The 170,233-nt window shown below is 66.2% G+C and carries 158 protein-coding genes, 6 tRNA genes, 1 other RNA gene and 1 pseudogene; 67 read left to right on the plus strand and 99 right to left on the minus strand.

Annotated features, from left to right (window positions below):
* Positions 1-264: 264 nt before the first annotated feature.
* From AC5P78_RS16835 to AC5P78_RS16845, 3 genes are all read right to left on the minus strand, one after another.
* Complete coding sequence (locus tag AC5P78_RS16835) at positions 265-1,830, minus strand: protein adenylyltransferase SelO (RefSeq protein WP_495217303.1); 1,566 nt, start codon at positions 1,828-1,830, stop codon at positions 265-267.
* A 32-nt stretch (positions 1,831-1,862) separates the two neighbouring features.
* Positions 1,863-2,552, minus strand: a complete 690-nt coding sequence (locus tag AC5P78_RS16840) for a glutathione S-transferase family protein (RefSeq protein WP_005409266.1) — start codon at positions 2,550-2,552, stop codon at positions 1,863-1,865.
* 183 nt (positions 2,553-2,735) lie between these two features.
* On the minus strand, positions 2,736-2,945 hold the full coding sequence (locus AC5P78_RS16845) for a cold-shock protein (protein WP_004153307.1): 210 nt from the start codon (positions 2,943-2,945) through the stop codon (positions 2,736-2,738).
* A gap of 301 nt (positions 2,946-3,246) precedes the next feature.
* Here AC5P78_RS16845 and AC5P78_RS16850 point away from each other — a divergent pair, with 301 nt between their 5' ends.
* Positions 3,247-3,735 (plus strand): YaiI/YqxD family protein, encoded by a 489-nt coding sequence (locus AC5P78_RS16850; protein ID WP_414489961.1) that lies wholly within the window; start codon positions 3,247-3,249, stop codon positions 3,733-3,735.
* A 6-nt stretch (positions 3,736-3,741) separates the two neighbouring features.
* Here AC5P78_RS16850 and AC5P78_RS16855 read toward each other — a convergent pair whose 3' ends face one another.
* On the minus strand, positions 3,742-4,620 hold the full coding sequence (locus AC5P78_RS16855) for a pseudouridine synthase (RefSeq protein WP_044569987.1): 879 nt from the start codon (positions 4,618-4,620) through the stop codon (positions 3,742-3,744).
* Positions 4,621-4,745: 125 nt separating this feature from the next.
* Here AC5P78_RS16855 and AC5P78_RS16860 point away from each other — a divergent pair, with 125 nt between their 5' ends.
* From AC5P78_RS16860 to AC5P78_RS16870, 3 genes are all read left to right on the plus strand, one after another.
* Positions 4,746-5,294, plus strand: a complete 549-nt coding sequence (locus AC5P78_RS16860) for a YaeQ family protein (protein ID WP_005409263.1) — start codon at positions 4,746-4,748, stop codon at positions 5,292-5,294.
* Positions 5,291-6,475 (plus strand): BaiN/RdsA family NAD(P)/FAD-dependent oxidoreductase, encoded by a 1,185-nt coding sequence (locus tag AC5P78_RS16865; RefSeq protein WP_005409262.1) that lies wholly within the window; start codon positions 5,291-5,293, stop codon positions 6,473-6,475. The genes AC5P78_RS16860 and AC5P78_RS16865 overlap by 4 nt, the downstream gene beginning before the upstream one ends.
* Positions 6,476-6,566: 91 nt before the next feature.
* Complete coding sequence (locus AC5P78_RS16870) at positions 6,567-8,636, plus strand: EAL domain-containing response regulator (protein ID WP_005413024.1); 2,070 nt, start codon at positions 6,567-6,569, stop codon at positions 8,634-8,636.
* 106 nt (positions 8,637-8,742) lie between these two features.
* Here AC5P78_RS16870 and fabV read toward each other — a convergent pair whose 3' ends face one another.
* The 6 genes from fabV to queA all read right to left on the minus strand — a co-directional run bounded on the left by fabV (position 8,743) and on the right by queA (position 16,324).
* On the minus strand, positions 8,743-10,002 hold the full coding sequence (gene fabV / locus AC5P78_RS16875) for an enoyl-ACP reductase FabV (protein ID WP_100443287.1): 1,260 nt from the start codon (positions 10,000-10,002) through the stop codon (positions 8,743-8,745).
* A gap of 553 nt (positions 10,003-10,555) precedes the next feature.
* Positions 10,556-11,536, minus strand: a complete 981-nt coding sequence (gene secF, locus AC5P78_RS16880) for a protein translocase subunit SecF (protein WP_012479930.1) — start codon at positions 11,534-11,536, stop codon at positions 10,556-10,558.
* Between the two features lie 16 nt (positions 11,537-11,552).
* Positions 11,553-13,409 (minus strand): protein translocase subunit SecD, encoded by a 1,857-nt coding sequence (secD, locus tag AC5P78_RS16885; RefSeq protein WP_043035689.1) that lies wholly within the window; start codon positions 13,407-13,409, stop codon positions 11,553-11,555.
* A gap of 61 nt (positions 13,410-13,470) precedes the next feature.
* Positions 13,471-13,815, minus strand: coding sequence for a preprotein translocase subunit YajC (gene yajC / locus AC5P78_RS16890; RefSeq protein ID WP_005409257.1), 345 nt, complete (start codon positions 13,813-13,815; stop codon positions 13,471-13,473).
* Positions 13,816-13,948: 133 nt separating this feature from the next.
* Positions 13,949-15,079, minus strand: a complete 1,131-nt coding sequence (tgt, locus tag AC5P78_RS16895) for a tRNA guanosine(34) transglycosylase Tgt (protein ID WP_012479928.1) — start codon at positions 15,077-15,079, stop codon at positions 13,949-13,951.
* A gap of 177 nt (positions 15,080-15,256) precedes the next feature.
* Positions 15,257-16,324: a tRNA preQ1(34) S-adenosylmethionine ribosyltransferase-isomerase QueA gene (queA, locus tag AC5P78_RS16900; protein ID WP_012479927.1), complete on the minus strand. Its 1,068-nt coding sequence runs from the start codon at positions 16,322-16,324 to the stop codon at positions 15,257-15,259.
* A 211-nt stretch (positions 16,325-16,535) separates the two neighbouring features.
* On the opposite strand from queA, the gene AC5P78_RS16905 reads away from it, so the two are divergent.
* Together AC5P78_RS16905 and AC5P78_RS16910 are read left to right on the plus strand one after the other, a co-directional pair.
* Positions 16,536-18,032, plus strand: a complete 1,497-nt coding sequence (locus tag AC5P78_RS16905) for an aminotransferase class III-fold pyridoxal phosphate-dependent enzyme (RefSeq protein ID WP_012479926.1) — start codon at positions 16,536-16,538, stop codon at positions 18,030-18,032.
* Between the two features lie 183 nt (positions 18,033-18,215).
* Complete coding sequence (locus tag AC5P78_RS16910; RefSeq protein ID WP_005409253.1) at positions 18,216-18,809, plus strand: LOG family protein; 594 nt, start codon at positions 18,216-18,218, stop codon at positions 18,807-18,809.
* Positions 18,810-18,828: 19 nt separating this feature from the next.
* Here the strand turns inward: AC5P78_RS16910 and AC5P78_RS16915 are convergent, their stop codons facing one another.
* Positions 18,829-21,627 carry a bifunctional diguanylate cyclase/phosphodiesterase gene (locus AC5P78_RS16915; protein WP_223846490.1) on the minus strand — a complete coding sequence of 933 codons (2,799 nt, stop codon included), beginning with the start codon at positions 21,625-21,627 and terminating at the stop codon, positions 18,829-18,831.
* A gap of 292 nt (positions 21,628-21,919) precedes the next feature.
* Here AC5P78_RS16915 and AC5P78_RS16920 point away from each other — a divergent pair, with 292 nt between their 5' ends.
* The 5 genes from AC5P78_RS16920 (at position 21,920) to AC5P78_RS16940 (ending at position 26,118) form a co-directional block, all read left to right on the plus strand.
* Complete coding sequence (locus tag AC5P78_RS16920; protein WP_229295586.1) at positions 21,920-22,438, plus strand: RNA polymerase sigma factor; 519 nt, start codon at positions 21,920-21,922, stop codon at positions 22,436-22,438.
* The gene (locus AC5P78_RS16925) at positions 22,435-23,451 is read left to right on the plus strand and encodes a hypothetical protein (protein WP_012479923.1); all 1,017 of its coding nucleotides are present in this window, start codon (positions 22,435-22,437) and stop codon (positions 23,449-23,451) included. Before AC5P78_RS16920 ends, AC5P78_RS16925 begins: the two co-directional genes overlap by 4 nt.
* Before the next feature lie 40 nt (positions 23,452-23,491).
* Entirely contained in the window at positions 23,492-24,088 is a 597-nt protein-coding gene (locus AC5P78_RS16930; protein ID WP_005409249.1) for an IMPACT family protein, read from the plus strand.
* On the plus strand, positions 24,081-25,853 hold the full coding sequence (locus tag AC5P78_RS16935; RefSeq protein ID WP_012479922.1) for an ABC transporter transmembrane domain-containing protein: 1,773 nt from the start codon (positions 24,081-24,083) through the stop codon (positions 25,851-25,853). Before AC5P78_RS16930 ends, AC5P78_RS16935 begins: the two co-directional genes overlap by 8 nt.
* A 70-nt stretch (positions 25,854-25,923) precedes the next feature.
* Positions 25,924-26,118, plus strand: coding sequence for a hypothetical protein (locus tag AC5P78_RS16940; protein ID WP_005409247.1), 195 nt, complete (start codon positions 25,924-25,926; stop codon positions 26,116-26,118).
* Between the two features lie 230 nt (positions 26,119-26,348).
* On the opposite strand, the gene AC5P78_RS16945 is transcribed toward AC5P78_RS16940, so the two are convergent.
* The 3 genes from AC5P78_RS16945 to AC5P78_RS16955 all read right to left on the minus strand — a co-directional run bounded on the left by AC5P78_RS16945 (position 26,349) and on the right by AC5P78_RS16955 (position 30,147).
* The gene (locus tag AC5P78_RS16945; protein ID WP_099526949.1) at positions 26,349-27,473 is read right to left on the minus strand and encodes a prephenate dehydrogenase; all 1,125 of its coding nucleotides are present in this window, start codon (positions 27,471-27,473) and stop codon (positions 26,349-26,351) included.
* On the minus strand, positions 27,470-28,378 hold the full coding sequence (gene pdxY / locus AC5P78_RS16950; protein ID WP_012479920.1) for a pyridoxal kinase: 909 nt from the start codon (positions 28,376-28,378) through the stop codon (positions 27,470-27,472). Before pdxY ends, AC5P78_RS16945 begins: the two co-directional genes overlap by 4 nt.
* Positions 28,379-28,947: 569 nt before the next feature.
* Positions 28,948-30,147, minus strand: a complete 1,200-nt coding sequence (locus AC5P78_RS16955; RefSeq protein ID WP_414489574.1) for an MFS transporter — start codon at positions 30,145-30,147, stop codon at positions 28,948-28,950.
* A gap of 72 nt (positions 30,148-30,219) precedes the next feature.
* Between AC5P78_RS16955 and AC5P78_RS16960 the strand changes: the two genes are divergently transcribed.
* Positions 30,220-31,017: an AraC family transcriptional regulator gene (locus AC5P78_RS16960; protein ID WP_201862369.1), complete on the plus strand. Its 798-nt coding sequence runs from the start codon at positions 30,220-30,222 to the stop codon at positions 31,015-31,017.
* Between the two features lie 59 nt (positions 31,018-31,076).
* Here the strand turns inward: AC5P78_RS16960 and dnaJ are convergent, their stop codons facing one another.
* The 4 genes from dnaJ to hrcA form a co-directional block, all read right to left on the minus strand.
* Positions 31,077-32,201, minus strand: a complete 1,125-nt coding sequence (gene dnaJ, locus AC5P78_RS16965; protein WP_005409242.1) for a molecular chaperone DnaJ — start codon at positions 32,199-32,201, stop codon at positions 31,077-31,079.
* Between the two features lie 154 nt (positions 32,202-32,355).
* Positions 32,356-34,278: a molecular chaperone DnaK gene (gene dnaK, locus AC5P78_RS16970; RefSeq protein WP_005409241.1), complete on the minus strand. Its 1,923-nt coding sequence runs from the start codon at positions 34,276-34,278 to the stop codon at positions 32,356-32,358.
* 182 nt (positions 34,279-34,460) lie between these two features.
* Positions 34,461-34,976, minus strand: a complete 516-nt coding sequence (gene grpE / locus AC5P78_RS16975; RefSeq protein ID WP_201862371.1) for a nucleotide exchange factor GrpE — start codon at positions 34,974-34,976, stop codon at positions 34,461-34,463.
* A 63-nt stretch (positions 34,977-35,039) separates the two neighbouring features.
* The gene (gene hrcA / locus AC5P78_RS16980; protein ID WP_005409239.1) at positions 35,040-36,104 is read right to left on the minus strand and encodes a heat-inducible transcriptional repressor HrcA; all 1,065 of its coding nucleotides are present in this window, start codon (positions 36,102-36,104) and stop codon (positions 35,040-35,042) included.
* Positions 36,105-36,219: 115 nt separating this feature from the next.
* On the opposite strand from hrcA, the gene recN reads away from it, so the two are divergent.
* On the plus strand, positions 36,220-37,881 hold the full coding sequence (gene recN / locus AC5P78_RS16985) for a DNA repair protein RecN (protein ID WP_201862372.1): 1,662 nt from the start codon (positions 36,220-36,222) through the stop codon (positions 37,879-37,881).
* A 110-nt stretch (positions 37,882-37,991) separates the two neighbouring features.
* Here the strand turns inward: recN and AC5P78_RS16990 are convergent, their stop codons facing one another.
* Complete coding sequence (locus AC5P78_RS16990) at positions 37,992-38,909, minus strand: LysR family transcriptional regulator (protein WP_005409237.1); 918 nt, start codon at positions 38,907-38,909, stop codon at positions 37,992-37,994.
* Positions 38,910-39,006: 97 nt separating this feature from the next.
* Between AC5P78_RS16990 and AC5P78_RS16995 the strand changes: the two genes are divergently transcribed.
* Positions 39,007-40,272: an SGNH/GDSL hydrolase family protein gene (locus tag AC5P78_RS16995; RefSeq protein ID WP_201862374.1), complete on the plus strand. Its 1,266-nt coding sequence runs from the start codon at positions 39,007-39,009 to the stop codon at positions 40,270-40,272.
* Between the two features lie 75 nt (positions 40,273-40,347).
* Here AC5P78_RS16995 and fur read toward each other — a convergent pair whose 3' ends face one another.
* On the minus strand, positions 40,348-40,755 hold the full coding sequence (fur, locus tag AC5P78_RS17000) for a ferric iron uptake transcriptional regulator (RefSeq protein WP_005409235.1): 408 nt from the start codon (positions 40,753-40,755) through the stop codon (positions 40,348-40,350).
* A gap of 103 nt (positions 40,756-40,858) precedes the next feature.
* On the opposite strand from fur, the gene AC5P78_RS17005 reads away from it, so the two are divergent.
* A complete protein-coding gene (locus AC5P78_RS17005) occupies positions 40,859-41,251 on the plus strand; it encodes an outer membrane protein assembly factor BamE (RefSeq protein ID WP_005409234.1) in 393 nt (130 codons plus the stop codon).
* A 34-nt stretch (positions 41,252-41,285) separates the two neighbouring features.
* On the opposite strand, the gene AC5P78_RS17010 is transcribed toward AC5P78_RS17005, so the two are convergent.
* Complete coding sequence (locus AC5P78_RS17010; protein WP_005409233.1) at positions 41,286-41,543, minus strand: RnfH family protein; 258 nt, start codon at positions 41,541-41,543, stop codon at positions 41,286-41,288.
* Between the two features lie 3 nt (positions 41,544-41,546).
* On the minus strand, positions 41,547-41,972 hold the full coding sequence (locus AC5P78_RS17015; protein WP_005409232.1) for a type II toxin-antitoxin system RatA family toxin: 426 nt from the start codon (positions 41,970-41,972) through the stop codon (positions 41,547-41,549).
* A 57-nt stretch (positions 41,973-42,029) separates the two neighbouring features.
* Between AC5P78_RS17015 and smpB the strand changes: the two genes are divergently transcribed.
* Positions 42,030-42,533: an SsrA-binding protein SmpB gene (gene smpB, locus AC5P78_RS17020; RefSeq protein WP_005409231.1), complete on the plus strand. Its 504-nt coding sequence runs from the start codon at positions 42,030-42,032 to the stop codon at positions 42,531-42,533.
* A gap of 125 nt (positions 42,534-42,658) precedes the next feature.
* Here the strand turns inward: smpB and AC5P78_RS17025 are convergent, their stop codons facing one another.
* Positions 42,659-43,231, minus strand: a complete 573-nt coding sequence (locus AC5P78_RS17025; protein ID WP_005409230.1) for a hypothetical protein — start codon at positions 43,229-43,231, stop codon at positions 42,659-42,661.
* A 403-nt stretch (positions 43,232-43,634) separates the two neighbouring features.
* Positions 43,635-44,237, minus strand: a complete 603-nt coding sequence (locus tag AC5P78_RS17030; RefSeq protein ID WP_201862376.1) for a hypothetical protein — start codon at positions 44,235-44,237, stop codon at positions 43,635-43,637.
* A 282-nt stretch (positions 44,238-44,519) separates the two neighbouring features.
* Here AC5P78_RS17030 and AC5P78_RS17035 point away from each other — a divergent pair, with 282 nt between their 5' ends.
* The gene (locus tag AC5P78_RS17035; RefSeq protein ID WP_495217304.1) at positions 44,520-45,002 is read left to right on the plus strand and encodes a hypothetical protein; all 483 of its coding nucleotides are present in this window, start codon (positions 44,520-44,522) and stop codon (positions 45,000-45,002) included.
* A 422-nt stretch (positions 45,003-45,424) separates the two neighbouring features.
* On the opposite strand, the gene AC5P78_RS17040 is transcribed toward AC5P78_RS17035, so the two are convergent.
* From AC5P78_RS17040 to AC5P78_RS17060, 5 genes are all read right to left on the minus strand, one after another.
* Positions 45,425-46,309: an SOS response-associated peptidase family protein gene (locus AC5P78_RS17040; RefSeq protein ID WP_236672480.1), complete on the minus strand. Its 885-nt coding sequence runs from the start codon at positions 46,307-46,309 to the stop codon at positions 45,425-45,427.
* 771 nt (positions 46,310-47,080) lie between these two features.
* Complete coding sequence (locus AC5P78_RS17045) at positions 47,081-47,500, minus strand: hypothetical protein (protein WP_201862380.1); 420 nt, start codon at positions 47,498-47,500, stop codon at positions 47,081-47,083.
* A gap of 32 nt (positions 47,501-47,532) precedes the next feature.
* Positions 47,533-48,015, minus strand: coding sequence for a PLxRFG domain-containing protein (locus tag AC5P78_RS17050; RefSeq protein ID WP_322108143.1), 483 nt, complete (start codon positions 48,013-48,015; stop codon positions 47,533-47,535).
* Positions 48,016-48,062: 47 nt separating this feature from the next.
* A tRNA-Met gene (locus tag AC5P78_RS17055) sits at positions 48,063-48,139 on the minus strand.
* 168 nt (positions 48,140-48,307) lie between these two features.
* A complete protein-coding gene (locus AC5P78_RS17060; RefSeq protein WP_201863783.1) occupies positions 48,308-48,979 on the minus strand; it encodes a hypothetical protein in 672 nt (223 codons plus the stop codon).
* Between the two features lie 144 nt (positions 48,980-49,123).
* Between AC5P78_RS17060 and AC5P78_RS17065 the strand changes: the two genes are divergently transcribed.
* Positions 49,124-49,621: a hypothetical protein gene (locus tag AC5P78_RS17065; protein WP_201862384.1), complete on the plus strand. Its 498-nt coding sequence runs from the start codon at positions 49,124-49,126 to the stop codon at positions 49,619-49,621.
* Between the two features lie 150 nt (positions 49,622-49,771).
* Positions 49,772-50,176, plus strand: a complete 405-nt coding sequence (locus AC5P78_RS17070; protein WP_286245818.1) for a site-specific integrase — start codon at positions 49,772-49,774, stop codon at positions 50,174-50,176.
* A 127-nt stretch (positions 50,177-50,303) separates the two neighbouring features.
* Here AC5P78_RS17070 and AC5P78_RS17075 read toward each other — a convergent pair whose 3' ends face one another.
* Both AC5P78_RS17075 and AC5P78_RS17080 read right to left on the minus strand, forming a co-directional pair.
* Entirely contained in the window at positions 50,304-51,440 is a 1,137-nt protein-coding gene (locus AC5P78_RS17075) for a helix-turn-helix domain-containing protein (RefSeq protein WP_201862386.1), read from the minus strand.
* Between the two features lie 20 nt (positions 51,441-51,460).
* On the minus strand, positions 51,461-51,958 hold the full coding sequence (locus AC5P78_RS17080; protein ID WP_201863785.1) for a hypothetical protein: 498 nt from the start codon (positions 51,956-51,958) through the stop codon (positions 51,461-51,463).
* 394 nt (positions 51,959-52,352) lie between these two features.
* On the opposite strand from AC5P78_RS17080, the gene ssrA reads away from it, so the two are divergent.
* The 3 genes from ssrA (at position 52,353) to AC5P78_RS17095 (ending at position 54,822) form a co-directional block, all read left to right on the plus strand.
* Positions 52,353-52,706: a transfer-messenger RNA gene (gene ssrA / locus AC5P78_RS17085) on the plus strand.
* A 178-nt stretch (positions 52,707-52,884) separates the two neighbouring features.
* A complete protein-coding gene (locus tag AC5P78_RS17090; protein WP_157806731.1) occupies positions 52,885-54,258 on the plus strand; it encodes a hypothetical protein in 1,374 nt (457 codons plus the stop codon).
* Between the two features lie 81 nt (positions 54,259-54,339).
* Entirely contained in the window at positions 54,340-54,822 is a 483-nt protein-coding gene (locus AC5P78_RS17095; protein WP_201862389.1) for a hypothetical protein, read from the plus strand.
* 13 nt (positions 54,823-54,835) lie between these two features.
* On the opposite strand, the gene AC5P78_RS17100 is transcribed toward AC5P78_RS17095, so the two are convergent.
* Positions 54,836-55,297, minus strand: coding sequence for a methyltransferase family protein (locus tag AC5P78_RS17100; RefSeq protein WP_201862391.1), 462 nt, complete (start codon positions 55,295-55,297; stop codon positions 54,836-54,838).
* A gap of 153 nt (positions 55,298-55,450) precedes the next feature.
* Here AC5P78_RS17100 and AC5P78_RS17105 point away from each other — a divergent pair, with 153 nt between their 5' ends.
* The 6 genes from AC5P78_RS17105 (at position 55,451) to AC5P78_RS17130 (ending at position 60,743) form a co-directional block, all read left to right on the plus strand.
* Positions 55,451-57,472, plus strand: a complete 2,022-nt coding sequence (locus AC5P78_RS17105) for an esterase/lipase family protein (RefSeq protein WP_065183325.1) — start codon at positions 55,451-55,453, stop codon at positions 57,470-57,472.
* A gap of 84 nt (positions 57,473-57,556) precedes the next feature.
* Positions 57,557-58,429 carry a glyoxalase III HchA gene (hchA, locus tag AC5P78_RS17110; RefSeq protein ID WP_111687903.1) on the plus strand — a complete coding sequence of 291 codons (873 nt, stop codon included), beginning with the start codon at positions 57,557-57,559 and terminating at the stop codon, positions 58,427-58,429.
* Positions 58,430-58,434: 5 nt separating this feature from the next.
* Entirely contained in the window at positions 58,435-59,139 is a 705-nt protein-coding gene (locus AC5P78_RS17115; RefSeq protein ID WP_201862392.1) for a PA1136 family autoinducer-binding transcriptional regulator, read from the plus strand.
* 87 nt (positions 59,140-59,226) lie between these two features.
* Positions 59,227-59,463 carry a hypothetical protein gene (locus AC5P78_RS17120; RefSeq protein WP_024956430.1) on the plus strand — a complete coding sequence of 79 codons (237 nt, stop codon included), beginning with the start codon at positions 59,227-59,229 and terminating at the stop codon, positions 59,461-59,463.
* 41 nt (positions 59,464-59,504) lie between these two features.
* Positions 59,505-59,750, plus strand: coding sequence for a hypothetical protein (locus AC5P78_RS17125; RefSeq protein ID WP_024956429.1), 246 nt, complete (start codon positions 59,505-59,507; stop codon positions 59,748-59,750).
* A gap of 138 nt (positions 59,751-59,888) precedes the next feature.
* Entirely contained in the window at positions 59,889-60,743 is an 855-nt protein-coding gene (locus AC5P78_RS17130) for an endonuclease/exonuclease/phosphatase family protein (RefSeq protein WP_201862394.1), read from the plus strand.
* A 19-nt stretch (positions 60,744-60,762) separates the two neighbouring features.
* Here AC5P78_RS17130 and AC5P78_RS17135 read toward each other — a convergent pair whose 3' ends face one another.
* The gene (locus AC5P78_RS17135) at positions 60,763-61,026 is read right to left on the minus strand and encodes a hypothetical protein (protein WP_060380179.1); all 264 of its coding nucleotides are present in this window, start codon (positions 61,024-61,026) and stop codon (positions 60,763-60,765) included.
* 139 nt (positions 61,027-61,165) lie between these two features.
* Here AC5P78_RS17135 and AC5P78_RS17140 point away from each other — a divergent pair, with 139 nt between their 5' ends.
* Entirely contained in the window at positions 61,166-61,543 is a 378-nt protein-coding gene (locus AC5P78_RS17140) for a VOC family protein (RefSeq protein ID WP_005409114.1), read from the plus strand.
* 41 nt (positions 61,544-61,584) lie between these two features.
* Here AC5P78_RS17140 and AC5P78_RS17145 read toward each other — a convergent pair whose 3' ends face one another.
* The 6 genes from AC5P78_RS17145 to AC5P78_RS17170 form a co-directional block, all read right to left on the minus strand.
* Positions 61,585-63,006, minus strand: a complete 1,422-nt coding sequence (locus AC5P78_RS17145) for an efflux transporter outer membrane subunit (RefSeq protein ID WP_044569860.1) — start codon at positions 63,004-63,006, stop codon at positions 61,585-61,587.
* On the minus strand, positions 63,000-63,737 hold the full coding sequence (locus tag AC5P78_RS17150) for an SDR family oxidoreductase (protein WP_414498297.1): 738 nt from the start codon (positions 63,735-63,737) through the stop codon (positions 63,000-63,002). Before AC5P78_RS17150 ends, AC5P78_RS17145 begins: the two co-directional genes overlap by 7 nt.
* Positions 63,738-63,801: 64 nt before the next feature.
* Complete coding sequence (locus AC5P78_RS17155) at positions 63,802-66,975, minus strand: efflux RND transporter permease subunit (RefSeq protein ID WP_099497829.1); 3,174 nt, start codon at positions 66,973-66,975, stop codon at positions 63,802-63,804.
* 112 nt (positions 66,976-67,087) lie between these two features.
* Complete coding sequence (locus AC5P78_RS17160) at positions 67,088-68,311, minus strand: efflux RND transporter periplasmic adaptor subunit (RefSeq protein ID WP_005409110.1); 1,224 nt, start codon at positions 68,309-68,311, stop codon at positions 67,088-67,090.
* A gap of 91 nt (positions 68,312-68,402) precedes the next feature.
* Entirely contained in the window at positions 68,403-69,173 is a 771-nt protein-coding gene (locus AC5P78_RS17165; RefSeq protein ID WP_005409109.1) for an SDR family NAD(P)-dependent oxidoreductase, read from the minus strand.
* A complete protein-coding gene (locus AC5P78_RS17170; protein WP_005409108.1) occupies positions 69,170-69,397 on the minus strand; it encodes a hypothetical protein in 228 nt (75 codons plus the stop codon). The genes AC5P78_RS17165 and AC5P78_RS17170 overlap by 4 nt, the downstream gene beginning before the upstream one ends.
* 147 nt (positions 69,398-69,544) lie before the next feature.
* Here AC5P78_RS17170 and AC5P78_RS17175 point away from each other — a divergent pair, with 147 nt between their 5' ends.
* Complete coding sequence (locus AC5P78_RS17175) at positions 69,545-70,576, plus strand: LysR family transcriptional regulator (RefSeq protein WP_005409107.1); 1,032 nt, start codon at positions 69,545-69,547, stop codon at positions 70,574-70,576.
* 179 nt (positions 70,577-70,755) lie between these two features.
* Here the strand turns inward: AC5P78_RS17175 and AC5P78_RS17180 are convergent, their stop codons facing one another.
* Both AC5P78_RS17180 and AC5P78_RS17185 read right to left on the minus strand, forming a co-directional pair.
* A complete protein-coding gene (locus AC5P78_RS17180) occupies positions 70,756-71,451 on the minus strand; it encodes a YiaD family glycine zipper/OmpA-like lipoprotein (protein WP_005409106.1) in 696 nt (231 codons plus the stop codon).
* A gap of 139 nt (positions 71,452-71,590) precedes the next feature.
* Positions 71,591-73,006 carry a cryptochrome/photolyase family protein gene (locus AC5P78_RS17185; protein WP_044569857.1) on the minus strand — a complete coding sequence of 472 codons (1,416 nt, stop codon included), beginning with the start codon at positions 73,004-73,006 and terminating at the stop codon, positions 71,591-71,593.
* 109 nt (positions 73,007-73,115) lie between these two features.
* On the opposite strand from AC5P78_RS17185, the gene AC5P78_RS17190 reads away from it, so the two are divergent.
* The gene (locus tag AC5P78_RS17190) at positions 73,116-73,700 is read left to right on the plus strand and encodes a hypothetical protein (RefSeq protein ID WP_049459591.1); all 585 of its coding nucleotides are present in this window, start codon (positions 73,116-73,118) and stop codon (positions 73,698-73,700) included.
* Positions 73,701-73,719: 19 nt separating this feature from the next.
* Here the strand turns inward: AC5P78_RS17190 and AC5P78_RS17195 are convergent, their stop codons facing one another.
* The 4 genes from AC5P78_RS17195 to AC5P78_RS17210 are packed head-to-tail and all read right to left on the minus strand — an operon-like array spanning position 73,720 to position 79,361.
* Positions 73,720-74,334 carry an inorganic diphosphatase gene (locus AC5P78_RS17195; RefSeq protein WP_012479786.1) on the minus strand — a complete coding sequence of 205 codons (615 nt, stop codon included), beginning with the start codon at positions 74,332-74,334 and terminating at the stop codon, positions 73,720-73,722.
* Between the two features lie 13 nt (positions 74,335-74,347).
* Complete coding sequence (locus AC5P78_RS17200; RefSeq protein ID WP_194434588.1) at positions 74,348-75,697, minus strand: purple acid phosphatase family protein; 1,350 nt, start codon at positions 75,695-75,697, stop codon at positions 74,348-74,350.
* A gap of 14 nt (positions 75,698-75,711) precedes the next feature.
* Positions 75,712-76,797 (minus strand): phytase, encoded by a 1,086-nt coding sequence (locus AC5P78_RS17205; protein WP_032966030.1) that lies wholly within the window; start codon positions 76,795-76,797, stop codon positions 75,712-75,714.
* Positions 76,798-76,826: 29 nt separating this feature from the next.
* Entirely contained in the window at positions 76,827-79,361 is a 2,535-nt protein-coding gene (locus AC5P78_RS17210) for a TonB-dependent receptor (RefSeq protein ID WP_194434587.1), read from the minus strand.
* Between the two features lie 216 nt (positions 79,362-79,577).
* Here AC5P78_RS17210 and upp point away from each other — a divergent pair, with 216 nt between their 5' ends.
* Positions 79,578-80,210: a uracil phosphoribosyltransferase gene (upp, locus tag AC5P78_RS17215; RefSeq protein WP_005416149.1), complete on the plus strand. Its 633-nt coding sequence runs from the start codon at positions 79,578-79,580 to the stop codon at positions 80,208-80,210.
* 63 nt (positions 80,211-80,273) lie between these two features.
* Here upp and AC5P78_RS17220 read toward each other — a convergent pair whose 3' ends face one another.
* Positions 80,274-80,753 (minus strand): SRPBCC family protein, encoded by a 480-nt coding sequence (locus AC5P78_RS17220; RefSeq protein ID WP_024956419.1) that lies wholly within the window; start codon positions 80,751-80,753, stop codon positions 80,274-80,276.
* Positions 80,734-81,159: an ArsR/SmtB family transcription factor gene (locus AC5P78_RS17225; RefSeq protein WP_223846393.1), complete on the minus strand. Its 426-nt coding sequence runs from the start codon at positions 81,157-81,159 to the stop codon at positions 80,734-80,736. Before AC5P78_RS17225 ends, AC5P78_RS17220 begins: the two co-directional genes overlap by 20 nt.
* 60 nt (positions 81,160-81,219) lie before the next feature.
* Here AC5P78_RS17225 and AC5P78_RS17230 point away from each other — a divergent pair, with 60 nt between their 5' ends.
* The gene (locus tag AC5P78_RS17230; protein WP_005412985.1) at positions 81,220-81,513 is read left to right on the plus strand and encodes a PsiF family protein; all 294 of its coding nucleotides are present in this window, start codon (positions 81,220-81,222) and stop codon (positions 81,511-81,513) included.
* Between the two features lie 308 nt (positions 81,514-81,821).
* On the opposite strand, the gene AC5P78_RS17235 is transcribed toward AC5P78_RS17230, so the two are convergent.
* From AC5P78_RS17235 to rsmD, 6 genes are all read right to left on the minus strand, one after another.
* A complete protein-coding gene (locus AC5P78_RS17235) occupies positions 81,822-82,709 on the minus strand; it encodes an MBL fold metallo-hydrolase (protein ID WP_005412984.1) in 888 nt (295 codons plus the stop codon).
* 121 nt (positions 82,710-82,830) lie between these two features.
* On the minus strand, positions 82,831-84,561 hold the full coding sequence (gene ggt, locus AC5P78_RS17240) for a gamma-glutamyltransferase (protein ID WP_049395944.1): 1,731 nt from the start codon (positions 84,559-84,561) through the stop codon (positions 82,831-82,833).
* Positions 84,558-84,839: a YfhL family 4Fe-4S dicluster ferredoxin gene (locus AC5P78_RS17245; protein ID WP_004153175.1), complete on the minus strand. Its 282-nt coding sequence runs from the start codon at positions 84,837-84,839 to the stop codon at positions 84,558-84,560. Before AC5P78_RS17245 ends, ggt begins: the two co-directional genes overlap by 4 nt.
* A 132-nt stretch (positions 84,840-84,971) precedes the next feature.
* Positions 84,972-85,463 (minus strand): hypothetical protein, encoded by a 492-nt coding sequence (locus AC5P78_RS17250; protein ID WP_005409092.1) that lies wholly within the window; start codon positions 85,461-85,463, stop codon positions 84,972-84,974.
* 60 nt (positions 85,464-85,523) lie between these two features.
* Positions 85,524-86,033, minus strand: a complete 510-nt coding sequence (gene coaD / locus AC5P78_RS17255) for a pantetheine-phosphate adenylyltransferase (RefSeq protein ID WP_005409091.1) — start codon at positions 86,031-86,033, stop codon at positions 85,524-85,526.
* Between the two features lie 26 nt (positions 86,034-86,059).
* Entirely contained in the window at positions 86,060-86,656 is a 597-nt protein-coding gene (rsmD, locus tag AC5P78_RS17260; protein ID WP_308150307.1) for a 16S rRNA (guanine(966)-N(2))-methyltransferase RsmD, read from the minus strand.
* Positions 86,657-87,290: 634 nt separating this feature from the next.
* On the opposite strand from rsmD, the gene htpG reads away from it, so the two are divergent.
* Entirely contained in the window at positions 87,291-89,183 is a 1,893-nt protein-coding gene (gene htpG / locus AC5P78_RS17265) for a molecular chaperone HtpG (protein WP_138969703.1), read from the plus strand.
* A gap of 139 nt (positions 89,184-89,322) precedes the next feature.
* Here the strand turns inward: htpG and AC5P78_RS17270 are convergent, their stop codons facing one another.
* Positions 89,323-89,622 carry a hypothetical protein gene (locus tag AC5P78_RS17270; protein ID WP_012479775.1) on the minus strand — a complete coding sequence of 100 codons (300 nt, stop codon included), beginning with the start codon at positions 89,620-89,622 and terminating at the stop codon, positions 89,323-89,325.
* 129 nt (positions 89,623-89,751) lie between these two features.
* Here AC5P78_RS17270 and ftsY point away from each other — a divergent pair, with 129 nt between their 5' ends.
* From ftsY to AC5P78_RS17285, 3 genes are all read left to right on the plus strand, one after another.
* Positions 89,752-91,068: a signal recognition particle-docking protein FtsY gene (ftsY, locus tag AC5P78_RS17275; RefSeq protein ID WP_012479774.1), complete on the plus strand. Its 1,317-nt coding sequence runs from the start codon at positions 89,752-89,754 to the stop codon at positions 91,066-91,068.
* A gap of 83 nt (positions 91,069-91,151) precedes the next feature.
* The gene (gene mutY, locus AC5P78_RS17280; protein ID WP_049395489.1) at positions 91,152-92,276 is read left to right on the plus strand and encodes an A/G-specific adenine glycosylase; all 1,125 of its coding nucleotides are present in this window, start codon (positions 91,152-91,154) and stop codon (positions 92,274-92,276) included.
* Positions 92,277-92,281: 5 nt separating this feature from the next.
* The gene (locus AC5P78_RS17285) at positions 92,282-92,551 is read left to right on the plus strand and encodes an oxidative damage protection protein (RefSeq protein ID WP_005409085.1); all 270 of its coding nucleotides are present in this window, start codon (positions 92,282-92,284) and stop codon (positions 92,549-92,551) included.
* 96 nt (positions 92,552-92,647) lie between these two features.
* Here AC5P78_RS17285 and AC5P78_RS17290 read toward each other — a convergent pair whose 3' ends face one another.
* From AC5P78_RS17290 to AC5P78_RS17335, 10 genes are all read right to left on the minus strand, one after another.
* Entirely contained in the window at positions 92,648-93,106 is a 459-nt protein-coding gene (locus AC5P78_RS17290) for a DUF6491 family protein (protein WP_087803257.1), read from the minus strand.
* Positions 93,107-93,327: 221 nt separating this feature from the next.
* Positions 93,328-94,041, minus strand: coding sequence for a lipoprotein-releasing ABC transporter ATP-binding protein LolD (lolD, locus tag AC5P78_RS17295; protein WP_005409083.1), 714 nt, complete (start codon positions 94,039-94,041; stop codon positions 93,328-93,330).
* A complete protein-coding gene (locus AC5P78_RS17300) occupies positions 94,034-95,275 on the minus strand; it encodes a lipoprotein-releasing ABC transporter permease subunit (RefSeq protein ID WP_005409082.1) in 1,242 nt (413 codons plus the stop codon). The genes lolD and AC5P78_RS17300 overlap by 8 nt, the downstream gene beginning before the upstream one ends.
* Before the next feature lie 23 nt (positions 95,276-95,298).
* Positions 95,299-95,748: a hypothetical protein gene (locus tag AC5P78_RS17305; protein WP_043035022.1), complete on the minus strand. Its 450-nt coding sequence runs from the start codon at positions 95,746-95,748 to the stop codon at positions 95,299-95,301.
* A complete protein-coding gene (locus tag AC5P78_RS17310) occupies positions 95,699-95,947 on the minus strand; it encodes an FAD assembly factor SdhE (RefSeq protein ID WP_005409080.1) in 249 nt (82 codons plus the stop codon). The genes AC5P78_RS17305 and AC5P78_RS17310 overlap by 50 nt, the downstream gene beginning before the upstream one ends.
* Positions 95,948-96,045: 98 nt before the next feature.
* The gene (locus tag AC5P78_RS17315; RefSeq protein ID WP_005409079.1) at positions 96,046-96,831 is read right to left on the minus strand and encodes a succinate dehydrogenase iron-sulfur subunit; all 786 of its coding nucleotides are present in this window, start codon (positions 96,829-96,831) and stop codon (positions 96,046-96,048) included.
* 66 nt (positions 96,832-96,897) lie between these two features.
* Positions 96,898-98,688 carry a succinate dehydrogenase flavoprotein subunit gene (gene sdhA / locus AC5P78_RS17320; protein WP_005409078.1) on the minus strand — a complete coding sequence of 597 codons (1,791 nt, stop codon included), beginning with the start codon at positions 98,686-98,688 and terminating at the stop codon, positions 96,898-96,900.
* Between the two features lie 31 nt (positions 98,689-98,719).
* The gene (sdhD, locus tag AC5P78_RS17325; RefSeq protein WP_005409077.1) at positions 98,720-99,106 is read right to left on the minus strand and encodes a succinate dehydrogenase, hydrophobic membrane anchor protein; all 387 of its coding nucleotides are present in this window, start codon (positions 99,104-99,106) and stop codon (positions 98,720-98,722) included.
* On the minus strand, positions 99,103-99,495 hold the full coding sequence (gene sdhC / locus AC5P78_RS17330) for a succinate dehydrogenase, cytochrome b556 subunit (RefSeq protein ID WP_005409076.1): 393 nt from the start codon (positions 99,493-99,495) through the stop codon (positions 99,103-99,105). The genes sdhD and sdhC overlap by 4 nt, the downstream gene beginning before the upstream one ends.
* A gap of 56 nt (positions 99,496-99,551) precedes the next feature.
* A complete protein-coding gene (locus tag AC5P78_RS17335) occupies positions 99,552-99,722 on the minus strand; it encodes a DUF1674 domain-containing protein (protein WP_005409075.1) in 171 nt (56 codons plus the stop codon).
* Between the two features lie 39 nt (positions 99,723-99,761).
* On the opposite strand from AC5P78_RS17335, the gene ygfZ reads away from it, so the two are divergent.
* Positions 99,762-100,637, plus strand: a complete 876-nt coding sequence (gene ygfZ / locus AC5P78_RS17340) for a CAF17-like 4Fe-4S cluster assembly/insertion protein YgfZ (RefSeq protein WP_043035021.1) — start codon at positions 99,762-99,764, stop codon at positions 100,635-100,637.
* A 127-nt stretch (positions 100,638-100,764) separates the two neighbouring features.
* On the opposite strand, the gene AC5P78_RS17345 is transcribed toward ygfZ, so the two are convergent.
* A complete protein-coding gene (locus tag AC5P78_RS17345) occupies positions 100,765-101,847 on the minus strand; it encodes an ABC transporter ATP-binding protein (RefSeq protein ID WP_076739262.1) in 1,083 nt (360 codons plus the stop codon).
* 352 nt (positions 101,848-102,199) lie between these two features.
* Between AC5P78_RS17345 and zwf the strand changes: the two genes are divergently transcribed.
* From zwf to eda, 5 genes are all read left to right on the plus strand, one after another.
* Complete coding sequence (zwf, locus tag AC5P78_RS17350) at positions 102,200-103,636, plus strand: glucose-6-phosphate dehydrogenase (RefSeq protein WP_005409072.1); 1,437 nt, start codon at positions 102,200-102,202, stop codon at positions 103,634-103,636.
* Complete coding sequence (glk, locus tag AC5P78_RS17355) at positions 103,633-104,640, plus strand: glucokinase (RefSeq protein ID WP_005412971.1); 1,008 nt, start codon at positions 103,633-103,635, stop codon at positions 104,638-104,640. Before zwf ends, glk begins: the two co-directional genes overlap by 4 nt.
* Positions 104,637-105,359, plus strand: a complete 723-nt coding sequence (pgl, locus tag AC5P78_RS17360; RefSeq protein WP_005412970.1) for a 6-phosphogluconolactonase — start codon at positions 104,637-104,639, stop codon at positions 105,357-105,359. The genes glk and pgl overlap by 4 nt, the downstream gene beginning before the upstream one ends.
* Positions 105,360-105,417: 58 nt before the next feature.
* Positions 105,418-107,334: a phosphogluconate dehydratase gene (edd, locus tag AC5P78_RS17365; RefSeq protein WP_005409069.1), complete on the plus strand. Its 1,917-nt coding sequence runs from the start codon at positions 105,418-105,420 to the stop codon at positions 107,332-107,334.
* Positions 107,335-107,540: 206 nt separating this feature from the next.
* Entirely contained in the window at positions 107,541-108,200 is a 660-nt protein-coding gene (eda, locus tag AC5P78_RS17370; RefSeq protein WP_005409068.1) for a bifunctional 4-hydroxy-2-oxoglutarate aldolase/2-dehydro-3-deoxy-phosphogluconate aldolase, read from the plus strand.
* Between the two features lie 331 nt (positions 108,201-108,531).
* Here eda and AC5P78_RS17375 read toward each other — a convergent pair whose 3' ends face one another.
* The 3 genes from AC5P78_RS17375 to ispG all read right to left on the minus strand — a co-directional run bounded on the left by AC5P78_RS17375 (position 108,532) and on the right by ispG (position 111,375).
* A complete protein-coding gene (locus tag AC5P78_RS17375; RefSeq protein ID WP_005409067.1) occupies positions 108,532-109,179 on the minus strand; it encodes a response regulator in 648 nt (215 codons plus the stop codon).
* A gap of 200 nt (positions 109,180-109,379) precedes the next feature.
* Positions 109,380-110,129: a phosphatase PAP2 family protein gene (locus AC5P78_RS17380; RefSeq protein WP_005409066.1), complete on the minus strand. Its 750-nt coding sequence runs from the start codon at positions 110,127-110,129 to the stop codon at positions 109,380-109,382.
* Positions 110,110-111,375: a flavodoxin-dependent (E)-4-hydroxy-3-methylbut-2-enyl-diphosphate synthase gene (gene ispG / locus AC5P78_RS17385; protein ID WP_005409065.1), complete on the minus strand. Its 1,266-nt coding sequence runs from the start codon at positions 111,373-111,375 to the stop codon at positions 110,110-110,112. The genes AC5P78_RS17380 and ispG overlap by 20 nt, the downstream gene beginning before the upstream one ends.
* Before the next feature lie 114 nt (positions 111,376-111,489).
* On the opposite strand from ispG, the gene AC5P78_RS17390 reads away from it, so the two are divergent.
* Both AC5P78_RS17390 and AC5P78_RS17395 read left to right on the plus strand, forming a co-directional pair.
* Positions 111,490-112,716 carry an ATP-binding protein gene (locus AC5P78_RS17390; protein ID WP_060380643.1) on the plus strand — a complete coding sequence of 409 codons (1,227 nt, stop codon included), beginning with the start codon at positions 111,490-111,492 and terminating at the stop codon, positions 112,714-112,716.
* The gene (locus AC5P78_RS17395; RefSeq protein WP_005409063.1) at positions 112,713-113,276 is read left to right on the plus strand and encodes a response regulator transcription factor; all 564 of its coding nucleotides are present in this window, start codon (positions 112,713-112,715) and stop codon (positions 113,274-113,276) included. The genes AC5P78_RS17390 and AC5P78_RS17395 overlap by 4 nt, the downstream gene beginning before the upstream one ends.
* Positions 113,277-113,414: 138 nt before the next feature.
* Here AC5P78_RS17395 and pgi read toward each other — a convergent pair whose 3' ends face one another.
* The 7 genes from pgi to pcnB all read right to left on the minus strand — a co-directional run bounded on the left by pgi (position 113,415) and on the right by pcnB (position 119,512).
* Positions 113,415-114,929: a glucose-6-phosphate isomerase gene (gene pgi / locus AC5P78_RS17400; RefSeq protein ID WP_012479764.1), complete on the minus strand. Its 1,515-nt coding sequence runs from the start codon at positions 114,927-114,929 to the stop codon at positions 113,415-113,417.
* Entirely contained in the window at positions 114,926-115,306 is a 381-nt protein-coding gene (gene panD, locus AC5P78_RS17405; protein WP_005409061.1) for an aspartate 1-decarboxylase, read from the minus strand. Before panD ends, pgi begins: the two co-directional genes overlap by 4 nt.
* 87 nt (positions 115,307-115,393) lie before the next feature.
* Positions 115,394-115,891 carry a hypothetical protein gene (locus AC5P78_RS17410; RefSeq protein ID WP_044569834.1) on the minus strand — a complete coding sequence of 166 codons (498 nt, stop codon included), beginning with the start codon at positions 115,889-115,891 and terminating at the stop codon, positions 115,394-115,396.
* 66 nt (positions 115,892-115,957) lie between these two features.
* The gene (panC, locus tag AC5P78_RS17415) at positions 115,958-116,797 is read right to left on the minus strand and encodes a pantoate--beta-alanine ligase (RefSeq protein WP_012479762.1); all 840 of its coding nucleotides are present in this window, start codon (positions 116,795-116,797) and stop codon (positions 115,958-115,960) included.
* A complete protein-coding gene (gene panB, locus AC5P78_RS17420; protein WP_005409058.1) occupies positions 116,794-117,609 on the minus strand; it encodes a 3-methyl-2-oxobutanoate hydroxymethyltransferase in 816 nt (271 codons plus the stop codon). Before panB ends, panC begins: the two co-directional genes overlap by 4 nt.
* A 34-nt stretch (positions 117,610-117,643) precedes the next feature.
* Positions 117,644-118,129 carry a 2-amino-4-hydroxy-6-hydroxymethyldihydropteridine diphosphokinase gene (folK, locus tag AC5P78_RS17425; protein WP_012479761.1) on the minus strand — a complete coding sequence of 162 codons (486 nt, stop codon included), beginning with the start codon at positions 118,127-118,129 and terminating at the stop codon, positions 117,644-117,646.
* Positions 118,130-118,132: 3 nt separating this feature from the next.
* Positions 118,133-119,512 carry a polynucleotide adenylyltransferase PcnB gene (pcnB, locus tag AC5P78_RS17430; protein WP_032965757.1) on the minus strand — a complete coding sequence of 460 codons (1,380 nt, stop codon included), beginning with the start codon at positions 119,510-119,512 and terminating at the stop codon, positions 118,133-118,135.
* 52 nt (positions 119,513-119,564) lie between these two features.
* Between pcnB and AC5P78_RS17435 the strand changes: the two genes are divergently transcribed.
* Positions 119,565-119,639 (plus strand) — tRNA-Glu (locus tag AC5P78_RS17435).
* 324 nt (positions 119,640-119,963) lie between these two features.
* Here the strand turns inward: AC5P78_RS17435 and AC5P78_RS17440 are convergent.
* A complete protein-coding gene (locus AC5P78_RS17440) occupies positions 119,964-121,388 on the minus strand; it encodes a sugar porter family MFS transporter (protein WP_138969704.1) in 1,425 nt (474 codons plus the stop codon).
* A gap of 192 nt (positions 121,389-121,580) precedes the next feature.
* Between AC5P78_RS17440 and fdxA the strand changes: the two genes are divergently transcribed.
* Positions 121,581-121,904, plus strand: a complete 324-nt coding sequence (gene fdxA, locus AC5P78_RS17445; RefSeq protein ID WP_005409054.1) for a ferredoxin FdxA — start codon at positions 121,581-121,583, stop codon at positions 121,902-121,904.
* 207 nt (positions 121,905-122,111) lie between these two features.
* On the opposite strand, the gene AC5P78_RS17450 is transcribed toward fdxA, so the two are convergent.
* Positions 122,112-122,627, minus strand: a complete 516-nt coding sequence (locus AC5P78_RS17450; protein ID WP_495217306.1) for a hypothetical protein — start codon at positions 122,625-122,627, stop codon at positions 122,112-122,114.
* A 32-nt stretch (positions 122,628-122,659) separates the two neighbouring features.
* Complete coding sequence (gene dapA, locus AC5P78_RS17455; protein ID WP_099527496.1) at positions 122,660-123,553, minus strand: 4-hydroxy-tetrahydrodipicolinate synthase; 894 nt, start codon at positions 123,551-123,553, stop codon at positions 122,660-122,662.
* 164 nt (positions 123,554-123,717) lie between these two features.
* Between dapA and AC5P78_RS17460 the strand changes: the two genes are divergently transcribed.
* The 10 genes from AC5P78_RS17460 (at position 123,718) to AC5P78_RS17505 (ending at position 129,627) form a co-directional block, all read left to right on the plus strand.
* Positions 123,718-124,278, plus strand: a complete 561-nt coding sequence (locus AC5P78_RS17460) for a glycine cleavage system transcriptional repressor (RefSeq protein ID WP_005409051.1) — start codon at positions 123,718-123,720, stop codon at positions 124,276-124,278.
* Positions 124,279-124,370: 92 nt separating this feature from the next.
* Positions 124,371-124,850, plus strand: a complete 480-nt coding sequence (locus AC5P78_RS17465; RefSeq protein WP_495217307.1) for a peroxiredoxin — start codon at positions 124,371-124,373, stop codon at positions 124,848-124,850.
* Positions 124,851-124,934: 84 nt separating this feature from the next.
* Positions 124,935-126,335 carry a PhoH family protein gene (locus AC5P78_RS17470; RefSeq protein ID WP_005409049.1) on the plus strand — a complete coding sequence of 467 codons (1,401 nt, stop codon included), beginning with the start codon at positions 124,935-124,937 and terminating at the stop codon, positions 126,333-126,335.
* The gene (locus AC5P78_RS17475; protein WP_060380687.1) at positions 126,332-126,838 is read left to right on the plus strand and encodes a hypothetical protein; all 507 of its coding nucleotides are present in this window, start codon (positions 126,332-126,334) and stop codon (positions 126,836-126,838) included. The genes AC5P78_RS17470 and AC5P78_RS17475 overlap by 4 nt, the downstream gene beginning before the upstream one ends.
* 12 nt (positions 126,839-126,850) lie before the next feature.
* Entirely contained in the window at positions 126,851-127,519 is a 669-nt protein-coding gene (locus tag AC5P78_RS17480) for a YoaK family protein (RefSeq protein WP_043035016.1), read from the plus strand.
* Between the two features lie 64 nt (positions 127,520-127,583).
* A complete protein-coding gene (gene thiD, locus AC5P78_RS17485; RefSeq protein WP_005409046.1) occupies positions 127,584-128,393 on the plus strand; it encodes a bifunctional hydroxymethylpyrimidine kinase/phosphomethylpyrimidine kinase in 810 nt (269 codons plus the stop codon).
* Complete coding sequence (locus tag AC5P78_RS17490) at positions 128,390-129,316, plus strand: alpha/beta hydrolase family protein (RefSeq protein WP_076739271.1); 927 nt, start codon at positions 128,390-128,392, stop codon at positions 129,314-129,316. The genes thiD and AC5P78_RS17490 overlap by 4 nt, the downstream gene beginning before the upstream one ends.
* Positions 129,307-129,383 (plus strand) — tRNA-Arg (locus AC5P78_RS17495). Before AC5P78_RS17490 ends, AC5P78_RS17495 begins: the two co-directional genes overlap by 10 nt.
* Before the next feature lie 58 nt (positions 129,384-129,441).
* A tRNA-Arg gene (locus AC5P78_RS17500) sits at positions 129,442-129,518 on the plus strand.
* Positions 129,519-129,550: 32 nt separating this feature from the next.
* Positions 129,551-129,627 (plus strand) — tRNA-Arg (locus tag AC5P78_RS17505).
* Between the two features lie 715 nt (positions 129,628-130,342).
* On the opposite strand, the gene AC5P78_RS17510 is transcribed toward AC5P78_RS17505, so the two are convergent.
* A complete protein-coding gene (locus tag AC5P78_RS17510) occupies positions 130,343-131,263 on the minus strand; it encodes a LysR family transcriptional regulator (RefSeq protein WP_005409044.1) in 921 nt (306 codons plus the stop codon).
* A 140-nt stretch (positions 131,264-131,403) separates the two neighbouring features.
* Between AC5P78_RS17510 and AC5P78_RS17515 the strand changes: the two genes are divergently transcribed.
* A complete protein-coding gene (locus AC5P78_RS17515) occupies positions 131,404-132,105 on the plus strand; it encodes a pirin family protein (RefSeq protein WP_005409043.1) in 702 nt (233 codons plus the stop codon).
* 44 nt (positions 132,106-132,149) lie between these two features.
* Here AC5P78_RS17515 and AC5P78_RS17520 read toward each other — a convergent pair whose 3' ends face one another.
* Together AC5P78_RS17520 and AC5P78_RS17525 are read right to left on the minus strand one after the other, a co-directional pair.
* Positions 132,150-134,354, minus strand: a complete 2,205-nt coding sequence (locus AC5P78_RS17520; protein ID WP_138969705.1) for a TonB-dependent siderophore receptor — start codon at positions 134,352-134,354, stop codon at positions 132,150-132,152.
* Positions 134,355-134,485: 131 nt separating this feature from the next.
* Positions 134,486-135,182 (minus strand): annotated as a pseudogene (locus tag AC5P78_RS17525) (alpha/beta hydrolase).
* Between the two features lie 184 nt (positions 135,183-135,366).
* Between AC5P78_RS17525 and AC5P78_RS17530 the strand changes: the two are divergent.
* Complete coding sequence (locus tag AC5P78_RS17530) at positions 135,367-136,506, plus strand: MFS transporter (RefSeq protein WP_012479749.1); 1,140 nt, start codon at positions 135,367-135,369, stop codon at positions 136,504-136,506.
* Positions 136,507-136,586: 80 nt separating this feature from the next.
* Here AC5P78_RS17530 and AC5P78_RS17535 read toward each other — a convergent pair whose 3' ends face one another.
* The gene (locus AC5P78_RS17535) at positions 136,587-137,705 is read right to left on the minus strand and encodes an alpha/beta fold hydrolase (protein ID WP_005409039.1); all 1,119 of its coding nucleotides are present in this window, start codon (positions 137,703-137,705) and stop codon (positions 136,587-136,589) included.
* Between the two features lie 183 nt (positions 137,706-137,888).
* Here AC5P78_RS17535 and AC5P78_RS17540 point away from each other — a divergent pair, with 183 nt between their 5' ends.
* From AC5P78_RS17540 to AC5P78_RS17555, 4 genes are all read left to right on the plus strand, one after another.
* Positions 137,889-139,235, plus strand: a complete 1,347-nt coding sequence (locus AC5P78_RS17540) for a c-type cytochrome (protein WP_012479748.1) — start codon at positions 137,889-137,891, stop codon at positions 139,233-139,235.
* Positions 139,232-140,158, plus strand: coding sequence for a c-type cytochrome (locus tag AC5P78_RS17545; protein ID WP_138969706.1), 927 nt, complete (start codon positions 139,232-139,234; stop codon positions 140,156-140,158). Before AC5P78_RS17540 ends, AC5P78_RS17545 begins: the two co-directional genes overlap by 4 nt.
* Before the next feature lie 120 nt (positions 140,159-140,278).
* Positions 140,279-142,657 carry a TonB-dependent receptor domain-containing protein gene (locus AC5P78_RS17550; RefSeq protein WP_138969707.1) on the plus strand — a complete coding sequence of 793 codons (2,379 nt, stop codon included), beginning with the start codon at positions 140,279-140,281 and terminating at the stop codon, positions 142,655-142,657.
* An 8-nt stretch (positions 142,658-142,665) separates the two neighbouring features.
* Entirely contained in the window at positions 142,666-144,774 is a 2,109-nt protein-coding gene (locus AC5P78_RS17555; RefSeq protein WP_005409035.1) for a phosphocholine-specific phospholipase C, read from the plus strand.
* A gap of 23 nt (positions 144,775-144,797) precedes the next feature.
* Here AC5P78_RS17555 and AC5P78_RS17560 read toward each other — a convergent pair whose 3' ends face one another.
* The 4 genes from AC5P78_RS17560 to AC5P78_RS17575 all read right to left on the minus strand — a co-directional run bounded on the left by AC5P78_RS17560 (position 144,798) and on the right by AC5P78_RS17575 (position 151,013).
* On the minus strand, positions 144,798-146,393 hold the full coding sequence (locus AC5P78_RS17560) for an alkaline phosphatase D family protein (protein WP_111196819.1): 1,596 nt from the start codon (positions 146,391-146,393) through the stop codon (positions 144,798-144,800).
* 10 nt (positions 146,394-146,403) lie between these two features.
* On the minus strand, positions 146,404-149,337 hold the full coding sequence (locus tag AC5P78_RS17565; RefSeq protein WP_138969708.1) for a TonB-dependent receptor: 2,934 nt from the start codon (positions 149,335-149,337) through the stop codon (positions 146,404-146,406).
* A 141-nt stretch (positions 149,338-149,478) separates the two neighbouring features.
* Positions 149,479-150,501, minus strand: a complete 1,023-nt coding sequence (locus tag AC5P78_RS17570; RefSeq protein ID WP_138969709.1) for a FecR family protein — start codon at positions 150,499-150,501, stop codon at positions 149,479-149,481.
* Positions 150,498-151,013: an RNA polymerase sigma factor gene (locus tag AC5P78_RS17575; RefSeq protein WP_005412945.1), complete on the minus strand. Its 516-nt coding sequence runs from the start codon at positions 151,011-151,013 to the stop codon at positions 150,498-150,500. Before AC5P78_RS17575 ends, AC5P78_RS17570 begins: the two co-directional genes overlap by 4 nt.
* A 38-nt stretch (positions 151,014-151,051) precedes the next feature.
* Between AC5P78_RS17575 and AC5P78_RS17580 the strand changes: the two genes are divergently transcribed.
* Together AC5P78_RS17580 and aceE are read left to right on the plus strand one after the other, a co-directional pair.
* Complete coding sequence (locus tag AC5P78_RS17580; RefSeq protein ID WP_111150806.1) at positions 151,052-151,450, plus strand: hypothetical protein; 399 nt, start codon at positions 151,052-151,054, stop codon at positions 151,448-151,450.
* Positions 151,451-151,695: 245 nt separating this feature from the next.
* Positions 151,696-154,368 (plus strand): pyruvate dehydrogenase (acetyl-transferring), homodimeric type, encoded by a 2,673-nt coding sequence (gene aceE, locus AC5P78_RS17585; RefSeq protein ID WP_012479739.1) that lies wholly within the window; start codon positions 151,696-151,698, stop codon positions 154,366-154,368.
* A 58-nt stretch (positions 154,369-154,426) separates the two neighbouring features.
* Here the strand turns inward: aceE and AC5P78_RS17590 are convergent, their stop codons facing one another.
* The gene (locus AC5P78_RS17590) at positions 154,427-154,909 is read right to left on the minus strand and encodes a hypothetical protein (RefSeq protein WP_005412941.1); all 483 of its coding nucleotides are present in this window, start codon (positions 154,907-154,909) and stop codon (positions 154,427-154,429) included.
* Positions 154,910-155,135: 226 nt separating this feature from the next.
* Between AC5P78_RS17590 and AC5P78_RS17595 the strand changes: the two genes are divergently transcribed.
* Positions 155,136-157,466, plus strand: coding sequence for a TonB-dependent receptor (locus AC5P78_RS17595; RefSeq protein ID WP_109337875.1), 2,331 nt, complete (start codon positions 155,136-155,138; stop codon positions 157,464-157,466).
* 121 nt (positions 157,467-157,587) lie between these two features.
* Positions 157,588-158,049, plus strand: coding sequence for a DUF4189 domain-containing protein (locus AC5P78_RS17600; RefSeq protein ID WP_060381140.1), 462 nt, complete (start codon positions 157,588-157,590; stop codon positions 158,047-158,049).
* Positions 158,050-158,123: 74 nt separating this feature from the next.
* Here AC5P78_RS17600 and AC5P78_RS17605 read toward each other — a convergent pair.
* The 12 genes from AC5P78_RS17605 to folP all read right to left on the minus strand — a co-directional run bounded on the left by AC5P78_RS17605 (position 158,124) and on the right by folP (position 169,969).
* A tRNA-Ser gene (locus AC5P78_RS17605) sits at positions 158,124-158,216 on the minus strand.
* Between the two features lie 78 nt (positions 158,217-158,294).
* A complete protein-coding gene (gene csrA / locus AC5P78_RS17610) occupies positions 158,295-158,498 on the minus strand; it encodes a carbon storage regulator CsrA (RefSeq protein WP_004152909.1) in 204 nt (67 codons plus the stop codon).
* Between the two features lie 147 nt (positions 158,499-158,645).
* Positions 158,646-161,294: an alanine--tRNA ligase gene (gene alaS, locus AC5P78_RS17615; RefSeq protein WP_033834136.1), complete on the minus strand. Its 2,649-nt coding sequence runs from the start codon at positions 161,292-161,294 to the stop codon at positions 158,646-158,648.
* A gap of 109 nt (positions 161,295-161,403) precedes the next feature.
* Positions 161,404-161,895 (minus strand): recombination regulator RecX, encoded by a 492-nt coding sequence (gene recX / locus AC5P78_RS17620; RefSeq protein ID WP_005409024.1) that lies wholly within the window; start codon positions 161,893-161,895, stop codon positions 161,404-161,406.
* A 110-nt stretch (positions 161,896-162,005) separates the two neighbouring features.
* Positions 162,006-163,043 (minus strand): recombinase RecA, encoded by a 1,038-nt coding sequence (gene recA / locus AC5P78_RS17625; protein ID WP_005412937.1) that lies wholly within the window; start codon positions 163,041-163,043, stop codon positions 162,006-162,008.
* 204 nt (positions 163,044-163,247) lie between these two features.
* A complete protein-coding gene (lexA, locus tag AC5P78_RS17630) occupies positions 163,248-163,883 on the minus strand; it encodes a transcriptional repressor LexA (RefSeq protein ID WP_060380453.1) in 636 nt (211 codons plus the stop codon).
* A 207-nt stretch (positions 163,884-164,090) separates the two neighbouring features.
* On the minus strand, positions 164,091-165,773 hold the full coding sequence (gene ubiB, locus AC5P78_RS17635) for a 2-polyprenylphenol 6-hydroxylase (protein WP_012479735.1): 1,683 nt from the start codon (positions 165,771-165,773) through the stop codon (positions 164,091-164,093).
* A gap of 34 nt (positions 165,774-165,807) precedes the next feature.
* Positions 165,808-166,302: a CinA family protein gene (locus AC5P78_RS17640; protein WP_044571262.1), complete on the minus strand. Its 495-nt coding sequence runs from the start codon at positions 166,300-166,302 to the stop codon at positions 165,808-165,810.
* Between the two features lie 120 nt (positions 166,303-166,422).
* Positions 166,423-167,733: a ribosome rescue GTPase HflX gene (hflX, locus tag AC5P78_RS17645; protein WP_005412934.1), complete on the minus strand. Its 1,311-nt coding sequence runs from the start codon at positions 167,731-167,733 to the stop codon at positions 166,423-166,425.
* Positions 167,734-167,747: 14 nt separating this feature from the next.
* Positions 167,748-168,023, minus strand: coding sequence for an RNA chaperone Hfq (hfq, locus tag AC5P78_RS17650; protein ID WP_004152891.1), 276 nt, complete (start codon positions 168,021-168,023; stop codon positions 167,748-167,750).
* 96 nt (positions 168,024-168,119) lie between these two features.
* Positions 168,120-169,073, minus strand: a complete 954-nt coding sequence (miaA, locus tag AC5P78_RS17655; protein ID WP_012479733.1) for a tRNA (adenosine(37)-N6)-dimethylallyltransferase MiaA — start codon at positions 169,071-169,073, stop codon at positions 168,120-168,122.
* Positions 169,073-169,969, minus strand: coding sequence for a dihydropteroate synthase (gene folP, locus AC5P78_RS17660; RefSeq protein ID WP_012479732.1), 897 nt, complete (start codon positions 169,967-169,969; stop codon positions 169,073-169,075). The genes miaA and folP overlap by 1 nt, the downstream gene beginning before the upstream one ends.
* Positions 169,970-170,233: the final 264 nt, after the last annotated feature.

The following is a 170,233-nucleotide window of genomic DNA, read 5'->3' on the forward strand; positions in this document are numbered from 1 at the left end:
CCGGGTGCGCGACGCTGAAAACGGGCTGGTCCCTGCCTAAGGCCAGCCAGGGCGCAAGACCAAAGGCTGCCGGCCAGCGGCCGGCACTACCGTGCCCGTCTCATGGAGGGGCCAAGTCCCTCCATCAACACAGTTGCTACACGGACGTACTTGCGGCGTCCCCGCACTCCGACACCGCCCCGCCAAACCACGGAATCCAGCTTTTGCTCTGGCTGTTGACCTGGCCTCTGCGGGTGCAGGGCGCAGCCCTGCCGAAACCCACCCTCAGGAACTGCAGGACAACATCGAGCAGCCGGCGCGGTTGTCGGCCCACGCCGGCCGCTTGCCGGCATAGTGCTCCAGGCCGGCGCGCTCGGTATACGGATCGCGCAGCACATCCTGTAACGCATGAACACCGCCGAGGTCGCCCTGTTCGGCGCGATCGATGGCCTCCTGCGCCAGCCAGTTGCGCAGCACGTACAGCGGATTGGCCGCGGCCATCTTCGCCGTGCGCTCGCTGGCCGACAGCGGATCCACGCGCAGCCGCGCCGCGTAATCCTGCAGCCACTGCTGCAACGGTGCCTGCACCGACTGCTGGCGTGCCTCGTCGTAGCACACCGCGTCCAGCACACCCACATCGGGCGACGCTGGATCAACGCGCATCAGCGCGCGCCAGGCCAGGGTCATGTCCATTGCGCCGTCCTGCATCAACTGCTGCCAGCGCAGGTAGAACTGCAGGTCTTCATCATCCGCCGCAGCCAGGCCGAGTTTCGCTGCGGCATCGCGACGGGTGCAGGCGACGAAGGTGGACTGGTACGCGGCCAATCCTGCCTGCAACGGTTCGACATCGGCGAACAACGGTGACAACGCCTGTGCCAATCGGCTCAGGTTCCAGTACGCCACCTGCGGCTGTGTACCGAAGCGGTAGCGACGCCCCTGGGCATCGGTGGTGTTCGGTGTCCAGTCCGGGTCGAAGTCCTCGACCCAGCCATAAGGACCGTAGTCGAGCGTGAGGCCGAGCACGGACAGGTTGTCGGTGTTCATCACGCCATGCACGAAACCGACGCGCATCCAGTGCGCGATCATCTCGGCAGTGCGCACCGCGATCTGCGCGAACCAGTCGCCGTACAGCGCCTCCCCCTGCCCTTCAAGCTCCGGAAAGTCGCGGGCGATGCACGCGTCGACCAGCTGCCGCAACAAGGCAGTTTCGCCGCGTGACGCTGGCAGTTCGAATGAACCAAAGCGCAGGAACGAGGGCGATACCCGGCACACGATGGCGCCGGGCTCGGCACGCGGGTGGCCGTCGTAGAACATGTCGCGTACCACGTCTTCGCCGGTGCCGACCAGCGACAGCGCGCGCGTGGTCGGTACGCTCAGGTGATGCATCGCTTCGCTGCACAGGAATTCACGGATGGATGAGCGCAGCACTGCGCGGCCATCAGCACCCCGCGAATACGGCGTGGGACCGGCACCCTTCAGCTGCAGTTCCCAATGACGGCCATCCGGTGCGACCAGTTCGCCCAGCGAGATCGCGCGGCCGTCGCCGAGCTGGCCCGCCCAGTGGCCGAACTGATGGCCACCGTAATTGGCCGCCCACGGCTGCATGCCGGCGTACAGCGCATTGCCGCCGAACACCCGCGCGAAGCCTTCGCTTTCGACTTCAGCGGTATCGAAGCCGAGCATCGCGGCGACGTCCGGCGCCCAAGCCAGCAGCGTAGGCGCCGTCACTGGAGTCGGCATCACCGGCGACCAGGCCGCGCCCAGCACTTCGCGGCGGCGCGGGCCGGATTCGGGGTCGCCCGGCAGGGTGTGCAGCAGGCGGTTGTCGAAACGGGGGCTGTCGGTATCCATGGTGCTGAAGATGGGGACGACCGCCGCCCGCCTCAATTGCCGCTGAGCGCCTGCAGATGACCGCCGTGGGCCTCGGCACGCTGGTAGGCCGGGCGCTCGCCGATACGCTTGAGGAAGCCACGCAGCGCCGGCTTGTCGTCGAGGCCACCGCCGCGCGCGGCGGCCGCCTGGATCGGGAAGCTCATCTGGATGTCGGCCGCACTGAAGCGTTCGCCGGCGAACCATGGGCTTTCAGACAGGCGGCGCTCCATCCAGTCCAGGTGCAGGCGCCGCTGTGGGCCGATGAAGCCACGCTCGGCCTTGTCGGCGATGCTGCGCGCAATCGGGCGGGCGAAGAACGGCATCGGCGCGTTGCGGATGCGGCCCATCACCAGGGTCAGCAGCAGCGGCGGCATCGCCGAGCCTTCGGCGTAGTGCAGCCAGTAGCGGTAGGCGATGCGCTCGGCGCCATCGGCCGGCATCGGTGACGGCGACAGCTGGCGTTGGGTGTCATAGCGATCCGCGAGGTAGTCGAGGATGGCACCGGACTCGGCCAGTACCAGCTCGCCATCCTGCAGCACCGGCGACTTGCCCAGCGGATGCACGTTACGCAGTTCGGGCGGTGCCAGCAGCGTCTTCGGATCGCGGGGATAACGGCGCAGTTCGTAGTCCAGCCCCAGCTCCTCCAGCATCCACAGCACACGCAGGGAACGGGAGTTTTCCAGGTGGTGGACGATGCGCATGGGGATGATCCTTGGGGAGGCCTGCATCGTACCGCGCCAGCTGCATGCCCTTTGTAGAGTCGAGCGTGCTCGACTGCTTTCCAGAGACAGTCGAGCACGCTCGACTCTACAAAGCAGCAGGCAATAAAAAACGCCGGAAGCTTTCGCTTCCGGCGTTCTGGCTACCAAACGGTAGCAGACGGATTAGACCGCCTGCACCTGGTCAGCCTGCATACCCTTCTGGCCCTGGACGGCGATGAAGGTAACCTTCTGGCCTTCCTGCAGGGTCTTGAAGCCGGTGCCCTGGATGGCACGGAAGTGCACAAACAGGTCCGGGCCGCTTTCCGGGGTGATGAAGCCGAAGCCCTTGGCGTCGTTGAACCACTTGACGGTGCCGGTCTGACGATCAGACATTTGACTAACTCCTGAAACACATGTTGAAAAAATCGCAGCCACCGGGTATCGGGGCCGAGACTGAGTTGCAGGCGTTGGTAAAGCGGATCGATGAGCGGATCGTGAGATCAACTGCACCAGGCCACGATTCACGGTGACCCTAGCAAACACAGTGGGACGAACGATACGCGTGTTTTCTGCAAAAAGCGATAGCCCGGACGTTCATCGGCTGGCCCCGCCCGCTAGACGTGACAAGGGCTGGCAGCCGATCGAGGCTAACCCCGAGTCCCCATTCAGGATTTTCCTACCCTACACTGGGTAAATGACTGAAGCTGAAACCCAAGCTGAACCCGCCCTCCCCCGCATCTGGGTGGACGCGGACGCCTGCCCCACCGTCATTCGCGACATCCTGTTCCGTGCCGCTGAACGCGTTGGCATCGAACTGACTCTGGTCGCCAACCAGTGGATCCGGACCCCGCCCTCACGCTGGCTGCGTTCGATCCAAGTGCCCCAGGGCCTGGACGTGGCCGACAGCGCCATCGTCGAACGGGTCGCTGCCGGAGACCTGGTCGTCACCCAGGACATCCCGTTGGCCGCGCTGGTGCTGGAGAAGAAGGCTGTGGCGCTGAACCCGCGCGGCCAGCTGTACACGCCGAACAACATGGCCGAGCGGCTGTCGATGCGCAATTTCATGGAAGAACTGCGCGGCGCCGGGGTCCAGACCGGCGGCCCGCCGCTGCTGGGCCAGCGCGACCGGCAGCTGTTCGCCGCCGAGCTGGACCGCTGGCTGGCGCGGCGCCCGGTTCGCTGAACGGCCCTACCCGCTCTGGGCGGGCAGGCACAGGCGGCGCTGGCTGCTGAACCGCCGCGGTTCCCCGGTCAGCGGATCATCGAAGGCCAGCCCCTGCGCCAGCAGCTGCAGGGGCGACTCGAACGTGTCATCCCGGCGCGGCCTCAGCTGCGGATACAGGTCATCGCCCTCGATGGGGGCGCCCAACATCGCCATATGCACGCGCAGCTGATGCTTGCGACCGGTTTCCGGCTTCAGCCGGTAGCGCCAGACCGGCCCTTCGGCCTCGATCGGCTCGATCAGGCTGCGCGCATTGGGCTCGCCCGGCACTTCGGCCATGCGGAAGAACGGCTCCCCCGGCACCAGACGACTGTCCCGCAGCAACGGAAACGCCAGCCCGGGCAGCGCCGGTGCCAACGCCTCATAGGTCTTCTCGATGCGCCGCTCGCGGAACAGCCGCTGATAGGCATCGCGCGTGGCTGCCTGGGTCGAGAACAGCACCAGGCCGGCGGTCAGCCGGTCCAGGCGGTGCAACGGCGCCAGTTCGGTGTTGCCGGTGCGTGCGACCAGGCGCGACAGCAGGGTTTCGCGCACATACCCACCGGCCGGCGTTACCGGCAGGAAGTGCGGCTTGTCGGCCACCAGCAGGTGCGCATCCAGATGCAGGATGGTCTCGGCGAAGGGAATCTCCGGCTCGTCGGCAACCTCGCGGAAGTACTGGATTTCCAGCCCCACCTGCCAGGGCATGTCCGGCGCCAGTGCCCTGCCCTGCGCATCCTGCACACGGCCTCGGGCGAAGCGGTCCTGCCATTGCGCGCGACCGATGCGCGGGAAACGCGCGCACAGGCCATCGAGCAGGCTGGGCCAGTGGCCGGGTGGCAGCTGCAGGTGGCTGGGCAGGGTCATGGCGTCCATTCCGGCCACGGGAAAGAGCGCCAAGAGTGCCACCGTTGACACTGCGCAGACAGCCCGGCAACGGACACCCTTGGAGCAAACCTCTATCATTGACGTCTTTAGTCCACGGATCCCCCATGGCTCTTACCGCCACCATCCGCAAGGCCGAACTGCAGATCAGCGACATGGATCGCGGCTACTACGCGACCCACAACCTGACCCTGGCCCAGCACCCGTCCGAGACCGACGAACGATTGATGGTGCGCCTGCTCGCCTTCGCGCTGAACGCCGGCGACCGCCTGGAATTCGGCCGCGGCCTGAGTACCGACGATGAGCCGGACCTGTGGGAACACGACTACACCGGCGACATCCTGCAATGGATCGACCTGGGCCATCCCGACGAATCCCGCATCCGCAAGGCCAGCAACCGCAGCCGGCAGGTGCAGGTGGTGAATTACGGCGGCAACGCCTCGGAGATCTGGTGGGGCAAGCAGGGCAAGGGCCTGGCGCGCTTCGACAACCTGTCGGTGGTTGACCTCGATGGTGCCTTCGTCGAACTGTGGGGCCAGCAGATCCAGCGCGCGATGCGCTGGAGCGTGCTGATCCAGGACGGTGAAGTGCAGCTGCTCAACGATCAGATGCAGCTCGACGTGGTCCCGAACTGGCGCAAGCGCGCCAAGGCATGAGCACGATCCGTTGCGACGTGGTGGTCATCGGCGCCGGCGCGGCCGGGCTGATGACCGCGATCACGGCTGGCCAGCGCGGCCGCCAGGTGCAGGTGATCGACCATGCCAACAAGGTCGGCAAGAAGATCCTGATGTCCGGCGGTGGCCGCTGCAACTTCACCAACACCGGCACCACCCCGGCCAACTTCCTGTCGGCCAACCCGCACTTCTGCAAATCGGCGCTGGCGCGCTACACGCCCTGGCACTTCATCGAGCTGGTCAGCAAGCACGGCATCGCCTATCACGAAAAGGAGCTGGGCCAGCTGTTCTGCGACATCTCGTCCAAGCAGATCGTGAAGATGCTGGTGGACGAATGCCAGGCGGCCGGTGCCCAGATCCGCACCGAATGCAGCGTGCAGCGCATCGAGCACGGCAGCGACGGGTTCCGCGTGCACACCACGCAGGGCCTCTTCCACTGCGCCTCGCTGGTGGTTGCCACCGGCGGCCTGTCGATTCCGAGCATGGGCGCCACCGGCTTTGGCTACGAGATTGCCCGCCAGTTCGGCCATCAGGTGCTGCCGACCCGCGCCGGGCTGGTGCCGCTGACACTCAGCGGCAAGCACCAGGAACGGCTGGCCGACCTGAGTGGTGTCGCCCTGCCGATCGAGGCGCGCTGCAACGGCAAGAGCTTCCAGAACTTCATGCTGCTGACCCATCGCGGCGTGAGCGGCCCGGCGATCCTGCAGATCTCCTCGTTCTGGCAACCCGGCGATGCGCTGGAGCTGGACCTGCTGCCCGGCCAGGATGCCGGCGAGTGGCTGCGCCAGATGAAGCGCGAGCGCCCGGCCGCCGAGCTGCGCACGGTGCTGGCCGAGGTACTGCCGAAGCGGCTGGCGCAGCGCCTGTGCGAGCACTGGCTGCCCGACCGGCCCGTGCGCCAGCTGGACGAGCCGGTGCTGCGCCAGGCCGCGCAGCTGCTGGGCGCGTTCCCGCTGGTGGCCAGCGGCACCGAGGGCTATCGCACCGCCGAAGTCACCCTGGGCGGCGTGGATACAGCTGAGGTGTCGTCCTCGACGATGGAATCCAAGCGCGTACCCGGCCTGCATTTCGTCGGCGAGGTGCTGGATGTGACCGGCTGGCTGGGCGGCTACAACTTCCAGTGGGCTTGGGCCAGCGGCCACGCGGCCGGTGGCGTGGTGTGAACCAGATCGCCGTTCGATGCGTGCAAGGGGCGCGCGCATGGACGGTTCGCCGCGCATCGTGTATCTAGATTCGCAGATTGGGGAGCAGTGCATGCAGAACGCGAACGACATCACCATCCGCCTGCTGATCGTCGATGACAGCGGCGAGAATGCCGAAGCCATTGTCAGCACGCTGCGCAACAGCGGCATCGCGGTGCGCCCTTGGCGTCCACAGGATGCGGCCGAGCTGTCCCAGGTGCTGTCCAGCCAGGCCATCGACCTGGTGCTGGCGTCCCCCTCGCAGGGCATCCCGCTGCCGTTGGTGGCCCAGCACATCGCCGCCAGCGGCAAGGACATTCCGCTGGTGCTGCTGGCCGATCGCATCGACGAGGACGAGCTGGTGCAGGCCAGCAGCCACGGCATCCGTGCCCTCGCCCTGCGCCAGCGCTCCGAGCATCTGTTGGCCGTGGTCCGCGACCAATGGGTGGACCTGCAGGCCCGTCGCGGCCTGCGCCGCATCGAAGCGCAGATGCGCGAGACCGAGCGCCGCTGCGATGCGCTGATCGCCTCTTCGCGCGATCCCATCGCCTACGTGCACGAAGGGATGCACATCCGTGCCAACGATGCCTACCTGGAAATGTTCGGCTACGAGCAGTTCGACGACATCGAAGGCATCTCGCTGCTGGACATGGTCGCCGCGCAGCATGTGGAAGGCTTCAAGCAGCTGCTGAAGGGCCTGAGCCGTGGCGAGGCGCCGCCGCCGCAGTACCAGCTCGATGCCCGCCACGAGGATGGCAGTACGTTCGCGGCAACCATGGAATTCACCGCCGCCACCTACGAAGGCGAATCCTGCCTGCAGGTGGTGCTTCGCCGCCGCATGGAGTTCGATCCGGAGCTGGCCCGCGAGGTCGAGGACCTGCGCCAGCGCGATCAGGTCACGGGCCTGCTCAACCGCCCGACCTTCATGCTGCAGCTGGAAAGCGCAGTGGCACAGGCCGGGCGCAGCGAAGGCCAGTTCGGCCTGCTGCTGATCGAGCCGGACCACTACGCGCGCCTGCTGCCGGACATCGGCCTGGCCTCGGCCGACGCGCTGATCGGCGCCCTTGCCGGCCTGCTGGCCGAGGTCGTTGGCGAGGACGCGCAGCTGGCCCGCTTCGGCGAACACAATTTCGCCGTGCTGCAGGCCGGGCCCTACGCGCAGACCGTGGCACTGGCCGAGCGCATCCGCGAAGCGTATGCAGCGCATGTGTTCAGCATCGGCGCGCGCTCGGCTACGGTGACGGTCAGCATCGGTGGCGTGCAGGTGGGCGAGAAGATCGCCAGCATCGGCCAGGTGCTCGCACGCGCCAGCGAGTGCACGCATGCCGCCGCCGAACTGGGCAATACCTGCCGCATCTTCGACCCGGCTGCGGCCGACCGCGTCGAGGAAGAACGCGTGCTGCGCTGGGTCACCCGTATCCGTGAAGCACTGGCCGGCGACGGCTTCCAGCTGCACTACCAGCCGGTGCTGAACCTGCAGGGCGAGCCGCTGGAGCTGTACGAGGCCTACCTGCGCCTGGAGCACAACGGCGAACTGCTGAGTCCGACCGCGTTCCTGGGCATCGCCGAGGAGTACGGCCTGCTGGCGGAGATCAACCGCTGGGTGGTTTCGCAGGCCATCGCCGTACTGGGTCAGCGCGCACGCCAGGGCCACGCCACCCAGGTACTGGTGAAGGTGACGCCGGAATCGTTCGACGACCCAGAGATGATCGCCACCCTGCGGCGCGAGCTGCAGGCGCAGGGCGTGCCCGGCGAACGGCTGTGGCTGCATGCGCCGGAAGCGAAGGTGTTCACCCACCTGCGCAGTGCGCAGCAGTTCCTTGCCGAAGTGGCGCCACTGGGCTGCCGCATCGGGCTGGAGCAGTTCGGTTCGGGATTGGACTCGTTCCAGCTGCTCGCCCACTTCCAGCCGCAGTTCCTCAAGCTGGACCGCGGTTTCACCAGCGATCTGGCGGCCACCCGCGAGAACATCGACCGCATCAGCCAGATCACCGCACGCGCGCAGGAGGCCGGCATCCGCACCATCGCCGAGTTCGTCAGCGACGCCAATTCGATGACCCTGCTGTTCAGTGCCGGCGTGGATTACGTGCAGGGCGACTTCGTCGGCCCGGCGCTGCCGGAGATGGGGTTCGAGTTCGGGTGACCGCGGTAGTGCCGGCCGCTGGCCGGCGTCCTTGGTCCCCAGGGTTGCCGGCCAGCGGCCGGCCCCACCAAAAGAGAAGGCCGGCTTTCGCCGGCCTTTTCATTGGTCAGGTCATGTCGACCAGATTATCGATCTTCACGTCCGGATTGACGTCGGCCTCGTAGTCGACACCCTCCACGCCAAAACCGAACAGGCGCAGGAAGTCGGCCTTGTAGCCGGCCAGGTCGCTGATCTCGTACAGGTTCTCATTGGTGACCTGCGGCCACAGCGCGACCACCTTGCCCTGCACGTCTGCCGCCATTTCCTTGTAGTCGGCACGCAGGCGGCCTTCCTCGTCGACCAGCGCGACGGTATGGCCATCGCCATCGACCAGATCGTGGCGCAGGCGATCGATCGCCACGCCGTCGGCCTTGCCGCCGTAGAGGATGTCGTACAGCACGTCCAGCTGCTCGATGCAGCCTTCGTGGGTGCCCTTTTCCTTCATCACCTTGAACAGCAGCGACAGGTAGAGCGGCATGGTCGGAATGGCCGAGCTGGCCTGGGTGACCACGGCCTTCAGCACCGACACGCGAGCGTCGCCGCCGATTTTCGCCAGCTTCTCGCGCAGGCCCAGCACCTTGGTGTCCAGGTCCTTCTTGGCGGCGCCGATCGAGCCGTTCCAGTAAATCGCCTGGGTGATCTCTTCGCCCACGTAGGTGAAGGCCGTGGTGGTGCAGCCGTTGGCCAGCACGCCGGCGTCGGCCAGCGCGTCGATCCACATCTGCCAGTCTTCGCCACCCATCACCGCGACGGTGCCAGCGATCTCTTCCGGGGTAGCCGGCTGCAGGGTGGTTTCCGTGATTACTTCCTTGTCGGTATCCAGGCCGCGCAGGGTGATCGGCTCGCCGATCGGCTTCAGCGTAGAGCTGATGACTTCACCGGTCTTGGGGTGCTTGCGACGCGGCGCCGCCAGGCTGTAGACGACCTGGTCGACCTGGCCGAGATCGGCCTTGATCATTTCGATGGTCTTCGCCTTCACTTCATCGGAGAAGGCATCGCCGTTGATGCTCTTGGCGTACAGGCCGGCTTCGTCGGCGTACTTGTGGAACGCAGCCGAGTTGTACCAGCCCGCAGTACCCGGCTTGCTCTCGCTGCCCGGGCGCTCGAAGAAGATGCCCAGGGTCGCGGCGCCGCTGCCGAAGGCAGCGGCGATGCGCGCAGCCAGGCCGTAGCCGGTGGAGGCGCCGATCACCAGCACGCGCTTGGGGCCGTTCTGGATCGGCGGACGCGCGCGGATGTAGTCGATCTGCTGCTTGACCGCGGCCTCGCAGCCGGTCGGGTGGGTGGTGACGCAGATGAAGCCGCGGACGCGCGGTTTGATGACCATGGATACCTCGGGTTGGCAGATGCGGCGCACGGGGCGCTCAGCAGGAATACGGGTGCGCGCCTGCGCGCGCGAACCGCAGGATCGTAGTGCGCGGGGGCCGAATGCACAACCGACGCTGGCGTAGGGTGGGGTTTGTTTTGCAGGGTTGCACCCTGCACCTGCGGTAGTGCCGGCCGCTGGCCGGCAACCTCAACAGCAACGTCAAAAGCTGGGTTCCTGGGGTGGGCGGGGTGGGTGTCGACCTTGGTCGACACGGTTGAATTCATTCGATATCTGACAGATGTGTCGACCAAGGTCGACACCTACCGACAGCCGCAGGAATCTGTCAAAGGTGGGGCGGTGTCGGAGTGCGGGGTGTCAGCCGCATGGATGCGGCTGCCAAGCCTACAGGGACGTACTTGCGGCGCCCCCGCACTCCGACACCGCCCCACCAATCCACGGAATGCCCGCTGTTGCTGTTGCTGTTGCCTCTGCAGGTGCAGGGCTGCAAGCCCTGCCAACAAAAAACCCCGCTTGCGCGGGGTTCTCTGTGCATTGCGTGCAGCGCGAACGCTTACGGGCGACGGGCCAGGGCCTCGACGTCCTTCGCCTTCGGCAGCAGGTCCTGCTTGCTGACGCGCAGGAAACCGATCGTCAGCATCGGCACCGCCACCAGGATCGAGGACAGCACCACGATCACCGCACCGATCATGTGCGTCTCGGCCAGGCCTTCCATCGAGCTGCCGCCGTACATGTACAGGGCCAGCGCCGACAGGAAGAACATGACCGCGGTGATCACCGTACGCGACAGCGTCTGGTTGATCGAACGGTTCAGCACTTCCATCGAGTCCACGCGCAGGCTGCGGAAGTTCTCGCGGACGCGGTCGAAGACCACGATGATGTCGTTGATCGCAAAGCCCATCACCGACAGCAGGCCGGCCAGCACGGTCAGGTCGAACTCACGACCCAGCAGGGACACGTAAGCGACCGTCACGATCAGGTCGAACATCGCCACGATGCTGGCGGTGACCGCGAACTTCCACTCGAAGCGCACTGCGATGTAGATCAGGAAGCCGGCCAGCATGAAGATGGTCGCGTACAGGCCATTCATCGCCAGATCCTTGCCGATCTGCGGGCCTACGAACTCGTTGCGCAGCACGGTGGCCTGGTTGTCGGCAGAAGACAGCGCCTTCACTACTGCGGCAGCAGTGGCCTTGTCCTCGGCGGCGGCGTCACCGGTACCCGGCGCATGCTCACCGTGCGGGGCCAGGCGGATCAGCAGGTCGGTGTTGCCACCGACGCTCTGGACCTGGGCGCCTTCGAAGCCACTCTGCTCGAGCTTGTTGCGGACCTGCTCGACGTCCACCGGCTTGTCGAAGCGGGCTTCGATCAGGGTGCCACCGGTGAAGTCCAGCGCGTAGTTGAACCCCTTGACGCCGATGATGGCAACCGAGGCCAGGAACACGATGACCGTGACGACCATCGCGACATGGCGCCAGCGCATGAAGTCGATCTTGGTGTCGTTCGGGAGGATGTGCAGCGGAAACAGTTTCATTGTGCGTGTCGTCCCGTCAGATGGCCACGTTCTGGAGCTTCTTGCGACGGCCGTAGATCAGCGTCGCCAGCGCACGCGACACGGTGATCGCGGTGAACATGGAGGCGAAAATACCGATGATCATGGTCAGTGCGAAGCCCTTCAGCGGACCGGTACCGAATGCGAACAGCGCCACACCGACGATCAGGCCGGTCAGGTTGGCGTCGAGAATGGTGCCCGAGGCACGCTCGTAACCGGTCACGATCGCGGTCTTGCCCGGCACGCCGGCACGCAGCTCTTCACGGATACGCTCGTTGATCAGCACGTTGGCGTCCACCGACAGGCCCACCGACAACGCCAGGCCGGCGAAGCCCGGCAGGGTCATGGTCGCGCCAAACAGCGACATCACCGCCACCACGATCAGCAGGTTGAACAGCATCGCGATCGAGGTGATCACACCGAACATGCGGTAGTAGACGCTGAAGAACACCAGGGTGAACAGGAACGCGAACACCACTGCGCGCATGCCGTTCTTGACGTTCTCGGCGCCGAGGCTCGGGCCGACCACACGCTCTTCGACGAAGTCCATCGGCGCGGCCAGCGAGCCGGACTTCAGCAGCTTGGCCAGGTCGTCGGCTTCCTTCTTCTGCAGGCCGGTGGTCTGGAAGTTCTTGCCGAACACGCCGTTGATGTTGGCCACCGAGATCACTTCCTCGTTGACCTTGAAGCCACGCACTTCCTGGCCGTCAACCAGGGTCACGGTCGGCACGCGTTCGGTATACACCACCGCCATCGGCTTGTTCACGTTGGCGCTGGTGAAGTCGAACATGCGCTGGCCGCCGACGTTGTTCAGCGTCACGCTGACCGCCGGGGCACCGCTGGTGGAGTCGGTCACCGCCTGCGCGCCGACCATCTGGTCGCCGGTGACGATCACGCGCTTGTTCAGCAGGATCGGACCGCCGCCGTCACGGCGCTGATAGACCTTCGCTTCCGGCGGGATGCGGCCGGAGTCGATGGCGTCCTGGGCATTGCCCTCGACCACCGCGCGGTATTCCAGGGTGGCGGTGGCGCCGATCATGCGCTTGGCTTCGGCAGTGTCCTGCACGCCGGGCAGCTGCACGACCACGCGGTCGGCACCCTGGCGCTGGATGATCGGCTCGGCCACGCCGAGCTGGTTCACGCGGTTGCGCAGGGTGTTGATGTTCTGCTCGATGGCGCCATTGGCGATCTGCGCGATCTCGGTCTCCGGCACGGTCACCGTGATTCGGTTGCCGCTGACGTCGTAGCCGAGCGTCGGCTGCGCCTTCACCAGCGCCGCACGGGCACGCTGTGCGGCGTCATCACCGGCGGACGGGCTCAGGTTGGCCACGATGCTGTTGTCCGCGCGACGCTCCACCGACTGGTACGCGATGCGCGCGTCACGCAGGGTGCTGCGCACGTCTTCGGTGTAGGCGTCCAGGCGCTTGTCGAGGGCGGCCTTCTGGTCGACCTGCAGCACGAAGTGCACACCACCCTGCAGGTCCAGGCCCAGCACCATCGGGCGACCGCCGAGGTTGGCCAGCCAGTCCGGCACGGTCGAGGCCAGGTTCAGGGCCACGGTGTACTTTTCGCCGACGGTGTCGCGCAGGGCGTCGCTGGCAGCGGACTGCGCCTTCAGGTCCGGCAGGCGGACAATCAGGCTTTCCCCTTCCTTCTCGACACCGACGGGGGTGACTCCGGCCGTCTTCAGGTCGGCCAGCACACGGTCGCGCAGCGCATCGTCGATCTGCCCGCCACGGTTGGCGGTGATCTGGAGGGCCGGGTCCTTCTGGTAGATGTTGGGCAGCGCGTACAGCGCGCTGAGCGCCAGTACGATCAGGATGACGACGTACTTCCAGCGTGGAAATTCGAGCATTGCTTGGGTCCCGCGCGGCGCCATCCCCGGCGCCGCGGTTGTGCATCGGAAAGGGAGTGGCTTACTGGGCCGACTTCAGGGTACCGGCCGGCAGCACGTTGCCGACAGCGCCCTTCTGCACGCGGATGCGCACGTTGTCAGCCACTTCAATGGTGATGAAGTTGTCGCCGATGTCGGTGACGATGCCGGCGATGCCGCCGTTGGTCAGCACTTCATCGCCACGCTTGATCTTCTCCAGCATGGCCTTGTGCTCCTTCTGCCGCTTCATCTGCGGGCGGATCATCAGGAAGTACATGATGGCGATCAGGATGACCGGGAACAGCAGCGTGGTCAGGCCCATGCCCTGCGGTTGGCCGCCGGCGGCCTGGGCGTGGGCGGCGGGAATCAGGAAAGCAAGCAGGTTCATCGTTGGTCCTTTGGTTGGGCGGCGCTTCGGCCCTTTCACGGGCACGAGGTGTCGACCGCGGATCTGGGTCAGCCTTGAAGTATGCCACGGCCCCGGGCGTTCGTCCTTGGGCCGTTTGGCAGGGGCGTTCGGGTTACAGGGGCGGGGCCACCGCCCCGCGTGCCGCGTAGAAGGACTCGCGGAAGGCCAGGAAGGTTCCCGCCTCGATGGCCGCGCGGATGTCGGCCATCAGCTTTTCGTAATAGAACAGGTTGTGCAGGGTACCGAGCATCGGCGCCAGCATCTCGTTGCAGCGGTCCAGGTGGCGCAGGTAGGAACGCGTGTAACCGCCGGTGCAGGCCACGCAGCCGCAGCCCGGCTCGATCGGGTCCATGTCCCGCGCGTACTGGGAATTTCGGATGCGAACGGTGCCGAACGAGGTGAAATAGTGGCCGTTGCGGGCGTTACGGGTGGGCATCACGCAGTCGAACATGTCCACGCCACGTGCGACACCCTCGACGAGGTCCTCCGGCCGGCCCACACCCATCAGGTAGCGCGGACGGTCGCTTGGCAGCTCCGGGTCCAGGTGGTCGAGCATGGCGTTGCGCTCGTGCTCCGGCTCGCCCACGGCCAGGCCGCCGACGGCATAGCCGTCAAAGCCGATCGCCTGCAGGGCCTCGGCCGAGCGGCTGCGCAGGTCGGTGTGCACGCCGCCCTGGACGATGCCGAACAGGGCCGCGTCATTGCCCAGCTCGTCATGCGCGTTGCGGCTGCGCTGGGCCCAGCGCAGGCTCAGCTCCATCGACCGGCGCGCCACATCCTCGGTGGCCGGGTACGGGGTGCACTCGTCGAAGATCATCACCACGTCCGAATCGAGCACCTTCTGGATCTTCATGCTCTCTTCCGGGCCCAGGAACACACGGGCGCCGTCGGTGGGCGAGGCAAAGGTCACGCCCTGCTCGGTGATCTTGCGGCGGTGGGCCAGCGAGAACACCTGGAAGCCACCGGAGTCGGTCAGGATCGGGCCGTCCCAGCGGCAGAAGCCGTGCAGGCCGCCGTGGTCGGCGATGATGTCCAAACCCGGGCGCAGGTACAGGTGGAAGGTGTTGCCGAGGATGATCTCGGCGCCCAGCGCGCGCACATCGTCCGGCAGGATGCCCTTGACCGAGCCATAGGTCCCCACCGGCATGAAGGCCGGCGTTTCCACCGTGCCACGCGGGAAGGTCAGGCGGCCACGGCGGGCACGGCCGTCGCGGGTCTGGAGCTGGAACTGCAGTCGGGACATGGAGCGGTCATTCGGGCAAATAGTTGCTCATTGTCTCCCAAAACCGGCTCGACCGCCCATTCAGGCCTGAACGGCACGGCAGTAGAGCCACGCCATGCGTGGCTTTCCTGGTCTCCAGGCACCTGCAAGTGCGCACCAACGGTGCGCACCCACCACAAGCAGGCAGAGGTCAGCGCCCTACCCCGCCTGCGGGAACAGCAGCATCGCGTCGCCGTAGCTGAAGAAGCGGTAGCGCTGCTCGATCGCGTGCCGGTAGGCCTCGAACACGCGCTCCTTGCCGGCGAACGCGGAGATCATCATCAGCAGCGTGCTTTCCGGCAGGTGGAAGTTGGTCACCATCGCGTCGACGCTGCGGATGCGGTAACCCGGGGTGATGAAGATCTGCGTTTCACCGGCAAACGGCAGCAGCTCGCCGTCGCGCATCGCGCTTTCCAGCGCGCGCACCACGGTGGTGCCGACGCCGATCACGCGGCCGCCGGCGGCGCGCGTGCGCCGCACCTGCTGCACCAGCTCGGCACCCACGTTCAGCCACTCGCGGTGCATCACGTGGTCCTTCAGGTCATCGGCACGCACCGGCTGGAAGGTGCCTGCACCCACGTGCAGGGTGACGTGCCCGAACTCCACGCCCTTGTCCTTCAGTGCGGCCAGCAGCGGTTCGTCGAAATGCAGGCCGGCGGTCGGCGCCGCCACCGCCCCCACTTCGCGCGCGAACACAGTCTGATAGCGCTCGCGGTCGTCCACGCCCGGCTCGCGCTGGATGTACGGCGGCAGCGGCAGGCGGCCGGCGTGCAGCAGCCACTGTTCCAGCGATTCCGGCACATGGAACTGCAGTACGTAGAACTCGCCATCGCGGCCCAGCACCTCTGCTTCACCGCCGGCATCCAGCGCGATGCGGCTGCCGGCCTTCGGTGACTTGCTGGCGCCCACCTGGGCACGTGCCTGCTGGCCGCCCAGCAGGCGCTCGATCAGTATCTCCACGCGGCCACCGCTGGCCTTCTGCCCGAACAGGCGCGCCGGGATCACCCGGGTGTCGTTGAACACCAGCAGGTCGCCCGGCTGCAGCAGCGACGGCAGGTCGCGCACCTGCAGGTCGGTGAAGGCATCGGGCGCCGGCGGTACCAGCAGCAGGCGGCTTGCGGAACGTTCGGCCAGCGGGGCCTGCGCGATCAGTTCAGCCGGCAGGTCGTAATGGAAATCGGACTTCTTCAAGGCAGTGGGCGGCAACAGGTCGACAATGGCGCGCATTGTACGTCCAGCGTCTGCGAGCCGGCGTGCTTCGCGGCGAACGTCGCGGAAAATGCTGCTATGCAGCAGGTTTCTGCGGGGTTATCGCGCAAAAAAACAAGTGCTAGCATCGAGCCGGAAGTCCGCTGCACGAGCCTGCCCCCAAGCGCGCGTGATGACGCGCGTTTTGCTTTTGAAGACCCGTGCGACCCATTGTTTCAGGAGATCTGCAATGAGCTTCATCGAACGCCTCGCCCCCCTGCGCAGCCAGCCCGGCACCCGTCTCACCACCGGGCTGGACGATGCCACCCTGACCGCCCTGTCCGCCAACCACCCGCAGCTGATCGCTGCGGTGGACGCCGCTGCCGAGGAGTTCGCGCGCGTGCAGGCCGACCTGGGGCCGCTGCTGGCGCAGGACGAACAGGCGCAGATCGACGCGATGCAGGACGGTTTCGTCAATTTCTACGCCGATGACGCGGTGACCCCGTACGTGGCACTGGCTGCGCGCGGCCCATGGGTGGTCACCCTGAAGGGCGCCGTGCTGTACGACGCCGGCGGCTACGGCATGCTCGGCTTCGGGCACGCCCCTGACGCCGTGTTGGAGGCGATGGCCCGCCCGCAGGTGATGGCCAACATCATGACCCCCAGCCTGTCGCAGCAGCGTTTCATCACCGCCCTGCGCGCCGAGATCGGCCACCGCCGTGGCGGCTGCCCGTTCGCCCGTTTCATGTGCCTGAATTCCGGTTCCGAAGCGGTTGGCCTGGCCGCGCGCATCGCCGACGTCAACGCCAAGCTGCAGACCGACCCGGGTGCGCGCCACGCTGGCGCTGCGATCAAGCGCGTGGTGGTCAAGGGCAGCTTCCATGGCCGTACCGATCGCCCTGCCCTGTATTCCGATTCCAGCCGCAAGAGCTACATGCAGCACCTGGCCAGCTACCGCGGTGAGGACTCGGTGATCACCGTGGCGCCGTACGACGAAGCCGGCCTGCGCAAGGTGTTCGAGGACGCCGCACGCAACCAGTGGTTCATCGAGGCGGTGTTCCTGGAACCGGTGATGGGCGAAGGCGATCCGGGGCGTTCGGTGCCGCCGTCGTTCTATGCCGTTGCCCGCGAACTGACCCGTGCCCACGGCAGCCTGCTGCTGCTCGACTCGATCCAGGCCGGCCTGCGCGCGCATGGCGTGCTGTCGGTGGTCGATTACCCGGGCTTCGAAGGCCTCGACCCGCCGGACATGGAGACCTATTCCAAGGCCCTCAACGCCGCGCAGTACCCGCTGTCGGTGCTGGCGGTGACCGAGCATGCCGCGCAGCTGTACCGCAAGGGCATCTATGGCAATACCATGACCAGCAACCCGCGTGCGCTGGACGTGGCCTGCGCCACCCTGGCCCAGCTGACCCCGCAGGTGCGCGCCAACATCGCCGAACGCGGTGCCGAGGCCGTGCGCAAGCTGGAACAGCTGAAGAACGAGCTGGGCGGGCTGATCACCAAGGTGCAGGGCACCGGTCTGCTGTTCTCCTGCGAGCTGGCCCCGCAGTTCAAGTGCTACGGTGCCAACTCGACCGAGGAATGGCTGCGCCAGCACGGCATCAACGTGATCCACGGCGGCGAGAACTCGCTGCGCTTCACCCCGCACTTCGGCATGGACAGCGAGGAGCTGGACCTGCTGGTGGGCATGGTCGGCCGCGCCCTGCGTGAAGGCCCGCGCCGCGAGCAGGCCGCTGCCGCGTAAGCCTGCTTGGCGTTTGTAGAGTCGAGCCGTGCTCGACTCGGCCTTTGCCGCGATCTGAACGAAGATCAGCCGAGCATGGCTCGGCTCTACAGAAGGGCTCATAATCCAAGGACACCCCGTCCCCGACCGCCCTGCGGTTGGCGACGGGGCGTTTTCGTTTCCGGCCAAGAGACAGGAAGATCCATGAAATCGATCTGTGTGTACTGTGGTTCCAACGCTGGCAGCAAGCCGGCCTACACCGAACGCGCCATTGCCCTGGGTGACCGCATCGCCCGCGACGGCCTGCGCCTGGTGTATGGCGGCGGCAACGTCGGCCTGATGGGAACCGTGGCCAATGCCGTGCTCGCCGCTGGCGGCGAGGTGACCGGCGTGATCCCGCGCCAGCTGGCCGACTGGGAAGTGGCGCACCGTGGCCTGACCGAACTGGAGATCGTCGGTTCGATGCATGAGCGCAAGTCGCGCATGTTCGATCTTGCCGACGGTTTCGTCGCCCTGCCCGGCGGCTTCGGCACCATGGAAGAGATCTTCGAGATGCTGACCTGGCGCCAGCTGGGCATCGGCAACAAGCCATGCGCATTCCTCGATGTGGACGGCTTCTACGCCCCGCTGATCGGCATGATCGATCGCATGGTGGAAGAACGCTTCCTGCATCCGGACCAGCGCCAGGACCTGTGGTACGGCTCGGACATCGAAGAGATGCTGGAGTGGATGAAGAACTACCAGCCGGCCCAGGCCTCGAAGTGGATCGACGAGAAGCGCCGCGCCGCCCTGCGATGATGCAGCTGCACGCGGTGGCTCAGGCCGCCGCGTGCGCCCACGGCGCGGGCCGCCCCAGCAGGTAGCCCTGGCCGTAGTCGCAGCCCAGTTCACGCAGGGTCTGCCGCTGCGCGTCGGTCTCGATGCCTTCGCCAATGGTCTCAATGCCCAGCGTGCGCGCCAGCGACAGCACGCCTTCCACCAGCGCCCGCGTACTCTGCACTTCCGGACCGTGCAGGCCGGCGATGAAGCTCTGGTCGATCTTCAGCGTGCTGATCGGGAAACGGTGCAGGTAGGACAGCGCGGAGAACCCGGTACCGAAATCGTCCAGCTGCACCTGGATGCCGCGCTCGCGCAGGCCCTGCAGGATACGCAGCGTGTGCGGGCCGTCGTCCAGCAACGCCACCTCGGTGATTTCCAGGCGCAGCCGGCGCGGATCGGCACCACAGCTGTCGAGCAGGCCGAACAGGCGATCACTGAACTCTGCCGAGCGGAAATGCCGGGGCGATACGTTCACCGAGACGTAGCCTTCGCCTCCCCGTGCCAGCCCCGCGATGACCTGCTCGTAGATCAGCCAGTCCACCTGTTCGATCAGGCCGCTCTCTTCACCCAGCTCCAGGAACGCGCCGGGCAGCAGCAGGCCACGGCGCTCATGCTGCCAGCGCAGCAGCGCCTCGTGCCCGACCACTTCGCCGTCGGACAAGCGCACGATCGGCTGGTAGAACGGCACGAAATCGCGGTTGTTGATCGCACGGCGCAGGTCGGCTTCCAGGTCCAGGCTGCGCATGGCTTCTTCGCGCATGTCCTCGTCGAAGATCGCACAGCGGTCATGGCCCTGCGCCTTGGCCCGGTACATGGCCGCATCCGCATCGCGCAGCAGCTCTTCTCCGGTGCGGTAGCGCGGATTCCACAGGGCAATGCCCAGGCTGCCGGACGGAAACAGTTCGCGCCCGGCGATCCACATCGATTCCTGCAACGCCAGCAGCAGCCGCTGGCCGAAATCCAGTGCCTGCGCCAGGCCCTGCGGGCACTGCAGCAGCACAGCGAACTCATCACCGCCAAGCCGGGCCACCACATCTTCGGCACCTGCCATCGACACGATGCGCTTGGCCACTTCCACCAGCATGCGGTCGCCGGCGGCATGGCCGATGCTGTCGTTGACCAGCTTGAAGCGGTCCAGATCGAGGAACAGCACGGCGAACACCGGTCCGCCCTCGCGCTTGGCCAGCGCCAGTGAATCCTGCAGGCGATCCAGCAGGTGCAGGCGGTTGGGCAGGCCTGTCAGCGCATCGTGCATGGCCTGGTGGGTCAGGCGCTGCTCGGCACGCAGGCGCTCACCGATCTGCCCAAGCAGCTTTTCGTTGACCTCGGCCAGTTCGCGGGTGCGTTCCTCAACGCGCTTTTCCAGCTCGGCATGTGCCGAACGCAGCCGCTGCTGGTCGCGCTGGCGCGCAAGCCCGGTTCCGATGTTCTGCGCAACGAAGGTCAGCAGCCGCTGATCGTGCACGCTGAACGTGCTGTTCTCGCTGTAGCTCTGCACCACGATCGCACCCACCACCTCATCGTCGCGCAGCAACGGCACGCCCAGCCAGCAATGCGAGCGCGCGCCGGACTCGCGCACTTCACCACTGGCCAGCAGCGCATCGATCTGCGCGCGTGACGCCAGCAGCGGGCGCCGGTTGCGCACCACGTATTCGGTCAGGCCCCGGCTGAACGGCCGTGGCGCGCGGCTGGCATTGTGCTCGTCCACCGAATACACGAAGTCCAGGCCGTTGCCGGCCGGGTTGACCAGGGCGATGTAGAAATTGCGTGCGTCGAGCAGGCGCCCGACCACCCCATGCACCTGACCATAGAACTGGTCCAGGCTGTCGGCTGACATCGCCATCTCGGCGATGTTGTACAGCGCGGTCTGCAACTGTTCGGCACGGCGACGCTCGGCCACCTCATCCTGCAGGCTGCGGTTGGCGCGCTGCAGTTCCTGGGTGCGCCGCGCCACCTGCTGCTCCAGCCGCACCTGCGCCTGGCGCCGGTCCATCGCGGTCTGTACGTGCTGCGCAACGAAGCCCAGCAATGCGCGCTCGGCCTCGCCATAGCGGGCCGCCTGTTCATAGCTCTGAACCACGATGGCGCCGCAGACGCGGCCGTCGCGCAGCATCGGCACGCCCAGCCAGTCCAGGCTTTCGGGCCCACGCTGCGGGTCGTGCTCCTGTTCCATCACCTGCGCCAGCAGTCTGCGCGAGGGACCACTGAGCGGCTTGCCATGGCGCAACAGCGCCACGGTCAGGCTGCGCGGCATCTCGCTGGCGTCATGGCTCTGCGTGGGATCGGCGACGAAGTCATCGACCTGATCGGCGAAGTACAGGAAGCGTATCTGGTCGCGCACATCGTCGTATTCCACGATGTAGCAGTTCTCGGCATACATCAGCGTGCCCAGCACACCATGCACGTGGCGCAGCATCTCGGGCATTTCCAGGTCGGCACCGGCCAGATCTGCAATCTGGAACAGGGCCTGCTGCAGCCGTTCGGCCTCTTCCAGTGCCTTGATCTGGCCGGCCTGGCGGCCGCGCTGCAGCGCCAGCTCCATCGCCTGCCGGGCCAGCCCCCACCACGCGGGTGAAGGCACCGCGCCCGCAACCGACAGCAGCAGCCGCGCACCGTCATACTCCCAGCCGTGCTGGCCATCGCCGGTGGCGGGCTCCACGGACGCAGCGCTGTCAATCGCAGGCAAGGGCCAGCCCCCTCGGCCACTCCCCAGCTGCGGGTCGTCCCAGCCAACGCGGACCACGGCCGTTTCCGGCAAAAGCGCATGCAACGCGCGCACCAGCGCCGTGCTCAACACGGCCTCGTGTAGTGGCTCTTCCGCCGATTCAGCATGCGTGGACAAATGACAATCTCTTGGCGCCGTCTGTGCGTCGCCTCCCCTGAGCCGCCGAGCATAGCGCGCCACCCGGGGGGCAATGGAAGCCCGTAAACCCCGAATCGTGCGCCCGTACGTTTTTCGTGCTGTCCGTAGCTGCTTCCATGCCATGAACCTCGCCCTGCCCGCCCCTGCCACCGGCTATGCGCCACCGCCTGCAGGCCTTACCCTGTACGCCGTGGAAGCCAGCGCACTGCCAACCGATGAAGCCTTGATGCTGGCCTGGGCCGGTGGCGACCTGCGCGCGTTCGAAAGCCTGTATGGGCGCCACCGCAAGCGCCTGTTCGGCTTCCTGCTGCGGCAACTGCGCGACACCGCGCTGGCCGAGGAGATCTTCCAGGACGTCTGGCAGCGGGTGATCAGCGCCCGTGCCGGGTGGCAACCGGACGCGGCCTTCAGCACCTGGCTGTTCCGCATTGCCCACAACCGCCTGAACGACCATTGGCGCGCCGCCCGCCACCGCCCGGCTGCCCCGGCCGATGCCGATCTGCGCCTGGCCGCGATCGAGGATGGGCAGACCCCGGAAGGCGAGCTTTCCGAATTCGAACAACGTCGCCGCATCCAGCTGGCGATGGAACAACTGCCGCCTGAGCAGCGCGAAGTGCTGCAACTGCGGCTGGATCAGGAACTGAGCCTGGAGGAGATCGGCCAGATCACCGGCGTAGGCCGGGAAACCGTGAAATCGCGGCTGCGCTATGCGATGGACAAGCTGCGTGCGGGATTGAACGCATGAACCGAGACGAACCGCTGACGCCGGAAGAACGCGAGCTGGCCCGGCTGCTCGGCCGTCGCGCCGAGCAGGCTCCGCCCGCCGCACTGGACGCTGCCATCCTGGCCGCAGCCCGCGCTGCCGTGGACGCGCCGGCGGCCGATGCGGTCGCCTCTCCCGAGGCGCCGCGCACGCAGCGCACACGCCCGCGTTGGCCGGCGGTGTTCGGCATCGCCGCCTCGATGGTGTTTGCCATCGGCATCGCCTGGCAGCTGCGTCCGGAACCGCCGCCGGTTCCGGCCGGTGAGGCCGCTGTTGCTGCGGCACCGGCAGCGGCAGAAGACGTTGCGGCTGCCGATCAGGCCGCTGACCGCAGTGCAGCCGACAGCGCTGTGGCGGCCGCCCAACCAAGCGCTGCGCCCGCAGCACCCGAGGCCGCCCCTGTTGCCGCTGCCCCGGCACCGTCCATCGCACGCGCGCCCGAGCCGGCGCCGGCCGAAACCGCTGAAGCGCCGGCCCAGGCTGCACGATCGATGGCTGCGGATGCGGCCGCCGATACCGCCTTTGCGGCCCTCCCGCCGGCGCCGACGGCAGCACCGGCAGCGCCGGCAGCAGCGCCGCCTGCGCCACCGGCACCCGCCGCCTACTCGGCACCTGCACCGGCATTCGCGCCGGCAGCGTCCGGGGCACTGAAAGCACGCACGGCCGCGGCACCTGCACCGGCAGCCAATGCCGCCGAGGTCGAGCGGGCGGAGGCGCTGGATCGGGTGGAGATCACCTCGATGAAGCGTGAGGCTCCCAGCCGTTCGGCTCCGGGCATCATGCGCCGCGGCAGCGATGCGGGCCTGAGCGCGGATACCGTGCAGGCCGAGGTGGACGCCGACGCGCGCCTGCCACGCCGGCAGTGGCTGCAGAAAATCCGCGAGCGCCGTGACCAGGACCAGCGCGACCTCGCCCGCGCCAGCCTGGAGCGCTACATCCAGCAGTATCCGGAAGCGCGCCTGCCGCGCGACCTGCGCCCGCTGCTGGACGACTGAAACGGGCGGGGGTACCCGGCAACACCGTAGAATGGCGGGAATGCTCGATACCCTCGCCCAGCCCGTCAGCCACACGCTGGAAGTCAAACACAGCCGTTTCATCGCCCATGCCGCGCCGATCGACGGCGCCCCCGCAGCGCTGGCGTTCCTGCAACAGGTTGCCGTGGCCGACGCCACGCACAACTGCTGGGCCTACCGGCATGGCCAGGACTACCGCTCCAGCGATGATGGCGAGCCGGCAGGCACCGCCGGGCGGCCGATCCTGGCCGCGATCGACGGGCAGGGCTTCGACCGGGTGATGGTGGTGGTGACGCGCTGGTTCGGTGGCATCAAGCTCGGCGCCGGCGGCCTGGTCCGGGCGTACGGTGGCGCCGCCGCAGAATGCCTGCGCACCGCGCCGCGGCTGGCGCTGGTCGCCATGGCACGGCTGCAGCTGCAGGCCGGCTTCGAAGACCTGGGCACCCTGCATGCGGCCCTTCCGGGGTTCGGCGCGGAGAAGCGCGATGAACAGTTCGACGCGAACGGGGTGTGCCTGCGGGTCGAATTGCCGGCCGATCAGGTCGACGCATTGAAAATCCGCCTGCGCGACGCCACTCGTGACCGTATCCGCATAGAAGACGACCACCAGGATGACTGACAAGGACGGCGCCCCCGCCTCGCCCCCGCCGCTGCGCCGCCTTGGCAGCCTGCGCACGCTATGGCCGTTCGTGCGCCGCCACAGTGGCCTGTTCACCGCCTGGCTGATGGCCCTGGCGGTGTCTTCGGCGGCCACGCTGAGCCTGCCGCCGGCGGTCAAGCAGATGATCGACCATGGCTTCAGCAGCGGCGGCCAGATCAACCGTGCCTTCGCCCTGCTGATGCTGGTGGCCGTGGTGCTGGCCCTGGCCACCGCCGCGCGCTTCTACTTCGTGTCGCTGCTGGGCGAAAAGGTCGTGGCTGACCTGCGCAGCCGCCTCTACGCACACCTCATCCAGCTCGGTGCCGGCTTCCATGACCGCAGCCGCAGCGGTGAGCTGGTCTCTCGCCTGACCGCCGACAGTGAGCTGCTGCGCAGCGTGGTCGGCTCGACCATGTCGGTGGCATTGCGCAGCAGCGTCACGGTGGTCGGCAGCCTGGCGATGCTGTTCGTCACCAGCCCGCGGCTGGCGGCGTGGTCGCTGCTGGGTATTCCGCTTGCGGTATTGCCGATCATCATCGGTGCGCGCAAGCTGCGCACCGTCGCGCGCAGCAGCCAGGACCGCATCGCCGATGCGAACAGCCTGGCCAGCGAGACCCTGGGCGCCGTAAGGACGGTGCAGGCGCATGCACGCGAACCCTACGAGCGCGGCCGCTTCGACCATGCACTGGGCGATGCCATCAAGGCCGCCCGCCGCCGCATCGGTGCGCAGTCGCTGGTCACCGCCAGCGCCATCCTGCTGGTGTTCGGCGCCATCGTCGGCGTGCTGTGGCTGGGCGCGCACGATGTCATCGACGGCCGCCTCAGCGCAGGCACCCTTGGCCAGTTCGTGCTGTACGCGCTGATCGGTGGTGGCTCGGTCGGTGCGCTGGCCGAAGTCTGGAACGAACTGCAGCGCGCGGCCGGCGGCATGGGCCGCATCGGCGAACTGCTGCAGGAAGACATCGAGATCCGCGCGCCGGCGCAGCCGCACGTGCTGCCGCAGCCGCTGCGGGGCGAGATCCGGTTCGACGACGTGGTGTTCCATTACCCGCAGCGGCCAGACCAGGCGGCGCTGGACCATTTCAGCCTGCACGTGCGCCCGGGCGAGACCGTGGCCCTGGTTGGCCCGTCCGGCGCAGGCAAGAGCACGGTGCTGTCGATGCTGCTGCGCTTCCACGATCCGGCCAGTGGCCGCATCTGCGTGGATGGCATCGACGTGCGCCAGGTCGACCCGGCCGAACTGCGCGGACAGCTGGCGCTGGTTCCGCAGCAGCCGACGCTGTTTGCCGCCAGCGCGCGCGACAACATCCGCTATGGCCGCCTGCAGGCCAGCGACAGCGAGGTGGAAGATGCCGCACGCGCCGCCGAGGCGGACGGATTCCTGCGCGCGTTGCCGCAGGGCTATGACAGTGAGCTGGGCGAGCGCGGCGCCCGCCTGTCCGGTGGCCAGCAGCAGCGTGTGGCGATTGCCCGCGCACTGCTGAAGGACGCGCCGATCCTGCTGCTGGACGAAGCCACCAGCGCGTTGGACGCGCAGAGCGAGCACAGCGTGCAGCAGGCGCTGGAGCGGCTGATGGCCGGCCGCACCACGCTGGTCATTGCCCACCGCCTGGCCACTGTGCTCAAGGCCGACCGCATCGTGGTGATGGACCAGGGCCGCATCGTCGCCGAGGGCACGCACGCGCAGCTGCTGGCCGAAGGCGGACTGTACGCTGAACTTGCACGCCTGCAGTTCATCGATTGATGACGTCCGCCTAACATCGGCGCGGCCAAGCTGGCCGCGCAACAGCAGCATCCGCTGAAGGAGGTGCACGATGTCGTTCCGTCAGTTCCCCGCCGTCGACAGCAACGGCGAAAGCCACATCATCATCGAGTTCAAGCCCGAGGCGAATGGCAGCGGGCACCATTCCGAAGCCACGCCACGCTACGAGCTGGATGATGGACGGCCGCTGGTTCGCGACGGCCGCGAGTTCACCACCAGTGGCGGTGAGCTGAGGCTGACGATCTGAGGTTCGCCGGGCATGGCCCGGCGCCACCGGATTTCGTACCGCTCCGCTCTGGTGGGTGTCGACCTTGGTCGACACGCTTTTTGCCAAAGGCGGTCGAGCATGGCTCGACCCTACAAAAAGCGTGATCAATTTTTGACCAAGCATCTTGACAGCCTTTACTACCAAGGGCTGAGCGAGGTTATCCACACCTTTGCTCAGAAACCATCCACACCGCCTGTGGATGAATGTGCTCAGCCCAGCACCCGCCCGATGCCGCTGGCGTCCACTTCGGCGGCCGCGCGACTGATCGCCCCCGGATCGCTGCCGGCCACGAACCCGATCCGGAAATGCACTTCGCCCCCAGGCGTGCGCGAGGAATGGATCGAGGCCAGGCTGATGCGGTGCTGCTCGAACACGTTCAGCAGCTCACGCAGTGAGCCCGGCCGGTCTTCCGGCAGGTGCACCGACAACGCATTGCGCTCGGTCAGGTCAGCCAGCAGATAGCCCACGCGTTCAAAGGTGTAGTTGCCCTCGGCCAGTGCCTGCTCGCCGAAGGCACTGCGGTTGGCCGACAGCAGCCCCTCACGGAATGCATCGCGTGCAGTGTCGTCGCCCTGCCCGACCTGGGCCTGCAGGGTCTGCAGCTGGCCGACCAAGCGCTCCAGCATCGGCGCCACGTACGGGTTGCCGAACTGGATGTCCTCGTAGATCGCGGGGTTCAGCGACAGGATGCGCGAGATGATCGCCGTATCCAGTTCGAACGATGCCGACCGGTACGGCATCATCGCGGCCAGGTCGCCCAGCTGCGGCTGGTACTGGCGCAGCACGCCGGCCTGGGCCAGGTGGGTGGCATGCACCATCGCCTGTACCAGCGCCATCATCTGGTCGTGATGCTGTGGCGTGGCCCGCACGCACTCAGCCTGCAGGGCCGTGCACAGCGAATCGACCCATGGCTGCCAGTGCCGCAGCCGCGCTTCGCAGACCACCATCACCCGACCCTTCAGGGTCGGCGCTTTCGGTGGCGCGGTCATCGGGTGCAGCCCGACCACCTCGGCCTGCGAGGCCAGCATCGCCTGCACCGGTGCCTCCTTCACCGAGGTCACGTCCAGCCACAGCCGGTCCTGCTCGCGGCCGGCCGACTGCCGCACGTACTCGGCGATCAACGCCGGCGTATGCCGGATCGGCGCCGAGAACACCAGCACATCGGCCTGCGCGAGCAACTGTTCCGGCGTATGCGAGCCCGGATCAGCCGGATCATGGCCGATTACCCGCAGCTGCATGTGCTGCTGGAAGAAGCGGGTCAGCCAGCGCCCGTAGGCGCCGGCACTGCCGACGATGCCGACCGTGCGCGGCGTGCGTTCGAGCAGGCCGCTCATGCCACGCGTTCGGCGCGGAAGCGCGTCCCCTCGGCCAGCGCGGCAGGCGCTGCAGCGATCACGTCGAATTCTTCGAAGCCGTTGTCCAGGGTCGCCTCCAGGGCCGCGTGGGTGCCGGCAATCGCACGCGAGATCGCCTGCTGCATCGATTCGCCGCGCAGCAGGAACGACACCACCAGCGACATCAGCACATCACCCGTACCGGCCACGTCCACCGGCAGCAGGGGCGAGGTCCAGCGCCAGGTCTCCTCGCGGCCGACAGCCAGGGTCACCAGTTCACCCGGGGTGCCGCCCACGCTGTGCGCGATCACCCAGTGCGGGCCACGATCCAGCAGCGTGCGTGCGGCGGCGATGGCATCGGCCTCGGCGAGCGCCGGCATGCCGGTGAGGCGATTGAGTTCAAAGGCGTTCGGGGTCACCAGCCAGGCATGCGGCAGCAGGCGCTCGGCGAAGATCGCTTCCAGGCCCGGTTCCACGTAGGGGCCGGTATGGGTATCACCAATCACCGGATCCAGGCAGTAACGCAGCTGCGGGCAGGCCGGCAGGATGTCGTCCAGCCAGTCGGCGAAGGCGGCACCGTTGGAGGTGCTGCCGAAGTAGCCGGACACCAGCATCTTCGCCCGCTGCGGCAGGCCGCGCTCGTGGGTGCCGAGCAGCAGGTCGGCGAACCAGTCGGCGGGCAGCACGCGACCGCGCGTGGTGTCGTAGAACGGCGCGTTGCTGAGCAACACGGTCGGAATTTCTGCTACGCGCACGCCGAGAGCGCGCATCGGCGGCACGGCGGCGCTGTTGCCGGCGTGGCCGTAGACAAGTTGCGACTGGACCGAGATGACATCGATCGGCGACGGGCCGTCGGGCCGCTGGCGGCGGCCGTGGACCAGGTGGTTATCAAGGGATTCGCTCATGGCCGCATTCTACGCCCGGTGGGGGGTTCGGCAGGGCTTGCAGCCCTGCGCCTGCAGAATCAACGTCAACATCAAAAGCCAGAGCGGGCTATCCGTGGGATGGCGGGGCGGTGTCGGCGTGCGGGGACGCCGCAAGTACGTCCTTGTAGGCTTGGCAGCGGCATCCATGCCGCTGACACCCCGCACGCCGACACCGCCCCGCCTTCGACAGTTGGCCGACAGCTGCTGGTGGGTGCCGACCGTTGGTCGGCACATCTGTCGGATACCGAATGAATTCGTCCACGCATGGCGTGGCTCTACTGGCAACTGCGGCTGTTGGTAGGTGTCGTCCGTTGATCGACACATCTGTCAAATATCGATATCCGACCCCGTGCCGACCAACGGTCGGCACCCACCAAAGCAGAACGCTGTTCCGACAGATCGCGGAAAACGGCGCGACCGAGCTACATGGACGTACTTGCAGTGTCCCCCTCAACCGACCCCACCCCGCCAATCCACGGATAGCACGCTTTGGCTTTTGCCGTTGCCTCTGCGGGTGCAGGGCGCAGCCCTGCAAAAAGAAGCACCCCTCAGTGAACAGCAGGCCGCGACGGCGGCAGCCACGCCGCCACGATGCCGAGCAGCGGCAGGAACGCAGTCAACTGGTAGACGTACTCGATGCTGGTCTTGTCCGCCAGCAGGCCGAGCACGGCAGCACCCAGTCCACCCATGCCGAACGCAAAGCCGAAGAACAGGCCGGACACCATGCCGATGCGGTGCGGCATCATTTCCTGTGCGTACACCACGATCGCCGAGAACGCCGACGACAACACGAAACCGATCAGCACCGCCAGCACCGTGGTCCAGAACAGATCGGCATGCGGCAGCATCAGTGCGAACGGTGCAACGCCCAGGATCGAGGTCCAGATGATCGACTTGCGGCCGATGCGATCGCCCAGCGGGCCACCGAGGAAGCCGCCGGCGGCGGACGCCACCAGGAATGCGAACAGATGCAGCTGCGCCTGTGCCACCGGAATGCCGAAGTGGTGGATCAGGTAGAAGGTGAAGTAGCTGCCGATGCTGGCCATGTAGAAGTACTTGCTGAAGATCAGCACCAGCAGGATCGCCAGCACCTTGGCCACGGTGCGCGGGGGATGGCGCGGCGCCATCGAGGCGGTGCTGGCCGGGCGCGGAGTGCCCAAGTGCAGCGCGTACCAGCGGCCGACATAGGTCAGCAGCGCAATGCCGATCAGCGCGGCGCCGGCAAACCACGAGGCGGCATGCTGGCCATGCGGCACGATCACGGCTGCAGCAATCAGTGGACCGAGCGCGGTACCGAAATTGCCACCCACCTGGAACACCGACTGCGCGAAGCCATGACGGCCACCCGAGGCCAGCCGCGCAATGCGCGATGCTTCCGGATGGAAAATGGCCGAACCAATGCCGACCATCGCCGCAGCCATCAGCACCACCGCATAGTTCGGCGCGAAGCCGAGCAGCAGCATGCCGCACAGGGTCGAGGCCATGCCGATCGGCAGCGAGTACGGCGCCGGGCGACGGTCGGTGGCGGCGCCAACCAGTGGCTGGAAGATCGAAGCGGTCAGCTGGTAGGTCAGCGTGATCAGGCCGATCTGGGTGAAGCTCAGGTTGAAGCCGCCCTTGATCACTGGATAGATGGCCAGGATCAGCGACTGCATCATGTCGTTGACGACATGCGAGGTGGAAATAGCTGCCAGCACACCGGGAGCCACCGGACGTGAGGTCGTTGCGGGAGAAGCCAAGGCGGACATGGACGCAGTCAGGTTGGGGGCGAGTCACGCATGCTACGGTTGCCCTCCCCTCCCTTCTGCCGCGTTCGGGTCATGGCCTATCGCAAAAAGGACATTGCCGGCGATGTCGACCCGGCTGCGCCGTGGCGTGATGTGCCAGTGCATCGCCCGGTCACCTACCGGGTTACCCAGTACCCGGCAGGCACCCACATCGCAGGCCACAAGCACCAACGCCACCAGCTGGTCTATGCCATCTCGGGGCTGATGGTGGTGCGCTCGGAAGTCGGTCGCTGGGTCGTGCCCTCCACCCGTGCAATCTGGATGCCGGCGGGCATGGTGCACGCGGTGGACTGCATTGCCGCCGTGCACATGCGCAGCCTGTACATCGATCCGTCGTTCGCCCCGCAGTTGCCGGCCGAACCGTTCGCGGTACAGGTGGCACCGCTGCTGCGCGAACTGCTGCAGGCAGCCACCCTGATCAAGGGCGAGCACATCGAAGACAGCCGCGATGGCCGCGTGGTGCGCCTGCTGCTGGACGAGCTGCACCGCATGGACGTGCTGCCGCTGCACCTGCCGGCGCCCACCGACCCGCGCCTGCAGCGGATCTGCCAGCACATCCAGAAGCACCCCGGCGATGACGCGACGCTGCAGGACTGGGCACAGGCGCTGGAAGTGGACGTGAAAACCATCCAGCGCCACTTCGCCCACGAGCTGGGCATGACCTTCGGGCAGTGGCGACAGCAGGCGCGACTGCTGGCCGCATTGGAGCGGCTGGCGGTCGGCGACAAGGTCATCGATGTCGCGCTGGCGATGGGCTACGACAGCCCCAGCGCGTTCACCAGCATGTTCAAGCGCCAGCTGGGGCAGACGCCGGCGGCGTTTTTCCGCTGATCGCAAACGAAAACGCCGGGCATGGCCCGGCGCTACCGTTCAACACTTGCGTTGAAAACTCAGGACGTCATCCGGTCCCAGAAGCCCTTCACGCCATCCATGAAGGTGGCCGACTTCGGCGAATGCTTGCGTGCTTCCTCGCCGACGAAGGTGGCTTCGAACTGTTCCAGCAGCTTGCGCTGCTCAGGGGTGAGGTTGACCGGAGTCTCCACCACCACGCGGCAGTACAGGTCGCCCTCGCTGCGGCTGCGCACCGAACGCACGCCCTTGCCGCGCAGGCGGAACAGCTTGCCGGTCTGGGTCTCGGCCGGAATGCGGATCTCCGCTTCGCCGCCGAGGGTGGCCACGCGCACGGTGTCACCCAGTGCCGCCTGCGAGATGCGGATCGGCACTTCGCAGTGCAGGTCGTCGCCATCGCGCTGGAAGATCGCATGCTCGCGCACGCGCACTTCCACGTACAGGTCGCCCGGTGGCGTACCGGCCGGACCGGCTTCGCCCTCGCCCTGCAGGCGGATGCGGTCGCCGGTATCGACGCCGGCCGGCACCTTCACCGACAGCACCTTGTCTTCCTCGACACGGCCGTTGCCGTGGCAGGTCTTGCAGGGCTTGGCGATGATCTGGCCACGGCCGCCGCAGTTGTGGCAGGCCTGCTGCATGGCGAAGATGCCGCGCTGGATGCGCACCTGGCCGCGGCCATGGCACACATTGCAGGTTTCGACCTTGCCGTCTTCCGAGCCACTGCCATCGCAGTCGCCGCACTCGGCCAGGGTCGGAATCTCGATGCGGCGCTCGACGCCGCGCACGGCTTCTTCCAGGTCCAGCTCCATCACGTAGCCGATATCGGCGCCGCGACGCGCCTGGCGCGGACCACCGCCACCGCCGCCAAAGATGTTGCCGAAGATATCGCCGAAGATATCGTTCATGTCCGGGCCGCCCGGGCCGCCGCCGCCCATGCCGTGCTCGAACGCCGCGTGGCCATGGCTGTCGTACATGCGGCGCTTGTTGCCGTCGGACAGCACTTCGTAGGCTTCCTTGCACTCCTTGAAGGAGGCTTCGGCCGCCGCATCACCCGGGTTGCGGTCCGGGTGGAACTTCATCGCGCAGCGACGGTACGCCTTCTTCAGCTCGTCGTCGGTGGCGGTGCGGGCAACGCCCAGCACTTCGTAATAATCGCGCTTGCTCATATCGTGGATCTGGTTCCGGAAAGTCGGGATTCGTCAAAGCGGAAGAGCGGAACCAGGTCCGCTCTTGCGTCGGGCGCCCCGACACGCCGGTGGGCGGTCAGGACCCTGATGCGACAACGGGACGCTGGTGGCCAGCGTCCCGTGTCGGTCCGGATCAGGACTTCTTGTCGTCCTTGACTTCGGTGAACTCGGCGTCGACCACGTCGTCCTGCGCCTTGCCGGCATTGCCGGCGTCGGCACCCGGGGCACCGCCCTGGTCGGCCGAAGCAGCGGCGAACAGCGACTGGCCAGCTTCTTCCAGTGCCTTCGACTTGGCTTCGATCTGTGCCTTGTCGTCACCCTTCATCGCGGTTTCCAGGTCGGCCAGGGCCGCCTCGACCTTGCCGATGACATCGCCGCCGACCTTGCTGCCGTGCTCGGTGATGGCGCTGCGGGTACCGTGGATCAGGGCGTCGGCCTGGTTGCGGGCCTGCACCAGTTCCTGGAACTTCTTGTCTTCTTCGCGGTTGGCTTCCGCGTCGGCGACCATGCGCGCGATCTCTTCCTCGGACAGGCCCGAACCGGCCTTGATCTCGACCTTCTGTTCCTTGTTGGTCTTCTTGTCCTTGGCCGACACGTGCAGGATGCCGTTGGCGTCGATGTCGAAGGACACTTCCACCTGCGGCAGGCCACGCGGGGCCGGCTCGATGCCGGACAGGTCGAACTTGGCCAGCGACTTGTTGAAGCGGGCCTGTTCGCGCTCACCCTGCAGCACGTGCACGGTCACGGCCGACTGGTTGTCCTCGGCGGTGGAGAACACCTGCGAGGCCTTGGTCGGGATGGTGGTGTTCTTCTCGATGATCTTGGTGAACACGCCGCCCATGGTCTCGATGCCCAGCGACAGCGGGGTCACGTCCAGCAGCAGCACGTCCTTGACGTCGCCGCCGAGCACGCCACCCTGGATCGCCGCACCCAGTGCCACGGCTTCGTCCGGGTTGACGTCCTTGCGCGGTTCCTTGCCGAAGAACTCGGTCACCGCCTGCTGCACCTTCGGCATGCGGGTCTGGCCGCCGACCAGGATCACTTCGCTGATGTCGCTCGAACGCAGGCCGGCATCGTTCAGGGCGACGCGGCACGGCTCGATCGACTTCTTGATCAGGTCATCCACCAGTGCTTCCAGCTTGGCGCGGGTCAGCTTGATGTTCAGGTGCTTCGGACCCGACGCGTCAGCGGTGACGTACGGCAGGTTCACTTCGGTCTGCTGGGCGCTGGACAGCTCGATCTTGGCGCGCTCGGCAGCGTCCTTCAGGCGCTGCAGGGCCAGCGGATCCTTGCGCAGGTCGATGCCCTGGTCCTTGTTGAACTCTTCAACCAGGTACTCGATGACGCGGTTGTCGAAGTCTTCGCCACCCAGGAAGGTGTCGCCGTTGGTGGCCAGCACTTCGAACTGCTTTTCACCGTCGACGTTGGCGATCTCGATCACCGAGACGTCGAAGGTGCCGCCGCCCAGGTCGTACACCACGATCTTGCGATCCTTGTTGTCGCCCTTGTCCAGGCCATAGGCCAGCGCGGCCGCGGTCGGCTCGTTGATGATGCGCTTGACGTCCAGGCCGGCGATGCGGCCGGCGTCCTTGGTTGCCTGGCGCTGGCTGTCGTTGAAGTAGGCCGGCACGGTGATGACCGCTTCGGTGACCTTCTCACCGAGGAAGTCCTCGGCGGTCTTCTTCATCTTTTCCAGCACCTTGGCCGAGATTTCCTGCGGGGCCATCTTCTTGCCGTCGCTGGTGGCCACCCAGGCGTCGCCATTGTCATGGGCCAGGATGCTGTACGGGACGTGCGCGATGTCCTTCTGCACTTCGGCGTCGGTGAACTTGCGGCCGATCAGGCGCTTCACCGCGTAGAAGGTGTTCTTCGGGTTGGTCACGGCCTGGCGCTTGGCCGAGGCACCGACCAGGACTTCGCCGTCCTTGGTGTAGGCGACGATCGACGGGGTGGTGCGATCGCCTTCCGAATTCTCGATGACGCGGGCCTTGCCGCCGTCCATGATCGCCACGCACGAGTTGGTGGTGCCGAGGTCGATACCAATGATCTTGCCCATGGGGGAGACTCCTGAGGATGCTTGTTGGTGTCAGTCCGGCCGTTCGGCCGGTGGATGAATACGATGTGGGGGAGGCTCGTGGAACATTCAAGCCATCTCCCGAACGCTGTGTTCAGCGCCTGGAAAACCTTGCCAGGCATGGCCTGGCACAACCGGGACCGGGCAAAGCCCGGCCTGGTCCATCAATCGGCGGCCACCACCACCAGCGCCGGCCGCAGCAGGCGCTCGTTGAGCAGGTAGCCCTTCTGGAACACGGTCACCACGCTGCCCGGGGCGGCGCCCGGCGTCGGCACCTGGCTGATGGCCTGGTGGTGTTCCGGGTTGAACGCCTGGCCGATCGGGTCCAGCAGGACCAGTCCGTTGTCGGCGGCCACCTTCAGCAGCTGCTTGTAGGTCAGCTCCAGGCCTTCGCGCAGCGGGTGCGGGTCGTCGCCGGCGGCCTTCAGGCCGGCATCCAGGCTGTCGAACACGGGGAGCAGATCGCCCAGCAGCTTCTCGTTGGCGAACTTGCGGGCCTGTTCGATGTCACGGGCAACGCGCTTGCGCTGGTTCTCCAGGTCGGCGCGCTCACGCAGGGCATCGGCCTTGACCTGTTCGATTTCGGCGCGCAGGCGCTCGACTTCGTCGTTGACGCCGGCGGTGGCGGCCGCATCGGCGGCACTCTGCTGGGATTCGATATCTGGCTGTTCGTGGTTCATGTCTGGGTCCCTGGCGGTCAATCTCCGCCTCCACCCACCCTAGTGTGGGCGGGATGCTGCGTTTCAAGCGTCGGATGTTCCCGGCGGCCGGCCGGCTGGCGAAAACGCCGCGCCCAGTACATCGGCGGTAGCCTGCACCAGCGGGATCACGCGGTCGTAGGCCATCCGCTTGGGGCCGATCACCCCCAGCACGCCCAGCACCTGGCCATTGGCCGTGTAAGGGGCAGTGACCAGCGAGACGCCCTGCAGCGGCATCATCCCGGTCTCCTCGCCGATGAAGATGCGCACGCCGGGCGCCTGGATGGTCCGCTCCAGCAGCTGCAGGATCTCCCGCTTGCTGGAGAACAGCTCGAACAGCTCGCGCAGGCGCTCCAGGTCGGACAGGTCCTGCACCCCCATCAGGCGGGTCTGGCCGGCCACCAGCATGTCGTCGGCCGCCGGCTGCAGGGCCTGCTCGGCCAGCTCGATGCTGTGCGCCAGCAGCTGTTCCAGCTCGGAGCGGGCATCGCGCAGTTCCAGCAGCAGTCGGGTGCGGATCTCGGCCATCGGCAGGCCGGCGAAATGGGCATTGAGATAGTTGGCCACCTGCTCCAGCTGGCCCGGCGCGAACTCCTGCCGGGTCTCGATGACGCGGTTCTGCACCTCGTTGTCGGCAAACACCAGGATCGCCAGCACCCGGCGCCCGTCCAGCGCCACGAAGTCGATCTGGCGGAAGGCGAACTGCTCGCGTCGCGGCGCGCTGACCACGCCGACGAAGTGGCTCATCGCCGACAGCAGCTCCGAGGCGCTGCCGAGCAGGGCCTGGGTGCTGCCGCCGCCAGCCAGTTCCTGGCGCAACCGGGCCAGCTCGCCTTCGCCCGGCGGCTGCATCTGCAGCAGGCTGTCGACGAAGACCCGGTAGCCATGTGCGGTCGGGACCCGCCCGGCGGAGGTGTGCGGCGAGGCCAGCAGCCCCAGGTCTTCCAGGTCACCCAGGATGTTGCGGATGGTGGCCGGACTGACCTCCAGCCCGGCCACGCGCGCCAGCGTCTGCGAGCCGACCGGCTCGCCGTCCTGGATGTAACGCGCGATCAGCGTGCGCAGCAGATGGCGCGCACGCGGGGCAAGCTGGTCGGGAGAACCGTGCATGGAATCAACCTGTGAGACACGGACACTAGATAATGGCGGCGCATCACCTTGGCAAGTCATTGGACCTCCCTCGCCCGCGTGCTAGCGTTGCGCGGCTGCTGATACCCCCTTACCCATGCTCAGACATCTTTCGATCAAGGATTTCGCCGTCGTCCGCGCCACCGAACTGGAGTTCGGGCCAGGCATGACCGTGGTTTCAGGCGAGACCGGCGCCGGCAAGTCGCTGATGGTCGACGCGCTGGGCTTCCTGTCCGGCCTGCGCGCCGACAGCGGCGTGGTCCGCCACGGCGCCGCGCGCGCCGAGCTTTCGGCCGAGTTTGCGCTGGAGCAGCTGCAGGCTGCACGCCAGTGGCTGGCCGACAACGAGCTGGACGACGAGGAGCAGTGCCAGCTGCGCCGGGTCATCCGCGCCGATGGCGGTTCGCGGGCCTGGATCAACGGCCGCCCGGTGACCCTGGCGCAGCTGGGCGACCTGGCCTCGCTGCTGGTGGAGATCCACGGACAGCACGAACAGCAGGCCCTGCTGACGCGCCCGTCGCAGCTGGCCCTGCTCGACGCCTATGCGCGCAACGAGAACGAACGCCGCCAGGTGCGACGCGCCGCCGCGGCCTGGCAGGCATTGGTCGATGAATCGCTGGCGCTGTCGCAACAGGGCGACGTCAGTGACCGGATCGGCTTCCTGGAGCACCAGCTGCGCGAGCTGGACCGTGAAGACCTGGAGCCGGAGTCGATTGCCGCACTCGGCGCCAGCCACCGCCGCCAGGCCCATGCCAGCGCCCTGCTGAGCGCCTGCCAGGCCGCCAGCAACCAGCTCAACGGCGACGACGGCAGCTCCGCGCTGGACCTGCTGCAGCAGGTGCGCCACGAGCTGTCGCGCCTGATCGAGCACGACCCGCGCCTGGGCGAGGTGGATGGCCTGATCGAGAACGCTTCGATTCAGCTGCACGAAGCCCTGTCGCTGCTGGACCGGGTGCATGACGACCTCGACGCCGACCCCGAACAGTTCGAGGAGAACGAGCGCCGCCTCGGCCGTCTGCACGACCTGGCCCGCAAGCACCGCGTGCCGATGGACGAGCTGGGTGCGCAGCGCGAGCGCATGCACGCCGAAGTGGAACAGCTGCGCGGCGCCGACGAACGCCTGCAGCGCCTGGCCGGCGAGATCGACAAGGCCGCCGCCGTCTGGCGCGCACAGGCCGAAGTGCTGACCGCCAGCCGTCGCAGCGCTGCTGCCGAGCTGTCGGCCACCACCACCGGCATCATCGCCGAGCTGGGCATGGGCGGCGGCCAGTTCCTGATCGAGCTGGAACCGCAGGACGCCGCCAAGCCCGACCCGCAGGGTGCCGAGCGCGTGGAATTCCTGGTCGCAGCCAATGCCGGCCAGCCGCCGCGCGCCCTGCGCAAGGTGGCCTCCGGCGGCGAACTGTCACGCATCTCGCTGGCCATCGAAGTGGCCGCGCTGGACCTGGATGCAGTACCGACCATGGTGTTCGACGAAGTCGACTCCGGCATCGGCGGCGCAGTGGCTGACATCGTTGGCCAGAAGCTGCGCGCGCTCGGCGAGAAGCGCCAGGTGCTGTGCGTGACCCACCTGCCGCAGGTTGCCTCCAAGGGCCATGCCCATTACCGGGTCAGCAAGGCCCCGGTGGAAGGCATGACCCAGAGCGCCGTGGAAAAGCTGGACAGCAAGGCGCGCGAGGAAGAGCTGGCACGCATGCTCGGCGGCGTGGAAGTGAGCAAGGAAGCGCGCGCCGCCGCGCGCAAGCTGCTGCAGGTGTAACGCCGCCCGAGCCGGGCATAGGCCCGGCTTCCGCACGGTAGTGCCGGCCGCTGGCCGGCAACCCAACACAGGTGGGCGAAGATCGTGAGGTTGCCGGCCAGCGGCCGGCACTACCCCCGTGGCTGCGTCAGGTCGACGTTCTCCACCAGGAAATCAAGAAACGCGCGCACCCGCAGCGGCAGGTAGCCGCCCTGCCCCAGGAACACCGCGTGTACCTCTTCCAGGTCACCGGGGTTGGCCTCTTCCAGCACCGGCAGCAGGCGCCCGGCGGCAATATCCTGCTGCACCTGGAATGCTGCCAGCCGCGCCATGCCCAACCCACCCAGCACCAGCTGGCGCAGCGCATCGCCGTTGCTGGCGCGGGCGTTGCCACTGGGCAGCAGCATGCGTTCGCGCCCGTCCTGCAGCAACGGCCAGCCCTGCATCGCGCGCGCATGGCCGATATCCAGCCGGTTGTGCGACTGCAGCTCCTCGGCAGTGCGTGGCAGCCCGTGCCGCTGCGCGTAGGCCGGTGCAGCCACGATCATCATCCGCGTCGCGCCCAGCCGCCGCGCCACCAGGCTCGAGCTCTTCAGCGGACCGGCCCGCACCGCCACGTCGGTGCGCTGCTCCAGCAGGTCGATCACCTCGTCGTTGAGGGTCAGGTCCACGCCTACCTGCGGATTGCGCTGCAGGAACGCCGGCAGCAACGGCAACAGGAAATGCTGGCCGAACGGCACGTTGGAATTGACCCGCAGGCGTCCACGCGGCTCGGCGTGAGCACTGGCGCAGCGCTCGGCCTCGTCCAGGTCGGCCAGCACGCGCAGGCCGCGCTCGTAGAACGCGCAGCCCTCGGGAGTCAGCTGCAGCTGGCGGGTGGAACGCTGCAGCAGGCGCGTCCCCAGCCGTTGTTCCAGCCTCGCCACCAGCTTGCTGACCGCCGACGGGGTCATCTCCAACGTTCGGGCGGCTGCGGAAAAGCCCCCGGTCTCGATCACCCGCACGAACACTTCCAGTTCGCCGGATCGGTTGATGTCGGAGCGCGCCATGGCAATGAATCCAGTTCACAGATGATTGTCCATGCGCAGTCTAGTTCACAGATGAGTACGGAATCACCATGGCCTTCCCTCCACCCGGGATTGCCCGATGAATCGCTTCAGCCAGCTCGTCACCACCGCATTGATCGGCCTGTCCAGTGCCGCCAGCGCCGCCCCTGCGCCACAGTGGGTCGCCAGCTGGCAGGCCAGCCCGCAACCGGTCTGGGGCGCGGAATTCCTGTTTCCGACCCTGGTCCCAGCCGCTCTGCAGGACCAGACCTTCCGCCAGACGGCACGTATCAGCCTGGGCGGGTCTCGGCTGCGGGTGCGGCTGAGCAATGCCTACGGCACTCAACCACTGCGGATCGGGGCGGCGAGCGTGGCCGCCCGGGCGGGGGACACCCCGCAGCCGCTCAGTTTCGAAGGCCAGCCCGGAGTGCTGATCGGCCCCGGGCAGGAACGGCTGAGCGATCCGCTGCCACTGGCCACGGCTGACCGGCAGGCGCTGCAGGTCAGCGTCTTCGTGCCGGGGCCGATGCCGGTACAGACGTTCCATTGGGAGGGCAGGCAGACCAGTTGGATTGCGCCTGGCGACCAGAGCCAGGCCCAGGCACTGAGCGGGGCCAGCAGCACCACGGCCCGCCTGTTCCTGGCCGGCATCGAGGTCGAGGCGCCGACCAGCGCACGCAGCGTGGTGGTGATCGGCGATTCGATCACCGACGGCGCCACCGCCAGCCTCGACCAGGACCAGCGCTGGACCGACCATCTGGCCGCGCGTTTGGCACCGCGGGGCATCGCCGTGGTTAATGCCGGCATCTCCGGTGGCCGCCTCTTGCACGACGGCATGGGGGAATCCGCGACGGCGCGCTTCCAACGCGATGTGCTGGATCAGCCTGGCGTGTCCAGCGTGATCGTGCTGATCGGCATCAACGACATCAGCTGGCCCGGCACCGCCTTCGCCCGCAAGCAGGCGCGGCCCGCGCTTGCCGAGCTGCAGGCGGGCTACCGCGCCCTGGCCGAACAGGCCCATCGGCGGGGTCTACGCATCCTCGGCGCCACCCTGATGCCGTTCGCCGGCGCCCTGCCCGGCACGCCGCTGGACGACTACTACCACTCGGACAAGGACGCCCTGCGCCGCCAGCTCAATGCCTGGCTGCGCACCGACGGGCCGTTCGACGCGGTGATCGACCTGGACGCGGCCCTGCGCGATCCGGCCGATCCGTCACGGATGGCCGCTGCCTACGACTCCGGCGATCACCTGCATCCGGGTGATGCGGGGAACCGGGCGATGGCCGAGGCGGTGGATCTGGACGTGCTGCTTGGAGGTCAGGGGTCGGCCGGGGTCGGATCCCTTTGCGCCAGCAAAGGGCTCTGACCCCAGCACGCGACCCGGCAACGAAAAACCCCGGGCAGGCCCGGGGTTTCGTCGCATCTGGCTGGCTGGATCGGCTTACTTGCGCTTCTTGCGCACGTACAGCACCAGCGAGTGCTCTTCCAGCTCGTAGCCGTGGTCGGCTGCGATCTTGCGCTGCAGCTCCTCGATCTCATGGCTCTCGAACTCGATGATCTTGCCGCTGTCCACGTCGACCATGTGGTCGTGGTGGCCGCCACGGTCAAGCTCGTAGACCGCCTGGCCACCCTCGAAATTGTGCTTGAGCACGAGGCCGGCGGCCTCGAACTGGGTCAGCACCCGGTACACCGTCGCCAGGCCGATCTCGTCGCCATGCTCCAGCAGCTGGCGGTAGATGTCTTCGGCGGTCATGTGGTGCTGGGCATTGCGCTGCTCGAGCAGCGCCAGGATCCGCATCCGCGGATGGGTCACCTTCAGGCCGACTTTACGCAGGTCGTGGGTTTCCATAGGTCTCCGTTCATTGGCGATTTAGCGCCAGCTGCCTCGGATTGGGTCGCGGTGGCACGCCGGGAGTGTATCATCGGTTTGATTTCCCCAACCGCCAGTCCCGATGCGCAATCTCCTGTTGGTCGCCGCCGTCGCCCTGTCCACCACCGGGTGCGGCATCATCTACAAGCAACCCATCTATCAGGGCAACCTGATCCGGGAAGATGCCGTGGCCAAGCTGCAGGTCGGGCAGAGCAAGCAGCAGGTCACCGCGCTGCTGGGCACCCCGTCCATTCCCGATCCGTTCCACGCCCAGCGCTGGGACTACACCTCCAGCCAGCGGGTGAACCGCCTGGGACGTACTGAAGTGAAGAACTTCGTGGTGTTCTTCGAGAATGACACCGTGACCCGTTGGGAAGGCGATTACTTCCCGGGCAACGACAAGGCACTGGCCCAGCAGACCGTGCGTCAGTTCGGCCGCAACCTGCCGAAGGACAAGAAGAAGAAGGGCCGCTGAGGCCCTGCCCGTCCCCACGGACGGGTTGCGGGCATCAACCGCCGAGCGCGCGTCGCCGGCGGTTGTCCTTGGGGTCGGCCAGCAACGGGCGTAGCAGCTCAATGCGGTCACCCTCCAGCAACACCTGCTGCGGGCGCGCCAGTACGCCATGCACGGCCACAGCCGGGCATCGGTCACTGCCTTCCAGCGCGGCGGCGGCAATGGCATCGGCCACGGTCGCGCCCTCGTCCAGCTGCAGCCGGCGCGACAGCACCTGCTGCGGCCAGGCCAGCACCACCTCGACCTCGATCATCGCTCAGGCCTCGTCGGCGACGCGGACGAAATCATTGACCATCCGATCGGCCAGACCCTGGAAGCCGATCGCCAGGGCCGGCCCCAGCAGGCGCGAGCTGGGCTCGAATTCCAGGGTCAGGGTGACCTTGCAGGCGTCCTCGGCCAGCGCATGGAATTCCCAGCGGCCGTGCAACTGCTTGAACGGGCCATCGCGCAGCTGCATGTCGATGCTGTGCGGGCGCTGCAGGGTGTTTTCGGTCTGGAACCAGGTGCTGAACGAACCCAGGCCCAGGTCCAGGCGCGCCACCAGCCGGTCCTCGCCCTGCTCCAGGATCTGGGCAGCCGAGCACCAGCGGAAGCGGCGCGGATAGGCCTGGACATCGTTGACCAGGTCGAACATGCGCGCGGACGAATGTTCGACCAAGGCGCTGCGGCGGATAGTAGGCATGAATACAGGACGTTTCGGCAATCGACCGGGCGGGCCCGAATCGGAGACAATACGGAAATGAGCAAGAACAGCGGCAAGGATAAAGCAAAGAGCGCGACGGCCAACAAGACCATCGCGTTGAACAAGCGTGCCCGCCACGAGTACCACATCGAAGAACGCTTCGAGGCCGGCCTGGCACTGCAGGGCTGGGAGGTGAAGTCGATCCGCGCTGGCCGCGGCAACATCATCGATGCCTACGCCTACGTGAAGCACGGCGAGATCTTCCTGATCGGCGCCCAGATCACCCCGTTGATCCAGGCCTCCACCCACGTGGTGGCCAACGACCGGCGCGAGCGCAAGCTGCTGCTGCACCGGAGCGAGATCGACAAGCTGGTCGGCAAGGTCGAGCGCGATGGCTACACGATCGTGCCCACCGCGATGTACTGGAGCAAGAACAAGATCAAGCTCGAAGTCGCGCTGGCCAAGGGCAAGCAGACCCACGACAAGCGCGATGCCGCCAAGGACCGCGACTGGGCGATCGAGAAGCAGCGCGTGATGCGTCGCGGCAACCGCGACGCGTAAAGCCGCTGCGCATCACCCTGTAAAGCCGGGCCATGCTCGGCTGCCTTGGTTTTCTGTAGAGCCGAGCCATGCTCGGCTTCGGTAAGAAAAGCAGTCGAGCATGGCTCGACGCTACAAAAGGCGGGTCACCCCGCCAGCATGCCCTGCCCGCGCATGCGCGGCGCCAGCGCCGCGTGCATCACCGCCAGGTGCATCACCACCGCCAGTTCCGGCGCGTAGCGGTCATCGCCTTCCCGCCACTGCTGGGCCAGCTGCGCGGCATCATCGGGCAGCAACGACAGCAACTGGGCATCATCCAGCGCATCGGCGGCGCCCTGCAGCTGGCGCGCCAACTGCCGCGACTGCCACACGTGCACGCCAATACTGAGACTGGCCAGCGACATCAGGACCACGGCCAGCCCGTGCTCGAACCACTGCGACAGTACTTCCGGCCCCCACAGCAGGGCCGCCAGTACGGCCAGGCCCGGTAGGCGCCAGCCGAGCCAATGGATGCGCCCGCGCTGCGACCAGTGCACCACCACCGCGCTGGCGACCAGTGCCGCTGCGGCCGTGGCCGGCAACTCCGTCACCCAGGTGGCCGCCAGCAGCACCGCCAGCACGGCCCAGACCCAGCCGGGCGGCAACGCGCGCCGCTGATAGTCGGCACCGACCGGCCCGATCAGCTGTCGCAGGCTGCGTTGTTGGCTTGCATCGGTCACCCACAGTCTCCGTGTCTGTCCTGGCTCGGATGGTCGTCGCCAGTGTGTCGCAAATTCGTGCCAATGACGTTACCAATCCGCTATGACGGCGGCTCTACAACGTGTTGTGGATTGCAAAGGTGACTGTTCAGCTGTTTTGCCGTAGCATTGCAACCGTTGGGCAGGCCCTGACCGTGGCAACGCGGGATAGGCCCTGTACCTTGCAGCACTGTAGAAGCCGGGGGTGCATTGTCCCCGTGACGCCATCGGCGCCGGTTTCCAGGAAGCAGAAATAACGAAGCCCATCAATGCCTTAGCTTGATGGGCTTTTTTGTTCATGACTGCCGCATGGGCAGAAATGGGCATGGATTGGCAGCGTTTGGTCAACTTCTTGGTCAACATCCGATGTTGACCACTGCCGTCCTCAGCTCGCCGGCGGATCTTTCAGCTGGTAGTTCTCATCCTCAAGCTGTTTGATGACCCGACCGATCTCGGCCTGCAGTTTGGTGTGGGCTGATGACGTTTCGTCCCACAGACTCTCCGCTTCTTCATTGCTCTTTGCTCTGAAAGCCTTCCAGAACTTGTTGATGAAGGTATCCATAGGTGTCGTCACCTTCGACGAATGGATGCGAGCCCGAATCGGCAATAGCAGCGCAGCCCATTCCTCAACTTTCGGAACCAACTCAGGGTCGATTGTTGCTTTGGACCAATCCTCTCCCGTTGTCTGGGCTGCAGTCCGCGCGTTTCGAACCTTTCGGCCAGCATGAAGCAAGCCGACGAGAACCGGCTGCACCGCAAGTAGATTGCCTCGTTCCGCCTCTATTCGCTTGGCCCTTAGCGCATCGCGGCGCTCGACCAAGCGCTTCGCTTCCTGTGCCGCATCACGGCGGCGCTCGAGGAAAAAATCCAACCCCGCCTTCAGCAAGATGCCCGCGACCAGCGAGACAACGGGCAGGCCGTACTTCCAGAATTCGCTCGCCGACTCTGCCGCGGGCGCCGCGGGCGCAATCAGAATTTCTATTGGCATGCCATTCTCGTCTTCCTTGGTGAGCGCATATCCTGCCTGAATGATCTGTCGAATAGATCAAATTGGCGACTCCGGCACGCCTACGGCTATAGTCCGCGCATGACCAGCGAGCCCCGTCAATCCCAATACTCGCCGAAGGCCGTGGCGTACCTCCTCGAGAATTGGAGGGCCCTCAGACCCCAGGTCACGGACCTCCTGATTACTCTATGGCAGCTGTCAGCAACTGCCCCAACTGGGGCGAAGGACCAGTTGACCCAAGGCGTTGGTCGCAGGCTGGACACAATGCTCGTCACTGCGGACGCAGTCTTTACTCTTATCCCGCCGGCGCGCACGAAGGTATCGCGCGACGTCATAAAGCGCGCAACTATCAACCTTCAGGCATTTTTGATTCACACGGTTGGAGTCATGGACAACATGGCTTGGGCTTACCTCCATTGGCACGGCCTCCAGAGTCAGATCAACCGCAATCACGTCGATCTGTTCAAGGCGTGGACGCAAGAGGTGCTTCCGCAGCTTCTGGTTGATCACTTGACCACAGCTGAAATGGTCGCTTGGCGCGATACCTACTTGAAGCCCTATCGGGATGCACTTGCCCACCGCATCCCCCCCCCCCCCCCCTATATACCGGAGACTCACACGCAGCACGAGGCGAGCGCACTCCAGAAAATTGAAGACCGAAAGCTGGCGGCAATGGCGACGGCCGACTGGGACTCGCTTATTGCCCTACAGGAAGAGGCCGGCCAAGTGCACGGGATGGGTATCTGATCGTGCTGTCGTTCGCAACGCCGGACGAACCTATCCTGCTGCACCCCCAGATACTTGCAGATTTCACAACCATCATCGATTGGCCACGTCGTCCCACAGCCTCGCCTCGTGCCTCGCCCCCCAGAGCTCGGCGCCGGCGCGACCCTGCTCGTAGCTGGTGCATTTCCGACATGGTCCACTACCAGGACCATACCGATGTCGATCGAGGTGCGCGACCCAGATGCCATCATCGACACGCTCGGTCATGGACAAAACCCAGACGCCCTGGCTGACAATCACAGTCAGCGGATCGTCCGGCCAGCTCGCAGAGCGTGCGGTCCAGTAGAAGGAGTCGGGACGCGGCATGGCCGGCAGGATACGAATGGCGGTCGCAGCATCTGCGATTGTGAGCACTCTATTGCCACGCCACGGTCGCTCCCCTCCTATGCGGCGAGCTGGTGCTCGTAGAAGGGGTGCCGCTTGTCGTCGAAGATCCGATGCAACGCGGCCAGGTTAACCGGGTCCGGATTGAGCCAGGCATCGACGTGCTCGGGCTTGATGTTGATGATCGTCCGATCGTGGCCAGCCGCAGCCACTTCGGGCTCGGGATCGTCGGTGATCGCCGCGAACGACAGGGGATCGGGCTCTTTCCCCGCGGGGTCCGTCCAGTGCGACCACAGGCAGGCCACCAGCATCGGTTCGCCTGTGCGCGGGGTGAACTGCACCACCTGGTTCTTGCCGTCCGGACCTTCCACATTCTCGTAGAACGTCTCCACCACCATCAGCCCATGGGTGTGGCCGAATGCCGGCGTCCAGAATTTCTTCAGGCTATCCCGGCGCGCGTTGTAGGTGCCCGGGAAGCGCTGGTCATAGTTGGCCGGCTTCCCGGCCAGGCGGCACTGGTAGCGCATGGGCCTGATGACCAGCTTGCCGCCCTCGGAAATGATCACTGGGGCGTAGACCCCGGGGAAGATCCGGCTGTCACGGTCCTTCGGTTGGGAACGCTTGAGGTCAGCAAGCTTGACCAGGGCCCGGTCGATCTTGTTGCCGGCGATCCGCACGTCCTCCCGGGCCTTCTTGGTCTCCTTCACCTGCAGCGCACGCTCGGCATCGGCCAAGCGCTTGCGGTTGGCGAACAGCTCCTGCTCCAGCACCGCGGCCTCGGCCCGGTTCCACTGCTCGACCTCTGCCCACACCGCAAACTCCGCCGGTGTGGCGCCTGCCCGGAAAGCGTCATCCATGGCCTTCGGGGCCTTGGGCCGCTTCTTGCCCAGGTCGTGGGCGTACAGCGCTGCGAACTCCTGCAGGGAGAGCGTGGCGCCGGTCATGCGGACCAGCTTCTGGTAGGCAGCGGTGATCTAGGCGGAATAACACATGGCCGAATTACAGCATGCCGGCCTTACTGCTCCGTGAGCGTCCGGGCCAGTGAAGGGCCCCCTGCGGCGGCCCAGTGGACCTATGGGCCAGAAGGCGCGACCTGCCCGCCCAATGCACTTTGAGACGATTCGGCGGGTACCGAGAAGCCTGGAGGCTCGATGCTCAAACCGGAAACCACAACTATCCACCAAAACCCTATAGGGACCACTATGCCAATTGGAAACAGAATTGGTGCGGTTAAAGGAACACTCCAGAAGCGGAGCGAGTCCGGCGCTTGGCGGGAAATCAAGAGCGACGCCAAATCAAGGTGCAATTGCGAAGAAGACAGACTGATGTACAACACAACTTCACTTGTCTCGCAGCGAATCTCAATCAACGAGTTTCCTTGCGACAATTGCCACTCCGCCTTTCTAAAACTCAGCATCAAATGCGAACACGCAATAGTGGTAAATGTCACGCATTGCGCACCAGGCCCGGGCGGATATAAGGACTTTCATCCGGAAACAGCGAGAGATCACGAAGTATTCATTCACTACGTCCTCGGAACTGCGTACTACCACTCGACTCATGTCGTCAATCCAGTTCGCGGCCCACAAGTTGAAACAGACGCAGAGTTTCTTGGGCGAAGCAGCACCATTATTGATAATGGAAAGAATTTCTTGGCGAAGAATCTAGCTGAGCACTAGTTCTGCGAGAGGCCGCAAAAGCGGCCTCCCGGAACATCACAGATCGGGCAAGCCCAATCGTCTCCGCATTGCCGCGAGGAGCACGAACGAGGTCCGCACTAGCGCGTGCTGGTCACGTGTCAGCTGGTCATACATATCCAACACCTCCGGCGGGATCCGCCCTACCCGGCCTGCCTTGAAGGCGTCCATCGAGACCACCTGAGCCTTGTGCCGCTCATCTTCCATGCCCTTCTCCAGCGTCTGGCGGCGGGAGTGCCGCCCCCTCGATGCCTTGGGCCCCACCTCCAAGCCTGTTGCAGGCGAAAGAAAACCAGCGCCACTGTCCCTCGGCTGGGCTTTCTCCTGCGATCCCTTTCCACTGGCAACCACCTGCAAGTCCTTCTTGTCCATCAACCAATGCCCCTGTATCGATAGGGCCGGCACCATCGCCGGCGTCTTCACATTGGTTTCATCCAAGCAGATCCGATGGCAGGGCAAAGTTGCAGCAACTATTCCGTCACGGCTTTGTTCAGACGCGCGGCCAGCTTCGGGTTGAGGATGATCCCGGCCTCGGCCCTGGCGCTATAGCGGGCGCGGTTCTTGATGGACCGCTGCAGACCGCTTGAAGTGATGGCCAGTTCCGGATTGACCTTGTTGAAGTCGCGGATCTTGGCCAGAACGGAGGCGCGATCGCTAGCGTCACCATTGCGCAGCGCCATAGCGAAGGCATTTACCAGTGATTTGCGGCGATCGAGTATGTGCTGCTCGTAGTTCTTCAGCGCCCGGGTCGTCTCGCACCGCCTGGACACCTTTTCCGGCGCGAAGCCGTTGGCCTGCCGCAGGATCTCCCAAGGCGACAGATCGGCCACGACGGGATCGCCGCGCAGGGTGTTCACTCCCTGTGTCGCATAGCGGCCGGCCTTGATCATGTCCTTCAGCCTCTTGGGCACCCGCAGTTGCAAGGTCGCGCGGGCACCAGCGGCGCGTCTCACGACGGCCTATGCGCTGGCTTGAGTGATGGCCATGACTACCGGCCATTTGGTAGCGGGAGGTGGATTCGAACCACCGACCTCGTGGTTATGAGCCACGCGAGCTGCCGAACTGCTCTACCCCGCAAACAAGAAGGCCGCTGATTGACCAGTGGACTCCCACGTCCTGGTCAATCAACGGCCTTTGAATTGAGGCGCCCACAAAAACGCCCACTATGGGATTTCAAACCTACTTTCGGTTCCCGAGGCAACTGAGGCTCCTCATGAGGAACAACTGAGGTCATGTGTCTGAACACTAATCACCAAGCCTAGCGAACTGCTGTAGTTGTCCTTCAACATTCCGACGTATTCCCGCCACATCGGGATCTCGGACTGGATGATACTCATCAGTCTCAAGCACATCTTGGTAGTCGGAGTCTGGCCAGAAAAACTCTTCGAGGGTTTTGAGTCTTGCCGATGCAAGTCCCAGCATCATCTTCTTTCTGGAGTCCTGCTCCGTCTCTAGTGCGAGTTCAAGCTTGCGAATTTTCTCGACTGCTCGCCCAGCTGAACGTGCATTCTTCAGGACCTTGTCATAACCATCCAGCACGTCTTTGAGCGCCTGAGACGGCTGTTCCCCAAGGAGCGCCTGAACTCTGAAATGCATCGCAGCAAGTTGTGCAACAAGCTCTGTGTACTGCGCGGATCGCAGCTCAACCACAGCGTAGAAAGCTCGAGCAAAGTAGTGCTCATCGCTCTCATCTGGACGCCGCTCAATCAGGTCCAACTCCTCCTGCCACATGCTCGGCTTCTGTATGACCTCAATCGCGTCTAGCACCCGGTAGGCCAACGTTAGTCCTTCTTCGGCAACCGCTTGCTGCTTCCCCAGCTTCGCTTGCGTTTTCCAGCTTGAAAGACCCCACACGCCAACGCCACCGAGCACCAACGCGCCAACTCCCTGCGCGACTGCACCGAACCCCTGTGTCACTACTGGCCAATTGATCTCCAGTGCCCAGCATCCCATTCATTCCCCCCGCGGCATACGCCGTCTTTCCATGAAGGCGCGTCATGCACCTCCCTAACAAACCTTAACAAATGCGATAATCCCGGCCAATACAGGGAGGGTGTCGCAATGGTTGAGACGTTTCTCGGCTTGACGGATTTGCAGATGAAGGCGGTGACTGCCTTTGGTCAGTTGGCCCTCGCTACGACAGTGGCTTATATCGCCTTCCAGCAGTGGAGGACAGCACGTCACAAACTGAAACTCGACATGTTCGATCGCCGATTCGCGGCCCACGAGGAGCTCCGGCGCCTCGCAACGTCGTTTCGAGGCAAACGGCAGATGCAAGATGCGGACGCAATCTTGGCGCTGGAGCCCACGTTCCGCTATCTGTTTGGGCAACCCAGCAGCATTTTGGTGCGACACATGGCAGGAGTTGCGATGCGCGCCGCTGCGCAGACGAGCGCCGTTGAGACTCCGATTGGCCTACTCGGGCGAGATCCAGATCCCGTAAGCCTTGAGCGATGGAAGGAATCACAAGACAAGATCACCGCACTGATGACGGAGTTTCACACAATCCATACCCAGGCCACCGCAGCAACTGCCGACCATCTCACCCTCAAGCACTGACTATCGCTAGCTCTCGGCGTTCCACAGCGCCCTGCAAAATCCCCGCCTGCCACTATGGAGCGCCTCCAGCAGGACTGCGCTGGCGCACTTGTGGGCCTTGATGTAGTTGCCCTTGCGCATCTTGGCTGACTTGGCCAGACCGAGTCCGGCGTGCGTGAGGTGCAGTTGCTGCAACCTGCGATCGATGCCCTGAAAGCTCAGCGCGCCCACACCGCCACCGCCGGCGAGTTCGTCTTGCACGACCCCAGGACGAACGCCCGGTGGGGGTCGGATCAGAACATTCGCGCCGGCGAATGGCAGCGCGCGCTGCGCAAGGCTGGGGTGAGGTACCGGTACCCGTATCAGATGCGCCACACCTTTGCTTCCCAGGCGCTCAGCGCCGGCGAGAACGTCATGTGGGTGACGCGGCAGATGGGACACCGGGACTGGACGATCACGGCCAAGAAGTACAGCCGGTGGATCCCCTCAATGGTCCCCGATGCCGGCTTAGAAGTCGCGGGCGTTTGGGCGAGCGCTGCAGCAGCACCCACTACAAGGGCGGCACCGCAAAGCTGAAGCATCCAATCACACTAGTTCTGCAACCTCCTCAAACCACCCGACTCAACAGGCACTTTCGGCCAACTGCTGCAGGTAGACCGCTCAGCGGCAGGCCTGGGTAGTTCCAGCCAGGCCTGCCTATCACTTAAAGGCCTTTGGCCAAGCGCCTAACGTTGAGAGAAACAACATTGTTGGGCAACCTTGCGATGTCGTTCGTATAGGTCTGGCTAGATTCTTCCTCCGGAATGAACTCATCGACGACTTCAGGACCCACGCCAAACATGCCGCAGAAACTGTCATACGACAGCAGCGACTCGCGAAAACTGAGCCGCACAGCGTGCGCAAAAAGCTCGGGCACCTCGTTCGCTATCAAGCCATCTTCCCGCTCACCGCGAGCCTCTCCGCCTCGACTCAGTCTTATCACACCGGTCTTATATTGATCTTCAGTGATAACATCCAATTGCTTCGCGCGATAGAGAATTGCCGATTTGCTGACCTTCCACCGGAGCTTCATCTCCACCAATCCCTGCCAGTTCAAATGTCTGCCACGCAATGGCGGGAATTCCCTGACAAAAGTCGATCTCGGTAGCAAGAACGCACCGGCAAACCGATTGGCCTCGCCCTCAGTCTTTCGATCACCAGTGACCAAGCCACAATGCATCACAAGGTGTCCCAGCTCATGTGCCACATCAAAACGCCCTCGACACGAGGACGCCTCTGCATCGTTAACCACAATTACTGGCCTAGCTGTACCAATCGAACATGCATCAACCTCTCGAGCGACGCCTTTGAACCTGGTCACCAAAACCCCAGCGTTCTCTACAACCCGGATCATGTTTTGAATTGGCCCCAGCCCAAGCCCCCAGTGTCGGCGACAGGCCTCGGCTGCCTGCTCGATATCGACCACTGAACCGGCTTCAATCTGCGGAATGTTCAACTGCGGAAGAAGTACTTTGGATTCCAGCGTCGCTACAATCCTACGAAACATTTCACCCTTGGCGAGCGCGACCTGCTTAATCGCGGCCTTGGCAGTGAACCTCTTGCGGAAATGGAAAAGATCTTCGCCGACCTCAGCACTTGCCTGACGCACAAAGAATGAGGGCCGCACGCTTAGCATTTCCGAGATGTAGTCGACCACGTCGTCCGGCGGCGTCAGCTGCTCCGTCTCGATCTTGTGAACATACTGTCGGGTCTTGCCGATTCGCGTCGCAACGTCCTCTTGGCTAAACCCGTTGAATAGGCGCGCAAGCCGGACATTGGCACCCAGGATTCGAGATTGCATAAAGTATTCCTGCCACGCTCTTACGGATTCTTCCCTTCAGCGTCGTCCTTCTTGGACTCAGCTTCCAGGCGCGACCGCGCCTCTGCTGCGGAAAGATCGACAGACTCGGGCCGAGAATCGTCCACGCTGACAATGACGGGGGTGCTGGTCGAGTACTTCCAGCGGAAGACCTCTACTTGATTGGAGTCAAATCCGACGAAGTGAACATCAGGCTCCTCCTCCGCGACCTGCGGTTTGGCCACAATGAAGCGGAACATCACTGGCGCGTCGCTCTGACCGGGGAAAAGCTGATCGGATTCGTTGCGCTTGTAGAAGCCAGGCTTCTTTGGGCTTGACGGATCATCGGCAAAGAATCGACACGGGACGCCCTCGATCTCGAACGTCACATCCATCGCAGAATTGGTGAGCTGGAGCCATCCATGCTGCCCAGACTGGCAAAGCGCAATCAAGGAGTTGCGCTGCCGCCCGAAGGTAGCAGTGCCTCTGGTGTATCCGTCATCAAGCGGGGAATCGAGCAAGCGCTCAGTTTCGAAGAGAACGTCAAGCAAAGCCTCGGATACGACACGGAGACGGTGCTCGGAGAGCTGAGGGAAATGCGGAGAAGGTCCTTGAGCCACGGCGCCACCTTTATGCATATTGGGGAAGTTGTCACCGCCAACTCTATGCATTTCCGCCGCTCTGTCAACCAAATTCTTATCGGGCGACCGGCATCTGGCTCCAGGGAGGCTCGTCTGCCCATTCAGGTGAACTTTCGGTCCACCCTTCCCTGCGGGCGGGTCAAGCGGGGCTCCCCATGGAACGCGCCACGTGACTGTTCAGGAAGATTGCCGTACCATCGACGTCGTTAGGCAGGCTCTTGGTCAACATTTGGTCAACCGAGGGTCGGAAAGCCTTGCAATACTTGAAGAAACCGGGGGTGCATTGGTTTCGACGGGGGTTGTGAAGTCGCCTGGCGCATGCCGAGGGGGTAGCTTTCCTCGTAAATCCAGCTGCAAAACTCTAGTTGCCAACGACGACAACTACGCTCTGGCCGCTTAAGGCCTAAGCCTCGAAACCGCTTGTGTCCATGCTCGCGGTGTAGAGTCACTATCATGGAATCGCGCTGGGTGGCTGCCTGTCAGTCCGGCACTAGAACACAACAGGCTGGTTCCCGGATGCGCTTTGCACGCCGTGCTGTTCGGGGACGAGATCCAACGGTGAGCTAAGCATGTAGTGCTGGGGATGGAGTGCCTTCGGACGGCGGTTCAATTCCGCCCACCTCCACCATCTGTATGGCCTGTCGAGGCCGCAAGAAGCCGGATCTCCCGTCAATGGAGTTCCGGCTTTTTTGTTTTCCGAGGATGGCGCCTCCTCTGCCGTCCCGACATTCCCCGATGCCACCCGCATCGGGAGCCAGTCACAGAAGCTGAGATCCGGATCCAGTAGAGTCCCTGCGTCACACGACGTGACCCGAAACCTGAAAGGACATCAGATGAAGCGCATCACACTGTTTGTGGGCTTGGCCGTGGCGTTGGCACTGGGGCAGGCTTCCGCTGCCACCCCAGGCTCCCGCTATCTGCAGCTGGCCGCTGACCAGCGCGTACAACCCGGCACGGCAACCCTGCTTTCGAGCACCATCGATCTGAACGCCCCTGGATGGGTATATGTGCAGTCGGATGGACGGTACTTCCCTGGCGGCCGCTCTGCCGCCAACGCCTACATCACCATCAACGGTGAGGTGGTCTCCAACGACAGCTACATCGACTGGCGGCAGTCGACATCGGCCCAACAGCACTCCTTCAATGTCATCGGTGCCAAGTACCTGCCCGCCGGACACCATACGGTCAACCTGGCCGGACAGGCCATCGGTTCGGCCGTCAATTTCGGCTCCGCCAGCAACCTTTCCGTGCTCATCACATCTGCAGGCTCGGTAACCAACAGCAGCCTTCCGAGTGACACCGCGCAGCTGGACTTCAATACCGTCGGCAGCCCTGAAGGAATGGCGTTGCAGGCCAAGGACCGCAAGCTGCTGATGACTGCCCAGGCCGGCAATCCCGGTGGCCCCATCGTGGCCATGGCTTCCGGCCGCGCGTTCGCATGGGGCAACTACGGCGATGGCATGATGGGAATTTTCCTGAACGAGCAGGAGCCCGGCATCGAATCGATGACCTGGTCGATCAATGACATCTTCAGTGGCGCAGAAACGCAGGCTCCCTTCTATTCGCAAGGCCTGTTCGTCAATCCGCCGGCTTACAGCACTGTCAGCTTCGTCGCGTCCGAATCGCCGTACTACCAGCCGCAGGACGCCAACACCAACAACGTAAAGTACAAGTTCGGCGCCAACTCCCGACTGGTGACGCTGTCCAACGGCTTTGGCGTGGTCGGAAAGGGGTTGAATCCTGGATTTAACTACGCCGCCGCAGGCCCCTACCGCCGCTTCGCCTATGTCTGTGTCGGGACCAATGGCTTCGCGCCGGGCTGTCCGTCAGCGGGCTCGCAGGTGGTCATTGGCGAGGGCCAGGTCTGCATTCCGCAGGGGCACAACGGCGTGGTGCTTTTCTCGACAAAGTCCCGCGTGCAGGGTGACCCGAACGACGGTGGCGGAAGCGTGTTCCTGTTCCTGAAGATCGATGGCCAGCAGGTGGGCAGCCTCGGCACCCAGCAGTTGGGCTCCAGACCGGACTCGGTCAGCACCCGTACCATCTCCGCCAGCTACCTGAGCGCGGGATCGTCCGCGCTGGGAACGGGCTGCCACACCGTGCAGGCCGTGGCCCAGGTGCTAGGAGATTTCCGCCACATGTCGCTCAATGCCGACATGCCGCTGGTCTGGTTCGACTGACCCATCACGCCGAATGTGGCCGGTGGCCGGGATCTGTTCGCCCCGCCACCGGCTATCCCGCGACACATTAAAGGATCTGCCATGAAAGCTCCCGTCGCTCTCACCCTGTTCCTCGTCACCCTCGCCGCACCCCCAGCCACGCACGCCGCGGCACCGGCCATCGCGCCCCCCGGCACCGCCACGCTGGAAGCCCTGCTGGCCTGCAAGACCGGCTCGGACTTCAGCGAGGCCGACGCCATCGATGCACTCCAGGCCGCTGGCCTGGCCAGGAAACCGGGTGGCACCTTCGAGCCGGAGGACAAGCCGGTCGCCCTGTTCGGCGGCACCGTCACCAGTGCCGATGTGAACGTGGCCGAGGGCGAGAAGAGCCTCTTCGTCTACTTGAACGGCGTTGACGCCACGCATCTGGCCAAAGCGTGGTCAGTGAACACGGTCAACGAACACGCCAACACGCAGGAACCTTCATACGTGAAGACCATCGACAAGCGCCACACCCTGCACGTGATCGCAGGCGATGACTACGAAAGCTATTCCGCTGCCGTGAAGTGCCAGATCTCTCGATAACGGGTGATGCCCGCTACAGCCAACGCCGCACACGTTGGCGGAACATCGGATACACGTCGGGGAAGCGGGCCAGCAACGCCCGCTCTTCCGGCATGATCTGCAACCAGGTGATGTAGAGCACGAACAACGGCACAGCCAGCAACGCGATCGTGTTCTGCAGGTACAACATTGCGCCAGTGAGGATCGTTGCCTGGCCCAGGTACATCGGATTGCGCGTGTAACGGTACATGCCGCGCGTGACCAGCGCGCTTGATGCCGAAGGGCGCAGCGGATTGACCGTGGTGCGCGCCCGCTGGAACGCAAGCTTCGGCAGCAGGTTCAGCGCCACACCGATCGCCATCACCCCGCCTGACATCAGCGCCCGCATCGGCAGGGGCAACACCGCCTCCAGCCACAGTCGGCTCCCAAGCCAGCCGATCCCCGCGCACAGCAGCATCACCAGCGGCGGCGGGATCCGGGTCTCAAGCCACGTCATCGCAGTCCCTGCATAACTCCATTCACCCCAGTGTCACACGGAACCGGCTGAATCGCTTGGATGGCAGCGCCTGAGCCCCCCAAACCGACCGCCCGGTATCTTCCGCTTTGACAGGCCGACCGCTAGAGTGGCGCCACCGCGCAGGAGGATCGTATGGCAACCACGGGCTTGGGCTTCATCGGCCGCACGACCCTCATCATCACTGTGCTGCTCACCCTGGGCGGCTGCGCCACGTTGCGCCAGTTCGGGCCGTCGGTGCAGGTGGCCTCGGTCACGCCCGGCCAGTACATCGCGCTCAAGCGCGGTGACATCCTCACTTCCGGCAAGCTCAGCGCGGCGACCACGGAGACCTTGCGGGTGGCCGGCCTCGATGAAGGCGTATGCGCCAAACCGGGCCTGCCCTGCATCGAGGCGATGGAAAGCAGCATCGTGGTGCGCGAGGAAGACAAACGCTCCAGCCTGGCCGAGTTGTGGCTGCAGTATGCGATGACCCTGCCGGCGCCGAAGCGTGAGTACTCGGCATCCGGCCGCGCCAAGAGCGCGATCACCGAGCTGGATGCCGATTTTCAACCGCGCCTGGATGCGTGGATGCAGGTCGCGCGCCAGGCCTATGCCTATCTGTTCTTCACCGAGCGCACCGCCAACCAGCGCGGCTTCGAAGATCGCCAGACCCAGGTGCGCGACTACTACAACCTGGCCGTGCAGGAAGCGTCGGTACAGCTGTACGACGCCTATGCCACGGGCCGCGTGCACGGCCAGGCCAGCCACTTCCAGCTGGGCCGCTGGACCTTCGTACTGGCCCCTTCAGGCGAAGCATCACCGCTGGATACGCGTACCCCTACCGAACTGGTACCGGCGGCCTCGCTGTCGTTCACTGGCACGCTGCGCAGCGTGCATCGCCGCGATGGCTTCGGTGCCGAACTGGTGGCGGTGATGAACGACCCGGCTGGCAGCATGGCCACCCCGCCTTCGGCAGCGACGCCCGCCGCGCAGGCAAGCACATCGGCCGCGCAAAGCTGGAGCGAGATGCCCTCCCCTTCAATGACGGTGCTGCTGCGCTTCTCGGGAAAGAACCTGTGGGAAGTGCTGCACGACGACGAGCCTGAGCTGGAGATCCACGATCCCTACCAGGTCACGGAAGTCACCCTGCATGGCCAACAGGTTCCGCTGGCCGCGAACTTCACCGCCGGCTATGCGTTGTGGCTGGCCCGTTCCAACTTCAGCCACCAGTCGCTGCGCTCGCTGTTCGGTGGCAAGGGCGGCATCGACACGCCGCACCTGTACATGATGCAGCCCTACGATCCGAACCGCCGCGTGCTGCTGATGATCCATGGCCTGGCCAGCAGCCCGGAAGCCTGGGTGAACGTCGCCAACGAACTGATGCGCGACGACGAGATCCGCCAGGACTTCCAGGTCTGGCAGTTCTACTACCCGACCAACATGCCCATCGCGATGAGCCACGATGCGATGCGTCATACACTGTCCGAAGTGCTCAAGCATTTCGACCCCAGCGGCAAGGCGCAGGCTTCGCATGACATGGTGCTGGTCGGGCACAGCATGGGTGGCGTGATCGCGCGGCTGATGATCTCCTCTTCCGGCGATCATCTGGTCGACACCCTGCTGGAGACTGCGCAGATGACGCCGGCACAGCGTGAACTGCTGCGTACCAAGGGCGCACCGGTGCTGACCTTCCTGCCGGAACCGGAAGTATCGCGCGTGGTATTCATCGCCACGCCACACCGCGGCACCGACGTGGCGGGCACCCGCCTGGGCCGCTGGATCGGTCGCCTGGTGCGGTTGCCGCTGACCGTGCTGGAAGACGTCGCCACCATCGCCAACGACGGCCAGATCGACCGCAATGATGGCAAGCACGGTTACCAGATGAACAGCATCCAGAACCTGGACAAGGACGATCCCTTCGTCCGCGCGGTGGCCGACCTGCCGATGTCGCCGAAGGTGCACTACCACTCGATCATCGCGCGCGCCAAGGCCGATGGGCCGCTGGAAAAGACCGACGACGGGCTGGTGCCCTACTGGAGCTCGCACCTGCCGCACGCGGATTCGGAGAAGGTGATCGTATCCGGGCACAGCGTGCAGGAAGCCACGCCGGCCATCGTCGAACTGCGGCGGATCCTGCATGAAGACATGCAGGAGCATTCGGCCACGGTGAAGTAGCTGCGCGCGGCTGAGGGAAAACCCTCATCGCCTGTACGCATCAGCCCTTCTATGCTGGATCCCACCACCCCACTGGAGGTCCGCATGAACACGCAAGAGCCCAGCCGCCAGCCCAGCCCCGACCCGGCCGAGCGCGATGCCTTCTTCCCGTCGCCCTACTCGCTGTCGCAGTTCACATCGCCCAAGAGCAATCTGTCAGGTGCCGACTATCCGGACGCACGCCGCGATGGCCGCTGGAAGGTGCTGATGATCGCTGCGGACGAACGCTATCTGCCCACTGCCAACGGCCACCTGTTCTCCACCGGGAACCATCCGGTGGAAACCCTGCTGCCGATGTACCACCTGGACAAGGCCGGCTTCGACATCGATGTGGCCACGCTGTCCGGCAACGCCGCCAAGTTCGAGTGGTGGGCGTTCCCGCGTGAGGACACGGAGATCGGCGGACTGTACGACCGCTACGAAGCCCGCTTCCGCCAGCCACTGCAGTTGGATGAGGTGGTGGCAGGCCTCGATGCCGCATCGGATTATGCAGCCGTGTTCATCCCCGGTGGCCATGGCGCACTTATCGGACTGCCGCAGAGTCGCGCGGTAAAGGCAGCCCTGCACTGGGCGATGGCCGAGCAACGTCACATCATCACCCTTTGCCACGGCCCGGCCGCATTACTGGCCGCAGGCGTTGACGAGGCCGATGGTGGTTCGCTGTTCCGCGACTACCGCATCTGTGCCTTCCCCGATGCGATGGACCGGCAGACGCCGGAGATCGGCTACATGCCCGGGCAGCTGCCGTGGTTCTTCGGTGAGCGCCTGGCGCAGCAGGGCGTGCAGATCGTCAATGACGGCATCGATGGCAGCGTGCTGCAGGATCGCCTGCTGCTGACCGGCGACAGCCCGCTGGCCGGAAATGCGCTGGGCAAGCTGGCCGCGCGCACGCTGCTCGACGCCCTGGCCGGGCGCTGACCCGGATGAGCGAACTGGTGCAGGCGTTGCTGGAACTGGAATGCGCCCGCTCACTGAGTGCAGTGGGCGCCGTACTACGCAGCATTTCTGCACCACTCGGCTACGACCGCGTGCTGGTGTTCGCCACCGGCACGGGGTTGGAGCGCGGTACACAGCGCGTGTACTGGATCGAGGGCGACTGGTTCGGCGACGGCGGCAGTACCGACCTCGCGCGCTACCTGCACGCCTGCCCGGTCAATCGCCACGTACTGGACAGTGACGCGCCGTTCTTCTGGAGCAAGCGCCAGGGTGTTCGCGGCGAACGCTATCAGGTGGTGAAGCAGCCACGTGGTGAAGGCCTGCACGGTCTGCAGGTGCCGGTGTTCGGCACCACCGGTCTGGAAGGCGCGATCAGTTTTGCCGGGACAGCGATCGATGCATCGGCCAGCGCGCGCCTGCAGCTGGAAGCTGCTGCAGCTGCAGCATTCCGTGCCGCTCGCCGGCTTGCAGAGACACCCAGCGAGCTTTCCGGAAGTGCGTTGAGCACGCGCGAACGCGAGGTGCTGCGCTGGGTCGCCGCCGGCCGCCGCCAGGCGGAGATCGCGGCCACGCTGGGGCTTTCCGCCCGTACAGTGGAAAATCACCTGCGTCGCGCGCGCCAGCGTCTGGGGGTGGCAACCACCGCGCAGGCGGTACGCGCTGCCAGTCGGCGCGGCGAGATCGAGGACTGATCCGGGCAAGACACTTTCGGCAGTCTGGTTCGCGTGCTACACACGCCATGCGCATGTGCGCGATTGCAGAAAGCAAGGATGATGCTTATGAAACTGCAACTGGCCGCGATGGCCGCATTGATGTTGGCATTGGGTAGTGTGGTACCGGCAACCGGCCACGCGGCCGGGTCCCCCGGATCGACGACCGATTGCGTGCCCGTAAGACTTGGGCCCAACCTCGTGCATCAGCGCTGCACCGTCACCCGCACTCTGGCAGACGGCACCGTTCTCACGTCGGTGTACTGGATAGACGAGAACGGTCAGTGGTACCTCCCGGCAGACTGATCTGCATCGGACACCGACTACGACTCCAAGGAGTGTGATCAATGACGCTGCACAATCGAATGACCGCTTTTTCTTTCGCTGCAGTAGTTGCACTTGCTGCCCTGGTGCCCTCGCCGCCGGCGAATGCAGCCGAAGAGGTCGGCCTGCAGGAGGAGTGCGTGCCCTTCCGCATCAGCGGCAACGTGTTCCACCAGCGTTGCACACTGTACGTGGTCCATGACGACGGCACCCGCGTAGTCAGCGACCACTACAACCGCGACGAGAACGGGATGATCTACGACCCCTGATCGGGCAAGGGGCATCTGCCGGGCGGAGCGTCCAGCGCCCGTCCGGCATCTCCCAGTCGCCCATCCCGGCATACCGCTGCCCCCACCTTCCATGGCATGCTCCATGAAACCGTTTTCATGGAATGGAGGGATTCCACGATGTTGTCGCGTTTCCGTCGCCCCGTGCTGTGTGCGCTGTTGGCGCTTGCGCTGCCTGCCGTCGCCTCGGCTGCTGCACCGGCGCCACTCAAAGTGATGTCGTTCAATGTCCGCACCCCGGCCGATACCGAACCGGGCAAGCGCTGGCCCGACCGCCGCGATGCCATGGTCAAGGTCATCCTCGATGCGCACCCGGCTGTGATCGGCACCCAGGAACTGGTGAAGGAGCAGGCCGACTACCTGTCCGAACACCTGCCCGGCTACCGCTGGTTCGGCGAAGGCCGCCGTGGTGGCAGCGGTGACGAACACATGGGCGTGTTCTACGACAGCAAGGTGCTGGCCATCGAGGAGTCCGGCAACTTCTGGTTGTCCGATACGCCCGACGTACCCGGCAGCATCACCTGGGGCAACCTGTACCCGCGCATGGTCACCTGGGCCCTGTTCCGCCGCCTGGACGATGGCCGTCGTTTCTATTTCATGAATACCCACCTGCCCTACCGCGACGAGGATGAACCGCGCCGGGTGAAGGGTGCCGAGCTGATCGGAAAGCGCGTGCAAGCCCTGCCGGCCGATCTGCCGGTGGTCCTGACGGGTGACTTCAACAGCGAGCCCGGTGGTGACACCTACAAGGCATTCACCCGCCTGCTGCAGGACACCCGTACCCAGGTGAAGGTTCCGCAGGGGCCACGCCTGACCTTCCACGATTTCACCGGCAAGGCCACCGTGCAGCTGGACTGGGTGCTGGTGCGTGACTTCCATGCACGCAGCTTCCTGACCGATGACCGTCGCATCGACGGCGTGCTGCCGTCGGATCATTTCCCGCTGGTGGTCGAGCTGGACTGGCCGAAGCACTGAACCTGTACGGCAGCCGCAGCTACGGCTGCGGCTGTCGCGACATCAGCCGGTACAGCGCCTGATGCTGGTTGCGTGCCTGGCAGATGCGGGCACCGACCGCCAGAAACACGGAGATGCCGATCAGGCCCAGCCCCAGCATCTGGTCCGGCAGGCGCATGAAGCCGATCGCAGCCGCCATGGTAGCCAACACCATCAGCACTACGACCGCTACCGACAGCCCTGCGCCAGGCGGTCCCGGATCACCAAACAGCATGCGCTGGGTATCACGTTTGTCGTCGCTCATCGCCATCCCTCCCGGAATCTGCCCCACTAGTTACACCGCAGGCCCCGGTTCTGGCAGAGTCAGAAACGTCATGACTGTGACAACGTCCACAGCACGCGACGCGCTACCCTTCCTCCATTCCCGATCTGCGGAGGACGTCATGGCGCACCAGAGCCGTCTGGCCGGATTCATCATCGACTGCCAGGACACGCCCGCTGACGAAGGCGCACGCTTCTGGGCGGCCGCACTCGGTCTGCAGGCGCAGCCGTCGTATGGCGAAGATGGCGCCGAGTACGCCGACCTGCAGGGCGCACCCGCGGGCCTGAACGTGGAAGTGCAACGTGTAGCTCACCCCTCACGGGTGCACCTGGACATCGAGAGCGACGACATCGATGCCGAGGCAGATCGACTGGAAAAACTCGGCGCGCGCCGGATCGGCTTCGTCAAACGCTGGTGGGTGATGGAAGCACCCACCGGCCATCGCTTCTGCATCGTGCGCATGCGCGAGCGCGACACACCGGCCAATCACTGGCCCTGACAGAAGAAAGGGACGGAAGCCACTGCTTCCGTCCCCTGCGGTTACTGCACCTGCGCCACGCTCGGCGGCTGCGGTGATTGCCCCCAGCCACCCAGTGCCTTGTACACGCCCACCACGCTGACATTGACCTCGGACTCAGCCGCCGCCAACGCATCGTCGGCCGCCAGCTGCGTGCGCTGCGCATCCAGCAGGGTCAGGAAGTCTTCCGAGCCCTCGCGGTAGCGGATCTGCGCCAGCGACTCAGCCCGGCGTGCCGCCTGCGCCTGCTCGACCACGATCGCCAGCCGCGCCTGCTGCTTGGAATAGCGGGTCAGCGCGTTCTCGGTGTCTTCCAGCGCCAGCAGCACGGCCTGCTCATACTGCGCAGCCACACCCTCGGCTTCAGCCTTGCTGGCACGCAGGCGTGCACGCACGGTGCCGAAGTCGAACGCGGCCCAGCTCAGCGACGGCGTCAGCGACCAGGCCTTGTTGTTGCCATTGACCAGGCCACTGGCCTCGCCGCCGAGGAAGCCGACGAAACCGGACAGTGACAGCCGCGGGAACAGGTCCGCAGTGGCCACGCCCACCCGCGCGGTGGCAGCGGCCAGGCGACGCTCGGCCACGCGCACGTCGGCGCGTTGGCGCAGCAGCTCGCGGGTATCGCCCAGCGGCAGCGCCTTGGCAAATGCCGGCACGTCGTGCGGCGCAAGCATGGCGGTCAGCGTTTCCGGACGCTGGCCCAGCAGAACCGCCAGGCGATTGCGCGACTGCGTTTCGGCCACTTCCAGCAGCGGGATATCGGCCTCGATCGCCTTCAGCCGGGCGCGACTGCTCTGCACGTCCAGCTCGCTGCCGGCGCCCAGCTCCCAGCGCGCCTCGGTCAGCTTCTGCGTATCGCGCAGGTTGACCAGGGTGTGCTGGGCCACCGCGATGCGCTTCTGCGTACCGCGCAGCTCGAAGTAGTTGCGTGCCACTTCGGCCGCGACCAGTACCTGCGCATCGGCCAGGTTGGCCTGCTCGGCGTCCAGGTCGGCGCGCGCGGCTTCTGCTGCACGGCGCTTGCGGCCGAACAGATCCAGCTCCCAGCCGGCATCGAAGCCGAGCTGGTAGCTTTCACTGAACACCCGCTGCCCACCCAGCTGCGGATCGGGTTGCTTGCGGCGGTCGTAGCTGCCGCCCGCGGTGATGTGCGGGGCCTGGTCGAAACGGCTTTCGACGAACACCGCACGGGCCTGGCTGACGCGGGCCACGGCCACGCGCAGGTCCAGGTTATCCGACAGTGCGCCGTGCACCAGTTCTTCAAGCACCGGATCATCGAACTGCGCCCACCAGCTGGCCACCGGCGAGGTAGTGCTGAACACCGGCTGCTGCGCCCCCTGCAGCACCACCGGTTCCTGCACCGGCGCCTTGTAGTTCGGGCCGACGCTGACACAGCCCGCCAGCACCAGGCTGGAGACGGCCATCGCCAACGTGCGGATCACCATGGCAGCACCTCACCCAGGTAGGTGAAGCTGCCGCTGGCACCGGATTCACCGATGAGTGCCATTTCCACGCTGGAGCGCGCACCTTCGCTGATTTCGATCTCGCCGTTGCCACCGTTCATGTCGGTCTTGACGTAGCCCGGATGCACGGTATTGACCTTGATCGGCGTGTTGCGCAGTTCGTAGGCCAGGCTCAGGGTCCAGCTGTTCACCGCGGCCTTGGAGGCGTTGTACGCCGGAATCTTGAAGTCATAGATGCCCGAGGAGGGATCCGCGTGCAGGGTCTGCGATCCGAGCATGCTGGACACATTGACGATGCGGCCGGACTTGGCCTGCTTGACCAGCGGCAGGAATGCCTGGGTGACCGCCACCAGCGCATACACGTTGGTGTCGAAGGTGCGCTTCCAGGTCTCGAGCGATTGCTCCGACGGCGCCTGCGCGGGATTCTCGATCATGATGCCGGCATTGTTGACCAGGATGTCGAGGCGGCCATGGCGCTGGCGTACCTGCTCGACCGCTTCGGCGATGCTGGCCGCGTCGGTCACGTCCAGTTGCAGGGCTTCGACCGGCAGGCCTTCAGCCTGCAGCTTCAGCGCCAGCTCAACGGCGGTCTCACGCTTGCGACCGGCCAGCAGCGTGTGCACGCCCGCCTGGGCCAGCTGGCGCACGGTTTCCAGGCCGATGCCACGGGTGGCGCCGGTGACCAGCGCGATCTTGTTCTGACGGGTATTCATGGATGCATGCCTTGTGAGGGGGAAGCCGCCGCCGGCCATTGACCGGCGGCGACGGGGTTCCATGTCAGTGGTGGTGGATGGTCGGCTCGCCGTGCTGCACCAGCTGGCCACCACCGTTGCGGGTGACGAACTTGCGCAGGGCCACGTAGAACACCGGGGTGAGGAACAGGCCGAACAGGGTCACGCCCAGCATGCCGGCGAACACGGTGATACCGGTCACCGAGCGCACTTCGGCACCTGCACCGTGCGACAGCACCAGCGGCACGGTGCCGGCGATGAACGCGATGGAGGTCATCACGATCGGGCGCAGGCGCAGGCGGCAGGCTTCCAGCGCAGCTTCAACGATTCCCTTGCCGCCCATCTCCAGTTCTCTGGCGAACTCGACGATCAGGATCGCGTTCTTGCACGCCAGGCCCATCAGCACCACCAGGCCGACCTGCACGAACACGTTGTTGTCACCGCCGGTCAGCCAGACGCCGAACAGCGCGGACAGCAGGGTCATCGGCACGATCAGGATCACCGCCAGCGGCAGCGACCAGCTCTCGTACAGCGCGGCCAGCACCAGGAAGGCCAGCATGATCGCCACCGGGAACACGATGAAGGCGGCTTTGCCCTGGGTCGCCTGCTGGTAGCTCAGGTCGGTCCATTCGGTGGTCATGCCCACCGGCAGCACCTTGCCGGCGATCTCGGTCAGCTTGGTCATCGCCTCGGCCGAGGACAGCAGGCGCGGGTCGGCTTCACCGGCCAGGTCCGCTGCCGGGTAACCATTGAAGCGCAGCACCGGGTCCGGGCCGAAGGTCTGCTTGATGGTGACCATCGAACCGATCGGCACCATCTCGCCGCGGTCGTTGCGGGTACGCAGCTTGCCGATGTCCTCGACCGTCTCGCGGAACGGACCGTCTGCCTGGGCGATCACCTGCCAGGTACGGCCGAACTGGTTGAAGTCGTTGACGTAGGCCGAACCCAGGTAGGTCTGCAGGGTGTCGAACAGTTCGGTGAGCTGCACGCCCTGTGCCTTGGCCTTGACGCGGTCGACCTCGGCATCCAGCTGCGGCACGTTGGCCTGGTAGCTGGAAATCGGGAAGGCCATGCCCGGCGTCTGCGCCACGGTGCCCTGCATCGCCTGCACCGCATTCTGCAGCGCGCCGTAGCCCAGGTTGCCGCGGTCCTCGATGAACATCTGATAGCCGTTGCCGTTGCCCAGGCCGAGGATCGGCGGCGGCATCATCGCGAAGGCGAAGCCTTCCTGCAGGCCGGCGATCTTCTGGTTGATCTCGGCATTGATCTGCGCAGCGGTACGGCCATGACGCTCGGCGAAGGGCTTGAGCGGAATGAACGCCACACCGGTATTGGGCGTATTGGTGAACTGCAGCGCGTTCAGGCCCGGGAACGAGATGGTGTGGGCCACGCCATCGGTTTCCTGGGCGATCTTGGCCACCTTGCGCAGCATTTCATCGGTACGCGCGATCGACGAACCTTCCGGCAGCTTCACGCCGGCGATCAGGTACAGCTTGTCCTGGGTCGGGATGAAGCCCGGCGGCACCAGCTTGAAGATCACGCCGGTACCGACCAGCAGGATCGCGTAGACCACGAACACCGCGCCACGACGGCCGAGGATGCGGGCCACGCCACGCTCGTACTTCTCCGAGCTGGACTTGAAGAAGCGGTTGAACGGGCGGAACACCCAGCCGAACAGGCGGTCGATCAGGCGGCTCGGGCCATCCTTCGGTGCGCCGTGGGCCTTCAGCAGGCGCGCGGCCAGGGCCGGCGACAGGGTCAGCGAGTTGATCGCCGAGATCACCGTGGAGATGGCGATGGTGACCGCGAACTGCTTGTAGAACTGGCCGGTGACACCGGACAGGAACGCCATCGGCACGAACACGGCACACAGCACCAGCGCGATCGCCACGATCGGGCCGGACACTTCGCGCATGGCCTGGTGGGCCGCGGCGGTGGGCGACAGGCCTTCCTCGATGTTGCGCTCGACGTTCTCCACCACCACGATCGCGTCGTCGACCACGATGCCGATCGCCAGCACCAGGCCGAACAGGCTCAGCGTATTGATCGAGAAGCCCAGCAGGTACAGCGCGGCGAAGGTACCCACCACCGACACCGGCACGGCGATCAACGGGATGATCGAGGCACGCCAGGTCTGCAGGAACAGGATCACCACCAGCACCACCAGCGCGATCGCTTCCAGCAGCGTGGAGACCACGGCCTTGATCGAGTCGCGCACGAAGATGGTGGTGTCATACACCGCTTCGTACTTCACGTCGGCCGGCATGGTCTTCTGCATCTCGTCCATCGTCGAGATGACCTGGTCACGGATTTCCAGCGCGTTCGCACCCGGCGACTGGAAGATGCCGATACCGACCGCGTTCTTGCCGTCCAGCTGCGAGCGCAGGGTGTAGTCACCCGCACCCAGTTCCAGGCGGGCCACGTCGGACAGGCGCACGATCTCGCCATCGGTGCCGCTCTTGAGCACGATGTCGCCGAATTCCTTTTCGGTCTTCAGCCGGCCCTGGGCATTGATCAGGGTCAGGAACTTGCTGTCCGGCAGCGGTTCGGCGCCGAGCTGGCCGGCCGACACCTGCACGTTCTGCTCGCGCATGGCGCGCACCACGTCGCTGGCGGTCAGGCCGCGCGAAGCCACCTTGTCCGGATCCAGCCAGGCGCGCATGGCGTAGTCGCCACCACCGAAGATCTGCGCATCACCAACGCCCGGAATGCGCGCCAGCGCATCCTTGACGTGCAGGCGGGCGTAGTTGCGCAGGTACAGGGTGTCGTACTTGCCTTGCGGGGAGGTCAGGTGCACCACCATCAGGAAGGTCGGCGACTGCTTCTGCGTGGTCACGCCCTGCCGGCGCACGTCCTCGGGCAGGCGCGCCTGCGCCTGTGCCACGCGGTTCTGCACCTTCACCGCCGCTGCGTCCGGGTCGGTGCCCGGGCGGAAGGTGACGGTCATCTGCAGCACGCCGTCGGAACCGGCGACCGACTTCAGGTACATCATGCCTTCGACGCCGTTGATGGCTTCTTCAAGCGGCGTGGCGACGGTCTCGGCGATGACCTTGGGGTTGGCGCCCGGATAGACCGTGCGCACGACCACCGACGGCGGCACCACTTCCGGGTACTCGCTGATCGGCAGGATTGGAATCGTGATCAGGCCTGCGGCAAAGATCACGATCGACAGCACCGCCGCGAAGATCGGCCTGTCGATGAAGAAACGGGAAAAGTCCATGGAGGAATTCCTGGGAAAGGCATTCGGCGGGCAACAGCCACCCTGCCCCTCGCCGAAATGACGAAGGCAGGGAAGGCTGCCGCTGGCGCCGGCAGCTAAGCGGGGACGCGGATCAGTGCTTCAGGGCGGCGGTGGCATCGCGGCCCGGTGCCGGCGCCGGCTGTGGCTGCATCGCCACCGCCTTGGCCTGCACCGGCATGCCCGGCATGAAGACCTTCTGCACGCCGTCGATGATCACCTTGTCGCCCGCAGCCAGGCCGTGTTCGACAATGCGCAGGCCATCAGCGGTGCGACCGAGCTGGATGTCGCGGCGCTGGGCCTTGCCATCCTTGTCGACCACGTAGACGTACTTGCGGTCCTGGTCGGTCAGCACGGCCTTGTCATCGATCAGCAGCGCCTGGAACTGGCCGCTGCCGAGCAGCTGCACGCGGGCGAACAGGCCCGGCGTGAACTGGCGGTCGGCGTTGTCCAGCAGTGCGCGGACGCGGATGGTGCCGGTGCTGCGGGCGACCTGGTTGTCGAGGAAGTCGACCTTGCCCGAGTGCGGGTAGCCCTCTTCGCCGGACAGGCCAACCTTCACCGGCAGTTCGCTGTCACGCTCGCTCGGGCGCTCGCCCTTGCGTGCCATCTGGGCGTAGCGCAGGAAGGTGCTTTCGTCGGCATCGAAGTAGACAAAGACGGTATCCAGCGAGACCAGCGTGGTCAGCACGCTGGCACTGTCGCCGGCGGTGACCAGGTTGCCGGCGGTGACCATCGCGCGACCGGCACGGCCGTCGATCGGTGCACGCACCTTGGTGAACTCCAGGTTGAGCCGGGCCGCGTCCAGCGCAGCCTGCGCGGCCTGCACGGCGGCACCGGACTGGTCGGCGGCCGCGCGACGCTGTTCGGCGGTCTCGGTGGAGATCGCCTGCTGCTCGGACAGTCGCTTGGCGCGCTCGGACTCGCTGCGGGCCAGCGTGGCCTGGGTGCGGGCGCGGGCCAGCTCGGCAGCCGCTCGATCGTACTCGGCCTGGTAGCTGCGCGCGTCGATGGTGAAGAGCACTTCGCCCTTCTTCACTTCCTGGCCTTCGACGTAGTTGACCTTGTCGATGTAGCCGGACACGCGCGGGCGCAGTTCAACGCTCTGCACCGCTTCGACGCGGCCGCTGAACTCGTCCCACTGGCTGACCTGCTTGACCAGTACCGGCGCGGCGCTGACCTGCGGCGGCGGCGGTGCACCGGCTTCTTCGGCGTGGCCGCCGCTGCAGGCCGCAAGCACGGCTGCGGCGAGGATCGACACGCCGACCATCGCAATGCGATGGCCGAAACGATGTGGGGTGGTATTGGGGGAAGTCATGGCATGCATCCGTACGGAGGGGTGGTACAGCTATACGAGAACGTGTTGCAAAAATCGGCGGCGTATCCTGCGACCTCAACCATGGTCGAGGTCAAGCGACGCCTGCGGTATCGCGCCACAAAGGGGGAACTTCCAGGTGCAGCAGGCCGCGCGGCAGTTCGGCATCGCTGCTGTCACAGCGGACGATGGCACGGTTGTCGCGGCAACCATCCAGCAGCGACACAACGCGACGACCCACCAACAGCGAGCTGGGCCACTCGATGCAGGCATTGGCCGCATTGGCCGGGGTGCACACCGGGCTGCAGACTTCCAGCATCTGCGCGCGCACGCCCAGCGCCTGCGCTTCCTGGTGCACGACCTGCGCGTACATGCGCAGCGCGGCGGTGGTGATCGAGGTCTCGCCGTAGCCCGCCCATGGTTTGGCGTTGGCCGGGCTGCCGATCATCACGTAGCGGCGCGCATGCACGTTGTCCTGCAGCAGCGGCAGCAGGTGACGCACCGCGTGCACGTGCGGCATCAGATCGGCCTGCATCGCGCCCATCAGTTCGTCACCGTTGCGGTCGACCACGCGACCGCGGCGGTACGGTCCACCCATTGCGGCGATCACCGCCGCCAACGGGCGCGGGCGCTGCGCGATGCGTTCGGCCAGCGCGCGCGCCGATCCGTCGTCGCTGAGCGACCCCAGCAGCGTCTCCAGGCCCGGCTCGTCAGCGAACTGCTCGTGCAGCGCCGCCAGCCGGCCCGGATCGCGGCCGACAACCAGTACCGGGCTGCCGGCCTCCAGCAGCGCGCCAACCACACCCTGGCCGACGGCACCGGTGCCGCCCAGGACCAGGACTTCAGGCGTCAGCATCCCATTCACGGGACATTTCCTCCCAAATCCGGGATAGTCCCGATTCGGCGCAGGCGGTCACCCTTGTGAGGGGCCAGGCGGATGGCACCGCCACGCTGCTGACGCATGGGCGCGGTAAACTCACGAAAGTCCTTGTGTACCAAGGAACTCGGACGGGCTTCGACGGTCATCGCCAGGTCCAGGGTGTTCTGGCCGGCGTTCCGGAGTCGGGCAAGAATGTTGCGCAGGCTCATGGCGGACGGGCTCCAATTAACGAATGGCGCCACGATAGACCTCAAACCTTTACTTGATTAGTCCTGATTAAGGGGAATAATCATCCCGCTCCCGGTCCAATCGTTCTGTCACGATTGTCCCATCCCCGACGTCCAGGATCCCCGACCATGTCCCACGATCTCAACGAGACGCTGATCTTCGTCAAAGTGGTCGAGCAAGGCAGCTTCATTGCCGCTGCCAAATCGCTCGGCCTGCCCAAGACCACGGTCAGCCGCAAAGTGCAGGAGCTGGAAACGCGCCTGGGCGCGCGCCTGCTGCACCGGACCACGCGCCGCCTCGGCCTGACCGAAGCCGGTTCGATCTACCACGAACATTGCCAGCGCATCGCGCGCGAACTGGAAGAGGCCGAGAGCGCGGTGAGCCAGCTGCAGTCCGGCCCGCGCGGCTGGCTGCGCTTCACCGTGCCCTATTCGATCGGCATCACCTGGATCGCCCCGCTGCTGGGCCAGTTCCATGCGCAGTACCCGGAAATCCGCCTGGACATGCACATGGGCAACGAGAAGCTGGACCTGATTGCAGGTGAAGCGGACCTTGCGCTGCGCGTGGGGGCCCTGCCCGATTCGAACCTGGTCGCGCGCAAGCTGGGCAGCCTGCGCACGCAGGTATTCGCCAGCCCGGCCTACATCGAGCGCTACGGCGAGCCGCTGCATCCGGAAGAGCTGCAGTTCCATCGCATCCTGGCGATGCGCAAGCCGTACCACACCGGAAATTCGCCGCGCTTCACCTGGCAGCTGGGCGAGAACGGCGGCGAGCTGCGTGACTTCCCGGTCACCCCGCTGATGACCGCCAACGACATGTCTGCGTTGAATGGTGCATTGGTCTGTGGCGAAGGCCTGCTGCTGACCGGCGACGTGATGGCCAAGCCGTTCGTTGAATCGGGCATGGTGCGCCGCGTGCTGGCCGGCTGGACCGGCCCGGAAGTGGACTTCAACGCCGTGTTCGCCGGCGGCCGCCTGGTCTCGCCAAAGGTGCGTGCGTTCGTCGACTTCCTGGTCGAAAAGCTCAACTTCGACGCCAATTACATGCTGGCGCAGTGTCCGGGTGCGAAGCTGGCGCAGCAGCAGAAGGAAAAGGAAGACGCCGCACTGGAAAGCAGCGGCAAGCGGATCCTGGAGAAGGTGGCCGCTTCGGCGGCGTAGCCTGCAACAAGAGCGCCTACCCATCTCCTGGTAATTGCCGACCTTGGTCGGCATGGCTTACAGAGGGATGCGCTTTCGGCGTGCCGAGCAACGCTCGGCACCCACAAAAATGCCGCCTGCAAGGGCGGCATTTTCGTTCCGGCCGATGGCCGGACCGGCTCAAGCAGTAACGCTACGCGTTATTGCTTGAGCGGAATCACCCGGATCTCGACGCGGCGGTTCTTGGCGCGGCCGGCGTCGGTGCTGTTGTCGGCAATCGGGTACGACTTGCCGGCGCCCAGCGTTTCGATGCGCACGCTCTGCACGCCCTGGCCGATCAGGTACTGCGCGACCGAGTCGGCACGTTCCTTCGACAGGCGGTTGTTGACCGCATCGCTGCCGATGCTGTCGGTGTGGCCGACCACTTCGATCATGGTCTGGTTGTAGTCACGCAGGGTGCCTGCCACGCCATTGAGCGCGCCGTAGAACTGCGGCTTCAGGGTCGACTTGCCGAAGTCGAAAGTGATGCCGTCCGGCAGGTTCAGCATGATGTTGTCGCCCTGGCGCTGCACATCGATGCCGGTGTTGGCAGTGCGCTCGCGCAGTGCGCGTTCCTGGCGATCCTGGTACTGGCCGACGGCGGCGCCGCTGAGCGCACCGATACCGGCGCCGATCAGGGCATGCTGGCGGCGCTCGGTGGCGCTGTCGCCGGTCAGCAGGCCGGCTGCCACGCCAATGGCGGTACCGATCAGGGCGTTGCGCCCGGTGCGGTTCTGCTGCTCGGTGGGGTTGCCGTACTGGTCACTCTGTACGTAGGAGCCGCCGGTGGCGCAGGCCGACAGGACGGCCGCACTCATCAGGGCCAGTGCGACGTTGCGGGTGGTGTTGCGGATCATGAGGTTCTCCTTGGTTTCCGGTCGGCCGGCGGCCTGCGGGCGCAAAGAGAATAAACAGCCCGATGCGATGCCGGAATGATGATCGGGCTCACCGACAGGGCCGCGTTCAGCTAACTGACCAGATCGCCCAGGTCGCCCTTTACCCCGCCCCCGACTGGCGGTAAGCCGCCAATGCGGCGTCGCGGCCCGCGGCCAGGTCCACCAGCGGCGTAGGCGGATAGCCCGGGGCATGTGTCGCCAGCAGCAGCGGATGCTGCCAGGGCGCAAACCGGGCCTTCACCGGCAGCGCGGCCAGTTCGGGCACCCAGCGGCTGATGTACCGTGCCTGCGGATCGAACTTCTCGGCCTGGGTCACGGGGTTGAACACACGGAAGTACGGTGCCGCATCGGCACCGGTCCCGGCCACCCACTGCCAGCCCATGGTGTTGTTGGCCAGGTCGGCATCGACCAGGGTGTCCCAGAACCAGCGTGCGCCATGCAGCCAGTGCGCGCGCAGGTGCTTGCACAGGTAACTGGCCACGATCATCCGCACCCGGTTGTGCATGTAGCCGGTGTGCCACAGCTCGCGAAGCCCGGCATCGACGATCGGCACGCCGGTGTTGCCGCGCTGCCAGGCGTGCAGCTGCGCCTCACTGGGCGTTGCCCATGGGAAGCGATCGAAACGCGGGTTGAGGTTGTCAGTGGGCGTCTTCGGGAAGTGATGCAGCAGGTGGTAGGCGAAGTCACGCCAGCCCAGCTGGCGCAGGTAGCCGTCGATGTCGGCGTCGGTGCCGGCGCTACGCAGCCCTTCCAGCGCATGGGCAATCCGCCAGGGTGCGATTTCGCCGAAATGCAGGTGCGGCGACAGCCGCGAGGTCCCGACACGGTCCGGCAGGTCACGCTGCTCGCGATACCCGCGCAGGGCACCGTCTTCAAAGACGGACAGTGCTTCCAGCGCACCGGCTTCGCCCGGCTGCCAGTGCTCCCAGAAGCCGGTATCCCAGTCCAGCGTCGGCGCCAGCTGGAGATCATCCAATGCCAGGCTGTCGACCGCGTGCGGCGCCAGTGCTTCCGGTGCGGCCTGCAGTGCCGGCAGGCGCCAATGACTGAGTACATTGCGCCAGTACGGCGTAAATACCTTGTACGGCTGGCCCTGCTGGGTGGCGATGTCCCAAGGCTCGAACAACAGGCTGCCATTGCAGCTCTGCGCGTCGATGCCCTGCTCGCGCAGCATGCGCTTGATGGTGGCGTCGCGTGGCTGGGTGGCCGGTTCGTACTTGCGGTTCCAGTACACCGCCTCGGCGCCGGTCTGCGCGATCAGCAACTGCAGGGCCGGCAGGCTGTCACCACTGCGCAGCACCAGCGAGGAACCGCGCGTGCGCAGGTCCGCATCCAGCGCGGCCAGTGAACGGTGGCGCCACGCATCGGAGGCGGCACCCGGCGCCCACTCACCTTCTTCGTGCGGCGCATGGATGTAGACCGGCACCACGTCGTGGCCGGCATCCAGCGCGGCCTGCAGGGCCGGATTGTCCTGCAGCCGCAGATCACGGCGGAACCATACCAACGCTACCGACACAGGTACTGCCTTCGTTGTGGAAGGCGCACATGATAGCCAGCGGTGGTGAAGGGGATGCGCGCAGACGCCGTCTGCCAGGCTGCACGGCCGCTACCCGTTGGACTCTGACATGGATGATCTGCACGCCTCATTCGCCCGCTTCGGGCTGCTGCATGCGCAGCACGAGCGTGACTGGCAGGGCCCGTTCCCGCTGCCCACGGCACTGGCGTCGTTCTACGCGCAGGTCGGGCCGCTGGGCGAAGAGATCAATGCCAAGGTTGGCCGCGCCGGCATCACCGTTCCCGGCCTTGATGTCTGGATACCGCCACTGCAGCGCCTGTGGAGCCAGCAGGCCGGCTATCGATGGCATGGCGTCAGCGGCGAACGGATCAACGACTGGCCATCGAACTGGCTGGTGATTGCCGATCGTGGCGCTGATCCGTTCATCCTCAACCTGGACGACGGCCGTGTGCTGTTCAGCCACCACGGTGCCGGCCTGCTGGATGCCGGCGAGATCACTGCCGATGTGCCAACCTTGATGGCGGCTCTGGCTGCTGCAGGCACGGTGTACCTCGATGCCGGCGATGACCTCTACAACGACGATGACGATGGCGGCATCCGTCCTGAACACCGGGAGGCAGCCGTACAGGCGGTGGCCCGGGTACTGGGCGACCGCCTGCAGGCCGAGTTGTTCATCGAGACGTTGCTGGACTGAATCCAGCCATGGCGTGGATCTATTTCTCGAAGCGCTTCATCGCTTCGCTGATCAGCGTCCGCGCCTCGGCAGCGTTGCCCCAACCGTTGAGCTGCACCGGGTTGCGCCCGGCCGGCAGGTCCTTGTAGACCCGGAAGAACGCTTCGATGCGCTGTCGTTCGATCTCCGGCAGATCGGCCAGGTCGCGGATGTTGGCGTAGGTCGGGTCAACCTTGTCGGTCGGCACGCCGATGATCTTCTCGTCGTGCTCGCCGCCGTCGACCATCTTCAGGTAGCCGATCGGCCGGAAGCGCACGATCACGCCCGGATGCAGGGGTTCACGGGTCAGCACCAGCGCGTCCAGCGGATCGTTGTCGCCAGCCAACGTGCGCGGCATCGAACCGTAGTTGGCCGGATAGGCGACCGGCATCGACTGGAAGCGATCCACATGCACCAGGCCGTCCTCCTTGATCTCGTACTTGGTGAAGCTGCCGGCCGGAATCTCCACCGCCAGGTTCACTTCCTGCGGCGCCTGCTTCGGCTGCGCCACCAGGAACGGGTGCAGCACGCCATCGGCGGCGGCCACCGCGGTCGCGAGCAGGAGCAGGGCCCCGCCGATGGCAGCCATGGGGACAAGACGGTGTACGGTTTTCATCTGGATCTCCTCCTCATTCCCAGCAGCGATCGGCGCGGCCCTTGGCAGTCTGCGCGCGCGGGCAGTCACGCGGCGTGATGCGGCCTTCGGTCAGCTCCGTGCGCTGCTTGCCGCCCTTGGCGTCGCGACGCAGCTCGAAGGCATCGTAGAGTCGCCCGGTCACCGTGCGGGCTTCATAGCGCAGGTGCTGCGGATCGATGTGCAACACCTGGAACAGCTGGGTGTCCTCGGCCACCGGATCCATCGTCCTACGTGCCTCGTCGGAGAGACGGTACTGCTTCGGCCCCGCCACGGTCACCACATACTGCGGCGTCGCGGCCTGTCCTTCACCACGGCGGCCATAGGTGTGATCGTGGCCCTGCAGCACCAGATCGACGTTGTGGCGACGAACCACCGGCAGCAGCACGTCACGCAATGCGCCGTTCTCGCGCCCTTCGCGCGGCGAATAGAACGGCTGGTGCAGCAGCACGAGCGTCCACGGCTGCGGATTGCCGGTCAGTACCTTGTCCAGCCACTGGGCCTGCGCCTTGGCCGTGCCAAGGTCGAGTGCCGACGTGCCATCGACCACGGCGACGCGCACGCCCTGCGCATCGAACCAGTAGCTGGTCTGCTGTGCGGCGGATGCCCCATTGCCCGGCAGCGCGAACGTCACCGGCCAGTGCCTGCCCAGCACGCGGCGTTCCTGCGGAGTGTCCTCGAACTCCTCGACATACTCGTGGTTGCCGATCGCCGGCGCGACCAGGGTTTCCTGCGCCAGCCAACCGGCGGCGGCAAACCATTCGCCCCACTCGCTGTCATCGGCACCATCGCCCCCACTGACCAGATCGCCAGCGAACAGGCTCAGGCGCGCCTCGGGTGCGGCCTTCTGCGCGGCGCGCACCACGCGGCTGACATGGCTCACGTTCTTGTTCTGGGTATCTCCAAAGTACAGCAGGGTCAGCGGCTGGTCGGGCGCAGCCAGCGTGCGCAGCTGGTTCCAGGCGCTCCAGCTGCCGTTGCCCTGCACGCGGTAGACGTACAGGGTATCGGGCCGCAGGCCGCTGACATCAGCGCGGTGGTGGTGCGACAGCCCGTTCTCGGTCTGCAGCGCGCGGGTCGTGGCGCGCACCTGGCGGATGCCCTCGATGGCCGGTGAATCACCGGCAAGGGCAATCTCCAGCAGCGGCGCCTGCACGCTGCCGTCGGTGCGCCAGGCCACGGCGAACCCATGGCCGGGATCGACTGCCGGCGAAGCGACAATGCGGTCCGGCACCGTCGTCGCTGCGTAGTGGCGGCTGCCCGGCGGCACCTGGGTGTTCGCTTCAGCCGCCGCGAAGCACAACGACGGCACCGCCAGCAGCAGGCCCAGCGCCAACGTACGCATCAGGCAACGACCGCTCACGAACCACACTCCAGCGGCAATGCCAACTGCTTGGCGATGCTCTCCCAGTCGAACGCCACCACGCCCTGGTCGTCATGCACCGCATACAACGCGCCGTGCGGGAAGCGCGCGCTGGGCTGCTGCATCATCCAGATGCCATCGGTGTTGGCCACGGTATTGCCCTGGAACGCGCCGACCGGCTTCAGGGTGTGGCGGTCGAACAGGTGGAACACGCTGCGCTGCTTGCCCTGTTCGGTGGTGATCCACCAACCATCCTTGCCGCAGGTGCGCAGGGTTACGCCTTCGGCCTGCGCCTTGAACACGTCGCGGCCGAAGGTGGTGCCGGTGAAACGCCCGGCCAGCGTGTAGACCTTGAACTCGCTGGCGTAGCCCTCGTCCTCTTCGGCGATCAGCAGGCGATCGTTCTCGGGGTCGCCCCAGATCGACTCGACCACGCGCAGGGCACCCGCCTCAGTGGTATCACCGATGCTGGCCACAAGCTTCGCTTCGACCTTCGCGCCATCGCGGGTCACCTGGTACTGGCGCACGCGCTTGTCCAGCTCGGTCAGCGGCGGCAGGATGTCACGGCCCTGTGCATCCTCGCCGTTGTCCCAGGAGTCGGTCACGTAGACGCTGTAGCCATCGGCACGGCGGTCGACCCACAGCCCGTACGGCTTGCGCAGGTCGTCCGCAGCGAAGGTCGCCAGTGGAGTGAAGTCCGGCAGGCTCAGCACCTGCACGCGGTGATTGTCGCGCTCCACGATCCACAGCAGATCGTCGGTCACCGCGATGCCGTTTGGGCGATCGAACTGCCCTGGCGCGGTGCCGCTGCTGCCTACGTCGCGCAGGTGCTGGCCGCTGCTGCCGTCGTAGACCACCAGCTTGTCGGTGGCCTTGGCAGTGGCGATCAGCCAGAGCTTTCCGTCAGGTGCACGCCAGGCGGCAGGCGAATCGATGTTGTCAGCCGGCGTCATCGGTGAAAGGAATGCCTCGGCGATGGTGGTCACCGCACGCTCGTTCGTGGCCTTCGCCCCGGGCTTGGCCACGGCCGGATCATTGCCGTTGGCCGGCGTGCAGCCGGCCACCAACGTCACGGCCAGCATGGTGGCCAGCAGGGTGATGCGAGGCCCGCTCACAGTGCCACCTTCAGGCCCAGTGCGTAGGTGCGGCCATATTCTTCCATCTGCAGGGTGCGCGAGCGCGTGCCCTGGTACAGTTCCAGCGGCTTGTCCAGCAGGTTCTGTGCCTCGAAATACATGCTCACGCGCGGAGTGAACCTGTAGTCAAGCGAGAAGTCGAGCTGGGTGTTCGGCGCTACGTAGATGTCGAAGGCACGGCCGGCACCAAGGGTATCCAGGTACTCGCTGCGGTGTACGGCTGCCACGCGGGTGCTCAGGCCGTACTTCTCATAGCCGATGTGCGCGCTGTACACGTTCTTCGAGGCGCGCGGCAGGGTGAAGTCCTCACCGGCGCGCTTGGCCAGGCCCGGGTCGAAATCAGTGTCCAGCCAGGTGCCGCTGGCACCCACCAGCAGGCCATCCCAGCCAGCCGGGAGGAACGACAGCTGCTGCTGCCAGTTGAACTCGGCGCCACGCACCTTGGCCTTGTCGCCATTGACCGAGGTCACCACCGGCAGGCCGTCGTAGATGCCGTCGGCGCCGGCCTGGCGGACCTGCACGATGTAGCCGTCGATCGACTTGTGGAACACGCCCAGCGAGAGGATGCCGCTTTCGCCGATGTACTTCTCCACCGACAGGTCGATGTTGGTCGACTCGTACGGATCCAGCTCCGGGTTGCCCAGGCGCACTTCATTGTCGTTGCGGGCCAGGCCGATGCGCGGCGAGGCATCGCCGAAGCCCGGGCGCGCCACCGTCTTGTTGGCGGCGAAGCGGAACACCCAGTCGTCGCTGGCGTCGTAACGCAGGTGCAGGCCCGGCAGTACGTTGTTGTAGCTCTTGCTGGCGGTGACCCGGGTCGCGGTGTAGGAGCGCCCGTCCTTGGCCACGTCCACGCGATTGCCTGTGGCGCTGAAGCGGGTGTTCTCCACACGCACGCCGCCGATCACGCGCAGCGCACCGATGTCCCAGGTGCCCATCGCATAGCTGGCGAACACGTCTTCGCGCGCGGTGTAGTCGCCTTCCAGAGACGTCGCGGCGTTGCCACCGACATCCTGCGGACGCGCGCTGTATTCGCCACCGTGCTGCGACCAGTAGCTGCGCATCGCCGATGAGTCCATGCCCTGCCCCATCGGGCCGTGGCGATGTTCCGGCGAGCCGGTCGTCCAGTCACTGAGCTTGATCGCCGGACCCACGCGCAGCGACGCCTCATCGACATTCACGTCACGGTCGCGCCAGCGCCCGAGCAGGCCGAACTTGTAGCTGCTGTTGTCGCCGTCGAAGCGGATATTGACCTGCGCGCTGCGCTCCTCGTCGTCCACCTTCTTCGGCTTGGCCACCACACGGTCGAACTTGTAGTTGGCGTTGTCCAGCCACTGGTCGTTGTCGAAGGTGTAGGCGGGCAGGCGACTGCGCTGGTCCAGCGTGCCATTGAAGGCCTTGCCGTTGAGCTTGAAGCGCGATTCGATCTCGTCGTCCACGCGTTCTTCGGTGCGGGTATAGCCGATCTTGTAGTCCAGTACCGCGTCGGTCAGCTTGTTCTCGCCACCCAGGCTGGCGGCGAAGGTGTTCTCTTCCTTGGTCCGGTAGCGCATGCGCTTGTCGATCGAATCCTTCGGCATGCCGGCAAGTCGATACTGGTCGGTGCCGGTGGCGATCATGTCGGCGCTGTTGAAGTTGAAGATCACGCGCTGGCGGGTTTCGGCATCGTCGAACTGGCTGTACAGCGTGCGCAGGTAGTAACGGCTGTCCTCGTTCGGGCGCCAGTCGAAATTGAGGTTGGCGCCGATGCGCTTGCGCTCGATCTCGTACTTGCGGTTCTGCAGGTTCAGCGCGGTGATTTCGCCCGGGCGGGTGGTGGTCGGATCCTTGTTCCCGCTGACATCACCGTACTCCACTTCGCTGTTGTCCGATTCGAACGTCCGCTTCTGGTAGTTCACGCCGGCGGCGATGCCGAAGGTGTCGTTGAACACTTCGCTGTAGTTGAAAGCGGCCTTCGGGCTGGTCTCGCCCGAAAGCTGCTGGTGGCTGCCTTCGATCTTGCCACGCAGGCTGCGGCCCTCGCGGTCGAACGCCGAGGCGGTCTCGACCAGGATCGCGCCGCCAATGGCGTCGCCCGGCATGTCCGGGGTCGGTGATTTGACCACGCGCAGGCGCTCGGTCGAATCGGACGGGATCACGTCCATCGGTGCGGCGCGGCTGGAGTTGTCCGGTGTGCCGATGGCGATGCCGTCGACGCTGACGCTGTTGAGGTTGGCATCCAGTCCGCGCACGACCACGTAGCGGCCCTCGCCCTGGTCGCGCGTCACGCTGATGCCCGGCAGGCGTTGCAGCGACTCGGCCACGTTCTTGTCCGGGTACTGGCCCAGCGCGTCGGACGACACCGCATCCTCGATGGCGTTGCTGCTGCGCTTGAGGTCCACCGCGCGGATCTGCGATTCAAGCTGGGCGCGCACTTCAATGCGGTCCAGGTCGACCGCATCGGCGGCCACTGCACCGGTGGCGGCAACCGCCTGCTGCCCGGCGGCCTGCAGTGGTGCAGCAGCCCCCATCGCCAGGGTCAGGGTGATGGCAACGGCCAACGGAGTCTTGATATGCACTGGGAATCCCCATTCCTGTTAAGAATGGGTCTGCACGGTATGTCCGCAAGGTTGCATGGCAATGACATGCATCTGCACATTTCATGCGGGCCGTCTCCGGCCCCGGTTTGGGGTTGGGCGCCCAATCCGGCAAAATGGCGTCCTCTCTCCTTATCCCCCTTCCCGACCATGAAGATCGTCGAAGTGCGCCACCCGCTGGTGCAGCACAAGATCGGCCTGATGCGCAACGCTGCGCTCAGCACCAAGGATTTCCGCGAACTGGCCAACGAGCTCGGCACGCTGCTGGCCTACGAGGCCACCGCCGACCTGGACACCGAGCCGCACACCCTGGCCGGCTGGGCCGGTCCGGTCACCGTGCAGCGCATCGCCGGCGCCAAGATCACCGTGGTGCCGATCCTGCGCGCCGGCCTGGGCATGCTCAGCGGCGTGCTGTCGCTGATCCCGGCGGCACGCGTCAGCGTGGTCGGCCTGCAGCGCGATGAGGAAACGCTGCAGCCGGTGCCCTACTTCGAGCGCCTGACCGGCCGCCTGGAAGAACGCGACGCGCTGATCCTGGACCCGATGCTGGCCACCGGCGGCACCCTGATCGCCACGATCGACATGCTCAAGCGTGCCGGCGCCCGCCGCATCAAGGGCATCTTCCTGGTGGCCGCGCCGGAAGGCATCGAAGCAGTCAAGGCCGTGCATCCGGACGTGGAAATCTACACCGCGGCCATCGATGCCCAGCTCAACGACAAGGGCTACATCCTGCCCGGCCTGGGCGATGCCGGTGACCGCATCTTCGGTACCCGCGTCGGCTGAGCCGCCGAACCGGGGTCGGATCCCTTTCGCAGAAAGGGCTCTGACCCCACCCCGGATGCCGGCCTACAGGCCGGCCGCGAACGCTTCCAGCTGGCCGATGACGGTGTTCCAGCCGTCGAAGAAGCCCATCTGCTCATGCTGGTCGCGCAGGGCCTTGTCCGGGTGCATCACCTGCGCGGTGTAACGACAGCCCTGGCCCTCATCCTCCATCGAGATGATGGCGGTGAAGCCCAGCCACGGTGACTGCGGCCGCCAACCCGGGCCCAGCATCGAGGTGAACACCAGACGCTGCTGCGGCACGATCTCCAGAAAGCTGCCCGGGTTGTCACTGCTGCCGCCGTCGGGGCCCTGCATGAAGGTGTGGAAGGCGCCGCCCGGGCGCAGGTCGAAGGCACGCACTTCGGTGGACCACGGCTTCGGGCACCACCACTGGCGCAGCAGCTCCGGGTCGGTCCACGCCCGCCACAGGGCGGCGCGCGGTGCGTTCAGTACGCGACTGATGACCAGATCGGTCTCGGGGTTGTTACCTGCGTCTACGGCCATGGGCCTGCTCCTGTCGGTGAAGGGTTTCGACAAACTCGACCATGCGGTCGGCGCGCGTTTCCCATATGGCACGTTGTTCGGCCAGCCATTGCTCGGCCTGGCCCAACCGTTCCGGCACCAGTTCGCAGGTGCGCACACGCCCCTGCTTGCGGCTGCGCACCACGCCACTGCGCTCCAGCACGGCCAGATGCTTCATCAGCGAGGGCAAGGCCATCTCAAAAGGCTCGGCCAAGGTCGACACCGTGCGCGGCCCCTGCCCCAGCGCCGCCACGATCGCGCATCGGGTGGGGTCGGCCAGTGCCTGGAACACGTCTTGAATGGCGGGATCATACTTACCCATATGGCTAATTAATACGCCGATCTGAATGCCCCTGCAAGCGGTCGCTGCCGAGGCACGATTCTTCACGTGGCGTTGCTGCCTGCAGGCCAATGCTCCGCGCACCCGCCACCGCCTGGAGTGCTCTCGATGAAAGCTTCTTTCCTGCTGGCCGCTGTCCTGCTGGTCGGCCTGCCCCTGGCTGCCAATGCCACCACGCCGCAGCAGCAGCGCATGGCCGACTGCTCGGCCAAGAACAAGGGCTTGAAGGGTGACGCCTACAAGACCGCGCAGAGTTCCTGCCTCAGTGGCCACGCTGCCGAAGCCAAGCCGGCCAACGCGCAACAGGAACGCATGCGCAAGTGCAACGCTGACGCGGGTGCCAAGAAGCTGGCCGGTGACGCGCGCAAGACCTTCATGAGCAGCTGCCTGAAGGCGTCGTAGCATCGCTCGTCCAGTTCAATCGAATGGGGGCAGAGCCCGTTGCACAGCAATGGCATTCGACCCCATTTGAATATCGATATCTGACAGATGTGCCGACCAACGGTCGGCACCCACCAATAGCCACCGGCCACCTGTCAGAGGTGGGGGCGGTGTGGGTGGGCAGGCGCCGTGGATGACGCCATCGAGCCCCCATGGATGGGTTTACGGCGTGTCCTGACCATCCACACCGCCCCGCCATCCCACGGAATGCCGTTCTTGATCTTGCTTCGGCTTCTGCAGGTGCAGGGAACAGCCCTGCCGAACACCCGTCACCCCAGCGCGCGCGCCTTCAATTCACCCTGCTCGTGCAGGGTCACGAAACGCCCCTTGTCATCGCGACCCAGCTGCGCCAGCGCCACCTGCGGGTCGTGGGTGAAAAACAGATGCACGTTGCGCGCCAGCTTGTCCTCAAGGAACTGCCGCTTCTCGTCGATCAGGAGCTCGGCATTGCGGTCGTAGCCCATGGTGATCGGCACGTGTACCCATGAGCGCCCCGGGATCAGGTCGGCACAGAACACCACCCCGCCGTGCGCATCTTCGCCGGCGTGCGCGTGGCCGACGATCTCGGCCAGCATCAACCCCGGCGTGTGGCCATCGCTGTAGCTGAAGCGAACGCTGCGACCCAGAACCTTCGAATACTCGCCGTCCACTACTTCCAGGCGACCGCTGGCCTGCAGCAGGCCAGGCAGCTCCGGAATGAAGCTGGCACGGTCGCGCGGATGCGGCTGCATGGCGCGCTGCCAATGCTGCGCACCGACCACATAAGTCGCATTGGGGAACAGCAGTTCCGGCTCACGCCCTTCGCTCCATGCCGCCAGCAGGCCACCGGCATGATCGAAATGCAGGTGGCTGAGCACGACGACATCAATGTCCTCGTGCTCGAAACCTGCTTCGCGCAACGAATCGATCAGTACGTGCTGGCTTTCCTGCACGCCATAGCGCTCACGCATGCGCGGATCGAAGAACGCCCCGATACCGGTTTCAAACAGCACGGTCTTGCCTTCCAGCGGGCTGGCAAGCAGCGCACGGCAGGCCAGCTCGATGCGATTGAGCTCGTCCGGTGCCGCCCATTTTTCCCACAACGCGCGCGGCGCGTTGCCGAACATCGCGCCGCCGTCGAGGCGCTGCGAGTTTCCACGAATAGACCAGAGTTTCATGTGTCGATTATCGGCGCCGGCTCGTTAAATAATCGCTAGAAAGGAAACAGAAAACCCCGCCGTCAAGGGCGGGGTTTTCGGTAAACAGCCAGATTGGCGGCCAGCGGCCGGCACGACCGGATCAGCGTGCCGGCACGACCAGGGCGCTGCCCACCGGGTTGCGCGGGTCGCTGCCGCCAAACAGCTTGTTGGCCTTCCGGTCCCATTCCACGGTCTGCAGGTTGCCCCACACGTGGCTGGACCCGCGGCCCCCGGCGGCCACATTGCCCGGCAGGTCGATCTTGTGACCCATCGCCTGCAGCTGCTTCACCGTGGCCGCGTCGAATGCATCGTCCTCGGCTTCGATCAGGTCCGGCAGCCACTGGTGGTGATAGCGCGGCAGCGCGGCAACCTGCTGCGCGTCCAGGCCGGCGTCGTAGCCGAGGATGCCCAGCAGCACCATGGTGATGATGCGGCTGCCACCCGGGGTGCCCAGCACCACCACCTTGTCGGCGTTCTCCATGAAGGTCGGGGTCATCGAGCTGAGCATGCGCTTGCCCGCCTTCGGCGCATTGGCCTCGTAGCCCATCACGCCGAACGCGTTGGGCGTGCCCGGCTTCAGCGCGAAGTCGTCCATCTCGTTGTTCAGCAGCACGCCGGTGCCCTTCGGAATCAGCCCCGAGCCGTACAGCAGGTTGACGGTCTGGGTCGCGCCGACCCGGTTGCCGTCACGGTCGATGATCGAGAAGTGCGTGGTCTCGTCATCTTCCAGCGGCGTCGGGTTGCCCGACAGCAGGTCGCTGGGCGTGGCCTTCTCCGGATGGATGGTCGCCCGCAGGCCCTGTGCGTAGTCCTTGCTGGTCAGCACCTTCTGCGGGATCTGCACGAAGTCCGGATCGCCGAGGAAGAAAGTGCGGTCGCGGTAGGCACGGCGCATCGACTCCACCACCAGGTGGGTGCGGTGCGCCGGGTCCATCTTGTTGATGTCCCAGCCTTCCAGGATCTGCAGCATGCTGGCCAGCGCGATGCCACCGGACGACGGCGGCGGAGCGGTGGTGATCTTCCAGCCGTTGTAGTTGAACACGATCGGTTCGCGCTGCTTCACGCGATAGCCGGCCAGCTCTTCAGCGGTCCACTGGCCGCCGGCCTGCTTCACGCCGGCCAGCAACAGCTTTCCGGTCTGGCCCTTGTAGAAGCCATCGAAGCCACCTGCGGCCAAGCGCTCCAGCGTCTGTGCCAGCTCCGGCTGCTTGAACAGGTCACCGCTGGTGATCGGCTTGCCGTTGCGCAGGTAGACCTCACGGGTGCCGGGATAGCGCTCCATCACCTCACGGCGAGAGGCATAGCCCTTGGCCATGCGGTCGTAGACCGGGAAGCCTTCGCGCGCGATGCGGATCGCCGGCTGCAGCGATGCAGACAGCGGCAGCTTGCCGTGCCTGGCCGACAGCTCGACCAGCGCCGCAGGCAGGCCCGGAATACCGGCCGACCACGCACCGTTGACCGAGCGGTCACGGTCGAGGTTGCCCTGCTTGTCGAGGAAGGCCTGCGGCGTTGCCGCGGCCGGCGCGGTCTCGCGCGCGTCCAGCATCACGTCCTTGCCGGTGGCCGCGTCGTGCAGCAGGAAGAAGCCACCGCCACCCAGCCCGGAACTGATCGGCTCGACCACCGCCAGCGTGGACGATACCGCCACCGCGGCGTCGAAGGCGTTGCCGCCCTGCGCCAGGATGTCGATGCCGGCCTGGGTGGCCAGCGCGTGGCCGCTGGCAATGGCCGCGCCGTCGGGGCGCTCGGCACGGGCCGGGCTGTCGGCCCAGGCAATCGGGCTCAGCAGCAGGCCGAGCAGCAACAGGGGGCGGACGATCAGCGTCTTCATTCGGATGGGGGCTCCGCATAGAGTTCGGGGTGATCGTGCTGCAGCTGGCGCAGCTTGGCCAGCAGCTGGTCTTCCGTTTCCACGATCTCCGGGTCCGGATCGATGCACTCGACCGGGCAGACGACCACGCACTGTGGCTCGTCGAAATGACCCACGCATTCGGTGCAGCGCGCAGGGTCGATCACGTAGATGGTTTCACCCATCGCAATGGCCTGGTTCGGGCAGGCCGGCTCGCATACGTCGCAGTTGACGCAGAGCTCGTTGATTTTCAGCGACACGGCGATACTCCTCGCCCGCGCCCTGGGACAAAGGACCGGCCAGCGCGGGCGCGCGGGCCGGTCAGGTCATCAGCGGCGCCCTTGCAGGACGCCGCCCGGGCCATGCCGGAGCATGGCCGCCATGGCTCGGTCTTACTTGGCTTCGACGAAAATGTACTCGGCACCGGTCGGCTGGATCGCAGCCTGAACGCGGGCGTTGTCGGCCGACTGGCCGATGAAGACGACGCGCACGCCCTTCATCGAATCCGGCGACACGTCCTTGAACACGGCCTGGATCATGTCAGCCATCTTGCCCGAGGCCGACGAACCGAAGGCCAGCATGTTGCCCGGCTGCACGCCACGGGCCACGGCCTGGGTCGCGCTCTCGGTCTGGCGCTCGTACTTGGCCTGGAAGTCCGGGTCCGATTCCGGCGAGAGGTAGTACAGGAACGGGCTGTTGGTGATGTTGCCCATGTTCTGGATCGCCACTTCCTGCAGGTACTTCTTCCAGCCTGCATCATCATCCTTGGCCGGGGCGACCAGGGCCTGCTTGGCCTCGTCGACCGGAGCGGCCTCTTCCTTCTTGCAGGCGGTGAAGGCCAGGGCCAACGAAGCGATCAGCATCGCGCGCATGGTGGTGTTCATGGGTTTCCTCCCGGAATGGTGCGTGGTGTTGTACGTAATGGGGTGCGGGTACAGCGGGGCTTACGACTGTGCCGCCTTCGCTTCGCGGACCTTGCGCAGGGCTTCGAGCACCGCGGCCGGCACGAAGCCGGACACGTCGCCGCCCAGGCGCGCGATCTCGCGGACCAGCGAGGACGAAATGAAGCTGTGCTGCTCGGCCGGGGTCAGGAACAGGGTCTCGACCTCGGGGATCAGGTGGCGGTTCATGCTGGCCATCTGGAACTCGTACTCGAAGTCGGACACCGCGCGCAGGCCGCGCAGCAGCACCCCACCCTGGACCGAACGGACGAAATGGGCCAGCAGGGTGTCGAAGCCGATGACCTCGACGTTGCCATGGTGGCCCAGTGCGCCACGCGCCAGCTGCACGCGCTGCTCCAGCGGTAGCGCCGGGCCCTTGGACGGGCTCTGCGCCACGCCCACCACGACCTTTTCAAACAGCGGCGCGGCCCGGCTGACCAGGTCGATATGACCGTTGGTGATCGGGTCGAACGTGCCGGGATAGACGGCAATGCGGCGGTTGGCCACGGTCATGGGCGGATGCAGATGTTCAGATGAGGTCAAAGTGTAGCAGTGGCGCGGCGGTACAGGGCAAAGCGCACCTCGCGGGTACCGCCCTCGCGGTGCAGCAGCCAGTCCGGCGGCAGCACCGGCACGTGGCCGGCCGGGGATTCCAGGTACAGCCAGGCATCGGCGGCCAGGTGCCGCGGCAGCTGCGCCAGCACGTCCTGCCACAGGCCATCGGCGAACGGCGGGTCGATGAAGACCAGATCGGCCTGCTGCGCGGGTGCGCCCTGCAGCCAGCGCAGGGCATCGGCCTGCACCACGGTGATCTGGTCGGCGGCCTGGAGCTTGGCCACGGCCGCGGTCAGATTGCGTCCCAGCTGCGCGTCGCGCTCGACCAGGGTGGCGTGGGCGGCACCGCGCGAGACCGCCTCCAGGCCCAGCGCGCCACTGCCGGCGAACAGGTCCAGCACCCGCGCGCCGCCCAGTCTGGGCATCAACCAGTTGAAAAGGGTCTCGCGCACGCGGTCACTGCTGGGCCGCAGCCCCGGCAGGGTCGGCACCGGCAGGCGGGTATTGCGCCAGCGACCGCCGATGATGCGGACCTGGCCGTCATTGCTCCCACGGCCGCTCACAGGCGCCCCCGGCGGGATGTATTCAAGAAATTCAGCATGAGCGGGATTGTAGTCGTCCGGGCGGCGCCCGGAACCCGCAGAGACCGAAGCAACAGCCAGAGCAACGGCAAAAGCTGGTTCCCTGTGGGTAGGCGGGGTGGGCCAGGTTGTGGGGGACGCCGTAAACCCGTCCATGGGGGCTTGGCCGCGGCATCCATGCCGCGGACACCCCCACAACCTGCCCCACCCCGCCTTCGACAGTTTCCTGCGATCTGCCGGAAGGTCTCTTGGGGTCAGATCCGTTTTCCTGCGGAAAACTGATCTGACCCCATTTGATGTATCGATATCTGACAGATGTGTCGACCAAGGTCGACACCTGCCAACAGCCGCGTGAACCTGTCAGAGGCGGGGCGGTGTGGGTTGGCAGGACCGTTGGCGCCATGGATGGCGCCATCGAGCCCCCAGGGACGGGTTTACGGCGTGTCCTGCCAACCCACACCGCCCCGCCATCCCACGGATAGCCCGCTGTTGCTGTTGCTGTTGCTGTTGCTTCGGCCTCTGCAGGTGCAGGGCTGCAAGCCCTGCCGACCAACCCCTTGATTTCGGGACAATCAGCCATACCCCTTGGCGAGGCCGCACGCGCTGGCGCGGCATTGCACATGGAGCCCTATCGATGACCGAGACCACCCAGACCGAAACCCTTGGCTTCCAGACCGAAGTCAAGCAGCTGCTGCAGCTGATGATCCACTCGCTGTACTCCAACAAGGAGATCTTCCTGCGCGAGCTGGTCTCCAACGCCGCTGACGCTGCCGACAAGCTGCGCTTCGAAGCCCTGACCCAGCCGGCCCTGCTTGAAGGTGACAGCGAGCTGCGCGTGCGCGTCAGCTTCGACTCCGCCGCCCACACCATCACCATCGAAGACAACGGCATCGGCATGAGCCGCGCCGAGGCCATTGCCCACCTCGGCACGATCGCCAAGTCCGGCACCGGCGATTTCCTGCGCCAGCTGTCCGGCGACCAGAAAAAGGATTCGCAGCTTATCGGCCAGTTCGGCGTCGGCTTCTACAGTGCCTTCATCGTTGCAGACCAAGTGGAAGTGACCTCGCGCCGCGCCGGCCTGGCTGCAGGCGAAGGCGTGCGCTGGACCTCGCGCGGCGAAGGCGATTTCGAAGTGGCCACCATCGACAAGGCCGAGCGCGGCACCCGCATCGTGCTGCACCTGAAGGACGGCGAGCACGACTTCGCCGATGGCTGGCGCCTGCGCGGCATCCTCAAGAAGTATTCGGACCATATCGGCCTGCCGATCCAGATGCCGAAGGAAGGTGGCGAAGAAGGCGCCGCGGTCGAATGGGAAACCGTCAATCGCGCCAGCGCGCTGTGGACCCGCCCGCGCACCGAGATCAGCGACGCCGAGTACACCGAGTTCTACAAGCACGTGGCACACGACCACAGCGATCCGCTGGCATGGAGCCACAACAAGGTCGAAGGCAAGCTGGAATACACCTCGCTGCTGTACGTGCCCGGCCGCGCGCCGTTCGACCTGTATCACCGCGATGCGCCCAAGGGCCTGAAGCTGTACGTGCAGCGCGTGTTCGTGATGGACCAGGCCGAGCAGTTCCTGCCGCTGTACCTGCGCTTCATCAAGGGCGTGGTCGATTCCAACGACCTGTCGCTGAACGTCTCGCGCGAGATCCTGCAGTCCGGCCCGGTCATCGATTCGATGAAGGCCGCACTGACCAAGCGCTCGCTGGACATGCTGGAAAAGCTGGCCACAGAGAAGCCGGAGCAGTACGCCACGTTCTGGAAAGAATTCGGCCAGGTGCTGAAGGAAGGCCCGGCCGAGGACTACAACAACCGCGAGAAGGTGGCCGGCCTGCTGCGCTTCGCCTCTACCCGTGGCGACGGCGATGCGCAGAACGTGTCGCTGGCTGACTACCTCGGCCGCATGGCCGAAGGCCAGGACAAGATCTACTACCTGACCGGCGAGAGCTACAGCCAGGTGCGCAACAGCCCGCACCTGGAAGTGTTCCGCAAGAAGGGCGTGGAAGTGCTGCTGCTGACCGACCGCATAGACGAGTGGCTGATGGGCTACCTGACCGATTTCGACGGCAAGGGCTTCGTCGACATCGCCCGCGGCGACCTCGACCTGGGCGCGCTGGAAACCGAAGCGGACAAGCAGCAACAGGAAGCAGCGGCCAAGGACAAGCAGGGCCTGGTCGAGCGACTGAAGACGGTGCTGGGCGATGACGTGGCCGACGTGCGCGTCTCGCACCGCCTGACCGATTCGCCGGCGGTGCTGGCCATCGGCGAACAGGACCTGGGCCTGCAGATGCGCCAGATTCTGGAAGCCAGCGGGCAGAAGGTGCCGGACAGCAAGCCGGTGCTGGAGATCAACCCGGGCCATCCGCTGATCGCCAAGCTGGATGCTGAAGCCGATGGCGCGCGTTTCGACGATCTGGGCCGGGTGCTGTTCGACCAGGCTGCATTGGCCGCCGGCGACAGCCTGAAGGATCCGGGCGCCTATGTGGCGCGCCTGAACAAGCTGCTGCTGGAGCTGTCGGCCTGATCGACAAGGTGGTGGCCGGGCATGGCCCGGCGATGCTCTGGTAGAGGCCAACCTTGGTTGGCACCTGCCAGGGCGGATCGAGCGTGCCAACCAAGGTTGGCACCCACCACAGGCGGCGGTTGGCACTTGGCGAGCGGGTTCAGGCCTCGCGATCCAGCAGCGAGCCCAGCATCTGGTCCTGGCGTCGGATCACCGCGGCGTTGGAAGCGAAAGCCACCACCTCGGCTTTCGCTGCCAGCAGATCACCCAGTGGTGCACTGACATCGGCGCCGGTAGGGGTCACCGCGGCCTGCACCCCGCCCTGCTCCACCGTACTGCGTTGCAGCTGCAGGCGTTGGGCATCAGGAGTCGCCAGGTTGGCCACGTTGTGCGCGGCCACCTGCACGCCCTGCTGGGCCGCACGCATCCCGCCGAGGGCGATTCCCATCACGTTGTTCATGGCGGTCTCCGGACCGCCCTGCGCAGCCCTCCGGACCGGTTAACGGCCGGCCGGCCGCGACCTTGAGTCCACATCGGCCCGACAGGCCTGAGTGGTAGCATATCCCTCTGATTTCAGCGCCTTTTGCCAATGCTCAGTTTTTTCCGCCGCAAGAAGCCCCAGGATGCCCCCGCAACGGAGGCACCCAAGACCCAGCACTACTCGGCTGAAGAGCTGGCGGCGGCGTTTCCGTCGGCCGCGCCGGTCGAGGACAAGGAGCCGGCACCGGTAGCCGTACCGGCCGAGCCTGCACCGGTCGAGCCGCCCCCGGCAACCGCCGTTCCGGTCGCTGTCGAGCCCACCCCGGCGATTCCGGCCCCAGCCGCAGCGGTTCCGGCAGCTCCTGCGCCGACGGCGCAGATCGACGTCGCCCCCATCGCGACCCCGGCCATCGAACCGGCACCCGCACCGCTGCCCGAGCCCACCCCGGCACCGGTCACCGACGACCTGCCTGCTGCCGCCTCGGTCGACGCTGCTCCGGCTCCTGCCGGCAAGCCCGGCTGGCGCGAACGCCTGCGCAACAGCGTCATCGCGCGCAGCTTCGGTGGCCTGTTCTCGCGCAACCCAAAACTCGACGACGACCTGCTGGACGAGCTGGAAACCGCCCTGATCACCGCCGACGTCGGCGTGGGTGCCACCACCGATCTGGTCGAGGGGCTGCGCAAGCGCATGAAGTCGCGCGAGTTCGCAGATGCAAATGCGCTGCTGGCCGCGCTGCGCGCCGAGCTGATCGCGATCCTGCAGCCGGTGGCCAAGCCGCTGGTGATCGACCGCAATGCCAAGCCCTTCGTGGTGCTGACCGTCGGCGTCAACGGCGTTGGCAAGACCACCACCATCGGCAAGCTGGCCAAGCGTTTCAAGGATGAAGGCCACAGCCTGATGCTTGCCGCCGGCGACACCTTCCGCGCCGCCGCCGTCGCACAGCTGCAGGCCTGGGGCGAGCGCAACGGCGTGGCCGTGGTCGCCCAAGGGCAGAACGCCGATGCCGCTTCGGTGGCATTCGATGCGCTGCAGGCCGGCAAGGCCCGTGGCACCTCGGTGTTGATCGCCGATACCGCCGGCCGCCTGCACACCCAGTCCGGCCTGATGAACGAGCTGGGCAAGATCCGCCGCGTGCTCGGCAAGATCGACGCCACTGCACCGCACGAAGTACTGATGGTGATCGACGGCACCACCGGCCAGAACGCGCTGTCGCAGCTGCGCCAGTTCAATGCCGCGGTGAACGTGACCGGCCTGGTGGTGACCAAGCTGGACGGCACTGCCAAGGGCGGCGTGGTGTTCGCGCTGGCCCGCGAGTTCGGCATTCCGATCCGTTTCGCCGGCATCGGCGAGCGCCCGGAAGACCTGCGCGTATTCGATCCGGAAGCCTTCGTTGACGCCCTGCTGCCCGAAGCGCTGGGTGCCTGATAGACCGTGCAGCCACGCATGGCGTGGCTCTACTGCAGCCCGGTAGAGCCCCCCATGGGTGGCTGCCCACCTCCGGAATACCGATGCCCCGCCAGCCGCACGCCAGCGCCGGAACCACGCAGACCGACGACTTCGTCGCCCACCTGCTGCATTGGTTCGACGACCACGGCCGCCACGACCTGCCCTGGCAGCATCCGCGCAGCCCCTATCGGGTCTGGTTGTCGGAAATCATGCTGCAGCAGACCCAGGTGAGTACGGTCATCCCGTACTTCCAGCGGTTCCTGCAGCACTTCCCGACCCTGCCCGACCTCGCCGCCGCCGGCAATGACGCGGTGATGGCGCAGTGGGCCGGGCTCGGCTACTACGCCCGCGCACGCAACCTGCACGCGGCAGCCAAGCGCTGCGTGGAACTGCACGACGGCGACCTGCCACGTGACTTCGACGCACTGCATGCCCTGCCCGGCATCGGCCGCAGCACCGCCGGTGCGATCCTCAGCCAGGCCTGGAACGACCCGTTCGCGATCCTCGATGGCAACGTCAAGCGGGTGCTCAGCCGCTACCACGGCATCGACGGCTTCCCGGGCCTTCCGGCCATCGAGAAGCAGTTGTGGGCGATCGCCGAGGCGCACGTGGCGCAGGTGCCGACCGGGCGCATGGCCGATTACACCCAGGCGCAGATGGACCTGGGCGCGACCGTGTGCAGCCGCGCCAGACCCGCCTGCGTGATCTGCCCACTGCAGGACGCGTGCGTGGCGCGCCGCGAAGGCCGCACTGCCGAACTGCCGACGCCCAAGCCCAGCAAGACCCTGCCCGAACGAGAAGCAGTGGCCCTGCTGCTGCGCGACCCCCAGCAGCGCGTGCTGCTGCAGAAGCGGCCGGACACCGGCATCTGGGCGCAACTGTGGACGCTGCCGCAGGCCGAGGCCGGCAGCGACCTGCAGGACTGGTTCGATGCGCATGTTGAAGGTTCGCTGGAAGACGCCGAGGAGTTGCCAGTGCTGCAGCACACCTTCAGTCACTACAGGCTGCACCTGCAGGTACTGTCGCGCCAGGTGAACGGCCTGCGCGTGGAAGAACCCACGTTGCGCTGGGTCGCCTACGATGAACTGCGCGCGCTGGGCCTGCCCGCGCCGATCCGCAAACTGCTCGACGGCGCGACGATCAAGACGCCAAAACGAACTTCCAAGAAACCCCGCAACCACGAGTGAGTGCCATGCCCCGAACCGTCTTCTGCCAGTACGAACAACGCGATGCCGAGGGCCTGGACTTCGTGCCCTACCCCGGCGAGCTGGGCCAGCGCATCTTCAACAACATCGGCAAGCAGGCCTGGGCTGCGTGGCTGGCGCACCAGACCATGCTGATCAACGAGAACCGCCTGTCGCCGCGTACGCCGGAACATCGCGCGTTCCTTGAAGGCGAACTGGTCAAGTTCCTGTTCGAGAAGGACGCGCAAAAGCCGGCCGGCTTCACTCCGGAAGCCTGACGCACAGGTAGTGCCGGCTGCGAACAAAAAAGGGGACGGAGGGGATTAAGTCGTTTGTGGTACAAACGACTTAATCCCCTCCGTCCCCTTTTTTGATCAATTCGCCGGCGCGGTGTTTTCCTCGCGCTCCTGCACCTGCGCCTGGCGCAGCTCCTGCTCGGAAGCGCGTAGTGCCTTCACATCCAGCTTGCGGATGCTGTCGATGAAACACGGCAGGCGCGGGCCGCCGGTAGGGTCGCGCACCAGCACCTTGTCGAAACGCGCCGAAACACGATTCATCTGGCTGGTCAGGCCGATGGCGGTGGCATATGGCAGGTCCTGGCAGGGCCCCCTCAACTCCAGCAGGTAGGCCTCGCTGGGACGCGTCCATACCGCAAGCGCGCTGTCACCCAGCTCGGTCCAGCCATTGAGGGTGCCGAAGAACTGCATGTCGTTCTGCGGCGCGCCGGCGTGGGCACGGTACAGGTCAAGCTTCTCGGCGCTGCTGAGCCGGCCAGTGGTCGCACACGCGGCCAGCGCCAGGCAGAGTCCGGCCACCAGGAACGGGGTCTTCATGGCGATCTCCTCGGGGAACTGTCGCCATCATGCGCCCGGGCCGGCAACGGCGGCGCGACGACCGACAGCCCCATTCAGGCGCTGGTCGGCGGTCGACCAAGGCCGACCTCTACCAAAGCAGACCCAAGGCCCCGGATTCCGGAAGTCACCAACCTTGGCTGGCGCCTGCCCTGCAGGAGCAGCCGACCAGGGTCGGCTTCCACAAAAGCGGCCCCGGCGCCTCAGACGTCGGCGTGGGCCAGGGCGTGCAAGCGCCCTTCGCGCAGCTCCAGCACCCGGTCGAGGCGGCGCGCCAGGCTGCGGTCGTGGGTGACCAGCACCAGGCTGGTGTGACGCGCACGATTCAGTTCCAGCATCAGCTCGAACACCGTGGCGGCCGTGCGGTCATCCAGGTTGCCGGTCGGCTCGTCACCCAGCACGCAGGCTGGGTGATTGACCAGTGCCCGCGCCACCGCAGCACGCTGCCGCTCACCACCAGACAGCTCGCCCGGCTTGTGATCCAGGCGGTGGCCGAGGCCCACCGCTTCCAGCAGCGTGGTGGCCCGGCTGCTCGCTTCTGCTACCGCAGTGCCAGCCAGCAGTACCGGCATCATCACGTTTTCCAGCGCGGTGAACTCCGGCAGCAGGTGATGGAACTGGTAGACGAAGCCCAGCGCCTGGTTGCGCAGCAGACCGCGCGCGGTATCCGACAGCGCCGACATGCGCTGCCCGGTCACGTAGACCTCGCCGGCGGTTGGAATGTCCAGGCCGCCCAGCAGGTGCAGCAGCGTGCTCTTGCCGGCGCCGGAGGCACCGATGATCGCCACCGTCTCGCCGGCGGTCACGGTCAGGTCCAGGCCATCGAACACCGGGGTCTGCATGCGCCCTTCGGCGTAGGTCTTGCCCAGTGCTTCGGCGCGGATCACTTCGTCGCCGCGGTTGAAGACCTTATTCATAACGCAGGGCCTCCGCCGGCTGGGTGCGTGCTGCCCGCCAGGCGGGATACAGGGTGGCCAGGAAGCTCATCAGCAGCGCGACCACGGTGATCGCCACCACGTCGCCGGTCTGCATGTCGGTCGGCAGGCCGGTGATGTAGTACACATCCTCCGGCAGCAGCTTGACGTTGAACACGCTCTCGATGGCGCCGAGGATGCGTTCCAGGTTGAGGGTCAGGGTGATGCCGCCGATCAGGCCGGCCAGCGTGCCGAAGATGCCGATCAGCGAACCCTGCACCATGAACACCTGCATCACCCCGCCCGGCGTCAGGCCAAGGGTGCGCAGGATGGCGATGTCGGCCTGTTTGTCGGTGACCAGCATCACCTGCGACGACACCAGGTTGAAAGCGCCCATGGCGATGATCAGCGACAGCAGGATGCCCATCACTACCTTCTCCATGCGCAGCGAGTGGTAGAGGTTGGCATTCTGCTGGGTCCAGTCACTTACCCGGTACGCGCCGCCGAGGCTCTGCGCCAGGTCCACGCCCACTTCCAGCGAGCGGTCCATGTCGTGCAGTTTCAGCCGCACGCCGGTAGCGCCATCGGAACGCAGCACGCGCTCCAGGTCCTGCATGTTGGCGAAGCCGACGCCGCGGTCGACCTCGTTGTAGCCGGCCTCGAAGATGCCGCTGACGGTGAAGCGTTTCATCCGCGGCACTGCGCCAGCGGGCGTGCCCTGCACTTCTGCAAAGGTCACCAGCACCTGGTCGCCAACGTCCACGCCCAGCCAGACCGCCAGCTCTTTGCCCAGCAGCACGTTGAAGCTGCCCGGCTTGAGGCTGTCATAGCTGCCCTTGGTGACCTTCTTGTCGATCACCGACACCTTCGGCTCCAGCGCCGGATCGATGCCCTGGATGATTGCGCCCTGCACGCGCGGGCCGCTGATCATCGACTGGATCTCGATGTACGGCGCGGCACCTGCCACGCGCGGGTCCTTGCGGGCGACGTCCACCACGCGCATCCAGTCAGGCATCGGCTCGCCGTCGCGGCTGATGGTGGTGTGCGCGGTCATCTGCAGCAGGCGGCTGCGGATTTCCTTCTGGAAACCGCTCATCACCGCCAGGGTGGTGATCAGCACCGTAACGCCGAGCGCGATGCCCAGGATCGATGCCATCGAGATGAAGGAGATGAAGCCGTTGCGGCGCTTGGCGCGCAGGTAGCGCAGGCCAATGGCCACGGGAATGGGTTTGAACATGCAGGCACGCCGGTCAATTCAGCTTATGGTGCCATCGACCGGGGCCTACGGGAAACGCCGCGTGCGGCCACGGCCAGTCGCAGTTCACGTCGCTGCCTGGAATCGAGCACATCGGGCCAGAACAGCAGGCGCCGGCGGCACCGATCCTCACGCCAGAGCAACAACAGCCACGGCCCACGCACGACCAGTTGTGGTGCATCGACGTCCTGCCCGGCCACCTGCAGCGGCTCGGGCGGTACCGGCAGAAGCACCTGCACGCGCGGCCTGCGCTGGCGCCAGGCCAGTTCGGCCAACCCGATGCCCCAGGCCAGCAACACCGCCGGCGTCAGCAGCCTGGGCGGCAGATCCGATGCACGCAGCAGCCAGGGTGCGGCCAGCAGCACCGCCAGCTGGGCGGCGGCCTGCAGCCGCGAGGGGCGCCACTCAAGGCTTGAGGGCGAGGATCTTCTGCATGAGGGGGATCGCGTGCGCATGCGGGCAGGCCTCATAGCCCATGAACCAGCGCCACAACTTATCGTCCTCGCAGTCGAGCAGGAACAGGAAAACCTCGCGCTCCTCGGTCGGCGCGGTGCTCCATTCGTGGTCGAGATAACGGCCGAACAGCTGGTCCAGCTCACGCATGCCGCGGCGGCAGCGCCAGCGCAGCTTCTTCAGCAGAACGTCTTCTTCCATCGTGTTTCTCCAGATACAGCAAAGCCACGCAAGGCGTGGCTCTACTGCGGTGGCACAGCCACGCATGGCGTGGCTCTACCGGGTACGGCCAGAGCCGATCAGGCGCGGCGTTCCATCATCAGCTTCTTGATCTCGGCGATCGCCAGCGCCGGGTTCAGGCCCTTCGGGCAGGTCCGGGCGCAGTTCATGATGGTGTGGCAGCGGTACAGCTTGAACGGATCTTCCAGATCGTCCAGGCGCGCACCGGTGTCCTCATCGCGCGAGTCGATGATCCAGCGGTAGGCCTGCAGCAGGATCGCCGGGCCCAGGTAACGCTCGCCGTTCCACCAGTAGCTCGGGCAGCTGGTCGAGCAGCAGGCGCACAGGATGCACTCGTACAGGCCGTCCAGCTTCTTGCGGTCTTCCGGCGACTGCAGGCGCTCACGGTCCGGCGGTGCCGGGGTCTGGGTGCGGATCCACGGCTTGATCGAGGCGTACTGCGCATAGAAGTGGGTCAGGTCCGGAACCAGATCCTTCACCACGTTCATGTGCGGCAGCGGGTAGATCGGCACTTCCTTCTTGCCGCAGTCCGAGATGGCTCGGGTGCAGGCCAGGGTGTTGGTGCCGTCGATGTTCATCGCGCACGAACCACAGATGCCTTCGCGGCACGAGCGGCGGAAGGTCAGGGTCGGGTCGATCTCGTTCTTGATCTTGATCAGGGCGTCCAGGACCATCGGGCCACAGGCGTCCAGATCGACTTCATAGGTATCGGTGCGCGGGTTGCTGTCGTCGTCCGGACTCCAGCGGTAGATCTTGAAGGTGCGCACGTTCTTGCCGCCGTTCTTGACGGGGAAGTGCTTGCCCTTCGTGATCTTGGAATTCTTGGGGAGTGAAAACTCGGCCATGGCTGCTCTCGTTGGCTCAGGCGGCCCGCGCCCTTGGGCGCGGATTGCATGGTAGGCGGGGTCGGATCAGTACACGCGCGGCTTCGGCGGCACCACGGACACGTCGTCGGTCAACGTGTACATGTGCACCGGACGGTAGTCGAAGCTGCACTTGCCCTTCTCGTCGACGCTGACCAGGGTGTGCTTCTGCCAGTTGACGTCGTCGCGGTCCGGATAGTCCTCGTGCGCATGCGCACCACGGCTTTCCTTGCGCTGTTCGGCCGAGTTGATCGTCGCCACCGCGTTGAGCAGCAGGTTGTTCAGCTCGTAGGTCTCGATCAGGTCCGAGTTCCACACCAGCGAACGGTCGGAGACCTTCACGTCCTGGAACGAGTCGAAGATCTTGTCCATCTTCTCGCAGCCTTCCTTCAGCGTCTGGCTGGTGCGGAAGACGGCCGCGTCGGCCTGCATGGTGCGCTGCATGCGATCGCGGATGACCGAGGTCGGGGTATCGCCGTTGGCGTGGCGCAGTTTGTCCAGCAGGCCCAGCGCCTTGTCGCAGGCATCGGCCGGCAGCGGCTTGTGCGATGCGCCCGGCTTGATGGTCTCGGCGCAGCGGTTGGCCACCGCACGACCGAACACCACCAGGTCCAGCAGCGAGTTCGAGCCCAGTCGGTTGGCGCCGTGCACGGACACGCAGGCCGCTTCACCGATGGCGTACAGGCCCGGCACCACGGCATTGTCGTTGTCGCCGACCTTCTGCACCACTTCGCCGTGGTAGTTGGTCGGGATGCCGCCCATGTTGTAGTGCACGGTCGGGATGACCGGGATCGGCTGCTTGTGCACGTCGACGCCAGCGAAGATGCGGGCGCTTTCGGCGATGCCCGGCAGCTTGTCGTCGATCACGCCCGGGCCGAGGTGGGTCAGGTCGAGCAGGATGTGGTCCTTGTGCTCGCCGACGCCGCGGCCTTCGCGGATCTCGATGGTCATCGAACGGCTGACCACGTCGCGCGAGGCCAGGTCCTTGTAGTGCGGCGCGTAGCGCTCCATGAAGCGCTCGCCGCTGCTGTTGCGCAGGATGCCACCTTCACCGCGGACACCCTCGGTGATCAGGCAGCCGGCGCCGTAGATGCCGGTCGGGTGGAACTGCACGAACTCCATGTCCTGCATGGCAATGCCGGCACGCATGGCCAGGCCGCCACCGTCGCCGGTGCAGGTGTGCGCCGAGGTGGCGCTGAAGTAGGCACGGCCGTAGCCGCCGGTGGCCAGTACCACGCCCTGGGCGCGGAACAGGTGCAGGGTGCCGTCGGACATGTCCAGGGCCAGCACGCCGCGGCAGGCGCCTTCGTCGTCGAAGATCAGGTCGAGCGCGAAGTACTCGATCATGAAGCGCGCATCGTGCTTCAGCGACTGCTGGTACAGGGTGTGCAGCATCGCGTGGCCGGTACGGTCGGCCGCCGCGCAGGTACGCTGCGCCGCCGGGCCTTCGCCGTACTTGGTGGTCATGCCACCGAACGGACGCTGGTAGATCTTGCCTTCGGCGGTGCGCGAGAACGGCACGCCGTAGTGTTCGAGCTCGATGATGGCCGGGATGGCCTCACGGCACATGTACTCGATGGCGTCCTGGTCGCCCAGCCAGTCCGACCCCTTGATGGTGTCGAAGAAGTGGTAGCGCCAGTCGTCTTCGCCCATGTTGGCGAGTGCGGCCGAGATACCGCCCTGGGCGGCAACGGTGTGCGAACGGGTCGGGAAGACCTTGGTCAGGCACACGGTCTGCAGGCCCTTGGCGGCCAGGCCGAACGTGGCGCGCAGGCCGGCGCCGCCGGCGCCGACCACGACCATGTCGTACTTGTGTTCGGTGATCTTGTAAGCGGACATCTAATCTGGATTCCTGTGTTGGTGCCTGGGCTCAGGCAACGCCGAGGGCGATGCGGCCCACCGCAAACACACTGACGATCATGCCGAGCACGGCGACGAACTTCACCGCGGTCTGCAGCACCAGGGCCAGCAGCGATTCGTGGATGTAGTCTTCCAGCACGACCTGCATGCCGAGCTGCGCGTGCCAGAACATGGCGATCAGCAGGCCGATCAGCGGCACTGCGTTCCACGGCTTGGCCACGGCGGCGGCGGCGGTCGCGTAGTCCGAGCCCAGCAGGCCCAGCACGAAGACCAGGAACCAGATACCCAGCACCACCAGCGCGGCGGCAGTCAGGCGCTGATGCACGAAGTGCTCGGTGCCGGTCTTGGCCGAGCCAAGGCCACGCACGTTCTTCAACGGGGTACGGAACTTGCTCACGCGGCACCTCCGAACATCACATAGGCCCACACCAGCAGGGTGATCACCAGGCTGCCGGTGACCGACAGCCAGCTGCTGCGGATGAAGGCGGGGATGCTGAAGCCGATGGCGAAGTCCTGCACCACATGGCGGATGCCATTGCACAGGTGATAGGCGAACGACCATGTCCACGCGAACAGGAACACGCGGCCATACCAGGCCCCGGCATGGCCGGTGAAGCAGTTCCAGGACTCGGGCCCCATCATCAGGGCCAGCAGGCCGGCAGCGATGATGAGGGCACCAACAGACAGAAAGACGCCAGTGGCTCGATGCAGGATCGAGGTGGCCATCTGAATCTGCCAGCGATACACCTGAAGGTGCGGGGAAAGTGGGCGTTGTCTGGTCGCCATTCGCTGGGCTCGTTGTCTCGGCTGGGCGGCACGCGGCCGCGTTGGCTCAATGCTGATCAGAAATCGATGCAGCGTCCGTTTTTCTCCCAATCGCCATACCGCACCGGATCAAGTCCGCCGCGGCCGCCGAATTCTTCTGCTTTTTCCTGTTCCACGGGCACGGGTGCCGCGGGGACCAGCGGGGCTTCAGATTCGTCGTCGGGAGTGGGGGTTGTTTGGCCTATCATGTTCGGTCTCGCAACGCACAAATTTTAGACCTCGTTCACGTGCCTGACAACCTGCCCCCTGCTTTCGTCGGATATCCGCGCCTGCCCGGCCACCAGCTGCTGAGCCTGCAGGGCCCGGATGCGGCTGTCTTTGCCCACGCCCAGTTCAGCAGCGATGTCACCGCCCTGCCCCTGCTGCACTGGCAGTGGAGTGCCTGGTTGAGCGCCAAGGGCCGCACCCTGGCGGTGTTCCAGCTGCTGCGGTTGGCCGACGACCACCTGATGCTGGTGCTGGCGGATGGCGATGCCGATGCGATTGCGTCGCAACTGCAGCGCTTCGTGTTCCGCCGCAAGGTGAAGGTGCTGGTGCGCGATGATCTGGCGGCGGCCGGGGCATTCACTGCGCCCGAGGCCGCCAGCGGCGCTGCGATTGCGCAGGCCGCAGGTGATGGCTGGGAACTGGACCTGGGCAGCGATGCCCTGCCGCGCACCCTGCGCATTGGCGCCGCCGATGCCTTTGCAGCCGGCAGCGAAACCGATGAGGCCGCTTTCGCCCTGGCCTGGCGCCAGGCCGACCTGCGCTACGGGCTGCCGCGGCTGGAAGAAGGCCAGCGCGAGGTGTGGACCCCGCAGCAGCTGGGCCTGGACCGCCTGAACGGCTACAGCGTGAAGAAGGGCTGCTATCCCGGACAGGAAATCGTCGCCCGCACCCACTTCCTCGGCAAGGCCAAGCGCGCGGTGCAGTTGCTGCATACCGCAGCACCGGCACAGGCCGGCGATGGCGTGCAGCAGGATGGCGCGGCGCTGGGCACGATCGCCTGCGTGGCCGGCGACCTGGCACTGGCGGTGCTGCCACTGGAGGCCGGTGATGCTGACCTGCAGGTGGGTGATGCCATCGCGCAGCGCGTGCCGTTGCTGGATGGATTGGCACGCTGAAGCAGGTTGGTGGGGATCTGCACTGGTGGGTGCGGACCGTTGGTCCGCACGCCTGAAATGGTAGTGCCGGCCGCTGGCCGGCAACCAAGCACGGTTGAGGCTGCCGACCAGCGGCCGGCACTACCCGTTACAGGCGCTCGCCGGTTTCCGCGCTGAAGAAATGCAGGCCCTGCGGGTGGATCGCCACGCGGATCTGCTCGCCCACCGCCGGCAGCGCCTGCGGCGCCACGCGCATGGTCAGCGCGTGCTGGCCACTGCTCAGGTTGACGAAGATCTCGTTGCCGACCGGCTCGATGCCTTCGATGCGCGCGGTGAATGCATGCGTATCATCGGCGACCGCCGGTTGCAGGTGTTCCGGACGCACGCCCACCGCGATCGGCTTCTGCAGCCATGCCGGATCGATCGTGGCCTGGCCCAGCGGTGCACGCCACTCGCCGTCGACCACGGTCACGCCGCCGGCGTCGCCCTGCAGCGTGCCGCGCAGCACGTTCATCGCCGGGCTGCCGAGGAAGCCGGCCACGAACAGGTTGGCCGGGCGGTCGTACAGCGCCATCGGCGTATCGATCTGCTGGATGATGCCGTCCTTCAGCACCACGATGCGCTGGCCCAGGGTCATCGCCTCGACCTGATCGTGCGTCACGTAGATCATGGTGGTGCCCAGCTTGCGGTGCAGCTGCGCGATTTCGGTACGCACGCTGTGGCGCAGCTTGGCATCCAGATTGGACAGCGGCTCGTCAAGCAGGAACACCGCCGGCTCGCGCACCAGCGCCCGGCCCAGCGCAACACGCTGGCGCTGGCCGCCGGACATCGCCTTGGGCAGCTTGTCCATCATCTCGGTGAGGCCCAGCGTCTGCGCCGCCTCGGCGATGCGCTTGTCGATGGTGGCCTTGTCATGGCCGCGCAGCTTCAGGCCGAAGGCCAGGTTCTCGGCCACCGTCATGTGCGGGTACAGCGCGTAGCTCTGGAACACCATCGCGATGTCGCGATCCTTCGGCGCCACATCGTTGACCACGCGATCACCGATGGTCAGCGTGCCGCCGCTGATCTCTTCCAGGCCAGCCACCATCCGCAGCAGGGTCGACTTGCCACAGCCGGAGGGACCGACCAGCACCATCAGCTCGCCATCGGCGACCTCGAAGGTGGCGTCCTTCACCGCGACCTGGCCGTTGTCATAGACCTTGCGCACACCCTGCAACTGCACTTTTGCCATATCACCTATCCGATCCGCCCGAAGCCGGGCTGTCTTTTGGGACTGCCTCGGCCCTCCCGATGGCAGTGATGATTGCGCGCTTGCCGCATGACGGCGAGCACTGCAATCGAATACAGTTGCCCATTCTGCCATGTAAACGTTTTCACGTGGCACTATCCGATGATCGGTGCGCACCGATCTGCGTCGGCGGTTGAACGAAGGTTCCGCCGGGGTAGTGGTTTCGAATGGAACGGTCTTCCGGTGCCCCGGAGAACGCCCCCAACGAACCTCGGACAGGCAGTTGCGCGGATGTCCCCCGAACCCAGCCATGAAGCGATTGACAACGATGTCACCCGGATCTGAAACTCGAGCGATGCACGACACCCTCTTCCTGTTCGGTGCCACAGGTGATCTGGCCCAGCGCTACCTGTTCCCTTCGCTGCTTCGCCTGCTTGGCGACGGCCTGCTGCCGGAGGACTTCCGCATCCGCGCACTGGCGTTGTCCGGGCATGACACCGAAGCCTTCCATGACATCCTGCGCCCGCGCCTGCAGCAGGCCATGCCGATGGCCTCGCAGGACGACATCAACGGCCTGCTGCGCCGCATCGACTACCGTTCGGTCGACCTGCGCGACGTCGACTCTGTCGCCGCCGCCGTCTCCGATCTGGTGCATCGCAAGTGCGTCAGCTACCTGGCCATTCCGCCGGGCCTGTACATCTCCACCTGCGAAGGCCTGGCCAAGGGTGGCGCCCTCGCCGCGCCGGCACGCCTGATGCTGGAGAAGCCGATCGGCAGCGACAGCGAGAGCGCCGAGGAAATCATCAGCACCATCGGCCAGTGGATCGACGAGGACCGCGTGTTCCGCCTCGACCACTACCTCGGCAAGGCCGCAGTGCAGAACCTGATCGCGCTGCGCTTCGGTAACACGCTGCTGGAAGCGGTATGGAACCGCAACTACATCGAATCAGTGCACATCCTGGTGGCCGAGAGCGAAGGCGTGGATGGCCGCGACGCCTACTACGCCCGCTCCGGCGCACTGCGCGACATGGTGCAGAGCCACATCCTGCAGTTGCTGTGCATGGTGGCGATGGAGCCGCCGGCCTCGCTGGAAGCCGATCGCATCCGCGACGAGAAGGTCAAGGTGCTGCGCGCGCTGCGTCCGCTCGATGCCAGGCACGCCGCGCGTGACAGCATCCGCGGCCGCTATACCGCCGGCACCATCAACGGCCAGCCGGCGCAGGCCTACCAGCCGCCGGAAGGCAGCGACGTGGAAACCTTCGCCGGCGTCACCGCGCACATCGACAACTGGCGCTGGAGCGGCGTGCCGTTCCACCTGGTCACCGGCAAGCGCCTGCCCGAGCGCACCACCCGCGTGGTGGTCACGCTGAAGCCGGTCACCCACTGGCTGTTCGAGCGCCCGCAGCGCGCCCAGGCCGCACCGAACCGCCTGGTGTTCCAGCTGCAGCCGCAGGAGAACATCGAACTGGGACTGATGAGCAGCCTGGCCGGCCCGGAATGGGGTGCGCTGGAACTGCATCCGCTGGAACTGGAACTGTCGGTGCCGACCGGCCTGCATCGCCGCATCGCGTACGAACGCCTGTTCCTGGATGCGTTCAACGGCAACCACACCTTGTTCGTGCGTGACGACGAAGTGCGCGCCGCCTGGGCGTGGATCGACAGCGTGGCCGACGCCTGGAAGGAGGCCAAGCTGCCGCTGGAACCCTATCCCGCCGGCCAATGGGGCCCGAGCAACGCAACGGAGTTCCTGCCGCAGGGCGTGGACGCACCGGACAGCGAGGCGTCGGCATGAGTGCCAACTCGCAGCCGGTGCTGGTCGCCGACATCGGTGGCACCAACGCCCGCTTCGCCCTGGCCGACACCTCGCTGGACGCGCCATTGCTGAAGGAGAGCATCCGCGAGTACGCAGTGGCGGAGTTCCCGTCGCTTGGCGATGCCGCCCGCCATCACCTTGAGCAGATCGGCGCTGCCGCCAGCCGCGGCGTGTTCGCGGTGGCCGGCCGCGTAGACGGTGACGAGGCACGCATCACCAATCATCCGTGGGTGATCTCGCGCAGCCGCACCGCGGCGATGCTCGGTTTCGACGAGCTGCACCTGATCAACGACTTCGCCGCACAGGCGATGGCGATCTCGCTGCTGCAGCCCGAGGACGTGGTCCAGGTCGGTGGCGCCGCCTGGGTGCCGGGCAAGCCGGGGCAGCCACGCAACTATGCGGTGATCGGGCCCGGTACCGGGCTCGGCGTCGGTGGCCTGATCCTGCGCCACGGCCGCTGCTACCCGCTGGAAACCGAAGGCGGCCATGTCAGCTTCCCGCCGGGAACGCCGGAGGAGATCCGCATCCTGGAGATCCTGTCCGAGCAGTTCGGCCGCGTCTCCAATGAGCGCCTGATCTGTGGCCCCGGCCTGGTCAACATCCATCGCGCGGTGTGCGAGATGGCCGGTATCGACCCGGGCCAGCTGCAGCCGGTGGACGTGACCGCCCGCGCCCTGCATGGCGATCCGCAGGCAATGCGCACCGTCGATGTGTTCTGCGCCGTGTTCGGCGCCATTGCCGGCGACCTGGTACTGACCCAAGGCGCCTGGGACGGCGTGTTCCTCACCGGTGGACTGACCCCGAAGATGCTCGATTCGCTGCAGCACTCCGGGTTCCGCCAGCGCTTCGAACACAAGGGGCGGTTCTCTTCGATCATGGCGCGGGTGCCGTCGCTGGCCGTGATGCATCCCCATGCCGGACTGCTGGGCGCCGCCGCCTATGCCGCCGATGCCGAACGTGACGCACCTGGAGTTGCCGCATGAGCCCCACCTTCCACGACGACCGCGTCGAGTTCATCCACCATGGCGATGCCGACGGCTGGATCGAAGCGGTAGCCGCCGAGATGGCGCAGACCCTCAACCACGACATCAATGAAGTGGGCCGCGCCCGCATCCTGTTGTCCGGCGGCACCACGCCGGCACCGGTCTACCAGGCGCTGGCCGAACTGGACGTGCACTGGGACCGGGTTGAAGTGAGCCTGGCCGACGAGCGCTGGCTGTCGCCGCAGGATCGCGACAGCAACGCATGGCTGGTGCGCGAGCACCTGCTCAAGCGTGCCGAGGGTGCGCATTTCGATCCGCTGGTGCGCATTGGCAAACCCCTGCCGGAATGTGTGTACACCGCCAACCTGCAGGCCCAGCACAGCCAGCCGCCGAGCCTGGTGGCACTGGGCATGGGCAACGACGGCCACACCGCCTCGCTGTTCCCCGGCTCGAAGGACCTGGCCCGCGCACTGGAAAGCACCCTGCCCTACGCGGCGCTGGATGCCACCGGCTGCCCGGGCGCGAACCAGTGGCCGCTGCGCATCACGCTGACCCCGCATGGGCTGCGCCAATGCCGCCAGCGCCTGCTGCTGCTGCGCGGCAAGCAGAAGCTGCAGGTGCTGCGCCAGGCGTTGGACAGCAACGACGCCCAGCAGTACCCGATCCTCAACGCGATCAACCTGGAAGGCGCGCGCCTGCGCGTCCACTGGGCTGATTGATGTCGGCGGCGGCGCCCTGCCGCCGCTTGCCTCTCGCCACCTTGAACGCCGGTAGCCAATGAGCCTCCATCCGCAACTGCAAGCCATCACTGAGCGCGTCATCCGCCGCAGCGCCGCCTCGCGTGCCGCCTACCTGGCCGCGATCGACGCCTCCCTGCGCGAAGGCCCGTTCCGCAGCCGCCTGAGCTGCGGCAACCTCGCCCACGGATTCGCCGCCTGTGGCGGCACCGACAAGAGCCGCCTGCGCGGCGGCGTAACGCCGAACCTGGGCATCATCACCGCCTACAACGACATGCTCTCGGCGCACCAGCCGTTCGAGACCTATCCCGAGCAGATCCGCGAGATCGCCCGCGAGCTCGGTGCTACGGCACAGGTGGCCGGCGGTGTGCCGGCGATGTGCGACGGCGTCACCCAGGGCCGCGGTGGCATGGAACTGTCGCTGTTCTCGCGCGATGTGATCGCGCAGGCGACCGCGATCGGGCTCAGCCACGACATGTTCGACAGCACCGTCTACCTCGGCGTGTGCGACAAGATCGTGCCCGGCCTGCTGATCGGTGCGCTGGCCTTCGGCCACCTGCCGGCGGTGTTCGTGCCGGCCGGCCCGATGACCCCGGGCATCCCCAACAAGCAGAAGGCGGAAGTGCGCGAGCGCTATGCCGCCGGCGAAGCCACCCGCGAAGAGCTGCTGGAAGCCGAGTCCGCCTCGTACCACGGCGCCGGCACCTGCACCTTCTACGGCACCGCCAATTCCAACCAGGTGCTGCTGGAAGCGATGGGCGTGCAGCTGCCGGGCGCGTCGTTCGTCAATCCGGGCACGCCGCTGCGCGACGCGCTGACCCGCGAAGCGACCGAACGTGCACTGGACATCACCGCACTGGGCGACGACTTCCGTCCGCTGGGCCGGATCATCGACGAGCGCGCGATCATCAACGCGGTCATCGCGCTGATGGCCACCGGCGGTTCGACCAACCACACCATCCACTGGATCGCAGTGGCGCGTGCCGCCGGTATCGTGCTGACCTGGGACGATTTCGACGAACTGTCGCAGCTGATTCCGCTGCTGGCCCGCGTCTATCCGAACGGCGAGGCCGACGTGAACCGCTTCGCGGCCGCTGGCGGCCCGGCGTTCGTGTTCGGCGAGCTGATCAAGGCGGGCCTGATGCACGGCGATCTGGTCAGCGTGGCGCGCGGCGGCATGGCCGACTACGCACGCGAACCGCAGCTGCGCGATGGCCAGCTGGTCTATCTGCCGGGCCTGGAACGCAGCGCCGATGACGAGGTGGTGCGTGGCGTCGACAATCCGTTCGAGCACCAAGGTGGCCTGCGCCTGCTGCGCGGCAACCTCGGCAAGTCGCTGATCAAGCTGTCGGCGGTGAAGCCGCAGTACCGCACGATCGAAGCGCCGGCCGTGGTGGTCGATGCACCGCAGGTGCTGAACAAGCTGCACGCCGGTGGCCTGCTGCCGCAGGACTTCGTGGCGGTGGTGCGTTACCAGGGCCCGCGTGCCAACGGCATGCCCGAACTGCATTCGCTCGCGCCGCTGCTGGGCCTGCTGCAGAACCAGGGCCGGCGCGTGGCGCTGGTCACCGACGGTCGCCTGTCCGGCGCGTCGGGCAAGATTCCGGCGGCGATCCACGTGACGCCGGAAGCGGCACGCGGCGGTCCGCTGGCCAAGGTCCGCGAGGGCGACATGATCCGCCTGGATGGCGAGGCTGGCACGCTGGAAGTGCTGGTGGACGCGGCCGAATGGGCGGCACGTCCGCTGGCGCCGAACACAGCACCGGCTGCGCATGACCTGGGCCGCAACCTGTTCGCGATCAACCGTCGCGTGGTGGGTCCGGCTGATCAGGGTGCGATTTCGATTTCGTGCGGGCCGGCGGCGGCTGATGGCGGGCCGTGGGAGTACGACGCGGAATATGAGCTGGGGCACGATGCCGCAGCGGCGGCGGCGCCGCATGAGGCAAAAGACGCCTGAAGCGAAAAGCCGCGGCAGGCTTCCCGGCCTGGGCAGTAGAGCGCCCTGGCCGGGACACGCCGTAAACCCATCCATGGGGGCTCGGTCGCGGCATCCATGCCGCTCACGGTCCCGGCCAGGGCGCTCTACTGCCCTTGGACAATTCCCGGCGCGTCATTTGCGCTGCGGCCACTGAATCAAGAAGAGCAAAAGGCAAGGGCAAAAGCATGGGTATCGAACAACATCAGGTGAAGGCGGCGGAGCTGTTGCGTGCGGCGGGCATCCTGCCGGTGGTGACGATTCATACGCTGGACCAGGCGCGGGCGGTCAGTGCGGCGCTGCTGGAAGGTGGCTTGCCGGCGATCGAGCTGACGCTGCGTACGCCAGTGGCGATGGAAGCATTGGCGATGCTCAAGCGCGAGCTGCCGGACGTGGTGGTGGGTGCCGGTACGGTGCTGACCGTGGAGCAGATGCAGCAGTCGATCGATGCGGGTGCGGACTTCCTGGTGACCCCGGGTACGCCGCCGGCACTGGCTGATGCACTGGCCGCTGCACCGCTGCCGGTGGTGCCGGGTGCGGCCACCCCGACCGAGCTGCTGTCGCTCTACGCCCGCGGCTTCCGCGTGTGCAAGCTGTTCCCGGCCACGGCTGTGGGTGGCCTGGCAATGATCAAGGGACTGGCCGGCCCGGTGGCGGACCTGAAGCTGTGCCCGACCGGCGGCATCACCGAGAACACCGCCGCCGAATACCTCGAGCAGAAGAACGTGGTCTGCATCGGTGGTTCGTGGATGGTGCCGGGCAACTGGATCGCCAACGGCGAATGGGACAAGGTGCGCGCCAGCGCCGCAGACGCCGCCAAGATCATCCAGCGCGTACGCGGCCACTGAGCCCGACAAAGGTGCAGAGCCGAGCCCATGCTCGGCTCCGGCATCATCAGGGGTCAGAGCCCTTTCCCACCGGGAAAGGGATCCGACCCCGGGCGACGAGTGCGCAAAGCACGCGACCCGCTCCTGCTCTTCCTTCTTCAATTCCGCGCTGGACGCGCACGGAACCTGTCCGTGGCCCCGCGGAGGGATTGCGCAGGGGCGTAAGCGCCATGGATGGCGCGCCCGAGCCTCCAGGGATGGATTCACGGCGTCCCCTGCGCAATCCCTCCGCAGGGCCAACCCCACGAATCCTGCCGCACACCGCGAGGGGCTCAGCCGTTGGCCGAACCCCTTACAGCGGCCGTGCCGGATCCACCAACCCGTACTGGCTGGCCATCCGCGCCAGCGCGATGTTGTCGTGGATCCCCATCTTCTCGAACAACCGCGCCTTGTGCGTGTTCACCGTCTTCGCACTCAGGCTCAGGCGCCGCGCGATGTCTTCCTGGCGCAGGCCCTGGGTCAGCAACAGCGCCACCTCAAGCTCGCGCGGCGACAGGTTGTCGAACGGCGAACCATTGCCTTCCACTGTCGACAGCGCCAGATTCTGCGCGATGCTGGTGCCCAGGTAGCGACGACCGGCCGCCACATCACGCACCGCACGCAGCAGTTCCTGCGCATCGCAGCCCTTGCCGATGTAACCGGCCGCACCGGCTTCGAGCAGGCGCTTGGGCAGCGGGCCGTCTTCCAGTACCGACACGATCACCACGCGGGTATTGCGGTGGCTGCGGACGATGCGCTCGGTCACTTCCATGCCGCTCACGCCCGGCAGGTGCAGGTCGCACAGCACCACATCCGGCAGCAGCTGGCGGACTTCACGCAGCGCGTCTTCGCCGGTCTCGGCTTCGCCCACCACCTCGATGTCGGTTTCCCCCGACAGAATCATCTTCATACCGGTGCGGACCAGCGCGTGGTCATCCACCAGGTAGACTCGAATCGTCATTCATGTACCTCTTCGAATGCGGCCATTGCAGGTCAAGCTAGGCAGGGTGCCGATACCCTGCAAGCGCGTCCGGAATGCGGCATCGGCGATCTGCCTTGCGCATCACAGTACCGCGCGTTGTGCTTGCCCCCTGTCTTGCAGAACCTGCTGCAACGAAACAACTGATCTATCACGTAGACGTCCCTCAAGGGCCATCCACGTCAAACCCCCTGTGTTGGTGCTTCGCTGGCCTTCGCTGGCGGCGGGCCGTGACGTCGCCAAGGGTGCCGGCGACTGAACATGACCAGATAGCACCCTACCACCCAAACCAGCGCGGCACACCATCCGGCCAGGATGTCGGAGGGGTAATGCACCCCCAGATAGACCCGCGACACGCTTACCAGCAGGCTGAACGCGGGTGCCAGCATCAGTACCGGCCAGCGCCAACGGGTGTTCCAGGCGAGCAGTACCAAGGTCACGGCAAGGGTCATCGAACCCATCGCATGCCCGCTGGGGAAGCTGAACGTCGATTCCGGCGCGATCGATTCCCACAGGCTGGGGCGCTGCCGCTGGAAGAACTGCTTGCTGCCCATGTTCAGCAGCGCCGACCCTACGAAGCTGACCGCGACGAAGGTCGCCTCGCGCCAGCGCCGGTAGCCCAGCAGCACGCCGATGATCAGCACGTCGGCCGGGATCAGGAACCACTCGTAGCCCAGTTTCGAGATGAGCACGAAGAAGCGGTCCAGCCACGGCGAATGCAGGCCATGCATCTGCCACAGCAGGGGCGCGTCGAAATGGAACGATTCAAACTCGTGCACTTCATCCGCCAGGGCAACAAAGCCTGCCAACGGCAGCAGCACGCCACCGAACAACAGGACCAGGCGCCAGGCGTTGCGCGCCATCCAGTGGCGGAAGCCGGAGGCGGACTCCGGTGCGGCGAGGATCGCAGGCTTATCCGGCGCTTCGGACATACGTGTGTTCGACGTAATCGTCGATCAGGGCGACGAACTCCTGGGCGATGTTGTCGCCACGCAGGGTCACCTTCTTCTCACCATCGACGAACACCGGCGCCGCAGGCGTCTCACCCGTGCCCGGCAGCGAGATGCCGATGTTGGCGTGACGCGATTCGCCCGGCCCGTTGACGATGCAGCCCATCACCGCCAGGGTCATGTTCTCCGCCCCCGGGTGGTGGATCTTCCACAGCGGCATCTTCTCGCGCACGTGGTTCTGCACCACCTTGGCCAGTTCCTGGAAGAACTCGGAGGTGGTACGGCCGCAGCCCGGGCAGGCCGTGACCAGCGGCGTGAAGGCACGCTGGCCGGTGGTCTGCAGCAGTTCCTGGGCGACGATCACTTCCTGCGTGCGCGACTGGCCCGGCTCCGGGGTCAGCGAGATGCGGATGGTGTCACCGATGCCTTCCTGCAGCAGCACGCCCAGCGCCGCGGACGATGCCACGATGCCCTTGCTGCCGATACCGGCCTCGGTCAGGCCCAGGTGCAGGGCGAAGTCGGAGCGCTGCGCCAGGTCGCGGTACACCGCGATCAGCTCCTGCACGCCACTGACCTTGGCCGACAGCACGATGCGATCGCGCGGCAGGCCCAGCTCCACCGCCTGCTCGGCCGAATCCAGCGCCGAGCGGATCAGCGCCTCGCGCAGCACGCGGCCGGCGTCCCAGGGCTGTTCGCGCAGGTTGTTCTCGTCCATCAGCTTCGCCGCCAGGGCCTGGTCCAGCGAGCCCCAGTTGGCGCCGATGCGCACCGGCTTGTTGTAACGGATGGCGAATTCGATCAGCTGGGCGAACTGCAGATCCTTCTTCTTGCCGAAGCCGACGTTGCCCGGGTTGATGCGGTACTTGGCCAGTGCTTCGGCACATGCCGGTTCGGCGGTCAGCAGCTGGTGGCCGTTGTAGTGGAAATCGCCGATCAGCGGCACGTCGATGCCCATCATCGCCAGCTTGTCGACAATGCGCGGGATCGCCGCAGCGGCTTCCACGGTATTGACGGTCAGCCGCACCATCTCCGAACCGGCACGCCACAACTCGGCCACCTGCTTCACGCTGGAGGCGACGTCGGAGGTGTCGGTGTTGGTCATCGACTGCACCACCACCGGCTTGCCTCCGCCCACGGTGACTCCGCCGATCTGGACGGCATGGGTCTGGCGGCGCGGCCAGGCAGTGGCATCGGAGGGCGGAGTCGGGCGGGTGACGGCGTCGTGCATGGGCGCATTCTACCGCCCGGCCCTGCATTCGGGGTGACTCGCATTCAGCCGGCGGCACGGCTGCGGCCGATTGTCGCAGGCACGGTCACGCGCGAACGCATACGATGAGCGTGAATGACCGGTCCCGACGCCCCGTTTCTCCGAACCCTGTGCAGCCTGCGCTGGCTTGCAGTAGGCGGCCAGGCCGCCACCATCCTGGTCGCCACCTGGGTGCTGGGGCTGCCGTTGCCGCAGCTGCCGCTGTGGGCCGGCGTGGCGGTGCTGACCCTGTTCAACATCTACACCCAGCTGCGCCCGGAAGCGGCCGACACCGCACCGCTGACTGCATTCGGCCACATCCTGGTGGACGTGATCATCCTGACCTGGATGGTCGGCTGGAGCGGCGGCATGGCCAATCCGTTCAGCTCGCTGTTCCTGATCCTGATCGCACTGGCCGCGTTCGCCCTGCCCCTGCGCTGGGCGCTGGCGGTGGCACTGGCCTGCCTGCTCGGCTACGCCGCCAGCGGCATCTTCGGCCAGTCGCTGCCGGACGGCTATTTCCGCGCGCAGGACCTCAACCGCTGGGGCGTGGTCGCCAATTTCCTGATTTCCGCGGCGGTCGTACTGGCCTTCTCCACCCGCCTGGCGCTGGCGCTGCGCCAGCGCGAACTGGAACTCTCGGCCCTGCGCGAACGCTTCGCCCGCAACGAGGGCATCGTCGCCCTGGCCACCCATGCCGCCTCGGTGGCGCATGAACTGAACACGCCGCTGGCAACCATGACCCTGCTCGCCGACGACGTGGCCGAACGCAGTGAAGAGCCGGAAGTGCGCGAGGACATGGAAACCCTGCGCGAGCTGCTGGTGCAGTGCCGCGAGCGCGTGCTGGCGCTGGCCGCACCGGCCTCGGCCGATGCGCCCGGACGCAGCCATTCCAGCGCGCAGCAGGTGCTGGAGCAATGGCGCCTGGTGCGACCGACCATCGACCTGCACCGCAACGACGATGCGCCGCTGCGGCTGCCGCTCGACCCGGGCGTGGGCCACCTGCTGATGGTCCTGCTCAACAATGCCGCCGATGCCGGCGAACAGGCCGGCCGGCCGCGCGTGGACCTGGACCTGCGCATCGAAGGCGACGATCTGATCGGCGAAGTACGCGACTACGGCCACGGCTTCAACGCACGCGCCGCGGTGCTGCCGGGCAAGCTGTTCGGCAGCAGCAAGAGTGAAGGCATGGGGGTCGGCCTGGCCCTGTCCCATGCCACGATCGAACGCCTCGACGGCGAGATGTGGATGCGTCCGGCCCAGGGGGCCGGCAGCCGCGTCGGCTTCCGCCTGCCGCTGGCCCCACGCGAGGAAACCCCATGAGCGCCTCAACCCTCGGCCTGCTGGTCGACGACGACGAACTGTACCTGCGCACCCTGCAGCGCAGCCTGGCCCGCAAGGGGCTTGAAACGCAGACCGCGCAGGATGCCGCCAGCGCGCTGGCACTGGCGCGCCAGCACCCACCCGCGTTCGCCCTGATCGACCTGAAGCTGGGCAGCGATTCCGGCCTGGCGCTGATCCAGCCGCTGCGTGCGCTGCGCGCGGACATGCGCATCCTGCTGGTGACCGGCTACGCCAGCATCGCCACCGCGGTGGAAGCGATCAAGCTCGGTGCGGACGATTACCTGCCCAAGCCAGCCACGGTGCCGATGATCCTTCGCGCTTTGGGCGAGGAGGATGACGGCCCGGCCGACGATGGCGAAATGGAAGTGCCCGACGCGATGACACCGATCAGCCGCCTGCAGTGGGAACACATCCAGCAGGCGATGCACGAGACCGGCGGCAACGTGTCGGCAGCCGCGCGCCTGCTCGGCATGCACCGGCGCTCGCTGCAGCGCAAGCTGGCCAAGCGGCCCAGCCCGGAACGCGACCCGAGCCGCTGAGGCACCACGCCCTTCATGGTAGTGCCGGCCGCAGGCCGGCAACCCGTCCGCTCTGGTAGTGCCGGCCGCTGGCCGGCATCCAGGTGATGCTTCGATCGTTCATGAGGTTGCCGGCCAGCGGCCGGCACTACCAGAGCCTCAGCCCTTCAGCTGCGCAAGGATCTCGCGGGTCATCGGGTCGGCAACGGCCACATCCTCGCCCTGAAGCGCCGGCAGCAGGCCGCTGGCCAGCTGCTTGCCCAGTTCGACACCGAACTGGTCGAAGGCGTTGATGTTCCAGATCACCGACTGCACGTACACGGCGTGTTCGTACATGGCGATCAGCGCACCCAGCGCCTGCGGGGTCAGCGCGTCGAGCAGGATCAGCGTGCTCGGGCGGCCGCCCGGGTAATCACGGTGCGGGTCGTCGCTGCCCTGGCCATTGGCCAGTGCTTCGGTCTGCGCCAGCAGATTGGCCAGCAGGGCCTGATGATTGATCGTGTAGGGATCGTCGTTGTGCACGCAGCCGATGAAGTCGGCCGGAACGATGCTGGTGCCCTGGTGCAGTGCCTGGAAGAAGCTGTGCTGCACATCGGTGCCCGCGCCTCCCCACCACACCGGCACGGTATCGGTGGTGACCGGCTGGCCATCACGCTGCACACGCTTGCCCAGGCTTTCCATCACCAGCTGCTGCAGGTAGGCCGGCAACAGCGCCAGGCGCTGGTCGTAGGTCATCACCGCATGCGTGGCATGGCCCAGCAGGTTGCGGTTCCAGATGTCGGTCAGGCCGTGCAGCACCGGCAGGTTGCGCTCCAGCGGTGCATCCAGCGCATGCGCATCCATCTGCGCAGCACCTTCCAGCAGCTGTTCAAAGCGCTCGAAGCCGATCGCCAGCGCGATCGGGAAACCGACCGCAGACCACAGCGAATAGCGGCCGCCGACCCAATCCCACATCGGCAGCACACGATCGGCGGCGATGGCAAAGGCCTTGGCGGCACGTTCCGGATTGGCACTGACCGCGTACAGGCGATCGCTGCCCCCCAGCCAGTCGTGCAGGATCTGGCCGTTGAGCAGGGTTTCCTGGGTGCCGAAGGTCTTGGAGATCAGGATGCCGGCGGTCTTGGCCGGATCCAGCGTGGCCAGCGTACGCTGCATGGCCGCGCCGTCCACGTTCGATACGAAATGCACGCGCAGGCGCGCACCGCTGACCGGACGCAGCGCGTCGGCGACCAGGCGCGGGCCAAGGTCGGAACCACCGATGCCGACACTGACTACATCGGTCACGCCACTGTCTTCCAGCGCGCGCACCAGCACGCCCATGCGCTGGCGGATCTCGCGCGCGGTGGCATAGGCCTCGGCCGCCACCGGCGCATCGACCACGTCGCCGCGCAGTGCGGTGTGCAGCGCGGCGCGACCCTCGGTCAGGTTGACCTGCTCGCCACGGAACAGGCGGGTGATGGCACCACCGACATCACGGTCGGCAGCCAGCGCCAGCAATGCCTGCAACGCCGCGGCATCGTATTTCTGCCGGGCGAAGTTGACGTACAACGGACCGACCCGCAGCGCCAGGTCCTGCACGCGGCCGGGTTCGGCGGCGAGCAGGCCGGGGATGCTTGCGCCCTTCAGGCGCTGGGCGTGGGAATGCAGCGAGTCGAATCCGTTGTTCGTTGTCATGCGGCCTGGGTCGGGATCGTGTCGTTGGTGTGGGTGATCTGGTTCTTGCCATCAACGTACACCAGCTTCGGCTTGAAGCTGTCGGCTTCCTGCTCGGTCATGCTGGCGAACGCGGCAATGATGATGATGTCACCGACCTGCACGTGGCGCGCGGCGCCACCGTTGAGCGAGACAACGCCACTGCCGGCTTCGGCGCGGATGGCATAGGTCGAGAAGCGCGCACCGTTGGTCACGTCCCAGATGTGCACCTGCTCGAACTCGCGGATGCCGGTGGCAGCCAGCAGGTTGTCATCGATGGCGATCGAGCCTTCGTAGTTCAGCTCGGAATGGGTGACGGTGGCGCGGTGGATCTTGGTCTTGAGCAGGGACAGGTGCATGGGGGCGCTGCAACGGCAAAGGAAAGAGCGGATTCTAGCACCCGCTTGGCCGTCGTCAGGGGCCTGCGGCAGGACGCTGAAGGCCGTTCAGGCGCCCTCGCCCGGCGGCGGCGGCGTGGCATGGACGGCACCGCCCTGCAGTGACAGCCTGAACACCGTATGGAAGGCCAGCCCGGAGGCCAGGCCCAGGCCCCCTGCAGCCAACACCGTCAGCCCATAGCTGATCACATCGAATGTATCGACATAGCGCAGGCGCTGCAGCAGCGGCCCATGGATCGCGCCCGGCCACTCATGGATGGCCATGGCCAGCGCGCCCAGAGCAGACCCTGCAAGCACGAAGCGGGTCCGGCGCAGGGGCCACCGAGACCGCAGGAGCAACGCCATCGGCAGGAACACCGCGATGGCGACGCAGACGCCCAGCCCGAACATCAGTCCACCGCCGGTGAGCGCGGGCATCGGCGTGCGCCTGAATTCGAGCGCGAACAACAGGCCGCCAAACAGTTGCGCCGGCAGCATGCCGGCAGCCAGCACGGCCAGGATCAACGCCTGCGCAAGCCGACCAGCGTCAGTGGAGGGTGTCTTCATTGCCGTTCTCCCGTCCATGGGAAGGTGCGAGGCGCCCATTGTGGGCGCCCCCGGGCCGCATGCGGCTCAGAACTCCAGGTTGTCGATCAGGCGGGTGGAGCCCAGGCGCGCGGCGATCAGCGCTACGCGGCCACCGCCATCGAACGTCGGCTCGGCCAGCTCCGGGGTGCGCAGCACCGCATAGTCGACCTGGAAACCGGCCGCCTGCAATGCCGCCGTGGCGTCGGCCTCGATGCGATCACGCGCCTGCCCGGCCACGTAGCCTTCGCGCATGCCCAGCAGGGTGCGGTGGATGGTGGTCGCGACCGGGCGCTGTTCGGCGCTCAGGTACTGGTTGCGCGAACTCTTGGCCAGGCCATCCTCGTCGCGCACGATGTCCGCGCCGACGATCTGGATCGGGAACGACAGCTCAGCCACCATCTGCCGGATCACCGCCAGCTGCTGGTAGTCCTTGCGGCCGAACACGGCCACGTCCGGCTGCACCTGCAGGAACAGGCGCGCCACCACCGTGCAGACGCCATCGAAGTGGCCCGGGCGGCTGGCACCTTCCAGCACCTCGCTCACGCCGGGCGCGTGCATCTGCGTGGTCTTGTCCACGCCCAGCGGGTACATGGCCTCGACGCTGGGCAGCCACACCGCATCGCAGCCGACCTGCTCAAGCCCGGCCACATCGGCCTCGGGCGTACGCGGATAGCGGCTGAAATCCTCGTTCGGCCCGAACTGGGTCGGGTTGACGAAGATGCTTGCCACGACCTTGTCGGCGTACTGGCGGGCCAGGGTCACCAGCGAATGATGGCCACCGTGAAGGTTGCCCATGGTCGGCACCAGCGCCACGCGGAGGCCCTCGCGCTTCCACTGGGCGATCTGCTCGCGCAATGCGCCGAGCTCGTTGAAGGTCTGGATCATGAGGCGTAAGCGTGCTGTTCGTCGGGGAAGCTGCCGTCGCGCACGGCGTCGGCGTAGGCGCGGGTGGCACCGGCCACCGAACCGCCTTCGGCAAGGAAATCCTTGACGAACTTGGGGCGGCGATGGCCACTGTCCAGGCCGAGGAAATCGTGCAGCACCAGCACCTGGCCGTCGCACTGCGGGCCGGCACCGATGCCGATGGTCGGCACCTCCACCGCAGCGGTCACCTCGGCGGCAACCGGGGTCGGCACGCACTCAAGCACCATGATGCTGGCGCCGGCAGCGGCCACGGCCCTGGCATCTTCCACCAGCTGGCGCGCGGCATCGCCGCGGCCCTGGATCTTGAAGCCGCCCAGGCGCAGCACCGACTGCGGTGTCAGGCCCAGATGCGCACAGACCGGAATCTCACGCTCAACCAGGTAGCGGATGATGTCGACCTTGAAGCCGGCACCTTCGATCTTGACCATCTCGGCACCGGCCTGCAGCAGCTGCAGCGAAGCATCCAGCGCGCGCTCCGGAGTGGCATCGGCACCGAACGGCAGGTCGGCCACCAGCAGCGCGCGCTGCAGCACACGGGCCACGGCGCGGGTGTGGTAGACCATGTCGGCCACGGTCACCGGCAGGGTCGAATCATGGCCCTGCACGACCATGCCCAGCGAATCGCCAATCAGGATCAGGTCAACGCCATTTGCGTCGAAAGTGCGGGCGAAGCCAGCGTCGTAGGCGGTCAACATGACCAGCTTCTGGCCATTGCGCTTGGCCTCGGCCAGGGCGGGAACGGTCCAGGGCTTGCTGTCTGCGTGGGTGCTCATGTGCTGATAACCGGGGGAGATAACCCGGGCATTATCACCCTATCGGCGCGATCCCGCAGGCATCCACCCGCATCACTGCATCCCGCACGCGGCCATGCCCGGGGATGGCCAGATCCGGCGCGATTTCGGCCAGCGGCACCAGCACGAAGGCACGCTCGTGCATGTAGGGGTGCGGCACCTGCAGGCCGGGCTGGTCGAGCACCTGCGCGCCATACAGCAGCAGGTCCAGGTCCAGCGCGCGCGGCCCCCAGTGCACCGCCGCATCACGCACGCGGCCAAAGCCCTGCTCCAGCGCCAGCATCGCCTGCAGCAGTTCATCGGCTGCCAGTGACGTTTCGACCGCGGCCACCGCGTTGACGAACGGTGGCTGGTCTTCATTGCCCCAGGCCGGCGTTGCGTACAGGCGCGAGGCCTGCAGCACGCGGGTCCCAGGCAGGCCGTCCAGCGCAGTGATCGCCGCGCCGACAGTCGTGGCCGCATCGCCGAGGTTGGCGCCGAGGCCGATCCACGCTGGCGTCATTGCTTATTCGCCAGCTGCACCGGCCGAGGCCCCCGGGCGGCGGCGACGACGGCGACGCTTGCGCGGTGCTCCGTTCTCGTCATCGCCCTCTTCGCTGTGCATCGCGTCCAGCGAAGATTCCAGCTCGCGGCCCGACTGGGCCTGTGCCTCGCGCCAGAATTCAACATCGGCAGCGTGCTCGGCCGAGGCCACCTGGCGCAGGCTGAGGAAGTCGAACGCGGCGCGGAAGCGCGGATGGGTGAGCGTGCGGAACACGCGCTTGCGCTGGCGCGAGCTGAAACGCGACTGCAGCAGCCAGATTTCCTGCATCGGCAGCGAGAAGCGGCGCGGCAGCGCGATGGTGCTCAGCTGCTGCACGGTGACGCGGTCGGCGGCACGACGCTGCGCCTCTTCCGGCGCCACGCCCTGCTTGAGCAGGGTCGCCTGGGCGCGGCAGAACGCCGGCCACAGCAACAGCGCGAACAGGAACGCCGGCGAGACCGGCTCGTCGTTGGCCACGCGGGCATCGGTATTGGCCAGGCCCTCGACCAGCATGCGGCGCAGCGCGCCGGTGCGGTTGGACTTCAACGCCCTGGCGCTTTCCGGGAACAGCACGTCGAGCAGACCGTAGCGCTCCAGGCCTTCGAAGCTGGCCACGCCGTGCCCGGACAGGAACAGCTTCAGCACTTCCTCGAACAGGCGTGCCGGCGCGGCTTCGTTGAGCAGGCCAGCCAGCTGCGGGATCGGCGCGGCGGTGCCCTCTTCGATCTGGAAGCCGAGCTTGGCCGCCAGGCGCACGGCGCGCAGCATGCGCACCGGGTCTTCCTGGTAGCGCTGTACCGGGTCGCCGATGAGCTTCATCAGGCGCGCCTGCACGTCTTCGAAGCCACCGGTGTAGTCACGCACCGAGAAGTCCTCGATGGCGTAGTACAGGGCGTTGCAGGTGAAGTCGCGGCGGACGGCGTCGTCTTCGATGGTGCCGTACACGTTGTCGCGCACAAGCATGCCGTTTTCCATCTCGCGGTCGCCACTGCCGTCATCGCTGTTGGCGCGGAAGGTGGCGACTTCGATGATCTCGCGGCCGAACACAACGTGGGCGAGGCGGAAACGGCGGCCGATCAGGCGGCAGTTGCGGAACAGCTGCTTGACCTGTTCGGGCGTGGCGTCGGTGGCCACGTCGAAATCCTTGGGTTGGCCATTGACCAGCAGGTCGCGCACCGCGCCGCCGACAAGGTAGGCGCCGAAGCCGGCATCGCGCAGGCGATAAAGCACGCGCAGGGCGTTCGGGCTGATGTCCTTGCGGGAGATCGTGTGCTGGTCGCGCGGGATGACGCGCAGGCTGAACGGTGATGTAGCAGAGGAAATGATGTTGGCGCTTCCGGTTGAAGTTTCGGGATTGCCCAATGGCATCGAGGTGCATATACTAGCGCTCCTGCCTCGGCAGCGACACAGTTACGCTCCCTTCGTCTAGTGGTTAGGACGTGGCCCTCTCAAGGCTAAAACAGGGGTTCGAGTCCCCTAGGGAGCGCCAGTCGCCGCAGCAGGAACCGAAAAAGCCCGCCTTGTGCGGGCTTTTCTGTTTTCCGGGCCTGCAATCGGCTTGAGCCGGTGGGGTCACCCAGGGCAGGACACGCCGTAAACCCATCCATGGGGGCTCAATGGCGCCATCCATGGCGCCAACGGTCCTGCCCTGGGTGACCCCACCGGCTCTGGACGGTTTCCCGCGAGCTGCGGCAACAACCGGCCAGCGCTTCGCCGCATCCGCACGCACCATGAACTGTCAGGAGGGGGCAGGCCGCCCCCTCACACTCTGGACAAGCAGGCGCCAACGGGACACAACCGAAGCCAGTCGCCGTCAGCCTTCCATCTGCTCCAGCTCCTTGCCCTTGGTCTCGCGCACGTAGCGGACCACGAAGAAGATCGAGAGGATGGCCGCCACCGTGTAGATGCCATAGGCGCCGGCCAGGCCGATGCCGGCCAGCAGCATCGGGAAGGTCACGGTGATCGCGAAGTTCGAGGTCCATTGCGCCGCACCCGCCACCGCCAGCGCCGGGCCGCGGATCTGGTTGGGGAACATCTCGCCCAGCATCACCCACATCACCGGGCCCCAGGACATGTTGAAGAACACCACGTAGACGTTGGCCGCGACCAGCGCCAGCCGGCCCATGCCGTCGGACAGCTGCAGGCGACCGTCGGCCAGGCTGCCACTGGCGAACGCGACCACCATCAGCACCAGCGCCACCGACATGCCGACCGAGCCGATCCACAGCAGCGGCTTGCGCCCGATGCGGTCGATCAACAGCACGGTCAGCAGGCAGGCACCGATGCTCAGCCCACCGGACAGCACGTTGATCAACAGCGCGTCGCTTTCCGAAAAGCCGACCGCCTGCCACAGCACTGCGCCGTAGTAGAACACCACGTTGATGCCGACCAGCTGCTGGAACATGGCCAGGCCAATACCCATCCACAGGATCGGCCGCAGCTTGCCGCTGACCGTGTCGCGCAGGTCGCTGAAGCGCGGCTTGTGCTGGTCCTGGGCCAGGCTGGTTTCGATCTCGGCCTGCTTGGCCGCCGCCGCGGTATCACCGTACAGCCGCGCGAGCACCGCCCTCGCCTGCCCCTGGCGGCCTTTCAGCACCAGGAAGCGCGGGCTTTCCGGAATCACCAGCAGCAACAGCAGGAACAGCGCGGAGGGCAGCGCCTGCATCCAGAACATCCATCGCCACGCCTCATGGCCCAGCCACAGCGGCTCGGTCGACGCCCCGGCGGCGCGGGCCAGCAGGTAATTGCTGAGGAAGGCCGCAAACAGGCCGCAGATGATCGCCATCTGCTGCACTGTGGCCAGGCGCCCGCGATAGCGCGCCGAGGCCACCTCGGCGATGTAGGCCGGCGACATCACGCTGGCCGCCCCTACTGCAAAGCCGCCCAGCACGCGGGCCGCGATGAACAGCCACGAGGCGTGGGCTGCGCCGGCGCCCAGCGCCGAAACCAGGAACATCAGCGCCGACACGATCAGGACACCGCGGCGTCCCAGGCGGTCGCCCAGCCAGCCGGCCAGGAACGCACCGATCGCGCAGCCCAGCAGCATCGAGGCGACTTCGAAACCGAGCGCCGCCTCGCTGGAGTTGAAGGCCTGACGCAGGCCATCGACGGTGCCATTGATGACACCACTGTCGAAGCCGAACAGGAATCCACCGAGCGTGGCCACGCAGCTGATCAGGACGATGAATGCAGTGTTCTCACCGCCATGGAGTGCGATGCTGGGCTGGGCTGGTGACATTGACGATCCTGCTGGGAAGGGGGCCGGCCACCCGACGCAGCCGGCTGACCCCCAGCGTCGCACAGGCCCCGCCCTGCCGCCAATGACTGCCACGGCCGCGCCTGCCAGACGCCCGATTTCCGCCCCGCGCCGACAGCGGGGGCCAACCTGTTCTAGAATTGGCGGGTTCAGGAATCGATCCACCCCCAGCCCATGCCCTTTGTCGTCACCGAAAACTGCATCAAGTGCAAACACACCGATTGCGTGGAAGTGTGCCCCGTGGATTGCTTCCACGAAGGCCCGAACTTCCTGGTGATCGACCCGGATGAGTGCATCGACTGCACCCTCTGCGAGCCGGAGTGCCCGGTCAACGCGATCTTCCCGGAGGACGATGTCCCCGCCGGCCAGGAAGGCTTCGTCGCCCTCAACGCCGAGCTGGCGAAGGAGTGGCCGGTGCTGACCGTGCGCAAGGACCCGCCCGCCGACGCCGGCGAATGGGATGGCAAGCCGGACAAGCTGAAGCTGCTGGAGCGCTGAGAAGCGCCCACGGCGGCAACGAAAAGGGCGCCCACGGGCGCCCTTTTCTGTTTTCCGGTGAACGCCAACCGCAAGATCCGGCATGCCAGCCTTGCGATCCGGTATGCCAACCTCGCGATACGGCATGCCGACCTTGCGATCCGGTAGGTGCCAACCTTGGTTGGCACAGAAGCGCCGACCAAGGTCAGTCTCTACCAGAGGCAGCCCTTACTGGGCCAGCTTCGCCTTCAGCGCGGCGATCAGCTTCACCGGCGCTTCGGCGGTGGCCGGCAGGCCACGCGGGTCGACCGCGGAGATGTAGGCGCCGGCATCGACGGCGACCACGCGGACCAGGAAGTTGCCGCCTTCGTAGGCCACGTCATACGAGCCGAGCAGCTGGGCGCGGCTGGCGATGGTCACGCCCTCCACGCCTTCCAGCGCGGTACCGACCTTGGCGAAGGCTTCATCCTTGCCACCGGCGATGGTGAAACCGGTATTGCCAACGGCCGGAGCCGCAGCCGCCGGCGCCGCCGGCTTGGTGGCCGACACCAGCGCCGGCACCTTGTTGTCACCGGTGGTGGCCGGCAGGTTGAGGTCCGGCGGCACTTCCAGCGGACGCATTTCCGGGGCCAGGGCATAGTCGCCCTTGACGCCACGCTTGAAGCAGCCGGTGGTGCCGGCGGCAACGGCCACCGCAAGCAGGGCGTAGGACAGCACGCGGACAGTGGAAACGGATTGACGCATGTGAATCTCCTGGGTCAGACCAAGACGGAAGGTCAGTGGCTGGAAAGGGCTTCAAGGGCGGCGATGTCGCCGGCAAGATGGTCGGCGGCCGCGTGGTGCGACGCCGACAGCGGCAGCAGCGGCAGGCGCAGGTCATGGCCGATGCCGATACGGCGCAGCAGCGCCTTGACCGGAATCGGGTTCGGTTCGACACCGCAGAAATCATGGAACGGCTGCAGGCGCGCATCCCAGGACTCGGTGGCTTCGTGGTCATGGGCGGCGGCCAGCTCGCACATGCGGCGGTAGGCGCCGGGCAGCACATTGGAGCCGACCGAGATCAGGCCGTCGATACCGGCCCGGATCGAACGCGCGGCCGTACCGTCGTCGCCACTGAGCACGGCGAACTGCGAGCTGCGCAGTGCGAGCAGCGCCTGCACCCGGCCGGTGTCGCCCACCGCCTCCTTGATGCCGACGATGTTGGGGTGGCTGGCCAGTTCGGCCACGGTCTCCGGCTGCATGTCGCAACCGGTACGGCCGGGCACGTTGTACAGCACGACCGGCAACCCGCCCTGGTCGGCGACCGCACGATAATGGGCAATCAGGCCGGCCTGGGTCGGCCTCACGTAAGGCGGGGTGACCACCAGTGCATGGCTGGCGCCAAGCGCGGCCGCACGACGGGTCTGTTCGATGGTTTTGGCGGTACCGGACAGGCCGGTGCCGGCCATGACCGGGATGCGGCCGCCAATGCGTTCGACCGCGCTGGCCAGCAGCAGGTCGTACTCGGCATCGGTGAGGGTTGCCGCTTCGCCGGTCGAGCCGGCAACGACAACGCCATGGACGCCACCTTCCAGTTGCAGGTGCAGCAGGCGCTGCCAACCGTCGGGATCGAGGGCGCCGTCGGCCCGGAACGGGGTCGCCAGCGCGGTGATGAGGCCGGAAAGGGACAAGGACGTGCTGCTCTTGGCTGGAAAGGGAAAACGCCCGCCACGAAAGGCCGGGGGCGACCTGAATGTTACTTGCGGCGCGAAAGCACGGGCAAGTATGCTGGACACCGGTGGATCCCCGCCTCTGGCGGGCATTCAGACTAACGCATGCATTACCCGGAATCGCCTTGACCGACACCACCCCGCGCCCCGCGCCGAGCGAAAACCACCTCCTGATCAACGCCTATACGACGCATCCGGAGTCCCCCCTGCTGTCCGTCACCCGCCGCATCGCCGACAGCGGCTGCAATCTGGTGGACGCACGCCTGGCCACGGTCGGCCGCGATGTCTCGGTCACCGCCCTGGCCACCGGCTCCTGGGACTCGGTGGCCAAGCTGGAGGCGATGCTGACCCGGCTGGAGCGCGAGGAAGGCCTGAAGCTGGTCTGGTACCGCACCGCGGCCAAGCAGGCGCAGTCCAACCTGCTGCCGTACATTGTCGAAGTGATCGCCGCCGACAAGCCGGGCATCCTGTTCCAGCTGGCCGATTTCTTCGACCGCCAGGGCATCACCATCGAGAACCTGCAGAGCACGCGCTACCGCGCCATGCAGACCGGTGCGGAGATGTTCAGTGCACAGGTCACCATCGGCGTACCGGCCAACATGCACATCGCCGCGCTGCGCGACGATTTCCTTGAGTTCTGCGACCACCTGAACCTGGACGCGATCATGGACCCGATGAAATTCTGATTGGGAGTGCGGATTTTTCGCGCGCCTCTCACGGGCGCGTGGCGTTTCATGCAATTGTCGTAGAAACAACCCAGGCTCGACAGAAGGACCTCATGAACAACGGCGATACCCTGGGCAGCACCACCCTTTCCCTGCCGCTGGCGCTGTCCGGTGGCGACCAGGCCACTCTCGGCGACTATGCCGGCCAGTGGCTGGTGCTGTACTTCTACCCCAAGGACAGCACTCCCGGCTGCACCACCGAAGGCATCGACTTCAACGCCCTGCTGCCGAAGTTCAAGAAGGCCGGCGCGGTCGTGCTCGGCGTCTCTCGCGACTCGGTGAAGTCGCACGACAACTTCTGTGCCAGGCAGGGCTTCAACTTCCCGCTGGTCAGCGATGGCGACGAAGCGCTGTGCAGCGCCTTCGACGTGATCAAGATGAAGAACATGTACGGCAAGCAGGTACGTGGCATCGAACGCAGCACCTTCCTGATTTCCCCCGACAGCCGCATCGTGCAGTCCTGGCGCAAGGTCAAGGTTGCCGGCCATGCCGATGCCGTTCTCGCCGAACTGAAGGCCTCCCAGTCCAAGTGAGTCCCACTGCCTACTGTGTCTGCCATCACCCTGCCCCGCAGCAGGCCGTGGTGGTTTTTCCCTGTCCGTAACCAGGAATCGACGATGACCCGAGGCAAGCGCATCTACGTGCTGGATACCAACGTGCTGATGCACGATCCGACCGCGCTGTTCAAATTCGAGGAGCACGACATCTACCTGCCCATGCAGGTGATCGAGGAGCTGGACAACGGCAAGAAGGGCACCTCCGAAGCGAGCCGCAACGCCCGCCAGGTGAGCCGCTTCCTCAACGAGCTGGTGCAGGAATCCGGCCTGGACAACCTGGCCGACGGCATTCCGCTGCAGCGCCCCAACGGCCTGCAGCTGCGCGGCAAGCAGAGCGCCGGCAAGCTGCGCTTCCAGACCAGCCACTTCGACGCGGGCAAGAGCTTTGGAAAGGTCATTCCCGACAATGCCATCCTTGGCGCGATCCTGGCGCTGAAGGAAGAAACGCCGGACCTGCCGGTGGTGTTCGTTTCCAAGGACATCAACCTGCGGATCAAGGCCGCCATCGCCGGCATCGTGTCCGAGGACTACGAAAACGACCGCGCGCTGGACGATTTCAGCCTGCTCTACACCGGCGCCACCGAGCTGCCGGAAGACTTCTGGAAGCGCCACGGTGACGACCTGCGCAGCTGGAGCGACAAGGGCCGCAGCCATTACGAAATCCAGGCGCAGGACGGCGAGGAGTGGTACCCGAACCAGTACGTCTACCTGCCCGGCGAAGACGAAGTCGAACTGCGCGTCAGCCGCGTGGTCGGCGACGGCAAGGTAGTGCTGTCGCTGGTCGATGATTTCCGCCACGGCAGCCACGCCGTCTGGGGTATCAGTGCGCGCAACCGCGAGCAGAACTTCGCGCTCAACGCACTGATGGATCCGGAGATCGACTTCGTCACCCTGCTGGGTACCGCCGGTACCGGCAAGACCCTGCTGGCACTGGCCGCCGGCCTGGCGCAGACGATGGACCAGCAGCGCTACCGCGAGATCATCATGACCCGCGCCACGGTCAGCGTCGGCGAGGACATCGGTTTCCTGCCGGGTACCGAGGAGGAGAAGATGACGCCGTGGATGGGCGCGCTGACCGACAACCTGGAAGTGCTCACGCACAACCAGGAAGGCGGCACCTGGGGTCGCCAGGCCACCAACGACCTGCTGGCCAGCCGCATCAAGATCCGCTCGATGAACTTCATGCGCGGCCGTACCTTCCTGTCGCGCTACCTGATCCTGGACGAGGCGCAGAACCTCACCCCCAAGCAGATGAAGACGCTGATCACCCGTGCCGGCCCAGGCACCAAGATCGTCTGCCTGGGCAACGTCGAGCAGATCGACACCCCGTACCTGACCGAGACCACCTCGGGCCTGACCTACGCGGTGGATCGTTTCAAGAACTGGCCGCATAGTGCGCACATCACCCTGCGCCGAGGCGAACGCTCGCGCCTGGCCGATTACGCTTCGGAGGTGTTGTGAACCGCTGCACCCGCCTGCTGCTGCCCACGGCTGCGATCACCCTCGCAGCCGTGTTCGGCGCCTGCACCACCACGCGCGGCCCGGCCAGTGTGCCGACCGCCGAGCGCACCGGGCAGTCCTGGGTGGTCACCCGCCCGATCATCGCCGCGCAGGTGCTCGACACCTGCTCGCGCGCCAGCCCCGGCCGCGAGCCCGGGCGGGTCAGCGGCTACTGGGCACCCAGCCGGCAGCAGATCGATCAGCTGGAGGCACAGCTGTCGTCGCTGGAGGCACAGGTACCGAAGGTGCTGGACTTCGACCGCCAGTACGTCGGCATCGAAAGCGCCGGCAAGCGGCTGATCTACGTCAACGCGTTCCACCTGCCCGACGACAGCGGCATCAATCCGGCACGCGAAGCGATCCGCGTCTGCGACGGCGGCACGCAGTTCTGGGGCGCGGTGTTCGACCCGGCCAGCAACACCTTCAGCGAGCTGCAGTTCAACGGCGGCTTCGGCGGGCCCTGAGGGGCCCCGCCGATGGGAATGCGCCTGCCCACCTGGGTCTGGATCGGCGCGGTCGCGCTCTCGTGCGTGGCCGGCATGGTCAACGTGGTCGGCTTCCTCGGTTTCGAGCACCAGGCGGTCAGCCACATGACCGGCAGTACCAGCCAGTTGGGCATGGCGCTGGCGCAGGGGGACTGGCGCGCCGTCGGGCACCTGTGGGGGCTGCTGATCGCGTTCTCGCTGGGCGCGATGCTCAGCGGCCTGCTGATCCAGGACAGCGCCCTGCAGCTGGGCCGGCGCTATGGCGTGGCACTGGCGCTGGAATCGGCGCTACTGCTGGTGGCCATTCCGCTCTTTGAACAACACCAGATCTGGGGCGCGCTGGCCGCCGCCATGGCCTGCGGCCTGCAGAACGCGATGGCCACCACCTTCAGTGGCGCAGTGGTGCGCACCACCCACCTCAGCGGCATGTTCACCGACCTCGGCATCGGCCTGGGCCACCTGCTGCGTGGGCTGCCGCTGCAGGTACGACGGCTGACCCTCAGCGGCCTGATCATCAGCGGCTTCCTCGCCGGCGGCGTCCTCGGCGCCTGGCTGTTCATGCGCTGGCGGTACGACGCCCTGCTCGCCCCCGCCCTGCTGACTGGCCTGACCGGGCTGGGTTATGTGCTGTACCAGCAATGGGCGCGTTGGCGGCATTGAATCAAGGACATCCACGCATGGCGTGGATCTACCTTCCCCTGCGGGACCACGGCACAATCAACCGATGAGCCCGACCACTCCCGTTTCCGCCCTCACCATCGCCGGCTCCGACTCCGGCGGTGGCGCCGGCATCCAGGCTGACCTCAAGGCCTTCGCCGCACACCGCGTGCATGGCCTTTCCGCGATTGCGGCACTGACCGCGCAGAACACCCGCGGCGTCATCGCCGTGCACGTGCCACCCATCGAGTTCCTGCGCGCGCAGCTGGATGCCTGCTTCGACGACTTCGACATCCACGCGGTGAAGCTGGGGATGCTGGCCAACGCCGAAGTGATCCATGCCGTCGCTGATGCACTCGAAAAGCACCGCCCGCCACACGTGGTACTGGACCCGGTGATGGTCGCCACCAGTGGGGCACGCCTGCTGGAAGACAGCGCATTGCAGGCCATGCGTGAGCGCCTGATCCCGCTGGCCACGCTGATCACCCCCAATACGCCGGAAGCAGAACTGCTGGTCGGCCGGAAGATCAGCAACGGCGAAGACGCAGAACAGGCCGCCTCGGCCCTGCTCGACCTCGGTGCCGGCGCAGTGCTGCTCAAGGGTGGCCACCTGCATGAGGGCAATCGCGTGATCGATCGCTACTTCGACGGCGTCAGCAGCGAAGAATTCATCCACGCGCGCCTGCCACTGGACGCACATGGCACCGGCTGCACGCTGGCCTCGGCCATCGCCGCGCAGCTGTGCAATGGCCTGAGCCTGGCCAATGCCTGCGAAGCCGGTATCGACTACGTTGCACGCGGCCTGCAGCAGGGCTATGCCCCCGGCCGCAGCGAGGTGCTGGTGCTGGATCACTTCGGCGCGGCACCCCACGCATGAGCCTGACGCCGAGCGTCCTTGCCGTGCAGTGCGACGACGGCCATCGCTACGAGGTGATCGCCTGCGTGCCCGTACAGCCCATCGCACGCCTGCTGTGGCTGCCGGCACTGGGCGTGGCCGCGCGCCACTACCTGCCACTGGCTTTGGCGCTGGCGGCGAAGGGCGTGGCGGTCTACCTGCACGAGTGGCGCGGCAACGGCAGCAGTTCGCTGCGCCCATCGCGCACGCAGGACTGGGGCTATCGCGAGGTACTCGAACAGGATCTGCCGAGCAGCCAGGCCGTCCTGGCCGCAGCGGATGACGAAGGCGACGCCCTGCCCTGGATCATCGGCGGCCATAGCCTGGGCGGGCAGCTGGCCTGCGTGCATGCCGGCCGCAACCCGCAGCACTTCAACCGGCTGTGGCTGGCCGCCAGCGGCTCACCGTTCTGGCGCGGATTCCCACCACCGCGTGGCTGGCTGCTGCCGCTGGTCTACCGCTTCCTGCCGTGGATCGCACAGCGCCAGGGCGTGCTGCATGGCCGTCGCCTCGGCTTCGGTGGCACCGAAGCGCGCGGGCTGATCGCCGACTGGGCGCGCGTCGGCCTGAACAACCATTACGCCGCCGTCGGCATGGACGAAGACCTCGATGCGCAGATGGCGCGTGTGCATGGCAGCGCACAGGCGGTGCTGATGGAGCACGACTGGTTGGCCCCCACCGGATCGATGCAGACGCTGCTGGCGAAGCTGCCGAATGTGGACGCGCAGCTGCGCGTGCTGTCCGCGCAGGAACTGGGCACGCGCGCCGATCATTTCGCGTGGCTGAAGGCCCCTGATGCCGTGGCTGACAGCTTTTTCATTCAGTTGGATGAAAATTTTCACAAAACTGTTGACGGTACGCGCCGACATCCGCATAATTCCGCTCCTGTCGCAGGGCGCCCGTAGCTCAGTTGGATAGAGTACCTGGCTACGAACCAGGCGGTCGGGAGTTCGAATCTCTCCGGGCGCACCACTCGACAGGTTTCCAGCATCCGCCGCTGGAAATGCAGTAAAATTTGATTGTGTACCGCGCGCCCGTAGCTCAGTTGGATAGAGTACCTGGCTACGAACCAGGCGGTCGGGAGTTCGAATCTCTCCGGGCGCACCATACACAGTCAGCACAACAAGTTCATGTAATTGGCGCCCGTAGCTCAGTTGGATAGAGTACCTGGCTACGAACCAGGCGGTCGGGAGTTCGAATCTCTCCGGGCGCACCATTACACCGAAACAGCAGGCCTCGGCCTGCTGTTTTTTTATGTGTGTTTTTCGGCAGGGCTGCGCCCTGCACCCTGGTAGTACCGGCCGCTGGCCGGCAACCTCAACGGCAACGGCAACGGCAACGGCAAAAGCTGGCATTCCGTGGGCTGGCGGGGCGGCACGGACAGGCAGGACACGCCGTAAACCCCGCTCCGCGGTCCGGCCCAGCCGCTGGCGGCTGTGCGTTCGGGCGCTTGCGAAGCAATGCTTCGCAAGCAAAGCGCCCTCACCCATGGGGGCTCGATGGCGGCATCCATGCCGCCAACGGTCCTGCCTGCCCATGCCGCCCCACCTCTGACAGATTTCCGCGATCTGATGGATCCACGCCATGCGTGGATAAATCTCCATCGAGTTCGAGTATTTCGATAATTGATCGAAGAGCATCCACGCATGGCGTGGATCTACCGTGTCGACCAAGGTCGACACCTACCAGAGCAGTACGCCGTTCCGACAGATCGCGGAAACTGTCGAAGGCGGGGTGGGTCCGGTTGCGGGAGTGTCCGCGGCATGGATGCCGCGGCCAAGCCCCCAAGGACGGGTTTACGGCGTCTCCCGCAACCGGACCCACCCCGCCATCCCTCAGGAAACCAGCTTCTGCTGTTGCTGTTGCTGTTGCTGTTGCAGTTGCTGTTGCTCTGGATCGTAGCGGGTGCAGGGCGCAGCCCTGCCAAACCCCTACCCCCTGGCCATTGCCTGCCACCACTGCGACAACAGCTCCGGCCTGCGCAGGCGCTCGCGCCACCAGCGCAGTGCGGCGCCATCCTCTCCGGTGCGCCAGGCCAGCCAGAAGGTCTCTTCCGGCTTGTGTTCCTCCACCTCGCGGATCACCAGCTGGCCGCGCGCCACCGCAGCGCGCGCACACGGTTCGGGCAGGAAACCGAAGCCCACGCCTTCGCACTGCAACTTCAATTTGCTGGCCATGTCCGGCACCGTCAGCATCTCCTGCCCCATCAACAAGCCGACCGTGCGCGGCAGCAGCCTGCGCGCGGAATCAGAGACCGCGATCGCGCAGTGCTCGACCAGCTGCTCGCGACCCAGCACACCCGGCACTGCGGCCAACGGATGACCGGGCGCGACCGCGAACACGAACTCCACCGTGCCCAGCGGCTCGACCACGTAACCACCGCCACTGGGGCCCTCACCCGGCGCGCCGACCAGCAGGTCGGCACGGCGGTCCAGCAGGGCCTCCCAGGTGCCGGACAGGGCCTCGCCGATCAATCGCAGCCGGGTCGGTGCCTCGGCCTCGCGAAACGCGGCGATATCCGGGCCGAGCAGCCAGGTCGGGAACACCGAATCCACCGCCAGCGTCAGTTCGGTCTCCCAGCCCGACGCCACCCGGCGCACCCGCAGTTCCAGCTCGCGGGCGGCGCGCAGCAGGTGCCGGCCTTCGTCCAGCAGCGCGCGGCCAGCCTCGGTCGGCTCGGCACGCGGGCCGACCCGGTCAAACAACTGAACGCCCAGGTCCTCCTCCAGCTTGGCCACGGTGTAGGAGATGGTCGAGGGCACCTTGTGCAGGGCCTTGCCGGCGCCGGCAAAGGAGCCGCGCCGGTCGATGGCATCCAGGATCTGCAGGGCATCGAGGCTGAGCTTGAGCATTCGAATTTTTCGATGATGGCTGTCAAAACTATCCGTTTTTCAAACCCAAGGCGCAAGCGGATACTTCTCTCCAACGGGGAAACACAGCGGCTTCCAGCCCACCCCGCCCCATCGAAACCATCGAACAAGGAGATTCCATCATGCTGCAGATCCGCAAGAGCGCTACCCGTGGCCTGGCCGAGCATGGCTGGCTGTCCTCGCGCCATACCTTCTCCTTCGCCAACTACTACGACCCGCGCTACGTCAGCTTCGGCCCGCTGCGGGTGATCAACGAAGACAAGGTGATCGGCGGCCAGGGCTTCGGCACCCACGGCCACAGCAACATGGAAATCATCTCCTACGTGCTGGGCGGTGCGCTGGAACACAAGGACTCGATGGGCACCGGCTCAGTGCTGCGCTACGGCGACGTGCAGCGCATGAGCGCCGGCAGCGGCGTCACCCACAGCGAGTTCAACCACTCGGCCGACGAGACCGTGCACTTCCTGCAGATCTGGATCTTCCCGGACACCGAGAACATCACGCCGTCCTACGAGGAGACCCACTTCGCGCCGGAGACCAAGCGCGGCCAGCTGCGCCTGATCGCTTCGCCGGACGGTGCCGACGGTTCGCTGCGCATCCACCAGGATGCCCGCATCTTCGCCACCATCCTCGACGGCGGCCAGAAGCTGCACCATGCGCTTGGCAACGGTCGTGGCGCCTATGTGCAGGTGGCCCGTGGGCAGCTGCAGGTCAACGGCATCACCCTGGAAGCCGGTGATGCGCTGCAGGTCAGCGACGAAGCCCAGCTGACGCTGGAAAACGGCAACGATGCCGAAGTGCTGGTGTTCGACCTGCCGCTGTAACCACATCGCCCGCGATGCTGCAGAGCATCGCGGGCGCATCTGCGTCAGAACCTGTAATTCAAGCTCAACCGCACGTTGCGCGGCTCGCCCCAGGTGTAGGTGCTGTACCAGTTGAAGATCGTGTAGTAACGCTTGTCGAGCAGGTTGTTGACGTTGACCGTGGCCGACAGGCGATCGTTGAACTGGTAGCGCACCATCGCATCGAGCAACCAGTACGGCTGCGTGCGATGCACCACCTTGGCCCGCGTGGCCGGGTTGGTGATCTCGCCGAAAGTCGAATCCTGCCAGCGTGCGCCACCACCCAGCGTCAGCGCCTGCCAGGCGCCACGCAGACGGTAGCGGGTGTGCAGGCTGAACTGGTTCTCCGGTTCCAGCGTGGTCACCTTGGTGCCCGCCTGGCGGGCGATCTTGTGGGAGAACCCACCCTGCACCTGCCAGCCCTCGGCCAGCTGACCCGACATTTCAAGCTCGTAACCCTTGGTGCGCACGCCCATCAAGGCGCGGTAGGCATCCAGGCCATCCGGTGTCTTGCCGCCGGTGGGCTGGGCGAAGTTGTCCTGATCAAGCTGGAACAGCGCCGCACTGGCATTGAGGCGTCCATCGAAGAACTCGGCCTTCAGGCCAACCTCGTAGCTGCGGCCCTCCAGTGGATCCAGTGCCTTGCCCTGCTCGTCACGCTCGCCCTGCGGCTTGAAGATGGTGCTGTAGCTGGCATACACCGAATAATGCTCGCCGAGGTCGTAGACCACGCCGGCATAGGGCACATGGACACCGGTCTCTCGCGTGTCCGGCGAGCGGTAACTGGCCAGGCGGCTGCCGACGATCAGCTTCAACGGATCGGCCAGATCGAAGCGGCCAACCACGTACAGCCCATTCTCGCGGGTCACTTCATTGTTGTCATAGGTGCGCTGCCACTGCGGTTCGGCAATGTCGCCATTCCAGGTCCTGTAGTCCGGCACGGTATCCGGGAACCCCGCCTGCGGGCCGTAGCCGGTATTGGTCCAGCGCTTGCGCGAGGCACTGCCACCGACCACCAGCTCATGCTCTCGCCCGAACAGGCCGAAATGCCCGCTCACATAGAAGTCGGCGGCATTGCTGACGGTCTTGCCGACGTACTTGCCGAGCCACAGGCTGACGCCCTCGCCGGTCAACGGATCAGGATTGCCGGCGGCGGCACCGGCCAGTGCGGCGTCATAGCCGTTGACCTGGTGGTTGAGCTGCAGTTTGGCAATCCAATCGTTGGCGAACGTGTGCTCCAACGTGGTGAAACCGGTACGCACGTACTGGCGCCAGCCGGCCCATTGCGCACCATTGTTGAACGAGCGCGGCATGCGGTTGAAGTTGCCGGCGCTGTCCAGCAGCGGAATGCCGCCCCACGTCGACCCCTTCGGGTCGCTGTCCATCACGTCGCCACCAACCGACAGCAGCGTGCGTTCGCCCAGATCGGCTTCCACCACGGCATAGCCGACCTTGCTGGTGCGCTGGTAGTTGTCCAGGTTGGAGCGCTTGTCTTCCCAGGCACCCACGGCACGGCCACGCACGCGGCCATCGGCAGTCAGCGGGCCACCCACATCGAGCTCGGCGCGGTAGTCGTCCCAGCGGCCGACACCCAGCGAAGCGCTGCCGGCGAAGTCCTTGCCCGGCTTCTTGCGCACCAGGTTGATGGTCGCACCCGGATCGCCCATGCCGGTCAACAGGCCGGTCGCGCCCTTGAGCACCTCGATGCGGTCGTAGATGGCGGTATCGCTGAGCGTGTTGCCGGCGGAGTACCCCGAATTGCGCGACATCGGAATGCCGTCGTACTGGAAGTTCTGGATCGCGAAGCCGCGCGCGTAGTACTCGGTACGTTCGCTGTCGTAGGTGACGATGCTGATGCCGGGGGTCACCCGCATCACGTCATCGATGCCGTGCAGGCCGAAGTCATCCATCTGGGCGCGGGTGATCACGCTGATGGTCTGCGGGGTCTGCCGTGGCGTCAGCACCAGGCGGGTCGCGGTGGCAATGGTGCCGGGCGTATAGGCGCCGCTGCCCTCGGTGATGGTACCGAGCAGGTTGGCCGTGACCTGCACGGTCTGCAGGGTCTGTGATGCAGGCGCCTGCGAATCCTTGGCTGGATCCGTACTGGACTGCGCAACAGCAATACCGCTGCTGCCCAGAGCAGCGATCAGCAAACCCCGGGCCAGCGCCTGCGGCAACGCGCGGCGACGCGGCAAGGGGGACGGCGTATGGACAACAGGCACAGACAGCACGGCGGGACCTCCACGATAGGGTGGGATCCTCTGGCGGCGGCTGGAGGGAAGAGAGGGACGCGGCCGGACAGCCGCGGCGCAGGAGTGTACTCCCCTGCGCCGCGGCTGTCGTGCGGAGCGCTGGCGCGGAATCAGCCGGCGATGGCGGCGCAGGCCTCCAGGATCAGCGCGGTCACTTCCTTCGGCTGCGAAGCCAGCGAGGCATGGCTCGCATCCAGCTCCAGCAGGCGCCTGGGCTGCATCCTTGCGGCCATGGCCTTCTGGTTTTCCGGCGCGATCATGCGGTCCTGGCGGGACAGCTGGTACCAGCTCGGCATGTGCTTCCACGCCGGGTCGCTGACCGCATCACCGAAGGTGCTGGCCAGCGGTGCCTTCTGGGTAACGGCCATCACCCGGCCTTCGTCCTCGCTCAGATCCTGGCAGAAGCTCTCATGGAACTTGTCCGCACGCAGCCACAGGTAGCCATCGCTGTCCGGCGCAAGGTTCGGCGCCGCCTCCGGCAGGTGCTGCTGGGTGATGCCACCGGGACTCTCGCCGGCATCGGGCGCGAACGCGGCGATGTAGACCAGGCCCTTCACGTTGGGCTCGTTGCCGGCCTGGCTGATCACCGCGCCACCAGTAGGAGTGGCCGACCAGCAGCACCGGCCCGTCGATCTGCCGGATCATTTTCCGGGTGCGCCCTGCGTCGTCGGCCAGCGATGTCAGCGGCAGTTCCACCGCCTGCACACGGTCGTGGCCGTTGCGATGCAGTTCCAGGATCACCTTGGCCCAGTGTGCGGCCCCGCCCCAGAAGCCGTGGACGAGGAGGATGGTCGGTGTCGTGCTCATGTACAGGTCTCCGGCAGCGGCCGGCGGAATGCAGACCGTGCAGCCACTGTCCGTGGGCGACGTTAATCGCCAGTGACGCGAGCGGGTCACTGCAATCGTATGCGTCGCCCGATGTCACGCATGGCACTTGCCGAGCCGACCTGAAAACGTTTCCATAAACGTCCCTTGGAGCTTCGCATCGCGCATGACGCCTTCATCCCCACGTGCCCAGCAGCACGCCACCCGCGCCGCCTTCTTCATTCCCGGATTCGCCACCGCCGCGTGGGCGCCCATGGTGCCCTACGCCAAGGCCAAGGCCGGGCTGTCCGACGCCAGCCTCGGCGCCGTGCTGCTGTGCCTTGGGCTCGGCTCGCTGCTGGCGATGCCGTTGGCGGGCGCGCTGACCGGGCGGCTGGGCTGCCGCCGGGTGATGGTGATCACCTGCGCGATGATGCTGTGCGCCCTGCCCTTGCTGGTGCTGGCGCCCTCGCCGGTGGCGCTGGGTGCGGCGCTGTTCGTGTTCGGCGCCGGCGTCGGTGCGCTGGATTGTGCGATGAACATGCAGGCGGTCGCGGTCGAGCGCGACGCCGGGCGCGCGATGATGTCCGGCTTCCACGCCTTCTACAGCATCGGTGGCTTCGTCGGCGCAGGCTGCATGACCGGCCTGCTGATCCTGGGTACACCGCTGTGGCTGGCCGCGCTGGTTTCGGTGGCGGCACTGCTGCTGGTCGCGGTGCTGTCGGCGCCGCACTGGCGCCCGCAACGGATCCTGCACGACGGCCCACTGCTGGCGCTGCCGCACGGCGTGGTGCTGTTCATCGGCGTGCTGGCCTTCGTGGTGTTCCTCGCCGAAGGCTCGATGCTGGACTGGAGCGCGGTGTTCCTGGCCGAAGTGCGGCAAGTGCCGCGTGACCAGGCCGGCGCCGGCTTCGCGCTGTTCACCCTGGCGATGACCGCGATGCGCCTGTTCGGCGACGGCATCGTCGAGCGCCTCGGCCGCACCCGCACCCTGGTCTTCGGCGGCATCACCGCCGCAGCAGGCTTCACCCTGGCCACGTTGGTGCCCTCGTTTCCGGTGGCGCTGGCGGGGTATGTACTGGTCGGGCTGGGCTGCGCCAACATCGTGCCGGCACTGTTCTCGATGGCCGGCCAGCAGCGGGTGATGCCGGAGAGCATCGCCATCACCGCAGTCACCACGCTGGGTTACGCCGGCATCCTTGCCGGTCCGGCAGCGATCGGTGCACTGGCACACGGCACCAGCCTCGGCTTCGCCTTCCTGTGCGTGGCCGCGCTGCTGCTGGGCGTCGCGGCGTCTGCCCGCTCGCTGGCACGACGGGTGGCCTGACAGAAAAAGGGGACGGAGGGGATTAAGTCGTTTATGGCCCAGCTGTGCGGGAAACGACTTAATCCCCTCCGTCCCCTTTTTCAGCGGTGGGCCAGCCACTCGGCCTGGGCCGGCAGCTGTGGGGCCGGACAGGCGCTCTTCGGGTGGTGCTCATCGCGCGCCATCCAGTCATCGACCACACCGGCCAGCAGGTCCAGCCGCAGCGGCAGGGTGATGTGGTCCTCGCCGCGCATCTCGATGTAGTGCGCGCGCGGGTTGGCCTGGGCCAGTTCGCGGCCCTGGCTGACCGGAATGTGCTGGTCGCCCTGGCCGTGCAGCAGCAGCACGCAGGCGCGGGTATCGGCCAGCGCGCGCGCTACGTCCACGCGGTCCAGATCGACGTCGATACGGCGGCTGGCGGCGGCGATCACCTGGTTGATGTCCTGGCCGCCGTAGCGCCAGCGCGCGTACGACGCCATCGCCTGCGCCTTCAGGCCTTCCGGCTGCAGTCCCATCAGGTGCGGAATCATCGTGCGGATCGCCACACCGGCATTGGCGAACGATTCCATCGCCACCACCCCTTCCACCTGGTCGCCGAGCTTGTCGGCGGTGAATACCGCTGTGGCGGCGCCATAGGACACGCCGAACAGGTACAGCGGGCCGGTTACTTCACCACGCGCGCGCAGCTCGCCGATCACATCCACCACATCGTCGGATTCATAGGTGCCATAGCCCGACGGCCCGGTACCGGACTGTCCATGGTTGCGCAGGTCAAGCGTGACCACGCGGTAGCCGGATTCGGCCAACTGCAACGACCACGGCAGCATCGAATCACCGTTCATCATCCAGCCGTGCAGCAACACCACGGTACCGCGCGGTGCCTGCGCGCGGAACGGCTGCGGTACTGCCAGGCTCAGGCCGGTATCCAGCGGCAGGCCGTTCTCGTGGCGCTGCGGCAGGTAGTGGTAACGCGCGCCGTAATCGCCAGGATCGAACACACGCCAGAAGATCGGCACGCCATCGCGGCCCGGCGCGAAGCCGTGGCGATTGGGCAGTTCGGCAATGGCCGCGGCAATGCGCGGACGATCGAGCAGGGTCGATACGCCCCCCGGCGCGATCAGCCGATCGGCAAGCGAGGTGGACGAGGCATTGATCGAGGACGAGCATGCAGCCAGCCACAGGCCGGCGCACGCCAGCAACAACAGCAGCAGGCGCTTCATGGGCAATCGGGGAAAAGGTGCGACAGCGTGGCAGGTTAGCGACGCGCGCGTGGGCCATCTATCGCGCATGGATGACGGCTTGATGACAGCGCAGGAACGATTCAGCTTGGTGTACAAGCTGTATCTGTTCAGTCATTGATCCGGATCAATGAACGCGCGCGCGGGATCGCCCACAGTGCCGCCATGCGCACCTCGTTCAAGCTCGCCATTGCCCTGGCCGCCACGCTGGCCGCCGCCTACGGCGTCGCCCGCACCACGCCCTACTGGTTCGCACCGCGACAGGCCGCGCAGGTCGACATCCACGATCCGGCATTGATCGCGCAGGGACAATACCTGTCGCGCGCGGCCGACTGCGCGGCCTGCCACACCGCGCCCGGCGGCAAGCCGTTCGCCGGTGGCCTCGGCATGCAGACGCCGATGGGCACGATCTACTCGACCAACATCACGCCCGATCCGGACACCGGCATTGGCGCCTACGACTACGCCGACTTCGAGCGTGCGGTACGTCGCGGCATCCGCCACGATGGGCAGCCGTTGTATCCGGCCATGCCGTACGCCTCGTACGTGATCGCCAGCGACGCGGAGATCAAGGCGCTGTACGCCTACTTCATGGGCTCGGTGCAACCGGTGAAGCAGGACAACGCCGACAGCACGATTCCGTGGCCGGCCAACATGCGCTGGCCACTGGCCTGGTGGCAGCTGCTGTTCGCACGCCCGCGCACGTTCAACCCGGATCCGTCGCTGGATGCCAGCCAGCAGCGCGGCGCCGAACTGGTGGAAGGCCTGGCCCACTGCGGCGCCTGCCACACGCCACGCGGGTTGGCGTTCCAGGAAAAGGCGATGGCCGATGATGGCAGCCGCCAGTTCCTGTCCGGCTCGGTGCTGGAAGGCTGGTATGCGAAGAACCTGCGCAATGAATCGACCGGCCTGGCCAGCTGGAGCGAGGGCGAGATCGTCGACTTCCTGCGTACCGGCCGCACCGATCGATCGGCGGCGTTCGGCGGCATGGCCGACGTGGTCGAGCACAGCACGCAGTACCTGTCCGACGCCGACCTGCTGGCGATGGCCCGCTACCTGAAGCAGCTGCCCGCCCGCGAAGGACGCAGCGCACAGTGGTCGCCCGGTACCGACACCACCACCGCCGCACTGCGCAGCGGCGACTACCGCGTGGCCGGTTCGCTGGCCTATGCCGAGCACTGCCAGGCCTGCCACCGCGCCGACGGGCGCGGCATGCCGCGCGTCTATCCTGCCCTGGCCGGCAACTCGATCGTGTTCGCCGATGACCCCAGCTCGCTGGTGCAGGTGACCCTGATCGGCGGCCGCACGCCGCATACCCCGCATGACCGCATGGCCTTCACCATGCCCGGCTTCGAGCAGCTGCCGAATGCGCAGCTGGCACAGATCCTGACCTTCATCCGCAGCAGCTGGGGCAACCAGGCCAGCGCAGTGAGCGAGGTCGACGTGGCGCGCATGCGCCGGGTGGTGCGCGACAAGCCGGTGCACTACGTTCCGCAGGAGGCCGCACGATGAAGCGTTCACGCACGCGTTCCCGCCTGCTGATCGGCAGTGCGATCACCCTCGTGGTGCTGGCCGGCGCCGGTACCCTCGCCTACCATCATCTGTACCCGGACCTGGATGCCGCCGTGGCCAGCACGATCGATATCCTCGATGCGCAGGGCAAGGTGGTCGGCCACTACCACGCACCCAGCGCCGAAGAAATCGCTGGGCTCGGCAATGCCGAATCGGTGATGCTCGGCCGCCGTATCCTCAACGAGACCGCACGGCTGCTGCCGGACAATGTCGGCAACGATCTGAACTGCAACTCGTGCCACATGGCCGAGGGCAAGCGGCCTTTCGGCAATCACTACTTCAATACCGGCGGCGGCGCCTATCCGCGCTACATGCCGCGTCCGGGCAAGGTGATCGGGCTGACCGAGCGCATCAACGGCTGCCTGCAGCGTTCGATGAACGGCAAGCCGCTGCCGAAGGACTCGCCGCAGATGCGCGCGATGCTCGATTACATGGCGTGGTTGAGCAGTCCTGTGCCAGAAGGTGCAAAGGTGGCCGCCCCCAGTGAGGGGCCCATCGACAGCACGCTGACCCCGGATCCGGTCCGCGGCCAGGCGCTGTACGCCGTGCAGTGCGCCGCCTGCCATGGCGACAACGGCGAAGGACGGCGCGACGCCAGCGGTGACATCGCCTTCCCGCCGCTATGGGGCGACCACAGCTTCAACATCGGCGCGGGCATGGCGCGCCTGTACAAGGCCGCCGGCTTCATCAAGCACAACATGCCACCGGCGGTGACCCGCGAGCCGCCGCTTGGGCAGCAGGTGATGCCCGACCAGGATGCGGTGGACATCGCCAGCTACTTCATCAACCAGCCACGCCCGGACTTCGCCAACAAGGCCAAGGACTGGCCGCGCGACCCGAAACCCAAGGACGCGCGGTACTGACAGGCAGGCGGCCGGGGGCGTCGGCCGTCACACAACACGGTTCCTGCATCTCTACGTCATGTCGATGTCATTGGTGCTGTCGACACTCGGGGGCTTCTCTCCCCCCAAGGTCCGGTATCGATGCGAACGATTGCGCGCTTTCCCCGTGTTTCGCTGCTTGCCCTGCTGATCGCCCCCGCCCTGGACGCCCTCGCAGAAGCACCGCAGGGCGATACGGGCGAAGCGCGCAGCAGCGATGCGCGTACCCTCGACCAGGTGCAGGTGATCGGCCAGGCCACCAGCTACGCCAAGACGTCGGTGCGCGCAGAAACACTGAACAGGCAGACCGTGATGAGCAGCGTCAACGATGCGCTCAACGAAGTACCCGGCGTGGTGGTCAGCGAGGCCGACGCCACCGGCTCGTCGGTGTGGGGCACGCAGATCAGCATGCGCGGGTTCGTCACCAATCGTGATACCCAGCAGATCGGCACCACCATCGACGGCCTGCCCAACGGCGGCTCCGGCTACGGCGGCGGCTCGCTGGCCAACCGCTACATCGACACCCTCGACCTGGAGACGGTGGAAGTCAGCCAAGGCACCGCTGACATCTCCTCGCGATCGAACGAAGCACTGGGCGGCACGCTCAACTTCCTCACCAGCGATCCGCTGCAGGACAGCCGCCTGCGCTTCGTGGTCGGCGCCGGTGACAACGATGCGCGCAAGTACTACGTGCGCTACGACACCGGCCTGCTCGGCGGCCACACCCGCGCGTGGATCAGCGCCTCCTCGTCGAAGGTGCACGACTGGATCGACGGCACCGGCCACGCCAGCAACGACCACATCGCCGGCAAGTTCATCACCGAACTGGATCGCTGGACCCTGACCGGCTACCTGTCCTACAACGATGCCGACGAGCCGGAATACACCAGCGTCTCACCGAAGGGCTTTGCCACCAATCCGGATCGCGACAACCTGGTCGGCACCCTCACCGGCATTCCGTATCTGGACCAGAACTACCGTTCCGGCTCGCGTGCGCTGCGCGAGAACACCTTTGGTTACCTGCGTGCGGCCTTCGACGGCGGCAACGGGTTCAAGGCCTCGGTGGCCGCCTACGGGCACCGCATGCGAGGTCGTGGCGACTGGCTTCCACCTTACCTGGCACAGGTCAGCGATGAGGGTGCGGGCCGCCCCGAATCGGAATATCTCGGTGGCAGAACCGTGTACGGCGGCAGCAACCGCGGCCAGATCTTCTTCGTCAATCCCGATGGCAGCGCCGCGCAGCGCCTGGCCAGCTGCACCCCGCGCCTGGGCTTCACCGCCGAGTACGATCCGAACTGCTACGCGGGCAACGTGCTGGGCGCGCAGTCCTACCGCCACACCCACTACGACAACGACCGCATGGGCGTGACCGCCGACGTCGAATGGCGGCAGACCTTCGGTGCGATCGACAACACCATCCGTGGCGGCCTGTGGGTGGAGAAGCTGGACCGTTCGGCACGCCGTGACTGGCACCGCCTGCTCAACGTCGGCCAGGACATCGCCTTCGACCATCAGCCGTACTGGGTGCAGTTCGAGGACAAGTACAAGGTTGACGAGCAGATGTACTACGTCGAGGACGTGGCCCGCTTCGGGCCGTTCAGTGCCCGCCTGGGCGTGAAGCAGTTCTTCGTCGACCAGTCGCGCCGCCGCGTGATCGGTGCCAGCGAGCACGTGAAATCCGATTCCAGGTCCGATCCGCTGCTGTCGACCGGCTTCACCTGGGCACCGGGCGTGGAAGGCATGGAGCTGTTCGCCGGCTTCTCGCAGAATTTCGCCGCCATTCCTTCAGGCGTACTTGGCGAGACCGACCCGCAGCGCTTCCGCAATGTCGAACCGGAGACCGCCGACAACATCGAAGTGGGCATGCGTATCAGCCGCTGGCCGCTGACCGCCTCGGTGACCCTGTACAACATCAAGTTCGACAACCGCATCGTCTACCTGCCGGCGGGCTTCGTCAGCGGCATCGACTACCTGGGCGAGACCGACGGCGTCTACGAGAACTTCGGTGGCGTGGAAAGCAACGGCCTGGAAGCGGCGTTCGGCTATGGTTGGGACAATGGCTGGCGGATCAACGCGGCCTACACCTACAACCGCTCCAAATACCTGGGCAGTGGCAATGCCGCCCGCGATACTCAGCTGGGCATCGTCGACGGCGCCAAGGTGATCGGCCAGCCGGAGAACACCCTGGTGCTGTCGGCCGACTGGCAGGGCGCCAACTGGAACTTCGGCCTCTCCGGACGGTACCTGGGCACGCGCTACCTTGATGCCGCCAACGTCAACAAGCTGCCCTCGGCCACCGTGTTCAATGCCAACATCGGTTTCGACCTGCAGGGCCTGTCGCCGCGCCTGAAGGGCATGGGTGCCAACCTGGTGGTGAGCAACCTCACCGATAAGCGGTATCTTGCGGGGGTGGACGGCCGCGACAACGCCTTCATCGGCGCCCCGCGCACCGTCGGCATCTCCTTCCGCGTGGACCTGTGAGTGAGCCCGTGACCGATATCGGCCGACGCCGGTTGTTGCAGGCCGGCGTTGCCGCCGGCCTTTCTCCGCTGCTGCCCAGCATCGCCCGGGCCGCAGCGATCGCCCCCGCCGCGCAGACGCGCAGCCTCGAAGACCTGCAGCACATCGTGGTGTTCATGCAGGAGAACCGTTCGTTCGACCACTACTTCGGCACGCTGCCGGGCGTACGTGGTTTCGGTGACCGCTTCGTGGCCCCGGCCCCCGCGCTGCAGGCCGGTGGCCGCGCGCGCAACCTGTGGCTGCAGCCCGATGCCAGTGGCACGCGGGCGATCGCACCGTTCCCGCTGGATACCGCCGCGCACTTCGGCTACATGCGGGTGGAAGGCACGCCGCACACCTGGCCCGATGCGCAGCGCGCCTGGGACCACGGCCGCATGGGGCACTGGCCGAAGGCCAAGCAGAACCACTCCATGGGCTACTTCCAGCGCAGCGACATGCCGTTCCAGTTCGCGCTGGCCGATGCGTTCACGATCTGCGACGCCTATCACTGCGCGATGCAGGCCGGCACCAATCCGAACCGGGTGTTCCTGTGGACCGGCCACAACGATGCACAGGCCCGCGCCGGCGGCCCGGTGATCGCCAACTCGCATGACAACTTCCCCGAACACGGCGGGCATCCGGCGTCCTACCGCTGGACCAGCTATGTCGAGCGCCTGCAGAAGGCCGGCGTGTCCTGGCAGATCTACCAGGACATGGCGGACAACTTCACCGACAACCCGCTGGCCGGCTTCGAGGCGTTCCGTCGGGCGTACAGTGCTGCACCCGGGCATGACCCGCAACTGCGCGCACGCGGGGTCAGTACCCGTGGCCTGCCACAGCTGCGCCAGGACGTACTCGACGGGCGCCTGCCGCAGGTCAGCTTCATCATCGCCGACGCGGCCGGCAGCGAGCACCCCGGACCCTCCAGTCCGGCGCAGGGCGCGGCCTATACCGCGCGCGTGCTGGATGCGCTGACTGCCGATCCGGAAGTCTGGAGCCGCACCGCCCTGCTGCTGATGTTCGATGAGAACGACGGCTTCTTCGACCACATGCCGCCACCGGCACCGCCTTCGCCGGTGGATGGCGGCTGGGCGGGTGCGTCCTCGGTCAGTACCGAGGGCGAATACCACCGCCATCCCGCACCGGGCGACGAGAAGTACGATGCCGCCGAACTGCGCGGCCGCCCGTATGGACTGGGCCCGCGCGTGCCGCTGTATGTGATCTCGCCGTGGAGTCGGGGTGGCTGGGTCGACTCGCAGGTCTACGACCACACCTCGGTCATTCGACTGATCGAACGCCGCTTCGGTGTGGCGGCACCGGACATCTCGCCGTGGCGCCGCGCGGTCTGCGGCGACCTCAGCAACGCCTTCGACTTCGCCCAGCGCGATACCCGCCCGTTCGTGCGCGGCCTGCCCGACGTGAGCGCGGTGGCCGCACGCGCCGCTGCGTTGCCAGGGCGAACCGTGCCGGCGCTGCCGGAGGGGCTGAAACCAGCGAAGCAGGAAGTCGGCATACGCCCGGCGCGCGCCCTGCCCTATCGGCCGCAGGCATCGATGGCTGCGGTGGACGCCTCGGGCGTGGATCTGGCGCTATCCTGCGAAGGCGCGGCGGCAGTGCTGCATGTCTACGACCGGCTGCGGCTGGATGCGGTGCCGCGCCGCTACACGCTGCTCCCGGGCATGGCGCTGCGCGAGCGCTGGCCGCTTGATGCCCAGGGCCGCTATGACCTGTGGCTGCTGGGCCCGAACGGCTTCCACCGCCACTTCCAGGGGGCGGCCAAGGATCCTGCGCTGCAGGCTTCAATTGATCGCACGGATGGCCAACTGCGGCTGCGGCTGCGCAACCTGGGTGACGGCGCGCAGCAGGTGCGTGTGCAGCCTGGTGCCTATGCCGGGCACATGCCCGATCAGGCGCTGGTACTACCCGCACACGCAGAAACCGCGTTGGCGTGGGACGCAACGCCCACGGCGGGCTGGTATGACCTGCAGATCGGCGCGGGCGAGAGCATGCTGCGCCTGGCCGGTCGCGCCGAGGATGGGCGCCCCGGCACCAGTGACCCGGCGATGGGCAGCGAACCACTGCGGTTCGAGCAGGATTGAAGGATCTCTGTAGAGCGGTAGATTCAGGCCTCCTGCAGCCCCGGCCGGCCGTGCTCCACCGCATAGCGCTTCCAGCTCTGCACCGCGCCATTCGGCTGCATCACGGTATCCAGCGTCTTCATGTCGCCGATCCACGCATCGCGGGTGACATCGCACAGCACGTAGCCACGCTTGTCGGTGGTCGCCTTCAGATAGGGGCTGTGCGCAAGCTGGTTCCTGGCATACGCGTCCACACCCTGGCCATCGGCGCCGGAGGTGATCGACGTGGCGAGGAACTCGCTGGAGATCACGCCCGAGTCACGGTGGTCCTGCACCAGATCGCTGGCATAGTGGCGATGCGCGTCGCCGCAGGCGGTCACCACGTTGCCGAAGCCCACCTTCTGGATGTGGTCGAGCAGGCGCCGGCGGCTGTCCAGATAGCCCGACCACTGGTCGTCGGACGACTGCACCACCCCATCCTTCTCGCGCATGTAGTTGCCCAGCGCCACCTGGTGGGCGATGGTGTGCCAGCGCGGTGCGGCATCGGCCAGGCCGTCGAACAGCCAGCGCTCCTGCTTCGCCCCCACAATGCTGCGCTCCGGCGATTCCACCTCCTCACGCAGCGCCATGTTCACCTGCTTGCTGCGGTGCTGGCGGGTGTCGAGCAGGTGCAGGTCCATCAGCGTGCCGTAGCGTGCACGTCGGTACATCTGCATGTGCCCATCGCGCGGGAATGCCGAACGGCGCAACGGCATGTTCTCGTAGTAGGCCTGGAACGCCTGTGCGCGGCGCAGCAGGAATACTTCGCTGGGCGTGTCATCCTGGTCTTCGGCGCCGGCCCAGTTGTTGTCCACTTCATGGTCGTCAAAGGTGACGAACCACGGTGCCGCCGCATGCGCGGCCTGCAGGTCCGCATCGCTCTTGTACTGGGCGTAGCGGCGGCGGTAATCATCCAGCGTGTAGATCTGCGGGCCGACGTGGTTGCGCAGGTTGGTGAACGGCTGGCCGTTCATCTTCCGCAGGCCCGGCTGGCTTTCGCCTTCGTAGATGTAATCACCATAGTGGAAGACGAAATCGAGCGGTTCCTCGGCAATGCGCCGCCACGCGGTGTAGTGGCCTTCTTCGTAGTGCTGGCAACCGGCCACCGCAAAGCGCACGCGATCCACCGCGGCCGTGGCTGCGGGCAGCGTGCGGGTGCAACCGACCGCACTGGCGTGGCCACCGACGCTGAAGCGGTACCAGTAGGGCCGTCCGGGCGCCAACCCGTCCAGCTCCACGTGCACGGCGTGGCCGAGTTCGGGATGCGCCATCGCCGCCCCCTGACGTACCACCTTGCGCATGCCTTCGTCTGCGGCCAGTTGCCACTCGACCAGCATCGGCCGGGTCGGCATGCCGCCGCCGAACACCAGCGGTTCGGTCGCCAGGCGCGTCCACAGCACCATGCCATCGGCCGAGGGATCACCCGAGGCCACGCCCAGGGTGAAGGGTGTGCTGGCAAAGCGCGGCTTGGCCAGCAGGTTGCGCGGGTTCAGCGCGGTGGCATCGGCCTGCGCGGCCAGCGCGTGTGCCGTGCCCATCCAGGCACCGGCAGCGGACAGGCCGGCCAGGGCGAGGAATCGCCTGCGATTGATCGTCTCCACGGCTGTGCCCTCAGTTGTAGATGATGTGGAAGTAGAAGAAGCGGCCGTAGTCGTCGATCTCGGTACGGAAGCGCCCGTTCGGGCCGGTGCTGTAGGTCGGCTGGGTGTTGAACAGGTTCTTGGCCTCGTACTTCAGCGTCACGTGCTTGCTGACCTTGTGGCTGAAGCCCATGTTGAAGGTCATGTACGGGTCGTAGTACGAATCCAGCCACTGGGTGTCGCCGAAGTCGACCAGCATCCGGCTGCGGTAGGTGCCGGACAGGCGCAGCTGCGCGCTCTTCCACGGCATGCGCCAGATCACCGAACCGTTGAGCGACCAGTCCGGCTGGTACAGCAGCCGGTCCAGGCGGCGCTCGGTGCCATCACTGATGCGGTAGTTGGTCTGGCCTTCCAGCCGCGTGGCGTTGAAGTACATGTCGAAGCGCTGGCGGCCCCACTGCAGGTTGCGGTTGGCCACCGCGAACTCGACACCGCGCAGCTTGGACTCATCGGTGTTCATCGGCTGGGTCACCCGGTAGCGGGTATCACCCACGTCCTCGAAGGTGGTCAGGGTGTAGATGTCGTCCTTGATCACCTTGTCGAACAGCGCCACCGAGACCAGGCCGTTGTTGCCGTTGAAATACAGGTCCCACGCCAGGTCGATGTTGGTGGAACGGCGCGGCTGCAGGTCGGCATTGCCCTGCTTGATGCTGCAGAAGCCCCTGCCCTCCTCGTCATCGCCACAGCTGGTGCTGGTGGCCTGGGCGATGTTGCTCGGCGTCGGCCGGCCCAGCGTGCGGCTGGCGGAGAAGCGCAGGCGCTGGTCCTCGGTGAGCTTGAACGTCGCATTCAACGAGGGCAGCAGGTTGTTGTAGCCACCACTCGTATTGCGGAAGGCGGAGGTATAGGTAGTGCCGCCATCATCGCTGAACGGACTGTAGGCATCGAAGCGGGTGTGGTCGTAGCGCAGGCCGCCGATCAGCAGCAGCCGATCCCAGGCGTAGTGCGCGGACACATAGGCATTGGTGATGTCCTCCACGTACTTGTAGTCACTGGTGAAGTTGGCATTCGGATAGGCCTTGTTGTTGCTGCCCAGTTTCGGCAGCAGTTGCTCGTTCCACTTGCGGTTGTCGATCAGCGGGAAGCCCGGCACGCTGCCCAGCAGCGTCGAACCCGGGTACAGGTAGTCGTTGAGCGTGGCACTGCTCTTGAAATAGTCGAAGTCGATGTCCTGCCAGATCTTCAGGTGGCGGTACTCGGCGCCGGCGGCCAGGCCGAAACCTCTCGCATCGGCGTCGATGTTGTAGCTGAAGTCGGCGCGCAGGTTGTCGATGCTCTCCTTGGCATCGCGCGGGGAGACGTAGGCCTGCGCCGGATTGAGCTTGAATGCGGAACTGGTCAGCAGGCTGGAATCGGAAACGGCCACCGCGTTGGGGAATCCGTGGCTGTCGTTCTCGTAGTCGACGAACAGATTGCTTGGATAGGCGCGCACGCCCCAGTAGACCTGGCTGTTGTGGAAGGTCTCTTCGGTATGGCCACCGCGCAGGGTCAGCCGCGAACGGTCACCCATGTCCCAGTTGAAGCTGGCGATGGCGCCACGGTTGCTGCGGTCCCAGCGGTCGTGGCGGTTCTTGATGTAGATGCTGTTGATCTGGGTGGTGCCGCTGTCTTCGGTCTGGTTGCGGACCGGAAACTTGGCGTTGCCGTACAGATCCGTCTTGTTCATCGTCGAGTTCTCGTAGAACCGGTACGAATACAGCAGCAACGATGCGTAGAACGGATCATCCGAGGGCTTCCACTCAAGCTTGGCGGAGCCACCGAAGTTGGTGATGAAGTTGGTATAGGTGCCAGTGCTGAAGTTGCCAGGCGCACGCAGCCCGTTCCAGCCCTTGGCCTGGTCCGGGCCCGTGGTACCGTCGGTGAGGTATTTGCCAGCGTCGTTGTAGTAGTAGTTCGACTCCACCCAGCGCTTGACGCTGTTGCGCGAACGCTGCTCGTAGCGTGCCACCGCAACGATGCCAAACTCCTGGTCGACACCAAACTGGTTGGAGAACACCATCTTGGCGCTCTTGCCGAAGTGACCCAGGGTCTCGTGGTTGCCGCCTGCGCTGCGCTCGACGTTGGTCTCGGCGGTGGAATAGATGCCTGCCACATCGGCAAACACGTACTTGCCTGACCGGTCGAAGGCACTGCGGCTGATGATGTCGATCACGCCGCCGATCGCATCCGGTGCCTGCTCGGCACTGAAGCTCTTGTAGATGTCGGTACGGGTGCCGATGTCGCTGGGAATCAGCTGCAGGTTGTTCATGCGCTCGCCGGAGCCACTGCCCCCCACGCTGGCAATCGCGATGCCATCGATGGTGGTGTAGTTGAGGTTGGCCTGCACGCCGCGCACGGTCACGTAACGTGGCTCGCCGGCATCCTCCACCGCACTCAGCCCTGGAGCGGCCATCAGGCTCTCGGCCAGGGTCTCGTCGCCGTAGCTGTCCATCTCGTCATACACCACCGAATCCTTGATCACCGGCGACGACTTCTTCTGGTCGATGACCTCATGTGCGGCAATCACCTTCACCGTGTCCAGGGTCGGCGCCACCATTGCCTCGGCCTCGCGCGGCTTCGGCGCGGCCGGCTTCGGTTGGTTGCGAGCTGGCGCCGGATCGATGGCGATGACATTGCCATCCACCACGGTGTACCCCAGGCCGGTACCGGCCAGCAGCGCGTCCAGCGCCTGCCTGACGGTGGCACCGCGCGGCACCGCACCGGCCATGCGGGCATCACCGCCGGCCGAGTACAGGAACTGCACCCCGGAACCGCGCGACAGCTGCTCCAGCGCACGCGCCAACGGCTGCGCCGCGATCGGCGTGGATACACGCGCCTCCAGGCCATCGGCACCGGCGGCGAAGGCCAGCGGCACGCTGCAGGGAGACAGGGCGAGGATGATCGACAGGTAGAGCGTGTTGCGCATCACGGGTCCTTGGAAGAGAGAAGGCAGCAGGTGCCACTGCGCGGATCGGCAGCGGCTTCTCCCAAGTAAGAGCCGGCATCCACCGAAGTGGAGAACGCGGATTCGATGAATTTTTTCTGACAGTCCACGACCGCACGGGCCTCAGCGGCTGCCAACCCGCACGGTGTCGCCTTCGCGCCTCACCACGAAGCGCGGGTCGCGTTCGAGGAAGGCCTGCAGCGCACCGATGCGATGCGCATCGAGGCTGCCGGACAACCGTGCCGATGCCGCACCTTCGTCCAGCACGCGTACCTGCACCTGGTTGTGCCGGTTGAAGGCCGCCGCCACCTCGTCCAGCCGTTCATCCAGGAAGGACACCTTGCGCTGCTGCCAGTCCAGCAGCATCGACAATGGCAGGTCCAATGACTCGACCGCATGGCTGCGCGCGTCGACCTGCACCACCCGGCCTTCGCCCAGTTGCGCAAGACGCCGGGGGTCCGCACCCTGGCTCCATACCTCCACCTCGCCGGAGACAACGCCGATGCGCGTGCTCTGCAGCCGTCGCGATACATCGAACACCGTGCCGATGTCGCGGATCTCCAGGCCGTTCACCGCCACCTCGAACGGACGGCGGTCGCGGGCGATGTCGAATGTGGCCTCACCCTGCAGCAGCTCCACCTTGCGGCTGAACCAGCCCATGCGTACCCGCAGGCGGCTGTCCGCGTTGAGCCGCACCTGGGTCTGGTCGGGCAGCACCAGGTCGCGAAGTTCACCCTGTCCGGCACTGTAAAGCTGCTCGGTGGGCATCACCTGCGGAACCAGGCCCACGCCGAGCAGGGTGATACAGGCTGCGGCAGCCGCCACCCACCAGCGCGCACGACCGCGACGCGGCACAGCGCGCGGCGGCGCGTGCACGCTACCGAACAGCGGCACCACCTTGGCGGCGACCTGCCGCGGTGGAACCGCCGCGTCGTCAGGCAACGGCGATTGCAGCGCCTCGCCCACCTGCCGGTGCAACGCAAGGGCGTGCATGTAGGCGCGCACGTGCTCCGGCGAGCGCTTCATCCAGTCCAGGAACGCGAGGCGCCCGGCCTCATCCAGCGCCCCCTCGCGATTGCGCAGGAACCAGTCCATGGCCTCGCAGGCGATCGTGTCGTCGGCCGCGGGCGATGAGGTCCGGTTCATGTGAGCTCCCTGGCGCCCAGCGCCTTCCTGCAGGCCTCCAGCCCCTTGCCGATGTGCTTTCGCACCATGTGCACCGACACCTGCAGCTGCTGGCTGATTCGCGGGCAGTCCAGCCCGTCGCGGTAGTGCAGTTCCATCACCCGCCGCGTGGTCGCCGGCAGTCGTGCGATGGTGCTGCGGATATCATTCCAGCGCTGCGCTCGCTCGAATTCACCTTCGATGTCTTCTTCGCTTTTCAGCACTTCGGCCAGCAGGTCGACGTCTTCCAGCGGCGGCAGCGACGACCGCGCGCGCGCATGCTCGCGCGCCAGGTTGGCCGCCACGGTGAACAGGTAGGCTTCCGGGTTCTCGACCGCATCGGCATCCTCGCCGGTGCTGCGCAGCAGGCGCAGGTAGACCTCCTGCGCCAGGTCTTCGGCATCCTCGCTGGCCGAACCGCGACGCAGGAAGAAGCCACGCAGCAGCCGGCGCCGCAGCGCGTAGCTCTTCTCCCAGATCCTCACGCTGTTCACGGCCGGCCAACCACCCCGAGGCTGGAAAGCCCCGCAGGGTGACCGCCATCGATGACAGTGACGTTTCAACGACCGGCAGGCAGCCGCTAGAATGCGGCCCCTGCAATGTCCCGGCAGCCCGCACAAGGAGTGCTCCCATCAACGCACGCACCGCCATCAACACCCTCAGCAGCCTGCTGTTCCTGCTGCTGGTCGCCCACACCACCGCCTACCAGCAGCAGATGTGGCCGCCCAGCCGGGTCATCCATGTGCATCCGGTGATCGTCGTCCTCGCCTATGCGCTGGGTGTGCTCACGCTGCTGTTGTGGATCGGCGGTCGTCGTGCACCGGAACCCGCCCAACGCCTGGCGCGCTGGTTGCCCATCGTCGCCTGGTGCCTGCTGGGCGTCGGCGTGGCGATCATCCCGGTGTTCCTGCCGGGGCTGTCCCCGGCCTGATCAGCGGCCGCGCCCAGCGCATCGGCCCATGATACGGCGCGCGGCACCAACCCTTGCTTGCCAGAGACCCAAGCCCCGCCCGCCTACCGAAGCGTGGGGGGCAGGCCTACGCTTGTCTTCTCGGTGGCCGCCACGGTCGCCCTTCGCGTCACGGCGCCCGCCGTTGCGACCCCGCTCCAGTGCCGTGCGCCCTGCCGGTGTTGTCGCCCAGGCAGACGTCCGACCGGCGCCCTCTGGAGACAGCCATGAACCAAGCCCTCATTCCCTTCGATACCGATCCACTGGAAACCCAGGAGTGGCGTGAATCGCTGGAGGCGGTGATGCAGGCCGGCGGCCGGCCGCGCGCGCACTACCTGATCGACCAGCTCAGCGATCTGGACGCCCGGCAACACGGCGAACTGCATACCCGTGCCTGGACCGCCTACGTCAACACCATCCCGCCCGAGCGCCAGCCGGCCTACCCGGGTGACCTGGCCATCGAGCGCCGCCTGAACGCAATGATCCGCTGGAACGCGATGGTGATGGTGCTGCGTGCCGGCAAGCATTCCAACGTCGGCGGCCACATCGCCACCTACCAGTCGGCGGCAGTGCTGTACGACGTGGGCTTCGATCATTTCTTCCGTGGCCGTACTGACACCTTCGACGGCGACATGATCTACATCCAGGGCCACTCCGCGCCGGGGATCTACGGCCGCGCGTACGTGGAAGGCCGCATCGATCCGGCACGGATGGACAACTTCCGCCGCGAAGCCGGCCGCGAAGGCCTGTCCTCGTATCCGCACCCGCGCCTGATGCCGGAGTTCTGGCAGTTCCCCACCGTGTCGATGGGGCTGGGCCCGCTGACCGCCGCCTACCAGGCGCGCTACATGCGCTACCTGGAATACCGCGGCCTGAAAGAACACCAGGGCCGCAAGGTCTGGGCCTTCCTCGGCGACGGCGAGATGGACCAGCCCGAATCGCTGGCGGCAATTTCCCTGGCCGGCCGCGAGCGGCTGGACAACATCGTGTTCGTGGTCAACTGCAACCTGCAGCGCCTGGACGGGCCGGTACGCGGCAACGCCAAGGTCATCCAGGAACTGGAAGGCACCTTCCGCGCGGCCGGCTGGAACGTGATCAAGCTGATCTGGGGCAATGGCTGGGACGACCTGCTGGCCCGCGACCACAGCGGCCTGCTGCGCCAGCGCATGATGGAATGCGTGGATGGTGACTACCAGACCTTCAAGTCGCAGAGCGGCGCCTACGTGCGCGAGCATTTCTTCGGCCGCTACCCGGAGCTGCTGGAGCTGGTCGCGCACATGAGCGACGACGACATCTGGGCGCTGGCACGTGGTGGCCACGATCCGCAGAAGGTGTACGCCGCCTACCAGCAGGCGGTGAACACCAGCGGCCGGCCGACGGTGATCCTGGCCAAGACGGTCAAGGGTTTCGGCATGGGCGAAGCCGGCGAAGGCCAGAACATCAACCACCAGCTGAAGAAGATGAGCGCCGACGCGGTGCGCGCCTTCCGTGACCGCTTCAACCTGCCGGTCAGCGACGAGCAGCTGGAGGAGATGCCCTATCTGCGCCCGGAACCGGGCAGCGCCGAAGCGGTCTACTTCGCCGAGCGCCGCCGCATCCAGGGCGGGCAGCTGCCGGCGCGCCTGGCCAAGGTCGATCCGCTGCCGCTGCCGCCGCTGTCGATCTTCAACACCCAGCTGCAGGGCAGCGGCGATCGCGGTCAGTCCACCACCATGGGCTTCGTGCGCATCCTCACCAGCCTGCTGAAGGACCCGGAACTGGGCAAGCTGGTGATTCCGATCGTGCCCGATGAATCGCGCACCTTCGGCATGGAAGGCCTGTTCCGCCAGATCGGCATCCACTCCTACCTGGGTCAGCTGTACACCCCGCAGGACGCCGGCCAGCTGAGCTATTACAAGGAAGCCAAGGACGGCCAGATCCTGCAGGAAGGCATCAATGAATCCGGTGCGATCTGTTCGTGGATCGCCGCCGGTACCGCCTACAGCAACCACGGCCTGGCCACGATCCCGTTCTACATCTTCTATTCGATGTTCGGCCTGCAGCGCGTCGGAGACCTGGCCTGGGCCGCTGCCGATGCGCGTACCCGCGGCTTCCTGCTCGGTGCCACGTCGGGCCGCACCACGCTGATGGGCGAAGGCCTGCAGCACGATGACGGCCACAGCCACGTGCTGTCGTCGGTGATTCCCAGCTGCGTGTCCTACGACCCGACCTACAACTACGAGCTGGCGGTGATCATCCATGACGGCCTGCGCCGCATGTATGTCGACCAGGAAGACATCTACTACTACATCACCGTACTCAACGAGAACTACCCGCAGCCGGCACTGCCCGAAGGCGCCGAGGCCGGCATCCTGAAGGGCCTCTACCTGCTGCGTCCGGCAGCCGCCGATGCCGCCTCGCAGCCACGCGTGCAGCTGATGGGCGCAGGCTCGATCCTGCGCGAGGTGGAAGCTGCGGCAGAACTGCTGCAGCAGGACTTCGGCATCGCCAGCGATGTGTGGAGCGCGACCAGCCTGACCGAACTGCGCCGCGACGGCCTGGCTGCCGAACGCTGGAACCTGCTGCACCCGGCTGAGGAACCGCGCGTACCCTACGTGCAGGAGTGCCTGCAGGGCCATGATGGCCCGGTGGTGGTGGCCACCGACTACATGAAGATCGTCGGCGACCAGATCCGTCCCTTCATCAACGACCGCCGCTTCATCGCACTCGGTACCGATGGCTTCGGCCGTTCCGACACGCGTGAGTCGCTGCGCACGTTCTTCGAAGTGGATCGCCACTTCATCGTGCTGGCCGCCCTGAAGTCGCTGGCCGACGAAGGCCGCATCGAGCGCTCGCGGATGCAGGAGGCCATCGACAAGTACGGCATCGACACCGGCAAGCGCGACCCGGCCTCGGTGTAAGGCTGCCGGTGCCATGCCCGCGGATTCCCTCCCCGTGGGCATGGCGCAGGCGGCGCCGCTACGGTATCCGCTTGAACAGGTTGGTCTGCAGGATCGGCGTACCGTCGTGGCCGTAGAACGCCTTGGTCTCGGTCATCGTCGTACGGTCCGCCGCCACGGTATAGATGCGGGTGGAGGCCGGCGTACCGTGGTCCACCAGCTGCATCACCAGGGTATTCGGCGCCGGCAGTTTCAGGTTGGCCTTGTCCGCGCCGTAGGTGCCGGACAAGGTCCCCGGCGTACCGTCGAGCGCCAACGTGCCGTCGGATTTCATGGTCTTGCCGTCGTGCAGGACGATGTCGACGTGTGAACTCCACCGACCCGCACCGGCGTCCTTGAACTCCAGCACCACCTGCTTCGGGCGCTGTGCTTCGGGTAACGCAGACGTGGCGATATCCAGCGACCAGCGCCCCAGCAGCGGCGAGGGCGAAGCTTCCACCGCCAGCGCCGGAACGGCGGAGAGCGAAAGCGCAGACAACAACACAGCGGACAACAGCTTCATACGGGGCTCCGTTTGAATGAGGAAGCTCTGCGTGGGGCGTTGCGGGGCAGTGCCCAGATCGTGCCGGTCGCCAGCAGCACGCGCAAGGCGGTGCGCTGAACGAGGGAGACTCCGTCCCATCCCGAGAGGCCAAAGCACCCTGCCCCATTGAATCGAGGCGGTTTCCGCTCTTGTTGACCTGAATGGTTACGTTATAACATTTCACGTCAATTTCACGGACCGTGCCATGCGTCGCCATCTCCTTGCTACCGCCATTCTGTTCGCCGTCCACAGCGCCCAGGCCGCGGACGAACCCACCCTCCCCACCCTCCAGGTCCAGGCCAGCCAGCCCTCCCGTATCGACAGTCGGGTCACCGTCGACAACCCACAGGCGCAGAACCGCACCCTGGGCGGCCTGCTCGAACACGTCTCCGGCGTGCAGAACAGTGCTTTCGGGCCGAACGCGGGTGCCCCGGTCATCCGCAGCCTCAGTGGCAACCGCGTGCAGATCCTGCAGGACGGCCAGTCCATCCTCGGGATGAACGCGATCAGCGGCGACATCAACATCCCGTTCGATCCGCTGTTCGTACGCAGCGTCACCGTCAACAAGTCTTCCGACACCGTGCGCTACGGCGGCAATGCGATCGGCGGCAGCGTGGAGATCGATTCGGGCCTGATCTCGCGCCGCATGGAAGACAAGGACCAGTCGATGGAACTGGTCCTGCGCAAGGGCTTCAACGCCGCCGACGCGCAGGGCTTCCGCATGAACTTCAACAACCAGCGCAACTTCTCGACCAACCTGCAGGTCTCGCGTCAGCGCATCTCGCACTACGACATCCCCGGCAACAGCAAGGCCAGTGTCTGCAACACGCGCCTGTTCCCGCCGACCGGTGGCGTGAACTCTGCGCTGGCCGACAGCTGCCAGAAGGAAGCGCGCGTGCAGCAGATCTACAACAAGGCGTCGCAGCCCTACATCGACCAGTTCATGACCGAAAACCCGGACTGGGCCGACGGCGATTTCTCCTTCTACACCAACAATCCGACTTCGGTCTGGCAGCGCCGCACCTACATCAATCCGGTCAATCCTGCCTATGTCGCTGGCACGCCGTCGTACGTGCAGAAGCAGATCAACAACGACGTGACGCCCGATTACCATCACCGGTTGGGCAACAGCTACGCGAGAAATTCGCAGGTGGCGCTCGGGTCGACCCTGTTCTTCGACCGTGGTTACGTGGGTATCAGCATCGATGCCAAGGACAGCGAGTACGGCGTGCCGGGGTTCTCGATGCAGAACCTGTCGTTCGGTTCCAACTATGCCAACGGGCTGCCGGTGGGGGTGGTGATCAAGCAGGAACGCTATGCACTGGAAGCCCTGCTGCGCGATCCGCTGCCGTGGTTCGAGCGCGCCGAACTGCGCGTTTCCAAGCTGGACAACACCTCGGGCGAGCGGCTGGGTGCCACCCGCGCCAACGACTACGATTTCGAGAGCACCCAGGCCGAGCTGCTGCTCAGCCATCAGCGCGTCGGTCCGCTCAGCGGCATGCTGGGTTTCAGCCACCAGTCGCGTGATGTCACCGGCAGTGGCTCGCTGCGCTACCTGCCTGACGTCGACACCCGCAGCAACGCGGTGTTCCTGAAGGAGACGCTGGACTTCGGCTGGGCCAGTTTCGACGCTGGCGTGCGCCACGAGCGCGTTGACCATGACCTGCAACCAAGCCGCTTCAAGACCGCGCGCAATGCCGCCAACGCGAAACTGCAGGACCGCGACTACCGGCTCAACAGCTACAGCCTGGGATCGTATGTCGAGCTCGGTCCGTTGTTCGCCGCCAAGGTGCGCTACTCGTCTTCGCAGCGCGCACCGGAGATCAACGAGTTGTATGCGAGCAATGCTCACTATTCGGTGATGACCCAGGAAGAAGGCAACCAGAACCTCGAGCCGGAACGCGCGAAGAACCTGGAACTGACCGGCCTGTTCCACCTTGGTGGTTTCGAACTGTCGGCCACCGCGTACCGGATGAAGTACGAGAACTATCTGTACCTGGGTTACTCGGGCATGCAGACCGCCAACCGCCTGCCGCTGAAGTACTGGAAGCAGGCCGACACCACGGTGAAGGGCTTCGAGATCGATGCCTCGCAGGCATTGGACCTGGGCCGCTACGGCACGTTGAACGTCTCCGCCTTCGCCGACCTGGTGAAGAACAAGGCCGACCGCCCCGATTCGTTGCGTGCCGACAATGACGGCGAGTACCTGCCGAACATGCCGACCAACCGCTACGGCGCCATCCTGCAGTGGCAACGCGAGGGGTGGAAGGCGCAGCTGTCCAGCACCTACTACGACACGCAGAAGTACCTCGGCCGCAACGTGAGCGAGGAAGTGCCGCTGGATGCGTTCAACCTGGTCGACCTGCAGGTCAGCCGTGAGCTGCCGGTACGCAACAGCTACATCGCCGGCATGGAGGTGTTCGTCAACGGCAGCAACCTGCTCAATCAAGAAGCACGGCCGCACAACTCGCCGCTGAAGTACATCGCGCCGCTGCCCGGGCGCGGTTTCCAGGTGGGCGTGACGGTGAAGCTCTGAGGATCGAACGCGTCGGTACGCGCCTGCGGGCAAATGGCCTGCAGGCGTTCTCCCCCGCCCCCCCTGCGTGGTTGCGCCACACGCACCGGTTGATTCACCATCGGCAAAAGAGGAGAGCGTGATGAACTGGAAGCATGCGGTTTCACTGGCGCTGTTGTTGTCCGTTTCATCAGCCGCAAGTGCTGCGTCTGCGATCACCTACGACAAGGATGGCCGCTACGGCTATTCGATGAACCAGTCTTCCCTCACCACTGCGATGCAGCAGTCGCTGCACTACTGCGCAGCGCGATCGCGCAATTGCGGTCAGTTCGCCAGCACCACCAGCGAAGGCTATTCGGCCATAGCGACCGGCACGATCGCGTTGGGCTTTGCACTGGGTGAGAAGACGGCGGACGCCGCGCAGCGGAAGGCCGAAAGAATGTGCAGGGAACGTGCCAACGACTGCACGCTTGCGTTGCTGTGGCGGGAAATTCCACCTCGCCACATTGAACCGCCACAGCTGCCGGGTACACCCGCTCCGGCACCGGCGATGACCCCCGCGCCCATGCCAACGCCTGCCTCCCGCACCGATCAGCCAGGATAGTCAGCTCCACGCTGCGAGTGTCGGATAAAGAAAAACGCCTGCAGATCGAGGATTTGCAGGCGCTTCTTTGTATCTGGCGGAGTGAGAGGGATTCGAACCCTCGATAGAGCTTTTGACCCTATACTCCCTTAGCAGGGGAGCCCCTTCGGCCACTCGGGCATCACTCCGGGGTTTTCTCCGCGTCTGGTGCGTTGCACCTCAGCGGGGCGTGAATCATAACGTTAATCGAGTGCGAAGGTAAAGCGTTATTCGGCAGAATTTTCGCTACCGGTGCCACCGGCTTCGTCACCGCGCTGGATGCGCTGATAGATCTCTTCGCGATGCACAGCAACGTCCTTCGGCGCGGTGATGCCGATACGCACCTGGTTACCCTTGACGCCAAGCACGGTGACGCTCACCGAGTCTCCGATCATCAGGGTTTCGCCGACGCGGCGAGTCAGGATCAACATTTTTGTAAGTCTCCATGGAACCGTGTGGAAGGGTATCCCCCACCGGCTTGACGCTCCGTCAAGAAGCGCTACCACGACAAAGGGAAAAGATTCGCAATGGTACCGTCAGCCGTCCCGCTCCTACAAGGAGGGGGACGGCCAGGTTCATCACAGGCGGGGGCTGACCCATTCGACGACTGCAGCCAGCGCAGTGGCAAGGGCGGGCCCGTCCTCGCCACCACCCTGGGCGAGGTCCGGGCGTCCGCCGCCCTTGCCCCCGATCTGACTGGCGATATGGGACAACAGTTCCCCGGCCTTGACCTTGCCCATTGCACTGCCGTTCACACCCGCGACCAGGGCGGCCTTGCCGTCCTGGGCGCCGGCCAGCACGATCACCGCGTCGCCCAGCTGCTGCTTGAGGCGGTCCATGGCGTCACGCAGGGCCTTGGCGTCGAAGCCCTCCAGGCGGGCAGCCAGTACCTTCACGCCAGCAACCTCGACGGCCTGGCCGGACAGATCGGCCGTGGCACCGGCGGCGACCTTGGCCTTCACGGCCTCCAGTTCGCGCTCCAGCTGCTTCTGGCGCTGGCCGAGGGCACGGATCTTCTCGACCACGTCGGCAGCGCTGCCACCGAGCAGTTCAGCGGCCTCGGCCAGGCGGGCCTCTTCGGCGTCCACGTAATCCAGCGCACCCTGGCCGGTAACAGCCTCGATGCGGCGCACGCCCGCGGAGACGCCGCCCTCGGAGGTGATCTTGAACAGGCCGATGTCACCGGTACGGTTGACGTGGGTACCACCGCACAGCTCGGTGGAGTAGTCACCCATCTTCAACACGCGCACGTGCTCGCCGTACTTCTCGCCGAACAGGGCCATCGCGCCGAAGTCCAGCGCTTCCTGCATGCCCATGTTGTGTACTTCGGCGGCGTTGTTGGCGCGCACCTGCTGGTTGACCTTGCGCTCGATCACGGCAAGCTCTTCCGCGCTGATTGGCTGGAAGTGCGAGAAGTCGAAACGCAGGCGGTCCGGAGCGACCAGCGAGCCCTTCTGCTGCACGTGGGTGCCCAGCACTTCGCGCAGGGCGGCGTGCAGCAGGTGGGTGGCCGAGTGGTTGAGGATGGTGGCGCCACGGCGCTCGCCATCGACCTGGCCGGAGAGCACGTCGCCGACCTTCAGGCCGCCTTCGGACAGGGTGCCGACATGGCCATGGAACTGGCCGGCGAACTTCTGGGTGTCGTCCACCGCCAGGCGCACGCCGTTGCCGGTCAGTACGCCGGTGTCACCGACCTGGCCGCCGGACTCGGCGTAGAACGGGGTCTGGTTGGTGATGACGATGACTGCGTCACCGGCATCGGCCGACTGCACCGGACGGCCGTCCTTGAGCAGGGCCAGCACGGTCAGGCCGTCAGCCTGCAGGCGGTCGTAGCCCAGGAACAGGGTCGGGCTCAGGGTCGCCACCAGCTCGGCGGGCAGGGTCACGCCACCACCGAACTTGCCGGCCGCGCGCGCGGTCTCGCGCTGCTGCTCCATCGCGGCATCGAAGCCGGCAATGTCGACGGTCAGGTCGCGCTCGCGGGCGATGTCCTGGGTCAGGTCGAGCGGGAAACCATAGGTGTCGTACAGGCGGAAGGCGTCAACGCCCGGGATCACGCCATTGCTGGCCTTGCCCGCGACGTCCTCGAAGATCTTCATGCCGGCATCGAGGGTTTCGGCGAAACGCTCTTCTTCGGCCTGCAGCGCACGGGTGACGGTGTCCACCGCAGCCGGCAGTTCCGGATAGGCTTCGCCCATCTGCTCGACCAGGGTCGGCACCAGCTTGCTGAAGAACGGCTGGCGCACGCCCAGCATCCAGCCGTGGCGCAGTGCGCGGCGGATGATACGGCGCAGCACGTAACCGCGGCCTTCGTTGGACGGCAGCACGCCATCGACGATCAGGAACGAACAGGCACGGATGTGGTCGGCGATCACGCGCAGCGACTTGTTTTCCAGGTCGGCGGTGCCGGTCAGCTCGGAGGCCTTGCGGATCAGCGCCTGGAACAGGTCGATCTCATAGTTGGTGTGCACGTGCTGCAGGATCGCCGCCAGGCGCTCCAGGCCCATGCCGGTATCCACGCACGGCGCCGGCAGTGGTACCAGGGTGCCGTCGGGCTGGCGGTCGAACTGCATGAACACCAGGTTCCAGATTTCGATGAAGCGGTCGCCGTCTTCATCCGGGGAACCCGGGGGGCCACCGGCAATATGGTCACCGTGGTCATAGAAGATTTCGGTGCACGGGCCGCACGGGCCGGTGTCGGCCATCTGCCAGAAGTTGTCCGAGGCGAACGGTGCGCCCTTGTTGTCGCCGATGCGCACGATGCGCTCTTCCGGCACGCCGACCATGTCGCGCCACAGCGCGTAGGCTTCGTCATCGGTCTGGTAGACGGTGACCAGCAGGCGTTCGGCCGGCAGCTTCCAGACCTGGGTCAGCAGTTCCCAGGCCCAGGCGATCGCGTCCTTCTTGAAGTAGTCGCCGAACGACCAGTTGCCCAGCATTTCGAAGAAAGTGTGGTGGCGCGCGGTGTAGCCGACCTGGTCGAGGTCGTTGTGCTTGCCGCCCGCGCGCAGGCAGCGCTGGACGTCGGCCGCGCGCACGTAGCTGCGCTTTTCCGCGCCAAGGAACACGTCCTTGAACTGCACCATGCCGGAGTTGGTGAACAGCAGGGTCGGATCATTGCCCGGCACCAGCGGCGCCGACGGCACGATGGTGTGGCCTTTGCCCTTGAAGAATTCAAGGAAGTCGCTGCGGATCTGGGAAGTCGTGAATTTGGCGGATGCGTTCATTGGGGGCTGGCAGTCTGCGGGCCGGCGGACCCGGACCACCGGCCGCGTTGGCCAGGGGCGCGAGGGACCGCCGAAAACCTAAAGGGTATCAGGCCCGGCGCCGCCAGTCTCAGTCATCCGGGTCGTAGCGGGTTGCGCGGCGGATGCTGTCGCCGTCGAAGCCCCGTCGGGCCAGCAGATCGGCGGCCTTGCGCCGCTGTGTCAGGTCCTGCGGGCCGGCCTCGCCAAAGCGTCGGCGGACCAGATCACGGGCGTTTTCCTGCCAGTCGCCTTCGTAGCTGTCCATCGCTGCGGCAATCGCGGCACTGTCCAGGCCGTGGGTCCCCAGCTCGGCGCGGACATGGATCGGCCCATAACCGGTGTTGGCGCGCATCCTCACCAGGTTCTCGGCAAAACGGGTGTCGTCCTGCCAGCCGGCCTCGGTCAACTTGGCGACAGCGGCCTGCGCGGCTTCGTCTTCGATGCCACGGGCGGTCAGCTTGCGGGTGAGTTCCTTGCGCGAGTGCTCGCGGCGGACCAGCAGGCCCAGTGCCCGTTGCACGGGGGTCTGCTCACGCGGCCGGCGCTTGCGGCCGGTCGGAATGTCTTCGGCGTCGGACATGGGTACTCCAAGGGTGGCGCCATCCGTGGCGCCCAGCCCATCCCTGGGCGATTCGAACCTGCGGGACAGGGCGACGTCACTGACGGCGCCACCCTGCCCCACAGCAAGCCTTATTCGTCTTCGCCTTCGTCGTCGCCTTCCTCGCGGGCCGCTTCGGCCGGCTGGAATTTCTCGCGCAGCTCGGCCTCGAGCTTGGCGGCGACAGTCGGGTTGTCGCGCAGGTAGCCGCGGGCGTTGTCCTTGCCCTGGCCAATGCGTTCTTCACCGTAGCTGTACCAGGCGCCAGCCTTCTCGACCAGCTTGGCATCCACACCCATGTCGATCAGCTCGCCTTCACGGCTGATGCCTTCGCCATACAGGATCTCGGTGATGACCTGCTTGAACGGAGGTGCCAGCTTGTTCTTGACGACCTTGATCTTGGTCTGGTTACCGATGATCTCGTCACCCTTCTTGATCGCGCCGATACGGCGGATGTCCAGGCGGACCGAGGCGTAGAACTTCAGCGCGTTGCCACCCGTGGTGGTTTCCGGGCTCTGGCCCGGCATCATCACGCCGATCTTCATGCGCAGCTGGTTGATGAAGATCACCAGGGTGTTGGAGCGCTTGATGTTGCCGGTCAGCTTGCGCAGCGCCTGGCTCATCAGGCGGGCCTGAAGGCCTGGCAGCTGGTCGCCCATCTCGCCTTCGATTTCGGCCTTCGGGGTCAGCGCGGCAACCGAGTCGATCACCAGGATGTCGACCGAACCCGAACGGACCAGCATGTCGGCGATTTCCAGCGCCTGCTCACCGGTATCCGGCTGCGACAGCAGCAGGTCGTCCACGTTCACGCCCAGCTTGGCGGCGTAGATCGGGTCCAGCGCGTGCTCGGCGTCGATGAACGCCGCGGTGCCGCCCATCTTCTGGCATTCGGCGATGGCCTGCAGGGTCAAGGTGGTCTTGCCCGAGGATTCCGGCCCGTAGATCTCAACGACACGGCCCTTCGGCAGACCACCAATGCCCAGCGCGATGTCGAGCATCAGCGAACCGGTCGGGATGGCTTCGACGGGTTCGACCACGCGGTCGCCCATGCGCATCACCGAGCCCTTGCCGAACTGCTTTTCGATCTGGCCCAGAGCTGCAGCGAGGGCGCGCTTCTTGTTCTCGTCCATCGGATTGGTCCTTGCAGAGGTCGTGTCGTTGGAGGTGCTGTCTTTGGGGGTCTTCTTTGCCATGGGTTCACTTTAAGTCGGACGTATCGCACAGGCTGAGATTCTGCCCGGCGCTCTGAAAAGAATTATCGGACATCCGTACCAACCTCAGTGGAACCAGAGAATCGCCACAAAAGACCGCGGGGTAATGCGCTATGGAACGGGTCAACGGTTGGGCCGCAGCAGGCCGCAATAGAGGCCCTCGATCGCGAAGTCCTGATCCGGCAGCACCTCGATCGGCTTGTAGTCGGGGTTGCGCGGCAGCAGGCGGATACGATCCTTGGCGATCTTCAGCAGCTTGACCGTGATCTCGTCATCGATGCGGGCCACCACGATCTGCCCGGAATGGGCGTCGCGGGTACGATGCACGCCGATCAGGTCACCGTCGAAGATGCCCTCGTCGATCATCGAATCGCCCTGCACCTTCAGCAGGTAGTCCGGCGCTGGCGAGAAGAACACCCGGTCCAGCACCACGAAATCGTCCGAGCCGATGTCGGCGCCGATCGGGAGGCCCGCCGCAACCCGGCCGAGCACCGGCAGGCGCAGCACACTGTCGGGCAGGTCCGGCTCGGCCAGCTTCTCGACCGGCGGCGCCTGCACCAGGCGGATGCCGCGGGCCTGGCCCGGGATGCGACGGATCGCACCGGCCTGCTCCAGGGCTTCCAGGTGGTACTGGGCCGCGCGCACGCCCTTGAAGCCGAACGCACGTGCGATTTCAGTCTGCGAGGGCGGCGCGCCTTCGCTCTCGATACGCTCGGCGATCAACTGCAGGATCGCCTGCTGGGTGTCGGTCAGGTCCATGTTTAGTAGTATTACTACTAATATCCGGGACTGCAAGTGCCGCAAACGACATGGAGTGGTGCGGGCCTGTTGGGCCGAGGCATGCTCGGCAAGCGTCGCCGGGTATGGCCCAGCACCAGGAGCAAAGGCAGCCGACCAGCGGTCGGCTCTACAGGAATCGCGCAGCGATTCCGCGGTTCCCGTTGGGAACCGCTGCGGTAAACACACTCACGTGTGTTTACCGCTTCTCCATATCGAGAACAGGATCCACACGCCGCAGAAGCCGGCGCCGATGAAGCCGCAGACGCCCAGCGCCAGCAGCCAGCGGCTGGAGACGCCGCCGACGCTGTGCATCACGATCGAGGAACCGATGATCAGCGCAGCAGTGACGATGCCCATCACCAACCGGTTCGCTGCGCGGTTCACCTGTTCGCCGAAGCCCTGCAGCGCCGTGGTTTCCACCTTCAACTGCAGGCGTCCCCGGCGCGCCGCCTGCACCAGCTTGCGCAGGTCGCGGGGAAGCTCACCGGCGAAGTCGACCAGGCCCAGCAGGCTGCGGCGGCCGCGCTTGAGCAGCGCCTTGGGCGCATAGCGCTGCAGCACCACCCGCTCCAGGAACGGGCGCGCGGCACTGGCCATGTCGAAATCCGGGTCCAGCTGCCGGCCCATGCCTTCCAGGGTCAGGAACGCCTTGATCATCAGCGCCAGGTCAGCCGGCAGGGTCAGGCTGTAGCTGCGCAGCAGCTGGGTGATGTCACCCAGCATCAGGCCGATGCGCAGGTCCTTCAGCGGCACACCACGGTATTGATCTACGAACTGGCTGATGTCGTGCTGCAGCCGGTTCTCGTCCACCTCAACACCGCCGGCCCAGTCCAGCAGTACGTCGGCCACGCCCTGCGGGTCCTGCTCGACCAGCCCGTGCAGCAACTGAGCCACCTGGAAACGCCGCACTTCCGACAAGGCGCCGACCATGCCGAAATCGATCACGCCGATGCGGCCGTCACGCAGGTAGATGATGTTGCCGGGGTGCGGGTCGGCGTGGAAGCTGCCGTCCTCCAGCACCATCTTCAGCACGATGCCGGCGCCACGCCGTGCCAGCTCGCGCCGGTCCAGGCCCGCCGCATCGACGCCGGCCAGGTCTCGGCCAGGAATGCCGTCGACGAAGTCCTGCACGTTCAGGCTCTCGCAGGTCCACTGCCAGTGCACCTTCGGAATCAGTATGTCGTCACGGCCGCTGAAGTTGCGCGCGATGCGCTCGGCATTGCGGCATTCGGCAGCGAAATCCAGCTCGCGGCGCAGCGACACGGTGAACTGCTGCACGACTTCGGCCGGGCGGTAACGACGCAGGTCCGGCAGTCGCGCTTCAACGATCTCGGCCAGGCGGGCCAGCAGACGCAGGTCGGCCTCGACCACATCGCGGATGCCGGGGCGCCGCACCTTCAGCACCACCTCGCGACCATCATGCAGGCGCGCGCGATGGGCCTGCGCCAGCGAGGCGGCAGCCATCGGGGTTTCATCGAGGAACGCGAACACCTCTGCAGGCGGTGCGCCAAGGTCGGCCTCGAGCTGCTCACGGATGTCCGCATACGGCAGCGCAGGTACCGCGTTCTGCAGTTCGGACAGCTCAGCGATCCATTCCGGCGGCAGCAGGTCAACGCGCGTCGCCAGCACCTGCCCGAGCTTGACGAAAGTGGGACCGAGATCCTGCATCGCGCTGCGCACGCGCACCGGTGCGGTCATCCGCAGCAGTTCCTGCCGCTCCTCGTTCCAGTGCAGAAGGCGCCCTGCCCGCTCCAATGTGCTGGCCAGGCCGATGCGCCGCACCACGTCGCCGAAGCCATAGCGGATCAGGACGACGGCAATTTCCTGCAGTCGGCCCAGGTCACGGACCGTGCCCAGCGTTTCCCACATCATGCGTGCTCCGGACGATTACCGGAGCAGCATGTCACAGCTGGGCGTCGATACCGCGCAATGCCGCCGCCACGGTTTGCCGGCGGATGGCTTCGCGGTCGCCATCGAACTGGAACAGCTCGGCGCGGGCATAGCCGCCCCGGCGCTTCCAGCCAATCCAGACGCTGCCGACCGGCTTGTCCGGGCTGCCGCCGCCGGGACCGGCGATGCCCGTCACCGCGACGGCGATGCCGGCACCCGAATTGACCAGCGCACCGGACACCATTTCCAGCACGGTTTCGCGGCTGACCGCGCCGAACTGCTCCAGGGTCTGCGCGCGCACGCCCAGCAGGCGCTGCTTGGCTTCGTAGCTGTAGACCACCATGCCGCAGTCGAAGAACGCCGAGGAACCGGCGATATCGGTCATGCACTTGGCGATCCAGCCACCACTGCAGCTTTCAGCGCTCACCAGCTGCAGCGAAGCCTGCTGCAGGCGCTGCCCGAGCGCGGCGGACTGGGCGTTGAGGTCGGCGTCGGTGGGGATGGACATCGGCATGACGGTGGGGTGAAGAACCTGCACGTTGTACCGCAGATGACAGGCGGATGTCGCGCCCCTCCAGCACGGTGGTTGCCGGCCAGCGGCCGGCACTACCGGGGATTGGCCGCTACCTCACCACTCCGGCAGCTTCTCCGGCAGCAGCGCCCGGATCGGCGCGCCGTCGGCACTGGCAGCCAGCTTTTCGGCTTCGGCGATCGGCAGGTCGACCTGCAGCAGCCAGCCGTCTTCATCGGCCTGCTCGCTGCGGATCACTTCCAGCTGGTGCAGGCGCGCGCGCAGGCGGCCGGCATCGGGTGGCAGGCGCAGTTCGCCGGTGACGTGCTGCAGGCCCAGCCGCTTGCCCAGCACCGCCTGCAGCAGCTCCAGGCCCTGCCCGTCGCGTGCGGAAATCCACACCCGCTCGCGGCGCGATTCGTCCGGGATGCCATCCTGGCCGTCGTGGCGGACGTCGGCACCGTCGATGCGGTCGATCTTGTTGAACACCAGCAACTGCGGCAGGTCACCGGCACCGACTGCGGTCAGTACCTCGTCGACCTGTGCGATGCGCTCCTCGCGGTGCGGATCGGCGGCGTCGACCACGTGCAGCAGGAAATCCGCCTCGCGCGCCTCGGACAGGGTCGAGCGGAACGCCGCAACCAGGTCATGTGGCAGGTCGCGGACGAAGCCGACGGTGTCGGCCAGGACCACGTTGCCACCCGGAACCGCAATGCGGCGCACGGTCGGATCCAGCGTTGCAAACAGCTGGTCGGCGGCATAGGCCTCGGCGCCGGTCATGGCGTTGAACAGGGTCGACTTGCCGGCGTTGGTGTAGCCCACCAGGGCCACGCGCGGCAGTTCGCTGCGCACGCGTGCACGGCGCATCTGGGTGCGCTGCACTTCCACCTTTTCCAGGCGTTTCTGCAGCTGTTCGACCCGCTTCTGCAGCAGGCGGCGGTCGGTTTCCAGCTGGGTTTCACCCGGGCCGCGCAGACCGATCGAACCACCGCGCTGGCGCTCCAGGTGGGTCCAGCCGCGCACCAACCGCGTGGCCAGGTGACGCAGCTGCGCCAGCTCGACCTGCAGCTTGCCCTCGTGGCTGTGCGCACGCTGGGCGAAGATATCCAGGATCAGGCCGGTACGGTCGATCACCCGGCGCTCCAGGAACCGTTCCAGGTTGCGCTCCTGGCCCGGGCTCAACGCATGGTTGACCAGGATCAGGTCGGCACCGCTGGCGTCGGCCGCGGCCTTGATCTCGTCCAGCTTGCCGCTGCCGATCAGGGTCGACGGATTCGGTCGGTCCAGGCGCGCAGTGATCGTCGCGGCGATGCTGGCCCCAGCCGAGCGGGCCAGATCACCGAATTCTTCCAGCACATCGTCTTCCAGCTTGCCGAAATGGGGCTGGATCAACAGGGCGTGTTCGCCCTTTTTCGAGCGGTCAAACATTCACCGCTCCGGTATTACTCGTCTGCTTCATCACCTGCCTGACCACCTTCACCCGACTGCACGTAACCACCGCCCGGACCGACCTTCACGTTGCGTGCCGGAACGACCGTGGAAATGGCGTGCTTGTAGACCATCTGACTGACCGTGTTGCGCAGCAGGACCACGAACTGGTCGAACGACTCGATCGTGCCCTGCAGCTTGATGCCGTTGACCAGGTACACCGAAACCGGCACGCGTTCGCGCCGCAGTGCGTTCAAGAAAGGATCCTGCAGCGATTGCCCCTTGGACATTGCACACTCCTGATTATTGTTCTTATTGGGTTGCCGACGGTTGCCACGGCCCCCGAGCCGCCCGCCGACCGATGATGTTACACGGCTGGCGGGGGTTCAGCGTGCGACGAAGGTCGACACCGCGCCGGCCAGGCGCTCCCCATCGACATGGGGGTCGAACCAGCGCGCATCAAGCTCGCCGCGCAGCCAGGTCAGCTGGCGCTTGGCCAGCTGCCGGGTGGCGAAGATTGCCTTGTCACGGAAACGGGCGGCATCACCCTCCCCGTCCAGGTATTCCCAGGCCTGGCGATAGCCAACCGCGCGCACCGCCGGCAGGTCCAGCGGCGCCGTCACGGCGGCCATTTCCGGCATTGCACGCAGTGCCCGCACCTCGTCCAGGAAGCCCTGCGCCAGCATGGCGTCGAAGCGCGCCTCGATGCGCTGGTGCAGTACCGCGCGGTCACGCGGGGCGAGGATCAGCTTGAGGGTGCGCACCGGCAATGGCGCGACGCCCGGCCGGCGCTGCCATTCACTGATCGGCGTGCCGGTGAGGCGATAGACCTCCAGCGCCCGCTGGATGCGTTGCGGGTCGGTGGCATGGATACGTGCGGCTGCGGCTGGATCGACCTTGGCCAGTTCTGCGTGCAGTGCCGCCCAGCCCCGCTCGGCCGCCTCGGTGCTGAGTGCTTCGCGCATCACCGGGTCGGCCTCCGGCATCGGCGACAGGCCCTGCAGCAGGGCCCGGAAGTACAGCCCCGTGCCACCTGCCAGGATCGGCGTTTTGCCGCGTGCCACGATGTCGGCCACGACGCGGCCGGCATCGGCGGCGAACTCGGCCGCCGAATAGGTCTGCCACGGATCGCGCAGGTCCAGCAGATGGTGCGGCGCCTGCGCCCGCTCGGCCGCATCCGGCTTGGCCGAGCCGATATCCAGATGCCGGTAGACCAGCGCCGAATCGACGCTGACGATCTCGCCATCCAGCTGCTTCGCCAGGGCGATCGCGGTGGCGGTCTTGCCACTGGCGGTCGGCCCCATCACGGCGATCGCCAGTGGCCGCCGGTCGATGCCCATCAGTCTTCGTCCGGCCAGCGGATCGTCGGCGTGGCGTCGGCGCGCGGCGTTGGCACGGCCTCGACTGCCTGCCAGATCTTCAATGCATCAACGGTGGCGGCCACGTCATGCACGCGCACGATGCGTGCGCCACGCTGCACCGCGATCAGGTGCGCGGCCACCGAGGCGGCCACGCGCTCGGACGGCGTGTCGCGACCGGTCAGTTCGCCCAGGCTGCGCTTGCGCGACAGGCCAGCCAGCATCGGCACGCCCAGCTCCAGGAACCGCTCGGAGCGTGCCAGCAGGGTCATGTTGTGGGCGGTGGTTTTGCCGAAACCGAAACCGAGATCGATCAACAGGTTCTTCTTCGCAAAGCCCGCCATCTCGGCAGCGAACAGGCGCTGGACCAGGAAGCCGTGCACCTCGGCGACCACGTCGTCGTAATGTGGATCGGCCTGCATGTGGCCTGGCTCGCCCTGCATGTGCATCAGCACCACCGGCACGCCGGTTGCAGCGGCGGCGTCCAGCGCCCCTTCCTGACGCAGTCCGTAGATGTCATTGATCATGCCAGCGCCAGCCGCCACGGCCGCGCGCATCACTTCCGGCTTGAAGGTGTCGATGCTGATCGGCACCCGGGTGCGTGCGGCCAGCTGCTCGATCACCGGAATCACCCGGCGCAGTTCCTCCTCCACCGATACCGGCGCAGCGCCCGGCCGGGTCGATTCGCCGCCGATGTCCAGCAGGTCCGCGCCCTCCTCGACCAGCTTCAGGCCATGGGCGACCGCAGCCTCGGTGGTGTCGTGCGCGCCGCCATCGGAGAAGGAGTCCGGGGTGACGTTGACGATGCCCATGACCCGGGCACGGTCGAGGCGCAGGATGCGGCCGGCGCAATCGAGCTGGGGCGAGGTATCGAACATGGGCAATCCTGCAGGGACAACGGCGGGTAGTTTAGTTCGGCAGGGCGGCGCCCTGCACCCGCAGAGGCCAGAGCAACAGCAACAGCGGGTTTCCTGTGGGATGGCGGGGTGGGTCCAGTTGCGGGGGACGCCGTAAATACGTCCATGTAGCAACTGTGTTGATGGAGGGACTTGGCCCCTCCATGAGACGGGCACGGTAGTGCCGGCCGCTGGCCGGCAGCCTTTGGTCTTGCGCCCTGGCTGGCCTTAGGCAGGGACCAGCCC

It is taken from the genome of Stenotrophomonas sp. YJH_SMC_133 (assembly GCF_059370655.1).

Coding starts and splice junctions, on each gene's coding strand:
- AC5P78_RS16835 (WP_495217303.1), bottom strand. CDS start 1,830: ATGGATACCGACAGCCCCCGTTTCGACAACCGCCTGCTGCACACCCTG.
- AC5P78_RS16840 (WP_005409266.1), bottom strand. CDS start 2,552: ATGCGCATCGTCCACCACCTGGAAAACTCCCGTTCCCTGCGTGTGCTG.
- AC5P78_RS16845 (WP_004153307.1), bottom strand. CDS start 2,945: ATGTCTGATCGTCAGACCGGCACCGTCAAGTGGTTCAACGACGCCAAG.
- AC5P78_RS16850 (WP_414489961.1), top strand. CDS start 3,247: ATGACTGAAGCTGAAACCCAAGCTGAACCCGCCCTCCCCCGCATCTGG.
- AC5P78_RS16855 (WP_044569987.1), bottom strand. CDS start 4,620: ATGACCCTGCCCAGCCACCTGCAGCTGCCACCCGGCCACTGGCCCAGC.
- AC5P78_RS16860 (WP_005409263.1), top strand. CDS start 4,746: ATGGCTCTTACCGCCACCATCCGCAAGGCCGAACTGCAGATCAGCGAC.
- AC5P78_RS16865 (WP_005409262.1), top strand. CDS start 5,291: ATGAGCACGATCCGTTGCGACGTGGTGGTCATCGGCGCCGGCGCGGCC.
- AC5P78_RS16870 (WP_005413024.1), top strand. CDS start 6,567: ATGCAGAACGCGAACGACATCACCATCCGCCTGCTGATCGTCGATGAC.
- fabV (WP_100443287.1), bottom strand. CDS start 10,002: ATGGTCATCAAACCGCGCGTCCGCGGCTTCATCTGCGTCACCACCCAC.
- secF (WP_012479930.1), bottom strand. CDS start 11,536: ATGAAACTGTTTCCGCTGCACATCCTCCCGAACGACACCAAGATCGAC.
- secD (WP_043035689.1), bottom strand. CDS start 13,409: ATGCTCGAATTTCCACGCTGGAAGTACGTCGTCATCCTGATCGTACTG.
- yajC (WP_005409257.1), bottom strand. CDS start 13,815: ATGAACCTGCTTGCTTTCCTGATTCCCGCCGCCCACGCCCAGGCCGCC.
- tgt (WP_012479928.1), bottom strand. CDS start 15,079: ATGTCCCGACTGCAGTTCCAGCTCCAGACCCGCGACGGCCGTGCCCGC.
- queA (WP_012479927.1), bottom strand. CDS start 16,324: ATGCGCGCCATTGTCGACCTGTTGCCGCCCACTGCCTTGAAGAAGTCC.
- AC5P78_RS16905 (WP_012479926.1), top strand. CDS start 16,536: ATGAGCTTCATCGAACGCCTCGCCCCCCTGCGCAGCCAGCCCGGCACC.
- AC5P78_RS16910 (WP_005409253.1), top strand. CDS start 18,216: ATGAAATCGATCTGTGTGTACTGTGGTTCCAACGCTGGCAGCAAGCCG.
- AC5P78_RS16920 (WP_229295586.1), top strand. CDS start 21,920: ATGCTGGCCTGGGCCGGTGGCGACCTGCGCGCGTTCGAAAGCCTGTAT.
- AC5P78_RS16925 (WP_012479923.1), top strand. CDS start 22,435: ATGAACCGAGACGAACCGCTGACGCCGGAAGAACGCGAGCTGGCCCGG.
- AC5P78_RS16930 (WP_005409249.1), top strand. CDS start 23,492: ATGCTCGATACCCTCGCCCAGCCCGTCAGCCACACGCTGGAAGTCAAA.
- AC5P78_RS16935 (WP_012479922.1), top strand. CDS start 24,081: ATGACTGACAAGGACGGCGCCCCCGCCTCGCCCCCGCCGCTGCGCCGC.
- AC5P78_RS16940 (WP_005409247.1), top strand. CDS start 25,924: ATGTCGTTCCGTCAGTTCCCCGCCGTCGACAGCAACGGCGAAAGCCAC.
- AC5P78_RS16945 (WP_099526949.1), bottom strand. CDS start 27,473: ATGAGCGGCCTGCTCGAACGCACGCCGCGCACGGTCGGCATCGTCGGC.
- pdxY (WP_012479920.1), bottom strand. CDS start 28,378: ATGAGCGAATCCCTTGATAACCACCTGGTCCACGGCCGCCGCCAGCGG.
- AC5P78_RS16955 (WP_414489574.1), bottom strand. CDS start 30,147: ATGTCCGCCTTGGCTTCTCCCGCAACGACCTCACGTCCGGTGGCTCCC.
- AC5P78_RS16960 (WP_201862369.1), top strand. CDS start 30,220: ATGGCCTATCGCAAAAAGGACATTGCCGGCGATGTCGACCCGGCTGCG.
- dnaJ (WP_005409242.1), bottom strand. CDS start 32,201: ATGAGCAAGCGCGATTATTACGAAGTGCTGGGCGTTGCCCGCACCGCC.
- dnaK (WP_005409241.1), bottom strand. CDS start 34,278: ATGGGCAAGATCATTGGTATCGACCTCGGCACCACCAACTCGTGCGTG.
- grpE (WP_201862371.1), bottom strand. CDS start 34,976: ATGAACCACGAACAGCCAGATATCGAATCCCAGCAGAGTGCCGCCGAT.
- hrcA (WP_005409239.1), bottom strand. CDS start 36,104: ATGCACGGTTCTCCCGACCAGCTTGCCCCGCGTGCGCGCCATCTGCTG.
- recN (WP_201862372.1), top strand. CDS start 36,220: ATGCTCAGACATCTTTCGATCAAGGATTTCGCCGTCGTCCGCGCCACC.
- AC5P78_RS16990 (WP_005409237.1), bottom strand. CDS start 38,909: ATGGCGCGCTCCGACATCAACCGATCCGGCGAACTGGAAGTGTTCGTG.
- AC5P78_RS16995 (WP_201862374.1), top strand. CDS start 39,007: ATGAATCGCTTCAGCCAGCTCGTCACCACCGCATTGATCGGCCTGTCC.
- fur (WP_005409235.1), bottom strand. CDS start 40,755: ATGGAAACCCACGACCTGCGTAAAGTCGGCCTGAAGGTGACCCATCCG.
- AC5P78_RS17005 (WP_005409234.1), top strand. CDS start 40,859: ATGCGCAATCTCCTGTTGGTCGCCGCCGTCGCCCTGTCCACCACCGGG.
- AC5P78_RS17010 (WP_005409233.1), bottom strand. CDS start 41,543: ATGATCGAGGTCGAGGTGGTGCTGGCCTGGCCGCAGCAGGTGCTGTCG.
- AC5P78_RS17015 (WP_005409232.1), bottom strand. CDS start 41,972: ATGCCTACTATCCGCCGCAGCGCCTTGGTCGAACATTCGTCCGCGCGC.
- smpB (WP_005409231.1), top strand. CDS start 42,030: ATGAGCAAGAACAGCGGCAAGGATAAAGCAAAGAGCGCGACGGCCAAC.
- AC5P78_RS17030 (WP_201862376.1), bottom strand. CDS start 44,237: ATGCCAATAGAAATTCTGATTGCGCCCGCGGCGCCCGCGGCAGAGTCG.
- AC5P78_RS17035 (WP_495217304.1), top strand. CDS start 44,520: ATGCTCGTCACTGCGGACGCAGTCTTTACTCTTATCCCGCCGGCGCGC.
- AC5P78_RS17040 (WP_236672480.1), bottom strand. CDS start 46,309: ATGACCGGCGCCACGCTCTCCCTGCAGGAGTTCGCAGCGCTGTACGCC.
- AC5P78_RS17065 (WP_201862384.1), top strand. CDS start 49,124: ATGGTTGAGACGTTTCTCGGCTTGACGGATTTGCAGATGAAGGCGGTG.
- AC5P78_RS17075 (WP_201862386.1), bottom strand. CDS start 51,440: ATGCAATCTCGAATCCTGGGTGCCAATGTCCGGCTTGCGCGCCTATTC.
- AC5P78_RS17095 (WP_201862389.1), top strand. CDS start 54,340: ATGAAAGCTCCCGTCGCTCTCACCCTGTTCCTCGTCACCCTCGCCGCA.
- AC5P78_RS17100 (WP_201862391.1), bottom strand. CDS start 55,297: ATGACGTGGCTTGAGACCCGGATCCCGCCGCCGCTGGTGATGCTGCTG.
- AC5P78_RS17105 (WP_065183325.1), top strand. CDS start 55,451: ATGGCAACCACGGGCTTGGGCTTCATCGGCCGCACGACCCTCATCATC.
- hchA (WP_111687903.1), top strand. CDS start 57,557: ATGAACACGCAAGAGCCCAGCCGCCAGCCCAGCCCCGACCCGGCCGAG.
- AC5P78_RS17115 (WP_201862392.1), top strand. CDS start 58,435: ATGAGCGAACTGGTGCAGGCGTTGCTGGAACTGGAATGCGCCCGCTCA.
- AC5P78_RS17120 (WP_024956430.1), top strand. CDS start 59,227: ATGAAACTGCAACTGGCCGCGATGGCCGCATTGATGTTGGCATTGGGT.
- AC5P78_RS17125 (WP_024956429.1), top strand. CDS start 59,505: ATGACGCTGCACAATCGAATGACCGCTTTTTCTTTCGCTGCAGTAGTT.
- AC5P78_RS17130 (WP_201862394.1), top strand. CDS start 59,889: ATGTTGTCGCGTTTCCGTCGCCCCGTGCTGTGTGCGCTGTTGGCGCTT.
- AC5P78_RS17135 (WP_060380179.1), bottom strand. CDS start 61,026: ATGAGCGACGACAAACGTGATACCCAGCGCATGCTGTTTGGTGATCCG.
- AC5P78_RS17140 (WP_005409114.1), top strand. CDS start 61,166: ATGGCGCACCAGAGCCGTCTGGCCGGATTCATCATCGACTGCCAGGAC.
- AC5P78_RS17145 (WP_044569860.1), bottom strand. CDS start 63,006: ATGGTGATCCGCACGTTGGCGATGGCCGTCTCCAGCCTGGTGCTGGCG.
- AC5P78_RS17150 (WP_414498297.1), bottom strand. CDS start 63,737: ATGAATACCCGTCAGAACAAGATCGCGCTGGTCACCGGCGCCACCCGT.
- AC5P78_RS17155 (WP_099497829.1), bottom strand. CDS start 66,975: ATGGACTTTTCCCGTTTCTTCATCGACAGGCCGATCTTCGCGGCGGTG.
- AC5P78_RS17160 (WP_005409110.1), bottom strand. CDS start 68,311: ATGACTTCCCCCAATACCACCCCACATCGTTTCGGCCATCGCATTGCG.
- AC5P78_RS17170 (WP_005409108.1), bottom strand. CDS start 69,397: ATGAGCCTGCGCAACATTCTTGCCCGACTCCGGAACGCCGGCCAGAAC.
- AC5P78_RS17175 (WP_005409107.1), top strand. CDS start 69,545: ATGTCCCACGATCTCAACGAGACGCTGATCTTCGTCAAAGTGGTCGAG.
- AC5P78_RS17180 (WP_005409106.1), bottom strand. CDS start 71,451: ATGATCCGCAACACCACCCGCAACGTCGCACTGGCCCTGATGAGTGCG.
- AC5P78_RS17190 (WP_049459591.1), top strand. CDS start 73,116: ATGGATGATCTGCACGCCTCATTCGCCCGCTTCGGGCTGCTGCATGCG.
- AC5P78_RS17195 (WP_012479786.1), bottom strand. CDS start 74,334: ATGAAAACCGTACACCGTCTTGTCCCCATGGCTGCCATCGGCGGGGCC.
- AC5P78_RS17200 (WP_194434588.1), bottom strand. CDS start 75,697: ATGCGTACGTTGGCGCTGGGCCTGCTGCTGGCGGTGCCGTCGTTGTGC.
- AC5P78_RS17205 (WP_032966030.1), bottom strand. CDS start 76,797: ATGCTGGCCGTGACGTTGGTGGCCGGCTGCACGCCGGCCAACGGCAAT.
- AC5P78_RS17210 (WP_194434587.1), bottom strand. CDS start 79,361: ATGGGGGCTGCTGCACCACTGCAGGCCGCCGGGCAGCAGGCGGTTGCC.
- upp (WP_005416149.1), top strand. CDS start 79,578: ATGAAGATCGTCGAAGTGCGCCACCCGCTGGTGCAGCACAAGATCGGC.
- AC5P78_RS17220 (WP_024956419.1), bottom strand. CDS start 80,753: ATGGCCGTAGACGCAGGTAACAACCCCGAGACCGATCTGGTCATCAGT.
- AC5P78_RS17230 (WP_005412985.1), top strand. CDS start 81,220: ATGAAAGCTTCTTTCCTGCTGGCCGCTGTCCTGCTGGTCGGCCTGCCC.
- AC5P78_RS17235 (WP_005412984.1), bottom strand. CDS start 82,709: ATGAAACTCTGGTCTATTCGTGGAAACTCGCAGCGCCTCGACGGCGGC.
- ggt (WP_049395944.1), bottom strand. CDS start 84,561: ATGAAGACGCTGATCGTCCGCCCCCTGTTGCTGCTCGGCCTGCTGCTG.
- AC5P78_RS17250 (WP_005409092.1), bottom strand. CDS start 85,463: ATGAACACCACCATGCGCGCGATGCTGATCGCTTCGTTGGCCCTGGCC.
- coaD (WP_005409091.1), bottom strand. CDS start 86,033: ATGACCGTGGCCAACCGCCGCATTGCCGTCTATCCCGGCACGTTCGAC.
- htpG (WP_138969703.1), top strand. CDS start 87,291: ATGACCGAGACCACCCAGACCGAAACCCTTGGCTTCCAGACCGAAGTC.
- AC5P78_RS17270 (WP_012479775.1), bottom strand. CDS start 89,622: ATGAACAACGTGATGGGAATCGCCCTCGGCGGGATGCGTGCGGCCCAG.
- ftsY (WP_012479774.1), top strand. CDS start 89,752: ATGCTCAGTTTTTTCCGCCGCAAGAAGCCCCAGGATGCCCCCGCAACG.
- mutY (WP_049395489.1), top strand. CDS start 91,152: ATGCCCCGCCAGCCGCACGCCAGCGCCGGAACCACGCAGACCGACGAC.
- AC5P78_RS17285 (WP_005409085.1), top strand. CDS start 92,282: ATGCCCCGAACCGTCTTCTGCCAGTACGAACAACGCGATGCCGAGGGC.
- AC5P78_RS17290 (WP_087803257.1), bottom strand. CDS start 93,106: ATGAAGACCCCGTTCCTGGTGGCCGGACTCTGCCTGGCGCTGGCCGCG.
- lolD (WP_005409083.1), bottom strand. CDS start 94,041: ATGAATAAGGTCTTCAACCGCGGCGACGAAGTGATCCGCGCCGAAGCA.
- AC5P78_RS17300 (WP_005409082.1), bottom strand. CDS start 95,275: ATGTTCAAACCCATTCCCGTGGCCATTGGCCTGCGCTACCTGCGCGCC.
- AC5P78_RS17305 (WP_043035022.1), bottom strand. CDS start 95,748: ATGCGCACGCGATCCCCCTCATGCAGAAGATCCTCGCCCTCAAGCCTT.
- AC5P78_RS17310 (WP_005409080.1), bottom strand. CDS start 95,947: ATGGAAGAAGACGTTCTGCTGAAGAAGCTGCGCTGGCGCTGCCGCCGC.
- AC5P78_RS17315 (WP_005409079.1), bottom strand. CDS start 96,831: ATGGCCGAGTTTTCACTCCCCAAGAATTCCAAGATCACGAAGGGCAAG.
- sdhA (WP_005409078.1), bottom strand. CDS start 98,688: ATGTCCGCTTACAAGATCACCGAACACAAGTACGACATGGTCGTGGTC.
- sdhC (WP_005409076.1), bottom strand. CDS start 99,495: ATGGCGACCAGACAACGCCCACTTTCCCCGCACCTTCAGGTGTATCGC.
- AC5P78_RS17335 (WP_005409075.1), bottom strand. CDS start 99,722: ATGATAGGCCAAACAACCCCCACTCCCGACGACGAATCTGAAGCCCCG.
- AC5P78_RS17345 (WP_076739262.1), bottom strand. CDS start 101,847: ATGGCAAAAGTGCAGTTGCAGGGTGTGCGCAAGGTCTATGACAACGGC.
- zwf (WP_005409072.1), top strand. CDS start 102,200: ATGCACGACACCCTCTTCCTGTTCGGTGCCACAGGTGATCTGGCCCAG.
- glk (WP_005412971.1), top strand. CDS start 103,633: ATGAGTGCCAACTCGCAGCCGGTGCTGGTCGCCGACATCGGTGGCACC.
- pgl (WP_005412970.1), top strand. CDS start 104,637: ATGAGCCCCACCTTCCACGACGACCGCGTCGAGTTCATCCACCATGGC.
- edd (WP_005409069.1), top strand. CDS start 105,418: ATGAGCCTCCATCCGCAACTGCAAGCCATCACTGAGCGCGTCATCCGC.
- eda (WP_005409068.1), top strand. CDS start 107,541: ATGGGTATCGAACAACATCAGGTGAAGGCGGCGGAGCTGTTGCGTGCG.
- AC5P78_RS17375 (WP_005409067.1), bottom strand. CDS start 109,179: ATGACGATTCGAGTCTACCTGGTGGATGACCACGCGCTGGTCCGCACC.
- AC5P78_RS17380 (WP_005409066.1), bottom strand. CDS start 110,129: ATGTCCGAAGCGCCGGATAAGCCTGCGATCCTCGCCGCACCGGAGTCC.
- ispG (WP_005409065.1), bottom strand. CDS start 111,375: ATGCACGACGCCGTCACCCGCCCGACTCCGCCCTCCGATGCCACTGCC.
- AC5P78_RS17390 (WP_060380643.1), top strand. CDS start 111,490: ATGACCGGTCCCGACGCCCCGTTTCTCCGAACCCTGTGCAGCCTGCGC.
- AC5P78_RS17395 (WP_005409063.1), top strand. CDS start 112,713: ATGAGCGCCTCAACCCTCGGCCTGCTGGTCGACGACGACGAACTGTAC.
- pgi (WP_012479764.1), bottom strand. CDS start 114,929: ATGACAACGAACAACGGATTCGACTCGCTGCATTCCCACGCCCAGCGC.
- panD (WP_005409061.1), bottom strand. CDS start 115,306: ATGCACCTGTCCCTGCTCAAGACCAAGATCCACCGCGCCACCGTCACC.
- AC5P78_RS17410 (WP_044569834.1), bottom strand. CDS start 115,891: ATGAAGACACCCTCCACTGACGCTGGTCGGCTTGCGCAGGCGTTGATC.
- panC (WP_012479762.1), bottom strand. CDS start 116,797: ATGATCCAGACCTTCAACGAGCTCGGCGCATTGCGCGAGCAGATCGCC.
- panB (WP_005409058.1), bottom strand. CDS start 117,609: ATGAGCACCCACGCAGACAGCAAGCCCTGGACCGTTCCCGCCCTGGCC.
- folK (WP_012479761.1), bottom strand. CDS start 118,129: ATGACGCCAGCGTGGATCGGCCTCGGCGCCAACCTCGGCGATGCGGCC.
- AC5P78_RS17440 (WP_138969704.1), bottom strand. CDS start 121,388: ATGTCACCAGCCCAGCCCAGCATCGCACTCCATGGCGGTGAGAACACT.
- fdxA (WP_005409054.1), top strand. CDS start 121,581: ATGCCCTTTGTCGTCACCGAAAACTGCATCAAGTGCAAACACACCGAT.
- AC5P78_RS17450 (WP_495217306.1), bottom strand. CDS start 122,627: ATGCGTCAATCCGTTTCCACTGTCCGCGTGCTGTCCTACGCCCTGCTT.
- AC5P78_RS17465 (WP_495217307.1), top strand. CDS start 124,371: ATGAACAACGGCGATACCCTGGGCAGCACCACCCTTTCCCTGCCGCTG.
- AC5P78_RS17470 (WP_005409049.1), top strand. CDS start 124,935: ATGACCCGAGGCAAGCGCATCTACGTGCTGGATACCAACGTGCTGATG.
- AC5P78_RS17480 (WP_043035016.1), top strand. CDS start 126,851: ATGGGAATGCGCCTGCCCACCTGGGTCTGGATCGGCGCGGTCGCGCTC.
- thiD (WP_005409046.1), top strand. CDS start 127,584: ATGAGCCCGACCACTCCCGTTTCCGCCCTCACCATCGCCGGCTCCGAC.
- AC5P78_RS17490 (WP_076739271.1), top strand. CDS start 128,390: ATGAGCCTGACGCCGAGCGTCCTTGCCGTGCAGTGCGACGACGGCCAT.
- AC5P78_RS17510 (WP_005409044.1), bottom strand. CDS start 131,263: ATGCTCAAGCTCAGCCTCGATGCCCTGCAGATCCTGGATGCCATCGAC.
- AC5P78_RS17515 (WP_005409043.1), top strand. CDS start 131,404: ATGCTGCAGATCCGCAAGAGCGCTACCCGTGGCCTGGCCGAGCATGGC.
- AC5P78_RS17530 (WP_012479749.1), top strand. CDS start 135,367: ATGACGCCTTCATCCCCACGTGCCCAGCAGCACGCCACCCGCGCCGCC.
- AC5P78_RS17535 (WP_005409039.1), bottom strand. CDS start 137,705: ATGAAGCGCCTGCTGCTGTTGTTGCTGGCGTGCGCCGGCCTGTGGCTG.
- AC5P78_RS17540 (WP_012479748.1), top strand. CDS start 137,889: ATGCGCACCTCGTTCAAGCTCGCCATTGCCCTGGCCGCCACGCTGGCC.
- AC5P78_RS17545 (WP_138969706.1), top strand. CDS start 139,232: ATGAAGCGTTCACGCACGCGTTCCCGCCTGCTGATCGGCAGTGCGATC.
- AC5P78_RS17550 (WP_138969707.1), top strand. CDS start 140,279: ATGCGAACGATTGCGCGCTTTCCCCGTGTTTCGCTGCTTGCCCTGCTG.
- AC5P78_RS17565 (WP_138969708.1), bottom strand. CDS start 149,337: ATGCGCAACACGCTCTACCTGTCGATCATCCTCGCCCTGTCTCCCTGC.
- AC5P78_RS17570 (WP_138969709.1), bottom strand. CDS start 150,501: ATGAACCGGACCTCATCGCCCGCGGCCGACGACACGATCGCCTGCGAG.
- aceE (WP_012479739.1), top strand. CDS start 151,696: ATGAACCAAGCCCTCATTCCCTTCGATACCGATCCACTGGAAACCCAG.
- AC5P78_RS17590 (WP_005412941.1), bottom strand. CDS start 154,909: ATGAAGCTGTTGTCCGCTGTGTTGTTGTCTGCGCTTTCGCTCTCCGCC.
- AC5P78_RS17595 (WP_109337875.1), top strand. CDS start 155,136: ATGCGTCGCCATCTCCTTGCTACCGCCATTCTGTTCGCCGTCCACAGC.
- AC5P78_RS17600 (WP_060381140.1), top strand. CDS start 157,588: ATGAACTGGAAGCATGCGGTTTCACTGGCGCTGTTGTTGTCCGTTTCA.
- csrA (WP_004152909.1), bottom strand. CDS start 158,498: ATGTTGATCCTGACTCGCCGCGTCGGCGAAACCCTGATGATCGGAGAC.
- alaS (WP_033834136.1), bottom strand. CDS start 161,294: ATGAACGCATCCGCCAAATTCACGACTTCCCAGATCCGCAGCGACTTC.
- recX (WP_005409024.1), bottom strand. CDS start 161,895: ATGTCCGACGCCGAAGACATTCCGACCGGCCGCAAGCGCCGGCCGCGT.
- recA (WP_005412937.1), bottom strand. CDS start 163,043: ATGGACGAGAACAAGAAGCGCGCCCTCGCTGCAGCTCTGGGCCAGATC.
- lexA (WP_060380453.1), bottom strand. CDS start 163,883: ATGGACCTGACCGACACCCAGCAGGCGATCCTGCAGTTGATCGCCGAG.
- ubiB (WP_012479735.1), bottom strand. CDS start 165,773: ATGTGGGAAACGCTGGGCACGGTCCGTGACCTGGGCCGACTGCAGGAA.
- AC5P78_RS17640 (WP_044571262.1), bottom strand. CDS start 166,302: ATGTCCATCCCCACCGACGCCGACCTCAACGCCCAGTCCGCCGCGCTC.
- hflX (WP_005412934.1), bottom strand. CDS start 167,733: ATGTTTGACCGCTCGAAAAAGGGCGAACACGCCCTGTTGATCCAGCCC.
- hfq (WP_004152891.1), bottom strand. CDS start 168,023: ATGTCCAAGGGGCAATCGCTGCAGGATCCTTTCTTGAACGCACTGCGG.
- miaA (WP_012479733.1), bottom strand. CDS start 169,073: ATGGGCATCGACCGGCGGCCACTGGCGATCGCCGTGATGGGGCCGACC.
- folP (WP_012479732.1), bottom strand. CDS start 169,969: ATGTTCGATACCTCGCCCCAGCTCGATTGCGCCGGCCGCATCCTGCGC.